General features: G+C 31.8%; 188 protein-coding genes, 3 tRNA genes, 2 other RNA genes, 1 CRISPR repeat array and 1 riboswitch (2 of these 195 only partly in view). Of the genes, 116 read left to right on the plus strand and 77 right to left on the minus strand.

Going from position 1 to position 230,686, the window contains the following annotated elements:
* Both Q0870_RS06485 and Q0870_RS06490 read left to right on the plus strand, forming a co-directional pair.
* Positions 1 to 140, plus strand: the 3' portion of a protein-coding gene (locus Q0870_RS06485; RefSeq protein ID WP_298553520.1) for an LPXTG cell wall anchor domain-containing protein. It extends 52 nt beyond the left edge of the window; 140 of the gene's 192 nt are visible here — the last part of the coding sequence; the start codon falls outside the window, past its left edge; the stop codon is at positions 138 to 140.
* Positions 141 to 142: 2 nt separating this feature from the next.
* A complete protein-coding gene (locus Q0870_RS06490; RefSeq protein WP_298553521.1) occupies positions 143 to 706 on the plus strand; it encodes a DNA mismatch repair protein MutS in 564 nt (187 codons plus the stop codon).
* On the opposite strand, the gene Q0870_RS06495 is transcribed toward Q0870_RS06490, so the two are convergent.
* Positions 703 to 1,629 (minus strand): hypothetical protein, encoded by a 927-nt coding sequence (locus tag Q0870_RS06495; protein ID WP_298553522.1) that lies wholly within the window; start codon positions 1,627 to 1,629, stop codon positions 703 to 705. The two genes, Q0870_RS06490 and Q0870_RS06495, sit on opposite strands and share 4 nt — an antisense overlap.
* Positions 1,630 to 1,764: 135 nt before the next feature.
* Here Q0870_RS06495 and Q0870_RS06500 point away from each other — a divergent pair, with 135 nt between their 5' ends.
* Positions 1,765 to 2,904, plus strand: a complete 1,140-nt coding sequence (locus Q0870_RS06500) for a cysteine desulfurase family protein (protein ID WP_298553523.1) — start codon at positions 1,765 to 1,767, stop codon at positions 2,902 to 2,904.
* On the opposite strand, the gene Q0870_RS06505 is transcribed toward Q0870_RS06500, so the two are convergent.
* Genes Q0870_RS06505 through Q0870_RS06515 form a run of 3 tightly spaced genes read right to left on the minus strand, consistent with a single transcriptional unit; the run spans position 2,901 to position 8,184 of the window.
* Positions 2,901 to 4,013: a hypothetical protein gene (locus Q0870_RS06505; RefSeq protein ID WP_298553524.1), complete on the minus strand. Its 1,113-nt coding sequence runs from the start codon at positions 4,011 to 4,013 to the stop codon at positions 2,901 to 2,903. The two genes, Q0870_RS06500 and Q0870_RS06505, sit on opposite strands and share 4 nt — an antisense overlap.
* A gap of 12 nt (positions 4,014 to 4,025) precedes the next feature.
* Positions 4,026 to 6,545, minus strand: a complete 2,520-nt coding sequence (locus Q0870_RS06510; protein ID WP_298553525.1) for a carboxypeptidase-like regulatory domain-containing protein — start codon at positions 6,543 to 6,545, stop codon at positions 4,026 to 4,028.
* The gene (locus tag Q0870_RS06515; RefSeq protein ID WP_298553526.1) at positions 6,499 to 8,184 is read right to left on the minus strand and encodes a M23 family metallopeptidase; all 1,686 of its coding nucleotides are present in this window, start codon (positions 8,182 to 8,184) and stop codon (positions 6,499 to 6,501) included. Before Q0870_RS06515 ends, Q0870_RS06510 begins: the two co-directional genes overlap by 47 nt.
* A 176-nt stretch (positions 8,185 to 8,360) precedes the next feature.
* On the opposite strand from Q0870_RS06515, the gene Q0870_RS06520 reads away from it, so the two are divergent.
* The 4 genes from Q0870_RS06520 to rny all read left to right on the plus strand — a co-directional run bounded on the left by Q0870_RS06520 (position 8,361) and on the right by rny (position 10,823).
* Positions 8,361 to 8,651, plus strand: a complete 291-nt coding sequence (locus tag Q0870_RS06520; RefSeq protein ID WP_298553527.1) for a hypothetical protein — start codon at positions 8,361 to 8,363, stop codon at positions 8,649 to 8,651.
* 15 nt (positions 8,652 to 8,666) lie between these two features.
* Positions 8,667 to 8,960 carry a cell division protein ZapA gene (locus Q0870_RS06525; protein WP_298553529.1) on the plus strand — a complete coding sequence of 98 codons (294 nt, stop codon included), beginning with the start codon at positions 8,667 to 8,669 and terminating at the stop codon, positions 8,958 to 8,960.
* A 55-nt stretch (positions 8,961 to 9,015) separates the two neighbouring features.
* A non-coding RNA gene (gene ssrS, locus Q0870_RS06530) (6S RNA) lies at positions 9,016 to 9,146 on the plus strand.
* Between the two features lie 102 nt (positions 9,147 to 9,248).
* Positions 9,249 to 10,823, plus strand: coding sequence for a ribonuclease Y (gene rny / locus Q0870_RS06535; protein ID WP_298553530.1), 1,575 nt, complete (start codon positions 9,249 to 9,251; stop codon positions 10,821 to 10,823).
* 438 nt (positions 10,824 to 11,261) lie between these two features.
* On the opposite strand, the gene Q0870_RS06540 is transcribed toward rny, so the two are convergent.
* Positions 11,262 to 12,158, minus strand: a complete 897-nt coding sequence (locus Q0870_RS06540; protein WP_298553973.1) for a site-specific tyrosine recombinase — start codon at positions 12,156 to 12,158, stop codon at positions 11,262 to 11,264.
* Positions 12,159 to 12,379: 221 nt separating this feature from the next.
* On the opposite strand from Q0870_RS06540, the gene Q0870_RS06545 reads away from it, so the two are divergent.
* The 3 genes from Q0870_RS06545 (at position 12,380) to aroQ (ending at position 14,006) form a co-directional block, all read left to right on the plus strand.
* A complete protein-coding gene (locus Q0870_RS06545; RefSeq protein WP_298553531.1) occupies positions 12,380 to 12,871 on the plus strand; it encodes a hypothetical protein in 492 nt (163 codons plus the stop codon).
* An 86-nt stretch (positions 12,872 to 12,957) separates the two neighbouring features.
* Positions 12,958 to 13,518: an outer membrane beta-barrel protein gene (locus Q0870_RS06550; protein ID WP_298553532.1), complete on the plus strand. Its 561-nt coding sequence runs from the start codon at positions 12,958 to 12,960 to the stop codon at positions 13,516 to 13,518.
* Positions 13,519 to 13,592: 74 nt separating this feature from the next.
* Positions 13,593 to 14,006, plus strand: a complete 414-nt coding sequence (gene aroQ, locus Q0870_RS06555) for a type II 3-dehydroquinate dehydratase (RefSeq protein ID WP_298553533.1) — start codon at positions 13,593 to 13,595, stop codon at positions 14,004 to 14,006.
* Between the two features lie 121 nt (positions 14,007 to 14,127).
* Here the strand turns inward: aroQ and lpdA are convergent, their stop codons facing one another.
* On the minus strand, positions 14,128 to 15,504 hold the full coding sequence (gene lpdA, locus Q0870_RS06560) for a dihydrolipoyl dehydrogenase (protein ID WP_298553534.1): 1,377 nt from the start codon (positions 15,502 to 15,504) through the stop codon (positions 14,128 to 14,130).
* 187 nt (positions 15,505 to 15,691) lie between these two features.
* Between lpdA and Q0870_RS06565 the strand changes: the two genes are divergently transcribed.
* A complete protein-coding gene (locus Q0870_RS06565) occupies positions 15,692 to 16,975 on the plus strand; it encodes an NAD(P)/FAD-dependent oxidoreductase (RefSeq protein ID WP_298553535.1) in 1,284 nt (427 codons plus the stop codon).
* A gap of 257 nt (positions 16,976 to 17,232) precedes the next feature.
* On the opposite strand, the gene Q0870_RS06570 is transcribed toward Q0870_RS06565, so the two are convergent.
* Together Q0870_RS06570 and msrB are read right to left on the minus strand one after the other, a co-directional pair.
* Positions 17,233 to 17,784, minus strand: coding sequence for a DUF1572 family protein (locus Q0870_RS06570; RefSeq protein WP_298553536.1), 552 nt, complete (start codon positions 17,782 to 17,784; stop codon positions 17,233 to 17,235).
* A 15-nt stretch (positions 17,785 to 17,799) separates the two neighbouring features.
* Positions 17,800 to 18,282, minus strand: coding sequence for a peptide-methionine (R)-S-oxide reductase MsrB (msrB, locus tag Q0870_RS06575; RefSeq protein ID WP_298553538.1), 483 nt, complete (start codon positions 18,280 to 18,282; stop codon positions 17,800 to 17,802).
* Positions 18,283 to 18,455: 173 nt separating this feature from the next.
* Between msrB and Q0870_RS06580 the strand changes: the two genes are divergently transcribed.
* The 3 genes from Q0870_RS06580 (at position 18,456) to Q0870_RS06590 (ending at position 21,688) form a co-directional block, all read left to right on the plus strand.
* On the plus strand, positions 18,456 to 19,274 hold the full coding sequence (locus tag Q0870_RS06580) for a M48 family metallopeptidase (RefSeq protein ID WP_298553540.1): 819 nt from the start codon (positions 18,456 to 18,458) through the stop codon (positions 19,272 to 19,274).
* A gap of 69 nt (positions 19,275 to 19,343) precedes the next feature.
* Positions 19,344 to 20,732: an MFS transporter gene (locus Q0870_RS06585; protein ID WP_298553541.1), complete on the plus strand. Its 1,389-nt coding sequence runs from the start codon at positions 19,344 to 19,346 to the stop codon at positions 20,730 to 20,732.
* Between the two features lie 122 nt (positions 20,733 to 20,854).
* Entirely contained in the window at positions 20,855 to 21,688 is an 834-nt protein-coding gene (locus tag Q0870_RS06590; RefSeq protein ID WP_298553542.1) for a hypothetical protein, read from the plus strand.
* A gap of 87 nt (positions 21,689 to 21,775) precedes the next feature.
* Here the strand turns inward: Q0870_RS06590 and Q0870_RS06595 are convergent, their stop codons facing one another.
* From Q0870_RS06595 to Q0870_RS06610, 4 genes are all read right to left on the minus strand, one after another.
* Complete coding sequence (locus Q0870_RS06595; RefSeq protein ID WP_298553543.1) at positions 21,776 to 22,501, minus strand: head GIN domain-containing protein; 726 nt, start codon at positions 22,499 to 22,501, stop codon at positions 21,776 to 21,778.
* Positions 22,502 to 22,511: 10 nt separating this feature from the next.
* Positions 22,512 to 23,054 carry a hypothetical protein gene (locus tag Q0870_RS06600; RefSeq protein WP_298553545.1) on the minus strand — a complete coding sequence of 181 codons (543 nt, stop codon included), beginning with the start codon at positions 23,052 to 23,054 and terminating at the stop codon, positions 22,512 to 22,514.
* A gap of 10 nt (positions 23,055 to 23,064) precedes the next feature.
* Entirely contained in the window at positions 23,065 to 23,625 is a 561-nt protein-coding gene (locus Q0870_RS06605) for an RNA polymerase sigma factor (protein WP_298553547.1), read from the minus strand.
* Positions 23,626 to 23,744: 119 nt separating this feature from the next.
* Entirely contained in the window at positions 23,745 to 26,291 is a 2,547-nt protein-coding gene (locus Q0870_RS06610) for an ATP-dependent Clp protease ATP-binding subunit (protein ID WP_298553549.1), read from the minus strand.
* A 261-nt stretch (positions 26,292 to 26,552) separates the two neighbouring features.
* On the opposite strand from Q0870_RS06610, the gene gyrA reads away from it, so the two are divergent.
* Entirely contained in the window at positions 26,553 to 29,126 is a 2,574-nt protein-coding gene (gene gyrA / locus Q0870_RS06615) for a DNA gyrase subunit A (RefSeq protein ID WP_298553552.1), read from the plus strand.
* 17 nt (positions 29,127 to 29,143) lie between these two features.
* The gene (locus Q0870_RS06620) at positions 29,144 to 30,397 is read left to right on the plus strand and encodes a tetratricopeptide repeat protein (protein WP_298553555.1); all 1,254 of its coding nucleotides are present in this window, start codon (positions 29,144 to 29,146) and stop codon (positions 30,395 to 30,397) included.
* A gap of 58 nt (positions 30,398 to 30,455) precedes the next feature.
* On the opposite strand, the gene Q0870_RS06625 is transcribed toward Q0870_RS06620, so the two are convergent.
* Positions 30,456 to 31,205 (minus strand): C40 family peptidase, encoded by a 750-nt coding sequence (locus tag Q0870_RS06625; RefSeq protein WP_298553558.1) that lies wholly within the window; start codon positions 31,203 to 31,205, stop codon positions 30,456 to 30,458.
* Between the two features lie 8 nt (positions 31,206 to 31,213).
* Complete coding sequence (locus Q0870_RS06630; protein ID WP_298553561.1) at positions 31,214 to 32,392, minus strand: acetyl-CoA C-acyltransferase; 1,179 nt, start codon at positions 32,390 to 32,392, stop codon at positions 31,214 to 31,216.
* Between the two features lie 118 nt (positions 32,393 to 32,510).
* Here Q0870_RS06630 and Q0870_RS06635 point away from each other — a divergent pair, with 118 nt between their 5' ends.
* From Q0870_RS06635 to Q0870_RS06680, 10 genes are all read left to right on the plus strand, one after another.
* The gene (locus Q0870_RS06635; protein WP_298553564.1) at positions 32,511 to 34,565 is read left to right on the plus strand and encodes an HDIG domain-containing metalloprotein; all 2,055 of its coding nucleotides are present in this window, start codon (positions 32,511 to 32,513) and stop codon (positions 34,563 to 34,565) included.
* A 100-nt stretch (positions 34,566 to 34,665) separates the two neighbouring features.
* Positions 34,666 to 34,754 (plus strand) — tRNA-Ser (locus Q0870_RS06640).
* Positions 34,755 to 34,776: 22 nt separating this feature from the next.
* A tRNA-Pro gene (locus tag Q0870_RS06645) sits at positions 34,777 to 34,851 on the plus strand.
* Positions 34,852 to 35,314: 463 nt separating this feature from the next.
* Positions 35,315 to 37,288, plus strand: coding sequence for an LTA synthase family protein (locus Q0870_RS06650; protein ID WP_298553568.1), 1,974 nt, complete (start codon positions 35,315 to 35,317; stop codon positions 37,286 to 37,288).
* Complete coding sequence (locus Q0870_RS06655) at positions 37,281 to 38,162, plus strand: diacylglycerol kinase family protein (RefSeq protein ID WP_298553570.1); 882 nt, start codon at positions 37,281 to 37,283, stop codon at positions 38,160 to 38,162. Before Q0870_RS06650 ends, Q0870_RS06655 begins: the two co-directional genes overlap by 8 nt.
* A 135-nt stretch (positions 38,163 to 38,297) precedes the next feature.
* On the plus strand, positions 38,298 to 38,843 hold the full coding sequence (locus Q0870_RS06660; protein ID WP_298553572.1) for a phosphatase PAP2 family protein: 546 nt from the start codon (positions 38,298 to 38,300) through the stop codon (positions 38,841 to 38,843).
* A 165-nt stretch (positions 38,844 to 39,008) separates the two neighbouring features.
* The gene (locus Q0870_RS06665) at positions 39,009 to 39,425 is read left to right on the plus strand and encodes a phosphatase PAP2 family protein (protein WP_298553975.1); all 417 of its coding nucleotides are present in this window, start codon (positions 39,009 to 39,011) and stop codon (positions 39,423 to 39,425) included.
* 125 nt (positions 39,426 to 39,550) lie between these two features.
* Positions 39,551 to 40,549 carry a phosphatase PAP2 family protein gene (locus tag Q0870_RS06670; protein WP_298553574.1) on the plus strand — a complete coding sequence of 333 codons (999 nt, stop codon included), beginning with the start codon at positions 39,551 to 39,553 and terminating at the stop codon, positions 40,547 to 40,549.
* A gap of 473 nt (positions 40,550 to 41,022) precedes the next feature.
* On the plus strand, positions 41,023 to 41,739 hold the full coding sequence (locus Q0870_RS06675; RefSeq protein WP_298553575.1) for a hypothetical protein: 717 nt from the start codon (positions 41,023 to 41,025) through the stop codon (positions 41,737 to 41,739).
* Between the two features lie 464 nt (positions 41,740 to 42,203).
* Positions 42,204 to 42,407 carry a hypothetical protein gene (locus Q0870_RS06680; RefSeq protein WP_298553576.1) on the plus strand — a complete coding sequence of 68 codons (204 nt, stop codon included), beginning with the start codon at positions 42,204 to 42,206 and terminating at the stop codon, positions 42,405 to 42,407.
* A 114-nt stretch (positions 42,408 to 42,521) separates the two neighbouring features.
* Here Q0870_RS06680 and Q0870_RS06685 read toward each other — a convergent pair whose 3' ends face one another.
* The 4 genes from Q0870_RS06685 to Q0870_RS06700 all read right to left on the minus strand — a co-directional run bounded on the left by Q0870_RS06685 (position 42,522) and on the right by Q0870_RS06700 (position 48,036).
* On the minus strand, positions 42,522 to 43,085 hold the full coding sequence (locus tag Q0870_RS06685) for a tyrosine-type recombinase/integrase (protein ID WP_298553578.1): 564 nt from the start codon (positions 43,083 to 43,085) through the stop codon (positions 42,522 to 42,524).
* 194 nt (positions 43,086 to 43,279) lie between these two features.
* A complete protein-coding gene (locus Q0870_RS06690) occupies positions 43,280 to 45,820 on the minus strand; it encodes a DEAD/DEAH box helicase family protein (RefSeq protein ID WP_298553580.1) in 2,541 nt (846 codons plus the stop codon).
* A 2-nt stretch (positions 45,821 to 45,822) separates the two neighbouring features.
* Positions 45,823 to 47,838 carry a site-specific DNA-methyltransferase gene (locus Q0870_RS06695; protein WP_298553582.1) on the minus strand — a complete coding sequence of 672 codons (2,016 nt, stop codon included), beginning with the start codon at positions 47,836 to 47,838 and terminating at the stop codon, positions 45,823 to 45,825.
* Positions 47,839 to 48,036 carry a helix-turn-helix transcriptional regulator gene (locus tag Q0870_RS06700; RefSeq protein ID WP_298553584.1) on the minus strand — a complete coding sequence of 66 codons (198 nt, stop codon included), beginning with the start codon at positions 48,034 to 48,036 and terminating at the stop codon, positions 47,839 to 47,841.
* A 150-nt stretch (positions 48,037 to 48,186) separates the two neighbouring features.
* On the opposite strand from Q0870_RS06700, the gene Q0870_RS06705 reads away from it, so the two are divergent.
* The gene (locus tag Q0870_RS06705) at positions 48,187 to 48,390 is read left to right on the plus strand and encodes a hypothetical protein (protein WP_298553587.1); all 204 of its coding nucleotides are present in this window, start codon (positions 48,187 to 48,189) and stop codon (positions 48,388 to 48,390) included.
* A gap of 196 nt (positions 48,391 to 48,586) precedes the next feature.
* Here the strand turns inward: Q0870_RS06705 and Q0870_RS06710 are convergent, their stop codons facing one another.
* The 5 genes from Q0870_RS06710 to Q0870_RS06730 form a co-directional block, all read right to left on the minus strand.
* Complete coding sequence (locus Q0870_RS06710; protein ID WP_298553589.1) at positions 48,587 to 49,045, minus strand: helix-turn-helix domain-containing protein; 459 nt, start codon at positions 49,043 to 49,045, stop codon at positions 48,587 to 48,589.
* A 191-nt stretch (positions 49,046 to 49,236) separates the two neighbouring features.
* Complete coding sequence (locus tag Q0870_RS06715) at positions 49,237 to 49,533, minus strand: helix-turn-helix domain-containing protein (protein ID WP_298553591.1); 297 nt, start codon at positions 49,531 to 49,533, stop codon at positions 49,237 to 49,239.
* Positions 49,534 to 49,632: 99 nt separating this feature from the next.
* Complete coding sequence (locus tag Q0870_RS06720) at positions 49,633 to 50,805, minus strand: hypothetical protein (protein ID WP_298553593.1); 1,173 nt, start codon at positions 50,803 to 50,805, stop codon at positions 49,633 to 49,635.
* Positions 50,806 to 50,865: 60 nt separating this feature from the next.
* Positions 50,866 to 52,086, minus strand: coding sequence for a site-specific integrase (locus Q0870_RS06725; RefSeq protein WP_298553595.1), 1,221 nt, complete (start codon positions 52,084 to 52,086; stop codon positions 50,866 to 50,868).
* Positions 52,087 to 52,326: 240 nt separating this feature from the next.
* Positions 52,327 to 52,411 (minus strand) — tRNA-Ser (locus tag Q0870_RS06730).
* A 187-nt stretch (positions 52,412 to 52,598) separates the two neighbouring features.
* Between Q0870_RS06730 and Q0870_RS06735 the strand changes: the two genes are divergently transcribed.
* From Q0870_RS06735 to Q0870_RS06765, 7 genes are all read left to right on the plus strand, one after another.
* Positions 52,599 to 53,228, plus strand: coding sequence for an NAD(P)H-dependent oxidoreductase (locus tag Q0870_RS06735; RefSeq protein WP_298553597.1), 630 nt, complete (start codon positions 52,599 to 52,601; stop codon positions 53,226 to 53,228).
* Positions 53,229 to 53,374: 146 nt separating this feature from the next.
* Positions 53,375 to 54,568 (plus strand): DegT/DnrJ/EryC1/StrS family aminotransferase, encoded by a 1,194-nt coding sequence (locus Q0870_RS06740; protein ID WP_298553599.1) that lies wholly within the window; start codon positions 53,375 to 53,377, stop codon positions 54,566 to 54,568.
* Positions 54,569 to 54,781: 213 nt separating this feature from the next.
* Positions 54,782 to 55,261 carry a hypothetical protein gene (locus Q0870_RS06745; protein WP_298553602.1) on the plus strand — a complete coding sequence of 160 codons (480 nt, stop codon included), beginning with the start codon at positions 54,782 to 54,784 and terminating at the stop codon, positions 55,259 to 55,261.
* Between the two features lie 860 nt (positions 55,262 to 56,121).
* Positions 56,122 to 56,604, plus strand: coding sequence for a T9SS type A sorting domain-containing protein (locus tag Q0870_RS06750; protein ID WP_298553604.1), 483 nt, complete (start codon positions 56,122 to 56,124; stop codon positions 56,602 to 56,604).
* 26 nt (positions 56,605 to 56,630) lie between these two features.
* On the plus strand, positions 56,631 to 57,656 hold the full coding sequence (locus tag Q0870_RS06755; RefSeq protein ID WP_298553605.1) for a hypothetical protein: 1,026 nt from the start codon (positions 56,631 to 56,633) through the stop codon (positions 57,654 to 57,656).
* Between the two features lie 78 nt (positions 57,657 to 57,734).
* Positions 57,735 to 58,436, plus strand: a complete 702-nt coding sequence (locus tag Q0870_RS06760; protein ID WP_298553606.1) for a hypothetical protein — start codon at positions 57,735 to 57,737, stop codon at positions 58,434 to 58,436.
* A 58-nt stretch (positions 58,437 to 58,494) separates the two neighbouring features.
* On the plus strand, positions 58,495 to 59,109 hold the full coding sequence (locus tag Q0870_RS06765; RefSeq protein WP_298553607.1) for a hypothetical protein: 615 nt from the start codon (positions 58,495 to 58,497) through the stop codon (positions 59,107 to 59,109).
* Here Q0870_RS06765 and ribB read toward each other — a convergent pair.
* From ribB to tpx, 6 genes are all read right to left on the minus strand, one after another.
* Entirely contained in the window at positions 59,106 to 60,251 is a 1,146-nt protein-coding gene (ribB, locus tag Q0870_RS06770; protein WP_298553608.1) for a 3,4-dihydroxy-2-butanone-4-phosphate synthase, read from the minus strand. The genes Q0870_RS06765 and ribB overlap by 4 nt on opposite strands.
* Before the next feature lie 31 nt (positions 60,252 to 60,282).
* Positions 60,283 to 62,256, minus strand: coding sequence for an LptF/LptG family permease (locus tag Q0870_RS06775; protein WP_298553609.1), 1,974 nt, complete (start codon positions 62,254 to 62,256; stop codon positions 60,283 to 60,285).
* Positions 62,257 to 62,314: 58 nt separating this feature from the next.
* Positions 62,315 to 62,950 (minus strand): outer membrane lipoprotein carrier protein LolA, encoded by a 636-nt coding sequence (locus Q0870_RS06780; protein WP_298553611.1) that lies wholly within the window; start codon positions 62,948 to 62,950, stop codon positions 62,315 to 62,317.
* 45 nt (positions 62,951 to 62,995) lie between these two features.
* Positions 62,996 to 65,368 (minus strand): DNA translocase FtsK, encoded by a 2,373-nt coding sequence (locus Q0870_RS06785; RefSeq protein WP_298553613.1) that lies wholly within the window; start codon positions 65,366 to 65,368, stop codon positions 62,996 to 62,998.
* 109 nt (positions 65,369 to 65,477) lie between these two features.
* A complete protein-coding gene (locus Q0870_RS06790; RefSeq protein ID WP_298553614.1) occupies positions 65,478 to 65,846 on the minus strand; it encodes a diacylglycerol kinase family protein in 369 nt (122 codons plus the stop codon).
* The gene (gene tpx, locus Q0870_RS06795) at positions 65,839 to 66,345 is read right to left on the minus strand and encodes a thiol peroxidase (protein WP_298553616.1); all 507 of its coding nucleotides are present in this window, start codon (positions 66,343 to 66,345) and stop codon (positions 65,839 to 65,841) included. Before tpx ends, Q0870_RS06790 begins: the two co-directional genes overlap by 8 nt.
* A gap of 258 nt (positions 66,346 to 66,603) precedes the next feature.
* On the opposite strand from tpx, the gene katG reads away from it, so the two are divergent.
* Both katG and Q0870_RS06805 read left to right on the plus strand, forming a co-directional pair.
* Positions 66,604 to 68,811, plus strand: coding sequence for a catalase/peroxidase HPI (gene katG, locus Q0870_RS06800; RefSeq protein ID WP_298553618.1), 2,208 nt, complete (start codon positions 66,604 to 66,606; stop codon positions 68,809 to 68,811).
* Between the two features lie 67 nt (positions 68,812 to 68,878).
* Entirely contained in the window at positions 68,879 to 69,349 is a 471-nt protein-coding gene (locus Q0870_RS06805; protein WP_298553620.1) for an ankyrin repeat domain-containing protein, read from the plus strand.
* Between the two features lie 159 nt (positions 69,350 to 69,508).
* Here Q0870_RS06805 and Q0870_RS06810 read toward each other — a convergent pair whose 3' ends face one another.
* The 5 genes from Q0870_RS06810 to nhaC all read right to left on the minus strand — a co-directional run bounded on the left by Q0870_RS06810 (position 69,509) and on the right by nhaC (position 73,212).
* Entirely contained in the window at positions 69,509 to 70,078 is a 570-nt protein-coding gene (locus Q0870_RS06810; RefSeq protein ID WP_298553622.1) for a hypothetical protein, read from the minus strand.
* Positions 70,079 to 70,330: 252 nt separating this feature from the next.
* Positions 70,331 to 70,588, minus strand: coding sequence for a hypothetical protein (locus Q0870_RS06815; protein WP_298553624.1), 258 nt, complete (start codon positions 70,586 to 70,588; stop codon positions 70,331 to 70,333).
* Positions 70,569 to 70,883 carry a thioredoxin family protein gene (locus Q0870_RS06820; RefSeq protein WP_298553626.1) on the minus strand — a complete coding sequence of 105 codons (315 nt, stop codon included), beginning with the start codon at positions 70,881 to 70,883 and terminating at the stop codon, positions 70,569 to 70,571. The genes Q0870_RS06815 and Q0870_RS06820 overlap by 20 nt, the downstream gene beginning before the upstream one ends.
* Positions 70,884 to 70,951: 68 nt before the next feature.
* Positions 70,952 to 71,596: a peroxiredoxin gene (locus Q0870_RS06825; RefSeq protein ID WP_298553628.1), complete on the minus strand. Its 645-nt coding sequence runs from the start codon at positions 71,594 to 71,596 to the stop codon at positions 70,952 to 70,954.
* 140 nt (positions 71,597 to 71,736) lie between these two features.
* Positions 71,737 to 73,212: a Na+/H+ antiporter NhaC gene (nhaC, locus tag Q0870_RS06830; RefSeq protein WP_298553631.1), complete on the minus strand. Its 1,476-nt coding sequence runs from the start codon at positions 73,210 to 73,212 to the stop codon at positions 71,737 to 71,739.
* Between the two features lie 113 nt (positions 73,213 to 73,325).
* Between nhaC and Q0870_RS06835 the strand changes: the two genes are divergently transcribed.
* Together Q0870_RS06835 and Q0870_RS06840 are read left to right on the plus strand one after the other, a co-directional pair.
* Positions 73,326 to 73,529, plus strand: a complete 204-nt coding sequence (locus tag Q0870_RS06835) for a hypothetical protein (RefSeq protein ID WP_298553633.1) — start codon at positions 73,326 to 73,328, stop codon at positions 73,527 to 73,529.
* A 56-nt stretch (positions 73,530 to 73,585) separates the two neighbouring features.
* The gene (locus Q0870_RS06840; protein WP_298553635.1) at positions 73,586 to 74,608 is read left to right on the plus strand and encodes a metal-dependent hydrolase; all 1,023 of its coding nucleotides are present in this window, start codon (positions 73,586 to 73,588) and stop codon (positions 74,606 to 74,608) included.
* 195 nt (positions 74,609 to 74,803) lie between these two features.
* Here the strand turns inward: Q0870_RS06840 and Q0870_RS06845 are convergent, their stop codons facing one another.
* Complete coding sequence (locus Q0870_RS06845) at positions 74,804 to 76,003, minus strand: aminotransferase class I/II-fold pyridoxal phosphate-dependent enzyme (protein WP_298553638.1); 1,200 nt, start codon at positions 76,001 to 76,003, stop codon at positions 74,804 to 74,806.
* 187 nt (positions 76,004 to 76,190) lie between these two features.
* Between Q0870_RS06845 and Q0870_RS06850 the strand changes: the two genes are divergently transcribed.
* The 5 genes from Q0870_RS06850 to Q0870_RS06870 all read left to right on the plus strand — a co-directional run bounded on the left by Q0870_RS06850 (position 76,191) and on the right by Q0870_RS06870 (position 79,369).
* Positions 76,191 to 76,649, plus strand: coding sequence for an Lrp/AsnC family transcriptional regulator (locus Q0870_RS06850; protein WP_298553641.1), 459 nt, complete (start codon positions 76,191 to 76,193; stop codon positions 76,647 to 76,649).
* Between the two features lies 1 nt (position 76,650).
* The gene (locus Q0870_RS06855; RefSeq protein ID WP_298553644.1) at positions 76,651 to 77,277 is read left to right on the plus strand and encodes a CPBP family intramembrane glutamic endopeptidase; all 627 of its coding nucleotides are present in this window, start codon (positions 76,651 to 76,653) and stop codon (positions 77,275 to 77,277) included.
* A gap of 97 nt (positions 77,278 to 77,374) precedes the next feature.
* Positions 77,375 to 77,884 (plus strand): hypothetical protein, encoded by a 510-nt coding sequence (locus Q0870_RS06860; RefSeq protein WP_298553647.1) that lies wholly within the window; start codon positions 77,375 to 77,377, stop codon positions 77,882 to 77,884.
* A gap of 4 nt (positions 77,885 to 77,888) precedes the next feature.
* Positions 77,889 to 78,593: a hypothetical protein gene (locus Q0870_RS06865; RefSeq protein ID WP_298553650.1), complete on the plus strand. Its 705-nt coding sequence runs from the start codon at positions 77,889 to 77,891 to the stop codon at positions 78,591 to 78,593.
* On the plus strand, positions 78,569 to 79,369 hold the full coding sequence (locus Q0870_RS06870; RefSeq protein ID WP_298553652.1) for an ATP-binding protein: 801 nt from the start codon (positions 78,569 to 78,571) through the stop codon (positions 79,367 to 79,369). Before Q0870_RS06865 ends, Q0870_RS06870 begins: the two co-directional genes overlap by 25 nt.
* A gap of 123 nt (positions 79,370 to 79,492) precedes the next feature.
* Here the strand turns inward: Q0870_RS06870 and Q0870_RS06875 are convergent, their stop codons facing one another.
* The 3 genes from Q0870_RS06875 to panB all read right to left on the minus strand — a co-directional run bounded on the left by Q0870_RS06875 (position 79,493) and on the right by panB (position 82,511).
* Positions 79,493 to 80,872 carry an aldehyde dehydrogenase gene (locus tag Q0870_RS06875; protein ID WP_298553654.1) on the minus strand — a complete coding sequence of 460 codons (1,380 nt, stop codon included), beginning with the start codon at positions 80,870 to 80,872 and terminating at the stop codon, positions 79,493 to 79,495.
* A gap of 29 nt (positions 80,873 to 80,901) precedes the next feature.
* Positions 80,902 to 81,603 carry an RluA family pseudouridine synthase gene (locus tag Q0870_RS06880; RefSeq protein ID WP_298553656.1) on the minus strand — a complete coding sequence of 234 codons (702 nt, stop codon included), beginning with the start codon at positions 81,601 to 81,603 and terminating at the stop codon, positions 80,902 to 80,904.
* A gap of 89 nt (positions 81,604 to 81,692) precedes the next feature.
* Positions 81,693 to 82,511, minus strand: coding sequence for a 3-methyl-2-oxobutanoate hydroxymethyltransferase (gene panB, locus Q0870_RS06885; protein WP_298553657.1), 819 nt, complete (start codon positions 82,509 to 82,511; stop codon positions 81,693 to 81,695).
* A 460-nt stretch (positions 82,512 to 82,971) separates the two neighbouring features.
* On the opposite strand from panB, the gene dnaK reads away from it, so the two are divergent.
* From dnaK to Q0870_RS06910, 5 genes are all read left to right on the plus strand, one after another.
* Complete coding sequence (dnaK, locus tag Q0870_RS06890; protein WP_298553659.1) at positions 82,972 to 84,879, plus strand: molecular chaperone DnaK; 1,908 nt, start codon at positions 82,972 to 82,974, stop codon at positions 84,877 to 84,879.
* A 99-nt stretch (positions 84,880 to 84,978) separates the two neighbouring features.
* A complete protein-coding gene (locus Q0870_RS06895; RefSeq protein WP_298553662.1) occupies positions 84,979 to 85,563 on the plus strand; it encodes a hypothetical protein in 585 nt (194 codons plus the stop codon).
* Between the two features lie 246 nt (positions 85,564 to 85,809).
* Complete coding sequence (locus tag Q0870_RS06900; RefSeq protein WP_298553664.1) at positions 85,810 to 87,042, plus strand: T9SS type A sorting domain-containing protein; 1,233 nt, start codon at positions 85,810 to 85,812, stop codon at positions 87,040 to 87,042.
* 230 nt (positions 87,043 to 87,272) lie between these two features.
* Positions 87,273 to 88,445, plus strand: coding sequence for a T9SS type A sorting domain-containing protein (locus Q0870_RS06905; protein ID WP_298553666.1), 1,173 nt, complete (start codon positions 87,273 to 87,275; stop codon positions 88,443 to 88,445).
* A 124-nt stretch (positions 88,446 to 88,569) separates the two neighbouring features.
* Positions 88,570 to 89,799, plus strand: coding sequence for a class I SAM-dependent rRNA methyltransferase (locus Q0870_RS06910; protein ID WP_298553668.1), 1,230 nt, complete (start codon positions 88,570 to 88,572; stop codon positions 89,797 to 89,799).
* Positions 89,800 to 89,821: 22 nt separating this feature from the next.
* Here the strand turns inward: Q0870_RS06910 and Q0870_RS06915 are convergent, their stop codons facing one another.
* Positions 89,822 to 90,322, minus strand: a complete 501-nt coding sequence (locus tag Q0870_RS06915; RefSeq protein WP_298553671.1) for a nicotinate-nucleotide adenylyltransferase — start codon at positions 90,320 to 90,322, stop codon at positions 89,822 to 89,824.
* Positions 90,323 to 90,495: 173 nt separating this feature from the next.
* Between Q0870_RS06915 and Q0870_RS06920 the strand changes: the two genes are divergently transcribed.
* Entirely contained in the window at positions 90,496 to 91,443 is a 948-nt protein-coding gene (locus tag Q0870_RS06920; protein WP_298553675.1) for a nitronate monooxygenase, read from the plus strand.
* On the opposite strand, the gene Q0870_RS06925 is transcribed toward Q0870_RS06920, so the two are convergent.
* A complete protein-coding gene (locus Q0870_RS06925) occupies positions 91,436 to 91,792 on the minus strand; it encodes a hypothetical protein (RefSeq protein ID WP_298553678.1) in 357 nt (118 codons plus the stop codon). The two genes, Q0870_RS06920 and Q0870_RS06925, sit on opposite strands and share 8 nt — an antisense overlap.
* 156 nt (positions 91,793 to 91,948) lie before the next feature.
* Between Q0870_RS06925 and Q0870_RS06930 the strand changes: the two genes are divergently transcribed.
* A complete protein-coding gene (locus Q0870_RS06930) occupies positions 91,949 to 92,554 on the plus strand; it encodes a pyridoxamine 5'-phosphate oxidase family protein (protein ID WP_298553681.1) in 606 nt (201 codons plus the stop codon).
* Between the two features lie 28 nt (positions 92,555 to 92,582).
* Positions 92,583 to 92,712: riboswitch (cobalamin riboswitch) on the plus strand.
* A gap of 104 nt (positions 92,713 to 92,816) precedes the next feature.
* The gene (locus Q0870_RS06935; RefSeq protein WP_298553684.1) at positions 92,817 to 93,305 is read left to right on the plus strand and encodes a PAS domain-containing protein; all 489 of its coding nucleotides are present in this window, start codon (positions 92,817 to 92,819) and stop codon (positions 93,303 to 93,305) included.
* Positions 93,306 to 93,313: 8 nt separating this feature from the next.
* Here Q0870_RS06935 and Q0870_RS06940 read toward each other — a convergent pair whose 3' ends face one another.
* Complete coding sequence (locus Q0870_RS06940; protein WP_298553688.1) at positions 93,314 to 94,174, minus strand: AraC family transcriptional regulator; 861 nt, start codon at positions 94,172 to 94,174, stop codon at positions 93,314 to 93,316.
* Positions 94,175 to 94,330: 156 nt separating this feature from the next.
* Between Q0870_RS06940 and Q0870_RS06945 the strand changes: the two genes are divergently transcribed.
* From Q0870_RS06945 to Q0870_RS06965, 5 genes are all read left to right on the plus strand, one after another.
* Positions 94,331 to 95,662, plus strand: a complete 1,332-nt coding sequence (locus Q0870_RS06945) for a cytochrome ubiquinol oxidase subunit I (RefSeq protein WP_298553690.1) — start codon at positions 94,331 to 94,333, stop codon at positions 95,660 to 95,662.
* A 3-nt stretch (positions 95,663 to 95,665) separates the two neighbouring features.
* The gene (gene cydB, locus Q0870_RS06950) at positions 95,666 to 96,739 is read left to right on the plus strand and encodes a cytochrome d ubiquinol oxidase subunit II (RefSeq protein WP_298553692.1); all 1,074 of its coding nucleotides are present in this window, start codon (positions 95,666 to 95,668) and stop codon (positions 96,737 to 96,739) included.
* A gap of 149 nt (positions 96,740 to 96,888) precedes the next feature.
* Positions 96,889 to 97,185 carry a hypothetical protein gene (locus Q0870_RS06955; RefSeq protein WP_298553694.1) on the plus strand — a complete coding sequence of 99 codons (297 nt, stop codon included), beginning with the start codon at positions 96,889 to 96,891 and terminating at the stop codon, positions 97,183 to 97,185.
* 427 nt (positions 97,186 to 97,612) lie between these two features.
* Positions 97,613 to 98,038, plus strand: a complete 426-nt coding sequence (locus Q0870_RS06960; RefSeq protein ID WP_298553695.1) for a hotdog fold thioesterase — start codon at positions 97,613 to 97,615, stop codon at positions 98,036 to 98,038.
* A complete protein-coding gene (locus Q0870_RS06965; RefSeq protein WP_298553697.1) occupies positions 98,038 to 99,159 on the plus strand; it encodes a chorismate-binding protein in 1,122 nt (373 codons plus the stop codon). Before Q0870_RS06960 ends, Q0870_RS06965 begins: the two co-directional genes overlap by 1 nt.
* A 40-nt stretch (positions 99,160 to 99,199) precedes the next feature.
* On the opposite strand, the gene Q0870_RS06970 is transcribed toward Q0870_RS06965, so the two are convergent.
* Complete coding sequence (locus Q0870_RS06970) at positions 99,200 to 99,799, minus strand: hypothetical protein (RefSeq protein WP_298553699.1); 600 nt, start codon at positions 99,797 to 99,799, stop codon at positions 99,200 to 99,202.
* A 94-nt stretch (positions 99,800 to 99,893) separates the two neighbouring features.
* Between Q0870_RS06970 and Q0870_RS06975 the strand changes: the two genes are divergently transcribed.
* The 3 genes from Q0870_RS06975 (at position 99,894) to Q0870_RS06985 (ending at position 103,196) form a co-directional block, all read left to right on the plus strand.
* On the plus strand, positions 99,894 to 101,654 hold the full coding sequence (locus Q0870_RS06975; RefSeq protein WP_298553702.1) for a thiamine pyrophosphate-binding protein: 1,761 nt from the start codon (positions 99,894 to 99,896) through the stop codon (positions 101,652 to 101,654).
* 97 nt (positions 101,655 to 101,751) lie between these two features.
* Positions 101,752 to 102,090, plus strand: a complete 339-nt coding sequence (locus tag Q0870_RS06980; protein WP_298553705.1) for a DUF2853 family protein — start codon at positions 101,752 to 101,754, stop codon at positions 102,088 to 102,090.
* Between the two features lie 275 nt (positions 102,091 to 102,365).
* Positions 102,366 to 103,196: a S1-like domain-containing RNA-binding protein gene (locus tag Q0870_RS06985; RefSeq protein ID WP_298553708.1), complete on the plus strand. Its 831-nt coding sequence runs from the start codon at positions 102,366 to 102,368 to the stop codon at positions 103,194 to 103,196.
* Here Q0870_RS06985 and Q0870_RS06990 read toward each other — a convergent pair.
* Positions 103,188 to 103,616: a hypothetical protein gene (locus Q0870_RS06990; protein ID WP_298553711.1), complete on the minus strand. Its 429-nt coding sequence runs from the start codon at positions 103,614 to 103,616 to the stop codon at positions 103,188 to 103,190. The two genes, Q0870_RS06985 and Q0870_RS06990, sit on opposite strands and share 9 nt — an antisense overlap.
* Positions 103,617 to 104,048: 432 nt before the next feature.
* Here Q0870_RS06990 and mnmE point away from each other — a divergent pair, with 432 nt between their 5' ends.
* The 7 genes from mnmE (at position 104,049) to Q0870_RS07025 (ending at position 121,480) form a co-directional block, all read left to right on the plus strand.
* A complete protein-coding gene (mnmE, locus tag Q0870_RS06995; RefSeq protein WP_298553713.1) occupies positions 104,049 to 105,440 on the plus strand; it encodes a tRNA uridine-5-carboxymethylaminomethyl(34) synthesis GTPase MnmE in 1,392 nt (463 codons plus the stop codon).
* A gap of 170 nt (positions 105,441 to 105,610) precedes the next feature.
* Entirely contained in the window at positions 105,611 to 106,057 is a 447-nt protein-coding gene (locus Q0870_RS07000; RefSeq protein ID WP_298553715.1) for a hypothetical protein, read from the plus strand.
* Between the two features lie 321 nt (positions 106,058 to 106,378).
* A complete protein-coding gene (locus tag Q0870_RS07005; RefSeq protein WP_298553718.1) occupies positions 106,379 to 107,704 on the plus strand; it encodes a hypothetical protein in 1,326 nt (441 codons plus the stop codon).
* Between the two features lie 138 nt (positions 107,705 to 107,842).
* The gene (locus tag Q0870_RS07010) at positions 107,843 to 109,267 is read left to right on the plus strand and encodes a gliding motility-associated C-terminal domain-containing protein (protein ID WP_298553721.1); all 1,425 of its coding nucleotides are present in this window, start codon (positions 107,843 to 107,845) and stop codon (positions 109,265 to 109,267) included.
* A gap of 1 nt (position 109,268) precedes the next feature.
* Positions 109,269 to 111,881, plus strand: coding sequence for a PorP/SprF family type IX secretion system membrane protein (locus Q0870_RS07015; protein WP_298553724.1), 2,613 nt, complete (start codon positions 109,269 to 109,271; stop codon positions 111,879 to 111,881).
* A 418-nt stretch (positions 111,882 to 112,299) separates the two neighbouring features.
* Entirely contained in the window at positions 112,300 to 120,474 is an 8,175-nt protein-coding gene (locus Q0870_RS07020) for a T9SS type B sorting domain-containing protein (RefSeq protein WP_298553727.1), read from the plus strand.
* A 22-nt stretch (positions 120,475 to 120,496) separates the two neighbouring features.
* Complete coding sequence (locus tag Q0870_RS07025) at positions 120,497 to 121,480, plus strand: type IX secretion system membrane protein PorP/SprF (RefSeq protein ID WP_298553730.1); 984 nt, start codon at positions 120,497 to 120,499, stop codon at positions 121,478 to 121,480.
* A 10-nt stretch (positions 121,481 to 121,490) separates the two neighbouring features.
* Here the strand turns inward: Q0870_RS07025 and Q0870_RS07030 are convergent, their stop codons facing one another.
* From Q0870_RS07030 to Q0870_RS07060, 7 genes are read right to left on the minus strand one after another with little or no spacing between them, the layout of a single operon-like run.
* Positions 121,491 to 122,219 (minus strand): 4'-phosphopantetheinyl transferase superfamily protein, encoded by a 729-nt coding sequence (locus tag Q0870_RS07030; RefSeq protein ID WP_298553733.1) that lies wholly within the window; start codon positions 122,217 to 122,219, stop codon positions 121,491 to 121,493.
* A gap of 3 nt (positions 122,220 to 122,222) precedes the next feature.
* On the minus strand, positions 122,223 to 124,625 hold the full coding sequence (locus Q0870_RS07035; RefSeq protein WP_298553736.1) for a condensation domain-containing protein: 2,403 nt from the start codon (positions 124,623 to 124,625) through the stop codon (positions 122,223 to 122,225).
* Between the two features lie 20 nt (positions 124,626 to 124,645).
* Complete coding sequence (locus Q0870_RS07040) at positions 124,646 to 126,646, minus strand: condensation domain-containing protein (RefSeq protein WP_298553739.1); 2,001 nt, start codon at positions 126,644 to 126,646, stop codon at positions 124,646 to 124,648.
* Positions 126,643 to 127,434, minus strand: coding sequence for a class I SAM-dependent methyltransferase (locus Q0870_RS07045; protein ID WP_298553742.1), 792 nt, complete (start codon positions 127,432 to 127,434; stop codon positions 126,643 to 126,645). The genes Q0870_RS07040 and Q0870_RS07045 overlap by 4 nt, the downstream gene beginning before the upstream one ends.
* Positions 127,435 to 127,437: 3 nt before the next feature.
* Positions 127,438 to 130,380: an amino acid adenylation domain-containing protein gene (locus Q0870_RS07050; protein WP_298553745.1), complete on the minus strand. Its 2,943-nt coding sequence runs from the start codon at positions 130,378 to 130,380 to the stop codon at positions 127,438 to 127,440.
* A 43-nt stretch (positions 130,381 to 130,423) separates the two neighbouring features.
* Positions 130,424 to 131,626, minus strand: a complete 1,203-nt coding sequence (locus Q0870_RS07055) for a HupE/UreJ family protein (RefSeq protein WP_298553747.1) — start codon at positions 131,624 to 131,626, stop codon at positions 130,424 to 130,426.
* 52 nt (positions 131,627 to 131,678) lie between these two features.
* Complete coding sequence (locus tag Q0870_RS07060) at positions 131,679 to 132,467, minus strand: phytanoyl-CoA dioxygenase family protein (RefSeq protein ID WP_298553750.1); 789 nt, start codon at positions 132,465 to 132,467, stop codon at positions 131,679 to 131,681.
* A gap of 271 nt (positions 132,468 to 132,738) precedes the next feature.
* Here Q0870_RS07060 and Q0870_RS07065 point away from each other — a divergent pair, with 271 nt between their 5' ends.
* The 10 genes from Q0870_RS07065 (at position 132,739) to Q0870_RS07110 (ending at position 146,955) form a co-directional block, all read left to right on the plus strand.
* A complete protein-coding gene (locus Q0870_RS07065; protein WP_298553753.1) occupies positions 132,739 to 133,890 on the plus strand; it encodes an acyl-CoA dehydrogenase family protein in 1,152 nt (383 codons plus the stop codon).
* Positions 133,891 to 133,910: 20 nt separating this feature from the next.
* Complete coding sequence (locus Q0870_RS07070; protein WP_298553756.1) at positions 133,911 to 135,473, plus strand: amino acid adenylation domain-containing protein; 1,563 nt, start codon at positions 133,911 to 133,913, stop codon at positions 135,471 to 135,473.
* 1 nt (position 135,474) lies between these two features.
* Positions 135,475 to 135,711, plus strand: a complete 237-nt coding sequence (locus Q0870_RS07075) for an acyl carrier protein (protein WP_298553759.1) — start codon at positions 135,475 to 135,477, stop codon at positions 135,709 to 135,711.
* A 21-nt stretch (positions 135,712 to 135,732) separates the two neighbouring features.
* On the plus strand, positions 135,733 to 138,867 hold the full coding sequence (locus Q0870_RS07080) for an amino acid adenylation domain-containing protein (protein ID WP_298553762.1): 3,135 nt from the start codon (positions 135,733 to 135,735) through the stop codon (positions 138,865 to 138,867).
* 46 nt (positions 138,868 to 138,913) lie between these two features.
* Positions 138,914 to 139,324, plus strand: a complete 411-nt coding sequence (locus Q0870_RS07085; RefSeq protein WP_298553765.1) for a hypothetical protein — start codon at positions 138,914 to 138,916, stop codon at positions 139,322 to 139,324.
* Positions 139,325 to 139,447: 123 nt separating this feature from the next.
* The gene (locus tag Q0870_RS07090) at positions 139,448 to 141,724 is read left to right on the plus strand and encodes a TonB-dependent receptor plug domain-containing protein (RefSeq protein WP_298553768.1); all 2,277 of its coding nucleotides are present in this window, start codon (positions 139,448 to 139,450) and stop codon (positions 141,722 to 141,724) included.
* Between the two features lie 184 nt (positions 141,725 to 141,908).
* Positions 141,909 to 142,355, plus strand: a complete 447-nt coding sequence (locus tag Q0870_RS07095; protein WP_298553771.1) for a protein-disulfide reductase DsbD domain-containing protein — start codon at positions 141,909 to 141,911, stop codon at positions 142,353 to 142,355.
* A gap of 26 nt (positions 142,356 to 142,381) precedes the next feature.
* Positions 142,382 to 144,370: a thioredoxin family protein gene (locus Q0870_RS07100; protein ID WP_298553774.1), complete on the plus strand. Its 1,989-nt coding sequence runs from the start codon at positions 142,382 to 142,384 to the stop codon at positions 144,368 to 144,370.
* Positions 144,371 to 144,378: 8 nt separating this feature from the next.
* The gene (locus Q0870_RS07105) at positions 144,379 to 145,383 is read left to right on the plus strand and encodes a TlpA disulfide reductase family protein (RefSeq protein ID WP_298553777.1); all 1,005 of its coding nucleotides are present in this window, start codon (positions 144,379 to 144,381) and stop codon (positions 145,381 to 145,383) included.
* An 84-nt stretch (positions 145,384 to 145,467) separates the two neighbouring features.
* Positions 145,468 to 146,955, plus strand: a complete 1,488-nt coding sequence (locus tag Q0870_RS07110) for an aminotransferase class V-fold PLP-dependent enzyme (RefSeq protein ID WP_298553780.1) — start codon at positions 145,468 to 145,470, stop codon at positions 146,953 to 146,955.
* 36 nt (positions 146,956 to 146,991) lie between these two features.
* Here the strand turns inward: Q0870_RS07110 and Q0870_RS07115 are convergent, their stop codons facing one another.
* On the minus strand, positions 146,992 to 148,026 hold the full coding sequence (locus Q0870_RS07115; RefSeq protein ID WP_298553783.1) for a glutaminyl-peptide cyclotransferase: 1,035 nt from the start codon (positions 148,024 to 148,026) through the stop codon (positions 146,992 to 146,994).
* A gap of 88 nt (positions 148,027 to 148,114) precedes the next feature.
* On the opposite strand from Q0870_RS07115, the gene ffs reads away from it, so the two are divergent.
* The 3 genes from ffs to Q0870_RS07130 all read left to right on the plus strand — a co-directional run bounded on the left by ffs (position 148,115) and on the right by Q0870_RS07130 (position 149,625).
* Positions 148,115 to 148,213: signal recognition particle sRNA small type (ffs, locus tag Q0870_RS07120), an RNA gene on the plus strand.
* Positions 148,214 to 148,447: 234 nt separating this feature from the next.
* Positions 148,448 to 149,251, plus strand: a complete 804-nt coding sequence (locus tag Q0870_RS07125; RefSeq protein WP_298553786.1) for an SDR family oxidoreductase — start codon at positions 148,448 to 148,450, stop codon at positions 149,249 to 149,251.
* A complete protein-coding gene (locus Q0870_RS07130; RefSeq protein ID WP_298553789.1) occupies positions 149,248 to 149,625 on the plus strand; it encodes a hypothetical protein in 378 nt (125 codons plus the stop codon). Before Q0870_RS07125 ends, Q0870_RS07130 begins: the two co-directional genes overlap by 4 nt.
* Before the next feature lie 13 nt (positions 149,626 to 149,638).
* Here Q0870_RS07130 and Q0870_RS07135 read toward each other — a convergent pair whose 3' ends face one another.
* Positions 149,639 to 151,060, minus strand: coding sequence for a hypothetical protein (locus Q0870_RS07135; RefSeq protein ID WP_298553792.1), 1,422 nt, complete (start codon positions 151,058 to 151,060; stop codon positions 149,639 to 149,641).
* 176 nt (positions 151,061 to 151,236) lie between these two features.
* Here Q0870_RS07135 and Q0870_RS07140 point away from each other — a divergent pair, with 176 nt between their 5' ends.
* Positions 151,237 to 152,862: an ABC-F family ATP-binding cassette domain-containing protein gene (locus tag Q0870_RS07140; protein ID WP_298553795.1), complete on the plus strand. Its 1,626-nt coding sequence runs from the start codon at positions 151,237 to 151,239 to the stop codon at positions 152,860 to 152,862.
* Here Q0870_RS07140 and Q0870_RS07145 read toward each other — a convergent pair.
* Positions 152,859 to 153,092, minus strand: coding sequence for a DUF2007 domain-containing protein (locus Q0870_RS07145; protein WP_298553799.1), 234 nt, complete (start codon positions 153,090 to 153,092; stop codon positions 152,859 to 152,861). The two genes, Q0870_RS07140 and Q0870_RS07145, sit on opposite strands and share 4 nt — an antisense overlap.
* A 105-nt stretch (positions 153,093 to 153,197) precedes the next feature.
* Complete coding sequence (gene pheT, locus Q0870_RS07150; protein ID WP_298553802.1) at positions 153,198 to 155,624, minus strand: phenylalanine--tRNA ligase subunit beta; 2,427 nt, start codon at positions 155,622 to 155,624, stop codon at positions 153,198 to 153,200.
* Between the two features lie 206 nt (positions 155,625 to 155,830).
* Between pheT and Q0870_RS07155 the strand changes: the two genes are divergently transcribed.
* The 3 genes from Q0870_RS07155 (at position 155,831) to Q0870_RS07165 (ending at position 157,651) form a co-directional block, all read left to right on the plus strand.
* Entirely contained in the window at positions 155,831 to 156,520 is a 690-nt protein-coding gene (locus tag Q0870_RS07155; protein WP_298553804.1) for a Crp/Fnr family transcriptional regulator, read from the plus strand.
* 70 nt (positions 156,521 to 156,590) lie between these two features.
* Positions 156,591 to 157,295 carry a Crp/Fnr family transcriptional regulator gene (locus Q0870_RS07160; protein WP_298553807.1) on the plus strand — a complete coding sequence of 235 codons (705 nt, stop codon included), beginning with the start codon at positions 156,591 to 156,593 and terminating at the stop codon, positions 157,293 to 157,295.
* A gap of 89 nt (positions 157,296 to 157,384) precedes the next feature.
* Complete coding sequence (locus tag Q0870_RS07165; RefSeq protein ID WP_298553810.1) at positions 157,385 to 157,651, plus strand: heavy-metal-associated domain-containing protein; 267 nt, start codon at positions 157,385 to 157,387, stop codon at positions 157,649 to 157,651.
* A 10-nt stretch (positions 157,652 to 157,661) separates the two neighbouring features.
* Here the strand turns inward: Q0870_RS07165 and Q0870_RS07170 are convergent, their stop codons facing one another.
* From Q0870_RS07170 to Q0870_RS07205, 8 genes are all read right to left on the minus strand, one after another.
* Complete coding sequence (locus Q0870_RS07170) at positions 157,662 to 158,132, minus strand: hypothetical protein (protein WP_298553813.1); 471 nt, start codon at positions 158,130 to 158,132, stop codon at positions 157,662 to 157,664.
* A gap of 224 nt (positions 158,133 to 158,356) precedes the next feature.
* Positions 158,357 to 160,768 (minus strand): alpha-ketoacid dehydrogenase subunit alpha/beta, encoded by a 2,412-nt coding sequence (locus Q0870_RS07175; RefSeq protein WP_298553977.1) that lies wholly within the window; start codon positions 160,766 to 160,768, stop codon positions 158,357 to 158,359.
* 166 nt (positions 160,769 to 160,934) lie between these two features.
* A complete protein-coding gene (locus Q0870_RS07180; protein ID WP_298553816.1) occupies positions 160,935 to 163,766 on the minus strand; it encodes a metalloprotease in 2,832 nt (943 codons plus the stop codon).
* Between the two features lie 128 nt (positions 163,767 to 163,894).
* A complete protein-coding gene (locus tag Q0870_RS07185) occupies positions 163,895 to 164,584 on the minus strand; it encodes a TIGR00730 family Rossman fold protein (protein ID WP_298553819.1) in 690 nt (229 codons plus the stop codon).
* A gap of 45 nt (positions 164,585 to 164,629) precedes the next feature.
* Complete coding sequence (gene uvrA, locus Q0870_RS07190) at positions 164,630 to 167,467, minus strand: excinuclease ABC subunit UvrA (protein WP_298553822.1); 2,838 nt, start codon at positions 167,465 to 167,467, stop codon at positions 164,630 to 164,632.
* A 186-nt stretch (positions 167,468 to 167,653) separates the two neighbouring features.
* Entirely contained in the window at positions 167,654 to 168,376 is a 723-nt protein-coding gene (locus Q0870_RS07195; RefSeq protein ID WP_298553825.1) for a hypothetical protein, read from the minus strand.
* A 71-nt stretch (positions 168,377 to 168,447) separates the two neighbouring features.
* Positions 168,448 to 170,145: a gamma-glutamyltransferase gene (gene ggt / locus Q0870_RS07200; protein WP_298553828.1), complete on the minus strand. Its 1,698-nt coding sequence runs from the start codon at positions 170,143 to 170,145 to the stop codon at positions 168,448 to 168,450.
* Positions 170,138 to 170,740, minus strand: coding sequence for an acyl carrier protein phosphodiesterase (locus tag Q0870_RS07205; protein WP_298553831.1), 603 nt, complete (start codon positions 170,738 to 170,740; stop codon positions 170,138 to 170,140). The genes ggt and Q0870_RS07205 overlap by 8 nt, the downstream gene beginning before the upstream one ends.
* Before the next feature lie 75 nt (positions 170,741 to 170,815).
* Between Q0870_RS07205 and glmM the strand changes: the two genes are divergently transcribed.
* Together glmM and Q0870_RS07215 are read left to right on the plus strand one after the other, a co-directional pair.
* Entirely contained in the window at positions 170,816 to 172,204 is a 1,389-nt protein-coding gene (gene glmM / locus Q0870_RS07210; protein ID WP_298553833.1) for a phosphoglucosamine mutase, read from the plus strand.
* A 369-nt stretch (positions 172,205 to 172,573) separates the two neighbouring features.
* A complete protein-coding gene (locus Q0870_RS07215; RefSeq protein WP_298553835.1) occupies positions 172,574 to 173,722 on the plus strand; it encodes a tRNA modification GTPase in 1,149 nt (382 codons plus the stop codon).
* 26 nt (positions 173,723 to 173,748) lie between these two features.
* Here the strand turns inward: Q0870_RS07215 and Q0870_RS07220 are convergent, their stop codons facing one another.
* Positions 173,749 to 174,198, minus strand: coding sequence for a transposase (locus Q0870_RS07220; RefSeq protein ID WP_298553836.1), 450 nt, complete (start codon positions 174,196 to 174,198; stop codon positions 173,749 to 173,751).
* A 292-nt stretch (positions 174,199 to 174,490) separates the two neighbouring features.
* Between Q0870_RS07220 and Q0870_RS07225 the strand changes: the two genes are divergently transcribed.
* On the plus strand, positions 174,491 to 174,883 hold the full coding sequence (locus Q0870_RS07225; RefSeq protein WP_298553837.1) for a hypothetical protein: 393 nt from the start codon (positions 174,491 to 174,493) through the stop codon (positions 174,881 to 174,883).
* 143 nt (positions 174,884 to 175,026) lie between these two features.
* On the opposite strand, the gene Q0870_RS07230 is transcribed toward Q0870_RS07225, so the two are convergent.
* Positions 175,027 to 175,650, minus strand: a complete 624-nt coding sequence (locus Q0870_RS07230) for a TetR/AcrR family transcriptional regulator (RefSeq protein ID WP_298553838.1) — start codon at positions 175,648 to 175,650, stop codon at positions 175,027 to 175,029.
* A gap of 80 nt (positions 175,651 to 175,730) precedes the next feature.
* On the opposite strand from Q0870_RS07230, the gene Q0870_RS07235 reads away from it, so the two are divergent.
* The 4 genes from Q0870_RS07235 (at position 175,731) to Q0870_RS07250 (ending at position 180,107) form a co-directional block, all read left to right on the plus strand.
* Positions 175,731 to 176,864 carry an FAD-dependent monooxygenase gene (locus Q0870_RS07235; RefSeq protein WP_298553839.1) on the plus strand — a complete coding sequence of 378 codons (1,134 nt, stop codon included), beginning with the start codon at positions 175,731 to 175,733 and terminating at the stop codon, positions 176,862 to 176,864.
* Positions 176,861 to 177,292, plus strand: coding sequence for a DUF3995 domain-containing protein (locus Q0870_RS07240; protein WP_298553840.1), 432 nt, complete (start codon positions 176,861 to 176,863; stop codon positions 177,290 to 177,292). The genes Q0870_RS07235 and Q0870_RS07240 overlap by 4 nt, the downstream gene beginning before the upstream one ends.
* A 136-nt stretch (positions 177,293 to 177,428) precedes the next feature.
* The gene (locus Q0870_RS07245) at positions 177,429 to 178,754 is read left to right on the plus strand and encodes a dicarboxylate/amino acid:cation symporter (RefSeq protein WP_298553841.1); all 1,326 of its coding nucleotides are present in this window, start codon (positions 177,429 to 177,431) and stop codon (positions 178,752 to 178,754) included.
* Positions 178,755 to 178,949: 195 nt separating this feature from the next.
* Positions 178,950 to 180,107 (plus strand): sulfurtransferase, encoded by a 1,158-nt coding sequence (locus Q0870_RS07250; RefSeq protein ID WP_298553843.1) that lies wholly within the window; start codon positions 178,950 to 178,952, stop codon positions 180,105 to 180,107.
* A gap of 174 nt (positions 180,108 to 180,281) precedes the next feature.
* On the opposite strand, the gene Q0870_RS07255 is transcribed toward Q0870_RS07250, so the two are convergent.
* The 5 genes from Q0870_RS07255 to recG form a co-directional block, all read right to left on the minus strand.
* The gene (locus tag Q0870_RS07255; protein WP_298553845.1) at positions 180,282 to 182,372 is read right to left on the minus strand and encodes a mucoidy inhibitor MuiA family protein; all 2,091 of its coding nucleotides are present in this window, start codon (positions 182,370 to 182,372) and stop codon (positions 180,282 to 180,284) included.
* Positions 182,373 to 182,486: 114 nt separating this feature from the next.
* Entirely contained in the window at positions 182,487 to 182,906 is a 420-nt protein-coding gene (locus Q0870_RS07260) for a DCC1-like thiol-disulfide oxidoreductase family protein (RefSeq protein WP_298553846.1), read from the minus strand.
* Entirely contained in the window at positions 182,903 to 185,068 is a 2,166-nt protein-coding gene (locus Q0870_RS07265) for a DNA mismatch repair protein MutS (RefSeq protein ID WP_298553848.1), read from the minus strand. Before Q0870_RS07265 ends, Q0870_RS07260 begins: the two co-directional genes overlap by 4 nt.
* A 234-nt stretch (positions 185,069 to 185,302) precedes the next feature.
* Positions 185,303 to 185,884 (minus strand): tRNA-(ms[2]io[6]A)-hydroxylase, encoded by a 582-nt coding sequence (locus Q0870_RS07270; RefSeq protein ID WP_298553850.1) that lies wholly within the window; start codon positions 185,882 to 185,884, stop codon positions 185,303 to 185,305.
* Between the two features lie 452 nt (positions 185,885 to 186,336).
* The gene (gene recG / locus Q0870_RS07275; protein ID WP_298553852.1) at positions 186,337 to 188,439 is read right to left on the minus strand and encodes an ATP-dependent DNA helicase RecG; all 2,103 of its coding nucleotides are present in this window, start codon (positions 188,437 to 188,439) and stop codon (positions 186,337 to 186,339) included.
* A 194-nt stretch (positions 188,440 to 188,633) separates the two neighbouring features.
* Between recG and Q0870_RS07280 the strand changes: the two genes are divergently transcribed.
* The 3 genes from Q0870_RS07280 (at position 188,634) to Q0870_RS07290 (ending at position 193,366) form a co-directional block, all read left to right on the plus strand.
* Positions 188,634 to 190,322 (plus strand): histidinol-phosphatase HisJ family protein, encoded by a 1,689-nt coding sequence (locus tag Q0870_RS07280; RefSeq protein ID WP_298553853.1) that lies wholly within the window; start codon positions 188,634 to 188,636, stop codon positions 190,320 to 190,322.
* A gap of 119 nt (positions 190,323 to 190,441) precedes the next feature.
* Entirely contained in the window at positions 190,442 to 192,400 is a 1,959-nt protein-coding gene (locus tag Q0870_RS07285; protein WP_298553854.1) for a M1 family metallopeptidase, read from the plus strand.
* 39 nt (positions 192,401 to 192,439) lie between these two features.
* Positions 192,440 to 193,366 carry a patatin-like phospholipase family protein gene (locus tag Q0870_RS07290; RefSeq protein WP_298553855.1) on the plus strand — a complete coding sequence of 309 codons (927 nt, stop codon included), beginning with the start codon at positions 192,440 to 192,442 and terminating at the stop codon, positions 193,364 to 193,366.
* On the opposite strand, the gene Q0870_RS07295 is transcribed toward Q0870_RS07290, so the two are convergent.
* Both Q0870_RS07295 and Q0870_RS07300 read right to left on the minus strand, forming a co-directional pair.
* Positions 193,352 to 193,873 (minus strand): hypothetical protein, encoded by a 522-nt coding sequence (locus Q0870_RS07295; RefSeq protein WP_298553856.1) that lies wholly within the window; start codon positions 193,871 to 193,873, stop codon positions 193,352 to 193,354. The two genes, Q0870_RS07290 and Q0870_RS07295, sit on opposite strands and share 15 nt — an antisense overlap.
* Before the next feature lie 315 nt (positions 193,874 to 194,188).
* Positions 194,189 to 195,745, minus strand: a complete 1,557-nt coding sequence (locus Q0870_RS07300) for an FMN-binding glutamate synthase family protein (protein ID WP_298553858.1) — start codon at positions 195,743 to 195,745, stop codon at positions 194,189 to 194,191.
* A gap of 138 nt (positions 195,746 to 195,883) precedes the next feature.
* Between Q0870_RS07300 and Q0870_RS07305 the strand changes: the two genes are divergently transcribed.
* The 6 genes from Q0870_RS07305 to cas2 all read left to right on the plus strand — a co-directional run bounded on the left by Q0870_RS07305 (position 195,884) and on the right by cas2 (position 206,475).
* Positions 195,884 to 198,229: a UvrD-helicase domain-containing protein gene (locus tag Q0870_RS07305; RefSeq protein WP_298553860.1), complete on the plus strand. Its 2,346-nt coding sequence runs from the start codon at positions 195,884 to 195,886 to the stop codon at positions 198,227 to 198,229.
* A complete protein-coding gene (locus tag Q0870_RS07310) occupies positions 198,229 to 198,849 on the plus strand; it encodes an L-threonylcarbamoyladenylate synthase (RefSeq protein WP_298553863.1) in 621 nt (206 codons plus the stop codon). Before Q0870_RS07305 ends, Q0870_RS07310 begins: the two co-directional genes overlap by 1 nt.
* 107 nt (positions 198,850 to 198,956) lie before the next feature.
* Entirely contained in the window at positions 198,957 to 200,351 is a 1,395-nt protein-coding gene (locus Q0870_RS07315) for a DUF819 family protein (RefSeq protein ID WP_298553865.1), read from the plus strand.
* 278 nt (positions 200,352 to 200,629) lie between these two features.
* A complete protein-coding gene (gene cas9, locus Q0870_RS07320) occupies positions 200,630 to 205,234 on the plus strand; it encodes a type II CRISPR RNA-guided endonuclease Cas9 (protein ID WP_298553867.1) in 4,605 nt (1,534 codons plus the stop codon).
* Positions 205,235 to 205,236: 2 nt separating this feature from the next.
* Positions 205,237 to 206,127: a type II CRISPR-associated endonuclease Cas1 gene (gene cas1, locus Q0870_RS07325; protein ID WP_298553869.1), complete on the plus strand. Its 891-nt coding sequence runs from the start codon at positions 205,237 to 205,239 to the stop codon at positions 206,125 to 206,127.
* Positions 206,128 to 206,133: 6 nt separating this feature from the next.
* Positions 206,134 to 206,475 carry a CRISPR-associated endonuclease Cas2 gene (cas2, locus tag Q0870_RS07330; RefSeq protein WP_298553872.1) on the plus strand — a complete coding sequence of 114 codons (342 nt, stop codon included), beginning with the start codon at positions 206,134 to 206,136 and terminating at the stop codon, positions 206,473 to 206,475.
* Between the two features lie 117 nt (positions 206,476 to 206,592).
* Positions 206,593 to 207,778: a CRISPR direct-repeat array (repeat unit 46 nt; unit sequence CTTGTGAATCCTCACGTAAAAATACAATTTGAAATCAATTCACAAC).
* A 364-nt stretch (positions 207,779 to 208,142) separates the two neighbouring features.
* On the opposite strand, the gene Q0870_RS07335 is transcribed toward cas2, so the two are convergent.
* The 3 genes from Q0870_RS07335 to Q0870_RS07345 form a co-directional block, all read right to left on the minus strand.
* Entirely contained in the window at positions 208,143 to 209,000 is an 858-nt protein-coding gene (locus Q0870_RS07335) for an OmpA family protein (RefSeq protein ID WP_298553874.1), read from the minus strand.
* A 93-nt stretch (positions 209,001 to 209,093) separates the two neighbouring features.
* Positions 209,094 to 210,083: a glycosyltransferase family 2 protein gene (locus Q0870_RS07340; protein ID WP_298553876.1), complete on the minus strand. Its 990-nt coding sequence runs from the start codon at positions 210,081 to 210,083 to the stop codon at positions 209,094 to 209,096.
* The gene (locus Q0870_RS07345) at positions 210,080 to 210,526 is read right to left on the minus strand and encodes a type I restriction enzyme HsdR N-terminal domain-containing protein (RefSeq protein ID WP_298553878.1); all 447 of its coding nucleotides are present in this window, start codon (positions 210,524 to 210,526) and stop codon (positions 210,080 to 210,082) included. Before Q0870_RS07345 ends, Q0870_RS07340 begins: the two co-directional genes overlap by 4 nt.
* Positions 210,527 to 210,587: 61 nt before the next feature.
* Between Q0870_RS07345 and holA the strand changes: the two genes are divergently transcribed.
* Positions 210,588 to 211,592 (plus strand): DNA polymerase III subunit delta, encoded by a 1,005-nt coding sequence (gene holA, locus Q0870_RS07350; protein ID WP_298553881.1) that lies wholly within the window; start codon positions 210,588 to 210,590, stop codon positions 211,590 to 211,592.
* A gap of 3 nt (positions 211,593 to 211,595) precedes the next feature.
* On the opposite strand, the gene Q0870_RS07355 is transcribed toward holA, so the two are convergent.
* Positions 211,596 to 213,089: a YfcC family protein gene (locus Q0870_RS07355; protein ID WP_298553884.1), complete on the minus strand. Its 1,494-nt coding sequence runs from the start codon at positions 213,087 to 213,089 to the stop codon at positions 211,596 to 211,598.
* Between the two features lie 63 nt (positions 213,090 to 213,152).
* Here Q0870_RS07355 and ung point away from each other — a divergent pair, with 63 nt between their 5' ends.
* The 9 genes from ung to sppA all read left to right on the plus strand — a co-directional run bounded on the left by ung (position 213,153) and on the right by sppA (position 222,570).
* A complete protein-coding gene (gene ung, locus Q0870_RS07360) occupies positions 213,153 to 213,818 on the plus strand; it encodes a uracil-DNA glycosylase (protein WP_298553887.1) in 666 nt (221 codons plus the stop codon).
* Between the two features lie 711 nt (positions 213,819 to 214,529).
* Positions 214,530 to 215,369, plus strand: coding sequence for a 1,4-dihydroxy-2-naphthoyl-CoA synthase (locus Q0870_RS07365; RefSeq protein WP_298553890.1), 840 nt, complete (start codon positions 214,530 to 214,532; stop codon positions 215,367 to 215,369).
* Entirely contained in the window at positions 215,357 to 216,277 is a 921-nt protein-coding gene (menA, locus tag Q0870_RS07370) for a 1,4-dihydroxy-2-naphthoate octaprenyltransferase (protein WP_298553893.1), read from the plus strand. The genes Q0870_RS07365 and menA overlap by 13 nt, the downstream gene beginning before the upstream one ends.
* Before the next feature lie 36 nt (positions 216,278 to 216,313).
* Complete coding sequence (locus Q0870_RS07375; protein ID WP_298553896.1) at positions 216,314 to 216,991, plus strand: metal-dependent hydrolase; 678 nt, start codon at positions 216,314 to 216,316, stop codon at positions 216,989 to 216,991.
* An 18-nt stretch (positions 216,992 to 217,009) separates the two neighbouring features.
* A complete protein-coding gene (locus Q0870_RS07380) occupies positions 217,010 to 217,702 on the plus strand; it encodes a DUF2490 domain-containing protein (RefSeq protein WP_298553898.1) in 693 nt (230 codons plus the stop codon).
* 17 nt (positions 217,703 to 217,719) lie between these two features.
* Positions 217,720 to 218,754, plus strand: a complete 1,035-nt coding sequence (locus Q0870_RS07385) for an o-succinylbenzoate synthase (RefSeq protein WP_298553901.1) — start codon at positions 217,720 to 217,722, stop codon at positions 218,752 to 218,754.
* A 2-nt stretch (positions 218,755 to 218,756) separates the two neighbouring features.
* A complete protein-coding gene (locus tag Q0870_RS07390) occupies positions 218,757 to 219,698 on the plus strand; it encodes a type II CAAX endopeptidase family protein (protein ID WP_298553903.1) in 942 nt (313 codons plus the stop codon).
* A complete protein-coding gene (locus Q0870_RS07395) occupies positions 219,695 to 220,768 on the plus strand; it encodes an AMP-binding protein (protein WP_298553905.1) in 1,074 nt (357 codons plus the stop codon). Before Q0870_RS07390 ends, Q0870_RS07395 begins: the two co-directional genes overlap by 4 nt.
* A 41-nt stretch (positions 220,769 to 220,809) precedes the next feature.
* Positions 220,810 to 222,570 (plus strand): signal peptide peptidase SppA, encoded by a 1,761-nt coding sequence (gene sppA, locus Q0870_RS07400; protein ID WP_298553907.1) that lies wholly within the window; start codon positions 220,810 to 220,812, stop codon positions 222,568 to 222,570.
* 142 nt (positions 222,571 to 222,712) lie between these two features.
* On the opposite strand, the gene Q0870_RS07405 is transcribed toward sppA, so the two are convergent.
* Positions 222,713 to 224,356 (minus strand): carboxyl transferase domain-containing protein, encoded by a 1,644-nt coding sequence (locus Q0870_RS07405; protein ID WP_298553910.1) that lies wholly within the window; start codon positions 224,354 to 224,356, stop codon positions 222,713 to 222,715.
* Between the two features lie 147 nt (positions 224,357 to 224,503).
* On the opposite strand from Q0870_RS07405, the gene Q0870_RS07410 reads away from it, so the two are divergent.
* The 6 genes from Q0870_RS07410 to ettA all read left to right on the plus strand — a co-directional run bounded on the left by Q0870_RS07410 (position 224,504) and on the right by ettA (position 228,954).
* Positions 224,504 to 224,860 carry a DoxX family protein gene (locus Q0870_RS07410; RefSeq protein ID WP_298553913.1) on the plus strand — a complete coding sequence of 119 codons (357 nt, stop codon included), beginning with the start codon at positions 224,504 to 224,506 and terminating at the stop codon, positions 224,858 to 224,860.
* Between the two features lie 46 nt (positions 224,861 to 224,906).
* Positions 224,907 to 225,437: an NAD(P)H-dependent oxidoreductase gene (locus Q0870_RS07415; protein ID WP_298553916.1), complete on the plus strand. Its 531-nt coding sequence runs from the start codon at positions 224,907 to 224,909 to the stop codon at positions 225,435 to 225,437.
* A 14-nt stretch (positions 225,438 to 225,451) separates the two neighbouring features.
* Entirely contained in the window at positions 225,452 to 225,889 is a 438-nt protein-coding gene (locus Q0870_RS07420; protein WP_298553919.1) for a MarR family transcriptional regulator, read from the plus strand.
* Between the two features lie 50 nt (positions 225,890 to 225,939).
* The gene (locus tag Q0870_RS07425) at positions 225,940 to 226,809 is read left to right on the plus strand and encodes a pirin family protein (protein ID WP_298553922.1); all 870 of its coding nucleotides are present in this window, start codon (positions 225,940 to 225,942) and stop codon (positions 226,807 to 226,809) included.
* 233 nt (positions 226,810 to 227,042) lie between these two features.
* The gene (locus tag Q0870_RS07430) at positions 227,043 to 227,225 is read left to right on the plus strand and encodes a CAL67264 family membrane protein (protein WP_298553925.1); all 183 of its coding nucleotides are present in this window, start codon (positions 227,043 to 227,045) and stop codon (positions 227,223 to 227,225) included.
* A 37-nt stretch (positions 227,226 to 227,262) separates the two neighbouring features.
* Positions 227,263 to 228,954, plus strand: a complete 1,692-nt coding sequence (gene ettA, locus Q0870_RS07435; protein ID WP_298553930.1) for an energy-dependent translational throttle protein EttA — start codon at positions 227,263 to 227,265, stop codon at positions 228,952 to 228,954.
* An 82-nt stretch (positions 228,955 to 229,036) separates the two neighbouring features.
* Here the strand turns inward: ettA and Q0870_RS07440 are convergent, their stop codons facing one another.
* On the minus strand, positions 229,037 to 229,282 hold the full coding sequence (locus Q0870_RS07440) for a hypothetical protein (protein ID WP_298553933.1): 246 nt from the start codon (positions 229,280 to 229,282) through the stop codon (positions 229,037 to 229,039).
* A 220-nt stretch (positions 229,283 to 229,502) separates the two neighbouring features.
* On the opposite strand from Q0870_RS07440, the gene Q0870_RS07445 reads away from it, so the two are divergent.
* Positions 229,503 to 230,686, plus strand: the 5' portion of a protein-coding gene (locus Q0870_RS07445; protein WP_298553936.1) for a microtubule-binding protein. It continues 160 nt past the right edge of the window; the window shows 1,184 of its 1,344 coding nt (coding positions 1-1,184); its start codon is at positions 229,503 to 229,505; the stop codon falls past the right edge of the window.

The following is a 230,686-nucleotide window of genomic DNA, read 5'->3' on the forward strand; positions in this document are numbered from 1 at the left end:
ATGCTAAAACTGGAACAGATCAAAATCAATATATTCTTATAGGTGGTATAATTATACTTGTTGTTGGGATTTATAGAATATCTCGAAATATACCAAGCAGACACAACAATGAGGATGATAATAATTCTGAAAATAATTAATTATGGCAATTAATCTAGGAGATTATGTTCTGGTATTAGATGAAGATTTATCTGGAGTTGTTAATAATATAAAAGGCGATACAATTTCTATTGAAACAGAAGATGGTTTTTTATTAGATTTTCGTGCTAATGAATTAGTTGTAAAGGATAAGAAAGAATCTATGGCTACTCAGATTTTCTCAAAATCTAGTATAGACGCTGTTGTTTCTGAAAAAGAAGTCCCAAAAAGAAAAAACCAACCAAAAGTAAAAGCTAAAGATAGATATGAACCTACTATGGAGGTCGATTTGCATATCCATCATTTAGCTAAATCTTATAAGGGTATGTCTAATCATGAGATGCTCACGCTCCAGCTTGATACCGCAGTACATAAGCTTGAATTTGCTATTAATAAGCGCATCCAAAAAATAGTTTTTATACACGGTGTGGGCGAGGGTGTTTTAAAAATGGAGTTAGAGTACTTATTTGGGCGTTACAATAATATAAAATTCTACGATGCCAATTACCAAAAATATGGATTAGGGGCTACAGAGGTTTATATTTATCAAAAGACCTCTAATAATTAAGGAAAATCTGGAGTTTCAGTTCTGGTATCTGTTGTTGTCCCATCTTCTAAAACACCAAAATCAAAACTGTCTTGAGATAATACTACTAAATCAAAATTAGAAAGTGTTAAGGTTACCACGTAACTTTGAGTTATAGTATGCTCTCTGTATGCAGTGGCGTTAACAGTATTAGCAATATCTGGATTTAAATAATCGGCCAATTCACTTACAGTAAAATCGTTTGCTGGATTTTGGTCTTGACTATCATTTTCTTCATCTCTTGTATTAATACCGTCACCATCATCATCATCATCTAAATAGTCTGGGACTCCATCGGCATCTGTATCTTGTGCATCACTTAAATCGCCATCTTCATTTGGATCTGGATCTTCGTTTTTAGTTAAAATATTATCACCATCATCATCAGCATCAATATAATCAGGTAAGCCATCGCCATCTGTATCTTGTGCATCATCAAAATTACCATCTCCATTTGGGTCTTGGTTCTCTAATTCAGCAGGAATGCCATCACCATCATCTTCAATTAATTCTGTTCTTAACAAAGCACTACCACTAGTACTTTCTATGTCTTGAGTTATATTAACTTCAGAGTTTGGTATAGTATTGCAAAACAAGTCACTTGGTAAAGAAGTATCGCTATAAGTACGATAATTAAAAGGGTTTGTTGAGCTTATTGTATACGTTTTTTCAAATACGCCAGTATCATCAACTTCAAAAATATCTTCTAGAGAAACATTATTTAATAATAGTGATAAAGATTCAGAAGGGTCGTCTTTAGTTTTATAAAAAACCAAATCATTTGCACCTTCACAGGCTTCAAAAGTATCATCAAAATCTAATTCAACTGTAATAATATCTCCATCATCACAGGAGTTAAGAAGTACTAAGTTTAAAATTAAAAAAGCAGAAAATAACTTACGCATCGCATTTGGGTTTTAAGCAAAAATAATAGAATTGTTAATTATAACGGTTGTTATTGATAATAATTTTATTTCAAGTATTTTTGGGGATTAAAGCCATTAGTTTATTTAATGGTTTTATTTTAAATATATGGTCTAATGAAGTCAGTTTATTTTGATAATGCAGCAACTACCCCAATACGTAATGAGGTCATTGATGCTATATCTGAAATTATGAAAACTAATTTTGGGAACCCTTCGTCTTCTCATAGTTTTGGAAGAGCTTCAAAGGCTTTAGTTGAAAAATCAAGAAAAGCAATAGCAAGTTGTTTAAATGTTTCTGCTGGCGAAATTATTTTTACGTCTGGTGGTACAGAAGCTGATAATTTAGTTTTGAATAGTGCTGTGAAGGATTTAGGAGTTGAGCACATAATTACATCTAAAATTGAGCATCATGCTGTTTTACACACCGTTGAAAAACTTCAGATTGAAAATAATATTAAGGTAAGTTATGTAAATATTATGCCTTCTGGCGAAATAGATTTAGAGCATTTAGAGCGTTTTTTAGAGTCAGATTTAAAAACATTAGTTACACTTATGCATGTAAATAATGAAATTGGAAACCTTCTAGATCTTAAAAAAGTTACTGATTTATGTAAAGCGAATGAGGCACTTTTCCATACTGATGCAGTACAATCTGTTGGGCATTATAAAATAGATTTACTGGATATTCCAGTGGATTTTTTAGCAGCATCTGCTCATAAATTTCATGGACCTAAAGGTGTTGGATTTGCTTTTATTAGAAAAAACTCAGGATTAAAACCATTAATTGTGGGTGGGGAGCAGGAACGTGGTTTACGTGCTGGAACAGAAAGTATCCATAATATAGTGGGGATGGAAGTTGCTTTAAAAACCTCTTATGATGTTTTAGATGAAGAGACTCATTATGTGAAAACATTAAAGCACTATTTTATTGATGAAATAAAAAAAAGCATACCAAGTGTAAAATTTAATGGACTTTCTGAAAGTTTAGATAAAAGCACATATACACTTGTTAATATATGTTTACCTATTTCTCCTAAAAAGGCTGCTATGTTATTATTTCAATTAGATTTGAAGGGTGTTGCCTGCTCTAAAGGTAGTGCTTGCCAAAGTGGAAGTTCTCAAAAATCTCATGTGTTATCTGAAATTTTGAATGATGACGATTTAGAAAAGCCATCTATTCGGTTTTCATTTAGCATATTTAATACTAAAGAAGAGGTTAATTATGTGATTAATGTTTTAAAGGGATTTATTTAATTATTACAATTACCAGACTGAATGTCCGAAACTGTTGGGTTATAGGCATTATACTGAATCTTTACAATTCCGTAAGAACCAGTAGTAAATAAGTTTTGTAAAGCGCAAAAATCTTTTAACTTGGTATTAGGATAAGAGCTAACTCCCCAATACATTCCTATACTTAAAATGTCAGCAGAGATTAAATTATTTAAACCTTCTAGAGAAGTTAAAGAGTTATTATTTGCAATCATTAAATCATCTATCATTGTTAATGAATTTAAACCATTTAGAGTATTAAGCGATTGATTGCTTAATATTATTAAATTTTCTTTTACATTTTCTAAGTTACTCAGAGCATTAAGATTTTTTAGCGAAATATTATTTTCAATTGTGAAATATCCATGAATATGTTTCAAATTATCTAAGCCTTTTAATGAAGCTAAATTTATATTGTTAATTATTTTAATGCCCAAACCATCGTCACTAATTTGAGTTAAGTTTTCGAGCCCTTCTATCGATGTTAATGACTCATTGTCGTTTATGTCTAAAGAAATTAAGGAAGAAGAAATGTTTTTGAATTTAGGTAAGTTTTTTAAACTGTTACAGTAGGCAATTGAAAAATAAGATTTAATATGCGAGTTTTGAATTCCATTTAAGGATTTTAGTTTCGGATTAAAACTAAAACCAAAGCCTCTAGTTAAACTTAAATTTGATAAACTAGATATGTCTTCTAAATAACTGTTTTTATCTATATGTATCAGTCCTGATGAAGTTAAGTTTTCAAGACCTTCAAGAGACTTTATATCTGTTTTGTGTATAGTTAGACCACCCAAATTATCATTTGCTAACGAGTTAACTATGTGTTTAAGATTCCTCAAGCTTTTCAAACTAGTGATTGGGTCTTTTGAGTTTTCACCGTTTATATACAAGCCTCCATCTATGGAAGTATAACACATGTTTCCAAAATCGTCAACTTCTTTCTGCGTGCTTAATGTAATCCCTACTATAGTTCCTTCTCCTTTGATGGTACCATTATCACAAGAATTGATAGAGGTGTTTTCATCTCCACCAGAAGTACATGAATATATGATAAATATTAAAAAATATAATGTGGATGTATATTTCATATTTTTAATTTATTAAAACTTCATAGTAGTCCTAACATTAAAAACCCGAGGCGTTAAATAATTAGGGATAGCAATTTGTCTTTTATTGCTTACATCTCTTACCCAGGTATTTGTTATAGAATTTTGAATATCAAAAATATTGAATATTTCAAAACCAAAGGAAAGTTCTTTAAGCGGTTTTTTCCAACCGCTATTAAATTGTTTTTTTGCATCTACTAGAACATATTGCAAACCAAAATCAGCACGCTTGTATGATGGTAATCTGTTTTGATATTGATATGGGTCAGCATAACTTGGCGAACCTCCAGGTAAACCAGTGTTGAATACCAAGTTTAAATACATTTTTAAATTTGGCATATTTGGAACATAATCTTGAAAGAGTGCTGCAAACTTTAAGCGCTGGTCTGTTGGTCTAGATATATAACCTCTGTTATTAATATTTTCTTCGGTTTTTAGATACCCAAAACTAAACCAAGATTCTGTTCCTGGAACAAATTCGCCATTTAAGCGCATATCTAGCCCGTAAGCATATGCAACCGCACTATTGTTAGCTCTGTATCTAATACGAACATTTTCAAGTGTGTAAGGGTTAACATCTGTTAAATTCTTATAATAAACTTCTGAGGTGAGCTTAAAAGGTCTGTCCCACATTTTAAAACTATAATCGTTTCCTAATACCAGATGAAATGATTTTTGAGCTTTTACATCTGGTTGAACCACACCATTTCTATCTCTGAGTTCTCTGTAGAAGGGAGGTTGATAATACAAACCACCTGCAACCCTAAAAAGCATGTCTTTCTCCCAATTTGGCTTTATTGCAAATTGAGCACGCGGACTAAAAACAACTTGGTTTGATGTTGAAAAATCATCACCGCTTACAGACCAACTGTGCGCACGAATACCTGCATTATACCAAACATCACTTGTTCCTAAAGTGCTTCGTTTACTCCATTGCGCATAAGCTTGAAATCTGTTTATTTGAGTGTTATTTGTAGCTCTAACATTTTGAAATGGCTCTAAAGGGCCCGTAAAAGGTTCGTAAGGTTGTTCATTAGGAGATGTTCTGGGAGGTCTTATAGAAAATCCTGCCGAGTCGATAACTTCCCACTCAATTAAACGATCCCTAATGTCTTCATTTGTATATTTTAAAGACCATTCAAACCTATTATCATTAACTTTAAAATCGCCTTTATGCTCAATATTGGTAATAAGTGCGTCCAAATCATTTCTTCCGTGGTTCAATTGGCTGCCTATGCCTTGGCTAAATTCAACTTCCCCTAAATTTTCATCGCCTATATTGCCGTTTACTTCTCCTAATCTATATTGTGCTAAAATATCAAAGTATTCTTCTTCAGTAGTATGATATGTTGATGCAATTAAATGTAGCGTTAAATCATCATTTGCAAAATAAGACCCTTTAAAGGCGCCAAAAAGTGTTTGATATCTATCCTTTTCTTGACCATCATAAAATACCAATAATGCCACGGGCTCGCTTAATGTTCCAAAATTAGTTTGTCGGGCTTGTGGTTCAAAATTGTATTTATTAATTGAAGCACTTCCTAAAAAACTTAAATTAAATTTATTGGAAAACTTATAGGTAAAAAAGCCTTGGGCATCTGCAAATGTTGGTCTAAAATTAGTTTCTGTTTCTTTAGCATTTACTAATAAACTATTATCGCGGTAACGAAGCCCAACAATTCCTGTGAATTTGGAATCTTTGCTTATGTTTTCCACAGAAAGACTTCCTCCTAATAAACTTAAATCGGCATTAACTTCAAATTGATAAGGGTTTTTATATGTGATGTCTAAAACAGATGAAAGCTTATCACCATACTTTGCCTGAAAACCACCTGCAGAGAAATCTACATTTTGCACCAAATTTGTGTTTACAAAACTCAAACCTTCTTGTTGACCAGAACGCACTAAAAATGGACGATAAACTTCAATACCATTTACATATACTAAGTTTTCATCATAATTTCCTCCTCGAACGGAATACTGTGTGCTTAACTCATTATTGTTACTAACCCCAGGTAAGGTTAATAACAAATTTTCTACACCAGCATTGGCTCCAGGGATTTTGCGAATAACATCTGGTTTTATCGTAATAACGCCTTCAACCTCTTTTTTTCTATTACTATTAATAATAATAGTGGCTATTTGTTCAATTGAGGCACTCATTACAGGATTAAATTCAAGTTCCTCACCGTTTTTTAAATTGAAAGTACTTGTTACCTTTTTATGTGAAAGATGGGTGAACTCAATAGTTATATTTTTATTAGCTGGAATTGTAATACTGTAAAAACCGTTGGTATTTGTTTCTGTTCCATTATCCTCAGTTTTTATGCTTACTTTTTCTATAGGATTATTTTTTTCATCAAGAATAATTCCTTTAATAGTTGCATTTTGTGCAAAACTTAAGGTTAGGATTGAAAAAAACAGGATGGTAGTTAGTAGTTGTTTTGCCTTCAAAAGTATAAAAAGTTTATTTTCTATAAAATAACGTTTCAAAAGTAGAATTATTTCCAACATTATCGGTAACAATTACTTTTAAATTGTTTTTAGTGCTAGTTATCTTGCTATCATTAAAATCGTAGATAAGGGTGTTTTTTTTGTAATCATATTCCATCAATATCCATTTTCCATTTATAGTAGCGCGATAATTTGATATTCCAGAACCTTCATCATCAATTTTAATTTTTAGATATCTATACTTGCTTAGCCATTGTTTACTCTTAAAGTTAACACTAGAAATTTTTGGTTTTATAGTATCCATAGCAAGAGCGTAAGTGCCTAGTTTTTTTGAACGCCCAATTAATAAGTTGTCTTTTCTTTTGGTATAAGTATATGATGGGGAATTTTTATAGCCAACTAGTCTTGCAATATAAAGTTTGCTTTTATCGGCGTTTGAATATTTACTAACATCATAAGTAATGTTGAAATTCTTTTTAGTAGCTTTTACGTCTTTATGAAGTTTAAGTGTATCGTTTTTTACTTCAAAATCTATATAAAAATCATCATAAAAGGTGTCTTTATAAAAATCTACAACAACATTTTCTGTTTTTAAATTTATGGTTTGGTTTGCTTTAATATAGTAGGGAGTAACTTTTTCTTGAGCAGGTTGGGTTATACTTCTGTTTGTACCTTTTATATGAATGGTTACCCAAGCCTCATTGTTTTTAAAATCAGAAACTTTAATTTTATAAACCGAGTACGTACTGTCTTCAATTTTTATAACTCCATCGTTAAGCACTGAATTAAAAAGACTTAAAGGGTTGTTCTTTTTGAATAATTTTTGAACACGTTGCTTTTTTGTTATAAAATGCTCGTAATCTATAAGCTGATTAATATGCTTAGTTTCATCAAAAGAAAAACGTTTAAAATCTATTTCAAAGTTTCTTTTACCATTAATAAATGTTTGAATATTGTATACGCCATTAGAATTTGCAGCTAAGTCTTGCCTATCAAAAGTACTAATAGCAAAACCTATATTCCCTAATGCTTTAATATTTTCAACATTATAATCACCATTATTTAAAGGTGTTAATCGTAGTTTTTGTTTAGTATTAGAATTATTAATAAATGAATTTCTATCTAAAGGGTATGCATAAATAGATTTGATTATGGGGTTGCTAGTGTCTTTAATATCCATTCCAAATAACATAGGATTCATTGGGCGTTCTTGCTTATCTCTAATCTCGAAATGTAAATGTGGACCGCCAGAACCACCAGAATTTCCACTATATGCAATAAGACCGTCTCTTAAAACGATTAAATCTTCTGCTTTTGGAAACAACTCAATTTCATAAGATTCTTTTTCATATTGCTGTTTTTTTACATAAGCTTCAATATCTGGCGAAAATTTTTGAAGATGCGCATACACCGTAGTATACCCGTTAGGATGTGTTATATATAGTGCTTTGCCATAACCGTAATGCGATACTTTTATTCTACTAACAAAGCCACTGGCAGAAGCCCTAACTTTTAAGCCTGTACGCTGTTGCGTTTTAATATCCATTCCTGAATGAAAATGATTAGAGCGAAGCTCGGCAAATGTGCCAGATAAAATTAACGGGATATCTAAAGGGCTACTAAAATAATCCTGCGGATAATTATTTTGTGCACTTGAGAATAATGAAAAAACTAGAAAGAGGGACAGTATAAATCGCATAGGTATGTATTATGGCTAAAATATTAATTTGATATGAAAGCGCAAAGAATAAAGCAAAAATCAAGCCATGCTGTTTTGTATTGGGCTTAATCTTAGAAAGAAAAATTTTATGATAAAACAATTGTAATATATGGCTAAGAATGTTAACTTTGTAAGGTAAGTATTGAAATTTGTAAATGAGTAATATTGAAGATATTGTAGATTCTTTAGAAAACAAGATTAGTAAAGTATTACACAAACTAGAGCTTTTGAAACTTGCTAATTTGAAATTAAATGAAGAATTAGAGATTTCAAAGCAAGAAAATTTAACCCAAAAAAAGCATATAGCTGATTGGGAAGAAAAATATGAAGCACTTAAAATTGCAAATACAATACTTGGTAGTGACGATAATAAAAGAGAAACTAAGCTTAAAATAAACGCATTAATCAGGGACATTGATCATTGTATTGCTCAACTCGCTGATTAAAGCTAATTAAACTCAATGTCAGAAAAGCTTAAAATAAAGCTATCTATAGCTAATAGAGTATATCCTTTAACAATTGAGCCAAGTCAAGAAGAAGGATTACGTAAAGCGGCTAAAAACATTGAGGCTATGATAAAGCAATTTGAGCAAAGTTATTCTGTTCGAGATAAACAAGATGTTTTGGCAATGTGTGCCTTACAATTTGCATCTCAAGTAGAGCAGAAGTCTATTGATAAAACAAATGTAAATGAGCATGTAGAAGAAAAACTAAATGCTTTAAATGATTTGTTACATGCTCATATAGTTTCTTAACGTTCTTTAAAATAAACTAAAAGTTACTGCCTACATTGGTTATTTTTTTTGATAAACTCAACGTTAATTCTTTAAAAAGGGTGAGTTTAAGTTGTAAAAGCATGCTGCTAGTACTGAATTTATTTTCGGTATCTCGAGCAGACCCTTGATCAGCTTGTTAGCCCTAAACTTGTTTTTAAGGAGTTTATACAAAACTTTATACCGGTGTAGGCTTTTTTATATACCAATTTGAATATGTTAGTTAGTATTTAAACTGGATTTTTACACACAAATCAACTAAAACAAACGATGGACAACTCAATTATATTTGCAGTAGGAGGTGTTGCGCTAGGAGTCATAATTGGCTTTATAATAGCAAAAACACTAGAGAAAAACAACGCTTCAAAACTTGTTAAAGAAGCTAAAAAGGATGCCGCTTTAATATTAAAAGAAGCAAAAAGCGAAGGAGAAACGCTTAAAAAAGATAAAATCCTTCAGGCTAAAGAAAAGTTTATTGAACTAAAGTCGGAGCACGAAAAGGTTATTTTATCTCGTGATAAGAAAATGGCTGAGTCTGAAAAGCGTACGCGTGATAAAGAATCTCAGATCTCAAGTGAATTAGCTAAAGGTAAAAAACTAAATGAAAGTTTAGAAAGTAAATCTAAAAACTACGATCACAGGTTAGATGTTTTAGAAAAGAAGCAAGAAGAGGTTGATAAATTGCATAAAAGACAAGTACAACAACTAGAAGTTATTTCTAGTCTTTCGGCTGAAGAAGCTAAAGAGCAACTAGTGGAGTCTTTAAAAGGAGAAGCAAAGAACGATGCTATGGCATACATTCAGAGTGCTTTAGAAGAGGCTAAATTAACTGCCGAACAAGATGCTAAAAAGATAATAATAAATACCATACAGCGTATTGGAACAGAGGAAGCAGTAGATAATTGTGTGTCTGTATTTAATATAGAGTCTGATGATGTTAAAGGACGTATTATTGGTCGTGAAGGACGAAATATTAGAGCCATTGAAGCTGCAACAGGTGTTGAAATAATTGTTGATGATACACCAGAAGCGATTATATTATCATGTTTTGATTCTGTGCGTAGAGAAGTAGCGCGTTTATCATTACATAAGTTGGTTACAGATGGTAGAATTCACCCTGCTAGAATTGAGGAAATCGTTAAGAAGACTCAGAAACAAATTGAACAAGAAATTATAGAAGTTGGTAAACGTACTGTTATTGATTTAGGAATTCATAATTTAAACCCTGAGTTAATTAAAATGGTAGGTAGAATGAAATACCGTTCTTCTTATGGACAAAACTTATTACAACACTCAAGAGAGGTAGCAAAACTTTGTGGCGTTATGGCAGCAGAGTTAGGTTTAAACCCAAAACTGGCTAAAAGAGCAGGATTATTACATGATATCGGAAAAGTGCCAGATGCTGAAGCAGATATGGAAACACCACACGCCATTTTAGGTATGCAATGGGCAGAGAAGTTTGGTGAAAAGGCAGATGTTTGTAATGCTATTGGAGCGCACCATGATGAAGTAGAAATGAAATCATTATTGGCTCCTATTATTCAAGTATGTGATGCTATTTCTGGAGCAAGACCAGGTGCAAGACGTCAAGTTCTAGACAGTTACATACAACGTTTAAAAGACTTAGAAGATATTGCCTTTGGGTTTAATGGTGTTAAAAAAGCGTATGCTATCCAAGCAGGTAGAGAACTACGTGTTATTGTTGAAAGTGAAAAAGTAAATGATGATGTAGCAGCAGATTTATCATTTAGCATTTCTCAAAAAATACAAACGGATATGACTTATCCTGGGCAAGTTAAAGTAACTGTAATTAGAGAAACTAGAGCGGTTAATATTGCTAAGTAGTTTTTTGGTTGCTAGTTAATAGGCTTTAGTTATTAGAGCGCATTATAATAAAATATTATAATTCTTAAAATCTCAGGTTAAAATTTAATCTGAGATCTTTTTTTTTATTACTAATGTTCATTGGTGTACGATATAAGGACTCAAGACCACTGCACTTAAAGAACAAATAATAAAGACTTGATTGTAACTATTTGCGAATAATTAAACTCTTTTTTTAGCTTTTCATAATAATTAAAAAAAGGATGTATTCTTAAAAGCATAGTCTAAAATCTAACAGAAACGGTGCTACGGTTTATTCTAAGAGGTTTTTCACTGATTACATTATTTTTATCGGACAACATTGATTAATTTTCACTAACAACTAACAACTAACAACTAACAACTAACAACTAACAACTAACAACTAACAACTAACAACTAACAACTAACAACCGATAACTATTTCCTCGGATGATATTGCTCTACAACTTTCGCTAAATGGCTTTTATCAAGATGCACGTAAATTTCAGTAGTGGTAATGCTTTCGTGTCCTAACATAAGCTGTATGGAACGTAAATCGGCATTGTTTTCTAGTAGATGAGTGGCAAACGAATGTCTAAACGTATGCGGAGATATACTCTTTTTTAAATCTATTTTTACTGCAAGTTGTTTTATTATGGTGAAAATCATAGCGCGGGTTAATTGTTTGCCGCGTCTATTTAAAAACAAAGTATCTTCATGTCCAGGCTGGATGTTTAAATGAATACGAATTTCATTTCTGTAAATATTAATATACTTTTGAGTAATATCAATAATAGGAACAAAACGTTGTTTATCACCTTTACCAGTTACTTTTATAAAGCCTTCATCAAAAAATAAGTCTGATATTTTTAGATTAATAAGCTCGCTTACTCGCAATCCGCAACCATATAATGTTTCAAGCATGGCTCTATTACGTTCACCCTCTGGTTTGCTTAAGTCAATGGCTTTAATAATAAGGTCTATTTCTTCTTCGGAAAGCGTGTCTGGAAGCTTTCTTCCTATTTTAGGCGATTCTATAAGTTCTAGTGGGTTGTCTTTTCTATAATCCTCAAATACTAAATAATTAAAAAAACTGCGCAAGCCAGATATTAATCGAGATTGAGACCTTGCATTTACGGTTTTGGCAATTTCATATATAAATTGTTGAATAATCTCTGAGGTTATATGAATAGGAGAACTTTTTATGTCATTAGTTTCAATAAAATCAGCGAGTTTTTTTACATCAAGCGCATAATTATCAATAGAATTTTTTGATAAACCACGTTCTATTTTTAAATATAACTGATAGTCTTTTAAAGCATTTTGCCAATTCATAGTTGTAAAAATAACCAAATAACAAGAATAATTGGTTTTAATTATATACGTATTTATACGTATATTCATTATAAATTGTTAATAAAATTAAAAATAACTAATTGATTATTAGTTGTTTATATAAATATGTTGGTAAAAATGTTAATAACATTGAATTATATGTAGTCTTTTACAAAAAAATATCTTTAATTTGTTCTAATCAAACTAAAAACATTTTAATTATGAAAAAAGTATTATTATTAGCTGCAATTGCAGTATTTGGATTAACAAGTGTAAACGCACAAGACACTCAATTTGGTGTAAAAGCAGGTATAGATATAATGTCACAGACTGTTGCTGGCTTCTCTGTTTCATCTACTAATGTGTATTTTGGAGGTTTTGCTGAAATTGAACTTGATTCATTTACTTTACAGCCAGAAGTTATTTATGTAGCGGCTACTGGGGGAGGTCTTGTTCATGTTCCAGTAATGGCAAAATTTAATCTTTCTGATGAGTTTAATTTATTAGCAGGACCTGCGTTAGGTTTTCTTACAAATTCTGGAGGAGGAAAATCTTTTAATTATGGCATAGAAGCGGGAGTTGCTTATGATATAAGTGAAGCACTTTTTCTTGAAGCTAGATACAGCTTAGGATTAGCTGATTTTGCACCTGATGGAGCTGGTTTTACTTCAAAGCTTAATGGTTTCTTTATTGGAGCTGGATATAGACTATAATTATTTAATAAATAAAAAAAGGGAAGCAGTTGCTTCCCTTTTTTTATGCACAATTTTTATTTTTTTTAAATCAAACTAAATTTATAATGAAAAAAGTTACAGTTTTTATTGCTACTCTATTTTTTGGAATAGTGACTTTAAGCGCTCAATCAACTGAGTTCGGTGCTACAGCAGGTTATAACTCTTTAATTGCTACTGCAACCTTTAATGGTGCTTCTGGTTCGGATAGTGTTTCAGGCTTTTATGTAGGTCTATTTGCAGATTTTGAAACGTCTGATAAGTTTCATGTTCAGCCAGAAATACAATATGTGAACTCTATACAAAATGGCGAGTCTGGGGGTTCACTTGTTATACCAGTTTTAGGGAGGTATTATATATCTGAAGAGGTAAGTTTGAATTTTGGGCCCCAATTGGATTTTATTCTAGAAGAATCGCCAGGTGTTAAAGCTCTTGGACTTGCAATTGCGGTTGGGTTAAGTTATGATATTAATACTAACATTTTTCTTTCTTTTAAGTATGCTTTAGGTTTAACAGATAGGTTAGAAGATGGAGCGGTAATATTTGATGAATTTGGAAATAGTATAAGTTCCGAAGGAATTACGACTAAGTTTAGTTTCCTTCAAATTGGGCTAGGGTTTAAATTTTAAAATTAAAAGATAAATTATCAAACCGAAGTAAAGGCTTCGGTTTTTTTATGCCCAATTTTTAATATATTTACTTTATGAAAAAGCTAATTATAATTAACGGACCTAACTTGAACTTATTAGGGAAAAGAGAACCAAATATATATGGGAGTTTATCCTTTACTGAGTTTTTAGAGGAAGTAAAAGGAAAATACCCAAAAGTTTCAATTGATTATTTTCAATCTAATATAGAAGGGGAGTTGATAGATAAATTACATGAGGTTGGTTTTAGTTATGATGGTGTAATTTTAAACGCAGCGGCTTACACGCATACCTCTGTTGGAATTGGCGATGCTATAAAAGCTATTGAAACTCCAGTTGTAGAGGTTCATATTTCTAATACATTTAATAGGGAAGAGTTTAGACATCAGTCATTTATCTCACCAAATGCAAAAGGTGTTATTCTTGGTTTTGGATTACAGAGTTATGAGCTGGCTATTCAGAGTTTTTGAATTAGATTTTTAGAAAGTTAGATATGTTAGAAATTTGCTTTAGCAAATTTTAGATTATAAAAAAAGTTCCAGTATAACTGGAACTTTTTTTATCTAAGAAATCTAATTATTTAAGAAAGTCTTATAAGTGTATCACCTCATCATAAGCATCAGCTACAGCTTCCATAACCGCTTCACTCATTGTTGGATGGGGGTGTATAGCTTTTAATACTTCATGCCCAGTAGTTTCAAGTTTTCTTCCTAAAACAGCTTCTGCAATCATATCTGTTACACCAGCACCAATCATGTGGCAACCTAACCATTCGCCATATTTGGCATCAAAAATAACTTTTACAAAACCTTCTTTATTACCACCTGCACTAGCTTTACCAGAAGCAGAGAATGGGAATTTTCCAACTTTAATATCTAAGCCTTTATCTTTTGCTTGTTTTTCAGTTAAACCAACCGATGCAATTTCAGGAGAGCAATATGTGCAACCAGGTATGTTTCCATAATCAATAGCTTCAACATGTTGTCCTGCTAACTTCTCAACACATAAAATGCCTTCCGCGGAAGCGACATGAGCTAAAGCCTGGCCAGGAGTAACATCACCAATAGCATAATACCCAGGTAAATTTGTTTGATAAAAATCGTTTACAATAATTTTGTCTCTATCAACCACAATACCAACATCTTCTAACCCAATATTTTCAATATTAGATTTTATACCAACGGCACTTAAAATAATATCAGCTTCAAGAACTTCTTCGCCTTTACTGGTTTTTACTGTGGCTTTAACACCTTTGCCAGAAGTGTCAACAGAGGTTACTTCTGCAGAAGTCATAATATTAATTCCAGACTTCTTAAAAGAACGCTCTAATTGTTTTGAAACATCATCATCTTCAACAGGAACAATTTTTGGTAAATATTCAACAATAGTTACCTCGGTTCCCATAGAGTTGTAGAAATAAGCAAATTCAACTCCAATAGCTCCAGAGCCAACTACAATCATTTTCTTTGGTTGTTTTTTTAAAGTCATGGCTTGTCTATAACCAATAACTTTTTTACCATCTTGTGGCAAACTAGGGAGTTCACGAGAACGAGCTCCTGTAGCAATAATAATATTATCAGCGCTATATTCAGTACCGTCAACCTCAACCTTTTTACCTGGTTTAATTTTCCCGTAACCTTCTATAACGTCAATCTTATTTTTTTTCATTAAAAACTGAACACCTTTGCTCATGCCATCTGCAACACCACGACTACGTTTAACAACAGCATCAAAATCATGATCTGCATCTTTTACTTTTAAACCATAATCTTCGGCATGTTTGAGATACTCAAAAACTTGGGCAGATTTTAATAATGCTTTTGTTGGAATACAACCCCAATTTAAGCATACACCCCCAAGGTTTTCTTTTTCAACAATAGCAGTTTTAAAACCTAATTGTGATGCTCTAATAGCTGTTACATAACCACCAGGACCGCTCCCAAGAACAATAATATCGTATTTACTCATTTGTTAAAAGTTTAGAACGCGAATTTACAAAATCGATTTATAAAAAAGAATTAAGAGCCTTATAAATCGAAAAAAATGTAATGTTCTAAAATATCACTTTTTTTGTTGAATATTTAATTGCTTAGAAGGCGAGTTTTTAATCATATTTAAAATGGTATTGCTACCTTTGCGATGCAAGTTTTTATTTATGAACATACCTAGGACGAGTTTTCCTCGAATTGTAATTATTGGTGGGGGTTTTGCTGGAGTTGCACTAGCAAAAAAATTATCAAAGCAAGAAGTGCAAGTGGTACTTTTAGACAAAAATAATTATCACACCTTTCAGCCTTTATTATATCAAGTTTCTACTGGAGGATTAGAACCCGATTCTATTGCATACCCAATAAGGAAAATTTTAAAAGACTTTCCAAACTTTTATTTTAGATTAGCTAATGTAGAGGAAATAAGTACCAATAAGAATAAAATAAAAACAAATATTGGAAATTTAAAATTTGATTATTTAGTTGTTGCTACAGGCTCTACAACCAATTTTTTCGGAAATACAGAAGTAGAAAAGCATGGTATGGCAATGAAAACCATACCACAGTCTTTAAATTTAAGAAGCTTAATACTTGAAAATTTTGAAGACGCCTTATTAACCTCAGATTTAAATGAGCGCAATGCATTAATGAATTTTGTTATTGTAGGCGGCGGACCAACAGGAGTAGAGCTTGCTGGAGCTTTAGCAGAAATAAAAAAAGGCATCCTCCCAAAAGATTACCCAGATTTAGATACCCGCTTAGCACAAATTCATATCATACAATCTAGCGATTGTATTTTGAAAGGGATGAGTGCTAAAGCTTCTAAAAAAGCAGAGGATTTTTTAGAAAAATTAGGTGTTAATGTTTGGAAAAACGTTCGAGTAACCAATTACGATGGTAAAACAGTTACAACAAATACCGATTTAACTTTTGAAACTGCAACCCTAGTCTGGGCAGCCGGCGTAAAAGGAGCTACTATAAAAGGTTTAGATGCCAATGCATTTATAACACATGGTAATAGAATATTAGTAAACGAGTTTAATCAAGTAAAAGGGTTTAAACATGTATTTGCTATTGGAGATATAGCATGTTTAGTAAACGATGAGTTTCCACAAGGTTTTCCAATGATGGCACAACCAGCCATTCAACAAGGCGACCAATTAGGCGATAATATTTTAAAACTAATTGAAGCAAAACCCATGACACCCTTTAGCTATAAAGATAAAGGCGCTATGGCAACAATTGGCAGAAACAAGGCCGTAGTAGATTTAAAAAACTTTAAGTTTCAAGGCATTTTTGCCTGGTATGTTTGGATGTTTGTACACTTATTTTTCCTAATAGGGTTCAGAAATCGTATGGTAGTGTTTGTAAATTGGGTTTACAATTATGTGCGGTTCGATAGAGAAGCACGTTTAATTATTCGTCCGTTTAAAAAGAAGTTAAAAAAGTAATTTTTTTATTTGGGCGAGTTGCTAAAAAAAGCAAACAGGCTTTCAGCAGTCGCTTTTTTGTGTTGCATAGGTGCAACAACACAAAAAGAGCTTTAACAAATGTCTCAATCCTTCTCGCGGTGCATATTTGCAAATTAATAGTTTTACTTAGCGTCCCTGACTGCTAGTAGGTTAGTAAAATAAAAACCATCAAGAACTTTGTTCTTACACGTAAAGTTTATTATTATAACGAAACATACTGCTAACTGTAACTTATTTCACAGGTCATCAGTAAAATGACGTTTACCTTTCTCTTGGCTAAATTTATCCTTATTAAACTCCGCAGAATTCCCTTTAGGAATAGATAGTGATTCCCAGTCTTTTCCTTTTAAAAGTGTCCCCAAAAATACAATTTGCCCAACATGGTATGAGTAATGTGCTAATTGTCTATTTATAGCCTCGGTAACAGTGTGTCCTCCGTTTCTAATATAAATAGTGCGTTCTAAATCGTCTAATTTTAATGGTCTTATTGCATGGAACAAACAAAACCACCCACTTTCCCAAGCAGCAATTATTTCTTCCTTAGAGTTAAAGTCACTAACAAATTCCTCGTCTCTATTTCGCCATTCTTTTTCGCCATCTTCAGTTAAAAAGTTAGTCCATCTGCTTAGCATATTGCCTACCATATGTTTAACAAGTATGGAAATACTGTTTAAGTCTTCATTGCTCTGCCAGAGTAGCTCATCAAAACTAAGTTGGTTAAAAGTCTTATCGCCTAAGCTTTTATAGTATTCAAATTGTTTGATTGTGCTAGATAAATAACTTTCCATTTAGCAAAACTACTATTATTTATTTGGAATAAATTTTAAAGATACCCCATTTATGCAATGACGTTTTTCAGTGGTTGCTTTTGGACCATCATTAAAAACATGACCTAGATGTCCGCCACAAGTAGCGCAATGTTCTTCAGTTCTAGCATAACCTAAATCATAATCAGTAGAAAAATCAACATTACCCTTTATTTCTCTATCAAAACTTGGCCAACCAGTACCAGAATCAAATTTATGGTCGCTTTTAAATAAAGGCGTATTACAACCACTACAAACATAAATACCATCTTCATGATTTTTATTTAGAGGACTTGTAAACGGACGTTCAGTTCCTGCTTGTCTTAAAACATAAAATGCTTTAGTTGTTAACTGTGCTTTCCATTCAGCTTCAGTTTTTGTTACTTGATACCTTTTAGTCTCCTTTTTGGATTTTTTTTGAGCCGCAGAGTTGCAATTAAAAAATAAAACTAACGTAAAGGCTATTAAAAGTTTGTTCATATCAAAAAATTTATAAGTTTTAAGTCGGTATTTTTACTATAACATTACAAATTAAAAGAGGTGTAATTTGTAACTTGTACAAGATGTGACAAATAAATAATTTAAGTGTCTAATTAGGTATAAAGATGCATTTTTTATGTATTTTTAATACTTATAAATTAAACTATTATACTATGAAAACTAAACATACATTTTATTTAATAGCCATGGCCGCAATTGTTGTTGCATGTGCTACGAATCCTTTTACAGGAAAGAAAACTATGGCATTGGTGCCAAACTCTCAGTTGTTCCCAACTGCGTTTGCTCAATATAGTCAATTTTTAAACGAAAATAAAGTTGTTACGGGTACGAAAGATGCCGAAATGATAACAAGAGTAGGGCAACGCATTGCTGTTGCAGCAGAACGTTGGTTAAATGCAAATGGAAATCATAGCTATTTAAATGATTATAAATGGGAGTATAATTTGGTTGATGATCCAACTGTTAATGCTTGGTGTATGCCTGGAGGTAAAATTGTATTTTATACTGGTATTTTACCAATAGCAAAAAGTGAGGCTGGAGTTGCGGCTATTATGGGGCATGAGGTTGCTCACGCATTAGCAAATCATGGGCAGCAACGTATGAGTGCGGGTATGTTACAACAATTTGGAGCAGTAGCAGGTAATATTGCTATTAAAGATGAGAAATCTAGAAATGCGTTTAATCAATATTATGGTATAGGATCTCAATTGGGTGTAATGTTACCATTTAGCCGAGGACATGAAACAGAGTCCGATCAAATAGGAATTTATTTAATGGCTATTGCTGGTTATAATCCTACTGAAGCGGCAGAGTTATGGAAACGTATGAAAGCAAATAGTGGAGGACAGGCACCGCCTGAGTTTATGAGTACGCATCCATCAAACGACACAAGAATTGCAAACCTTACTAAATGGGCACCTAAGGCCAAAGCTGAAGCTAAAAAGTTTGGTGTTACTACATTTAAGCAATAGTAATTGATACTATAAATAAAAATATTTGTTTACTTTAGAAGCTGTTCATAAAAGGGCAGCTTTTTTATTATGGCGGTATTAGAAAAAGGAAATAAAAAACTTCTTAATGCTTGGGCTTTTTATGATTGGGCAAACTCAGTGTATACACTTACTATAGCGTCATCGATATTTCCCATTTTTTATTCGGCTTTATTTCTTAAAACGACCTCACAAGTTAAAACTGTTTTTGCTTTTGGTATAGAATTTAAAAGTACTGCTTTAATCACTTTTGTTACGGCTTTTACTTTTTTAGTCGTAGCATTTACATCGCCCATACTTTCAGGTATTGCTGATTATGTAGGAAATAAAAAGAATTTTTTAAAATTTTTCTGTTATGTAGGTAGTGCAGGATGTATAGGTTTGTACTGGTTTGATATTACTCCAGATAAAATACATTTAAGTTTACTATTCTATTTTATGGGTTTAATAGGGTATTGGGGAAGTTTAGTGTTTTATAACTCTTATTTACCAGATATTGCTTTTCCTGAACAACAAGATAGTATTAGTGCCAAAGGATTCTCAATGGGTTATTTGGGAAGTGTACTTTTACTTGTTTTAAATTTATTAATGGTTATGTTTCCACACTGGTTTGGGTTTGATATTAGTATATCAAATACCATATTGGAAAGTGGCTCAGAATCTGAAATTAATGAAGCTTTAAAGACGGCAAAAGACAAGGCTTCTTTTGAAGCCATGAAAATAGCGTTTATAACTGTAGGTGTTTGGTGGGCGTTATTTAGTCAATACTCATTTTATTATTTACCCAAAGGCGTATCTTCAGGACATAAAGTAACAAAAGCCGTTATTTTTAATGGATTAAAAGAATTGCAACAAGTATGGAAACAATTAAAACAAAACCTTAGGCTTAAGCGATATTTATATGCGTTTTTTGTGTTTAGTATGGCAGTACAAACGATTATGTTAGTTGCAGTGTATTTTGGTGAAGAAGAGATTTCTTGGGGAGGCGAAAGTGAAAAAACCATGGGACTAATAGTTAGTGTTTTGGTAATTCAATTAGTAGCTATTTTGGGCGCATTTTTAACATCAAAAGCATCTTCAAAGTTTGGAAATATAAAAACCTTAATAGCTGTTAATTTTATCTGGATGGCATTATGCTTCTATGCATATATGATGAAAACTCCCATGCAATTTTATATAGCAGCTGGTTTTGTTGGTATGGTGATGGGAGGGGTGCAGTCTTTAGCGCGTTCTACATACTCAAAATTTTTGCCTGAAACAGAAGATACTACCTCGTACTTTAGCTTTTATGATGTAGCTGAAAAAATAGGTATAGTTATCGGGATGGTTATTTTTGCTTTTATAGATCAAATAACAGGAAGTATGAGAAACGGAATCCTGTTCTTGTTTGTTTTCTTTTTAGCCGGAATTATTTTGTTATTTAGAGTACCTAAGAAATAGAAATAAAGATTGATATCTGCAAACGGTATCATTTTAACGTATATTCCTTTTTTTATATCGATTCTTAGGAATAGTGAAAAAAATAATTATTACGTTTGTTGTCAATTATTTTTTTACTTTTTATGAATTATAATAAATCTGTTGCCAAGGTTTTAAGCATTCTTTTTTTATTTATTGTTTCATCTTGTAATATAGAGCCTTATGAAGGTGATATTCCAGAGGAAACCAATGACACGCTTCCTAGTACTTGTGAAGAAGCCTTGCGAATTACAGCGGAAGCTGGAACAGCATTTCTTTCGGTGTCTGCAACGGATTCAAATTACACGGATTTATGTAGTGCATATAAAAAAGCTTTAGAGGATCAAGTAGCTGTTTGTGGAGATGAAGGTGACGTTTTTCAATTGCTTATAGACGCTTTAGATTGTGGGACGGAGACCAATCCTGGGAACCCTGCTGATGGTCATGCATTTATGACTGCTACTATAATAGGAGAGCAGTTCAATGATTTAAAGCCTAATGGTTATAGTATTTTTAAATCTGCTACAAAGATTGTTACCTTTTTTGGAGATGATACCAACTATATAAAGCTTCAAGGAAATAGTGATTATAATAGTTTTGTTGCATTAGATGATTCAAAAGAAATAAACTTATACATACCAGAAAAATTTTGGGAGGTAGGAACTTACAATTTGAATACTGATAATACAGATACGGATGGTAATCCTACCCCGTTTTTTAATATAATATATGAAACAGGTAGTGAATATCCTCAAGCATATGAAAGAGAAGGAGGAACAATTACCATTACTGAATTTAATATAACAACAAGAGTTATAAAAGGAACTTTTGAATTTCCGTTTGTTAGGGTTAGTACAACTACAAGTGAAGAAATTGGTCCCTTTGAATGTAAAGATGGAACTTTTGATTATTCTTTAGACGACGAGTTTTTTGACTAATTCAGATAAATATCAAAAAAGAAAGAGGCTGCTTTTTAAAGCAGCCTCTTTCTTTTACTGTTGGTTTTTGATTGAATTTTTATAAATCTATCGTTGATTAATAGACCCAGACCCTGCAACTTTAGTATCTTTTTTAGGGTTTCCTTTGTATGTTATATCTCCAGAACCTGCAACTCTAGCTGTTAAAGAATTGTTGCTTACTACTTGAGCATCTCCTGATCCAGCTACGGAAACATCTGTTTTATTTGCTTGCAAACCAAATCCGTGAAAGTCTCCAGAACCCGCAACTTTGACTTCTAATTTATCGGTATAACCATCTAAAGTTAAATCTCCAGAACCTGCTATAGCGCCTTTAATAAAATTGGTTTTTACATCAAGCTTTAAATCTCCAGAACCTGCTAATGAAACACTTAATTTCTCAGTTTCGATAGTGTCTCTACTATATAAATCTCCAGAGCCAGCAAGAGAAACGGTGTTAACACTTTCAAAAGGAATAGTAATTTTAATAGTGTTATTTTTATAACTCATATTTACACCTTTCTGGGTTTTAACTATTAAATGGTCTCCTTTAACTTCAGTAATTATATATTCTAAAAGATTAGAGTCTCCTTCTAAAGTTATATTTCCTTCATCTCCTTTTACAAGAATAAAGTCCATGGAACCCGCGCATTTAATGCCCTTATAATCGCTAGTTGTTCTAGTTTCGGTAACTACGTTTCCGTTGCCTTTAATCTTTTTCTTTCCCCAAGATTGAGCGTAAGTAATGGATGCTAACATTAGCGATAGAACTGTAAGTGTAATTGATTTTTTCATGATTTTAAGTTTAAATGATTGATATTTGATTATTAGTTTTTTTAAGGTTTTTAATCTGATCTTTTGTGTCTTGTAATACATTAATTCTACTTTGGAAATTGAGAATCATAGCATCAAGAATCAATTCATCATTTGGTTGTTCTTTTAGTCCCAGAATTAACTGATTGTAATCTTCTTCTAAAATTTGAAGCTGAAATAAAGCATCTACAATTAGTTCTTGGTACTCTGGCATGTCTTCGCTATTTAGGTTTTCTAACTCTCTAGTTAGTGAAGCCATGAATAGAGTTTCTGTTTTTGCCATTTCTGGAGAGATACTTGCAAGGTCAATGGTATTATCTTTTTTAGATGTGAAAATAAAAAGAGAAACTATTAATACTATTGATGCTGCAATGCCGATAAATGGTTTCCAGAAGCTGTTTTTTCTGTTACTTGAAATTGATTTTTGTATGTTTAATTTTTGTGCAAAACGTTCCTTATGACCTATGTCAGGACGGTCTGTATCAAAATCATTTTCAAGATTTTTAAATAAATCGTCTAGTGTGTTTTTACTCATGATAATTTTATTAAGCTGTGCCTACTTGTAATTTTTGTCTTAAACTTTCTTTAGCTCTAGAAATTGTGGTTCTGCAATTTGCATTAGTGAGATTCATAATCTTACTAATCTCCTCGTAATCATAACCTTCTATAAGGTTTAATGTTAATGCTATTCTATAATTATCTTTTAATGTTTTCATAGAATTTAAAACTTGTTGCGCTTTTATGCTTTTAAACTCGTAATCACTACTAATCCCGTCTGCTTCATTTTCAACTTTGTATAATATGTCATCAATAGGAACTTCATTGTTTTTAATGGTTTTCTTATAATGATAAATACTGTTATTAATAACAATTCGTTTTAACCAAGGCCCGAAAGTAGATGCGTTTTTAAGGCTTTCTAGTTTTGTAAATGCCTTTAAAAAAGAATCTTGCATAATGTCTTCAGCTTCAAAATTGTTTTTTACAATTCTTAATGAAGTATTATACATTACTTTGTAATACCTGTTATAAATCTCCAATTGTGCAGACTGGTTTCCAGTTTTACAAAGCGCAACAAGTTGTTCGGTATTTTGGTTGGTTAGTGTCACAAAAAATGAATTGTTATAGTATAGATACTTAAAGTTTTTGTTTGTTACAGTTTTGCAATAAAAAAATCCTACTTTATTCAATAAAGTAGGATTTTAAATGTATTTATGACGTTTTTAAATTAAGACTCAGTAGGCTTTTCGGCTTTTTCTATGCTAATACTTAATTCATCAGTTTTCTTATCTAAGTCTATTTTGATATTGTCTCCTTCTTGAAGATGTGATGCTACAATCTCTTCGGCTAAAGCGTCTTCAACATATTTCTGAATTGCTCTTTTTAATGGACGAGCGCCATATTGCTTGTCGAAACCTTTTTCGGCAATATAATCTTTAGCGCTATCGGTAAGCGTAAGGTTGTAACCTAAACCTGTAATTCTTGTTAAAAGTTTTTCTAATTCAATATCAATAATTTTGTTGATGTCTTCTTTTTCCAAAGCATTAAAGACAACAACATCATCAATTCTATTTAAAAACTCAGGGGCAAACGATTTTTTTAGTGCATTTTCAATAACGCTTCTAGCATTTGCATCTTCTTGTGCTTTTTGAGAAGAAGTACCAAAACCAATGCCTGTACCAAAATCTTTTAGTTTACGAGCACCAATATTAGAAGTCATGATAATAATTGTATTTCTGAAATCAATCTTTCTGCCTAAGCTATCAGTTAAGTAGCCATCGTCTAAAACTTGTAATAGCATATTAAATACATCAGGATGCGCTTTTTCAATTTCATCTAAAAGAATAACTGCATAAGGTTTACGTCTTACTTTCTCAGTTAATTGTCCGCCTTCTTCGTATCCAACATATCCTGGAGGTGCTCCAATTAATCTCGAAATAGCGAATTTTTCCATGTATTCACTCATGTCAATTCTAACTAAAGAATCTTCACTGTCAAATAACTCTCGAGATAATACTTTGGCTAACTGTGTTTTACCAACACCAGTTTGGCCTAAAAATATAAATGAACCAATGGGTTTGTTTGGGTCTTTAAGTCCAGCTCGGTTACGCTGAATAGCTTTGACCACTTTTGCAACGGCCTCATCTTGACCAATCACTTTTCCTTTTATAAGTTCTGGTAGTTCGGCTAGTTTATTTATTTCGGTCTGAGCAATTCTATTAACAGGAACGCCAGTCATCATTGAAACTACATCGGCTACGTTGTCTTCGGTAACAACTTCGCGATGTTGTTTGGTGTCTTCTTCCCATTTTTCTTGAGCAATTACTAAATCTTTTTCAATACGCTTTTCGTCATCTCTAAGCTTAGCAGCTTCTTCATACTTCTGTTTTCTAACAACGGCATTTTTCAATTCCTTGATATCTTCTAATTGCTTTTCAAGTTCAATAATTTGTTTGGGAACATCAATATTTGTTATGTGAACACGAGAGCCAGCTTCATCTAAAGCATCAATGGCTTTGTCTGGCAAAAAGCGCTCAGTCATGTATCTATTTGTTAATTTTACGCACGCCTCAATAGCACCTTGTGTATAATCAACATTATGGTGTTCTTCGTATTTACCTTTTATGTTATTCAGGATTTCAATAGTCTCTTCAACTGTAGTTGGTTCAACAATAACCTTTTGGAAACGACGCTCTAAAGCGCCATCTTTCTCAATATACTGACGGTATTCATCTAAAGTTGTAGCGCCAATACATTGTATTTCACCTCTTGCTAGGGCTGGCTTAAACATGTTTGAAGCATCTAAACTACCAGTGGCGCCACCAGCACCAACAATGGTGTGTATTTCGTCAATGAATAAAATAACATCATCATTCTTTTCAAGCTCGTTCATTACGGCTTTCATACGTTCTTCAAATTGACCACGGTATTTAGTACCGGCAACTAAACTTGCTAAATCTAAAGTTACCACTCGTTTATTAAATAAAATACGTGACACTTTTCGTTTTACAATTCTAAGAGCTAAACCTTCAGCGATGGCAGATTTACCAACGCCAGGTTCGCCAATTAAAAGCGGATTGTTTTTCTTTCTTCTGCTTAAAACCTGAGAAACGCGCTGAATTTCCTTTTCTCTGCCAACAACAGGGTCAAGTTTACCTTCTTCGGCTTGAGCTGTTAAATCGCGTCCAAAATTATCTAAAACGGGCGTTTTAGATTTTTTATTAGTCTTTCCGGCAGGGTTGTTGAAAATATTGTCCTTGTTAGATTCTTCTTCAGGTATGTTGTCATCATCCTGGAATTCAGACTTTGGTTCTATATAATCGTTATCGTTTGTAATCATAAGTTTAAATTGTTCTTTAACATTGTCATAGTCAACTTTTAGCTTATTTAAAAGCTTAGTAGTGGGGTCGTTTTCATTTCTCAAAATACAAAGCAACAAATGTGCTGTATTAATTGAAGTGCTTTGAAATAACTTTGCTTCTAAGAAAGTTGTTTTTAAAGCACGTTCTGCTTGCCTTGTAAGATGTAAGTTCTTTTTTTGATTTGAAGCTACAGTAATATCTGGGTTAGCAGGGCTTAGTATTTCAACTTTTCTTCTTAGGTGATTTAAGTCTATATCTAAAGCGTTAAGTATATTTATTGCCTTTCCGTTTCCGTCACGCAAAAGACCAAGCATTAAGTGTTCTGTACCTATAAAATCATGACCTAAACGCAATGCTTCTTCTTTGCTGTAAGCAATAACATCTTTTACTCTTGGGGAAAAATTATCATCCATAAATCGTGTCCTTTCTGCATTAAAAATAGTAAAACATTTTAACTAAAGTCAAAAACCATACCTAAAAATGTTAGCATCGTGCTAATTGACGAAAAAATCTTTATAAAATCAAAATATTTGCTTCTATACTTATTAACCAAATAAGTCGTTAAAATTGTTAATAAATAACATTAAAAAGCAAGCCTGATAGTCTTACTGTGATTGTCGGAATTCTTATATTAGCATGTTTGGAAAATTACATAAAACTAAATTAAATTATTTATGGCAGAAGGAGAAAAATTAATCCCTATTAATATTGAAGATGAGATGAAATCGGCTTACATTGATTATTCAATGTCAGTCATTGTGTCACGTGCTTTACCAGATGTAAGAGATGGTTTAAAACCAGTTCATAGACGTGTGCTTTATGGTATGCATGAATTAGGTGTTAGAGCAAGTTCAGCACATAAAAAGTCCGCAAGAATAGTTGGAGAGGTTTTAGGTAAGTATCATCCACATGGTGACACCTCGGTTTATGATGCTATGGTTCGTATGGCTCAAGAATGGAGTTTACGATACATGCTTGTAGATGGGCAAGGTAACTTTGGATCTATTGATGGTGATAGTCCTGCTGCAATGCGTTACACAGAAGCGCGTATGCGTAAGATTTCTGAAGACATGTTGGCAGATATTGATAAGGAAACTGTAGATCATAAATTAAATTTCGATGATACTTTAGAAGAACCAACAGTTTTACCAACGCGTATTCCTGGGCTTTTAGTAAATGGAGCTTCGGGTATTGCAGTAGGTATGGCTACAAATATGCCGCCTCACAATTTAACCGAGGTTGTTAATGGAACAATAGCATATATTGAAAATAATGATATTGAAATTGATGAGCTTATACAGCATGTAAAAGCACCTGATTTTCCAACAGGAGGTACTATTTATGGTTATGATGGTGTAAAAGATGCTTTTCATACAGGTAGAGGGCGCATAGTTATGCGAGCCAAAACCAATATTGAAGAGGTAAACGGGCGCGAATGCATCATCGTAGATGAAATCCCTTACCAAGTGAATAAGGCAGATATGATTAAGAAAACTGCTGACTTGGTTAACGATAAAAAACTAGAGGGTATTTCTCTTATTCGTGATGAATCTGACAGAAACGGAATGCGTATAGTTTACGTATTAAAACGTGATGCAATTCCTAATATCGTATTAAATAAACTATTTAAGTATACTGCGTTACAATCCTCATTTAGTGTGAATAACATCGCATTGGTTAATGGTCGTCCACAGTTATTAAACTTAAAAGAATTAATTCATTATTTCGTAGAGCATAGACATGAGGTTGTTGTAAGACGAACGACTTACGAATTACGGAAAGCGGAAGAAAGAGCACATATATTAGAAGGTCTAATCATTGCTTCTGATAATATTGATGAAGTTATAAAGATTATTAGAGCATCTTCAAACGCAGATGAAGCTAGAAACAACTTAATTGAACGTTTTAAACTCTCTGAAATTCAAGCTAAAGCAATAGTTGAGATGAGACTGCGCCAGCTTACTGGTTTAGAGCAGGATAAGCTAAGGTCAGAGTACGAGGAAATTATGAAAACCATCATCGATTTAAAAGATATCTTAGACAAGAAAGAACGTCGAATGGATATTATAAAAGGTGAGTTAGAAGTTGTTAGAGATAAATATGGAGATGAGCGTCGTTCAGTAATTGAATATGCAGGTGGAGACTTGAGTATAGAAGATATGATTCCTAACGAAAAAGTGGTTATCACAATTTCTCATGCAGGGTATATTAAACGTACATCTTTAACAGAGTACAAAACACAGAATAGAGGAGGTGTTGGCCAAAAAGCATCAACTACTCGTAATGAAGACTTCTTAGAACATTTATTTGTGGGAACAAACCATCAATATATGTTATTCTTTACGCAAAAAGGAAAATGTTTCTGGATGCGTGTTTACGAAATTCCAGAAGGTAGTAAAACATCAAAAGGTAGAGCAATTCAAAATCTTATAAATATTGAGCAAGACGATAAAGTAATGGCTTTCATTTGTACTCAAGATTTAAAAGATGAAGAATATATTAACAATCATTATGTAATCATGGCTACTAAAAAAGGTCAGGTTAAGAAAACATCATTAGAGCAATATTCTCGTCCAAGAACAAATGGTATTAATGCTATAACAATTAAGGATGATGATGTTTTATTAGAAGCTAAACTTACAACTGGCGAAAGTCAAGTCATGTTAGCATTAAAATCTGGTAAAGCTATTCGTTTTGAAGAAGCTAAAACAAGACCAATGGGACGTGGAGCATCAGGAGTAAGAGGTATTCGTCTTCAAGATGAAAAAACGGATGAAGTAATTGGTATGATTGCTGTTGATGATATGGAAAGTAATGTCCTTGTTGTGTCTGAGAACGGTTATGGCAAACGTTCTAGTTTAGAAGACTATCGTATTACCAATCGAGGTGGAAAAGGTGTTAAAACTATTTCTATTACAGAAAAAACGGGGAATTTAGTATCGATAAAGAATGTTACCGATGATGATGATTTAATGATTATCAATAAATCTGGAATAGCGATTAGAATGGCTGTAAAAGATTTAAGAGTTATGGGACGCGCAACTCAAGGGGTTAAATTAATTAACCTTAAAGGGAATGACTCTATAGCGGCCGTTGCAAAAGTAATGCATGATGAAGATGAAGTAGAATTGGATGATGATGGCAATGTAATAGTTTCTGAAGCTGCGGAAGGTATTGATAACACTGATGTTTCAGAAGATGGCACAACTCTTGATAATGATATAAACGATAATAACACTGAATCTTAAACTTAATATTAATTACAATGAAAAAACAATTAATCATAGCTTTAGCTGTTTCAATAAGTGCATTTTCATTTGCACAGAAGAAAGAATTGAAAACTGTCGAGAAAGCTATTAAAAACAACAATTTTGCAGAGGCTAAAGTAGCTATTACTCAAGCAGAAGGATTGCTTTCTGTTATGGATGAAAAATCTAAAGCAAAATTTTATTATTTAAAAGGGCAAGCTTTATACGCTAATGGAAAAGGGTCTATTGCAGATATTGATTTAGCTCTCGAAAGCTTAGGAAATGTAAATGGAGCTTACGAATCTGAAACTGCTATTTTAAAGCAAAACATGGCAAATGGATTGTTAACAAATGGGAACTCTGCTTATGAAAAGAAAGATTATTCAAAAGCTTCGAATTATTTTGAAAAGGCATATAGAGTTTCTCAAAAAGATACTGTTTATCTTTATTATGCTGCTGCTACGGCTATAAACGTAAAAGAATATGATAGAGCTTTGGGTATTTATGAAGAGCTTAAAGAGTTAGGCTATACTGGAATTGTAAAAGAATATTTTGCTACCGATAAAGAGTCTGGTAAAGAAGTGGTTTTGGATAAAGGAACACGTGATATATTCGTTAAAGGGGGAAGTCATATTAATCCCGGAGAGCGTTTTAGTGATTCTAAAAAACCTGAGATTGTTAAAAATGTAGCTCTAATTTATATATCTAATGGAGATAATGAAAAAGCACTTACGGCAATTAAAGATGCTAGAGCTGAAAACCCTGAAAATGTTGATTTAATTGTTAATGAAGCTAATATTTATTTACAATTAAAAGATGAAACCAAGTTCAAAGAGTTAATAGAAGAAGCGCTTGTTAAAGATCCTGAGAATGCAATTTTGCACTATAATGTTGGCGTAGTTAATATGAAAAAAGGAGATGTAGAGTCTGCTAAAAAGTCTTTTGAAAAAGTACTGAGTATTGACCCTGCGTATTCTGATGCAGCATTAAATCTTTCAAATCTTTATATTGAGAAAGGTAATGTAGTTATTGAAGATATGGGTAATTTAGGAATGAGTAAAGCTGATGATGCCAAATATGAAACTTTGAAAGTTGAAAAAAATAATTTATTTCAAAATGGCGCGGATGTTTTAATTGATTTTATGAGTAAAAACCCAGATGCTAATTCTGATATTTTAACGCAATTAAAAAATATTTATCTAGCTCTAGGTGAATCGGGTAAAGCAAAAGATATTGAAGCTAAAATTGACGCTATGGGTGGTGGTCAGTAAGAAACCTTGAACCATTAAATATATAAAAAATGCCGCTAAATTTAATTAGCGGCATTTTTTATACGATTTTTTTAATGACACGTAGTTTGTGTGTATGCATGTTTTTTTCAACATTATAAATTCCAGAATGATCTAAGCGGTCAATTCTTACCTTGCCGTGGGCATGTATTATATAATTGTCTTTCATGATAATACCAACATGAATTATGGTGCCCTCGTTATTATCAAAAAATGCTAAATCTCCAGGTTCACTTTCTTCAATAAAACTTAGTGCTTCACCTTGTGTAGCTTGTTGCGACGCATCGCGTAATAATTTGTAACCATTAAGTTTGTAAACCATTTGAGTAAAGCCAGAACAGTCAATTCCAAAAGGTGTTTTTCCTCCCCATAAATATGGAGTGTTTAGAAAAGTAAATGAGGTTGAAATGATATTCGCTTTTTCTAATTTTTTATTTATAATATTTCCATCATATTTATGATTTAAAATGGAAAGTCCATTTAAACTAGAGCCAATAGTAATTGGGAATAACTGTTTGTTTTTATCTTCAATAAACTCAACTAAATCTGTAGATAATTTTGGTGTTTCTTTATTGAGTAATTTATATTGGTCTTCAGAGATATTTTTATATTGTTTGTTATCCACCCAGCCTTCATATTTATCAAAAGCTAACCTTATTTTACTCCACTGTTTTCGTTGCTCTAAAATTTTAAAAAAGTCACCGTAAATAACTTGTGAAACCAATTCACTAGTGTCTGCTGGTTCATTTCGAAGCGGAACAATGCTTAAATTACAAATACCGTATTGCATTAATACTTTTAGTTTCGTTCAATAATCATTGCCGAAGCACCACCACCTCCATTACAAATTGCAGCGGCACCAATTTTAGCATTATTTTGTTCTAGTACATTTAATAATGTAATTAGAATTCTAACACCAGAACATCCAAGTGGATGCCCTAAAGAAACAGCGCCTCCATTTACGTTTACGTTTTTATCTGTTAGTCCTAAAATTTTCATATTTGCCAAACCAACAACAGCAAAAGCTTCATTAAATTCAAAAAAATCAACATCGTTAATTGTAATTCCAGCTTTATCAAGAGCCTTAGGAAGGGCTTTTGCAGGAGCTGTTGTAAACCATTCTGGTTCATGAGCAGCATCAGCATAACTTTTTATTGTTGCAATCGGTTTTAAACCTAACTCATCTGCTTTCTCTTTACTCATAAGAATCATAGCCCCAGCACCATCATTTATAGTTGATGCATTTGCTGCAGTTACGGTTCCGTCTTTAGAAAATGCAGGACGTAATTGGGGTATTTTATCCATCCTAACATTAGTATATTCTTCATCTTTATTAACAGTTATAGGCTCTCCTCGACGCTGAGGAACTTCAACAGGAATAACTTCATTATTGAATTTTCCAGCTTCCCAGGCAGCAGCAGATCTTTGATAAGACTTTATGGCATAGGCATCTTGATCTTCTCTAGAGAATTCATATTTAGAAGCACAGGCATCTGCGCATACACCCATAGCATTTTCATTGTAAGCATCAACTAAACCGTCTTTTTGCATACCATCAATTAATGTGGCTGGACCAAATTTAGTTGAACTTCTTGCGTGTAGGTAATGAGGAATAAGACTCATGTTTTCCATGCCACCAGCTACAATAACATTAGCGTCACCTAAAGCAATAGATTGTGCTGCTTGCATAACGGTTTTCATTCCAGATGCGCAAACCTTATTTATGGTTGTACAAGGCACGGAATTTGGAATACCAGCGTAAATAGCAGCTTGCCTTGCTGGAGCTTGTCCTGTACCAGCTTGAACCACATTACCCATTAAAACTTCTTCAACTAACGCTGGGCTTAAGTTTATTTTATCTAATGTACCTTTTATAGCAATAGCACCTAACTTAGGGGCAGGAACGCTAGATAAAGCACCCAAAAAACTTCCTATTGGAGTCCGTGCTGCAGAAACAATAACGACTTCTTTATTCATCAATCTAATGTTTTAATTTAGTCTATGCGAAAATAACGATTTTTTAGTAGAAATTTATAAGATTAGATTATTATAAAAAATGGAGAAAGCTTATAAATTTATTACATTTGATTTCTAGATGAAAGACCTTATAAATAAATTATACAGAAACCATTCCTTGATTTATAAAGGGTTATTGTTTATATGTACTACTTTTTTGATTGTATATTTATTTCCTAAAAGTGGAAAGTTTAAATACAATTTTGAAAAAGGCAAGCCTTGGCAATCTGAGAGTTTGCAAGCTCCTTTTGACTTCGCCATTAAAAAGACCGCTAAAGAAATAGATTCTGAAAAAAAAGACATTGTAGATCATGCGGTGTTATATTTTGATTTAGACAATGCTATACAGAAAAAAATCAACGAAGCTTATAAAGAACAGTTTAAGGTTGTTTTTTCAGATACCTTGCCAACACGTATTTCAAATAAATTATTTGATGCAGGTGAAACCATAATCTCAGAGTTATATAGGTATGGTGTTTTAAATGAAAATTATGATTTTGGTGAAGATAGGTCTGTAGTTATTCTTGCGGGAAGAGAAAAAAAGTATGATGGTTTTTATGTAAACTTAATTCAACAAAATGACGTTACAAGTGTTATAGAAGATGTGTTGTCTAAAAATAACCTGTCGAGTTTTAAAACGAATTATGTTTCATTGTTTTTTGATTTAATTGAACCTAATATAACATTCAATAAATCATTTACCGATAAAGCGATTCAAGATGAATTAGGTAGAATTTCTTTTACAAGAGGAAGTGTTGCCAAAGAAACCTTAATTGTATCCAAAGGGGAAGTAGTTGAAGGCGATAAATATCAAAAATTAAAATCTTTACAGTCTGAATATGAGTCTCAGTTTTGGAATGAGGCTAATTATAATTGGGTTCTATTTGCGTACACTTTATTAGTGGCTTTGGCTTTGTTAATGTTGCTTTTGTTTTTAAGAAAGTATAGACTTGAAGTTTTTGAGAATAACACAAAAGTAACCTTTATTTTTTTTAATATATTATTAATGATATTCATTACAACGCTTGTAGTGAATTATGATTCAGCGTATATATATATAGTTCCAATTTGCATATTGCCGTTAGTGTTTAAAGCGTTTTTTGATGCACGATTAGGTTTGTTTGCTCATGTGCTTACTGTACTTTTATTAGGTTTTATAGTCCCTAATAGCTATGAGTATATGTTTTTACAAATTATAGCCGGAATTGTAACCATCTTAACCGTTTCTGAGTTATATAAACGTGCTAATTTGTTTATTTCAGTAGGCCAGATAACACTAATTTATATTATAGCTTATTTTGCTTTTTTTGTAATTCATGAAGGAAGTGTTGAAACACTTAAATGGGAAACATTTATATGGTTTATTTTATGTGGATTGGCAACCTTGTTTGTACAACCTTTAATTTATGCTTATGAAAAGTTATTCGGGTTAGTTTCAGATGTTTCTCTTTTAGAGTTGTCCGACACGAATTCTAAGTTACTTAAAGAGATGTCAAATAAGGCGCCCGGAACTTTTCATCATTCTTTAAATGTAGCAAATTTAGCTGAAGCTTCTGCAAATGAAATTGGTGCAAATGCTATGCTGGTCAGAGTTGGAGCTTTGTATCATGATATAGGAAAAATGAAAAACCCAACGTACTATACCGAAAATCAATCAACTGGTATTAATCCTCATGATGAGTTATCATCTAAAGAAAGTGTAAAAATAATAATAGACCATGTTATCGATGGTATTGAAATAGCTAGGAAAAACAATTTACCAGATAGGGTAATTGATTTTATTAGAACGCATCATGGAACAAGTGTAGTTTATTATTTTTATATGCAAGAGAAAAAGGGGTTTCCAGATGTGAAAGTTGATAAATTAGATTTTAGTTATCCAGGGCCAAAACCATTTAGTAAAGAGACTGCTATTTTAATGATGTGCGATAGTATTGAAGCAGCATCAAAAAGTCTGAAGGAACCTACTTCTACAAAAATTGAAGCATTTGTTGAAAATATAATAAACAAGCAAATAGAAGAGGGGCAGTTTTTAAATGCTAATATCACTTTTAAAGAAATTCAATCCATAAAAAAAGTACTAAAATACAAGCTTGCAAATATTTACCATTTGCGAATTGAATACCCCGAATAAATTCTAGAAAAAAACGAGGAAAATGTTTGTGTTGTTTAAGATGAAAAACTAAATTTGCATCCGCATTTAAATTAAGTGCTTAGTTTATATTGAAATTATTGGAGAGGTGCCTGAGTGGCCGAAAGGAGCGGTTTGCTAAATCGTCGTACCTAGAAATAGGTACCCAGGGTTCGAATCCCTGTCTCTCCGCAAATTATTAAGATAACCATTTCGGGGTGTAGCGTAGCCCGGTTATCGCGCCGCGTTTGGGACGCGGAGGTCGCAGGTTCGAATCCTGCCACCCCGACAAATTAATAATTAATTTAATTCAAGTCCTTGATAACTATATGATTGTCAAGGATTTTTTTTGTGTTATGCTGTTGTTTGGTATTTAATAGATAGTTTTTATTTATAAGTTAACTTTAGCATTTTTAATCAATAATTTTTGTGAATTTATTCAACTTCTAAATAGTATTTATTAGTAAATATTATAGTGGGCACTTCAAATATTAAAATGAAAAACTAATAAAAAAGGAAACCAAAACCTTTAAGTCATTTTTATTTCAATTGATGATTAATCCAACGAAGTTAATTAATCGTTACTTTAACACTTTTATAAATAGTTGATTTAGAAATCTTTCGTTTTTTTTAGTAATAAAATAACCAAAACACATTTAGATTTTGATATAATATTATTATAGCTAAAGACTCTTATGTATCTTTAGAATTTTTAGTATTTTCGAGGTTTCTTAATAATAAGCTATTAATAAATGTTCAAAATATTTCCTACGCGTTTTGCGTTGCTTAAGGCCTTTGTAGGCTTATTTTTATTATTATCCTTTGTTGTAAGAATAAGTTTTTTGTTTTGGAATTTTTCTGAATTTGATAAAGGTTTTTTTACTCTAGGAAACACTTTTATTATTGGTTTTCTTTTTGATTTAGCAACAATTTCATTTTTTACGATTCCTTATCTTATTTATTTATTTCTAATTCCAAAGAAATGGCACGGTTCATTGTTCGATAGATTTGTGACTTATTTTGGGTTTTCTTTAGGGGTACTTATATTGTTTTTTTCGTTTTTTGGAGAATTTACATTTTGGGATGAATTTGAAAGACGCTACAATTTTATAGCAGTTGATTATTTAATTTACACTTATGAAGTTGTTAAAAATATTAATGAGTCTTACCCTTTGCCATTTCTTATAACGGGAATGTTAATATTAGTTTTAACTAGTATTTTTGTTGTGTATCGTTTGGGGTATTTTAAAAAAGTATTTATTAGCGAGACTTGTTTTAAAACTAAAATATATGCAGCTGTTCCTTGGTTTTTAATTGTCGTTATTTCAAGTTTATTTGTTACAAATAAACAAGCAGATTGGACAGAAAACAGATTTAATAACGAACTATCTAAAGCAGGTATTTATTCGTTTTTTGCAGCATTCAGAAATAATGAATTACCGTATAAGGAATTTTATCAAACGATTCCAGAAAAGGAAGCCTACGCCTATGTGAAATCTGTATATGGAGATGGATTGCTAAAAGTTAAAAATAAAAGTGTTTATCGAACAATAACAAATTCAGATAGTATTAATAAACCTATTAAACCAAACGTTATTTTTATTTGTATTGAAAGTTTAAGTGGTAAGTTTTTAGGGTCTTTTGGTGCTAAAAGTAATATAACTCCAACTTTGGATGCATTGGCTAATGAAAGCGTATTTTTTACGAACTTTTACGCTACAGGAACTCGAACAGTTAGGGGCATGGAAGCCATTACGCTTTCAATACCTCCAACACCTGGTAGAAGCATTGTAAAACGCAAGAATAATCAAGGTTTGTTTACTATTGGCGAAGTATTCAGGCAACAAGGTTATACTCGAAATTTTTTCTACGGTGGAGATGGTTACTTTGATAATATGAACACCTATTTTGGAGGTGATAATTTTGATATTGTAGACCGAGGACGAGGTTTTTTACTGGATAAAAAGATATCTGCGAGCAGAAAAAATATAGAAGATGATGAAGTAACTTTTGAAAATGCTTGGGGTGTTTGTGATATGGATATTTATAATAAAGTCTTGAAAGAAGCAGACAAAGCCTACGTGACAAAAAAACCTTTTTTCGATTTTGTCATGACTACCTCAAATCATAAGCCATATACATATCCAGAGAGTAAAATTGATATTCCTTCTGGTACTGGACGGCATGGTGCAGTAAAGTATACAGATTATGCTATTGGAGAATTTTTAAAAAAGGCAAGAAACAAACCTTGGTTTAGTAATACCGTGTTTGTTATTATGAGCGATCATTGTGCTAGTAGTGCTGGGCGTTGGGAGTTAGATGTGCAGAACTATCACATTCCTGCGTTAATTTATAATCTTCCTAGCGTGAAACCTCAAAAAGTAGATAAGCTAGCTTCTCAAATAGATATGTTTCCAACCCTGTTTTCTTTATTAAATTGGGACTATAAATCAAACCTATTTGGAATGGATATTATGAATATGAAACCTGAAGACGAACGCGCTTTTATTGCAAATTATCGAAAACTAGGTTATTTTAAGGATAATCAAGTTATGGTGTTAAATGAACAGGCTAATGCTAATTTTTATGATTGGAATTCATTAGATAACAGTCTTACTAAAAAAACTATTGATAATGCTTTTTTAAAAAAAACAATTTCATTTTATCAGGTAGCAGACGACCTATATAGAAATAGTGGCTTAACAATATTGAAAACGGATGACTAATATTCACTTTATAATAAATCCAATAGCTGGTTCTGCTGAGCATGATTTTTCTGAACATTACTTTCAAGAATTTTTTGAGAAAGAAAAATATAACTTAACAGTTAAATTATCTGAGCATAAAGGGCATGCAATAGATTTAACTAAAGCATCAATTAATCAAGGAGTAAATGTTATTGTTGCTTGTGGGGGAGATGGAACGATTAACGAAGTGGCATCTACTTTAATAGGGGTTAATATTCCTCTGGGAATAATTCCTGTTGGCTCTGGAAACGGATTAGCATCAAATCTTAAAATTTCGCGTAATGTAGAACAGGCTATCCAAATTATAAAAAAAAATGAGCAAACTAGAATTGATGTTGGTTGCATTAATGAGCGTTATTTTTTTAGTAATTCTGGTTTTGGATTTGACGCAAATGTTATTGAAAACTACGAAGCTTCTCAAAAAAGAACACTTTATTGTTATGTAAGAGCTTCTATAAAATCGTTTATGGAGTTTAATAAGAAAAATAAAATGACCATTAATATTAATGGCAATACAATCATTGATAATCCTTTCTTAATCTTCGTTTCAAATTCTAATGAATTAGGCTATAACGTAAGCTTAACACCCAAAGCATCATTACAAGATGGGTTATTAGATATTTTGATTGTTCCTAAAATTAACAAGTTAAAAATGGTTTTGTTTGGTGTTCTGGTATTGCTTAAAAGACCTCATTTACTAAAAGGCGTAAAAAGTTTTCAAACAAAAGCAATGACGCTTTCTCGTAAAACAGGCGAAGCTTTTGAATCGCAAATTGATGGAGAGTTTATAAAAATTAAGGAACAGTCTGTCTCAATTCATTTAAAGGAGAAGTCGCTAGTTGTAATTGTATAAAGGATTTATAAAAAAAATATTATTTTAATATTTTTAAGATTTCATGTGGTACTCTGAATATGAAGGGGGAAGATAAATGTTATAATCAATATATTGATTTTAATTATTTAATTTAAAAAAACTAATTAAGCAAATATGTTTTGTAGAAAACTTTTCTTTGTGTTATTAGCTATTCTATTTCAAAATCTATATTTGGGTTTTGCACAAAAATCTGATATAGAAATGGCGGGTGATATTGGAGTTATAGTTGTACCTATTGCTGGGCTTACCACTACGCTTATAAAAGGTGATAATAAAGGGACATGGCAATTTGCTAAAGGGTTTCTACTAAATCAAGTTGTAACTTTTGGTTTAAAAGCTAGTATTAGTAAAACAAGACCCGATTTTAGTGATAATAATGCGTTTCCATCAGGGCATACTTCTACAGTTTTTCAAGGCGCATCATTTATTCATAGGCGTTACGGATTTAAATATAGTATTCCAGCTTATGCCATTGCTGGATTCACTGCATTTAGTAGACAAGACGCTAAAAAACATGATATGTTTGACATTCTTGTTGGCGCCATAATTGGAATAGGGAGTACGTGTCTTTTTACAACGCCATACCAAGAAGAACATTTAAAACTATCATTTAATAGTTATGATGGAAATTATTTAATGGGCTTCATTTATAAATTTTAAAGAAATAAAAGGTATATGAAAAAAATAGTTTTAATATTAAGCCTTATTATTCCATTAATTTGTATCGCGCAAAATGAAAGCCTTTCAGAATTATGAACAAAGCGACTTGTACAAGACATAGGAGATTATGCTCAACATGCACCAGCAATAACCTCATTAATAGTAATTCTTGCTAAGAAAGACAAAGAAGGTTTTTGGCAGTTTGCTAAATCTTATGGAACAACTCTAGGCTTAACTTATGGACTCAAATATGCGATTAATAAACCTAGGCCAGAAGGCAGAACAGATGGTCTTGCATTTCCATCTGGACATACATCTGTTTCGTTTTCAGGAGCGTCATTTTTGCAAAGACGCTATGGGTGGAAGTATGGTATTCCTGCATATTTAGTTGCAGGATTTGTAGCTTATAGTAGAATTGAAGGAATTCATGATAGGCATGATGGATGGGATGTGCTTGGAGGAATTTTAGTTGGTTTAGGGAGCACATATTTGTTTACAACACCTTATCAAAAAGAACATTTAGAATTAACTTTTAATAGTGGTGGTGGCGATTATTTAATAGGTCTTAATTATAAGTTTTAGATAAAGGTATTTTAGCTTAATTTTTTAAAGAATAATAATTAAGGCTATTCGAATATAATTGTCTTAGGAAAAAGTAAAGTGCATTTGGTATAAGAACCATAATTGAGGAATTTAAAAAAGAAAAAATGAAATTTAGTTATAAAAGTTCATTAATAAAACGTTTATGCATAGGCTTTGTCTGTGTTTTTATTTTTCAAATTACTGGCTTTGCTCAAGTCAATAATAAGGAAACGCAAACTTATGATATGGGTGATGGAATGACTTTTACATATGCCAAGCCAAAGTTTTTTGAGGCATTTAAGCATGTTCCAAATGATATTTATGAATTTGGAAAGTTTACAGTTCAAAAAGAAAACTTATTCTGGACGGGTATGGCAGTTGGAAGTACTCTAGCATTAATTCCATTTGACCAAAAGTTATTAGATAATGCTCAGGAAATAGGAAAACCACTGGGTTTGTATGAAGATGTTAGGTATACAAGGTTTCTAGGGTTAGAGGTGCTGCCAAAAAATATTAACGGAGCTATTTATTATTTGGGTAATGGGTTAACCCCTATTTTATTAAGTGGTGGCTTTTACATTGCAGGAAAAATCAATAACGACTATCGTGCTTTAAATGTTTCAAGTGAATTAATTGAAGTTTTAGTTTCCTCTGGAGTATGTACACAAATAATAAAAAGAATTACTGGAAGGCAAAGTCCAGGCCCAGCAATTGATAGCGGAAACCCAGGAGGACATTGGACACCTTTTCCAAGTTTTAAAGCATACCAAACAAATACACCAAATTATGATGCCATGCCTTCTGGGCACCTAACAACATATATAGCATCTTTAACTGTAATATCAACTAACTACCCGAATACAAAGTGGATAAAGCCCGTGGGTTACACCTTAGCAGGTGTTATGGCTTTTCAAATGATGAGTACTAGAGTGCATTGGGCATCCGATTATCCATTTGCAATTCTTATGGGGTATGTTATTGGTAAAAATGCTGCAAACAGAAGAATAAAAAAGGAGGTTAGGCATGATTTAACAGGCGAAATAATCCACCCAAAATTTAAGACAGATTTTAGCTTTAGTTACAGAGCAGATTATAAGATGGCTGGTGTTACTTTTTCTTTTTAATTTTAAGTAAGTAATAGGGGGGAGTCACTTCTTTTTCTAATAATCAATCCAACTAATTATTATAAATCTTGAAATCTTTAGGCTTATTTACCAACACAATTCCTGAAATAATACAAGAGTTAATTAAATTAAACTTATAGGTAATATTTATTAAACCACCCTTTGTGAGTTATGGTGATTACCAGTATTATAAATTTCTAATAATTATTCGTTAACAATATTACAATATAATATCATTTCACTTTAAGTAATCAATAATAGCAAATTATTAAGTTATTAATCTAATGGTATAGCAGTAGGAATAAGTAATTTTATCCTTAGCTGAATAACTGGTAATCCCAATGATAATAAAGAGTGGTCGCAATTTTAAAAAGAAAATTAATAATTTTTTAATAATAGTATCTATAATTTTTTGATTTACGTGATGACAATTTCAAAACTATACGATGTATTAAAAACTAAAATAATTTTTTATGAAGAATCTAAAGAACACAATTTTTTTACTTATTACTTTATCACTCTTTTTTTTTACAAGTTGTACATCTAGTGATGATGAGTCTAACAATAATGAGCCAACAAGCTTTTCATCGAATACTATAGAAACAAAGACTTATGGTGCTACTATAGAATGGACTGAATCCACAGATTTTGATGGAGATCTTGTAACTTATACCATAGTGTTAGAAGGGAAAGAGGTTGCTTCTGGTGTTAATGCTTTAACACATTCATTTACTGACCTAGAGCCTGAAACAATTTATAATGGTAATATTGAAGCTAAAGACGGTAATGGTGGGGTAACTAAAGCTGATTTTTTCTTTACAACAGAACCAATTCTTTTTATTAAATGGAGAGATTTTATTGAAGGTGACGGTCATAGTTTTGTTGCTTTTTTTGAAGTACCTGAAAAATCTGGTGCATCTAGTTATGCTGTTGAAGTAAAAGAATATTCATTAAACACAAGCCCTGCTACCATAGGTAGAAGCTATTCATGGAAACCAGAAGATGATTTGCCAACTGGTAATAATGTAGGTACAGGCTCTAGCGGTCTTACAGAATTTTCATCAGGAGTTTACCATGCAAATACTCATGTCTCAGGAGCTCATGTAACTAATGCCGCTGCAGTTAGCCAGTTGGTTTTCTACTATGGGGCTATTACAGGTTCTGCTGAGTTAACAATTAGATACAAATAGAGCATTTTTAATAAAAGTATTTTTTTTGATTTTGGTGCCTTTCAGAAATTGAGCTTTGTTTTAAATGTAGAGAGAAGGATTGCATATCCCAATAGGTAATCCAGTACAAGCATAAAAACCTAAACCACGCTTAGGCGTTGTTTAGGTTTTTGTTTATAGTAACTTACAAAAGCACACTTATGACGCTACTAAAAACAAAAAACCTACAACTTCCGTTGTAGGTTTCCTTTTGCGGAGAAAGAGGTTCTTCCTCAATATCTTTAAACTCAATGTTTACAGTACTTCACAAAGGTTCAGTTTTCTAGGGTAACCCATAGGGTAACTTTACCAGTTTTACTAATAATACTCCGCAAGTTACATTTTAAATCCTTAAATCACAAAATTTCAGGGAATGCTAGGGAATCCCTAGCTATACCTTGATGAAACCCTAATATTTGCATCATAATAATTTAAAAAATAATATTATGATTGAAAATTTAGAAGAAATCAACTTGGATTTAACTCCATTAACACGACAATTGTTAATTAATTACATTTCCATTAATTATGAAGAGCATGCGGATTTTAGCGAGGAATCTTTAAGAGCTGAATTATTACTTTTAAAACGTACTAATAACCTAGAGCAACTTTTTCTAGCAGAATCTTTATCAAATTACTATCAGCAGTAATTTAAAGCTGTTGAAATTTTGAGCATGACTAGTTGTAAAATGAAAAACCTAACAGCAATTATATTGATTTATTTTTCTGTTAGGTTCTCATTAATCATTAGATTGATTTTAGACTTATAAACTCATATAAATATCGTCTAATTCCTCTTGTCTAATACCTAAGTATCTTTTTGTAATAGCAGGTGAAGAGTGGTTAAACAAATCTGATAAGTATAATAGTGCTTTTTCAGTTTCGTTATTATTAGAGTACACTTGACGACCAAAAGTTTTACGAAGTGAATGTGTTGAAACTGAAAGTTTTTTAGTTCCAAAAAGTTCTTTGATTTTACGATTTACATATTGTACGCTGTAAACTGTATTTTGGTTTGAAGTAAAAATAAAGCCTTCATGTTCTTCAACTCTAGTTTTTAGTAAAGCAAAAGCATCTTTAATATTATCGTTAATTCTGATAATACGTTTCTTATTGGTCTTTTTCTCTAGAAGTGTAATTGAATCATTTTCTAAATCTGTAAACTTTAATGAAAGTAAATCTGAAATACGTAAACCAGAATTAATACCTAAAACCACTAAAAAACCTAATTTATAGTTTTTATCATTTTTAATTAATTTGATTGCTTTGTTTAACGTAGAATCAAAATTTAAATAATCGCTTGTAGTAACTGAACCTTTAACACTCATATCATTATTATTTATGATACAAATATAATAAAAATAAGTTTCACTTTTATTTGTTTTAAGATAAAAGTGAAACTATATTAGTGTATGTTTTGCTTTGAAACACATAACTTGTTGTTTTACAATGTTTTAACAAAATAAAAAAGGTTCACTTCTAATAATAGTGAAACTTTTATACTCTGCTAACTATTGAAGTGTTATGATTCCACATCCAATGTTTCTTCCAACGTCTTTTTAAATTCGTTTTCACTCTCGTTGTTATAAAATGGTACACCTGTAATTAAGTATTTGTCAGAATTAAGGGTGATGGTGGTTTTACTCTCTCTAATTTCTTGTAAAAAGTCTTCCTTCCATTTGTCGTGAGCTTTAAGATGTTTCCCTTTTGGTTCTATAAAAATCTGATAGGTCAGTTCTTCTCCTGTTTTTTGTTTACAGAACAACACAAAGTCTGGCTCAAACGCTCGCCCTTGTTTATCAATGATTTTAATTTCTCTTTCATTACGTATTAAGTAAATGTCTTTAAACTGTTTTTCCAGATGCTCAAAACGTCTAGCAAACATTTTTACAAATTCTTTCTCCTCACTTGTACCGTAGTTTGCATTATACACATACCAACTTGGCTCACTAACTACATCAAACTGACCATCGGCACGAGGGTTGTCCTTATAGGTTCTGATTTCCTTGTCTTTAAAAACCTTGTGTACGTAATCGTTTATGTATTCTGAACCTTCATAATCCGTTAGATTGGATTTAATCTCAATCTCAATGGTTTGTAGTAATTTCTGGATAGCAGAAAGGTAATCGTCATTTGTTATATACTCTAATCTGTTTTGTGTTCCAGAAAAAGCAATCTCTAAACCTGCTAAATATTCCTTACTTTCTATAAAATTTGTAATGGATTCTATTTTTGGAAAAAATCGTTCTAAACTGTCAAAATAGTAAAAGGGATTCTGTGTTAAGGCATATTTTGTTATATGCTTTGGTATGTCTAAAACTCTTATGTCTTTAGCTATAATTTTATCTTTCTTAGCTTCTTTTTCTTCTTTTGCGAAAGCATCAGTTTTAACACCTATACCAGATGATAAAGTATATTGTATGTTTCGCTTTGAAACTCCTAAATCTGCAAAGGACTTTATATTATCGTAGCTTTTCTCTACTCGCTTGTTGTAGATAACCTTTCCAGTTTTGTAAAACTCCGTTTCTTTAAACTCTGGTTTTAGTGTTAGTCGAAGTTGCACCGAATTTTCATCGTTCTCCATTGCGCCAGATTCCCTCAAAGCCTTCTTTATGTCATAGATGTATTTGCTTTCATCTTTCGTGTGGTAATACAATTCTTCCAAAACTTTGAAATCATTATCGAGTTGGTCGTCAAACTTTCGTTTGTACTTTTCTTGACCCTCTTCAAGCTTGAATGGATAATACCTTGCACCTCTACCTATTAATTGAGCTTCTGATAGTGTAGCTTTTGAAGTTTTTTTGTCAGAACCACCTGCATTTTGACCTTCGTACAACCTTACGATGTCAAACAGGTTTAATACATCCCATCCCTCGTTTAGCTTTTGGACTGCAAAAACTGCACGAATAGGATTGTTTATATCTTCTAATGTGTTTAATCTAATTTGATTCTGTTCTGCTTCTGCATCATTATTAGCACTTAAACAATTTTCTTGTTTGAAATTTGACTTTATACGATTAGCAATTTCTGTATCTGTAAGATTATTTTCAGCAAAAAAGGTAAACGCATTTTGCACTACCTCAACAGTTGAAGTATCCCTTATATTTTCAACCATTTTGGGTGAAAAATTTTCTATCAACTTATGAAACTTCGCTTTGTTTTCTTTTGATTCTGCTATGGTACGTTTTGCCTTAAATAAAATTACAGGCTTTAGGTTTACACCTCTGGACGTAGCAAGCTCCTGTCTGTACAAATTGAGTATTAACGCTTGTATAATACGTTCTTGCTCATCGTACATAGACCTAACAAGGTTAATTTCCTTCGAGTATTTATCTAACCTAAATTGTGCAAGGTCATATTTGTAAATTACTTTGTCTTGATACTTTTCTGCTATGGCTTGACTGTCATAATCTAGTGTAGCGGTAAACTCTAAAAGTATATTCTCGTAGTTTAACTCGTGGGTTTTCTTCACCAAATCACCCCAAACATCAGCGTTATTATGGTGCGCTTCATCACCTAGTAGTACTAATTTACGGTCTTCAAAGTCTTCAAAACTTAAACCATTTTCTCTCACGTTGAGCAATAGTCCAGATGTAAGCATTTGTATGGAAACAAATTTGATGTTGATGTTAACCTCATCTGCTTCATCAAAATTATCTACTTCCTTAACTAGTACCTCTTTACCATCAACCACAATTTTATCCTTGAATAAGTACTTAGATGCAAACGGATTTAAAAAGTTCTCCTTCGTTTTCTGGATAATGTTGTTACTGTTTACAAAAAACAAAAAGTTGCGATACCCTTTTTCATAAAGGAAGAGCATCAAACCTGCCATTACTAGAGTTTTACCGCTTCCAGTAGCCATATTGTACATTAAGTGATATGGTTTATCTGGTTTCTCTTCAAATTCTTCCTTGTCTAAATAGACGTAACGCTTGAAGGCTTCAACTTGGTAAGGTCTAACATCAAATTTTAAATTATCTGAAATAAAACTGGGTAAAGCAACCTGTTCTAATGCTTTGCGTGCAAAAGGGTTATCAAATATTTTATATAAGTACGCCATCCCTAAGCCTTGTTAATTTGGTAAAAATCCTGCGTTACTTTCTTGTCTTCATCTGTACATTTCATTTCTGCATCGTTGAGCGATGATACATTTACAAATAATTGGTTTTTGTCTAATATGCTAACTAGATGTTCTTTCTGTTCTTTCAGGTCTAGCTTCTTAAAATCCTCAATATGTGCATCCTGCTTCTTAATATCTACGTTGTAATTAAGGAAAGATTTTGCTTTCATTTGCTCCCAGATAGTCAATAGCTCTTTGGTGTCATTAGAATCTTTAATTTGGTCAACGAAGATTTGATTATATCTTCTAAGTTCGAGATATTTAAACGAACCTCCACCTTTCCAATTCACATCTTCCTCTTTAGAAATACCTGTGGTGTCGCCATTAATCACATTTTGTAATCTTTCTAATGATAAATCTATTTGACTAGTCATTTGTTCACAACCGATGTATTGAAAACCAAGCTTATGAGCAGTAGCCATTGAGCTACCACTACCAATGTGGAAATCTAACAGAATATCTTCTGGATATATGTTACCTATTTCCATAATCTTTTTTAAAAATAATTCAGGTTTTTTTCCGTTTTTGAAAGTAACACCACCTTCACTGGCTACTAAGTTAAATTCCTTCTCAAAATCGTAGTAATTAGGGTATGGATTTCCTACATCCTCTTTTTGTGAAATTGGTTTGCCTTGATAATAAAACCCGTTACTTCCAGAAGTGTCAAAGGGTTGACGAATGTATCTGTAACCAAGTCCATCACCTCTCGTCCCCATACCTATAACTCTATATAACGCTCCTAAACCATCTTCTTCTTTTCTTTCTCTTAGATTTAATTCGTAATACTCCGATGCTGAACCTTTTTGAGTAATTAGAGACCCACGAATATTATACTCTTTCAAATCACCATTGTCCTCATTAAGCAATTCATACTCATTAACATTATAAATTTCAACGTCATATTTCCCAATTTTTACAATTTTAGGTTTTGCATTTTCATTAATTTTTACAGCAAATCTGTAGTGCCTTTCTGAATTATCTTCTACGAAAATTCTATTTGGTTTATAATTTGGCATACCATACGATAATAACTGCTCAATTACTTTTTGATACCTTATATCTTTTCTTAGAATTCTATTTTCGTGTCGTACTTTAACGTGAAAAATATTTTCAAATCGTTCAATTCCAAATACTTCATCACAAACAGATTTCAAATAAGTATATTCATTATCATCACAACTAATAAAAATCACACCATCTTTTTTCAATAATCGTTTAGCAATTTCGAGCCTATTTTTCATAAACGTTAACCAAGTGGAGTGGTTGAAACTATCGTTATAAGTAAAACTATCATTTTCTGTATTATAAGGTGGGTCGATGTAGATAAGTTTTACTTTACCTGCAAACTCTTTTTTAAGTGAGTGCAACGCTAATAAGTTGTTTCCTTTGATAATCAAGTTATCTGTAATGGTATCTTCTGGTAAACCTCGTTTTTTGTTAATCTCTGCATTTCTGGTAAACCCTGTAAAATTGTGTTCACCATCTTTGTCAAAAGTTTTTGCGTTAGTTAATACTTTTGGCTCTAATAGTTGTGTTATTTCATCCTGTGCTAGTATTTCGTTAAAGAAAATTTCTTCTCGTTTATCTTCCTCACGACTTTGACCACCTTCCAGAACGCAATCTTTAAAGGGCCATACTAGAGAAACCTCATTACGTTGTTTTAAAAATTTACCGTCAATGTTTAAGCCTACTTTATTACGATACTGGGTGTAACTATCGTTGAGGTAATTTTTCTGTTCCAGAAACTGTATAAACTTATTTTGGTTAAAAATAAGTGTATCCTTTACATTTAGAAAAAAGGTTTCTTTAAGCTCTGCATCTTCAAGTAGTAGGGAAATCAACTTTTCATCAAAGTTTTGAGCTTTGTTGATGACTACCCATTTTTTCAGTTCACCTTCATCTGTGATATAATCGTTTTCCTGCTTTAGTTGGTCTTCTAGTTGTTGGTATAGCTTCATCTATAATTTTGTTCTCTCTGTTAGTAGTTCCTGTATTTTTACATCTAAAATATCTGCAATCTTGTATAGGTCTTCTATACTAGGTTGACGTTTGTTACGTGCGTATTCGTTAATGGTGGTGTAGCTTTTATCCATTTGGTTTGCAAGCCATTTTTGACTTATACCTTTCTTTTTCAAATTTTCTTTAATCCTGTTCATTACAGTCTATTTGAATTTGCGACAGCAATGTAATAATGTTCATTGAAAAATAGCGACTTTTTTCGCTGTATTTTTTACTAAAACCTCATCATGGTATTTATTTAGTTGCTTTTTAATGCACCTGTATATTTATTAGTAAACAATTTTTTTATGAGAACATATAAAACATATTATACTAGTGTTGAGGTGATGGAACTTTACCAAATATCAGAACGTACACTACGTTATAGATTAGCTCTACTAAAAAATAAATACAAAGGTCAGCCATCTTTACTATCTAAACAGAACAATGCATGGCGAATCCATAACAGTATTTTAGAACACTTTGCACCGAAACGAAATAAACCAGATTGAAAAAGAACCTCAACACGCATCACCGCTCTTACATTAGCATATTTAAAAAGCCTTATTGCACGCCCTTAGAGTGCTAAAAAATATTTGTATAGATTTTTCCGTACGGTTACAGAAGACCTGCAATTACATTTAAAATAGCCTAAATGATGGTAATATCAGCGTTTTTATAATTGACAGTTAGAGTGGCATTCAAATTTTAAAATAATTTTCCAAAATGTTTTTCTATATACGGTTTGGATTTTACATATTCTACTATTACACCATCAGCCGTAAATGTGAATTTAGCCCACCTTAAAAAATCTTCCAAATCTTTGAAACTCTTTATATCAATATCAATTTCAATAAGTATTTCGATAGGAATATATTGGTGTAGATTGTTTACTAAAAGTAATCTTCGTTTTTTAGGTCTTCCGCCTTCTGGTGAAATTGGATAAAAATATTCCTTGTAAAGAATTGGATTAAGGGCTGTTATAGCAGTTTGAATCCTTTTTTCACTGCATCCAAACTCATAACTTAAACTTTTATTAGTCATATAAAAATAACGTCCTTGCAATTGGTAACTTATTATCTCTGACAAAATGAGCTTTTGAAGTTCGTTGAGGTTTTTATCTGCTTTTACTTTTTTATAAACTTTTGTAAATTGATGTTCTGGCATTGTTTTTATTTATTGTTATGGCTAAAACAGTATGTTTCAAATTTGTTTATTACAAGTTGAAGTATTCTAAAATAGCCCTGTATTATATTATATATTATTAGACTAAACTTATTATTAAACTAAAAAAAGAGTATTAATAGGTTTCCTCTTCGAGGTGTTTCAATTTTAATTTTTAAAAATGCTAATCTCAACTAGAAGGATTGAAGGTTTTTAGATAAAATTTTATCTATTTCCCTAACGGGGTATAAATAAACATCTCCAATTGTAGTAAATGGAATGTCACCATTATTTCTATATTTAATAATAGTATTTTGAGATATACCAAACAGTAACTTCAAATCTTTGTTACGGTAGTACTTTTTAACTTGTTTAGAGCTTGTTTTATCAAGTTTTGTTTCAAGTTGAGCTAACTTGTCATGTAATGGAAGTAAAAGCCTTTTAAGCTCTCCAAATGGAATAATTGAAATCTGTGATTCTTGTTTCATCATAATTATATTTTTTAGAATTATTATGATGCAAATATTCGGGTTTATATCAACAATAGCGAGGGATTCCCTTTGATTCCCTCAAAGATTAACATAATGGATTTACATTGATTCATAGATTTTTTTTCTTCTATCGGAAAATTTTGAAATGATGAGGTCTAATAGTTCAATTTCTTGACGTTCATATTCGCTTTTTTCGTCATTTTTTCTTTTTTTAACTTTTGAAAATTCTTTATTGATTCCTTTAACTTTAACAGATTCCCCTTTTTCGTTTAGGAAGTGGATGTTTGCATTATCTAAATACTTTTTTAGGTTGGTATCTGTATATTTTTGGTTCTTACTATCTACATCAATAAAACCTTCTTCAAATAATGCTTTATAAAAGAATACAACATTTAGTTTGTTCGTTTTAAATTCTAATTTTAGATTTGTTGGGTCTTTGTCAAAGACCTCATCAAAATTAAATTCATCTTCTTTATAGGTCTCTAGTTTTTTAATTAGATTGAGTATATTATCTAGATGTTTGATTATATTTTTTAACACAGTTTTAGTGCTATCTAGGCATATAGAAAGCTGAACATAAGAATGCATTTTTTCTAATTCTTCATTCTTGTTTATTTTATTAACGGGGTAATTATAAGAAAGTTCTTCTTCGATTACATCTTTTTCAATATCACCTTCTTTTTCGAGGAATTTTCTAGTGGCTTCTTTTGCTTCATGCTTCTTTTTTTCATTTTCCTCATTTTCAATCTCAATTCTTTCAAGTATTAATTCTTCTAAATTACCTTTTTCATCATCCAATGTTTCATCTGGGTCGGTCAATGGTAAAAAGTCTTTGCTATAAAATATTCGACCTAACTTATAAATGAAATGTTCATATTCTTCATAAGTAATGAAATAACTGCTATCAAAATCATCTGAAAAGTCTTTGCATTTATTTTTAGGAGATTTGATTGACTCTGGAGTACGGTATATGTTTGAAAAAAGCGATTTAAGGTATTCTAAATTTTCATTGTCAAATTCAATAATGTTATTATACTTCTGTAAAACATCTTGATGGAATACTTTAATAAACTTAACTTTAATTGGGCTGTCTAAATCGGCAATATGATTGATTTTATCTTTAATTCTATTTTCCCAATTATTAAAATACTCATCATCAATCTCAACCACCCATGTTTTAAAAAATGAAAAAGTTTGATAGTCCTCATGAAAGTAAATTTCAGGATTAACTATCTTTTCTATCTCTTTGTTAAGGTCAATAAGGTATTTCATAAAATTTTATATAAAGAAGCTTACAATATTGTAGGCTTCTAAATTAAGAAAAATATAAATTTATACGAATTTTTGTATTAGTTTATCCATATCCTTTTTAACGCTTGAATCCAGAACTTTAGCATAGTGTTGGGTCATGGTTATTCTTGTATGCCCCATCATGCTTGAAACATTTTCAATAGCTATTCCATTAGCAAGCGTTACAGTAGTAGCAAACGTATGTCTAGCAACATAATGCGTGAGTTTTTTGTCTATTTTGCACAAATCAGCAATTTCTTTTAAATATTCGTTTATTTTTTGATTACTAATATTAGGTAGTAATTTATCACCTTCCAAATGTGCGTATTTATCAATTATGCGTTTAACTGGTGGTAATACTGGAACATTACTTTTAATAGTTGTTTTTGCTCGATTAGTTTTAATCCAATAGGTGTTATCATTATCTCTAATTACATTAGCTTTAGTAAGGTTTTCAACGTCAATGGGTGCATAACTTGTATAGCATGAGAAAAGAAAAATATCTTTTACTCTGTTTAGTCTTTCGGTGCTAAATACTTTTTTTTCTATGCGTTGAAGTTCGTCCTGCGTAAGAAAAACAGCTTCTTTAATTATTAGCTTTTCGTCGTAACATAAAAATGGATTTTTAGAAATTATATTTCTTTTAATACCATAGTTACAAACTGTTTTAAAGCATTGAAAGTATTTTACAACAGAATTATGGTTTATACCAACTTTACTTTTAAAAGTAGATTCATACTTTAAAAAAGATTCTAATTCATAGATAAATGTATTGTCAATATCCACTACATTATAAGTTGTTTTCCTGTGTTTTAAGCTAATAAAATTATATAGTAAATCTTTTGCTCGATTATACTTTTGAAGTGAAGCTTTAGAGCGTTCTCCTGCTTCAAATTTTCTTTTAAAATAGTTATTGTGGTTCTCAAATAATTTGATAATATCAATTTCGGTAGATTTTGATTTTTTACCGCTAAGTACATTTTTTATATCACTTAGTTTAACGTTAGAATTGACTTTTACTAATTCCAGATAGATACTTTCAATTTTAGATTCAATAATATTTAAAGTTGTTCTACAATTTTTTTCACTTGTAACACGTAATGTGTTTTTTAGTTTATTTGTGGCATCCCAACGGTCTTTGGTGATAAATTTACCAGTACTTAATGTTGAGGTTTTACCTTGTAATTCAATTTTTGCATAAATAGGGGATTCTCCGTTACTGTTTTGCTTGTCTGTTTTAATGTAGAAATAAGTTTTAATCATTGGTTTACTAATTTAATGTTCAACAAAAATATTAGCAAACTGCAAGTATAGCTAGGGATTCCCTGTGATTCCCTTAAAATTAGTTACCCTATATGTTTTTCATTTTGCAGGGTAACCCATAGGGTAACTGTACTTTGATATATAATGTGTATTTTGAATATATACCAAAAACAAAAAACCCTCTAAACGTAGTGTTTAAAGGGTTTTGACTTTTAAAGTGTCTTTTGACGACTTAATCAGCGGAGAAAGAGGGATTCGAACCCCCGGAGGTGTGACCCTCAACAGTTTTCAAGACTGCCGCATTCGACCACTCTGCCATTTCTCCTTGAGTGCCTCATCAAGCTATTTGCCTGAATGCGGGTGCAAATATAACCTCCTTTTTCATTCTATCAAATAAAAACATAACTTTTTAACAATAAATTTTGCGTATTTTTCAATGCTTATATTTTGTATAACAATATCGCGAAAAGAAAATTTCAAACCTTATTTTTGTAAAAACTTATTATACCATAATGGATACAATTAAACAGCTTAAATGGCGGTATGCAACAAAAAAATTTGATGCAACAAAAAAGTTGTCAAAAGCTAAATTAAATATCGTAACAGAAGCTTTTAACCTAACAGCCACCTCATTTGGGTTACAAACTATTAAGCTAATTGTTATTGAAGATAAGCAAATAAGAAAACCATTAGTAGAAGCATCCTATAACCAAAAACAAGTTCTAAATGCGTCACATCTTCTTGTAATTTGTATCCAAAAAAACATTGCAGATATCGATGTTACAACTTACTACAACAATATAAAACATATCCGCAATACACCAGAAACCATATTAAAACCTTACAGAGAAGATTTAATTAGCATGATGAAAGATATGTCGGTACTAGAGCGCCAGCAATGGTCAACAAATCAAGCATACATCGCACTAGGGAATTTAATGACGGTTTGTGCCATTGAAGGCATAGATTCATGTCCAATGGAAGGATTTTTACCATCAAAATATGACGAAATACTTAAATTAGATAAAAAAAAATTAAAATCAGTTTTACTTTTACCAATAGGTTATCGTGCAGAAGACGATATGTTTTCTGACTTCAAAAAAGTTAGAAAACCAATAGAAGAAGCTGTAATAACAATATAAAATATTTGGGCGTTACCACAAGGGTCGGGCTTTCGGTAGTCGCTTTTTTGTGTTGCATAGGTGCAACAACACAAAAAGAGCTTCAACAAAACCTCAATCCCTAACGCAAAACTAGCGTCCAATTCAACATTAAAGAAAAATAGAATATGCCAGGATTTGAATTATTTGGAGATTTAGAGAGAAAGCAAGTAAATGATGTATTGGACAATGGCGTGCTTATGCGCTATGGATTCGATGGCATGCGAAAAGGCCATTGGAAAGCCAAAGAATTAGAATCCGAACTTCAAAACGCTTTTCAATCCAAACACGTACAATTGGTATCTAGCGGCACCGCAGCAGTATCCGTAGCCTTAGCTGCAGCAGGCGTAGGAGCAGGTGATGAAGTTATCATGCCAACCTTTACCTTCGTGGCTAGTTTCGAAGCCATCATGATGCTCGGTGCTATTCCCGTTTTGGTTGATGTAGATGATACATTATGCCTAAACCCAGAAGCCGTAGAAAAAGCCATCACGCCAAAAACAAAAGGCATTATGGTCGTGCAAATGTGTGGTAGTATGGGCGATATGGATGCCCTAAGAGATGTAGCCAAAAAGCATAATGTATTATTAATTGAAGATGCATGTCAAGCCATTGGAGGAACATACAAAGGAAAACCACTAGGAAGCATTGGCGATTTAGGTTGTTTTTCATTCGATTTTGTAAAAACCATTACCTGTGGCGAAGGAGGAGCAGTAATAACAAACAACAAAGAATATTATACAAACGCCGACCATTATAGCGACCATGGTCACGACCATGTAGGTCACGACAGAGGAGCAGAAACACATCCGTTTTTAGGTTACAACTTCCGTATTTCTGAGTTACATGCTGCAGTAGGTTTAGCACAAGTAAAACGTTTGCCAGAGTTTTTAGCTATTCAAAAGAAAAATTTTAATATTCTAAGAGAAGCTTTAACAGAAATTCCAGAAGTCACCTTTAGAAAAGTACCAGAAGGAGGCCAAGAAAGTTGTGCTTTTTTAAATTTCTTTCTGCCAGACGTAGAAACAGCGCAGAACGTATCTAAAGCATTTAAAGAGAATGGTATTGATGTCTGCTGGAATTACTACAATAATAACTGGCACTATGTTCGTGAATGGCATCATCTAAAAGATGCTAAATCGTTATATCCTTTAACTAAAGAGATAAAAGGAGAATTAGCTAATCTTAAAACTAAAGATTTTTCGCAATCTGATTATTATATATCTAGAAATATTTCGTGTTTAATTAAGATGTCTTGGACTGAAGAGGAGGTTTTAGCGCGCGCGAATAAAATGGTAGAAAGTATAAAAAGTTGTATTTAAATACACAAATCTCTTATAATAATTACATCTATAAAAGAAAATGAGCAAACTTATTTAAGTTTAAAAAGGTATACTTTAAGCTTTGTATTTCCTTGTTATCACTATATTGTTACATTTGTTATAGGTTTTGTTACATTAGTAATACGCGTTCAATAGGCTATCATTTAATTTTGAGTTGAAATTATACATTAATAATAATTAAAACTTAAAATTATGAAAACAACTCGAAGATTTTTAACCTATGCACTTATGGCTTTTGCTTTAATTTTTACAAGTTACTCATGTGAAGGTGAGGATGGTGAAGATGGAATGAATGGAATTGATGGTTTAGAAGGGCCAGCTGGACAAGATGGTAACGCTAATGTGGTTTCTGTATTGTTAGAAAATCAGACAATTAATAATGGCGACAATGTTTTTGATATTTCTCAATTAACACAAGAGATATACGATACAGGTATTGTATATGCTTACGTCACAGTAACAGGAAATGATTATTGGGAGGTACTACCTCTAAGTCTTTCACAACAGATAATATTAGAAATTGATAAAATTGAAGTTGGTAAAATTACTTTAAAAGCTACTTTTTCCCAATCTAATCTTCGACTCAGATTTGTATTGCTTGAAGGTACAAGCGTTAGCGCTGTAGATTTTAATAATTTAGAAGAAGTCGTATCATATTACAATTTAGATTAATAAATCCCAAATAAACCAATTCTATAACTTTACTCTATGTTAAGGCATAGGGTAAAGTTCTTATATTTAAAGCATCAATATTTCTCATAATCATATCTCGGTAGAAATATATATTGTTTAATAAAACCGTCTTGGACAGAACAAGAGGTTAGGGAATGAGCTTCTAAAATGGTTAAGGCTATAAAAGCGTCTGTTTAACAATTATAATTCATGTAACATGCTATCTGTTTCATAGAGTATCATCATATATAGGTGATTTTCTATACAATAATATTCAAAAGAACATTATTGTATTTCTAAGTATAGTGGGGGAATTTATGCAGCTATAACTTTTAGTAGGTCGCTATTGCTTAAATGTTTTCATGATATAAAATTAAGTTTAGAAATATTGTAGTAATTTATTAAATATATTATAGATGTTATGTTGCTTTTAACAATCTCTGTACTTCTTTAAATAAGCTTACTATTATATGTCTACAGAATTACTAATAGCCATAACAAAACATAAATTACTCCATATCTAAATTATTCTCTTTAGAGTATTTGATGTATTTATATGTTTTATTTATACAAAAATCCTCTCGTATTCTATGCTATTACTATCATGTTACATAATTTACAGGTTTTGTTACATGTGTTATATCTATATCTATAATAGTCCTTTAGTTTTGAAAAAATTAATAGCAATGCCTTTACCTAAAAACAAAAGTGATAAAGAAAACTAAAACTTTAAAAGATGAAATTGAAGCTTTCCCTAAGCATAATATAGATCTAAATGTTAATCATTTATAAAATGGGAAGTACACTTAAAAAAGTAAAAGAGAAGCAATATCTAAATAACTATTAATAATAAAATAATTATGAAAAACACTATAGGTTTAATAATATTTTTAAACATCTGTATCGTGGGTGCGCAATCTATTGAAAACGTAACATTATCTAATGGAGGCAATGCTATAAGTAACGGCAGTAATTCAATTAATGCAACAATTGGTGAGCCCATTATAGGAGTTATATCTAACAATGAAACTTTGTTACAAGGGTTTTGGTTTAGTTCAACACTAAATTCAACATTAACAACTACTAATTTCTCATTAGAAGACAATATTTTACTTTATCCAAATCCTGTAATAAATAATCTCACTATTTTATTAAAAGATACTAAGAGCTACAATATGTCTTTGTGGACATTGCAAGGGCAATTAATAATGAAGAAAGATTTTAAAGGAATTCCTAATGGACACAAAATAAATTTTAGTGCTTTATCTAAGGGAGTTTATGTTTTAAAACTTTCAATAGACGACATAAATCAAAATAAAACATTCAGAATCATTAAAAAATAAAAGTATTAACCTTTAAATCATAAATTATGAAAAATATAAATTACTGTATTACTGTATTAGCCTTTTTTTTAATCAGTGTGTCTTTTGCACAATCAGCACAAAAAAACTTTATTAATTACCAAGCTGTAGCTAAAGATAGTGCAGGAGAACTTTTGGTAGATGAATCTGTAAACATACAAATAGCTATTAAATTTGGTGCCCCAGATGTTACTGCAAGTTATGTGGAAAATCATACAGTTACAACAAGTAGCAATGGTGTTTTTAGTCTTTTGATTGGTAATGGGGTTGCAATATCAGGAGATTTTGGTAGTTTGGAATGGGGTTCTATTGCTAGTTATATAACAATATCACTTAATGGGGCCGAAATTGGAACTAATGAGCTTATGGCTGTACCTTATGCTATTTCGTCTGGAGACACAAGGTGGCTTACTAATGGGAATGACATAGAAAATATAAATACTGGTAATGTAGGCATAGACAGAGCGCCTACATCTAAGTTGGATGTAAACGGAGATTTAAGATTAGAAAATGGTACGTCAGTAAACGAGATATCTACTGACGCAACTTTAGGAGGTAATAGTAATAATGCAATCCCTACTGAAAGAGCAGTTAAAACCTATGTTGATAATGCTACTGCGGCTACCACTCCAGTTGTATTTAAAGTTAGAGGAAATGGTTTTGCAGTAAAAGACTTGGATGCCAATACTACTATAGAAACAGATATTTGGGATATTAGAACGTATGATACTAGAAATGCTTTCAATACCACTACTAAAAGATTTGTTGTCCCAGAAAGTGGATATTATTATATACATGCAGTTGTAAGACAATCCAATACTGTAACTACTTCTTTTTTCAGAATTAGTTTTAATGTAGATACAGGTGTTGATTTCACGCAAATTGTTGATGGTGATGACGTAAAAACAGATGTTTGTGGTATTTATTTTCTTAATGTTGGACAACAAGTATTTGTGTCCCTGAGGAACTTTGGTGCTAATGATGTTAGAATAGATGGAACTGGTAGTTGGTTTGAAGGTTATAAAATTAATTAGAGGTAAATTATTGAGTAGTTTAACTAATCATGTAAGTAAAAATAATAAAATCAGCTTAATCTGATAAATAATTTAAAGATGAAAAATAGAATTAAAATTAGTGTAGTACTATTATTGTTTACATCAAGCATAATAGCGCAATGTACAGACATTAATACAAAAGAAATAGCTAAATATTTAAACGAAAAAGTAAAACCACGTCTAGATATTAAGCTAGATAAACACGATGGTTTTTTAGCCATAAATGGCACACGCCAAAATCTAGACCTTAAAGATGTAAAAATTAGTCCTGTAAGTAGAGAGTGGACCTATTTTTTTGAAAACGTAAGGCGTATAGATAGTAATTTCTGGTACGATTCTAAAAAAAACGCTTTCGTTTTAGACGTTAAGTTTGAAAACAACGGTATAGAGTTAAAGGGACGATGTGAAGGTTGTTTAACAAAGCGCATGAAAGACGATCGTGCACCAGATATTAATTGGGCAAATCCCCAAATAATGCGCTTTACATTAAAACCTATAGTTTTTCAACGTTCAGTATCATTTAAAGTAACACAAGTAGAAATGTTAGGTAAATTAGTTGGTAGTGGTTTTGGTAGTGTGTTTTCTAGACTAACTAAAGGTATTGAAGATGTTGTAGGGCAAGAACTAACTAGAGTTTTTACAACCGATGTTACTAAACGCTTATTTAATGATGCCTTACGTCCTTTATTAAAATCGAAAAAAACAGTTTCTGCGAATAGTGTGTCTTTGGCATCGTCTAGTTTGAGAGTTTGTAAATAATTAAATCAAAAACTACATACCTCAAAAAACACAAATCATAATTAATATATTGAAAACCATGAAGTTATATGTATTATTGTTTATCGTTCTTGTTTCCTTTTCCTGTAAGGAAAGTAATAAAATTAATGAGGAGCATACATTAGATATTATAAATAAAAAAAAGGAACCTAAAAAAGAAACAAAAACTAAAGAAACCTATTTATGTACTATAAACGGAAAGCCATGGCATTACACTAAAGCTTCTGGTATTGTAAGCCGACATAAAAAAACCAAAAAACGAGAAGCTATTTTTACTTTTACTAAAAAGCTTGAGAAAGGCAAGGAAATAGTTCAGTTATTTTATGATGGAGACACCAATCAATTAGAGAAAGCTAATATTCACTTAAAAGTACTTAAGAAAGATGGTAAGAGAATGACAGCTATGTATACATATTCTTCCAACACTACTAAATTTCATCCTAATGCTAAAATATCTGGTGCTATAGATTTATCAAATCCAAGTAATGCATCGGGTAATGCAGAAATTTCAAAATTAGATGTACGTTTTGATAAAAATGAAGTAAAAAATGAAGCAGATAAAATTATATCAGCACAAGGAATAAACTTTAAAGGTATTGGTTACTCAGAAGCTGGTAAGCTATTTGGTTCTAAAGGAGGAGCAAGTAATAATTAATATTTAACATAATCCACAATCTCTAAACCATAACCAATCAACCCAACACGCTTTGTTTGTTTGGTATTAGAAATTAAACGCAGTTTGTGAATATTTAAATCGTGAAGTATTTGAGCTCCAATTCCAAAATCTCTATTATCCATGTTTATTTTTGGAGCCCTAGCTATTTTATTAGATTCTTGGTTTTCTTTTAAAAAAGATAAGCGATTAAGGATATTCATAGATTGTGATTCTTGATTAATAAAGATTATTGCACCTTTTCTAGCATCATTTATAACCTTAAACATATCATCCAATTGCTTATCCGCATTATTGGTAAGCGTTCCTAAAATATCATTATTAATTAGGGTTGAATTTATTCTTGTAAGAACCTCTTCACTATCTTTCCATTGTCCTTTAGTTAAGGCTATATGTACTTGATTATTTGTAGTTTGCTTGTATGCTCTTAATCTAAAATTCCCAAAACGTGTTTCTATTTGAAAGTCCTCTTTTTTTTCTATTAAAGAGTCGTGTTGCATTCTGTAAGCCACTAAATCTTCAATAGAAACGATTTTCAAATCTAACTTCTTGGCAACCTCAATTAGCTCAGGTAAACGCGCCATGGTACCATCTTCATTCATTATTTCAACAATCACACCAGCTGGATTTAAACCTGCTAATCTTGCAAAATCAATGGCAGCTTCAGTATGACCAGTTCTTCGTAAAACACCACCTTCTTTAGCAACTAAAGGAAAAATATGACCAGGTCTAGCCAATTCAAATGGTTTTGTATTGTTATTAATTAAAGCTTGTACTGTTTTTGCTCTATCACTAGCTGAAATACCTGTGGTTACACCATTACCTCTTAAATCAACCGATACCGTAAAAGCAGTTTCCATGGGGTCAGTATTATTACGAACCATCATGTTTAACTCTAGCTCCTTACATCTGTTTTCGGTGAGCGGTGCACAAATAAGTCCTCTACCATGAGTAGCCATAAAGTTTATCATTTCTGGAGTTACCTTATCGGCGGCAGCCAAAAAATCACCTTCATTTTCACGATTTTCGTCATCAACAACAATTATAACTTTTCCGTTTCTTATGTCGTCAATAGCTTCGTGTATTGTATTAAGCTTAAACTCTTGTTTTGCTTTTTGTGTCATAGGGTTAACCATCATAGAACAAAGATATGGCTTATTTTAAAGATTCTAAACAATTTGCATTTAAGTCAACTTTCATTTTTACATTCAAAAAGAAGTGGGTAATAAAATAAAGAGGAATTCCAAGTATTAAAAGAAAGATATTGGGTTTGTTCTGTTTTTTATTTATATGATTATAAAATTGAAATAAATTAATAATCGATTTAATAAAGTAAATAATAAATATTGCTAATGAAACCATACTTAGCTGTATTGCAGGTGATGACAATGATGGTAATTTGTTATTTTTAAAAACAAAGAATAAAATTAATAGAACAAAGCCAATAATATATAATACTATAGCAAATTTTGAGTGTTCATTATAATTCTTTTTTATTTCTTCTGAAGTGTCGTAACTTTTATTAATATTTAAACCGTTTGCTCTTAAATCTGTTGTAGATAATCCTCTAGATTTTAAGACTTCCATAGCCTTAAACCCTATAGCTTTATCATGATCTAATGTGTCAAAATTATTGATAGTGTTTATCAGCTTTTCGTTTTCATATTCAGATAAAAACTTGTAATTTATACTGTCTTTCTCTTTAATTTTAAAAATCTTTTTTAATGGTTCTACAGCACTACCGAAATCAAATAAACCTCTGTCTGCTGTAGCTCTTTTGGTTAAGAAAATACCAAGGGGCAGCATGATTAAAGTTGAAAACCAAGGCGCTATAATAGGGTTAAAGTCTCCAGCTTTTGCACTATTTACAGCAAAAATTCCAATGAAATGATAGGTTAAAAACAATAGGATAGCAATTACCATAGGTAAGCCTATACCACCTTTACGAATTAGTGCTCCTAAAGGTGCTCCAACAAAAAATAAAATAACACAAGCAAAGCCTAAAGCAAATTTCTCATGAAGTGAAATAAAATGCTTATTAAGCCATGCTTTAGAGATTTTCATGGTGGCATCTTTCGAAATAATAAGTTGTTTAGAACTAATAATTGATTTTGATGCAACATCAACTAACTCTATTTTTTTTTTAGTGTTAAAAAGTTCTAGAATAGGACCTGTATAACTTACGGAGTCTATAATTCTATTGTTTGCTAGAGGTTTCTTGTTAATACCAGATCTTATATGTAAATTTTGGGAAAAGGATTCATGCTCATTGTTATATTTTACGACCAAAGAATCTATAGTCTTGGTTAATCCACTAACATTTAGCATATTGTATTTGTCGGTTTGTGATTGTTCATCAAAATCGACATTATTAATTTGCGATAAATCAATATTAATAATCTTTGTTTCAAAAGTACTTTTTGCAAATGGTTTCCTGATTAGTGCTTTTCTATCCTTTAGAGTTGTTACATCATTGTAGTAATGGCCATCATTTAAAATTAGTTTTAAAACATTAGAGTCTTTTTCGCTTGCAAGTTCACCAGTTTTAGATTTGATAACCGTAGTATTCTTTCTACCATCATTTCCTTTTACATGAATGGTTACATCTTCTAAGTATTGCCCTCTATCTCCACTCTTCCTACTTACTTTTATATTATAATTTGTTCCTTCTATTGTATTAAATTGCCCTTCTGCTATAGCCATACTGGGTTTTACCTTTGCAATGTTTTTTCTTAAATTATAGAATTTAAGTTCTGACCAAGGAATCACATTATTTGCAAAGAAGAATGTAATAATACCTACTGCAACAATAAAAACACTAAGCCCAGACATAGCGCGCTGTAAGGAAATACCTGTCGATTTCATGGCGGCAAATTCATAATTTTCAGCAAAACTTCCAAACACCATAATAGATGCCAAGAGTATGGTAAGGGGTAAAACTAAAGGAATAAGTTTAGGGGTAACATAAGTCAAAAATTTAAAAACTATAACTATATCTAGCTCCTTTCCAGCTAGTTCTTTTATATATAGCCAAATAGATTGCAATACAAAAATAAGTATGAGTATAACAAATACGCTGAGAAAAGTTTTTAGGTATGTGGTTAGTATGTAGCGGTCTAGAATTTTCACACGTTTAAATTTTTAAAAAGATATTTTTAAAATTTGTAGATAATCGTTTCAAACGTTATTAATCTAGTTTATTAATGTAATAATCTTTGTATTTATTGGTGTCAAAGGTAAATAAGGTTTTTGATAAAGGCTCATTTGTTTTAAAAGAATTAACAGTAAGCGTTGTTTTTGTACCATTTTTACCCACTTGTATTAAATTGTAAATATGCTTTGTTTGCGTATCTATACCTAAAAGAATATTTTTTATTTCAGAATTTGAATCGATAGGGGTAAGTTTTACATATTGAATTTTTCTACCATTTATATTTTGTTCAATATCAATTGTGTAAGTATGCCCCTCTTCATAAAAAGATAGCATTTTACTAGGTGTAATGGCATCGCTTTCTTCATCATTATCTGATGAAATAGTTACTTCTTCATCTTCAGTACTAATACTATACATGGTTTTTCCATCAAATAGTCTAGTCACTCCAAGGATATTTAATCTGTATTTATCACCTTGCATGATAACATCACCTTTGGTTTCTTGTTTTATGTTTTCTGAAATATTTTCAAGAGTATATTTAAAGTCTAGTGAAATATTTTCATAGCTTTTAACTTTTGTTGAAACCTCGTTTAACAACGCTTTGGCATTGTTTTGGGTAAATGCACTAAATGAAAGCGTAATAAGTAATATGGTTAAGAATTTTTTCATTGAAATTTTATTTTTCATTCCTCTTCTCGCGGAACCTAATTTTAATTATAATTCGTCTTCTAAAAGTTTATCTAAGGCTGTCAAATCTGGAACTAAAACCTGTCTTGCTTTGCTGCCTTCAAAATGACCAACTATTCCTGCGGCTTCTAACTGATCAATTAACCTACCAGCTCTATTGTAGCCTAATTTTAATTTTCGCTGTAATAATGAAGCTGAACCTTGTTGAGCGGTTACAATAACAATAGCGGCATCTTTAAATAGTTTATCTCTATCTGATATGTCTATATCAAGACCTGTGCCACTTTCTTCACCAACATATTCAGGAAGTAAATAAGCATCAGGATATGCTTTTTGTGAGCCTATATAATCTGTTATTTTTTCAACTTCAGGAGTGTCAACAAAAGCACATTGTACACGAATTAAATCGTTGCCTTGCGTATAAAGCATATCTCCGCGGCCAATAAGTTGGTCTGCTCCAGAACCATCTAAAATGGTACGTGAATCAATTTTTGAAGTTACTCTAAACGCAATTCTAGCTGGGAAATTGGCTTTAATGATACCTGTAATTACATTAACAGATGGGCGTTGGGTTGCAATAATTAAATGAATTCCAATAGCACGGGCTAATTGTGCTAAACGTGCAATAGGTGTTTCAACCTCTTTACCTGCCGTCATTATTAAATCTGCAAACTCATCAACAACTAAAACAATGTATGGTAAAAATTGATGTCCGTCATTTGGGTTAAGCTTTCTAGCTTTAAATTTTGCATTGTACTCAGCTATATTTCTGCAGAATGCATTTTTAAGTAATTCATAACGGTTATCCATTTCAATACATAGTGAGTTTAATGTATTGATAACTTTTGTATTATCCGTTATTATAGCATCTTCACTATCTGGGAGTTTTGCTAAATAGTGACGTTCTATTTTATTAAAAAGTGTTAACTCTACTTTCTTTGGGTCAACTAAAACGAATTTAACTTCGGCGGGATGTTTTTTGTAAAGTAAGGATGTCAAAACCGCATTTAAACCAACCGATTTACCTTGACCAGTAGCACCAGCCATAAGTAAGTGTGGCATTTTTGCAAGATCAACCACAAAGGTTTCATTGCTAATAGTTTTCCCTAAAGCTATTGGTAGTTGCATTTCAGAACTTTGAAATTTCTTTGATGCAATTACAGAACGCATGGATACAATTGTAGAATTTTTATTTGGTACCTCTATACCAATAGTGCCTTTTCCAGGAATTGGAGCTATAATACGAATGCCTAATGCTGAAAGTGATAATGCAATATCATCCTCTAAATTCTTAATTTTAGAAATACGAATTCCAGCATCTGGAACAATTTCATATAATGTAACTGTTGGTCCTATAGTAGCTTTAATACTGGAAATACCAATTTTATAATTGTTTAAAGTATCAACAATTCTGTTCTTATTTTCTTCTAACTCTTCTTGGTTAATGGTAATCCCTTCAGTATCGTATTTCTTTAATAAATCTAGTGTTGGAAATTGATATTTAGCTAATTCTAGAGTAGGGTCAAACTGTCCAAAATCTTCAACTAGTTTATTCGCTAGGTTATCAGTTTCAGATTTTTCTTCCTTTACGTCTTCAACTTTTATTTCTAATTCAGGTTCTTCAACTTCAGGTTCTGGTATTTTTACTTCTAAGGGAGCTGTTTCAATTTTTGGTTTAGGCTCTGGATTTTTATTTTCTAAAGCTAATTCATGAGCTTTTTTTATAGCTTCAGCTTCATCAGATAAATTGTTATCCAAAGGCACAACTATATCTTCTTTCATATTAGAAAGCTCGTCTTTAAAATCTTTTTTAGCAGATTTAAAAATACGCGTAAAACTTTCAAAAGTCACTTTAAAACGAATCGCTAAATATGTAATTAATCCAAAAATAAGTAAAAGTATAGTGCCAATTTTACCAACGTAATCCTGAAGAAAACTATTAATTTCAAAACCAATTGTACCTCCAAGTATATCATTTTTATTTCCGAAGAATCCTAAAAGTATTGATAGCCAGATAGTAATAAGAATCCCCCAAAACCAATGTTTTCTCAGCTTTGCTTTGTTGATGTTCATTAAAACATAAACACCAGACATAAAGATTAATCCAGAAAAAATAAAAGATGCAATACCAAAACCACGTTGAATAAAAAAGTCGCTTAACCAGGCGCCAGTTTTACTCAACCAATTTTGTGTTTTAACTTCGCGTGACGTGAAGTCTGATAAGGTGCTCTGGTCGGCTTCTCCTGTAAATAGATAAGATACAAACGCAATAAATAGCAAAAGTCCAGTAATTACCAGAAAACTACCCAACACCAATTTTTGTTGGCTAGACAACTTAAAACTTGGTGCTTTTACGGTTTTTCTAGGTGATTTTTTAGCTTTAGTTCTGGTTTTAGCCATTAATTGGTTTGTTTCAAAATTTAATATCTAAAATAAGATTGTTATTGAGTGATTTTAGTAATACAACAAAAATACAAATTACTAACGTTTATCCTAGAGTATTAGTATTTTAAAAAATCTTTGGAAGATATATTATAAAGCCAACAATACTCGCAAATATGCCAGCTATAAATACCGCTCCTGCAGCTATGTCTTTTATTAAACCAATTTTTTCATGACGGTCTGGATGAATAAAATTGGCAATTTCTTCAATGGCTGTATTAATGCCTTCAATACTCATAACTAAACCAATAGCGAGTAGTTGAATAGCCCACTCTGTAGAGGAAATGTTAAAATAAAACCCTGCAGCTGTAACTATTAAAGCTATAAAAAACTGAATTTTTATACTAGCCTCAGATTTTAAAAGTAGGGTTGCACCTTTAAAGGCGTAACCCACACTTTTTAATCGGTTTTTTATAAAAGATTCTTTTTTAGGCATCTTGCAATGCTTCTAAAGCAGCCTTATAGTTTGGTTCGTCAACAATTTCTCCCACTTGTTCAGTATATTTTACGATGCCATTTTTATCTAAAACTACAACACAACGTGAGTGCAAACCTTCTAATGGACCGTCAACAATGTTTAAACCATAAGCTTTCCCGAAACTTCCATCTTTAAAATCAGATAAATTTACCACATCTTTTAATCCTTCAGCACCGCAAAAACGACCTTGAGCAAAAGGTAAATCGCGAGAAATACAAAGTACTTTTGTGTTTTCTAATTCACTTGCTTCCTGATTAAAGGTTCTAACTGATTGTGCGCAAGTCCCAGTATCAATACTTGGGAAAATGTTTAAAACAACTTTACTTCCTCTATAATTTGTTAAGCTATGAACATCTAAATCTGTAGTAGTTAGTAAAAAGTCTGGTGCTTTTGTACCAACTTCTGGTAAGTTACTTGATGTTTTAATTGAATTTCCTTTTAATGTAATTGAAGCCATTTTTTTTTGTATTTTAATTTGAGCATCTAAAATAGCAATATTTAGATGAGTTCAATAGCTTAATCTTACTATTTTTTGATTTTTTTAAGCACATGAGTCATACTTAAAAGCTATTAAAAATAATTATGCGATAAATTTTATCAATTATAATATAATTTTAAAAAATATAGCACATGTTTTTTGAAGCTATTAAATGAGTAATTTTAGTAATTCAATAAACCTTTATTAATAACTGAATAAAACACAAAAATATAAGTAATGGATAACAACGAAAAACACAACATGAATGGAGACCCAAGTCAATGCCCATTTTTAAGCGGAGATCAAAAACAAACTGCAGGTCGTGGGACAAGCAATAGAGATTGGTGGCCAAATGAGCTAAAGCTAAATATTTTGCGTCAAAATGCATCAAAGTCGAATCCAATGGGGGAAGATTTTGATTATGCTAAGGCTTTTAATAGTGTTGATTTTACAGCGTTAAAGCAAGATGTTATCAATTTAATGACAGATTCTCAAGATTGGTGGCCTGCAGATTATGGGCATTATGGCGGGTTCATGATTCGTATGGCGTGGCATAGTGCCGGAACTTATAGAGTAGGAGATGGAAGAGGTGGAGCAGCAACAGGAAATCAGCGTTTTGCACCTTTAAATAGCTGGCCAGATAATGGCAATCTAGATAAAGCGCGCTTATTGTTATGGCCAGTAAAAAAGAAATATGGGAATAAAGTGTCTTGGGCAGATTTAATGATTCTTGCAGGTAACTGTGCTTTAGAATCTATGGGATTCCCAACCTTTGGTTTTGCTGGCGGACGTGAAGATGTTTGGGAGCCAGAGCAAGATATTTATTGGGGAAGCGAAACAGGTTGGTTAGATAATGATGACCGCTACGATACCAGTGATGGCGATTTAGAAGGACATTTAGGAGCGGTGCACATGGGTTTAATTTATGTAAATCCAGAAGGACCTAACGGAAATCCAGACCCTTTAAAATCGGCACATGATATAAGAATTACGTTTGGTCGTATGGCTATGAATGATGAAGAAACTGTAGCTTTAGTTGCGGGTGGGCATACCTTTGGTAAAGCACACGGTGCTGCAGACCCAGATAAATATGTTAGTGCAGAACCACATGGAGCATCTATAGAGGAAATGAGTACAGGTTGGAAAAACACTTATAAATCTGGTGTTTTAGATGACGCGATTACAAGTGGTATAGAAGGTGCATGGACACCAAATCCAACCCAATGGGATGGAGATTATTTTGATGTGCTTTTAAATTATGATTGGGAATTAACCAAAAGTCCAGCTGGTGCACACCAATGGACACCAACAGCGGCATCTAATGCGCGTCAAGCTCCAGCAGCAGGCGGGAACGGAACACAAGCCTTAATGATGACTACCGCAGATATGGCACTTAAAATAGACCCTGGGTTTTTAGAAATTTCAAAACGTTTTCACGAAGATCACAAAGCTTTTGAAGATGCTTTTGCAAGAGCATGGTACAAATTAACACATCGTGATATGGGTCCAATAGACCGTTACTTAGGTCCAGAAGTTCCAAGTGAAGAGTTGCTTTGGCAAGACCCTATTCCAAAAGTAGATTACAAATTAAGTGATGCAGATATATCATCATTAAAAAGCATGATTTTAACTTCTGGTTTATCAATTTCTGAATTAGTAAAAACGGCTTGGGCATCGGCTTCAACGTTTAGAGGTTCAGATATGCGAGGTGGTGCAAATGGAGGGCGTTTACGTTTAGAGCCACAACGCAGTTGGGAAGTAAACAATCCAACCGAATTAAACAAGGTTTTAAATGTTTTAGAAGGTATACAAAACGAATTTAGCGGAACCATTTCTATGGCAGATTTAATTGTTCTAGCAGGTACTGCAGGCGTTGAAGAAGCTGCTAAAAATGCAGGTCATAATGTAAGCGTATCTTTTACACAAGGCAGAGGTGATGCTTCACAAGAACAAACCGACTTAGAATCATTTGGCTATTTGGAGCCAATAGCTGACGGATTTAGAAATTACATGAATCCTAAATTAAAAGTTGCTGCTGAAGATTTATTGGTTGATAGAGCTAATCTGTTAACACTTTCTATTCCAGAAATGACAGTTTTAGTTGGAGGTTTACGTGTGTTAGGAACAAATTATGATGGGTCTGATTATGGCGTGTTTACAGATAATGTGGGAAGTTTAACAAACGATTTCTTTACAAACATTCTTGACTTCACTTATACTTGGAGTGCTACTTCTTCTGATGACACCATTTTTGAAGGTCGCGATCGCAGAACAGGCGCAGTTAAATTTAAAGGAACGCGAGCCGATTTAATTTTTGGTTCTAATACGGAGTTAAGAGCAATTGCGGAAGTTTATGGTGCTAACGACGTACAAGAGAAATTTGTAAACGATTTTGTTGCCGCTTGGACTAAAGTGATGAACTTAGATCGTTTTGATTTAAAATAAATATTGAATTTATAGATTGAAAGGGATGAGTTTTTATGCTCATCCTTTTTATTTTTAAAATATAACTATGAACGAAACAGAATTGTTTTTTAAATCCATTCAACAAGGAAAAGTGGATAATATTGAAGCGCAACTTGGAAGAAACCCAGAATTAGTAAAATCAAAAGATGCTAGAGGTTTTACACCTTTAATTTTTGCTTCTTATTTTGATAAAGAAACTATTGTTAAGGTTTTATTAGAGTATAAAGCTCCAGTTGATGAAGCAGACGCTTCTGGAAATACAGCGTTAATTGGTGTTTCTTTTAAAGGTAATGCGAGTTTAGCAACTTTATTGATAAAACATGGAGCAGATGTTAATGCCAAAAATAAAAATGGTGTTACACCTTTAATTTTTGCTTCTATGTATAATCAATCTAAAATAGTTGAATTGTTATTGAAGTATGGTGCTGATGTTTCTTTGATAGATAAAGATGGAAAAACTGCTATAGATTATGCTGAGGAAAAAGGTTTTAAAGGTATTGTTGAACTTTTGAATTAGTTTGATTTTGGGAGGTTCGTTTAACGGTTACGTATATGAAATGTTGCGTGTTTGTGTGCGAGGATTTTCCGAAGGAAAATCAGAAGCTAGCAAACAAAGCAACTTCCATTGGTTAAGCACAAAGTAGCAATTTTTTATATACAATGTTGGCAGTAGTTTTTAATTTTTTAGTTGTTCAGCCGTTTTTGCTCCAAACCTTGGGGAAGCAAGTATTCTCCTAAGTTTTTTAACGTTTTCTATATCGTATAAATCTTCAACTCTTTCGGTTGAAATTAATTTGTCCAAGTAATCTAAAATAGTTTCATTTTCTCCATTAATTTTTTCAATTGCATTAAAGTCAATTTGGGGTTCTTTAAACCTCATTAGATAACTAAAAAATAATTCTGGATAATATTCAAGATAAATTGCTCGTTTTAAAACATGTTCTGTATTTCTATCTTTCCTTTTTCCTTCATCACATATTAGATATTCAGATTTGGAATTCCAGAAGTTAATTATTTCTTTTTTATTTTTTTTGGATTTATCTAGCCCTAGATAAGAAATGACAATATCATCAATTTTTGAAATTAAGTCTTTCGCTCCATATTTCTTTGCAAGTGTAAATTGAATACACATTCTATTTGCTACATTTTTAAGATTGTCTTTTTCAATGTCGCTTACTTTTTCTTGTTGATGAGAATTGTCAATTCTTTTAATCTCTTTATTTGAAGTAACAGAATCTTTTTGCATTTGTCCAAATGTAGATTTAATACTAAAAACTAGAATTATTAAAAAAAATAGTCTCATAATTGGGTTTTAAAATGGTTTATACACTATGTTGCTTCAAATTACTGCCAATGTTTTTACGGATATGTGTCGTTTTAATGACTTATATCCGACGTTAAACGAAGGTAGTTGAATTTTTTTACAAAGTCAAGTTTCAATAAAAACAAAAAACCACTTCAATTGAAGTGGTTTTTAATACTCATTTTTCTCTTTCAATTAGGTATCAATCGAACCCATAACACGTCCCATAAAACTATTTAAAGCTTCTTTTTTAGGTGTGCCATCTTTAGTCATTTTATTCACTTCAATGGCGCCGTACATGTTAGAAATCAATTCACCTATAACATCTAACTCTTCATCTTTTAATGAAGGCACTTCGGTTAAAGCTTCTAAAGTTTCAATAGTTTCAACAACAAAATCTTCGTCGTTAGCTTCTATGAAATTCGTTAAATGTTTAATTACTGGTAACTTCATTGACTAAATCTTTTAAAACATCAAACTTATTAGTCTGAACTTGATTTATAAATACCCCATTTTTAAAGGTTGCAAAGGTTGGTAAATTATCAACAGTTGCTAACTTTCTACTTTCTGGAAACTTTTCCGCGTCAGCAATAATAAAAGTAACGTCTTCTAATTCTGAAGCTAGTTTCTTCACTTTTGGTTTCATGATACGGCAATTACCACACCAGGTTGCAGAATATTGTACAACAACAGTATCGTTCTCAGATACTAAGCTTTGTAAATTATCTTCGTTTAATTCTGTAATCATAATTTTGAATATTTTTTTGAGACCTGTCAGGTTTTCAAAACCTGACAGGTCTGAGAACTATTTTAGTTTTAGTTAGCATGAGCTGCTAAATACTCAGCAGTAGCTTTTGCATTGGCACTCATAGCATCTTTACCTTCTTCCCAGTTTGCAGGACAAACTTCTCCTTTTTTTTGAACGTGTGTTAAAGCATCAACCAAACGGATGTACTCACCAACGTTTCTACCTAAAGGCATGTTGTTAATGCTTTCGTGTTGCACCACACCATCTTCGTCAATAATGTAAGTGGCTCTATACGTTACGTTATCACCTTCAACTTGAACCGTTCCTGTTTCTTCATCGTAAGTTTCGTTAGTAATATCTAAAATACCTAAAACGCTAGATAGGTTTCTGTTGCTATCCGCTAAAATAGGGTAGGTTACACCTTCAATACCACCATTATCTTTTGCTGTGCTTAACCATGCAAAGTGTACTTCTGGAGTATCACAAGATGCACCAATTACAATGGTGTTTCTTTTTTCAAATTCTCCTATAGCTGCTTGAAAGGCATGTAATTCCGTTGGACATACAAAAGTAAAATCTTTTGGGTACCAAAATAATACTACTTTTTTCTTATTGTTAACTGCTTCTTCAAGAACGTTTACTTTAAAAGTATCGCCCATATCATTCATGGCGTCAACGTTTAAATCTGGAAATTTTTTACCTACTAATGACATTTGTATTTTGTTTTATAATTAATAATTCGCTTTTCTGCGTGCAAAAATAACTTACAAATGAAGAAAATAAAGCGTCATAAAATTTTAAATACTTATTGATTAATAGTATTTATTTATGAGTATTGAAAATGAGAGAGTTACTAGGCGTTTTTTGAAGATTTTAGTTGTTTGATTTTAATTGAGAATGCAGCGAATAATAGCGTAGTAAAAGGACTTAGCCAATTAAAGATGGCATAAAAGAAATATTCGGCAACACCAACGCCTAAAACACCAGATTGATAGGCACCGCAGGTATTCCAGGGTATTAAAACGGAAGTTACTGTACCCGAATCCTCTAAAGTTCTACTTAAATTTTCGGGTGCCAAACCCTTATCTTCAAATGCTTTTTTAAACATTTTTCCTGGGATAACAATGGCTAAGTATTGGTCGGATGCAATTGTGTTTAATCCTAAGCAACTAACAACTGTACTTGCGAATAATCCAAAAACAGAAGTGGCAACAGACAGTAAAGCACTTGTAATTCTAGAAAGCGCACCAATACCATCCATAATACCGCCAAATACCATAGCGCAAATAATGAGATAAATAGTCCAAAGCATACCTTTCATGCCACCAGCAGAAAAGAGGTCGTTTAATTTTTCGTTTTCAGTTGTAATTTGTGTGTCTGTAAAAACAGACGTTATTACTGAAGATAATTTTGACTCTCCTAGGCTATTTAGGACATCTGGTTGGAAAATAAAAGCAAAAATTGCTGCCAATAAAACACCTGTAGTTAAGGCTGTAAGAGGTTTTGTTTTTAGTAAAATGAGACCAATAACAGCTAAAGGAACTAAAAATAGCCAAGGCGTAATATTAAAAGTGAAATCTATAGTGTTTAATAAGTTGCTCACATCAGCACTACCAGAGGTTGTAATAGTAAAACTTAAAACCCCAAAAACAATAAGCGTAACAATAATGGTTGGTACCGTTGTTAAACTCATATACTTAATATGCGTAAATAAATCTGTTCCAGCCATTGCAGGTGCAAGGTTAGTGGTATCACTTAATGGTGACATTTTATCTCCAAAATACGCTCCAGAAATTACTGCTCCAGCAATCATGCCTGGGTTTATTCCTAAAGCAGTTCCAATACCAACAAGAGCAATGCCAACGGTAGCGGAAGTGGTCCAAGAACTTCCGGTAGCAATTGATATCACTGCAGCAATGATTACAGAAGCTGGTAGGAATATTTCGGGACTTAATACTTGTAAACCATAATAAACCATTGCAGGTATTACGCCACTAATTAGCCAAGTGCCAGCTAAGGCGCCAACTAAAAATAAAATCATAATCGGGATGAATACACTCTTTAAATTTTCCCAAATTTCGGTTGCCATTCGGTTTATAGAAACCTTATTAAAAAAGCCTACAATAGCCGCTATAACACCACCAATTAATAAAATAATTTGATTAGAATATTCTCCTAAAAGCTCGCCATCTGCAAAAATAATATTATAAAAAAGTAATGCCATTAGTAGTATAACAGGAATAAGAGCTTCTAAAAAATTAAGTTCTTTGTTCTCAATTATGGTTTGATCGTTGGCTTTAAACTCAGAAATATTCTTTTCGTCTTGCATAAGGAGTATTTTAGTCTCGTAATGTTACGATTTTCTAGTTCATTTTCAAAATAATGTGACTTAGTATGAAAATCAGTGTATTATAACCTCAATAACTATTAATAATTTATATTATGTTTTTTGCTTTGTCCCTGTTATTGGTGTTTTTTATTTTAGGATTGCTTGTTTATAAAGGAGAACTTTTTAATGCATCTAATCATGATGACTATAGTTCTAAAGATGATTTAAATATTAATGAATACCAGACTGAAAAATCTTTTTTTCTTTCTGAAGAACTTAAAAAAAGTTCAAACCAATATTTACTTAAAAAAAACTAAATACTAAAGTTCTAAATTTTAAAAAATTTGTTAGTTAAGTTTGTATTCTAAGAAATATGGATTCACTAACTCAAATTGTATTAGGTGCCGCTTGCGGAGAAGCGGTACTAGGAAAAAAAATAGGAAATAAAGCTTTATTATTCGGTGCTATTGGTGGCACAATTCCAGATTTAGATGTATTTATAGGTAACTGGCTACATGGTAATGAAATTGATGCTATGCTTTTTCATAGAGGGTATATGCACTCCATTTTGTTTTCAGTAATTGCCGCTTTTTTATTGGGGTGGTTAATATATAAACTCTATAACTCAGGTAAGCGATTAGACACCACAACCCAAAAAGATTGGATTAGTTTGTTCTTCTGGTCCTTATTCACACATCCTATTTTAGATTGTTTTACTCCGTATGGTACGCAATTATTTGCGCCTTTTAGCAATTATAGAGTAGCATTAAATAATATAGCGGTGGTCGACCCAGTTTATACCATACCGTTTTTAATATGTATTATTGTTTTAATGTTTTTTAAAAGAACATCAAAAAATAGACGCTTATGGTTAAAATTAGGCATCGGAATTAGTTCAGCTTACATGCTATTTACATTTGGTAATAAACTGTACATGGATTCCGTTTTCAAAAAATCGTTAATCGCAAAAGGTTTAAATGTTAATAGGTATTTTACTCAACCAACCATTTTCAATAACATATTGTGGTATGGTATGGGAGAATCAGACTCCTCGTATTATGTGGCTTATTACTCGTTGTTAGATAAGAAAAGTCAATTTATAGATTTTAAAGCACTACCTAAAGAAAGGGCTTTAACAGAAGAAAAATTTAGCAGAATCAAAGATTTAGCATGGTTCAGTAACCATTATTATAGTATTTATAAAATTGGCGATAATGAATATCAATATAACGATTTGCGTTACCCTTTAACAAGTAAAGAAAACTCTAACTCCTCGGTTTTTAAGTTTGTACTATATAAAGAAAACAATCAAATTAATATGAAACCTTTTCAGCGAAATGAAGATAATATATCAGATGCTTTAAATGCGCTTTGGGAACGTTTAAAAGGAATTTAATTTCATTTTTACAAATTTGGGCGCAACCCAAAGGGTCGGGCTATTCGTTACAAGTCCTCGCACCTCCTGCGTCGGGCTGTGGGCTATCCACTTCTATCCCTTGCGCACTTATCCGCTACTTCAGTAATTAGTTCGTGCATTATTACTATCCGAAACACTTTGTGACTTAGCGCCTTTGCGAGAAATAAATAAAACCTATAGAATACTCAATTCCACCATACACTCACGCATCACTTTATAAGTACGTTCAATATCGGCATCTAAACCAATAGAAAAACGAATCAAACCATCACTCAAACCCATTTTTTTTTGTTCATCTTCAGGAATCTCAGAAGATGTTGAACTCCCAGGAGCACTAAATAATGTTTTGTAAAACCCAAGACTTACCGCTAAATAGCCTAAGTTTTTGTTTTGCATGAGTTCCATGAGTTCGTTAGCTTTTTCTAATGTGCCCACGTCTATGGTAAGCATCCCGCCAAAACCATATGCTTCATTCATCATACTCTTAAACAATTCATGACAAGGGTGAGATTTCAAACCAGGATAAACAGTTTTTAAACCATCGGCTTCAAACTTTCTGGCTAGATACAAGGCATTTTTGCTATGCTGTTGCATTCTAATATGTAGTGTTCTTAAGTTTTTTAAAACCGAAGCAGCTCTCAAGCTATCCATTGTCGAACCAAATAACATCGAAGCACCATCGTTTACGTTTCGCAATTCATCTATAAAATCTTGGGTGCCACAAACCACACCACCAACAGTGTCGCTAGAGCCATTAATAAACTTGGTTAAACTATGAATCACAATATCTGCACCTAGAGTAGCTGGCGAAATTGATAAAGGTGAAAACGTATTATCAACAACCAATTTTAAGTTGTGTCTTTTAGCAATTTTAGCTAAACCTTTAATGTCAGCAACTTCTAAAAGCGGATTACTCACAGATTCGCAGTAAATAATTTTTGTATTTTCGGTTATTGAAGCTTCAACAATATCAAGTTTTGTAATATCAACAAAGGACGTTTCAATATTAAACTTAGGGGCGAAATTTTTCAGAAAAGCATACGTGCCACCATAAATAGTTCGACTAGAAATAATATGGTCTCCAGCTCCACAAAGTTGTAAAACAACGGGTGTTATAGCGCCCATTCCTGATGCTGATACGTTGGCTGTTTCTGTACCTTCCATAGCAGCTAATGCTTCGCCCAAATATAAATTTGAAGGTGTGGAATGACGCGAATATAAGTAGCAACCATCAGCATTGCCTTCAAAGGTGTCGAACATAGTTTTTGCAGACAGAAAGGTGTAAGTTGAGGAGTCTGAAATAGAAGGGTTTACGCCTCCAAATTCTCCAAAATATTGTAAATCTTGTATGCTGTTTGCGGGTTTAAATGCCATAGGGGTTTATTTTGTGAGGTTGAGCGTAGTCGAAACCTATATTATTTGAATCAAAAGTCATTAATTTTAGACTAAAAAACAATCATTTGTTTATATTTTAGAAAATAAAACTATTATTTATTATATTTATAGATTATAATAATTATTTCGCTCATGCGTTTAACATTTTACAGATATATTTTCGATTATGATATTTGATACTACTGATAAAAAATTACTAGAATACTTGCAAAAGGACAGTAAACAAACCAATAAGGAACTTTCCAATAAATTGGGCTTATCAGTTACCGCAGTTTACGAACGTATTAAAAAGCTTGAAAAAGAGGGTTATATTGATAGTTACATCGCTGTTGTTAATAAAGAAAAGGTAAATAAGAATTTTGTGGTGTTTTGTCATATTAAACTCATTCAACATAGTCAAGAGTTTGTTACAAGTTTTGAAAGGGAGGTTAAACGCTTAGATGAGGTATTAGAGTGTTATCATTTAAGTGGTGATTACGACTACCTTCTAAAAGTAATAGTAAAGGATATGGCTGCTTTTAGAGAGTTTATGGTTAAAAAGTTAACAGGTATAAATCATATAGGAAGCACACATAGTATGTTTGTAATTAATGAAGTTAAACATAGTACCACTTTAAATCTTTAAAATGAATTCCATTAAATATAAAAGTTTAGAACTTTTTATCATTTTTATATTGGTGCCAATAAGTTATGCCATTAGCTATTCGCCTTGGGTAAAATTAAGTGTTGGTTTAGTTGGATTTCTTTATGTCATTTATATTTTATTAAAAGTAGAAAACCTGAAATTTAAAGTTTCTAAACACTTGGGTTGGAAGGCATTTTGGAAGGCAACAATTATAAAGCTTATTTTTATCGCAATTATAACTACGTTGTTTGTTTGGATAACTGATAGCGAATCACTTTTTAGTGTTTTGCTTAATGAGCCCATAAAATGGTTTATATTATTATTTATTTATAGTTTCTTTTCTGTGTATCCTCAAGAATTGATTTATAGAACTTTTTTCTTTAAAAGATATCATAGCTTATTTAAAAATGAAGTATTATTTATTTTTGTTAATGCAATTCTATTTTCTCTTGCGCATCTTTTTTTTGGAAGCGTTTTGGTAATCGTTTTAACCTTTTTAGGTGGCTTATTATTTGCTTATACTTTCAAAAAAACACAATCTACACTTCTGGTGTCCATTGAGCATGGCATTTATGGGTGCTGGTTATTAACAGTTGGGATGGGCAGTATGTTAGGATTTCCTGTATAGATTTATCGATGAATTTTATTTTGAGAAATATAATCTTACGATAATTTTTTTTTCACTATTTTTAAGGAGCTATTATTAACCAAAAAACAATTTAAATATGAAAAAATTAGGACCAATTATTTTCGGAATTATTATTGGAGCAGTATTAACGTATTATTTTTGCCCTCGTCAATGTGCTGATATGCCAACTATAGGTGAAGAAGTGGTAATACCAAAAGGTGTTATTTCTGTTGCAGAAGCTACAGTATTAAATGATAATTGGACTAAATACAGAAAACCTGAGATAGACTCCATTACTCAACGACAAGTCGGAAAAAATGATAACCGATGGGCTGGTTGGTCTTTAGAGGATATAGAAAACTATATAGATTTTGCAAAAAGAGAAGCAAAAAAACAGCAACAAGAAATAGCCGGATTTCGCATCTATTTTGGAGTTTATGGCGAAAAAGCACCTAACGATAAGGGGTATTTAAGTACTTTGTTTTGGGCGCCGCAGTTAAAAGCGGGCACATCAAAAGCAAGTTTTTCAAACTTTTCTTCTTCAGCGGTTTTGGAAATCCCACCTTTGAATGCAGGTACTGGAGGGCAAGGTGGGTATCCACAATAGTTTAATGAATGATTTTTTATTAGAATATTATAATAATATCACGTATAGCGTGGAAATTTTAGCAGCTGTAACTGGTTTAGTACTTTATAAAAAGTATAAACTAACAGCTGCTAAATATTTTATATGGTTTTTGGTTTATCTATCTGTTTGTGATTTTTTAAATTCTTACGTTCACTATATTTACAATGATGGTTTTTTAAGTTTTCTAAAGGATACTGTATTTATATGGAATTATTGGTGGACAACACTCTATTGGAATATTTTGGCCATTATTTTTTTTGCATTTTATTATTACAAAATTCTAAGTAAAAAGACTTTTAAAACTATAGTGAAATTTAGTGGATACGGTTTTTTATTATTTTCTATTGTTTACGTAATTATTAATTGGGACGCTTATTTTGTTAGCTTTTTTCCAATAATTAGTATTTTCGGAGCTTTAATAATATTTCTTTGCACCGTTTTTTATTTTATTGAAATATTGGAAAGCGATATGATACTAACCTTTTACAAATCCATTAATTTTTATATTAGCGCTGCTATTTTTATATGGTGGCTTATTATCACACCATTAGTATTTTATGATGTTTATAATTCAAATAAAGACTGGAATTTTATATTCCTAAAATGGCAAATTTATTTATTAGCTAATATAGTTATGTATTCAACTTTTACCTTTGCTTTAATATGGTGCAGACCACAGAAAGATTAACAAGTACAGCTTCAGAGCGTTATTTATTGGTGTATATGATATTAGTTTTAATTATCATTACATCACTAGTTATTGTGTTTTTTGTTGTATTTCAAAAACGAAAAAACAAATTACTTCAAGATAGGATAAAACAGCAACAGGCTTTTGAAGCGGAAATTATTCAAGCACAAACCGAAGCTCAAGAACAAACTTTAAAGAATATTGGCTGGGAATTGCATGATAATGTTGGGCAGTTATTGTCCTTTGCCAGTATGCAATTAAGTATTTTAAAAATGCAAGTAACGGATGATGTAAAAGACAAATTTAAAGATACAACTGAAGCTCTCAGCAATGGTTTAAAGGAAGTCCGAGCGCTTTCAAAAACACTTAATAACGACGTTATTTTGAATATAGGTTTTGAAAAATCTATTACCAATGAGCTAGATAGAATGAAAAAGATGAAGTTCACATCAGCTGAACTTAAAATTATTGGTGATAAAGTTGATTTTAAGGACAGAAAACATGAAATTATTATTTTTAGAATACTTCAAGAATTTTTATCAAATTCGGTAAAATATTCTGAAGCAAAAAATATTGGTATTACTCTAGATTATAAACCTGAAAAATTAACTATAACAGCTACCGATGATGGTAAAGGATTTGATATTAATGAAATTGAACAAGGTTCTGGTTTAATAAATATGAAGAGTAGAGCTGCATTAATTAATTCGAGTTTGGAGTTGAATTCTAAACCTAATAAAGGTGTTCAGCTAGTATTAAATTATCCTTTAAATTAGCTTAAAGAGTAGACTTGCCATTTCGACATTAAATAGAAACTGCATAATCATAAAAGTGAAGTAAATTTTACTATGTGATGTCTCAATCGTGTCTCATTTCGATATGACAAAAAACGAAGGTGATTATCCAAAATACTTAAATACGGTTTTCAAAAAGCTCATTTTACCCTTGTAAGGTGGATACCTAAACGAAGGGTCAAACCAATTACTTCTTTTTATAATAGGCTTTGTATTGGAAAACGTATCAAATCCATGTTTTCCATGGTATTGGCCTATACCACTTGCGCCAACACCTCCAAGGGGTAATCTGTGGTTTCCAAAATGAATTAATAAATCGTTAATTACCCCACCTCCAAAACTGTATTTTTTTATGGTTTCATCAACAAAATATTTATCATTTGAAAACACATATAGCGATAGAGGTTTGTCTAAACCCCATATTGTGTTTTCAATATCATCTTCGGTTTCAAAGGTTAAAATTGGTAGAACAGGACCAAATATTTCTTCTTGCATTATTTTGCTTTCCAAACTTGGTTCATCAATTATGGTAGGAGAGATGTAGCAATTCTCTGTACTTATTTCTCCTCCAAATACAATATTTTCAGTATTTATTAAAGCTTCAATACGTTTGGTGTTGGCTTCATTTATAATTCTTGGAAAATCTGGTGATGTTTTTGGGTTTTCCCTATATCGTCGAATTATTTCTGACTTTAAAGCTTCAATGAGTTCTTTTTTTATGTTGCTTTTTGCTATAACATAATCAGGAGCAATACAAGTTTGGCCTCCATTTAATAATTTACCCCAAACCAGCCTTCTAGCTACAAGTTTTAAATTAACAGAATCATCAATAATACAAGGTGATTTCCCTCCTAGTTCTAAAGTAACAGGTGTTAAATGTTTAGCTGCAGCTTTGGCAACAATTTTGCCAACTTTAGTGCTACCCGTAAAGAATATATAATCCCATTTTTGGGCTAATAATTTAGTTGAGGTTTCCACGCCGCCTTCAATAGAAACAGCTGTAGTTTCAGGGAATACATTGCGAATAATTTTTGTTATTATTTGTGATGTATTTTGGGTGAGCTCACTTGGTTTTAAAACAATCGTATTTCCCGCTGCTATAGCCATTATTAACGGTTCCATAGCCAAGAGGAAAGGATAATTCCAAGGGGCAATAACTAGCACAGTTCCGTAAGGTTCTTTGTATACGTAATCTCTAGAAGGAAAGGTTAATAATGATGCTTTAATTCGTTTTGGTTTCGACCAACGTTTAAGGTTTTTTATGGCTAAATTTAATTCAGAAATAACCAGTCCAAATTCACTTAAATAGGCTTCAAATTCTGATTTTTTAAAATCTTTGTAAAGCGCATCTAAAATATCATTTTCATGAGCTAAAATTTTAGATTTTAATGCTTTTAAAAGTGAAAGTCTATAATCAACATCTTTAGTTTTTTGGGATTTAAAAAACTGCTGTTGTTTATTAAGTATGTTTGAGATGTTATTCAATGTAAAGTGTTTTTTTAAAGATATTCAAATTATACTAAACAAGCATTCCAAATAGCATCATTGGGTAAAGGCGCATCAATTGAAACGGGTTCTTTTTTTACAGGATGAATAAATTCAATATGTCTGGCGTGTAAACTGATGCTTGCATCTTTGTTACTCCTATCAAAACCATATTTTAAATCGCCTTTAATTGGACAACCAATAGTTGATAGTTGTACTCGAATTTGATGATGTCTACCGGTTTCTAAATTAACTTCTAGTAAAAAATAATTATCTAATTTTTTTATGATTTTATAATGAAGAATGGCTTTTTTACTTTCTGGAATTTCTTTTGAATGTGCTCTTGATTTATTGTTTTTTGGATTCTTTTTTAACCAATGAATAAGCGTGTCTTCCTGTTTTTGTGGCTCGTTTTTTACAATAGCCCAATAGGTTTTTTTAATGTCTTTAGAAAGAAATAATTTATTTAATCTAGGAAGCGCTTTACTCGTTTTTGCAAAAATAACAAGACCTGTTGTTGGTCTGTCTAAACGGTGTACAGTGCCTAAATAAACGTTTCCTGGTTTGTTGTATTTGTCCTTTATATATTCTTTTACAACATCACTTAGGGGTTTATCTCCAGTTTTATCGCCTTGTACAATATCGCCTGCGCGTTTATTTACGATGATGATATGATTGTCTTCAAATAAAATTTGAAGGTTGTTTTTATTGGAAATAATTTTTTGTGCCACGATTTGTGATTTTTATCGCGCAAAGGCGTTAAGACGCAAAGTTTTTGAGGTGTTGAGTTGGACTACCTGCTGAGACTACGACTGAGAATTTAATACTGTTCACTTTCATTAGGGAAATCTTGCGATTTTACATCATCAACATAATTAGAAATAGCTTTCGTCATTTCATCATACATGTGAAGGTATCTTCGTAAAAATCTAGGATTAAATTCGTGAGTCATTCCAAGCATATCATGTAAAACTAAAACTTGACCGTCTACGTGCGGGCCAGCTCCAATACCAATAATAGGAATACTTACACTTTCTGCAACTTGTTTAGCTAAATCGGCTGGAATTTTTTCTAAAACTATAGCAAAACAACCTATACGCTCTAACATTTTGGCGTCTTCGAGTAATTGTTCTGCTTCTTGTTCTTCTTTAGCACGAACAGTATACGTTCCAAATTTATAAATAGATTGCGGTGTTAAACCTAAATGCCCCATTACAGGAATTCCTGCATTTAAAATACGTTTTATAGATTCTTTTACTTCTTTACCACCTTCAAGTTTTACAGAGTGTCCACCACTTTCTTTCATAATTCTAATAGCAGAACGTAAAGCTTCTTTAGGGTCACTTTGGTAGCTTCCAAAAGGTAAATCTACAACTACTAAGCTACGATGTGCTGCACGAATTACTGAAGATGCATGATAAATCATTTGGTCTAGGGTAATAGGCAACGTCGTTTCATGTCCTGCCATAACATTACTTGCAGAATCTCCAACAAGAATAACGTCTATTCCCGCGCCATCAACAATTTTTGCCATGGTATAGTCGTAGGCCGTAAGCATAGATATTTTTTCGCCATTGGCTTTCATATCTACTAATGTTTTTACGGTAATGCGTTTGTATTCTTTTTTGGCTACAGACATGTATGTTTTATTTAGTTTGCTTGTAAAAATACTAAATTAAGAAGATACTTTTGGAGTTTTCTTTGATGTGGGGTTTTTTATCGCGCAAAGGTGCTAAGACGCAAAGTTGAATACGTTTGATGAAATCTGAAAATTGTAACTGGAACTGATTTTTTTTATTGTTTTATAAAGAAATTTTACGGATTTGTAATAGCTACTTATTTGTGTGTTATTGCTTTTAGGTATGCCCGCGCAAGGGATTGAACGGCATGTTTGAAATCCCCGACGTAGGAGGGATTGAGTAGTGAAAGCCCGACCCTTGTGGTTGCGCCCAAAAAAATGACACGATAATACTTTGAAAACTCCTGCTGTGACTGATAAATGATAAGAATCTGCCACTGTGTCATATATTTTGAGTTGGCATAATGATTGACTTATACAACTTGAAATTAAAAATGAACATTCAAAATTAAAATATATTATGAGTAAAATTATTGGAATCGATTTAGGAACAACAAACTCTTGCGTTTCTGTGATGGAAGGTAACGAGCCTGTTGTTATCCCAAACGCGGAAGGTAAACGTACTACACCATCGGTAATCGCTTTTGTAGAAGGCGGCGAAATTAAAGTTGGTGATCCAGCAAAAAGACAAGCGGTAACAAACCCAACAAAAACGGTGTATTCTATTAAACGTTTTATGGGGAATAAATATTCTGAGTCTAAAAAAGAGGCAGAACGTGTACCTTATAAAGTTGTAAAAGGTGATAACGATACACCTAGAGTTGATATTGATGGCCGTTTATACACGCCACAAGAATTAAGTGCTATGATTCTTCAAAAAATGAAGAAAACGGCTGAGGATTATTTAGGAACTGATGTTTCTAGAGCGGTTATTACGGTGCCTGCTTATTTTAATGATTCACAACGTCAAGCGACTAAAGAAGCTGGTGAAATTGCTGGTTTAAAAGTAGAGCGTATTATTAATGAGCCTACTGCTGCTGCTTTAGCATACGGTATGGACAAAAAAGGTACGGACCAGAAAATAGTGGTTTTTGACTTTGGTGGAGGAACACATGACGTATCTATCCTTGAATTAGGTGATGGTGTATTTGAAGTTTTGTCTACAGATGGAGACACACACTTAGGTGGTGATGATGTTGATGAAAAAATCATCAACTGGTTAGCTGACGAGTTTAATGCTGAAGAGAATATGGATTTACGTAAAGACCCAATGTCTTTACAACGTTTAAAAGAAGCTGCTGAAAAAGCAAAGATTGAATTATCTTCTTCTGCTCAAACAGAAATTAACTTACCTTATATTACGGCTACTGCTAGTGGACCTAAGCACTTGGTACGCACGCTAACACGTTCTGCTTTCGAAAAATTAATTGACGATTTAGTAAAACGTACAATCGAGCCTTGTCAAACAGCATTAAAAGCAGCTGGTTTATCAATTAATGATATTGATGAAGTGATTTTAGTAGGTGGTTCTACACGTATTCCTGCTGTACAAGCGGCAGTTGAGAAATTCTTTGGAAAAGCACCAAGTAAAGGTGTTAATCCTGATGAAGTTGTATCGCTAGGTGCTGGTATCCAAGGTGGTGTATTAACTGGAGATGTTAAAGATGTATTACTTTTAGATGTAACACCTTTATCTCTTGGTATCGAAACTATGGGTAATGTATTTACGAAGTTGATTGAAGCAAATACTACGATTCCTACTAAGAAATCTCAAGTATTCTCGACAGCGGCAGATAATCAGCCTTCTGTTGAAATTCACGTATTACAAGGTGAACGTGCTATGGCGGCAGATAATAAAACTATTGGACGTTTTCATTTAAGTGATATTCCACCAGCAAGACGTGGAACGCCACAAATTGAAGTAACGTTTGATATTGATGCCAATGGTATCATTAAAGTATCGGCTGAAGATAAAGCAACTGGAAAGAAACAAGATATTCGTATTGAAGCCTCTTCTGGATTAAGTGAAGAAGAAATTGAGAAAATGAAAGCGGATGCTGAAGCAAATGCTGAAGCGGATAAAGCAGCAAAGGAAACTGCTGATAAATTAAATGAAGCTGACGGCATGATTTTCCAAACGGAAAAACAATTAGAAGAGTTTGGTGATAAATTATCAGAAGATAAAAAGCAACCAATCGTTGATGCTTTAGCAGAATTAAAAACGGCTTATGAGTCTAAAGATTTAGAAGTAATTACACCTGCTTTAGATAAAATTAACGAAGCTTGGAAAGTTGCTTCTGAAGAGATGTATAAAGCACAAGCCGAAGCTCAAGGTGGCGCACAACCAGGACCAGATGCTGGTGCGGGAGAGCAAGCTCAAGCTGAAGGTAATGATGTTGAGGATGTAGACTTCGAAGAAGTGAAGTAAAAATATTTAGATTGAATATAAAAGCGTTTACATTTTAATGTTAACGCTTTTTTCATATAAAATTTCTACTATTTATGAACCATAAACAAACCTCATATCATGAAAAAAATTAATTTATTATTTATTGCATTAGTATTAGTATTAACCTCGTGTTCTAGTGATGATTCAAAATCAGAAGTAATCCTTCAAAACAAGTTAGTATTAAATGGCGAAGAATACGAGATAAGTAAAGTTATATCTTATTTTGAAACAAATGGCGAACCTGCTGATTTCTATTATTTTGATTTAGCTTTTTTAAGTAAAGGGATGGATTTTAGTTTTAGTTCAGGTGAAACTTATGTAGATGGAACAGGCTCTATTTTGGCTTTTTCTCTAATAAGTGAAACAGCTCCAATAGAAAATGGAGATTACTTACATACTAAAAATTCTATTGAATTTGCGCCTTTTTATGTACATGAGCCTTATGCTTTGATTAATCAAACTTTTAATAATCAAGATTGGTACGATGATTTTGATAATTCGGTTGAATATACATATGAAGATACTTTCAGTAATGCTACAATTAATGTTGTGAAAAATGGTGATGAATACACAATATCGGGCTCTGGAACATTTAACAGCGTATCATTTTCTTTAGAGTATAAAGGAGAAATAGCTTTTGACCCAGAATCGGATGATATATAATTAGCAATTAAAATTAAATTCTAAAACGCAATCAGAAATGGTTGCTTTTTTTATGGAGTTACCCCAATGGAAAACATTTTATTTATGGTTTTCTATTTTAAAGTTATTGAATTATTCACGATATTTTTTTATTTGTGTTTGATTATTAGATGATTATAAAAAACATAAATTTTTATAGCAAACAAGGTAGGATTTTTTGCATCGAAGTTGTTATATAATAAATACCAAATCGAAAATTATTACACAATGAAAAACCTACTACAATTAACCTTAGTATTATTATGCCTTGTTGTTACTAATAAAACTATAGCCCAACAGGACAAAACCATGTATATTTTTGGGCATAGTTTAATTGTTCATGATCCTCCAACAATTCCAACACCATCCGATGAAACTAGCGTACCGCATTGGCTACATTTTTTAGCAGAAAATGCGGGGAGTTCAATAGGAGTTAGTGGACAATACGGGTTTTTACCAAATCATGAAGATCGAACGGCAAACGAAACTGTTAGAGCCCAATGGAATTTTGACCATGTTGCTCAAGCATGGAATTCTGATAATGAGGATTTTTCTGAAGTCGATTTTGATGTTATTCTTATTACAGCAGCAAATTTTATACAATATAAACCATCAAATCAGAATTATGATGGTCCAAATAGTCATACAAGCCCATTAGCTTCTATTCTAAACATATTAGATTGGGCAAAGGCGGAAGAGCCAAACGCGGTTCAATATATATATGAAAACTGGCCAAATATGAATGGCTTAGTATTAACAGAGGATGGCGAGTTTCCGCCTAGTGAAGCAGAATTTGAAAACTATCATGAAATAGCTTTAGGGAGTTTTCATGATTGGTGGATAGATTATCATGACTTTATACAATCGGCAAGGCCTAACGATAATATAAAAATGATACCTGTTGGGCCAATTATTAGTAAACTATTAACCGAAACGCCATTAAATGCTATTACCGCTGAAACTTTATATGAAGATGATTCTCCTCATGGTAGGCCTACCATATATTTTTTAGCGGCTTTAATAACTTATATGGCTATATACGAGGAAAAGTTGCCTGCAACTTATATAATACCTACTAGTGATACCGTTAATCCTGTTAGCCCTGTGGTTCAAGCAAATTATCAAGGCACTATTGATTTTATATGGAACGAACTACTTGCCTTTAATTATAGTAATGGGCAAAGTCGTGTTTTTGCTAATAATCCACTTAATGTAGACTATAGTAATGAAAATGTTTTAGTAGATATTTTTCCAAACCCAAGTGAAGGTGTTGTAAATTTTTCTGTATTGACAAGTTTAATTAATATAGAAGTTTATAATACTAATGGTGAAAAAGTGATAAAAAAGAATAAGTTTAGTAATTCTAGTTTAGATATTTCTGAATTGTCTAACGGACTTTATTTTATTAAATTAGAAGATGAGAATTATAACACCACTATAAAGAAATTAATAAAAAAATAAATTAGTATTAAGTAAAAGCAATCTTGAATGGTTGCTTTTTTTTATGTTGTTACTCATGAAAGAGCTTTTTATTCATGGTTTTATATTTTAAATTTATTGAACTACTTACGATGTATGTGTTTAATTATTAATTAGTTATAAAAAAGTGTAATTTTTTAGCACAAACAGGGTAGGATTTTTTACTATTTAATTGTTTTATAATAAATACCAAATCATAAAATTATTACACAATGAAAAACCTACTACAATTTACCTTAGTATTATTATGTCTTGTTGTTTCTAGTAAAACAATAGCTCAACAGGATAAAACTATGTATATTTTTGGACATAGTCTTATTGTTCATGCTACAGATTCTGATGAAACCACAGTGCCTCATTGGTTACACTTATTATCTCAAGAAGCAGGACATAGTGTTTCAGTTTCAGGACAATATGGATTCTTACCACAACACGCAAATCTACCACCTACAGCTCAATGGGGGTTTAGTGAAGTGGCTTCAGCCTGGGAATCTGACACTGAGGATTTTACTGATGCAAATTTTAATACCATTCTATTAACAGCTGCAAATTTTGCACAAGATCAACCATCAAATGTTAACTATCATGGAAATCCAACTACATCTCCTTTATCTGCTACTTTAGAAATTGTAGATTGGATTGATAGTCAAGAAGAAGAAGCAATAACTTATATTTATGAGAATTGGCCTGATATGGCTGGTTTTATTGCTGGGGAAAGTTTTCCACCATCAGAACCTGAATTCGAAAACTATAATAATTATACTTTAGGAGGTTTTCACGATTGGTGGATTGATTATCAAGACTTTGTTCAAGCAGCACGTCCAAACGAAAATGTTAGGATGATACCTGTTGGGCCTATATTGAGTAAATTGTTAATGGATACACCCCTAAATCAAATCCCAATTTTAGAATTATATGAAGATAATGCACCACACGGAGAGCCAACACTTTATTTCCTAGCTAGTCTCATAACTTATATGGCAATTTATGAAGAAAAAGCGCCATCAACCTACACCATTCCAAACACTGTAAACGGATTGGTACAAGCTAATTTTCAAAGTACAATAGATTTTATTTGGGATGAATTACTAGCATTTAACTACGGCAATGGAAGTAGTAGGGTTTTTGCAAACAGTGTATTGCATATTGACTCTAAAAGTTATAATAAAATATCTGTATTTCCTAACCCAACAAAAGATATCATTAATATAGCGAATCATAATTCTCCTTATACGTTCGAGTTATTTGACACAAAGGGATTAAGGATAAACCAATTAGAGGTTGTTAATCATGGTGTCGACATTTCAAATTTAACAGACGGTTTATACCTTTTGAAAATATATACGGAAGGAAATCAAGTTATAAAGAAAATTGTAAAACACTAGAAACTTTTGTTTATTTCTTATTGATGCACCTTGTTTTAAAAAATATAAGGTGCATTTTAATAAGATAGCGTTGATAATTTTTTAATCTCTACAAAACCAATACTTTTGATGCATACAATAAAGTATGTCATTATCATCACAAATAATATCAAGTTATAATCCTAAACGTTTAGCCGTAAAACTAAACTCAAAAGGAGAACAGTTTGTTTTACAAGGGCATCCATGGGTGTTTTCAAATAACATTACCAAAATAAGTAAGGATGCGAAATCAGGCGATTTAGCCATTATTTTTAGTAAAAATAAAAACCGAGTTATCGGCTTGGGCTTGTATGATGCTAATTCTCCAATTCGGATTAAAATGCTTCATAGTAGTCATGAAAAAGCTGAGATTAATGACACATTTTTCCATAATAAAATCAGCAATGCTTATCATAAAAGGCAACCTTTACTAAAAACAAATACCAATAGCTATAGATTATTATTTGGTGAAAATGATGGTTTTCCAGGTTTAATCGCCGATGTTTATGCATCTGTTCTAGTTGTAAAGATTTATTCTGAAACCTGGTTACCATATTTAGAGTCTATAATTCTAAGTTTGCAACAAATTTCAAAAGCTAAAACCGTAGTAATTAGGTTAAGCAGAAGTTTAGAGAAATCAAAATTGCATCAGCTTAAAAATGGAGAAGTCGTTTATGGTACACTAAAAAACGAAGTTGTGGAATTTGTAGAACATGGTGTTAACTTTTCAGCTAATGTCATTAAAGGCCATAAAACAGGTTATTTTTTAGATCATCGAGCCAATAGAAAACAAGTAGGAGAGTGGAGTAAGGGCCAAACTGTATTAGATGTGTTCTCTTATGCTGGTGGTTTTTCTGTGCATGCATTAGCAAACGGTGCAAAAGAAGTAACAAGTTTGGATATTAGTAAACAAGCTTTAGAAATAGCCATTGAAAATGGCAAACTAAATAAATATTCTGGAACGCACAAAACCATTGCAGGAGATGCTTTTCAAGAACTTAAAAAACTCATTAAAAATAAAATCACTTTTGATGTTGTTGTTATTGATCCTCCAAGCTTTGCAAAACAAGCTTCAGAAATTGAATTGGCTAAAAAGAAATATGCACAATTAGCAGAGTTAGGCGAAAAGTTAACCGCTAAAAATGGATTGCTAGTTTTAGCATCTTGTTCTTCACGAGTTTTAGCCCAAGCATTTTTTGATATTAATAGCCAAATATTAGCATCAAAAAAGAGACAATTTAAAGTAATATTAAAAACCCAACATGATATAGATCATCCTATTGGGTTTTTAGAAGGTGTATACTTAAAATGTGGGTATTATAGATTTGTAAATTAGTGTTCTATTTTTTTCTAAGTTTTTAAATGAATTCCCCTTTTTCATTGGTTCTAACAGTAAGAATTTCATCTTCATTTTTAATTTTAATTTTGTATTCCTGTTTTAAGGAATCTTTTTCAATGTGGTAATTAATATAGTAAACATCTTCAATGATTCCCCAATTAGGAAAACGTTTTGAAACGGATTGCATGACTATTAAAGGTAGTCTTACATTTTTGTACTTTTCAATGGTTCTTAATATTTTTCCATTGGTATCATACGCGGCTATTATTTTTCCTTCTGGAACATAAAAGGATACGCTATAAGTATCGTGTACATCATCGTAAAGTTTGGATTGTTCTATATTATTATAATTAAGAACTTCTTTTTCCAATTTTTTAACGCGTTCAGGAACATCATCTAAATCTGTAGCATCTAAATATTTGTAATTTACTGATATTAAAGTTTCTGGTAATTCGACTGTTTGCGCGCTGACTTGGATGGTTAATCCAAATACTAATAAACCTAGGACTATTTTTTTCATGATAAATTATTAATGATTTCAAAGTTCAAAAATAATTATGCATGCATAATAAATAAATGATAATTGTCATAAAACCAGATATTTAACAGTAATATTACTTCCTAAAAGTGTAACTATTTGAATCTCAGTTACTATGCGTGCATAATATTTTACTATATTTGAAAAAAATAATTATGGCAACTAAACTTACAGCACTTCTAAATATAAAATACCCCATTATTCAAGCGCCAATGTTTTTGGTTTCTAATGTGGCCATGGTTAAGGAGGCTATGAACGGTGGCATTGCAGGTTGTATTCCTGCCTTAAATTACAGAACACTTGATGAATTGCGTATAGCCTTAAGGGAACTAAAAGCCGCTAAACCTAAAGGTGGTTCTTTTGGGTTTAATTTAATTGTCAATAAATCAAACGTTAAGTATAAAGGACAATTGGCTGTAATTTGTGAAGAAGGTTGCGATTTTATAATTACCTCTTTAGGAAGTCCTGAAGAAACTATAAACCAAGCTCATAAAGCAGGTATTAAAGTGTTTTGTGATGTCACCGATTTAAAATTTGCCAAAAAAGTAGAGGGTCTAGGAGGCGATGCTATTATTGCGGTTAACAACCAGGCTGGAGGCCACCGAGGAAACTTATCACCTGAGGCTTTAATTAAGGAATTGAGTACAAATTGTAACATTCCAGTTATTTCTGCTGGTGGCGTGGGGTGTAAAGCCGATATAGATGAGATGTTAAGCTATGGAGCAGAAGGTGTTTCTGTAGGAAGCCCTTTTATAGCTTCAGAAGAAGCAAATGTAACACACGATTATAAACAAGCCTGTGTGGATTATGGAGCAGATGATATTGTAATGACAGAGCGTATTTCAGGCACACCATGTACCGTAATCAACACACCTTATGTGCAAAAAATTGGGACTAAACAAACCTGGTTAGAATCTGTTTTAAATAAGAACAAAAAACTCAAAAAATGGGTAAAAATGATTCGATTTTCAATAGGTATGAATGCGACTAAAAATGCCGCTACAAAAGCCACTTATAAAACGGTTTGGGTTGCAGGGCCAAGCATTGAACACACCAATAAAATACTACCTACTAAGGATATTGTAAAAAAACTAGTTAATTAACTAAAGCTATATTTTCTAGCTTTTGGTTATTTTTTTTACCAACAAATAAATGAAGAGTCGTACTTGCTGTTAAACCTCCAAGTGAGGTTGCTATCATTTCTCCTGTGTCAAATCGTCCATCTATAATAAACCCATCGTAAATTTCTTTAGATAATCCAGCTAAAGTGGACATTCCTAAACTATACCAAAAGGCTTTTTTCTTATTTTTTGTTTTGGAATAAACTAATGAATATGTTGTGCTAGAAATTACAGCACCCACTCCAAAATGTAAAGCGTCATCTTCAGATATAAATTGCGCACTACAAAAACTTGTAAATGATAAAGCTAATAATACGATAAGCATTTTCATATATAAACATTTATGCAAAACGTAATTTTAGATAATATTTATCAGTTGTTTTATAAATACTGGTTGAATACCCAATTTAATTGGTTCAAAGTGTTTTAATGCCTATTTACACATTAAAATTATTAAATTTGATTTGCACTTCAAGACTTTTAAATTATGAAAATCGAAAATGAATCACAGCTTCGCGAATTATATGGCTACCCTAAAGGGAGGGCTAAAGATAAAGTGCTGAACCATTTAGAAAAGCATGCTATTAATTTTATAAAGACTTCACCTTTTTTAGTGATGTCGACGTCAAGTGCAAAAGGAAAACAAGATGCGTCACCAAGGGGTGGAGCCTCGGGGTTTGTAAAAGTAATTGATGCAAATACATTGATTATTCCGGACTCTAAAGGCAATAATAGGGTAGATAGTATTAGTAATATTGTAGTGACTTCAAATATCGGATTATTGTTTTTAATTCCAGGGATAAATGAAACACTTCGCATTAATGGAAGTGCCTATCTTTCCACTGATAAAAATTATTTAGATTTATTTGCTTCTGAAAATAACTCACCAAAAGCATGTATTGTAGTTTCAGTTGAAGAATCCTTTTTGCATTGCGCTAAAGCCTTTATGCGTTCAAAGCTATGGGATGCATCTGCGCAAATTGAAAGAGATTCATTTCCAACAATAGGGCAAATGCTAAAAGATCAATTAGGTTCTACTGAGGCACCAGAAACTCGTGAAGCTATGGAGAAGCGTTATGAAAACGATTTATAAATCTTGCTCATTAATTCATAAAATAATATCTTTGAATTTATTATAAAGGTTTAGCTTTTGCTAGCTAAAAAGGAATTGTGTTAAAATCACAAGCTGTCGCGCAACTGTAAGTAATGTAAATTACAAGCCAGATACTTCCTTTATATACAGACAAATAGTGCTTTCGCGATTTAGAGCCAAGTTAAGATACATTTAAACGATTATCATTTTTCTTGATGGTTGGTTCTTGCTTCTTTATATCACTGCACAAAATAAAGAAGCTATGAGCAAATCAAAACCATTACGAGGGCCATTATTATGCTGGGATATTTATGCTATGCATTTAGCAGAACAAGCTATTAATTTTAATAAACAAATCGAAGTTGAGTTTTTAAAAGGTTTTAAAGAAAAATTTGGTTGGACATTGGATATTGAAAAACTATTAGCTGAAAATGATTATGAAGCATTAGTTCTTACTAATTTCAATCAAGAGATTAAATGGGTAAACAAAGGGTTTACTAAAATGACAGGATATCCTGCCAATTCTACAAAAGGAAAAAAGCCTAATTTTTTGCAAGGAAAAGATTCCTCCGAAAACACTAAAAAAGCCATTAGAACACATTTAAAATCTGGTAAACACTTTAAAGTACAAATTATTAATTACAAGAAAAATGGCACTCCATATAATTGCGAAATAAAAATCTATCAGCTAAAAGATGAAAGAAATAAAACAACCCATCTTTTAGCTTTAGAAAATCAGATAACTATGTAGCTTAAATGTTACTTCACAGGAATATAAAACTCTGTTTTAAGTTTTTCCTCAACAACTCTATCAGGATGACTAATATAACGCTCTCTTACAGGAGCGTCGCGTAGCTCATAATTATTATTTAATAACCAATCGTTAAAAATATAGTCGTAAACTTCGGCGATGTATTTATAAGAACCTTGGTATAAAAACACAGCAAATTGACCACCTTTTATCGTTTTTATACCAATATCTCCCGTAGGTTTGGCATCCTTATGAATAATTAAACAAGCGTCATACCTAATTTTATTGTCATCTGTAACTTTTGGGTCATCGTGTGGCAAGCCAATCATTTGAATCCCTTTTGTAAATAGTTTTTGTGCTTTTACTTGCCCCCATAATTTTTCCCATGCACTGGCATAATCAAGAGTTTGATATGCACCTTGCATACGGTAATACAGGCATTGTTTATCATCTATATCCTCAATTTTTGGTTTCTTAATATTTAATGTTGTTTTCATAATATTCGTTTTTTTGAATGTGAATAATTTGTTTTTTCGATACTCAGTTGGTGACACCCCAAAATAATTTTTAAAAGCTTTTGATAAAGATGAAGGCGTTTCAAAACCTACACGATAAGCTATCGATTCAATATCCTCTGATGAATATCGAATTATTTTCGCCGCTGTTTCTAGTCGCGTTCTAGAAATGTAAGCGCCAATAGGTTCTCCCAAAAGAGCTCTAGTAATACGATGAAAATGAAACGGTGAAAAATGTGACATCTCAGCAAGCGTTTTTACGTCAATTTTACTATCCAAATTATTGTTTATAAATTCAATAATTACATTTAGTTTTTGTTCGTAAAAGGCTTTATTGGATTGTTTCCGTTTCATTTTTTTGTATTAATACCACAAATATATTCAGAAACTAAAATAGAAACTTTTCCAATCTTGCTAACTTTGATTTCTTGTTTGTAAGTGATGAAAAAATACGTTAAATCAATAAGCTCTTTAGTCAAAATTCATTAAATCTTTTCATAAATTTGAACTATGGAAGACATGCTATTTTATGATAGACTGCAGTTTGCATTTACTATCACGTTCCACTACATTTTCCCTCAGTTAACTATGGGGTTATCCTTGATTATAGTTTTTTATAAAGGCTTGTATTTAAGAAAGAAATTAGAGAAGTATAATGATGCAGCAAAGTTTTTTATGAAAATTTTTGCGGTTAATTTTACTATGGGTGTTATAACAGGAATTCCCATGGAATTTCAATTTGGTACTAATTGGGCAAAATTCTCAGAACTTACAGGTGGTATAATTGGACAAACCTTGGCTATGGAAGGCATGTTTTCATTCTTTTTAGAATCCTCTTTTTTGGCACTCTTTATTTTTGGTGAAAAGTTAATGGGGCAAAAATTACATTTTCTTACTGGATTTTTAGTCTTTTTAGGGTCTTGGGCTAGTGGTTATTTTATATTGGCTACAAACGCTTGGATGCAACACCCCGTAGGTTATGAAATTCTGGATAATGGTAAATTTGTTTTGGAAAATTTTTCAGCATTATTTACTAACCCTTGGTTGCTACCTGCTTTTTTGCATAATCAAATGGCATCCGTGGTTACATCATCTTTTGTTGTGGCGAGTATTGGAGCTTTTTACATTTTAAGAAATAAAAATATAGAACATGGAAAACTGTTTTTAAAAACGGGAGTCATTTTTGGATTAGTTTCAAGTTTGCTTGTCGCTTTTCCAACAGGCGATTGGAACGCTAAAAATGTAGCAAAATACCAACCAGCATCTTTTGCTGCAATGGAAGGTATTTTTGAAACCGAAGAAGCAGGTGCCGAAATAGTCTTAGTTGGCCAACCTAATATGGTTGAGAAAAAGTTGGACAATAAATTAGCAGTTCCTAATATTCTTAGCTTTTTAACCTATCAAGATTGGGATAAGCAAATTGTTGGTATGGACCATTTTGAGGCAGAAGAGTTGCCCGATAATATTCCAGCACTGTATTATTCATATCACATAATGGTTGGTTTAGGTACTATTTTTATTGGATTGATGAGTCTTTCTGCATTCTTCTTGTGGCGAAAAAAAATATATACTATCAAGCCATTACTTTGGGCTATTATGTTTTTAGTACCATTTCCATACATTGCAAATATTACGGGTTGGTATGTTGCAGAATTAGGGCGTCAACCTTTTTTGGTTTATGGTTTATTGCGAACTGCAGATGGCGTTTCGCCTACCGTATCATCAGGAAATACGTTATTTACTTTATTAGGTTTTGTAGCCTTATATATGCTTCTAGGACTATTATTTTTAATACTGGTTGGAAAAACTATTCATCAAGGTCCAAAACATCAAACACATTAACTTATGGAAATATTTTGGTTTTTAATTATAGCAGTTGTTTTGGCTATGTTTTTTGTGTTAGACGGTTATGATTTTGGTGCTGGAATCATTCATTTGTTTTATGCAAAGTCAGAAAAAGATAAAGAGGTTGTTGCAAAATCTGCTGGTTTGTTCTGGGACTCAAACGAAGTTTGGCTAGTCGCCGCTGGTGGTATGTTATTTATGGCATTTCCAACTTTTTATGCATCGGTATTTAGTGGGTTTTATTTGCCATTAATTTTGGTGCTATGGCTTATTATTTTTAGGGCAATTGGCTTAGAATTTAGAAGTCAATTTAATTATCAAATGTGGAAAGATATTTGGGATAAATCCTTTGGTGTATCAAGCCTGTTACTAGCTTTGTTTTTTGGTATTGCCTTGGGTAATATTGTAAGAGGTGTAAATTTAGGAGTGGTTGAGCAAGGCGTTTCAACACACGAAGCACATTTCTTTTTCTTACCGTTGTGGAATTCAAGTTTTAGTCCTTTAACTGAAAACCCTGGAGTTATTGATTGGTTTACACTAATTATTGGTTTTATAAGTGTTGTTACGCTCACCATTCATGGAGCCAATTGGATTATTATTAAAACCAATGCAAGTATAAACTCTAAACTAAAAAATGTCATTTTTAAATTAAACGTTACTTTATTGGTATTGACGATAGTATCTTTAGTGTGTTGGCAAATAGTAAACCCAAAAGCATTAAGTAATTTTACTGAAAAGCCATATTTATTAATATTTCCAATGCTATATCTAACAGGTTTAATTGGCCTATTTTTTATTAAAAAATTCAAGAAAGATAACTATGGTTTTATATGTTCAACCTTATTGATAATTGGCGGTATTTCATCATCATTAGCCTCATTATTTCCGGTATTGTTGCCATCTATAAATGATGTAAATGAATCACTATCCATTTATAACACAGCAGCTTCAGAGTATGGATTATCTGTAGCCATAGGTTGGGGAATTATTGGCATTATTCTAATTTTTGTATATATGATTGTGCAAAAAAGATTAATGGGCGGCAAGATTGACCATATGGATTATGGTCATTAAAGTTTTGAACTTGATTTTGATTTATAAATTAGTTTTAGTTGTCACCTTGAGCGCAGTCGAAAGGTCTTAAAGTTATAAAAATTAAAAGGTTTCGACTGCGTTCAACCAGACATTCTAATGAATGTATTATCAAATATAGTTTTAAGTTTATGACAGATACTTTAATTTCTTTAATAAGTATTTTTATTGGGATTATAGGTGGGAATAGTTTTGGCTTTCTTTTTAAAAAGTATTCATTAGGTTTTATTGGTAATACGATTGCTGGTGTTTTTGGCGGCATTCTTTTTATTAAAGTTTTTGGGCGCTTAGGTTTTAACCCACAAGTAATTATGGCATCTGGAAGTGTTGATGTGTTCTTATTTGTTATAAACACGTTAATGTCTTTTCTAGGAGGCGCCAATGCGGTATTTTTAAGTCATAAATTAATAACTAGATTTTTTAAATAACCTTCATCATATTTATAAACTGTTTTGTTATTTGATATAGAAAATTCGAATGAGATTTGAATATAAGCACCTTCCAAGATTTTGGAAGGAGTTTTTTTGTTTACAACTGCTTATAACTTCACTTTTAGTTAAGTAAGAAAAGTTCTAACTTTGTTTTTCGCCTGAGTTGAGTTATTAAAACGACGTATATCTTATCATTGACCACAAGCTGAAAAATTGACAATAGAATAAGGAATAAAAGAAAAACTTGTTAGTAATTATGTAAACATAATAGGTGTGATGTCCGTCAATAAATTCAATCATAAATTTTCAAAATATGTTATGCGATTCCTCCTTCGTCGGAATGACAAATTGAAATTAAAATTTAGTCCCGATTATTCAAGCATTTTGTACTTTTACAAGCACGATTTAAAAATACAGTATTTCTATGCAATTATCTAAAAAAACTCTCATAGGACGCTTTCAATCTATGACTAAAAATACTCTGATAGAGACTTTAGAGATTGAAATGATTGACTTTGGTGATGATTTTTTAACATTAAAAATGCCAGTAACATCAAAAGTACATCAACCAGATGGCGTACTTCATGGTGGAGCAACAGTGGCATTAGCCGAAACTACAGGAAGTTTTGCAGCCGAAATGTTTTTAGATACCAAAGAGTTTTTTGTACGTGGTATAGAAATTTCTGCCAATCATTTAAAGAGTGTACGTACTGGTAATGTGTATGCTAAAGCGGTATTTATCCATAAAGGACGCACCACACAATTATTTGAAATTCGTGTAACGGATGATAATGATAACTTAATATCATTATGTAAGTTAACCACCATTTCGTTACCTAAAAAGAAATAATGACTTCAAACGATTTTTTTGAGCGTATTGAAGCGCATTTCATTAATCAATTACCATTTGTAGCGTATAGAAAACCTAACAGGGAAGTGGTTACGGCAATGCTTCAGCGCCATAATGATTTAATTTTTACTAAAAATTTTACCGAAAAAGGATTTGTGTTTTCTCCGTTTGATGCTATTGAAAAAACGGTTTTGCTTCCTGATAATACTTCAGAAATTATTAGTTGTTCTCAGTTTTCTGTCATTCCCGCGCAGGCAGGAACCCACTTAGAAAACGACTCAGCTTTAACTGCATCTAAAGATTTTCATATCAACCTTGTAAAACAAGGTGTTGAAGCCATTAATACCTCAGACTTAAAGAAAGTAGTGTTGTCTAGACAGGAAACCATAAGTCTTTCTGAGGAAAACCCAATTGAAATTTTTAAAGGCCTTTTAGCAGCGTATAAATCGGCATTTGTATATTGCTGGTATCATCCAAAAGTAGGACTGTGGTTAGGTGCTACACCAGAAACCTTAATAAAAATTGAAGGTAATCGATTTTCAATTATGGCATTGGCGGGCACACAAGATTACAAAGGTAACTTAGATGTGGTTTGGCAAAATAAAGAACAACAAGAACAGCAATTTGTAACCGATTTTATAGTTGATAATTTAAAACCCTCGGTGGAGAGTTTTAAAGTTTCGGATGTTGAAACCGTAAAAGCGGGTAATTTGGTACATTTAAAAACCATGATTTCTGCACAGCTAAAAAAAGAAACGCCTTTAAAAAATATTATAGAAGCTTTACACCCAACACCTGCTGTTTGCGGATTACCAAAGCAGTTAGCTAAACAATTTATTTTAAAACATGAAAATTATAATCGCGAATTCTACACAGGTTTTTTAGGCGAATTAAATGGCGAAACAACTATTGCACCACGTTCTAGTAAACGTAATATTGAAAATAGGGCATATTCTGTAAAACGAAATAGCACTCAGCTTTATGTGAATTTGCGTTGTATGCAACTAAAAAATAAGCAAGCACTTATTTATGTTGGTGGTGGTATTACCGAAAGCTCTGATGCTGAAAAGGAATGGGAGGAAACGGTAAGTAAAACAAAAATTATAAAAAAAGTGTTGTAAAAAATATTTACAACACTTTAATCTATATTTATTATTAGATTTAATTAGTAGAATACTCTGCCAACTCTAAACTAAAGAAACCAGCGTCTTCTTTAATTTGTCCTATTTCATCATTCCAAAAAACAAACGATTCGTTAATAATATCTGTTGCCGTATATTTATATACTACACAAGAAAATGTACCTGCCGGAACTGTAACTAAAGAATCGATACTAATAACTTCATGAGTAGCAACACCTCCGTCTGCTTGTGTATGCATCCATACATCTCCTAATTGGGAGTTCTTTTTGTATATTTTTGCATCAACATTTATTCCAGCGTCGGCTAAAATAAATTCATCAGTCTCTGTCCATAAATCTGTTCCAGTTAGTACTTCACTAAAGGTTGAGTTTTTTGCTTCTTTATCTATAGAAAAGCCTTCTCCATTACAACCTTTTATGGTTAGAGAGACTTCCCCATTATCTGTACCCAAAGTTTCAATGTTATAAGTCCAAGAGTTACCTTTTTTTAAAAAGGAAATCTCAGATTCATCACAACTTGAAGAGTTGTTTTCATTATCATCGTCTTTAGAGCAATTAAAAAACACTAATACGCATACAAAAAAAGCGGCATGTTTAATTTGAGTAGGTTTTAAGTTCATTGAAAATTATTTAGTTAATATTTTGAAAATATAGTTTTTTAAGAATACTAAGTTATTTGCTATTCCGTATTTTTGTAGCTACACAGAAAATTACATGATAAATCCTAAAATTCCGCTTGCACAAACTGTAATTGAACTTTGTAAAGCCAAAGGGGTTAAGCACATTGTAATTTCCCCTGGTAGTAGAAATGCACCTTTAACAATTGGTTTTACGCACGATTCATTTTTTAAATGTTACAGCATTGTTGATGAGCGTTGTGCTGCTTTTTTTGCTTTAGGGATTGCGCAACAAATTCAAGAGTCAACAGCAGTAGTTTGTACTTCTGGAAGTGCTTTGTTGAATTATTATCCTGCTGTAGCTGAAGCTTTTTATAGTGATATTCCTTTAATAGTTTTATCGGCAGATAGACCAAAACATTTAGTTGGCATAAGGGACGGGCAAACCATAAATCAGAAAAATGTTTTTGAAAACCATATTTTATATTCGGCTAATTTGAAGTTGGATTTAAAAGAAGAAAAACAAGTATCTGAAAACGAAGAACTTCCAATTTTTAAAAATTTAGAAGACAAATTTGAACGTTTATTGGGTTTACAAAAAGATATACAAACGTATAATGAAGAGGAAATAAATACTGCTATAAATTTAACACGTATTAAAAAAGGACCTGTGCATATTAATGTGCCTTTTGATGAACCGCTTTATGAAATGGTAGATGCATTAAGTGTTTCTCCTAAGGTAGTTGATGTTAAGGTAAAGCCTGAAGAAATTGAAGACTATGTTTTAAAATCTTGTATAGAAGGTTGGAATGTGGCTTCAAAAAAAATGATTTTGGTTGGTGTGAATACGCCTAACGCTATTAAACAGAAATGGTTAAATGAATTTGCAGAAGATGAAAGCGTTATAGTACTTACTGAAACAACATCTAATTTACATCATCCCGATTTTTTTCCAAGTATTGATAAGTTGATTGCACCACTTACCGAAGATGAAAAGCAACAATTGCAACCTGATATTTTAATGACGTTTGGTGGCTTAATTGTTTCTAAAAAGATCAAACAATTTTTGCGTAAATACCAACCTAAACACCATTGGCATATTGATAGTAAAATGGCAAACGATACGTTTTTCTGTTTAGATAATCATATAAAAAATACACCTAGTGAATTTTTTGAGGCGTTTTTACCAAGAGTTACGCATTACGTAAAAAGTACTTATAAACAAACTTGGACAGCTGTTAAGCAACACAGAACAAAAAGACACAAGGCTTATATGGAAACTATCCCGTTTTCAGACTTTAAAGTGTTTAATACCGTTTTAAAATCGATTCCTGAGACCTATATTTTGCAATCTGGTAACAGTTCAACCATTCGGTATATGCAGTTATTTAAAATAAATAAAACCATAGACGTGTTTTGTAACAGAGGTACTAGTGGTATTGATGGAAGTACATCTACAGCCATTGGTTGTGCTGTGGTAAATGATAAGCCTACGGTTCTTATAACTGGCGATTTAAGCTTTTTTTACGATAGTAACGCACTTTGGAATAATTACATTCCTAAAAACTTCAGAATTATTATTGTAAACAACAAAGGTGGCGGTATTTTTAGAATATTGCCAGGGCATAAAAATACTGATAATTTTGATGCTTATTTTGAAACAAATCATGATTTAACTGCTGAGCATTTATGTAAAATGTATGGCTTTAAGTATGAATTGGCTAAAGATGAAAAGACTTTGAAGTTGGCTTTAAAATCGTTTTATTCTGAAGATAATCAACCAAAATTATTAGAAATTTTTACACCTAAACGGATTAATGACGAGGTGCTTTTAAATTACTTTGACTTTGTAAAGTAATATTGTGACTTGAAGGTAATTATTGTGTCTAAAAAATAGTTATCTTTAGAACGGTTATCAATTTAAATTATTTTCTAACACATTAAAAGAAATCATTATGAGTAAAAGAGATGAGCTTATTGTAAAATATGCTGCAGATTTAAAAGACAAATGCGGAGTTAACGCAGACATGGATTTATTAACAAAAGTTACTATTGGTTGTGGACCATCAATTTACAATGCTGATGCTTCAACGGTTTCAGGTTCGGATGAGTCAGAGCTTGCTACAGTAAAAAACAATTTCTTAATTAAAAAATTAGGATTGAGTGACGGCCCTAAATTGGATGCAGGTATTGCATCTGTAATGGAAACTTATGGTAAATCTAACCGTAATAAGTATAGAGCTGTAGTTTACTATATGCTAACTAAGCATTTTGGTAAAGAGTCTGTTTACTAGAAATCTGTTTATATATAATATTTAAGCGCTGCATAATTGTAGCGCTTTTTTTTTGTTTAAAATGTTGAGATTATTTAAAGTGTTGACTCTTTTACTAATGTTGTAATTAAGCGCGCAAGGGATTGAACGGTATGTTTGAGCTCGCCGACGCAGGAGGAAGCGAGTAGTAAAAGCCCGACCTTAAAGGGTTGCGCCCAAATAAATATATAGAAAAACAGTGTAAGTTGAGTGGTTATAAACTTAGCTTAAGATTGAAAAATTGTTACCTTTGCGGCATGATAAAATTAGGGGAAATAAATACGTTAGAAATACTTCGCGAAACCGAACACGGTGCTTATTTGATTGATGATGAGGATAACCAGGTGTTATTGCCAAATCGCTACGTGCCAGAAGCATTTAAAATTTGGGAAAAGCTTGATGTTTTTGTGTATTTAGATAATGAACAACGCCCCGTTGCTACCACAGATATGCCTTATGTTAAGCGTGGCGAATTTGCATTATTGCGTTGTAACCAAGTGACTGATTATGGTGCTTTTTTAGATTGGGGTTTGGTAAAGGAATTGTTTTGCCCTTTTAGTGAGCAAGCTTTTAAAATGAAGCAAGGTGGTTGGTATTTGGTACATTGTTACTTGGATGAGAAGACGGATAGGTTAGTGGCATCGAGTAAAACAAACCGTTTTTTAGATAATAGTGAGTTAACGGTTAGTGAATTTGATGAAGTAGATTTGATAGTGTCGCATCCATCTGATATTGGCATGAATGTTATTGTGAATAAAATCCATATGGGTTTGATTTACAAAGACAGTATTTTTAAAGATTTAAGTATTGGTGATAAACTTAAAGGGATAGTTAAAAAAGTAAGGCTTGGTAATAAGCTTGATATTGCTTTAGGTCAAGTAGGTTATAGAAATATAGAACCTAATGCAGACCTTATAATGAAAGAACTACAAGATAATAGTGGCTACTTAAATTTAACTGATAAATCTAGCCCAGAAGCTATAAAAGACCTTTTACAGATGAGTAAAAAGAACTTTAAAAAGGCCGTGGGGACTTTGTATAAAAAGCGTTTAATTGAAATTAAACCAGATGGTATTTATCTAGTTTAAAGAAAATAAACTACTACTTTTTATTTTGTTGTAAACGTTATTTATAGCTTCGTAAATATTGTCGTAATCTACTTTTTCTGAAACGCAAAAGTCATTTTCTATTTCGGCATTCATTTTTCCTGCTAAATCGTGTCCAACAACACCATAGGCATATAAATTTTTTGCTTTTTCTTTATATTGAGGCGTATCTATAAGATTTACTGAATATGAATTAACACGATTAGCAATAACGCCGTAAGGTTGCGAGTTTCCGAAATAAGAGTTTAATTCATCAATTATTATTGAAGCATTATTCATATCAAAATGAACTCCTTCATTAAGCTCAACAACCGCTACATGGTTGAAAAAAAAGATGTTCCCTAATTGACTCTCTACGAATTTAATAATTTGATTTGAAAAATCAGATTCTATTATTTTCATTTTGTTGCAAATCTATTCCTCGTTGCTCTAGGTGAGTTAAAATTTAAATGGCAAATTTGAGTTACCTAAATTATGACACAAAAAATAATAATAAGTCACAGAAATTTCAAAAAAAATGATGTTTTGAAATAGCGCTTGCAAATATGTAATGCCTGTATAGCATAATAGGTTAAATGTTTGATAGTTAAATTATTATGTAATATTCTTTTTGATTGATAAAAAAAATCAAAAAAAATTGGGGTTTTAGTGTGTTTAATTAATGAATTGTTAGGTTTTAAATCTATTCATTGCTTAATGTTTATCAGGTAACAGTGTTTTAACTTTAACATTTACTAATTTCGTAATTTAAAGAAGTCTTTTTAAGAAATTAATTTAATGGTTTTGTGTTTGAAGTTTTAGTGAATAGCATTCCAAATTTAGTATTTTTGCCACATGATAAATCAAGACACTATTGTAGCTTTAGCAACACCCTCTGGTGCAGGTGCTATTGCTGTGGTTAGACTCTCTGGGACGGATGCTATAACGATAGTAGATTCGTGTTTTCAATCTATAAAAAGCCAAAAGACGCTTAGCGTTCAAAAAACACATACCATTCATTTGGGTCATATTATCGACGAAGGTAGAACTATTGATGAAGTTTTGGTTTCCGTTTTTAAAAATCCTAATTCTTATACAGGAGAGGATGTTGTAGAGGTGTCTTGTCATGGTTCAAATTATATCCAACAGGAAATAATACAATTATTTGTCAGGAAGGGGGGCAGAATGGCAACTGCGGGTGAATTTACGCTTCGTGCTTTTTTAAACGCTAAATTAGATTTATCGCAAGCTGAAGCTGTTGCCGATTTAATTTCTAGTGATAATGAAGCGTCTCATCAAATTGCTATGCAACAAATGCGTGGTGGTTTTTCATCAGAAATTGCTAAACTGCGCGAAGAACTTTTAAATTTTGCATCTTTAATTGAATTAGAACTCGATTTTGCTGAAGAGGATGTTGAATTTGCAGATAGAACTCAGTTTAAAGATTTAATAGAGCGCATTCGGTTTGTATTGAAACGTTTAATAGATAGTTTTGCTGTTGGTAATGTGATTAAAAACGGAATTCCAGTGGCCATTGTTGGAGAGCCTAATGTTGGAAAATCTACACTTTTAAATGCGTTATTGAACGAGGAACGTGCCATAGTTTCTGATATTGCAGGTACGACTAGAGATACTATTGAAGATGAAATTTCAATAGGAGGGATTGGTTTCCGGTTTATTGATACTGCAGGTATAAGAGAAACCAAAGATGTTGTAGAAAGTATTGGTATTAAGAAAACCTTTGAGAAAATAGACCAAGCCCAAGTAGTTATTTATTTGTTTGATGCTTCGGATTTTAAAACGACAAGTACAACCTTTAAAGTTGAAATTGAGAAAATAAAAAATAAATATCCGCAAAAGCCACTTGTTATAATTGCTAATAAAGTTGATAAGGTTTCTGAGGAGGAAAAAACTGCGCTTAAGTCTGATATACTAAATCTTACTTTGTTGTCTGCAAAAAGTGGGAGCGGAGTTTACGGGCTTAAAAACCTGTTACTCAGTTTTGTAAATACTGGTGCGCTAAGAAATAATGATACTATAGTTACAAATTCTCGACATTATGACTCTTTATTGAAAGCTTTTGAAGAGATTGATAAAGTCCAACAGGGTTTAGATTCTGGATTATCAGGCGACTTATTAGCTATTGATATTCGCCAGGCTTTGTATCACTTTGGTGAAATTACTGGTGAAATTACTAATGATGATTTGTTGGGTAATATCTTTGCTAATTTCTGTATTGGGAAGTAGATATATTAATACTTCTACCTCTTTTTTGCTTAAATATTTAACAACATTATTTTTATTTTAAGTAAGTAAAAGCTTATAATTATTTGATTGTATTAAAAATAAATCGATAAAAAGATTGTTTTTAACGATAAATTACATAAATTCGCACTTTAAACCCTTAAATCTACGACATGAAAGTGAAGATTATTTTATTTAGTTTAGGCCTTTTCCTGTTTACAAGCATTGGTTTTGCTCAAAAAAAGAAAGGACCAAAAAGTTTTATTAGTGAAAAAGTAACAATTAGCAAGTATCATAATAAAGGTGAATTGGAACGTTTACAAAAAGGACAATTAATTGCTTTATATTCTGAAAGGATACAAGTACTTGTAAGAACTTTGCCTTATGTTGCTTTTGCAACAAAACCTGGAATAACTATGGCCTCTTTAGGGATTCAAAATAGTAACGATAATAAAAAAGCTTTAGATAGTCAGTTTGAGGCTACCGATAACTATATTGAGGAATCTAAAGAGTTTCATTTAGAATATTTACCATATTCTGATACAGGTAATTTAATTGCAGGAATATTATTTTATGAAGAGATAATGAAATCACTTCATCAATATAATGATTTTCGCTAAGTACAGATAAATTTTATAAATGACTTTGCTCTTTTCTTGAGCATGTATTTTTATGATGTTTAGTTTTTAAATATGTTCTGTTTAAAATGGAAGATATTTAAAAACTAAACATTTTTTTTTAGACAGTCTCTGCAATTTGAAAGATTAAGATAAAATTTTTGCTTTTTTTTGACTCTTGTTGCATTTCATCGATTATTAATCTTTCATAAAAGGTACATTTAGTGTATTTCAACGAAATAATTGGTATTTCATAGATATTTTTGTATTTTTGAGGACTAGATTTTAAGAAATACTTTTAGTTTTTATCTAAAATAATTGACTATGAAAAACTTTACCCAAATCATTTTCATACTTCTTTTTTTATCGGCAAATAGTTATGCCCAACAAGAAAAAGGGATAGTAGGTGAAAGCAACTGGCTTAATAATTGGACAGAATTTAAGCCTAACCAAGAGGAATATGGAGAGCCTACAAAAATATTAACAGGTAAGATTACTGAAAATACAACACTTTATAAAAGAGAAGTGTACCTTTTACTAGGAAGTGTTTTTGTAACTAATGATGCAACATTAACAATAGAGCCTGGTACAGTAATTATTGGCGACTATAAATCAAAAGGGTCTCTTACTATTTCAAAGAATTCAACTATAATTGCTGATGGATTAAAAACCGATCCAATAGTTTTTACATCAAACAGAAGTGTTAAAAGAGCTGGAGATTGGGGAGGAATTACTATTCTTGGTGATGCACCCTCTAATAAATTTGGTAATGGTTCTGTGGCATCTTTTCATAATCAGTTTAATGAAATAGCTAGCGGAATAGCAAATTATGGAGGCGAAAATGTTGATGATAATTCTGGAATTTTAAGATATGTTAGAATTGAGTTTGCAGGTAAACGTGTTGATAATGGAAGTTATTTTAATGGTTTATTGTTAGCTGGTGTTGGTAATACTACAGTTATAGAAAATATTATGATAAGCTATTCTGCTGGAAATGCTTTTGAAGTGTTAGGAGGAACAGTTAGGATGAATAACATGATTTCCTATAGAACTAATAGAAATGACTATAAATTTAATTATGGTGCTCAATGTAGTTTATTTAACTCTTTAGCAGTAAGGTCTCCATACGTTTCAAGTAGTGATGGTTCAAGAAGTTTGCAAATTTTATCATATAATAAAAAAGAAGAGGTTGATTTTACTAAAAAAGGAACTTCTTTAGTAGCTGAAAATTTAACTTTTTTAAATGATAGTAAAGATTTAGAAACAGATATTAAAATGAACTTGGTTCAAGAAGCTGTTTATATTGGAGAAAATGCTACTCTAACAATGAGTAAAAGTGTTATTTCTGGGTTTAATCCAGCAGTGATTTTGTACGAGAATATAATTGTAAATCAAGAAAGCTTAGAGAAGATTAACTTTAATGCTATGTTGTTTAATAATTGTAACGGCAATATTTTTGTAGATGGCAATTATAATAATGAAGACTTAGAAAACTGGTATGGTAACAGCGCTTTTTTTAATGTTTACTCTAAAGGCGATAATTTTGAAACTTTTATAGATACTAGAAGTCTTAAAAAACCAGATTACAGATTACGAATTAATAAAATTATTGCATCAAACGAAGTAGATTCAGACTTAAAAACGGATTAAAATTTAAAAGATAAGACGCTAGACTTTTGTACTTTCCTATTTACCCTCTATTATATCTTGGAAATTATTTAATAATTCTAACCAAAGACGTTAGAAGGTTTTAGTTTCTAGACGTTTTATTTAAGTAAATAAAATTGTATGAGAAACTTTACGAGATTTTATGTTATTGTTTTTTTTATTTTCTTTTTAAATGAAACTACCAATGCTCAATTTATTGGTAAACCTAGTTTTGTTTTTACGCAGGCATGCGCAAGCCCTTCATTTAATACATATAATATAACTTTTACTTTTTCACCAGAATCGGCGTTTGAATCAACTAATCAATTTATAGCAGAACTATCAGATGGTACAGGAAGTTTTTCTAGTCCTACAGTAATTTATACTTCTGGTACAGCAATGGCATCACCAGTTAATTTTAGTTTTTCATTACCAGAAACAACAGCAGGTGAAGCTTTCAGAATAAGAATAAAAAGTACTGCTCCTTCTATAATTAGTTCCAGCTCAAAGTCTTTTCCAGCGTATTATAAAGCCCATGATATAGATTTTTCAATCAATAATTTAATAGAAACAGCAGTGTATTGTTCAGGAGGTAGTTATTTATTAACTATTGACGACATTAATAAATTCCCAGGCGATTCTCCATTAAAACATCCTTTTTTAACTTATAAATGGTATAAGGGAGAAAACCCGCCATCAGGTGATTTTGTATCAGACGGACAAACATTATCTGTAAACGAACCAGGGACTTATTTTGTAAGAACAAATTATGGTTCATGTACTACCCAATCAATTTCAAATGGAGTTACAATAAGCGAAGTTTCATCAAGTACAACTAGTAATATAAATTCTAGTTTGGGTAATCCGTATTGTATAACAGATGGTCCAACTACTTTAAGTGCTATAAATGCTAATGGATATCAATGGTTTAAGGATGGTAAAGCAATTTCAGGAGCAACAAATCAAATGTATGAAACTAACGAGCCTGGAGAATACTCGGTTAGCATCGATTTGGGTAATTGTATGACTAGTGCTCTCATAGATCTTGACAATACAGGATTTTCAAGTAGTATTGACGTTGATGATGTTAATGATATCGATGAAGATGGAGGAGAAACGTTACTCGCTACTGTTACTACTACGGCAAATAACCCAGAATTTAAATGGTATTTAAATGACTCGATAATTAATGGAGTAACTGCCAATAGCTATGACGTTACTCAATCGGGTTCGTATAAAGTGGTAATTACACAAAATACAGGATGTAATGCTTCAACTGAATTTTTATTTATAGTAAGATCTGCATTTCCAAATGTTGAAAAAATACCAAATATTATTACACCTATAAATAATAAGTGGGTCATTCCTAAAAAATATGTTAACGGTACAAATACTCAGGTACTTATAATAAGCTCTCAAGGCAAAACAGTATTTCGAACAAATAATTATCAAAACAATTGGCCAGAAAATCAATTAGATTTTAAAGATATAAACCCTTTGTATTATTACATTATAACTACATCGGACGGTAAAACAAAAAAAGGCTCAATTATGATCATCAAATAAAGTGAAAAACTATCTATTACATATAGTTATATTTTTTTGCATTGCGCAAAATTTCCATTCTCAAGAGGGTGGAGCTGTTGCACTTAATATACCAGCTAGAAATTCTTTAAAATTTAATAGACAGTTTATCAATCCAACTTTTAGTTTTGTTAGGGAGTCAAATAAATATATAAGTTTTAATAATAAACGAGAATGGGTGCAATTTGATAATGCGCCGCAAACTTATTTATTTGGATATTCTGGCAGATTTCGAGAAAACATAGGTGCTGGTGTTACCTTATTTCAACAAGATTATGGTGTGCTAACAACTTTTGGAGGGGTGGTAAATTTCGCTTATAATGCGGTTTTGAATAGAGATAATAATCTAACTTTTGGTATTAACCTTGGGTTTTATAACAGTGGACTAAATGATGGTAATGTAGTTACCAATTTTCCAGATTCAACACTTGACAACTTCCCATCAAATTCAATAATTTCAATAAACCCAGGAATAAATTACGGTACTGATTTTTTTGATTTTGGTATTTCTGTAAAAAACCTAGTATCCTATAATTTCACTAATTCTAAAATGATAGAGGATAACCCTGAACAAGGTATACAAGGACACATAATGTACACAGGTTATATAAATAGCCGTGGCTTTTTTGACGAAAGTAAATTTTCAGGTTTAATAAGTTCTGAGTTTAAAAAAGATCAAACCATAATCTCGGGGATGATAATGTTAATGGTGCCAAAAGGTATTTGGATGCAAGCAGGATACAATAGTTTGTACGCCGCTTCTGCTGGTATTGGTTTAAACATTTCATCAAATATTGCTATTGAATACAATTTTGAAAAAGGAGTTGGTGGATTTTCAACTTTTGGAAATTCTCATGATATTACCTTAGCCTATAAATTTATAAATAATAACAGATATAATTATAGTGGTGATGATGAGGAGGAAGCATTGCTAATAGCTTCAAAGAAGAAAAATAAAAGGATTGCTAAACGCAGAAATTCATCAAAACCTGTAATACGTAAGGAAGTAAAACCTGTAGTTGCAGATACTAAGTCTGTTAATTCTGATGAAGTAAATACAAATAAAACAGAAGCTGCAAGAATTAAAGCAGAAGAAGCTACAAAAGCAAAAGCGATAGAAGTAGCACGTGTTCAAGCCGAACAGGAAGCGCAAGCTAAAATAGCAGAAGCTGCAAGAATTAAAGCAGAAGAAGCTACAAAAGCAAAAGCTATAGAAGCAGCACGTGTTCAAGCTGAACAAGAAGCACAAGCTAAAATAGTGGAAGCTGCAAGAATTAAAGCAGAAGAAGCTACAAAAGCAAAAGCTATAGAAGCAGCACGTGTTCAAGCCGAACAGGAAGCACAAGCTAAAATAGCAGAAGCTGCAAGAATTAAAGCAGAAAAAGCTACAAAAGCAAAAGCGATAGAAGTAGCACGTGTTCAAGCCGAACAGGAAGTACAAGCTAAAATAGTGGAAGCGGCAAGAATTAAAGCAGAAGAAGCTACAAAAGCAAAAGCTATAGAAGTAGCACGTGTTCAAGCTGAACAAGAAGCACAAGCTAAAATAGTGGAAGCTGCAAGAATTAAAGCAGAAGAAGCTACAAAAGCAAAAGTGATAGAAGTAGCACGTGTTCAAGCCGAACAGGAAGCACAAGCTAAAATAGCAGAAGCTGCAAGAATAAAAGCTGAAGCTAAATTGGTTGAAGAAGAAAGAACTAAGGCAACGAAGGAAACCCAAATTGAAGAGATTGCTCTTGATGAAGTTTTGATTGAATTTAAAAAATCTGCTGAAGCGTCTAATAACGCTCAACAAGAGTTACTGAGTCAATTGAACGAAAAAGTGGCAATTAAACAACAAGATTTAGATGATTTAAAAGAGGAGAATGACTTGAGTGAACAAGGTATTGTCAGTGCTCCAAAGGCTTTTAAAAGTGTTTCAGCAGAAAATGCCGAAATAGAAAGCTTGAAACTTAAAATTGATAATGCTTTTGTAACAGGAAATGCAAAAATTACCGAAATAGAGACACTCTACAAAAAAAGACTTAAGAAGGTAAAAGATAAAAATGACGCTGTAAATATTGCATATGCTAATACTATTGCTGAATTAAAATCTGAACAATTAAAAATTCAAAATAGAAGACAAAAATTAATCTTATCATTAAGTGATATAAAAGTGGCTACGGATTTTGAAAGAAGAAGAAGAATTAAGCGTGCGGAATATGATAATGAAGATGATAGGTATATTAAAGATAGAGCAGCTTTAGAACGTATTAAGAAGTTTACTAAGTCAGCTACAACTCCATTAACCAAAGATGATTTTGATTATGGAGAAGAACTTAGCAATATTCAAATTGTAAAAGGTGTAAATAATGTTGATGATGGGTATTATTTAGTAGTTGCAGTTCATAACGATGTAAGTAAGAGGGATGAGTTTTTAGAGAAAGCTGTTGCTGCTGGAGAAAAAGACATCAATTTCTTCTTTGACTTAAATACTAGTAAATACTACATCTATTATGAGAGGTTTAATAATATAGGTCAAGCTAAAAACTCTTTAGATGCTAATAAAGGCAATAAGGCATACAACAGTAAAATGTCTCTGGTTAAAATTGAAAACTAGAATTTACATTAATTTCTTCTTTAAGGTTTATTTATAAGTAGTACATGTATGTTGGCATAAAAATCTATTTTCAGTCTTATATTTTTGTTATTTATTTCAGATAAGCTATTCCTGTTTAAATGTGTTACTCTAAATTATTGAAGTAATTTTATCATATAAATCTTTAAAAGTAATCCAAACACTACATTTTTTTGGTTATTCATCGATAAAAGTTGTTATATTTCGATAAAGTGTGCAAAAATATTCACACTCCTTATTATTAATACAAATTTATTCACGATATTTATGCGGTTTAATAACGTTAAATATAGACTAACGGTAATTATTGTAAGAATAGTCTGTTTTTATATATTGGATAATGATTGATACTTCATGTTAGTGCCCCCTAAGTAATATGAAGTAATAAATGTAATCGACCATGACTAAAACTACTTATGTAAGCAAAGGACTTGTTTTGTTACTCCTTTTATTGAGTTTGCCATTATTTGCACAAAATTATGTTCCTTTTACGCCTAGATTTAATCAAGATTTAAAAGGAGATATTCAATTAATAGGAAATAATATATTAGGTCCTGATAACAATGCATTTAATGATGGTACGGTGTACAATCATAATGTGGAAATGGTATATATTGATATTGATGGTGATGCTACTACATTTAATTCTTCAAGTGCAGATTTAACAATTCCAAATCCAGGATGTTATAGAATAATACATGCGGGATTATATTGGGGAGCGGTAACAGAAGGAGCAGAACCTTTTACTAATGTTAAATTTAGAGGTCCTACGGGTGGATATAATGATATTGTGGGAACCGTTATTTTTGACGCTGCAGGAACATCGGTTGATGGTGGCGATAGTTTTCCTTATGCCTGTTATGCAGATGTAACTTCAATTGTTACAAGCTTAGCTTCAGATTTAGGAACGTATACTGTAGCAAATGTTTCGTCTTTACAAGGGGAAACAGCTAATTTTACACCTTATAATGGTACTGGTAATTCTGCAGGTTGGTCACTTTATATTGTATATGAAGACCCTACATTACCCGGTAAATCAATAACTAGTTTTGATGGTTTTAGTGCCATTAGTGTTCCAGGAGGAAACACGGCCTTAGATATCCCTGTTTCAGGATTTAGAACCATTCCTGCTCCTGCACCTGTAAGAGCAAATTTTGCATTTGCTACTTTAGAAGGTGATAGTCCAATTCTAGGTGATCAATTATTGCTTAATGGTTTAAATTTATCAACTGCAGATAGACCAGCAACTAACTTTTTTAATAGTTCGGTAACACAATTGAGCGCTTTACCTGTAACTAATAGAAACCCAAATAGTACTAATACTTTAGGTTTTGATACTGGAGTGATTGTCGTGCCAAATCCAGCAAATTCTGTTATAGCAAATGATGCGACTTCAGCTACTGTTCGTTTAGAAACAAGTGGAGATACTTATTTTCCATATTTTTTCTCTTTAGCTGTAGATATTATTGAGCCTAATATTGTATTAACTAAAATTGTAGAGGATGCTGCTGGAAATGATATTGGAGGTATGCTTGTAAACCTTGGAGACGAACTAAATTATGTATTAGGGTTTCAAAATACAGGAAATGATGATGCAACAAATCTTATAATTAGGGATATTCTTCCAACTAATATTGTATTTAATTACCCAGCGGATGTTGGATTGTTACCAGCAGGAGTAACAGTACAAAGCTACAATCCAACAACAAGAGAACTTGTTTTTAGTGTTGATAATTCTGTGGTTGAAGAAAATGACCCTGTTCAAGAAATTCGTTTTAAGGTTACCGTAGTTTCAACATGTAGTTTGTTGACTGATGCTTGTTCTAATATAATCAGTAATCAGGCATTTTCAACATATAACGGGACATTGAATCCTACATTTACAATTTCAGATGACCCAAGTTTTAATACTAATACAGGTTGTTTATTAACTCCTGGAGCGACTAATTTTTTAGCGGATATAGACTGTGTTTTTGAAGAAGAAGTTATTCTTTGTGGAGCAAGTACGGTGTTGACATCAGGCAGTGGATATGACTCTTATTCATGGTCTACAAGCCCTACAGGAACACCAGTAATAGGAACAACGCAATCAATAACAGTTACGTCAACAGGGACATATTATGTGGAAAATACGGCCATTGCACCTTGTCAATCAACAAGTCAAGTTTTTGAAGTAATTACTTTTGGAGCAGGTGTAACTAATCCAGTAATTCCGTTTGCCGATCAGGTTGTTATTTGCCCTAATGATGGTAAAGAACTACCAAATATATTTTTATGTGGAGGTAATGGTCCAAGACTTATTGAAACTAATATTACGGATACGACATCTATTATTTGGGAACAGTTAGATGAAACGAGTTGTACAGCTGTTACTAACTTAGACTGTGCAAATGAAGATGCTGCTTGTACTTGGAATGAAGTAACAACAGGTCCTAATTTTATGGCAGATACTGCTGGGCAATTCAGACTAACTTTAAACTACGATGGAGGATGTTTCAACCAGTTTTATTTTAATGTTTATACAAACTTATTAGTACCTACAGTAACATCAAGAGATATTTATTGTACCACGCCAGGTGAAATTGTTATTGGCAGTGTTCCTAGTGGATACGAGTTTAGTATTGATGGTGTAAACTATCAAAACAGCAATGTGTTTTCGGTAAATACAGCTGGTATTTATTCTGTATATATTAAACAAATAGGAGTAGACCCTAATCCATGTATATTCACAGTACCAGATGTACAAATACGACAAACAGATTTTACAGTTTCAACTATAGTTACTCAACCACTTTGTTATGGAGATTTAGGAAGTGTTTCGATAGCTGCTAATGATGTACGTCCACAATATTACTTTTCAATCTCACAAGGAGGAACTTTAGTAAATAATGTAGGGCCAATAAATCCAAATAGTTATACATTCTCAAACTTAAATCCTGGAACATATACCATTGATGTTTCTACCGAAGATGGTTGTGTACACTCTGAAGATATTGATATTGTAGAACCTGATTTATTAGAAGCAACTTCAGCATTAACAACACCATTAACATGTACTGATGGTGAAATTACTATTTATCCAACAGGAGGAACACCTCCATATTTTTATTTTGTAAACGGTGCAACAGCTTTTCAAACCATACCAACTATACCAGTTTCAAGCCCAGGTATATTTAATATTGTAGTTGTTGATTCCAATAATTGTTCTGCGGAAACATCTATTACTGTTGATGCTATTCCTGCTCCAGAATTCACTGTTAATGCAACTGATATTGCATGTTCTGATACTGGAGATGTAGGTGTTATAACTTTTAATGTTACAAACCCAAATGGAAATACTTTAGAATACAGTATTGATAACGGTTCTACATTCTCAAATTCAAATGTTTTTACTGGTTTAGCAAATGGGACTTATGATGTTGTGGTTCAGTATAGTTCTGGGCCAAGTGTGTGTATCACAGCCCCACAATCCGTTAGTATAATAACTTTAGCAAGCGTTACGGGTACAGCTACATTAACAACACCGTATAGTTGTATTTCGGATGGGATTATTACAGTTTCAGGAGTTACAGGAGGAACAGCTCCTTATACATATAGTCTTGATGGTGTAAATTTCCAATCTGGAACAACATTTACAGGATTGACAGAAGGAGCGTATACCGTAACTATAAGAGATTCTAGTGGATGTGCATTTATAGCAGCTCCAATTATAATAGATGCGCTTAATCCACCAACAGATATGGATTTTAGCAGTACAACATTAAGTTGTCCTGCAATTACTTCAGATGTTACTATTACTGGAACAACTGGAGGAGCTGCACCTTTAGAATATCAAATTATAGCACCAAGCGGGGCAGCAACAGTATATCAAGCATCAAATATTTTTATTGGATTAAGTCCAGACACTTATACATTCCAAGTTAGAGATGCTAATGGTTGTGTTTATAGTGAAACATATACAATTGCACCATTACCTCCAATAACTGTAAATACAGTAATTACGAAAGATTTAGATTGTACAGCATCATCAGATGGTATTATAACTGGAACAATTTTAGGAGGAATAGCACCATTTACATATGCTGTTTCATTTAATGGAAGCGCCTATAGTGGTTCTAATGCTGTTGCAGGAACATCATTTACACATACCGCAACTACAGATGGAACTTATCAATTTCAAATAACTGATGCTAATGGTTGTATTGCAGAATCTGCATTACAAACTATTAATGCTCCAGTTTTAGTAACGGCTTCCGAAGTATTAACTAATCCTACTTGTAATGGTTATAGCGATGGTTCTATTACATTAACAGCCTTAACAGGTCAAGCACCATTTACTTATAGTCTTGATGGAGGAACAACTTTTGTATCGTCAAATGTATTTGGTGGTTTAATTGCTGGAAATTACAACTATGTTATAAGAGATAGCAGAAGTTGTGAGGTAGCAGGAACAGTTAGTTTAGCTAATCCTTTACCAATAGATGTTACAATTAATAGAAACCCTGTACAATGTATTGCAAATGCCAACGCACCAGGAAGCTTAGATATAACTGTTGATTCTGGCGGTGTTGCTCCTTTTGTTTATTCTTTATATGATAATACATATACCCAAGTAGGAGCAAGTGTTACAACAGTATCAACAACGCATACTTTTTCAGGTTTATCTTTTGGCGATTATTATGTTACCATTGTTGATTCTAATGGATGTGAATATAGAAGTGATGCACAAAGAATAGAGACTCCACCAAGTATTAGCCTAGTTAGTAACGTAACTACGGGCTCATGTGCCACAGGTGCTACAGTAGATATTTCAGTTGTTTCTGGTGCAGGGCCATTTACATATTCTATATTTGGACAACCAGCAACAATTTTTGGACCTACAGTATCAACAACTCACACCTTTACTGGATTAAACCATGGTGTTACATATCAATTTCAAGTTATCGATTCTGGAGGTTGTTTTTCAATTATAGAAGTTACTACACCTATTTTATCTGCAATAGATATTGATGCCGTTACAACAACAGATGTTAGTTGCAATGGTGATAATGATGGCACGGTTAACTTTACCGTATTAAATTATGATGCTTCGGTAACTTCAATATATTATGAAGTTCAAGATGAATTAACAAACACACCTATTATTCCGGCGCAAAATGGCACATTTACTGGGTTAACTGGAGCTTCTGTTAGTGGAAGTATTTCAGGATTACCAGCAGGTAATTATACACTATTTGTTAGAGAAGCAGACGGTACGTTGTGTACAACATCAGAATTATTTGAAATTATTCAACCTATTCAACCGCTTGTATCAGCCGTTACTTCAGAAATTAATGCAAATTGTAACGTCGGAGCACAGGTAACTATAACCGCAACAGGAGGTACAGGACCTTATCAATATGCATCAGGTGCACCTGGTTTTGTTCCAGTATTAGCAGATTTTGGAACTAATAATGTTCTAAATTTAGATTATGCTATAAGAATGAATTGGGATATTGTTGTAAGAGATGTTAATGGTTGTGAAATTAGAATTAATGAAACTATTGACTTAGACCCAGAACCTATAATTGATGCATTATTAAATAATCAATGTACAATTGCAGAAGGTGATTTTGAAATAGATGTTACATTAACAACTGCTGGTATAGCACCATATACTTACAGTATTGATGGTGGCGCTTTTCAAACTAGAACAGCACCTTTTACGGTTTCAAATTTATCATCAGGAACCCACACCATTGAGGTACAAGATGCTAATGGTTGTGGCAACTTAGTTTCGGTAGATATTGAAGCTCCATTAGAAATTGTACCAACACTAACAGCGTTATCAACTTGTAATAATGACGATGGAGAAATAACTATTACTGGTTCAGGAGGTACAGGTACATACGCCTATACTATAACTCCAAATCCAGCATCAATTTCTTTAACAGGAAATGTATTTTCTGGAGTGCCACCTGGAACTTACAGTGTTACAATAACAGATACTGTAACAACTTGTTTTGAAAATGTTACTGTTGTAATTCCAGAAGCAGTTCCGCCAACATTTACTACAACACCAACGGCTGTAACATGTTTTGGAGACAATAATGGTAGTTTTGAACTTAATGTAAATGACTATTCAGGAGCTTATACTTATGAAGTTTTTGATAGTTTATCAGTTTCAGTATTTGGAGTAGTAAATGCAAATACGTCTACAAATCCAGAATTAGTTACAGGGCTTTTAGCAGGAACGTATTCAGTAGTCATTACAGAAATAGCTAGTCCGTTTTGTTCATCAACATCTAGTGTAATTATTCCATCACCATCCGAAGCTCTTGATTTGACTGCTTTAGAAACATCTAACGTAACGTGTGATGATGATAAAGGAACAATAACAGCTACAGCAACAGGAGGTTGGGGAACTTATGAATATGAACTAACTGGAACAGCTACGGTAACTTATTCTTCAAACGGAACATTTACTAATTTATCAGCTGGTACATATACTGTTAATGTTAGAGATGCTGGTGGCTGTATAGATTCAGAAACCATAACTCTTAATTTACCAACACCTATAGATGCCTCAATTTCGGCCATTCCTACTTTGCTATCATGCTTTGGAGATACCAATGCAAGTATTACAGTAAGTGCAGTAACTGGCGGTGAAGGCACTAATTATAGTTACACGCTTAATATGCTTACTCCAACTGTGAGTGCTTCTGGTCCGCAAACATCTCCAACTTTTGATGATTTAGGAGCAGGAACCTATAATGTAGTTGTATCTGATGGATATAATTGTGAATTCACTACTGCTAATGTTGTTATTAATCAACCTACAGAAGTTGAAGCAAGTTTAGTAAAAGCAACATCTCAAACGTGTACAACGCAAACTACATTAACATTAAGTGCAACTGGAGGAACAGGAGCTTACGAATATAGTGATACAGCTTCTTTTACAACTATATTAGGAACGTTTGCTACATCAGCAACTTTTTCAGTAACTATTGGAAATTATGCATATTATGTTAGAGATGCTAATGGTTGTTCTTCAATAGTTTCAAACGAAATTACTAACGCCCCATTACCTACATTAACCGTTAGTTTAGATACTACTAATGCAGTAATAAATTGTGCTGGAGATGACAATGGTGTTATTATCGCTTCCGCGGAAGGGGGGCTTGGTAGTTATGTGTATACTTTACAGGATACATCAGGAAATCCTATAACACCAGTAACTCAAGACAGTCCTGGAGTATTTACAAATCTTCCAGTAGGAAATTATCAAGTACAAGTAGATAGTGGAGATTGCTTAGAAGTTTCTGCTGTTGCACCAATTATAAATGCCGCTTCTCCTTTAGATGTATCGTTCAATCCTATTGATGTAACCTGTAATGGAGAAAATGATGGGATGTTAGAAATTACCACCTCTGGAGGTTCTGGAACTATAAAATATGCGATTTCTCCACAATTAGATCAATTTTTTGATGTAGAAACTGTTGAAAATCTAGCACCTGGAATTTATGATATTGTAGTTCAAGATGAATTAGGTTGTTATGTAACGTATAATTTCGAAATAGAACAACCAGACCCATTAGGCTTTACTTATACTGTTATTAGTGAAGCACCTTGTGATGGTGATTCAATAGGAGAGTTTACTATAGAAATATTTGGAGGAGAGGCTCCATATAGTGTGAGTTTAGATGATGTAACATATACACCGCTTCCACTTGGTACAACAATCTATACATTTTCTGGATTAGAAGGTGGCGAAAAAATGGTTTACGTTCTAGATAGTGGTAACTGTGGAGGTGATAGTCCGTTTTCTGTTCCATTACAAGACCCAGTAATTCTTGAGCCATTAGCTAATGTTGATTATGAGTGTATTAATGATTTAACAAATAATACAAATACAGTTACTAATAGAGTTACAGTAACTATTGATTCAAGTATAGTAGATACATCCGTTTTAGAATACTCACTTGACGGAGGCACTTTTGCAACTGGCACTGGCATATATGAAAATTTAACACCAGGACCGCATAGTATTGCAGTACGTCATCCAAATGGTTGTGTTCAAATTACGGATAATGGGATTCCTTTCGAAATAGATACATTTCAAATTTTAGCTTTAGCAATCGATGATGGCGGGTTAAACGAAATTGTTGCTGTTGCAACTGGTGGAGCGGAACCATACGAATTTAGATTAAATGGACAGTCTTATGGTGATGAAAATACCTTCTTGATTTTTGAATCAGGAGATTATACAGTTACAGTTATTGATGCTAATGGTTGCGAAGTTTCTGCAACACGATTTTTTGAATATGTAGATGTTTGTATACCAAACTATTTCACACCTAATGGTGATGGTAATTTGGATGGGTGGGGCCCAGGTTGTGCCAATCAATATAAAAACTTAACCTTCGATATTTTTGATAGATATGGACGAAAAATAGCAACCTTAAGAATAGGGGATAAATGGGATGGAAAGTATAAAGGTATAGAATTGCCTTCTGGAGATTATTGGTATGTTGTAAAATTGAATGAATCGCGAGACGATCGCGAATTTGTAGGACACTTTACATTATATAGGTAGTTAGCCCCAAAACTAAAAAATTATGCAATTAAAAAAATTATATATTGGTTTACTTCTCATGGTTATCTCAAATGGTTATAGCCAAGAGTTGAATTTGCCAGTATTTACACAATATTTAGCAGATAACGATTTTGTTGTTTCTCCTACTTACGCAGGTATTGGTGATAATTTAAAAATTAGAGCAAACGGATTAACACAATGGGTTGGTATAAAAAATGCGCCAGATAACGTATCTATATATGGTGATGTTAGAATTGCAGACCGCTCTGGAGTTGGTTTGTCTTTTTATAAAGATAAAAATGGAAATACATTACAATCGGGTGGTAAAGTATCTTTTGCACACCACCTTGTTTTAGATTATTATTCAAAATTGTATTTGTCTTTTGGCGTTTCTTTTAATTGGAATAATTTCAGAATTGATATAGAGAATTTTAATACCACTCAAGAAAATCCAATTATAGACCCCTTTGTTACTGACGACAGAAGTACTACTAATTATAATTTTGATGTTGGTGCTTTGTTGAGGTATAAAGGTGCTTTTTTTAGTTTTAATGTAAACAATATTTTAGATAAAAAGCTGGATGAAACCATACGTGTATCAGAGCCTAATTTGCTTTTAAACTATCAAATTTATGCTGGTTATACTTTTAAAGGGCCTAAAAAGAGTGGCTTGGAGTTTGAGCCTTCTATATATTATCAAATGTTTACCAGTGACAAACGCTCTAGTACCGATATTAATTTTAAGTTTAGAAAATACAATAGAGATTACGACTATTTTTGGGCAGGTATTTCATACCGATTCTTAAATGATCAGTTACTCAAACCTTTAAATGTAGGGCCAATGGTAGGATTCCAAAAGTCTATATTTTACTTTGGTTATGCCTACCAAATAACAACTAATGAGTTATCTGCATTTAATTCTGGTACTCATGTAATTACTATTGGATTAAACTTTTTACAAGGGATTAGCAATTGTCCTTGTACCCAAAGTGCGGTTCGTAAATAGTTGAGGTAATTTATAGCTTGTTAAAGTTAAAATACTTTATAGATTGGATATTACCCTTAATGGAAACAGCTCCTACATAATTTTCTATTTGGGAAAAGGAAAATAACTTCCAAAGGTCTTTTTCATTATCATCCCATTTTGTTTCTAATAATTCTGCCTTGTCATCTGATTCTATACTTACTGAAAATGAATCTAATGGAAATGAAAGACCTTTCGCTTTAGCTTTAATAAACGATTCTTTTCGGGTCCAACATCTATAAAAACCTTTTGCGTGTAAATTTTTAGGTAGTTTTTTTAAGGCTTTAATTTCTATATTTGAAAAGTAGTTTTTAGCAATATCTAAAATTTCAAAATTGGTTTTTATATCTTCTATATCGACGCCAATGTCGTTATTTAATACAAACCCTATCACTGCCTTATTACCCGAATGAGAAACATTAAATTTTAGATTAGTTTTCATCCTGTAATCTGGCTTTCCAAATTGTCCATATTTAAATATGATGTCTTTGGGATTTGTTTTTAGATATTTACCTGATAACAGGCGCAATGCTCCTCTAGTAATTATAGAACAGTTTTTGTCTTTTTCAAATCTAAATTTTGAAGCTTTAATAATTTCATCATCAGTTAAGAAACTCTTTAAGTAATTAATCTCATTTTCAGAAATATCAAAACTAATACACCAAACATGAACTTGATTTACGGCTAATAAGAAATTGTTGTTTTTTGAAAAGTGCGGCACTTTCTATGTGTTATATATGTTTTTTTCAACATGTTTAGCTATATTTTCTATATAAGGAGAATCAAAAAGTTCATGGTGTTTTCCAGTGGTATAAATTACTTTAACATCACCATTTGTTATACTTTTCCAAGATTTAATATATATGGGATTTAATTTCTTGTCGGCTTTTTCGGTTAAAATTAATAACACATCATCTGTATGCTTTTTATTCCAGCTATATTTTATATAAATTTTAATTAAGTTTTGCTTAATTTTATCAAGGTTCTTTTTACCTTCATTTGCAAATAATTTAATTACCGTAGGTTCAATATAGCGCTCGTAATTATTTGAAACCATTAATTTAACAGCATTTATAGGGTTTTTTATAAAACGATTCAAAAAGCCACTTAGTCTCATTTTTATTCTATCAGGACTTGTGAAATCTTCTTGTTTTATAATGCTATCAATTACAATCAAATTTGTTTCTTCTCCTTCGGCTTTAAAAATGTTTGCTATTTCAATTCCCACGGCAGGACTAAAACAGTAGGTTAATAAATTATATGGCCCTTCTGGCTGTACGGCTTTTATTTCACTTGCATAATCTATTGCCATATTTTCAATACTAGAATGCATTTTTTCTTTACTATTCAAACCAGCAGGTTGTAATGCATAAACAGGAATGTTCTTGTTTAATGTATTTACTAATGGATTGAAAAATAGAACATAACCACCACCGCCATGTATGCAAAACAAAGGCGTACTACTACCTGTTGATTTAATGGGGACTATATATTTCCATGTTTTTGTGCCATCATCAGCTAATAAATAATTTGAAAGTTTGGCAATAGTTGGATATTCTAAAAGAATGGTAGCAGGTAACTTAGTTTTAAATTTACTGTTAATTATAGAAAACATTTTTATTGCTAAAAGTGATTTACCACCAATTTCAAAAAAATTATCATTAACGCCTATTTGGGAAATGTCTAGTATACTTTCCCAAATTTGTGTTATAGCAAGTTCCGTTTTGTTTTTTGGAGCTTTATAAGTTGTTACATCAATTGTATTTGCATCATTAATATTATTACTAGTCTGCGCTTTGGGTGGTAATATTTTTTTATTTAACTCAGAGTAATTTATAACCTGATCTGTTGTAATTAATTTAATGATGGATTTTAAAGTTTCAATAATCCAATTTACCGATTTTTGATTAATATGTTTACTTAGAGTAGAGAGTATGAATTTAGTTTCACTACTAGGAAGAATAGCTAGAGTAATAGGGTATGTCGAGGTTAAACCGCTTTTAACGTTTGATACTTGTAGTACAGATTCTTCAGTGTTTGGGGTTGGATAATTTTCAAAAACCAATAAACTATCAAAAAGTATAGAATTATCTGACCAGTTTATATATGAATAGAGTTTGTCTAAACTTAAATACTCATATTTCCTAGCTTCAAAATGAAATTTTTGCATGGTTTGGAACCAATCCGAAAAGTTTAAATCTTCATCAATTTCTCCCCGAATAGGTTGTACATTCATAAACATACCTGTTAACAAATCTATATTTGGAAAATCTCCAGATCTTCCTGAAACTGTAGTTCCATGTATAACATCATTTGTATTAAAATATTTTGCAATAACTAGTGACCAAATACTTTGTATTAATGTGTTAAAAGTAATTTTGTTTTTTTTGCAATATGATTTTATTCGAATTGTTGCGTCCTCATTTAAAGTAAACGAATTCACAAGAGTAACGTCTTCTTGGAGATTGACTTTTTTTTGATTACTAAAAAGTGTTGCGTTCTTATAATTTTTTAGATAACTATTCCAAAAAATTTTTGCATTTTCTTGCGGTAGGTTGTTCTTCCAATTTAAATACGCTTTGTAATTAGGTAACGTTTCAAGTTGAGGAGGTTCATTATGGTATATGGCACTATAGGTTTTAAATAAGTCTTTTAATATAATACCTCCAGACCATCCATCAAGTAAAATATGATGCATAGGCCATAAAAGTTTATGTTGATTATCTGAAAATTTAATAACTATAATTCTTAATAAAGCTCCATGTTCTAGTTTGGCACCAATTTTTAAAGTTGATTGTTTTAAACCTTCCCAATCTGAGTTTTTTTTAGTTTCAGATAACTTTGACCAATCTAAATATTCTACTTCTATGTGTTTAGTTTTATGAATTACATGAAGTGATTTTTCTAAGTTTTTCCAGTGTACAGTAGAGCGTATAACACTATGCCGTTTTATAATATAAGCACAAGCTTCCTTAAATGTTGCCAATCTAAAGTCACCTTTTAAATTACATTCTGTGTTTAAAAAACCTTGGTCAAGTTTACTTGAAAGATGATGAAGTAGTAACCCTTGTTGCATATAACTTAAAGGGTATATAGCTTCAACTGTCGATTTTGATTTATTTTCCATAGATTGTTAAAACGGCAAAATTAAAATTGACCCAAAAGGTTATCTAAATCGTCTTGATTAAGATTGGCTTCAGGAAAATCTGATGGCGTATATGAAACGTCATTTTGAGTTATACAATAATCAATAGTAGCTTTTAAATTTTGAATAAATTTGTCTGCTACTATTTTCGCTGTTTCTTCCTTGTAAAGGTCTTTGGTAAAACTCCAATTCACCAATAAATTATCATTTATAATTTGAGCGTTAATTTCTATAGCATAATTACGTTCGCTAAGAGGAGCTCTTGTTGGCGATTCTAAAAAATTAAAACTAAATGCTTTATTTTTACTTTCAGTATTTGATTTACCAAGATAGTTAAATACCACTTTGGGTTGCAATTGATTAAGTATTGAAGTATTTTCATCTGAAAGATACTTTAAAATTCCAAATCCTAATCCGTTATTAGGTATTGCTCTGAGTTTTTCTTTAATAAACTTAATATGATTCCCAATATCTGTAGAATTATTATATCCAAGTAAAATAGGAAAAAAGGATGTAAACCAACCTACAGTACTTGAAACATCTAAACTTAGATTGTCAACATTTCTACCCTGCCTTTCCAAGCCCAGCAATACCTTTTCTAAACTACCCCATTCGCACAATGTTGAAATTATTGTAGCAATTAATAAGTCTTCAACTTTTGTGTTATATGGCTCGTTAGCTTTAAATACTAGGTTATTGGTATACTCACTATCTAACTTTGAAGTGTGCGAAATAATTGAGTTTTCATAGAATGTTTTTGCATTTGAAACCAAATCTGTTGGAAATTCTATATTATCACTAATTTGAGATGTCCAATAGTTGAGTTCATCTGATATAAGATTCTTATCAATACGTTTTTCTAAATAATCGGACCAATCTTTTATCGTTCCTGTTTTGTTATTTCCTGTATCTATAATGAAATTCTCAGATTTGTTTTTAATAATCTGTGCAATTTCGTTTGTTATAATATTCCAAGAAACTAAATCAACAATTAAGTGGTGCCCAATTAATATTATTTTGTTTGATTGTATATGATTACAATCAAAAAATATCATTTTAAATAAATTACCTTCTGATAGTTTTGCCCTTTCCTGTAGTTTTAATAAAATATCCTTTATTTTTTTGTCTTGTGCATCAATTGTATCCACATTATCTAAATTATAATGATAGAAGCTTTCAATGGCGTCTGAAGATTTAATTAATGCTTGCCAATTATTATTTTCTTGCTTAAAACTAAGTCTTAATGCTTCATGATTAGTAATTATTTGTTTTGAGATTGTTTCAAATGTTTTACTATCAACATCACTTATGTTTTGCAATTCAACAACTTGATTCCAAAAATGAGGTGCATTTTTATGAGTTTCAAAGAACCAATGTTGAACGGGTGTTAAAGGTGTTTCTCCTTCAAGTACTTTATTGTTAGTATTATTTAAATTTGCATCAGCCAAAGTGCTTGCAAACAAAGCAAGTTCTCCAATGGTTTGATTTTCGAATAGCTGATTTGCTTTTAAATGAACACCTTCTTTTCTTGCTTTTGCAACAATTTGAATACTTAAAATGGAGTCTCCTCCAATTTCGAAAAAATTATCATTTGTACTAATTGGAGAGAAGCCTAAAACCTCTTCCCAAATTTGAACTAGTTTAGTTTCTATATCGTTTTTAGGATTAACAATACCATTTTTGTTTGCTTCAGAAAAAGACGCTTGGTCTTTAGTTTTTAGCAATCCTTTTTTATCAACCTTTCCATTAGGCAACAATGGTATGTCTTTCAAAACATTTATAGTTGAAGGAATCATATAATCTGGAAGTTTAGCCCTTAAATAGGTTTTTAAATCGTCCTTATCTAAATAAGAATCTCCCTTAACATAAGCTACAATCTTTTTTTGCGTAGTAGAGTTAGATATTTGAATATTAGTATGCAACTCTTTAACCTTAATAGCTAGTAGTTGCCTTTCATTATCAGAAAGTTGCTCAAGTTTATGTCTTAAATTGTCTTTTGTCATTTTATTGCTTTAATTACAACAATAGAGTTTGCCCACCAAGTATCTAAAACGTCCTCAGGCATTTCTAGGTCAATTACTTTTATACTAAACGATGAGAAGTGTTTTAAAATTAAATGCTGGTGTTCTCTACTTAAAGAGTCAATTTCATTTGAAAAATAAGTAAATGATCCTCCTGGTTTTAAATGTTTTGATGCGTGTTCAAAAAAGTGTTCAGCAAACGTAATACTGCCGTTAACATATTGCATATACTCATCATCGTTTAATGGGTAAGTATGAAATAATATACCATCAAATAAATCAACAGATTCAATTGTGTTTTGCCATAAGCCATGAACCAGTTTTAAGTTTTTGTCTGAGTGCTTATTCTTAAAATCTTCGTAATATGTTTTTATAACGTCATCATTACATTCAATTGCAGTATAAGATGCTATTGGGTATTGCATTATCATTTCAGCAGAAATACCGCGTCCAAAACCTATTTCTAAAATATCACCTCCATCTTCAGCAATAGTTTTTGCCATTTCTTTCATTAATGGAATTTGCCAATCTTCCATAATTTCTTGGTCGCCCATTACTTTTTGCTCTCTATCTACTTTTGATGCATGAACAGTAGCGCCAGGCACAAATTCTTTTGCTTGTTTATTTAAAATATTTAAATCACCAGCAAATTCTTTGAGTGCACGGTTTACAATGGCATTTCTCTGAGCATCTTTTGGTGGATTTATAAAATTTTCGTCATTTATTGTCACAACTACTTCAAATGCACTGGATCGTTTTATTTTCCTCATGGTTTATGCTTCTAGTTGGTTAAGAAGGTATTTCTTTTGATTGTTGTTTAACGTTTGAATAGAAGAGATAATAGAATCTACGTCTTGCCCTTCCATTTTTCCTAAAATTTCTATTAAAGTTTCTAAATTATATATTTCCTTATCTGTATAAGAAATAAAGTTAGATGTATCAGTTTCAACAAGAACATAAGCATCAAGGATCTTTTCATTATAATTTTTAATAACTTTTTCTATTTCATTTAATTCTACTCTGTAACCTCTAATTTTTATTTGTTGATCCGCTCTTCCTAAAAATTCAATAGTGTTATCGTGTCTTAGTTTTCCTAAATCACCAGTTTTATATATTTTTTTTGAGTTATTGAAAGGGTTGTTTATAAATGCATTTTTATTTAAGTCTGGCCTATTAATATACCCTTTGGTAAGCCCAACGCCACCTATGTAAATTTCTCCTACACTTCCAATAGGTACTAAGTTAAGTTTTTCATCTAATAAATAAATTTCTGCATTTGCAACAGGTTTACCTATAGGAACGTTAATGTTGTTACTATTTTCTTTAACAATTTTGTGTGCAATACACCATACACTTGCTTCCGTAGGACCGTATTCATTATATAAACTTGCATTTGGTAGTTTTTCAAAATGATTTTCACAAAGTGAATTGTTACATGCTTCACCAGCTACGATTACCGTTTTTAAACTATTCAGTTTTTTACAATCAATATATTGAAGCATTAACTTGTATAATGAAGGTAGCATTAGTGTATGACTAATAGACTGCTTTTTTACGAGATTGCCTATTTTTTCAATATCTTGTTCAATGCGTTTCTCTGCAATTACTAGATTTCCGCCAGTACAAAGTGTCCAGAAAATTCCAGCTTTCGAACTGTCAAATGAAATAGAAGACATTAACAGAAAGGCTGTTGGTTTTTCATTATAGAAATCTAACCGCCCTCCAGTAGAGTTTATGATGTTTTTATGAGTAATTGGGACTCCTTTTGGTTGCCCTGTACTTCCAGAAGTGTAAATAATATAAGCTAGATTTGAGGGTTTTGATACTGAAACATTTGTAATATTAGAACCTGGTGTATAATCTAAACTATCAATCTGTATTTGATTTAGAGCATTATCTAAAAATAAACTAGCCACATTTTGTTTGTTAACAATGGTTTTAACCTGTGCATCTTTAAGCATAAAATCAATGCGCTCTTTAGGATAATCAGGGTCTATTGGTAAATAGGCACAACCCGTTTTTAAAATGGCTAACATGCCAATAATCATATCAACAGATCTATCAATACACAAGCCAATAACTTCGTTGTCACTTTTAATATATTCTGCTAAATTATGTGCTACTACATTTGCTTTTTTATTTAGCTGTTTGTACGTTATTGTAGTATCCTTATATGTTACAGCTATAGTTTCAGGATTAGATTTAGAAATATTTTCAATTATTTCATGTATGCCAGAGTATTCAGAAAAATGATTTTTAGTCTTTTCTTTTTGTCCTAATAGAAATTTTTTCTCATGGGAAGGAAGCATGGGTAACTCAACAATATTTTCGTTTGGATTAGCAACTATACCTTCTAAAAGTGTTTTGAAATAGCCTTGAAAACGTTCAACTGTAGATTCATGAAATAAATCGCTGGCATACTCAAATGTTGATGAAAGTATTCCATTTTCTTCAGCTACATAAATCGTTAAATCAAATTTTGAGACTTTTAAATCAAACCATGTATGTGATAAATTTAGGTTTTCCCCAAAAGAGGGGTTTTCTGGAACTGAATGGTATAAGAACATCACTTGAAAAAATGGGTTTATCGCTAAAGAACGATCTACCTTTAATTCTCGAACCAAATAATCAAAATGAATATCTTTATTTTTAAAAGCTTCTAAGTGGTTTTTCTTAACATGATTTAGTAACTCTGTAAAAGACATATCATCATTGAGGACAGTTCTTAAAACCATAGTGTCATTAAAAAAGCCAATTAGCTTTTCAAGTTCTTTTGAGTCTCTATTGGTTACTGGTGTACCTATTAAAATATCCTTCTGTCCACTATATCTGTACAAGAAAATGTAATATACAGAAAGCATTAAGTTGAAGGGCGTAGTTTCTAATTGTGTTGCTAAATCTAAAATTTTAGTTGAAAATTCTTTACCAAAATTTTGTGTGCTAGATGCAGCGCCTTTAAAAGATGGTTGTAAGGGCTTTGTATAATCTGTTGGTAAATTTAAGTTTGGTATTTCTCCTGATAATTTTTGTTTCCAATAATCAAAATGTTCAGAGTTAATGGCTTTTTTATTTAACCAATATGCATAATCTGCATACTGCATTTTAGCTTTATTATCGGATAACTCAGATATCACTGCGTTTGATTGATAATAATTTGATAATTGTTCTCTAAAAACGCGCATAGACCACTTATCTGTAACAATATGGTGTAATGTTATTTGAAGAATGTGTTTTACAGGGTTTATCTTTATCAAAGAAGCTCTAACTAATGGACTCCTCTCTAAATTAAAATATTTAAAGGCATCTGCTTCCATGACCTTTAAAGATTTTTTTTCAGAATCCATTTTATTTAAAGAACTTAAATCATGTACAGCAATGTCCATTTTGGCATTGGCATCAACTTTTTGATAAATTTCACCATCTTCAATATGAAAGGTTGTTCTTAAAATATCATGGTCGTTATAAACACTTTGTAAAGATTCTATTAGAAGGGTTTCTTTTAATTCGCCATCAAATGTATACGTTTCAGAGTAGTTATAAAACGGATTACTGGGATACATTTGTTGTAAAAACCAAAGTCGCTTTTGCCCATACGAAAGCGGTATTTTTATACCAGTTGCTACTTTGGTAATTATATTTGTAGAGGCACCTTCTTCTTTTTTTCGGTTTTTCCACCTATTAAGTAGTGATGTTTTATTTGTGTCTTTTTCCTCCATAATTTTTAATACAATACTTAATTATAATTTTTTGAATTATATGTTATTTTAAACCTAGCCATTTTGCTATTTCGTAAGCAGATGTATATAAGTAGTCATCTATGTATAAATTGGTATCAAGGACACGTTCAATAAACCAATAGAGCGATATTATTATTAATAATATGGATGCGTAAACTAAGAGTTTAGGATAAAACGCATATTTCCTTATTAGGTATAATATTGGAAATATACCAGCTATAATTGCTAATTGTCCAATTTCGACTCCAATATTAAACCCTAGTAGTGATAAGGTTAAAAACTCTCCAGTTAAACCTAAATCACTTAAAACGCTAGCAAAACCAAATCCATGAAACAAACCAAAAACAAATGCTATAACCCAATCTTTCATATTGAAAATGGGTTTTATATTATGAAATGCTGCTAAACCAATTGAAAATGCAATAATTGATTCTACAAGTTGAGAGGGTAGGTTTATTATCTCTAACGAAGCTAGTGTCAGGGTTATGGTATGCGCTATAGTAAAAAAGGTAACCACTTTAATAATGTAAAAAAATGCAGATTTAAAAGTCATTACAGGTTCCCAGCCAAAAACGGTTTTATTTTTTCTTCTTACAACTGATGGTAAAATAAGTGCTAATAAAAATAAGATATGATCTAAACCAATCCAGATATGCCAAACACCTTGTTTTATCATAGCAATAAAACCAGTAAAAATAGAAGTTTCGCTAAGATTTAAAGTGTCATTTGGGTCAGATGGCGAAAAATCTAAAGCAATTATAGATTCATTGTTAATCAAACCTGCTTTCCAGTTATATTCAACGGTTAAAAATCCTTTGTGTGTTTTGTCTTCTTTAAAACCAACGTTGTAATAAACATCTAAGTTTTCTGGTAAAACTTCGATACCCTCTAAATGAAAATTAAATTGCATAAAATTGCCATAACTTAATCTTAAGACCCCTAAGTCTTCAAAAATAATTTCATATTCACCTAATTCAGATTTAAAATTTGCATTGTCAAGTATATATTTTTGAATTACATTTTTATAAGGCTTAATATCGTCAACAGAGGCATCTTTTGGTAAATTAAAATTGAAAATTTTGTTTAATTCGTTAGCATTGATTTCAAAACGACCTTCTATTCCATCTTTTTCATAAATTTTTAAAAAGATAAAACTTTGATTTGGCTCGTGCGAATACGAAAATATTGAAGAGAGTAAAAATAAGACTAGTAATAGTTTTTTCATGTTAGTGTTAGTTAGGTGATGGTTTTTTAAGTTTTAAATAACGTATTGTATTTTAGATGGTTGCTTGTAATGGATTTGAATCCCTGTAACAAATATAATCTGGTCTCGATGATTTTTTTTCAGGAACATTGTTAATACTGTTATAAGTTAATATTGCTGTACTTCTAGTAAATGGTGATACATTTGTGTTAGAAGCGTGAAAAATATTTGGATGAAAAAATACAACTGTACCTCGTTTACCTTCTAATGAAACAATACTACTTAAAAGAGCAGATTCTTTTACTAATTTATTGCTAATAGTATATTTTAAATCAGAATTTAAGGAGTTTAATAAATTATCTTTTTTATTTTCTAAATGGGCTTTATGTTGAAAATCTACAATACCTGCTTTGTGAGATTTTGGTATAACTAATAGCGGTCCTTGGTATGATTTTACATCATCTAAAAGCACCATTACAGAAATCATATCTGGAGATTTAACACCATCTCCATAATGCCAATATGGATAATCCTGATGCCATTCCCAGAATTTACCGGCAAAAGCTTCTTTTAAATTAAGTTTATATTGATATAAATAGAGACTATTATTCAGAAGTTCTTCACTTGCAGTTAAAACTCTTTTATCTCTTATTAAGTTTCCAAAAAGGGGTTCCTGAGTCTCAGGAGCAAAAATAGACCGAATATCTCCATTGTCTTCGCAAATAACATTTGGTTGCAAGGTATGGTTTTTGAAGTTTTTCAGTTTGGAATTTAATTCTATTATTTCTTCTTCAGAAAAAATAGTTTCCAAAACTAAATAACCATTTGAATGGTAAAATTCAATTTGTTTCTTTTTAAGCATAGCAGTTTTTTTTATTCATAAAACCTTACGCAATTTTTAATGCTATGGTTTTAAGAATACCAATTTTTATTTTAAAAGTATTGAGAATATTGAGAATAATTTAAATAAAATAACTCATTTGTATGATTTTGTCGTTAAAGTGCATGAAAACATGAAAACAACTTATTTTTTTGCATAAAATATTTAAAATAAAAGTTTAATCGTAATTAAAAGTTCCATGTCGATAGTTTTTGCTTAATAATAATTATTCGAGTTTATTGTTTAAAAAAAATTGAATTTTTCATTAACAAAAGAGCAACTACAGCTAAAGCAGAGTTTTAGTGAATTTGCAAAGAAAGAGTTGAACTCGTCTATTTTTAAAAGAGATAAGACTTTATTATTCTCTAGAGAAGATTGGCAAAAATGTGCAGATTTTGGAGTATTAAGTATTGCTGTTTCTGCTGAATATGGTGGTCGCAAAAATAAGTTGGATTTGCTAGATGCCACTATTGCTATGGAAGGCTTAGGTTATAGTTGCAGAGACAATGGTTTGCCTTTTGCAATGAGTGCCCAAATGTGGACGGTTCAATTACCTATAAATCAATTTGGAACTGACGAGCAGAAAAAAAAGTATTTACCAGATTTAGTTTCAGGAAAAAAAATCGCATGTCATGCTTTAACAGAACCAAATGCGGGTTCCGATGTTTTTAGCATGCAAACTACTGCAACTAAAGTTGAAGGGGGGTATATTTTAAATGGAGAAAAGTGTCTAATAACTTTAGCTCCAGTAGCAGATTTAGCTTTAATTTTTGCTATAACTAACTCAAAATTAGGTAAGTGGGGTATTTCTGCATTCATTGTTGAAACCAGTGCACTAGGTTTTTCCGTAAGTACCAACAAAGAGAAAATGGGATTACGAACTGTACCAATAGGAAGCTTATATTTTAAAGACTGTTTTGTGCCTGAAGAAAATAGATTAGGAAAAGAAGGGGCAGGATGGAGTATTACAAACCATTCTTTGGAACATGATCGTTGTAGTATTTTGGCGAGCCAATTAGGAGCCATGGAATATCAATTAGAACAGTCCATAGCTTTTGTAAAAAAAAGAAAGCAATTTGGTAAATCGGTAGGAGAGTTTCAATCGGTTTCAAATAGAATTGCAGATATGAAATTACGACTAGAAACTTCAAGATTACTGCTTTATAATGTAGCATGGATTAAAGATCAAGGAAAAGTAGCTATGTTAGAATCTGCGCTTCTAAAATTGCAGTTAAGTGAAAGTTATGTGGCATCTAGTTTAGATACTATAAGAAATCATGGCGGATATGGTTACTTATCAGAGAATGAAGTAGAGCGAGATTTAAGAGATGCAGTTGGAGGTGTAATATATGCTGGAACCTCAGATATACAAAGAAATATTATTGCTAAACTTTTGGGTCTTTAAGATTCAATAAAAAAGAAAAATTGATATATAACTTAGTACAGATTATAGAGAATTCTGCTAGGGATTTCCCTGATAAAGAGTCGTTTAGATTTTTGAATGAAGCTATTACATTCAAAGGTTTAGATGTGAAATCTTCTCAACTTGCATCGCGTTTAATTAAATTGGGTGTAAAAAAGGGTGATAGGGTTGGTATATTAATGCCACGCTGTTTGGAAACTGCTATTGCAGTTTATGGCATTTTAAAATCTGGGGCAGCTTATGTACCTATTGATCCATTTGTGCCAATTGAACGCGCTAATTTTTTAATTGAAAATTGTGGAATAAAATATTTAATAACGATTCCGAAACAATTTAAAAAAATAAAAAAACTTCTTTCAGAAAAAAATAATTTAGAATCTATTATTGGTGTTTCAGAGATTGATACTATAAAATCTTTTTCATGGGAAGCTATTTTTAATAGTTCACTGGAAAATTATAAGCCAGTTAATATTTTAGGAGAAGACTTATCATATATTTTATATACATCGGGTAGTACAGGTACCCCAAAGGGTATTATGCATACACATAATAGCGCACTTGCATTTACTGAGTTAGTGGTTAACTTATATGGTTTTAATTCAGCAGATAAAGTGGCAAATGTTGCGCCATTACATTTTGATCCATCTATTTTAGGATATTTTTCGGCACCATTAGCAGGAGCAACAACCATAATTATTTCTGATGCGCATCTTAAATTTCCGGTGAGCCTTGCGGAACTTATGGAAAAAGAACAGTTAACCATTTGGTTTTCTGTTCCGCTAATTTTAGTTCAACTCCTGTTAAATGGCGGTATTGATAGAAAAGATTTTTCAAGCTTAAGGTGGGTGTTGTTCTCTGGGGAAGTATTTGCAACTAAACAATTGAGAGCTTTAATGCAATTATGGCCTCATCCAGAATATAGTAATATTTACGGGCCAACAGAATTAAACCAATGCACTAATTACAATTTATCAGTACCTCCTGAAGGTGGTGATACAATTCCTATTGGAAAGCCTTGGGGGAATACTGAATATAAGATTTTAGATGTTAATGATAATGAGGTAAATGAAGGTGAAGAAGGTTTGCTGGTAGTAAGATCAGCCACCATGATGAAAGGGTATTGGAATAATAAACCTTTAACAGAAAAATCATTATATATAGATGAAATTGCTCCTGGTTTTGATTCTGTTTATTACAGAACTGGCGATTTGGTAAGACTTAATGATAAAAAGGAGTTATTGTTTTTAGGGAGAAAAGATAGACAAATAAAATTTAGAGGTTTCCGAATAGAAATTGATGAAATTGAAAATACGCTACTTAAACATGAAGTAGTTATTGAAGCGGCTGTGTTTTTAAGTAATATAGATGATGATCAACAATTGTTTGCTACGGTATTATTAAGTGAAAATTCAGAAATACCTACAATGAATTTAAAAGCGCATTGTAAACAATATTTACCGCCTTATGCAGTCCCAGAAAGAATTGAAATATTAGAGTATTTTCCTAGAACCAGTTCTGGAAAAGTGAATAGAAAAGATATAGAAAAGATAATAAGATTATTATAGAATGGAACAAACCATTATAAAATATATAGAAACTGAATTAGCTAGTGATGATATTGAAGATGGCTTAGAAGCATCAGACGATCTTTTAGGTAGCGGTATTTTAGATTCATTGGGGATGGTAAAACTAATTTCTTTTGTTGAAGAAGCGTTTGAAATTATTGTACCACCAGAAGATATGGTTATTGAAAATTTTATGACTGTAGAAAATATTTGTGAATACGTTAATACCAAATTGTAAATTTAAGTGAGCGTTTTGTGTATGGAAAACAATTATACATTATTAACTCAAAGTCAAAAACTACTATGGATAGGGCAGGAATTAAATCCTAATTCTCCTATGTATAATATGGTGATGACTTATGAAATTAAAGATGCTATTTCCGTACCTCATTTTAAAAAGGCGTTTGAAAAGTTAGTAGAAAAAAGTGGTGTATTACGTTCAGTTTTTGAATTAGAGAATGATGAACCTGTACAAAAATTTCTTTCTAAAATAGATTATGATATTGATTTTATTGATTTTTCAAATGAAACTAACCCACAAAATTTATATTCTGAATGGGAGAAAGAAAGGGTACAAATACAATTTGATTTAGAAAAGTGTCTTTTTGATTGTGTACTTATTAAAATTTCGAAGAATAATTTTATTTGGTTTATAAATCAACATCATTTAATAACAGATGGTTGGAGTAATACCATTATGTTTTCCAAGATGTCTCAGTTTTATACTAAAGCATCGCAAAATGAATTAGATGATATTATAACACTTCCTCATTACAAAGATTTTGTTACTTATTGTGAGAATATTAAAGAGGATGGTAAGATAGAGGTTGCATCAAAACATTGGGAAGAAAAGTTTAAACAATTTCCTTCAATTCCTTCATTATACAACAAGAAAGAGGTGTTGCTAGATACAGCATCAAAGCGTTTACATATTAAACTAGGTAAAGAGCGTACTGAAAAACTTAACCTATTAGCCAATATAAAAGGCATTAGAGGGTGGAGCTTAGACTTAACACTCCATAATATATTTTTAACATCACTCTTTGCATATATGTACAGAGTTAGTGGTCAAGAAAAATTGGTAATCGGTTCGCCAACTCACAACAGAACAACAAAAAGTCATAAAAACACGATTGGCTATTTTGTTGAAACCTTTCCGTTAATTACCGAAATTGAAGATAAAGAAACATTTTTGTCACTTTTGCAAAAGGTTCAGTTGGAAAGTAATAGCTTTCTTAAGCATGCACAAGTAGGAGCTTCAACAGCAGAATTGAATAGAAGTTTTAATGTGTTTTTTAATTATATAAACACGTCAAATTCAGATTTTGCTGGTGCTTCGGTTAAAACATCATGGGTGCATCCCGGACACACAGACCCAAGACATCATATACGTTTGCACGTTCATGATTTTGATAATTCTGGTGAAATTCAGTTTTATTTTGATTTAAACACCCAAGTTTTTAATGCTGAAAAGCAACAAGAAGTTCCACAGCATTTTTTAAAACTAATTGATGCTTTTATTGAAAACCATGAACAGAAAATTAGTACAGTAAATTTAATTACTGAAACTGAAATTTCAAGAATAAAAATTTGGAATAACACAGCGTTTGATTATCCTAAGGATGAAACATTGCTTTCTAAATTTGAAGCACAAGTTTTAAAAACACCAAATGAGGTGGCAATTCTATTTGAAAATGAATCTCTTACTTATAATGAGCTTCATGAAAAATCCAATCAAATGGCTCATTTTTTAATTAAAAAAGATATAAAAAAAGGGGATATAATTGGAGTAAGCCTTGAAAGATCATTAGAAATGATGATTTATATCTATGGCATTATAAAAGCTGGAATTGCCTATTTACCTATAGATACATCCATTCCTTCAGAGCGATTAGCCTTCATTTTGAAAGATGCAAAGTCTAAAATTCTGTTGTACAATCATAATAAGATTGATGAAGAAATTTTAAATACAGTTGATAGTTTCCATGTCAAAACCATTCAGCCAGAGTTGGCTTTATTTGATGTAAAATCTAACCATATTGAAGTTTTACCCAACGATTTGGCTTATATTATATATACATCTGGAAGTACGGGAGAACCAAAGGGTGTAAAATGCCATCATCAAGGTATTTGTAATCGACTCAATTGGATGAACAAGGATTATCCAATAACGCCGAATGATACCTTTCTTCAAAAAACACCAATTACTTTTGATGTGTCACTTTGGGAATTATTTTGGCCACTTCAAGAGGGCGCAAGATTGATTATTGAAACGCATGAAGGGCATAAAAATCCTGATAAATTAATAGAAACCATTAAAAAACATAAAGTCACTAATATTCATTTTGTGCCTTCCATGCTAAATGTGTTTTCTCAAACCAATGGTGTAGAAAATTGTAAAAGCCTAAAAAGAATATTTTGCAGTGGTGAAGCTTTGTCTGTTCCTATTGTTGAAGATACTTATGATAAATTAGATGTTGAAATATATAATTTGTATGGGCCTACAGAAGCCACAGTCGATGTTACGAGTTGGCATTGCAAAAAAGAAGATTTAGCTAACGGGATTCCAATCGGTAAACCTGTTGCAAATACGCAACTTTATATTTTAGACGAAAAACTAAACCAGTTACCAATAGGTCTAAAAGGCGAATTATACATAGCTGGAAAACAAGTTTCCAAAGGCTATTTAAATAGAGAAGAACTTTCGAAAGAACGGTTTGTAAAAGATATATTTTCTGATAATTCAAACGCCAAAATGTATAAAACGGGTGATTTGGCGCGCTATCGAGAAGATGGTGTAATTGAATATCATGGAAGAATTGATAATCAAATAAAATTGCGAGGCTTAAGAATTGAACTTGGTGAAATTGAAAAAAATATTGAAAAACATGCTTCCATTACTCAAGCTATTGTTTCGGTTGATGAAAAAGATAGTCTAATAGCATATTATACTGGAGATAAAGTTGAAGATTTTGAGTTGGTTAGTTTGTTAGAATTACGACTTCCGGAGTATATGATTCCACAATGTTATATCCATTTAGGAGGTTTTGAATTGCTGTCAAACGGGAAAGTAAATAGAAAAAAACTCCCAAAAAGAAATGATTTGACAAAAAATGAAACCGCTGTTGTAAAAACTTCGTACATATCTCCAAGAAACGAAATAGAAGAAATTGTTCATGACGTTTGGGTAGAAGTTTTAAATATAGAACAAATAGGCGTTAATGTGAATTTTTTAAGAATAGGAGGTAACTCGTTAAGCGCAATTTCTATTACTTCTAGGTTAAAAGCTATTTTAGAATTGGATGTGTCTATTACTGACGTTTTTAATTATCCAACTATCGAAGCTTATTCCAATAATATTGAAAAAGTGATAACTGAATTATTAGATGAATAATAATATTCAAAAAGGCTTGAAGCCGTTTGTTATTAAGATTGTTGCTATGGCATTGAGTATTTGTTATGCCTTTGGGCCATCTCATAATGAAATTAATAAATTATTACATATACTTACGCATCAGTTAGAAATGCCTGATACTGTTTTAGTTCATTCAAACTTAAATGATTTAGAACATGATGACGTCCATTTTTTTAAAAACGAACAAAAGGGTCTTCATAATCATAAGGTTTTAGAAATATTAGATAATATATTAGAAGCTTCAAATAGTGAAAGTGATTCTGAAAATTCAGAGCTAGTAAATCAAAAAATAGATAAACATATAAGAGTTAAAAAGAGACTTAAGAAACAAGTCTTGTTTCTATCTTTACAAATAGAACAAACCTTCCTATTCAATCCTCGAAAAATTCAAGAAGGATTTATTAAAAAAACTATTGAACCTCCACAGATGGTTTAAAATTATGTTTTGTTGCTTTAAATTTTAAAACAGCAACCGTCTAGAATTAACTAATTCACACAAATTTTATTTATAAAACTCTCGTAGAGGTGTTAACTTCTTAACGAGTAAAATACAATAGCTATGTTAAAAAATACAATAACATTATTTATTTTTCTATTTGGTATTGGGATAATTAATGCCCACGAACTAAGCGGAACAGTAATTTCAGAAGAGAATGGTAAACCCTTGCAAGGTGTTGGGGTTTACAATAAAAACACTGGGGCATATACCTATACAAATGTTTCAGGCTACTTTGAACTGGATGATATTTCGGTTGGAGATGTCGTTTATTTCTATCAATTAGGTTATAAAAATGAAGAGCTTGTTATTAATGAATCTCATTTAGATAGCACGGTCGATATTTATTTAGTAATATCATCAGCTTCATTAGATCAAGTTCTAATCGTTTCAAAAGTGAATACATTAAGTACTATTTTAAATTTAGATTTAAAAACGAGCCCAGTAAAATCTTCACAAGAAGTATTAAGAAAAATACCTGGTTTAATAATTGGTCAACATGCCGGTGGAGGTAAGGCAGAACAAATTTTCTTACGAGGTTTCGATATTGATCACGGAACAGATATTGCTATAGATGTTGATGGTATGCCTGTAAATATGGTGTCTCATGCGCATGGTCAAGGCTATGCCGATATGCACTTTATAATTCCTGAAACTATTGATAATATCGATTTTGGTAAAGGATCATATTACGCAGATAAAGGGAACTTTAATACAGCAGGTTATGTAGATATCCAAACTAAAAAAACCATAGATAAGAATTTAATTTCTGTTGAAGCAGGACAGTTTAATACGGTTCGAGCTATAAGTATGCTAAAAATTTGGGATGGAGAGAACAGTAATGCTTACGTAGCTAGTGAGATGAATTTAACAGATGGTGTATTTGATTCTCCCCAAAACTTCAACCGTTTAAATATAATGGGGCGTTATAATTATAACAATTATAAAGACCAAGAGTTCAATTTATCGCTTTCGCATTTCCAGAGCAAGTGGGATGCATCAGGGCAAATTCCTGTACGTGCTGTTGAAAGCGGACAAATAGGGCGTTTTGGAGCTATTGATGATACTGAAGGCGGTAATACAAGTAGAACTAATATTTGGATGAATCATATTCAACATTTTGATGAACATACCAGTTTAAAATCATCAGCCTATGTTACTCAATATGATTTTGAGCTATTTTCAAACTTTACTTTCTTTTTAGATGACCCTGTAAATGCAGATCAAATTCGTCAATATGAAGATAGAACAATTATTGGGGCTAAGAGTGTTTACGAAAAGTCTTTTCATTTAGATGATCATGATAAGCAACTAAAATTCAGAGCAGGAGTAGGTTTTAGGTATGATGACGTTAATGAAAATCAACTGTCTCGTACTAAAAATAGACAAGAGTTGTTAGAACGATTGGCTTATGGAAATGTAGATGAACTCAATGCTTTTTCCTTTTCAGACCTAACATATAAGGTAAATAAATGGACATTTAATCCTGGATTACGTTTAGACTATTTTACGTTTGATTATGAAAACTTGTTAACTGAAACTTATGACAGCAGAAGTGAGAATCAGGTGTTGTTAAGTCCAAAAATGAATTTTATTTATGCTGCTTCACCCAAAACTCAATTATTCTTAAAAACGGGTTTAGGTTATCATTCCAATGATACACGTTTTGTAGTAGCTACACGAGAAGAGATTCAAGCTCAAAATCCAGATATTACAATAAGGGATATTGAAAGATTACCTACAGCTTTAAGTATGGATTTAGGTACAATATGGAAGCCAACATCGAAACTTGTAATTAATGCTGCTTTATGGGCCTTATTTTTAGAGCAAGAATTTGTATATGTTGGTGATGCAGCAGTTGTTGAACCAAGTGGAAAAACTAGACGTTTAGGTGTAGATTTTGGGTTACGTTATGAGATTGCAGATTGGTTATATTTCAATACAGATATAAATTATACTGTTGCAAGAAGTACAGAAGAATCTGACGGACAAGATTATATTCCGTTAGCGCCAGATTTAACATCGGCTGGAGGCTTAAACTTTAAAGATTTAAATAATTTTTCTGGAGGTCTTAGCTATAGGTATATTAAGGACAGACCTGCAAATGAGGATAACTCAATAGTTGCAGAAGGCTATTTCGTTACAGATTTAAATTTGAACTATACCCATAAAAACTGGACCTTTGGGTTAATAGTTGAAAATTTACTAGATACAGAATGGAACGAAACACAGTTCGCAACAGAGAGTAGATTAATTGATGAACCAGAGTCTGCCGAAGAAATACATTTCACACCAGGTACACCTTTCTTTTTAAGAGGTAAAGTGTCTGTTAGGTTTTAAAATTAATTCGTTTTTATATTGAAGCGCACTTTTATGGTGCGCTTTTTGTTTGTATTTTTTAACTTTAACATATTATTAGTATGGATTATAAGGTTTTATCGACTGTTTATGTAACAGGAGAAAATCTTTCTTGCTATTTTTGTTTTAATAATTTCAAGACTCAATCTACTAAGTAAAAACATTTATGAAAAACATATTCTTAAGTATATTCATATTCATTTCTGCGCATGCGTTTTCTCAAATTCTAGAACCGGTTAAATGGTCTACTGATGTGAAAAAAATATCTAGCACAGAATACGAACTTATCGCCATAGCAACAATTGATGAAAAATGGCATTTATATTCACAAAATGTACCAGAAGGTGGCCCTATACCAACAGTATTTACTTTTGTTGGAAATCCCAATTATTTAAAAAAAGGAAACACAAAGGAAGAAATAGGGATAACAGTAGATGATCTTACATTTAATATGCGTGTTACATATTTTGAGAATAAAACAACTTTTAAGCAACGTATTAAGGTGAAAAAGAAACCGCCGTTCAGCATAGCTTCAGAAGTTCAATATATGGTCTGCGATGATGCCAAATGTATAATGCCTGAACCAGAAAACCTTACTTTTAATATCCAATAGTGTTTTAGTTTACAATTATTTTCAGAATGAAAAGATTTCTTTTTTTATTAGCATTAGTAACGATTACTTCAGGTCATACACAGATTTTAGAGCCAGTAAAATGGAAAACATCTGTTGAGAAAATTTCTGATACAGAGTATAATCTTGTTAGTACCGCATCAATTGAATCTGGGTGGCATTTGTACTCTCAAGATGTTCCGGAAGATGGACCAATACCAACAACATTTTCTTTTGATGATGCAGATGGGTCTTTCAAGTTTATTGGTAATACAAGTGAAGAAGAAGGGCACATAATAGACGACCCTGTTTTTCAAATGAAAATAAAATTCTTTGAGAAATCTACTGAGTTTAAGCAAAAGGTAGAATTAATTGGAAACAAGTCAACAATTAAAGGAATTGTTGAATTTATGGTTTGTGATGATACGCGTTGTTTGCCTCCAACTGAAGTAGATTTGGTGTTCAATATTGATGGGATTAGTAATACGGATAGTTTGAGTGCTGTAGGAGAGGAGTTAATAGATAATGAATCAGTGAATAATATGCTTTATGGCATGAATCCTAGTGATGTAACATTACGTTCTGGTAAAATAGAAGTAAAAAAATCACTTTGGACTATTTTTGGGTTAGGATTCTTGGGTGGTTTATTAGCGCTTTTAACGCCTTGTGTGTTTCCAATGATTCCATTAACAGTTAGTTTTTTTACAAAAAAAGGGAGTCAAAGTAAAGGTTCAGGTGTTGGAAAAGCATTGCTATATGGCTTCTTTATATTGTTAGTATATTTAATATTAAGTATTCCTTTTCATCTTTTAGATTCCGTTAATCCTGATATTTTAAATGAAATATCCACAAATGTTTGGCTAAATGTAATCTTCTTTTTAGTGTTTCTGTTTTTTGCATTTTCATTCTTTGGCTATTATGAATTAACATTGCCGGCAAGTTGGACAAATAAAACTACTAAAGGCGAAAATGCTGGAGGTATAATAGGTGTGTTCTTTATGGCTCTAACCTTAGCTATTGTTTCCTTTTCATGTACAGGACCTATTTTAGGGTCGTTGTTAGCAGGTTCTCTTACAGCTGATGGTGGTGCTTGGCAGCTAACCGCAGGTATGGCTGGTTTTGGGGTTTCTCTCGGACTTCCATTTGCCTTATTCGCTATGTTTCCTAATATGATGAATGCCTTACCAAAATCTGGTGGTTGGTTAAACACAACAAAAGTCATTTTAGGGTTTTTAGAATTAGCCTTAGCCTTCAAATTTTTATCGAATGCCGATTTAGTAAAACATTGGGGGGTATTAAAAATTGAACCCTTTTTAATACTTTGGATTATCATTTTTGCTGCTTTAGCACTTTATTTATTTGGAAAAATTAAATTCCCACATGATTCACCCATAAAAAAATTATCCTTTGCAAGGATTTCTGGAGGAATTTTAGTGGCAGCATTTGCTATTTATTTAGCGTCAGGATTTAGAGTAAATAAAGAAACAAATACATTTACACCTTTAACGTTATTGAGTGGATTAGCGCCTCCTGTTGGTTATTCTTGGTTTTATCCAAGTACTTCAACAAACAATTTAAATACCTTTAAAGATTTAAAGGCAGGAATCAATTATGCTAAACAAGTGAATAAACCTATTATGATTGATTTTACAGGTTACGCGTGTGTAAACTGTAGAAAAATGGAAGAACATATATGGCCACTAGAAAAAATAGATAATTACTTGCGAAATGAGTATGTTTTAATTTCACTTTATGTTGATGATAAGGAGGATTTACCGTCCTATGAAAAAGTTGAGGTGAATAGGGTTAATGGCGGGAAGCGATTACTGAAAAACTACGGACATAAATGGGCTAATTTCCAGACACAATTTTTTAAATCGAATTCGCAGCCATACTATGTATTATTAAATTCTGATGGGACTCAAGTTTTAAATGAACCTGTTGGTTATACACCAGACGAAGCTGAGTATGTTAAGTTTTTAGAGCAAGGTTTAAAAGCATTTCAAAATATTAAATAATAAAAATTATGAAAAGACTAATTTGCATATTAACACTTGCAATAGTTTTTGTGTCTTGTAAAAAAGATGAAGCTAAAGATTATGTGACGCTTTCTGGTAAAATTGAAAACCCGAGTTCAGAGGCTTTAGTTATTTCGCAGAATAATATCATTAAAGAGATGAAAGTAAATACTGACGGTACGTTTTCTGACACCTTAAAAGTAACACCCGGAAAATATATTTTATTTGATGGAACAGAACAGGCTTATCTATATTTAAAAAATGGATTTGACTTAAAAATTACTTTAGATACAAAAGCGTTTGATGAATCTATTAGTTATTCAGGAATAGGGGAAGACGCTAATAATTACTTAGCAGAAAAAGTGTTATTGAGAGAATTACTTTTGGATAATCATGAATTAATGGATGCTAATAAAGTTGATTTTGATAAAAAAGTAAGTTCGAGCATAAAAGAATTACAGGATTTATTAAATAATGTACCTAATCTTGATGCTACATTTATAGCTAATGAAGAAAAGAGCTTTAAAGCAATGGCGGAACGGTTGGCCGTAGCCTTTAATAAAAAAAATAAAGCGGCTGGTATCTTTAAAGGCAAAGCATCCCCTAAGTTTAATAATTACGAAAATTATGCTGGAGGAAGTACGTCATTAGACGATTTAAAAGGTAAGTATGTTTATATAGATTTATGGGCTACATGGTGTGGCCCCTGTAAAGCAGAAATCCCATCTTTAAAAAGAATAGAAAAGGCATATCATGATAAAAACATTGTGTTTGTTAGTATATCTTTAGATAGAGCAAATGCATACCAAACTTGGCGAGATATGGTTGATGATAAAAAAATGTCAGGTATACAATTATACGCTAAAGGCGATGAAAAATTTGCTAGAGATTATAATGTTTCTGCTATTCCAAGGTTTATTTTAATTGATCCAAAAGGAAATGTTGTTGATGAGAATGCTCCAAGGCCTTCAAATAAAAAGCTAATTGAACTATTTGAAGAATTAAATATATAATCTTATATAAGTAATAGTTTTTGAGTAAGAGCATGGTCTTCAATTATTATCTTTGATTAGATAATTCAATAATAATCTAACAGTATGAGTTCTAAAATGGAGTCTTCAAAACTTGGACAATATTTTGAGCAGTTTCGGAATAACATTATTGGTGTTGATAAATATTTTGATTCTCCATACGGAAGGAAAAAAATTATTTATGCCGATTGGACAGCTAGTGGAAGATTGTATAGGCCAATTGAAGAAAAACTATTAAATGAAATAGGACCTTATGTGGCTAACACACATACCGAAACATCTATAACAGGGTCTACTATGACTTTGGCTTATCATGAAGCCAGAAACATTATTAAAAGACATGTAAATGCTTCAAAAGATGATGTCCTGATAACAGTTGGAACGGGTATGACAGGTGCCATAAATAAATTTCAACGTATACTAGGGCTTAAACTTTGCGAAAACTTAAAAGAGAATACTGAAGTTCCAGAGGAAAAGCGACCAATTATTTTTGTGTCGCATATGGAACATCATTCTAACCAAACCTCTTGGTTAGAAACTATTGCTAGGGTAGAAGTAATTCCTTCTAATAAAGGTGGCTTGCCATGTGCAATAAAATTAAAATCACTTATTGAAAAACACAAAGAGTGTCCAATAAAAATAGCAGCAATCACAGGGTGTTCTAACGTTACAGGGATTAGAACAAATTACCATGAAGTTGCAAAAATAATGCATCAAAACAATGGATTATGCTTTGTGGATTTTGCTTGTTCTGCACCTTACGTAAATATTAATATGCATCCAAAAGATGAAGATGAATATCTGGATGCTATTACCTTTTCTCCTCACAAATTTTTAGGAGGTCCAGGAGCATCAGGAGTATTGATTTTCAATAAAAAATTATATAAAAATTTAGTACCAGATAATCCAGGTGGCGGAACAGTAAGTTATACCAACCCTTGGGGGAATCATGATTATATAGATGATATTGAAACCAGAGAAGATGGTGGAACTCCGGGTTTCTTACAAGCTATTCGGGTTGCATTATCTATTCAATTGAAAGAAGAAATGGGTGTTAAAAACATCTTAGACCGAGAACATGAATTGAATGTTATTGTTTTTGATAAACTTTCTAAAATTGAAAACCTTAAAATTTTAGCATCTGAACATAAAGATAGGTTAGGTGTGTTTTCTTTTTTTATTGAAAATGTTCATTATAATTTAATTGTAAAACTCTTAAATGATAAATTTGGAGTACAAACACGCGGTGGATGTTCTTGCGCTGGAACTTATGGACATTATTTACTGCATGTGGATCAATTAACTTCTAAAGCTATTGAGGAAAAAATACTTGAAGGTTGTTTAATGGAACGCCCAGGTTGGATTCGTATGTCTATTCATCCTACAATGAGTAATAATGAAATAGAATTCATTTGTGAAGCTATTGCAGAAGTTTCAGAGCATTATCAAGTATGGGGTAAAGATTATGAATATAATGCCTTAAAAAATGAGTATGTACATATGGGAAACCATAATATAGAAAAGATTATAACTAAAAACTGGTTTAAACTTTAAAGTTTAAACCAGTTTAAATATATCTTTTTAAAGCTTTTATTTCTCTACAATCTCGACCTCAAATAGCTTATCCCAACGCTTACCAGTAACAAAAATAGTTTTCGTTTTTGGGTTGTATGCAATACCATTTAGAACATCTAATCCCTTATGTTGTGTAACAAGTTTCTTTAGTGGTTTGAAGTCTACAACTCCAATTACAGCTCCATTTTCAGGGTTAATTATGGCAACGCCATCTTTTTGATAACGATTGGCATATATTTTTCCGTCTATCCATTCCATTTCATTAATACCTATAATTTTGCCTTTATTGGTATACACTTGAATGTATTCTTGCTCAGCTAAAGTTTCGGAATTTAATAACCATATTTTTTCAGTGCCATCACTTTTATAAATAGTGTTGTTATAATTACATAAACCCCAACCTTCTTTACTGTTTCCATACCTAAAGCTACTTAGTTTTTCAAACGTATTAACGTCGTATACAAAACCAGTTCCATTCTGCCATGTAAGTTGATAAACTTTATTGTTTAAAATGGTTAATCCTTCACCAAAATACTCATCGGCTAAATCAATGTTTTTAAGAATAGTACCTGTTTTGTAATCTAACTTTCTAAGTTTTGATTCTTTAAGTTGCCCTGTACTTTCATAAAGGGTATCATTATGAAACTCTAAACCTTGTGTATAAGAAGTTATATCGTGCGGGTATTCATTTATAATTTTATAAGTATATACTTTTGGTAATTCACTATTTAAAATGGTTACTGTTGATGTTGTTGTTTGTTTCTCACCATCAAAATATACGGTGGCTTCAATAGTATGCTTTCCTAGCTTAAAATCATTCAATGCAGAATCATTAGTGATTTTTTCTCCATTTAAGCGGTATGAAACAGAATCTATAGTATGATTTTTTTTGTTTTCTATAGACAGTTTTAAAGTTTCACTATTAACAATATTACCTTTTATAGCATTCGTTTTAATTGTAAAATCACTTTTTTTTTGACCAGAATTAGAGCCACAAGAAATAAGTATTCCACCTAAAAATATGATTGTGAGATATTTGAATGTATTCATTTTGAATTTATAATTTATAGCAAGATATTTATTTAAAATCGGTTTAAAAAATCATTGTGAAAATTTTAAAAGGTTGTATCTTTGTAGCTGGCAAGTCCTACACAACCAGCTCCTGTTGAATCCTCCAGGTCGGGAACGAAGCAAAGGTAAATGGTCGTAGCGGTGTGATGTAGGTAGCTTGCCTTTTTTTGTACAATAAACTTAAATCTTGAAAGCTTTGGCGAATCAAGATTTTTTAGTTTATTTTAGATAGATTGTCTACAAAAGTATATTTCTAACTTTTTGTCACATTGAGCGCAGTCGAAATGCATTGATATTAAGTCTTTATAAGTTTTTCGACTGCGCTCAAAATGACATTATTTTTTTTAGACATTTTCATCTCATTAATATTATCGTATTTTTAAAGAATTAAATAAATAGCATGTCTAAAGTTGTTTTAATAACTGGTGGTTCATCAGGAATTGGTAAATCTATTGGTGAGTTTTTAATTGATAAGGGCTATATAGTTTATGGTACAAGTAGAAGTCCTGAAAAGTATAAAGCAAGTAAGTTTCCAATTTTACTTTTAGATGTAAAGGATGAAGCTACTATTTTAATAACTGTTAATACTATTATTGAAAATGAAGGCAAGTTAGATGTGGTTATTAATAATGCAGGTGCAGGAATAACTGGTCCAATTGAGGAAACTCCTAATGAAGAAATAAAAAATAATTTTGAAACTAATTTTTTTGGACCAATACATGTTATTAAAGCGGTATTGCCTCAAATGCGTAAGCAACATTCTGGGTTAATTATTAATGTAACCTCAATTGCTGGTTATATGGGATTGCCTTATCGTGGTATTTACAGTGCTAGTAAAGGTGCTTTAGAACTTCTAACTGAAGCATTTAGAATGGAGATAAAAGACTTTAATATAAAAATGACAAATGTTGCCCCAGGAGATTTTGCAACTAATATAGCAGCTGGTAGGTATCATGTACCATTACTAGATAAATCGCCATATAAAAACCCTTATGGAGATACTTTAGAGTTGATGAATGAGCATGTAGATAATGGAAGTGACCCTGATATGATGGCTAAAGCAGTCTACAAAATTATAAACACGAAAAACCCGAAAGTACACTATAAGGTTGGTGAGTTTATGCAGAAATTTTCTATCGTTTTAAAACGAATTTTACCAGATAAGGTTTATGAAAAAATGTTGATGAAGCATTATAAGTTATGAAGTATTTATCCGTTTGCTCGTTATTTCTTTTTACTTCATGTTTTTTGATGCCACTTGGTGCACCTCATAAACATTGCTATCAATCAGATACCAATAGTGAGTTTAAGTATATTAATGTGTTTTGCACACCGCATAGCAAAAGGTATATTTATTCTGACGAAAAAGATTTGGATATAAAAGTTTACTCAAAAAATGTTTTCGAATCTGAAGATGTTTCAATGGTATATGGTAATCACTTTAATCAAGAATTCTACATAAAAGATGTTAGAATAAATGATAGAAAGTTTCATAGGTTATTTAAACAAGATACGCTTGTATTGACAATTAAATCCACTAAAGAAAAGTTATTGTTTTTTTCTCAGGAAAGAGAATAATGAAAAAATCAAGTTATCTATTTATCAATCCAAGTAGTTGTTCTTCAAAATTAATTGAGAAAATATTGGTGTTACTATTAACAATGTTTTTGTTTTTATCTACAAGAAAGGTTTTTGTCATAGGATAAATAGCTAATTGTTCAGATGATTCTTTAGGATTTTTAAATATGAATTCATTATTGTTATTAAACCCATGACCTTCTAAAAGTCTTTTTGATTTCTCAAAGTTATCCATATCCATGTTTATTGAAATGAATTTAACTTCAGGATATTTCAACTTTAATTCTTTAAGTTTATAATGACTCTCCTTAAAATGATCATAATATTTGTTAGACCAGAAGCTTAAAACAGTAGGAGAATCTATTTGAGTACTAATTTCTGAAATCTTTTTGTTATAGTTTATAACTATAAGGTTCGGTAATTTATCGCCTTCTTTAAGCTTGTTAACAGAGCTTGTATAACGCAATATCATGTTTTTACCTTTTTCACTTTTACTTTTATTTAAAAAAGATTTTAAAAGTGTATTGTTGTTCTTTTTATTTTTACTTTTAGAAAGATAACCCATAGTGAAATGATATAATAAATTATCTTTTATGCTTGGGTTTAATATTAAGCTATCAATAAGTGCTAATCTATCTAAATTGTAGCACAAAGATTTTCTGTCAAAACACGCATTATTTTCATGTATATCATGTGTTTTTAGAGTTAAATTACTTAAATTATATCTTAAGAACTTATTGTAAATATGATGATGGCTTAAAAACTCATCATTGTAATTAATTTCTTTTCTGTAATCATAAAAGTCATTAGGCAATGATTTTAAAATAGCTGCTTTATTCTTACCGTAATGCACAAAAGGGTAAACCTCTTTGCTTGAATAATAAGAATAATCAATATTTGCATTTGCTATTTTTATAAAGAGGGGAGATAAATTATATTTTTCAGATATATGGTTTAGAGTTTTTACTTTTGTAGCTTTTAAAGAGTCTACTCGTTTCTGGAAAGTAGCACCATTAAGTTGGCAAAGCCCAATAATGTATTTTTCTTCTTTTTCGTTTTCTATAAACTCATTAATAAAATAGTTGTTCTTTTTATCTCCTTTACCACTAAATACAAGAGATTCATCAAAATCTAATGTATTTAGTCTAAACAATAAACTGTCTTCTGGTTCTAAAAGAATTAATTGGTACTCACCACCATGCCTAAAGGTGTATAAACCTTCTGTTAAATCATCAATTTTATATAAAAACCTGTTTTTACCATCCAGATTAACCGTATCAATAATAGCTTCATTTTTAGACAAAACAATAAAGTCGGTATTCGGATTAATTATTTCACCTCCTAGGTAAGCATAATCCAAAGCAGACTCTTTGTTATCTTTTTTGCAACCTAGTACTGTTAAAACAATAAATACAATAGTAAAGCTAAACTTCATAAATCCCTTCTGAGTAGTTGTAACAACAAAAATATAGCTTGTTCCTATAAAGTCCTGTTAATGCGTTGTTAAATGTTTACTAAACAAAATCGCTTATAAATACTTAAAATTAGGGAAACTAAGTTTCGTCTAACCAATGTAATTTTCTACTTTTGCAAAAAATTAAATAGTCCTTTATGTTATCAGTATCAAATCTTTCTGTTCAATTCGGTAAACGTGTTCTTTTTGATGAAGTTAATACGACTTTTAATAATGGTAATTGCTATGGTATTATTGGAGCCAATGGGTCTGGGAAATCAACTTTTTTAAAGATTATTTCTGGCAAACAAGAACCTACTTCTGGTCATGTGTCTTTAGAGTCAGGTAAACGTATGTCTGTTTTAGAGCAAAATCATAATTTATATGATGAACACACTGTTTTAGAAACAATTTTGATGGGAAATAAGCCACTATTTAAAATTAAAACTGAAATTGATGCACTTTATGCTGATTATTCAGATGAAAATGCTGAAAAAATAGGAGAGCTTCAAGTAAAATTTGAAGAAATGGATGGCTGGAATGCAGATAGTAATGCAGCCTCTATGTTATCTAATTTAGGTATAAAAGAAGAGTTTCATTATACTTTAATGGCCGATTTAGATGGTAAACAAAAAGTACGTGTTTTACTAGCTCAAGCATTATTTGGAAATCCTGATGTGTTGATTATGGATGAGCCAACCAATGATTTGGATTACGAAACCATTTCTTGGTTAGAAAACTTCTTAGCAAATTACGATAACTGCGTAATCGTTGTATCTCATGATAGACACTTTCTAGATGCCGTTTGTACACATATTTCTGATATTGATTTTGGTAAAATAAATCATTATTCAGGAAACTATACATTTTGGTATGAGTCTTCTCAATTAGCAGCAAGACAACATGCACAACAGAATAAAAAAGCTGAAGAGAAAAAGAAAGAGTTAGAAGAATTTATTCGTCGCTTTTCAGCCAACGTTGCAAAAAGTAAGCAAGCAACAAGTAGAAAGAAAATGATTGAAAAGCTTAATATCGCAGATATTAGAAGAACCAGTCGTCGTTATCCAGCTATTATTTTTGAACGCGAAAGAGAAGCGGGAGATCAAATATTAAATATTGATGGTTTAACAGCTTCACTAGAAGGTGAAACCTTGTTTAAAAATATAGATTTAAATCTTGCAAAAGGCGATAAAGTAGTTGTGTTTTCTAGAGATTCTAGAGCAACAACAGCGTTTTATCAAATATTGAATAATAAAGAAAAGGCAGATTCAGGAAAGTTTATGTGGGGCGTTACCACAACACAATCTTATTTACCATTAGATAATAGCGAGTTTTTTAATAACGAATTAACCTTAATAGATTGGTTGCGCCAATGGGCAACAACTGAGGAAGAACGCGAAGAAGTTAATATTCGTGGTTTTCTAGGAAAAATGATTTTTAGTGGCGAAGAAGCTTTTAAAAAATCATCGGTACTATCTGGAGGTGAAAAAGTAAGATGTATGCTATCTAGAATGATGATGATGAGAGCAAACGTTTTGCAATTAGATGAACCAACAAACCATCTAGATTTAGAGAGTATCACGGCATTTAACAACTCTCTGAAAAACTTCAAAGGCACCATTTTATTCACAACGCACGATCATGAGTTTGCTCAAACTGTTGCAAACAGAGTAGTAGAATTAACCCCAAATGGCGTTATTGACCGTTACACAACTTTTGATGAATATATGCAAGACAAAAAAATTAAGGAGTTACGAGATAAAATGTATGCGGTAACGGCTTAGTCTAACTCCAATTCAGAAGTTAAACTTTTAATAATTGGAGTCACTTTTTCAAGTTCTTCTTTATGAACATGAATTTCTTGTAACCCCTGAATAGATGCACCAAAACCTGCTAATCTTCCAGATTCAGATTCGTCTTTAATAATTGCACAAATATTTAAATTTTGAAGCTCAGTAAATATGCGTTGAACTTCAATAAAATTTCCTGAAAACACTTTAATGTAATTAGACATAGTTTATAAAGTTTAAAAGTTGTTTTCTAAATATACGAAATTTTCAAATGCGCCCAACAAAAAAGCCAGCTATAAGCTGGCTTTAAGTTGTTAAAGTTTTTATAATTATCTTAACTCTGCTCCAAGTTGTTTTTCAAAACTAGTTTGTAGTTTACTCATAATCTTATCAATTTGTTTATCAGTAAGCGTTTTGTTTTCATCTTGAAGTGTAAAACTAACCGCATAACTCTTTTTACCTTTTGGTAAGTTTTTACCTTGATATACATCAAATAGATTTACATCTCTAAGTAATTGTTTTTCACTTTGCTTGGCTATTTTATAAATAGATTCAAAAGTAACGTTGTCATCCAAAAGTAAGGCGAAATCTCGCCGTACTTCAGGGTATTTAGGGATAGCCTTAAACTTAATTTTATTATGCCTAACCAAATCTAAAATAGTATCCCATTTAAAATCTGCATAAATCACATCTTGAGCAATATCAAAATGTTTTAAAATAGACTTTTTTACCAAACCAAATTCTACCAATTTGTTTTTACCTAACCCTAAACTAATGCCTTCAGCAAATAAATCGTTTTTAATTGGCGACTCCTGGAACTTAGAAATGCCTAAACGCTCAAGAATTGAAGTAATTAAGCCTTTCATTAAAAAGAAATCACTTTTTTTACTTTTACTAATCCAATTTTCAGAGGATTGATTGCCAGTTATGATAAGAGATAAATGCTTAAATTCTTCACGTTTATCATCATAACCATGATAGGTTTTTCCAAATTCAAACAACTTTAAATCTGATCGCTTTCTGTTTATATTAAATGAAACGGCTTCTAAACCTGAAAATAATAAAGACTGCCTTAAAACTGATAAATCATTACTTAAAGGGTTTAACATAGTAATGTTATGTTCATCCTTTAATTGTTCACTTAAAGCTACATAATTTGGAGTTGTAAGCGAATTTGAAAGAATTTCATAATAACCTTGTGAAGCCAATTGATTCCCAACAATGTTTTGAATTTTATAATCTTCAAAACGTGTTGTTGTGGATATGGATGCGTTAAGTTTTTCGGTAGTTTTAATATTATTATACCCGTAAACTCTTAGTATTTCTTCTATAACATCTGCTTCTCTCTCAACATCGTTTCTAAAAGCAGGAACAGTTAAACCTAAACCAGTTTCGGTTACATTGTTTACTTTTATATCTAAAGAGGTTAAAATACTTTTAATAGTTTCTCTAGGAATTTCTTCTCCTATTAATTTCTTAGCTTTTTCAAAACTTAAACGGACTTCAAAATCTTTAATTTTATTTGGATAAATATCAATAATGTCACTCGTTATTTCACCGCCTGCTAGTTCCTGAATTAGTAATGCAGCGCGTTTTAAAGCATATTCACAAATATTTGGGTCTATACCGCGCTCAAACCTAAATGAAGCATCAGTATTTAAAGCATGACGTTTAGCCGATTTTCTAATACTCACAGGGTTAAAATATGCACTCTCTAAGAAAATACTAGTTGTATTCTCGGTAACTCCAGAATCAATGCCTCCAAAAACTCCAGCAATGCACATTGGTTTTTCGCCATCACAAATCATTAAATCATCTTCATGTAATTCGCGTTCAACACCATCTAAAGTGATAAATTTGGTTCCCGCTTTCAATGTTTTAACTTCAATTTTGTTTCCAGAAATTTTTACAGCGTCAAAAGCATGTAGTGGTTGCCCTAAATCATGTAAAACATAATTAGTTGCATCTACAATATTATTTATTGGACTCAAGCCAATAGCTTTTAATCGGTGTTGTAGCCAAGCAGGAGATTCAGCAACTTTTAAACCAGAAATTGTAACACCACAATATCGAGGTGCTAAGTCTTTATTAATAACATCTACATCTATTTTTAAAGTTCTATTTTCAACATTAAAAGCACTTACAGAAGGTGTTATTAATTCTAAATTAATATCTTTTTGAACCAATCCAGCTTTTAAATCACGAGCAGTTCCTAAATGACTCATTGCATCAGCACGGTTTGGAGTTAAGCCAATTTCAAAAACTTGGTCGTTTTCAATGTTAAAAACATCTGTGGCTAGTGTTCCTACTTTAATTTTATCATCTAAAACTAGGATGCCATCATGAGATTTACCAAGACCTAATTCATCCTCAGCGCAAATCATACCAAAGCTTTCTTCGCCTCTAATCTTACCTTTTTTTATAGTCCAAGATTCACCTTCATCAGTATATAAAGTAGTGCCTATAGTAGCAACAGGTACTTTCTGCCCGGCAGCTACATTAGGTGCTCCACATACAATTTGCAATGGTGCTTCACCACCAACGTTAACTGTTGTTACTTTTAGTTTGTCTGCGTTTGGGTGTTTTACACACGTTAAAACTTCGCCAACAACAACACCTTCTAATCCGCCTTTAACAGATTGGTAGGTTTCTAAACCCTCAACTTCAAGTCCTAAATCGGTAAGTAATTCACTGGTTTGCTCTGGTGCCCAATCTGTTTTTAAAAACTGTTTTAACCAGTTATATGAAATCTTCATAAATCATTATGCTATTAAAGGTAGCAAAGATAAAATATTGCAGCAAGCATTCAAACAAAGCATTATGTTTTGTTTAGTAAATCGTTCTATATTTTTTTAATTTAAAAGAAATTTAATCTTTTAAAACCTTTAAATATAAGCTGATTTTTGTCATTTTTTAAGCACCCATTCAAGCGTACTTTTGCTTAAATTAAAGGTATGAGATTATGTCTAATTATAATGTTTACGTTGGAAAGCAGTTCAACTTTTTTAAAAGCTTATCAAGCAATGAGCTTGCGCTTATAGAGAAAACAACTTCGTTTCTTAAAATAGTTAAAGGCGATATTGTGTTTCTTGAAAATGAACTTTTGCAGAAATTATATTGTATTAAAGAAGGTGCTTGTAAATTTTCTTTAATAGATGATAGCGGAAAAGAGCATATTACCAAATTACTTGGTAAAGGAGACCTTATGGGAAGACGCTCTATTATTACTAATAAAGGAGCTTTAGTTACCGCTACAGCTATAAAAGATACTACGCTTTGTTTACTAGATAAAACGCCAATAATAAAAAGCCTTAGAGAAAATAATGCCTTTTGTCAAGATATCTTAAAAGGGTTTATTGGAGATATGGAAGATGAAACTGAGAAAATTGCATATTTTCAAAATCATGCTACGGTTAAAGTAAGGCTTGCTGGTTTACTAATGTATTTGAATGATAAATTTGGTACTGAAAAGGAAGGTTGGATTAATGTGTCTTTAAAACGCCGTGACATAGCTGGTATTTTAGGAACTACTAGTGAATATATTATTTCTTTATTAGCTTCTTTTAAAGGAAAAAACCTTTTGAGTTTAAAACGTGATAAAATTAAAATCATTTCAGAAAAAGAACTCAGAAAATTTATAAAAACGTGTTGAACCTATAATTTTATAGGTTTCAATTTTTTTTCATCATGTATCTTTATTGCTTCTAAAGACTAACACTTTAATGGAGCAAGATAAAAATGCAAACCGTTGTGAAAACTGTATAGTTAGACAGTTTAATGATTTACATGCATTGAATAGAGATGAACTTAGTGAAGTCTCTAAAGCAAAAGTTTCTAAAATTATAAAAAAGGGAGATATACTTTTTGAAGAAGGCGAGAAATTAAATGGTGTTTTTTGTATTCGTGATGGTGTTTCTAAACTTTCTAAATTAAGCTCTAATGGTAAAGACCAAATAGTTAAATTGGCTACAAAAGGAGAGGTTATTGGTCAAAGTTCTGTAATAGCCGACGAGAAAGTGAATTTGAGTGCTACAGCTTTGAATGATATGCAGGTATGTTTTATTCCTAAAGAAAAAATTGTAAACCCTTTAAAAGCAAATCCTAAATTTACTTTGGAAGTTTTAAAAACGGTTGTTAGTGATTTAAAAGATTCTAATGACACTATTATTAATCTTTCTCAAAAAAATGTTAAACAAAGAATAGCTCAAACACTTATTTATCTTAAAAATAATTATGGAGAAGATAATGAAGGTTATCTAAGCATGAGCTTGTCTAGAGAAGATTTAAGTAGTGTTGTAGGTACAGCAACTGAATCTTGTATAAGAAGTGTTTCTGCTATGAAGAAAGAGGGTTATATTCTAATATCTAACAAGAAAACTAAGATTTTAGATGTTAAAAAACTTGAGCGGCTTATATACGATTTGTAGTATTATATTTCGCTTTTTTTTAAAACCTAACAAATATCACATTTTATAACATTTTTACTTTATAAGTTTACAACTTTAAGATGTAAACGATGTATGCCACTGTAAACATAGATGCAATAGGATGTAGTAATTGTAGGGATTTTGTTTTATCAAAATTACTTATAGTTGCTGGTATATCGAATATAGAAATTGATGTAGAAACAAAGATTTTAAGTTTTAGTTATAAAAGCCATAATGCTATGGAAGGTTTGAGGTTGTATCTTCAAGAAATTGGTTACCCGATTACTAAGGATTCAAGCTTAATTATTAATAAAGATGTTGTTATTAATGATTATTATGAAGATGAATTGGTCTAATAATAGCTTTTTAAAGGTCTTCTAACATCAAATTATAATCATATTGTAAATCTTCGTGAAGTTTATCAATTGTTTTTTTTGCTAAAGCAATTTGCCTATTATACATATTGAGAAGTTGTGTGCTTCGTTTTATGCTTGGTTTAAAGTCTTTTAGTTTTTCACAGAAATAGATTAATAGTTCTACTTCGGTTTCTTTTTTTTGGGAGTATCGGATGAATTTTTTTACGTTTCGGAGAATTTTACGAACGCTTTTTCTGATGTAAAAGTAACTGTCTTTATTAATGAGTTTAAACTCGTCGTCCATATATGTTTTTACGGTTTCTATATATCCACTTTCGTTATGTGATTCGAATAATAGATAGGTGAGGAGTTCTTTGTTCTCTTTTTTGAAACGCGCTAAACGCAAGCAAAGTACTTCAATTTCTTGACTTGAAAGTGTTTTCAATTCTTTCTTAATTTCTGGTAATGGCACAGCTTTCATCTAAAAAAATGATTTGTTGTTAAATATAAAAAATCCATTATAAGTGAGCTGGTTTATTGGTGTTAAAAAATAAGTGTATGTTGTAAGTTGACACCTATAATGGCGGACCTACCAGGTTAGGGATTGTAGTGGATAGCCCACAGCCCAATCCCGATAGCTATCGGGAGAGGTACGAGGACTTAGAACGGAAATTTCGACCCTTGTGGTAATGCCCAAACATGACTTTATCTTAACTTTGGAAAGTTTTTAGGGTTTACCTCGTGCATAACACCATAAACACTTTCAAAAATATCTTCGGCAGAAGGTTTTGAGAAATAATCGCCATCATTACCGTAAGCTGGTCGGTGAGATTTAGCCGTTAATGTTTTTGGATTGCTATCTAAATATTGAAAAGCGTTTTGTTCGTTTAATATTTTATTAAGCATATATGCTGAAGCACCACCAGGTACATCCTCATCAATAATAACGACTCTATTTGTTTTGGCTATGCTTTTTACGATGTCATGATTTAAATCAAAAGGCATTAATGATTGAACATCAATAACTTCAGCATCAATCCCGACCGCCAATAAATCTTTAGCCGTTTGAGCAACAATGCGTAAGGTAGAACCATAAGAAATTAGGGTAATATCGGAACCTTCTTTTATAGTTTCAACAACGCCTATAGGTGTTTTAAGAGTGCCTAAGTTGTTAGGCATTTTTTCTTTAAGCCTATATCCATTTAAACATTCTACAACTATAGCTGGGTCATCTCCATATAAAAGGGTGTTATAAAATCCGGCTGCTTTTGTCATGTTTCTTGGTACTAATAAATTAACGCCTTTAACTAAGTTTAGAATACCTCCCATTTGAGAACCAGAATGCCATATTCCTTCTAATCTGTGCCCGCGCGTTCTAATAATTAATGGAGCTTTTTGTTTTCCTTTGGTTCTATAATGTAAGGTTGCTAAGTCATCACTAATTATTTGTAGGGCATATAGAATGTAATCTAAATATTGAATTTCTGCAATTGGTCTTAAACCGCGTAAAGCCATACCAATACCTTGGCCTATAATTGTAGCTTCTCTTATACCTACATCTGCAACCCGTAATTCTCCATATTTTTCTTGTAAACCTTCTAAACCTTGATTAACATCTCCTATATTACCTGTGTCTTCACCAAATACTAAAGCTTCTGGGTATTGGTTAAAAATAGTATCAAAGTTATCACGAAGTATTATTCTGCCATCTACCTGCGTTGCATCATCGTTATAAGTTGGTTTTATTTCATTAATTTTTATGTTAGAACGCTGTGTTTCACTATATAAATGCGAACTAAACATAGGTTGAGCATGTTCAAAAATAGAATTTATCCATTTGCTTAATATTTTTTTCTCTGGAATAGATTCTCCAACAATAAACCTAAGGGCTTTTCTTGCATGCGATAGAATGTCTTTTCTTGTTGGTTCTGTAATATTTGCTATACTATCTTTTAATTTTGAAATAAAAGTGCCATTAACGCTTGCAGATTCTACTTGTTTTAAAATTGAAATTAATTCTTGTTGTTCCTTTTTTATTGGCCTCAAAAAGGTATTCCAAGCATTCTTTTTTGCCTCTCTTACATTTTTTTTTGCATTTCTTTCAATTTCAACTAGGGCTTCATTTGTAGCTATACCGCTTTCAATAATCCATTCACGTAATTTAGTGTTACAATCATACTTAGCCTCCCATTCAAGTCTTTCGGCTGTTTTATAACGCTCATGCGAACCAGATGTTGAGTGGCCTTGCGGTTGCGTAAGTTCTTTTACATGTATCAAAACAGGTACATGTTCTTCTCTAGCAATAGTTGCAGCTTCTTGATAGGTTTCTATTAAATTAGCATAGTCCCAGCCTTTAACAAGCAAAATTTCGTAGCCATTATTATCTTTGTCTCTTTGGAATCCTTTTAAGATTTCTGAGATATTTTCTTTTGTAGTTTGATGTTTGGCATGAACAGAAATACCATATTCATCATCCCAAACACTAATCACCATTGGTACTTGTAAAACTCCAGCGGCATTTATGGTTTCAAAAAATAAGCCTTCGCTAGTACTGGCGTTACCAATAGTTCCCCATGCGACTTCATTTCCTTTTATTGAAAAATTGGTTGTGTTTATACCATCAACCTCTCTGAAAATTTTTGATGCTTGAGCCAAACCAAGTAAGCGTGGCATTTGACCAGCAGTTGGTGAGATATCTGCACTAGAATTATATTGTTTAGTAAGGTCTTTCCAGCTGCCATTATCATTTAGACTATGTGTTACAAAATGCCCTCCCATTTGGCGACCAGCCGACATAGGTTCTTCCTTAATATCTGTATTAGCATATAAACCAGCAAAAAATTGATTGGGTGTCAGTTCGCCAATAGCCATCATGAATGTTTGGTCTCTGTAGTAACCAGACCTCCAATCACCTTTCATAAAAGCTTTTGCCATTGCTAATTGAGGTACCTCTTTACCATCACCAAAAATTCCAAACTTTGCCTTCCCTGTTAAAACCTCTCTGCGACCCAGTAAACTACACTCACGACTTACCATAGCAGTTCGGTAGTCATTTATTACTTCAGCTTTAAAATCTTCGAATGACAAATTGTTTTTCAAGTCAGTTATGGGTTGCATAGATTCATGCTTTTGGAATGCAAAAGTAGTCATTATGCGCCTTTTTTGCAATTAATTTGAGTGATAAAAATTATCAAATTCTTAAAATTTGTAGATTTTTATCAGGTATTTTGTGAAATACTTAAGACTTGATAGTTTTTAATGATTATTATATAATCAAAAAAAATTAGTACCAGCGTCTTCTAAATAACCCTAACAAAGATTTAGGATCTGCAGTAAATTTAAAACGTATTTTTTGGTCGTAATTAGGTTGACCAATTTCCCAGCCTAAATTAGAATATATTGGAAAATAAACCTCAAAGTAATCGGTCACTAAATTGATACGAATTCCTGAGTCATAAACAAAATTGGGTGAAGTAAATTTGTTTTTTACTAAACCAATATCGCCATAAGCGAGTATGTATTTCCAAAGTGTTGTACTTACATTTAATGTAGTTATCCATTGATTAGCAAATGGGGTATCTAATTTTGATTTAAAACCACCCTCAGCCTCAATATACTGTTGGCTAAATATCCCTGTTTTTTCAGAGCGCCCTAAATAATTGTAATCAAATAAATAATCTGTCGGTCTATCTAAAGCAAAACTAAAAAAATCAGAATCTAAATCTGTTTTATTACTAAGAAACGCTCCTGCAAATGCTCGAATGTTTATTTGCCTATTACTTTCAAATAACTTTCTAAACTCATAATTTAAGGATATTTTACTAAAATCTGCACCGATTTGAAAATCTGTATACCACTTATTGAAATTGATTAAATTATCATTAGAATTGATATATCTAATATTAAAAACGCTATAGTTTGGTTCATTTGAAGTTAAAATTCCACTTACGTCTTTGTCTCTGTTGATATTTACATGCCTAATGCTTAGCCATTGTCTTTTATTGGATCTAAGATCTTTATTCTCTCTAAAAAGGAACTGGACTGATGGCGTTATCCTTTTGACAAATAAACCATCAGCAAATGAACTATAACTTCCTGAAACACCGTAATGAATGGTATACAAATTTTTATTTTTTATATAATGACTTTGAAATATTGATGCGGCCCCAGTTAAAGATTTTGATTTAAAAGAGTATCGTGGCGTGATTTTGTAATTAAATAGTTTTCTTAAAACCGTTTTATTGTATATTTTGGCACCTAGTGTAAAGCCATCATATATATTGTTAAACTCAGCAATAGGCATAAAAAAGACTTGATTGTAATTCGGGTCTTCAAAATCTTGAAACAGTCTAAATTGCAGTGGTTTATTATTAAAAAAGAATCCTTTTAATGATTTCCAGTTATCTCTTAAATTAAACTCTGGAATGGTGTTGCCATAGTTAAGAACCAGTTTGTTTGCGTCTAATCTAGGTATTGTAATAGTTTTGCTATCATTTATATTTTCTACCCATGTTTTTGATATGACACTATCATTTTTAAGCGCATATAAAGAAATAGGCATTTTATTTATGTTCTTATTCTTTATAGTTAGCGTAATAGAGTCTTTGGTTTTTCTTACCTTTCTTATTTTAAAATCTATTTTTTTTCTAGTTTTTACATACTCGTTAAAAAACCAGTCTATGTTTTTATCTGTTTTACTTTTTATGAAACTTTCAAAGTCTTTAACCGAAGTTTGTTTAAGCTTATTATCTTTAATAAATGATTCAATACTATTCTCGACCACATCTTTATTTACGAAATCATCTAGATACCTAAGCCCAACGCCAGCTTTATATTTATTGGATATACGATTATTAAACTTCAGTAAAGAATCTTTGGCCATAGCTAATGGTTGATCTCTGTTTGTTCTTGCCATTAACATTGTAGCCAATACATATCTATCATTATATTTCAGATCTGCAGCATGAAATGATCTTACACCCCAGAAATCAGCAATAGTTCCAAAGAATTTCATGTCTGGATAATGCACATCTACATAATTCATTAAATAATAAATTTGAATGCCATCTATTAGCCATTGTTCTTTTCTAGGGTTCAATAAGAGTGTGTTTTCTATATAATTGCGCAAAGCAATCTTTAAAAATTTCAACTCGTATTGAAACGTTTTAGGATATGGTTTTATAAAACTAGGTAGAAAATTTAAGCCATATATTGGGTCTTTATCATAATCAATTTGAGTAAGAAGCAATTTTTTATGAGGGTATTTTCCAAAATTTTCAAAAATATAATCAGTGATTTTTTCGTTAATTAATACTTTATCAATAACATCTATGCCTTCATCACCAATGTTTGAAATGATTGAAAAATCACCATCCTGTAAAGTTTTAAAGTTTGATGCTTTACTTAAAAATAACTTATTGTTAACTCTATCAAGTCCTTTAAGTTTAACTACTTGTTTTTCAGCAATTTGCTCTGTGCTACTTATGTCTAATTCTGAAGTTAAAGCATAGTCATTAGAATGCTCAATTTCTAAAGTAATATCAGATTTAGGAATAAATAAATCGTCTAAATTTTTGTTGCTATAATATTGCCATTCACCATTATATATTGCAGGTGTAATGTACCAGTATCTTAAGTTGATATCTCCATTTTCAGTAATTCCGTAATCTGTAAATTTTGAATTTGGAATTTTTACTAAATATTCTAGTTCTATGGTATACGAGCCTTTTGGTTTTAAGGGGTTTTTTAATGTTACTTTTAAAACGTCTATTTGATTTTTTAATTGAACGTAATCAAGGTTTTTACCATTTTGTTTTATTGAGGTAATTACAGAATAGCCTCGTTCTTCATTTTTAGCAAGATGAAAATTGTTATTATATTCATCAGCAATACGAATGGCTAATGGTGTTTTTTTAGTTGCGTAACTATTATTCCAATCGTTAAGATAAATAGACTGCAATTCATCATCTGTAGAGTTTTGATATTGAATAGATTGTGATATTTTTATTTGTTTATTTTCAATATCAAAAATTGCCTTAACATCAATTTTGTTTTGACCAAAACTTGTAAGGCTAACAAATAATAAAACAATACAACTAAAAAAGTGAATTTTCAATTTCAATAGCATTAAAGGTTAATAGATTCATGCAAGGCGTCACAATATAATAAAATACAATGGTTTATAGCTTACATATAGTTATTATGCGTATATATATGTTTAACTGAGGTTTATAGTTTATTAAATTAAAAGTTTGGACTTAAACCAGATTTCTTGTAGAAATCATCAAGAATAGTAATAACTTCATCTTCGTTGTCTACTAAATGTATAAGGTCTAAATCTTTAGCACTAATATTTCCAAAGCTGTCTAAAAGTGTCTTTTTTATCCAATCCATAAGGCCTTCCCAGAAATCTCTTCCAACAAGAATAATAGGGAATTCACCAATTTTATGAGTTTGAATAAGTGTTATGGCTTCAAAAAGTTCGTCTAAAGTACCAAAACCACCAGGCATAACCACAAACCCTTGAGAGTATTTAACAAACATAACTTTTCTAACAAAAAAGTAATCAAAATCTAAACTTTTATCTTGATCTATATAAGGATTGTCGTGTTGTTCAAAAGGTAAGTCGATATTAAGACCAACAGAAGTTCCTCCAGCTAAATGGGCACCTTTATTTCCTGCCTCCATTATACCTGGCCCACCACCTGTAATAACACCATAACCAGCTTCAACAATTTTTTTTGCTACATTTTCAGCAAGTTTATAATATTTGTGATCTGGTTTTGTTCTAGCTGAACCAAAAATAGATACGCAAGGTCCTATTTTACTTAACTTTTCATAGCCATTTACAAATTCGCCCATGATTTTAAAAATAGCCCAAGAATCGTTTGTTTTTATTTCGTTCCAGCCTTTGTGGTGTTTTTCCTTTCTCATATATAAAAGTTTATGCGTTTATATGTTGAATTTTTCAATATCCAATTATTTCAAATTTAGTTCTTTTTTAAGAAACTTAGCGGTGTAACTTTTCTTGTGTTTAACGACTTTTTCGGGCGAACCTTCAACAATTATTTGTCCGCCACCTTTTCCGCCTTCGTAGCCAATATCAATAATGTAATCTACAGTTTTAATAACATCAAGGTTGTGTTCAATAATAAGTACCGTGTTCCCTTTGTCGGCCAATTTATTAAGTACTATCATTAGAACACGAATATCTTCAAAATGAAGACCAGTTGTTGGCTCATCAAGAATATAAAACGTATTTCCTGTATCTCTTTTGGAAAGCTCTGTGGCCAGTTTAATACGTTGTGCTTCACCACCAGAAAGCGTTGTGCTTTGTTGGCCTAAAGTAATATAACCCAAACCAACATCTTTTATTGTTTTTAGCTTTTTATGTATTTTAGGAATATGCTCGAAGAACTCTACAGCTTCATTCATAGTCATATTCAAAACATCACTAATATTTTTACCTTTATAGCGAATCTCTAAAGTTTCGCGGTTAAAACGTTTACCTTGACAAGTTTCGCATTCCACATAAACATCTGGAAGGAAGTTCATTTCGATAACACGTAAACCACCACCTTGACATGTTTCACAACGTCCACCTTTAACATTAAAACTAAAACGCCCAGCTTTGTAACCACGAATCATGGCTTCTGGTATTTTTGCAAATAAAGCTCTTACTTCACTAAATGTTCCTGTGTAAGTTGCAGGGTTACTTCTTGGTGTTCTTCCTATTGGGGATTGGTTAATGTCAATCACTTTATCAATATGCTCTAAACCTTTAATACTTTTATAAGGCATTGGCTTTTTAACACCATTAAAATAATGCGCGTTTAAAATCGGGTAAAGTGTCTCGTTAATTAATGTTGACTTTCCGCTTCCTGAAACACCAGTAACACCAATCATTTTTCCTAGAGGAAATTTTACGGAAACATTTTTTAAATTGTTACCTGTACAGCCTTTAAGTTCTAGAAATTTGCCATTTCCTTTTCTTCGTTTTTTAGGAACTTTAATTTCTTTAGTGCCATTTAAATAATCTGCGGTAAGCGTATTGTGTGTTTTGAGTTCATCTGGATTACCTATGCTAATTATATCGCCACCATATTTACCTGCTTTTGGACCAATATCAATCACGTAATCAGCACGTTCAATCATGTCTTTGTCATGTTCAACAACAATTACGGAGTTACCAATATCTCGAAGTGATACTAAGGAATTGATAAGTTTTTCGTTATCGCGCTGATGCAAGCCTATACTTGGTTCGTCTAAAATATAAAGTACACCAACTAACTGCGAGCCAATTTGTGTTGCTAACCGAATACGTTGTGCTTCGCCACCAGATAACGATTTTGAACTTCTATTTAAGGATAAATAATCTAGACCAACATCTAATAAAAACTGGATTCTGGATTTTATTTCCTTTACAACTTCTTCCCCTATTTTTAATTGTTTTTCAGATAGATAATTATTTAAAGCGTTAAACCAATCGGCTAGCTCAACAATATCGGTATTAGCCAGTTCTGCTATGTTTTTACCGTTTACTTTAAAGTAAAGGGATTCTTTTTTTAAACGTGAACCTTCACAAACAGGACATTGTACTTTGTCCATATAATCTTTAGCCCAACGTTTTAAAGACCTAGATTCTGCAGTTTTGTATTGATTTTCAATAAAATTAGCAACGCCTTCAAAGTCTATATTATAATCTCTAGTAACTCCTAATGTTTTACTTTCAACTGAAAATTTATCATTTCCGCCATAAAGAATAATTTGTTTGGCTTCTTCAGGAATGTCTTTATATGCATCAGTTAATTTAAAATTGAAGCGCTGTGCTATGGTTTCAAATTGCTTAAAAATCCAGCTATTTTTTTGTGGCCCATGTGGTGCTAGTGCTCCAGCTTTTATTGAAAGAGAATCATCAGGTATAATTTTATCTTTATTTATTTGATAAAGTGTGCCAATACCGTTGCAATTTGAACAGGCTCCTTTTGGTGAATTGAACGAAAAATTATTTGGTTCTGGATTTGGGTAAGAGATTCCAGAACTTGGGCACATTAAACTTCTGCTAAAATAGCGCGCTGTATTGGTGTCTTGGTCAATAACCAATAGTACGTCGTCACCATGATACATGGCCGTGTTGATGGTTTCTGTAAGACGCTTATCATTGTCAGCGGTGTCATTAATAACCAATCTATCGATAACAATTTCGATATCATGATTTTTATAACGGTCTAATTTCATCCCTTTTACAATGTCACGAATTTCACCATCGGTTCTTACTTTTACAAAACCTTGTTTAGCTATTTGCTCAAATAACTCGCGGTAATGCCCTTTTCTTGAACGTACAACAGGAGATAAAACGTTTATGCGTTTTCCGTTGAAATCTTTAATAATGAGTGCTTTAATTTGCTCGTCACTATAACTAACCATTTTATCGCCTGTGTTGTAACTATACGCATCACTAGCACGTGCAAAAAGCAAACGCATAAAATCGTAAATCTCTGTAATAGTACCAACTGTGGAACGTGGAGATTTGCTGGTTGTTTTTTGTTCAATTGCAATTACAGGAGAAAGGCCATCAATTTTATCAACATCTGGTCGTTCTAAACCTCCAAGAAATTGTCTGGCATAAGCAGAAAATGTTTCAATGTATCGACGTTGTCCTTCAGCATAAATAGTATCGAAAGCTAATGAGGATTTTCCGCTGCCTGATAAACCTGTAATAACAACAAGTTTTTCACGAGGAATGGACACATCTATATTTTTTAGATTGTGTACTCTGGCTCCTTTTACTTCAATAAAATCTGTGAATTGGCTCATAAATTGGCAAAGTTGCGAAGTTACGTTTTTTGGGCTTACAAATGAAATGGGTTTGTCTTGTTGTTTTGTTAAAATCTTATGAAGTTTTAATTCGTTTAAAGACTGTATGATGTGAAGTTAAAAGCGGATAAACTAATAGCCCGACCCGATAGGGTTGCTCCATAAAAAACTTAAAAAACCAGATGTTTACTTTGTTACTTTAACATCATCAATCTCTAAACCTATAAATAAAAGCTTATGAAATGTTGGTAATTGTGCACCACTTTCGGTAGTTGTCCAATCGTTCCATGATGCTTCTAAACCATTTATTGGTAGAATAGAAGTCCACATTTTAAAGGCTTTTGGTTTGTTTGAGTCATTAAGTAGCCACAAATAGGAGTCGCCAGGGGTTGATCCACCAGAGGTGTAAGTTACCAATAGTGCGTTTTTATTATCATCAGTTTTTACAAGTCTGCGTTCCACGCCTTCATCGAATACTTTATAGGGAGCAACTAACCAAAAAGAATCGTTGTTAAAATAAGAAATAGCTTTTTCGATAAGCTCTTTGGCCATGTCGCTTTCATTTTTAAAACTATGAATGTAAACCTTGCTTTTTGATGTGTCGTTTAAATCAAGAACTACTTTATTTTGTTTCCAATAGACATTGCAAGTGTTGTTAGCCTTATTCCATTCGTAATGGTGTCTTTTTTTGAATGTCCATTCTATATAATTTGTGGATTTGTAGGCTTCGTAATCTAAAGCATTAAGTATTTTGTGAGCTAAAGCATCTGCTTGCTCTCCTTGAACTCCTGTTGGTAATGCTTCGTTGTATTTAAAGTATAAGAAGCCAAAAAATAAGAGGCTTGGAAGTGTCAAAAAAATGACAATTCCTGCTATTATTTTTAATATTTTTTTAGGTTTGCCCGGCATAAAATGGAGTTTGGTAAAGTTTTATTAACGGCTAAATTATTAAACAAGAATGGTTTATAAAAAGGAAACCCTTAAAAACCGATAGCCGTATCATCTCCTCGATAATCTGCACCACCCTCATACGAGTTATCTTCTAAAACAAGTATTCCATCGACTTTGCCAAGTATGGGAGAATCTTTTTCGTTAATTGAATAGCCTAAAGTTTTTAGTTTTTTTATTAAATTTTTGTTGAATGCGTTGGGCTCTATTCTAATTTCGTCTGGTAACCATTGATGATGAAAACGAGGCGCGTTTACAGCTTCTTGCATGCCCATGTTAAACTCATGCACATTTAATATAGTTTGTAATACTGATGTAATGATGGTTGAACCTCCGGGAGTGCCAAGTGTCATGTATAGTTTGTTGTTTTTTTCAACTATGGTAGGTGTCATAGAACTTAACATACGCTTTTCTGGGGTAATACTATTAGCCTCGGCACCAATAAGACCAAACATATTTGGCTCGCCAGGTTTACTACTAAAATCGTCCATTTCATTATTAAGAAAAAAGCCAAGTTCTGAACAATATAACTTTGAGCCATAAGCACCATTTAACGTTGTAGTAACTGCAATTGCATTTCCGAAAGGGTCTATAATAGAGTAGTGGGTAGTTTCATTACTTTCTATAATTTGAATGTTACCATGAGATACTGAGCTGGATGGAGTTGCTTGGTCAAATGAAAAACCAGCCATGCGCCCGCTTAAATAATTTTCTTTTATTAAGGTTTCAACAGGGATTTTTATAAAATCGGAATCCCCTAAATAAAAGCTTCTGTCTGCATAAGAGCGCCTTTCTGCTTCTGTAATGGCTTGAATGGATTTTAGTGTGTTGTGTCCAAATTCGTCCAAAGGAAAAGGTTCAAGCATTTTCATAATTTGTGCTAAACATATACCGCCACTAGACGGAGGCGCCATGGAAATTATTTTCAAATCATCATAAGTAAATGTTATAGGTGTTCGCCATATAGCCTCGTATTTTGCTAAATCTTCTTCGGTAACTATGCCACCATTTTCTTGAATAAACTTAGCAAGTATTTTGGCAGTTTCTCCTTTGTAAAATTCATGCTTACCAAATTTTAAAATACGTTCTAAAGTTTTGGCTAATGCAGGGTATTTAATAGTGTCGTTTTCCTTCCAGCGTTTATCAAAAATAATGGGGTATTTATTTACTTTAGGAAAAAGAGGCTGATATTCTCTAATTGCTCTAGCTTGCTTTTTAGTAACAATAACGCCTTTGTTGGCTAAATCTATTACAGGTTGTATAATGTCTTCTATTGGCATGGATCCGAGCTTTTCATGTATATCAAAAATTCCTGCAATAGAACCAGGAACGCCAACAGCCATTGCGCCTAAAGTGCTTTTTTCTGGAATAACTTCTCCATTTTCGTCTAGATACATATCTTTTGTTGCTGCCAAAGGTGCTTTTTCTCTAAAATCTATAGAACCAATTTCTCCATTTGCTTTTCTGTAAACCATAAATCCGCCACCACCAATGTTTCCTGCAAAAGGGTATGCAACTGCTAAGGCTAATTGTGTAGCGCACATAGCATCAAAAACGTTTCCACCTTTTTTAAGAATGTTACTTCCAATTTTAGAAGCTTCAGCACGTGCAGAAACTACCATAGCATTTTTTGTAATAAGACCTTTTATTGGTGAAGAATCTTTAATGGTTTTTTCACATGAAACAAAAAGACATAACAATGCAATAACTGATAAAAAATGTTTAATCATGAAATTCTTGTTTTAAAGCGTCTAATTTTTGCTTAGAAGAGGTTATAAGTTCATCAAAAAATTCTGAAAACTCATTTTCAAATTCTGTATAAAAGGCTTCAAGTTCAACAATGGCTTCATTCATACTTGAGCGGTTTTTAGTGCGCCTGTTCATGCCATCTAAGACTCTAGAAATACCTTCAATTGAAGCATAATTTAATAGCCAATTATCTGCTAGCATATAAGGCATCATTTTTTGAATTCGTATAGGTAGTATATTATAATTAGCCTCAAGAGAGTCATAAAAACTTTCAACGTATTCATCTAAAGGAATATCGCAATATTTGCTCCAGTTTTTGGCTAAAAAATGATCATAAAGAATATCTACTATAATACCAGAATAATGACTATACTTTTCATGAAGTCTCTTTGTGCTTAGCCTAACAGTTTTGTGTGCATCGGTATAAGTATCAATATGGCGATGTAGCAATATGCCTATTTGTATGTTTTTTGAGTATTTTTTATACTGTTTTCCCTTAATACCATCTGCAATAAAATTTCCAATAGTAACTAAATCGTTTTCACCCGATAGGTAAATATGTGCTAAGTAGTTCATTTGTGAAATTTACGAATTCTGATTTAAGAAATCCGATTTTGAAATACTATATTTGCCTTTCAATAAAAAGAAAATATGACACTTATAAAATCAATTTCAGGAATAAGAGGAACCATTGGCGGACAAGTAGGCGAGAATTTAACACCAATAGATGCAGTAAAATTTGCATCAGCTTACGGAGTTTGGTTAAAGCAACAACGTAATAAAGAAAACTACAAAGTTGTAGTAGGTAGAGATGCTCGTATTTCTGGAAAAATGATTCAAAATCTAGTTATGAATACCTTAATTGGGTTAGGTATTGATGTTGTTGATGTTGGTTTATCAACAACACCAACTGTTGAAGTTGCTGTACCTCTGGAGCATGCAGATGGCGGAATAATTCTAACTGCTAGTCATAATCCAAAACAATGGAATGCTTTAAAGTTACTTAACGAAAAAGGAGAGTTTTTAGATGCCGTTGAAGGTGCAAAAATATTAGACATTGCAGAAAGTGATAATATGAATTTTGCAGATGTTGATAGTCTAGGTAAAATCACAAAAAATAAGGCCTATATAGATTTACATATTATTGAAGTTTTAGATTTAGATCTTGTAACTGTAAAACCAATAGAAGAAGCTCGATTTAGAGTGGTTGTAGATGGTGTGAATTCTACAGGAGGCATTGCTATTCCATTACTTTTAGAGCGATTAGGTGTAGATGTAATAAAAATTCACTGTGAACCTAACGGGCAATTTCCGCATAATCCAGAACCTTTAAAAGAGCATTTAACAGATTTGTCTGAAGCCGTTAAAAAGCATAAAGCAGATTTTGGTATAGTTGTAGATCCAGATGTAGATCGTTTAGCCTTTATGGATGAAAACGGCGAGATGTTTGGAGAAGAGTACACGCTTGTAGCCTGTGCAGACTATGTATTAAGCAGAACACCTGGAAATACGGTAAGTAACATGAGTTCTACCAGAGCGCTGCGCGACGTAACCGAAAAACATGGCGGTATGTATGAAGCAAGTGCCGTAGGTGAGGTAAATGTTGTTAAACTCATGAAAAAAAATAAAGTAGTTATAGGGGGCGAAGGCAATGGCGGTATTATTTACCCTGATGCTCACTATGGGCGTGATGCGCTAGTTGGTGTAGCCTTGTTTTTAAGCTTACTTGCCAATAAAAACATGAGTGTAAGTGCACTTCGTAAAACCTACCCAAGTTATTTTATGAGTAAAAAGAAAATACAATTAACACCTGGTCTAGATGTTGATGGTATTTTAAAAGCAATGGAAAACCGTTACCAAAACGAGCAACTAACTACTATTGATGGTGTTAAAATTGATTTCTCCGAAAGTTGGGTACACCTACGTAAAAGTAATACAGAACCCATTATTAGAATTTATACCGAAGCAAAATCGCAAGAAGAAGCCGATGCTTTAGGCGATAAATTTATTGCCGAAATTGGCGAAATTGCTGGAATCTAATATTTTTATTAGTAGCTATTTCTATTTGGAGTTTATCCTTAAAAGGGTTATAGCTTTCTTGTGCTAAACTTATTGCTATATCTCATTATGTTTAGTGCTTAAACCTGACTTTAAATTTGGTTTAAGCACAAAAAAGGATACCACTCAATTGAGAGGTAAATTACCTTAAAATGTCTGTGATTTTAGCAATTTATTTTTGCTTGGTCGTATGATATTTATTTCAAAATGGTTTTATATTTACAGAATAATAGCAATATAGAAGTTACTTTAAACTGTTTTATTTGCAGGATATGAGTCATAAAAGTTATTATATAACTATTTGTGTATTAATAAAACTCAACAATTTTAATATTATAAATTAAAATAATTATGAAAATAAAACTAATATTTCTTTTAACCACGATTTTAAGTTTTAATTGTTACTCTCAAATTTCTTTTGAAAATGGATATTACATTGATAATAATAATCAAAAAATTAATTGTTTAATTAAAAATATTGATTGGCAAAATAATCCAACTGAATTCAAATATAAACTAACAGAAAATAGCGAATTAAATAATAAAACAATAAAATCAGTTAAAGAATTTGGGATTCATAACGCTTTAAAATATGTGAGAAGTTCTGTGAAAATTGATAGATCTAGTAACAAATCTGATGAATTAGATAATGAAAGAAAAGCTAAATTTCAAGAAGAAGAACTCTTTTTAAAAGTATTAGTAGAAGGAAAATCTACTTTGTATAGTTACGTTGACGGTAGTTTAACAAGATATTTTTATAGCATCGAAAAATCTAATATTGAGCAATTAGTATTTAAAAGTTATATAACTCCTGAATATAAAATTATCGTAAATAATAAATTTAGAAATCAGCTATGGGATGATTTGAAATGCGCTGACATTAAAAAGAACAGAGTAGAAAAATTAAATTACAAAAAATCAGATTTGGTCATTTTTTTTGTAGCATATAACAGCTGTAATAATCAAGAATATATCAACTTTGAAGAAAAGCAAAAAAAAGATTTATTTAATTTGACTATCAGGCCTCGATTAAATAGCTCTTCATTAGTATCTAATTATAGAAATATTAATATTAAAAACGAACTAGGTTTTGGTTTTGGGATAGAAGCAGAATTTATTCTTCCTTTTAATAAAAATAAATGGTCACTTATAATTGAGCCTACTTATCAAAGTTTTATAGAAGAATCAACTAGAAATGTAATTATTAATTATAGTTCAATTGAACTCCATACTGGTGTAAGACACTACTTCTTTTTAAATGATAATTCTAAAATTTTTATAAATGCTTCTGTAATTTATGATTTTGGTTTAAATGATCCACAAATTGATTTATTAGAAATTGAAACACCATTTAATATGGCTTTTGGTTTAGGTTATAAGCATAATGATAAATTCAGTATAGAGTTAAGGTATCAAACACCAAGACAATTATTATCTAATTTTAATTTTTTTGCAGAATATAAAACATTATCAATAATATTTGGATATTCTCTATTCTAAAATAACAACACATAACATTGGGGTGCCTAAAACAGATTCGCCATGTATCTTATTTTTAACATAGTACTCTGTTTTGTATATATAGAAAGGAGTCTGGTCATTTGAAGACATTCCGTTCGGTGTTTAGAGTTGCCTTTCCATAGACGCAAATCAACCTGCATAGCATACTCGCAAATTAGTTTTGAATCACTCTTGTCTGTCTTTAATTTAGAGAGCTTCATCTGAATAAAACGTTTTACAGATAATGGATTCTCTACTGATACTTTTATACCAGACTCTAATAAATAATAAGCCAACTGATAATGATAATAGCCTGTAGCTTCCATAACACAATGACTCGTTAAATCTAAAAGCTTTGTAAACTTTTTAAAGCCTGATAAATTGTTTTTAAACTGATAATAATTACCAGCAGAATCTGTAACATCAAACACTAAATGACTAATGTCGATTCCAAAATATTTAATATCTTTATTCATAAGAAAATGAGTTTTGAAAGAACAATCTACGCGAGTTTCAACGACTTAAAACCGAGGTCCTAAAGTCCTCATAGAACTGTACGAAATCTGTGTAGAAAAGAGAGGGAGGTTTTCAATGCTAAAGAAGTCTTTGCTTCTGCGTGTATAATTAATTGCTTTGGTGGTTGTTTATTTGGGAAATTACTTCGGAATTTTCTTGCATTCGTTTTTATTTACTAAATTAGTTGTTCAAACACGCAACTAACCATACACAAAAATGTTGCAACTATGTCCTGAACGAAGCTTAAAACTAATGAAAAATATAATACTTCTTATTTTATTATTGACTTTTACATCACAACTGAAAGCTCAAAATTATGATTTACCACCAAATTCGAAAGCTGGAAAATGTTACGAAAGGTGTTTTGATTATGAAAAGAGATTTGAATGGAAAGAAGTTGATTGCGCAAAATTCAAAGCTGAAAAAAATAGAGAAAAAACTCAAGAGCAACTGATAAAGTTTAAGCAACAGAAAATAAGAATGGTGAAATATCAGGAAAAGTTAAAAACTCTTGGATATGAAATTGATATAACTGGAATTGCTGACAACAAAACAATTATTGCTCATCATAAATATTTAAAAAAAAAGAAAAAAGAAGAAAAACGAAAACGAAGAGCTGAAAAGCGAAAAGCAAAATCGGAATAAAATACAGTTACCAACACCGTACTAAATTAGTTGCTAGGTTCTAGCCTACTTACGAAAGTCTTCGCAGACTTTCTATCTGTGATTTATTGTAAAATTAGTTACTTAAACAGGCAACTAACCATATACAAAAACTTTACTACCAATTAAACCAACTTAGGCGATAAAAAATTAGCATACTGATTTTTTGCCTTATCAGTTAAGTATGGATAAATACTTTGATTTATTAGCAATGTGTATTCTTGAATAGAATCTTTGGATAAATGATTGGCTTGAATAAATACAGATGAAAACCAAAAATTACTGATAATCTCAATCCTCTTAAATAAATTTTGATATTCGTTTTTGAGTAATTCTTCTCTAAATAGATTGTTGTCAATTAAAATAACTACCATTTTTAAGGCCTCAATCTCTCTTCGCTTGGAAAGTTCTGAATAATGATTTTTTATCTTCTGATTTTTTCTTGTAATTGCTACAAAGTCCAATAGAAAGAAATTATACTCATAAAGTGTTGTAATAATTTCTTTAGAAATATTTAAGAATGATTTTAATAAATCATCACTGGGTACAAAAAAAATAGCATCCATTTTTTCAACTAACTGAAAATAGAGTGCTTCAATTATATCTTCTCTTTTTTTAAAATGATATTGTAGGTTCCCCACACTAATCTCAGCTTCGTCCGCTATAGTTCTTAAAGAAATTTTTGAAATCCCATTACTATTAAAAAGTGCTAAAGATTTTATTAAAATTTTTTGTTTTGTAGCATTCATAAGTACAAAAATACAATGTATAGTACGATTGTACTAATTATATTTATTTTTAGTACATTTGTACTAAACTAATATTGATTATGAACATAGATATTATTGGAGCAGGAATAGGAGGATTAACTACTGCAATAGCACTTGAAAAAAAAGGAATTAAAACAAGAGTTTTTGAACAAGCAGAACAAATAAAACCAGTGGGAGCGGGAATAATTCTAGCCAATAATGCAATGCAAGTTTATGAAAAGTTAGGTTTACGAAAAATAATTGAGGAAAATGGAAATCCAATTTCTTCAATGAATATTACCAAATCTAATCTAAAACCACTTTCTAGAATTGACTTGTCCTATTTTGAGCGAAGACATAATATTAAGAACATTGCAATTCATAGAGGTAAATTGCAACAAATTTTAATTAACAGGTTAAAACCTACTAAAATTGAACTAAACCATAAACTTACTTCAATAGAGAAAAACACGAATGATTATTCTTTGAAATTTGAAAATGGAAATCAAATCCAATCCTCAATCATTTTGGGAGCTGATGGACTAAACTCTATTGTTAGACAAAATATATTACCAAATAATAGCATACGCAATGCAAACCAAATATGTTGGAGAGGAGTTACAGAGTGCGAATTACCCATAAAGTTTAGAAACGAATTGAACGAAGCTTGGGGGAAATCTGAACGTTTTGGTTTTGTTCAAATTGCAGAAAACAAAGTGTATTGGTATGCTTTAAAGTCATTCAAAAAAAATAAGAATGAATTCTCCCTCAACAATTTAGAGCAATATTTTGCGGATTATAATTCAGTAATAAAAGACATTATAAAATCAACCAAAAAAGAACAAATAAATACTGCCGAAATCTCAGATTTAAAACCAACAAGCATTTGGTACAAAGAGAATGTAGGTTTAATAGGAGATTCTGCACACGCAACAACCCCAAATATGGGACAAGGTGCATGTCAAGCTATTGAAGATGCTTTTGTGCTCTCAGAATGTTTAAACAAATATGAGATTACAAAAGCATTTTCGGAATATCAAAAGTTAAGATTACCTAAAGCTCATCAAGTAGTTAAAGCAAGTTGGCTTGTTGGGAAAATGGCACATTTTAAAAATCCACTGTTAATTGGTTTTCGCAATCAAATGTTAAGATTAGTGCCTTCCTCAGTTAATAGAAAACAGAATGAACAAATTTTTCAATTGGCAGAAATATGACAACAACAATATTATCAATAATTTTATTAATCATTTTTACTTCATTAGGTTTTATACATTTTTATTGGCTCTTTGGTGGTAAATGGGGGTTGGAAAAAGTAATTCCAACAAAAGACAATCAAACAAGTTCACTTTCAATTCCTAAATTTGCAACTTTAATAGTAGCTCTTATTTTGGTTTTATTTGGACTAATTTATCTTGTGAAATCTGGACTTACAAATATTGAAGTTCCAAATTGGATAAAAACTTATGGATACTGGATAATTCCCTCAATTTTTATTTTAAGAGCAATTGGTGATTTTAAATATGTTGGTTTTTTCAAAAAAATTAAGAATACTAAATTTGCGATAGCAGATTCAAAAATGTTTGCCCCTTTGTGCTTAGCAGTTGGAATAATAGGAATTTTGATACAATTTGTGAATAAATAACTGTAATATTAATGACGCTCTGCGTATACAGGAACTTTTATCAAAGGTGTTTTTAACCCGCAAAAAAACACCTATATTGTTATCAAATTTAAGAACTAATTAATTCTCTCTTATGGAGAGGTAAGCAGATCCTTTTATGAAAAAACTAGCATTACATTGGAAGATTATTATAGGAATGATTCTCGGAATCATTTTTGGTTTTATTATGAATGGTGTAGATGGCGGTAAAAACTTTGTTACCGATTGGATTGCACCGTTTGGAACCATATTTATAAATCTTTTAAAATTAATAGCTGTACCCTTAATTTTAGCATCACTTATTAAAGGAATTTCAGACTTAAAGGATATTTCTAAAATTAAATCTATGGGCTTACGTACCATAGGAATTTATATAGCTACCACTTTAGTAGCTATAATTATTGGTTTAACAATAGTAAATGTGGTGAAGCCAGGAAACGGGATGCCTCAAGAAACCATAGAAAAAATAAAGCTTAAATATGAAAATGATGCAGGTGTAACGGATAAGTTGATGAAAGCATCAGCTCAAAAAGAAGCAGGACCATTACAATCTTTGGTAGATATTTTTCCGAGTAATATTTTTCAATCCTTTGCTGAAGCGTCTATGCTTCAAGTGATATTCTTTGCCATATTTGTTGGTATTTGTTTACTGTTAATTGGTGATAAGAAAGCAAAACCTTTAGTGAATTTCTTTGATTCGCTAAACGAAGTGGTGATGAAAATGGTAGATTTAATTATGCTATTTGCACCTTATGCAGTGTTTGCACTTTTAGCAAATGTGATTATTGCTTTTGATGATATTGAAATACTAATTAAATTATTATACTACGCCTTTTGTGTTGTAGGCGGACTGATTTTAATGATTGGTTTCTACTTATTACTAGTTAGCGTGTACACTAAAAAATCGCCAATGTGGTTTTTAAAACAAATAAGTCCTGCACAATTGTTAGCATTTTCTACCAGTAGTAGTGCAGCTACACTTCCTGTAACTATGGAACGTGTTGAGGAACATTTAGGTGTAGATAAAGAGGTTTCTGGTTTTGTACTCCCTGTTGGGGCTACGGTAAATATGGATGGTACAAGTTTGTATCAAGGTATTGCTGCGGTATTTATTATGCAGGTTATTTGGCCAGAAGGTTTAACCTTTACAAATCAATTAGTTATTGTGTTAACGGCACTTTTAGCATCTATTGGTAGTGCTGCTGTACCAAGTGCGGGTATGGTAATGCTGGTTATTGTTTTAGAATCTATTGGGTTTCCTGCGGAATTACTACCTATTGGTTTGGCACTTATTTTTGCTGTAGATAGGCCTTTAGATATGTGTAGAACGGTTGTTAATGTAACTGGTGATGCTACCGTTTCTATGATTGTGGCTAAATCTTTAGATAAACTTCATGACCCAAAACCTAAAGAATGGGATGATAATTATGATGCTGTGAAGTAGCGCTTACTTTGGCGAATTTGCCCGCGTTAGGGATTGTAGTGGATAGCCCACAGCTTTTGCGCCTTAGCGCAGAAGCGAGGACTTGTAACGGAAAGCCCGACCCTTTTGGGTAACGCCCAAATAATTTTTGTTAGATTTTTTTGTGGTACTAAAAAGTTTTACATTTATAATAATCTTCAATATTTAAAATAAAAAATGAGTTTTAATATAAATTTAAATTCATCAATTGTTTCAGTAGAATGGCTTCATGAAAATAGGAACGCCGATAATCTTATTGTATTAGATGGAACTATAAATAAGGTTTTTGATATTACTTTGGAGCAAATTCCAAATGCTAGACTTTTTGATATTAAAAAGAAGTTTAGTGATGTGTCTAATCCGTTTCCTAGTGCATTTCCTTCTGCTGAACAGTTTCAGAGAGAAGCTAGAAATTTAGGTATAAACCAAGATAGTATACTTGTGGTTTATGATGATAAAGGAATTTATTCTAGTGCTCGTGTTTGGTGGTTGTTTAAAGCTTTTGGTTTTGATAATGTTGCGGTTTTAAATGGCGGATTTCCTGCTTGGAAAAAGGTTGGTTTTGACACTGAACTTATGCAAAATTATGATGGCGAAAAAGGTGATTTTGTGGCGAATTTACAATCTGGTTACATGCAGTTTTTTCAGGATACACACTATGCATCACAACATAAAACGCACAAAATAATTGATGCCCGTTCTACTGGTAGGTTTAATTGTGAAGTGCCAGAACCTAGAGCAGGTTTGCGTATGGGGACGATTCCTAATTCGGTTAACTTACCGTTTACAGATTTATTGGATGATGGTGTTTTGAAATCTAAAAAAGACCTAGCTAAAGCCTTTTATATGGTTGCTGAGCAGGATGAACCTATTATTTTTTCTTGTGGATCTGGACTTACAGCTTGTGTATTGGCTCTAGGTGCTGAAATTTCTGGATATAAAAACATTTCAGTTTATGATGGTTCTTGGACTGAGTATGGTGCTTTAACAACTGGTGATATGGAAAACCCAAAAACATGGACCAAAGATGAATTGTTAGCGTACATTTTATTATATGTTTCAAATTCTGATTTATATGAATCTAGAAGAGAACAAAAGTATATTTTGAGTAGAGTTGATAAGCATGTTTACAAGCGTGTAAGTGGGCAATTTGAAATAGATAATGACTATCAAGCGCTGCACAATATTATTGAGGGTGTAAAAGCACATGATTATTTCCGTAATGATTTAGTAGATTTATTTGCTGATATTAAATTGATGGCTTTTGCTGATGGTGAGTATAATTCTATGGAGCAAATGATATATACGCACTTAAAAAAAATTCTTAAGGACTGATATGTTTAATGCTTTTGGAGGTAGTTTGTGGAAAAAAATTAGCTGCATCTTCTAAACATAATTTTTATGCTTAAAATAAGAATACGAATAAGAATGTGTATTTTATTTTGAGGAGTTTGACGTAAAATATCAGGGATTAAATTTGAAATTAACCCCTGACAAAATAAGTTGTTTTTACAAATTAACTTTTCTATACCTTGGATATTTAAGAGTATAAGAAAACTGATATTTATTAGATTGATTAGGTGAAATAGAAGTTTTCCATGTCATAATACCTTTTTTAGAATCGTAATCTGAAGTTCCAGTTTCAATATCATCCACTTTTATATCTCTATTTTGACTTACAGGAATTCTGTCAACAATAACTATATCTATGGCTGTAGGCTTATTGTTTTTTAATTCTATTTCGTAAGCTTTCTCTAAAACTCTATTATTTCCAATAAATGTGTTTTTCTTAAAACTGTTTATCGGGTTTCTTTTAATAGCAACATTTGGGTCTACACCTAATGAAACTGTTAAGCTATCCGTTGTAGCGTATGGGTTTATATTAGTGATTCCAGAATAACTGTCTTCAAAATACACATTAACTTCTCCTGGTAATAAATTGTACTGTTGCCAATCTCCAATTTTTGCAGTTAAAAACACGTTTTCATTAATAACAGGTGCTGAAAAATATGAGAATTTTGCAGGAACGGAATATTTGTCAATTTCAATAACGGTAATGTTTCCATCAGATGCTACGGTAGATAGTTTTTGAATTTCAAAATTAGTATTTGTGATGCCTTCAGTAATTATATCTCCTGAAGATGTGTAATTTCCTTTTTTGGTTGTTATTACTATAACTCCGTTTGATGCTCTACTTCCATAGATATTTCTTGCAGAAGCGCCTTTTAATATATCTGCACTAGCTATCATATCTGGGTTAATTCTTTTAAAATCATTAGCGTTACTTGTCACTCCATCTATAACGTATAAAGGAGTTCCTTTCGTTTTAAATGAGCCGATTCCTCTTATTTTTATGTTTGATGTACTAGAAACACCTGAAACGCTTGCAACGCTCCCTGAAAGTACTGAATTAGAGTTAGTTCCATATCCAACCACTACAACTTCATCTAAAGCACTAACATCTTCTTGTAAACTCAAATTAATTACACTAGAATGAATCGGAATAACTTCACTATTAAACCCCACATAAGATACTTCAAGCTCTTTGCCACCATCAGCTTTTAAACTAAAGTTGCCATCAAAATCAGTAGTAGTTCCATTAGTTGTTCCTTTTACTAAAACTGTGGCTCCAGGTAATGGTGTTCCAGAAGCATCTGTAACAATACCACTAATCTGTTTTATAAAAGGGTTGAACTTAAGATTGTAGTTTTTAGTGGCGTTTTCACTTTTATAATTGCTATATCTGCTTATAAAATTCAAATATTTTGGGCTTACATCGGGTTTAATATTGTTTATGTTTGGGTCGTTTGTAGATAGCGTTAATTTTACATCATTCCAGCTAATTCCTGTGTTTTGATAAACATGCGCTTTGTAATGTAAATCCAGAGGTTTGCTAATATCTTTCGCTTTTAAATCGTAAATAGGGAACCAACCTGCGTTTTTAACGTTATATTTTAAAATAAGCTTGAGTTGTTTGCTAGAAGCGGTGTTAAGCTTTACTTTTATTTCACCTGTTTGAATTTTATCATCTACATTTAATTCGGTAAGTTGCTTTTTAATATCATCAATTTGTTCGTTGTAGGCTCGTTTCTTTTTTAATGATGTATGAATCAGTTTATTTACTTCTGTTATACGTATTCTGTAATACTCAGCAAATTGTTTTAATTTTTCAAGACTTACAACTTGATTTTCATTTCCTAGTTTTCTATTTTCTTTTATAATATTCAGTTCTTCCTCATAACCAGACATTACATCTTCTTCTAATCTAATAGCGTCATTTAGTTTTTCAATATCATTTTGAAGTTTTTCAATAGTTTCTGATTTATCCAATTTTGACAAATGATTTATAGCATAATTAATTGATAGAATTGAAGCATCATCCAACCCAGAAATTTGAATACTATTTTCCTGAATATGTGGCGATAATTTAATAAACGAAAACTCCGTTGTTCCAACAGGTAAATTAATTGTGGCTAAGCGTGTTACTTGCGCACCATCTACAAAAACGGTTACTGCTTTTACCGATGATGTTGTTGGATTAGTATTATTAGCAAATAAAATTGAAGTACATAATAGAAATAAGATGCAAAGCTGTTTCATGATTAGTTATTTTAAGTTTCCAATAAAACTATAACCAAAGCATGCACAAAAAAATAAGGAATGAGTAATTGGTAACTATAAATGAGTTAACAGGTGATTTGAGTGAGTTTGAAATTATCCCAAAAACTTACTCTGTAGTTCTGGTGTAGGAATCATACAAGTCTCTTTTTTACCATACCATTTGTATCTGTTTTTGGCAATAAAATCGTAAACCCAATTGCTTATAAAACTAGGTATAATAAGAAAAATAGATAACAAATTAGTAGGAACTCTCAATTGTGACGCTACTTTTAAAGCGGCTCTACTTTTGTAGTTAATTTTATCTTCCTCTGGATTGTAAAGAATAATAGAGTCTACCGTATTGGTGTTTATATTAAATTTCTCAATAATGTGTTTACCAGCTTCACTTTGTAAGGGCGCAAACATAAACTGGTTTTTTTGGTCTCGCTTTATAACATACAAAACAGAGCTGTTGCAAAGGTTGCAAACACCATCAAAGAGGATTAATTTTTTATGTTTTGGGATATTTATCATTTTTTTGCTTCCACTAATTCCAATTGATCTAAACTCACATTGGTTGTAAAAACACCATAATTTACAACAGCTTTGTTTTTTTCAATTTTATCAATAGTCCCAATTGCCCGTCCATCTTCCATTCTTACGCGATCTCCAATTCGTATTATTGCTTTTGGTTTAGGCGATTCAATAGCTTTTTGTTTTGCTATTTTTTTCTTTTTTCGGATTACGTTTACTTTCTTTTCGGCCTCTTGTTTTACTTGGTTTTCTTTATGTTTTATTGCTTTCTTTTGCTTAGCCGTTACCTTTTTACGTTTAGAGTTTTCAATCTGAACCACTTTAAACAATTCCGCCATCAATTCGCGTTTCTGCTTATTTTCAAAGTATTTTTCGGCTATGTCATTTACTTTTTGTCCTAAGTAAATTAAACGCTGGTTACTATCGTATAATTCTTGATAGCTTTCTAACTTCTTTTGAATTTTAGCATTAATTTCTTCAAGCTTATCTGCTTCTTCTAGTTTTTTCTTTTCGTTTTGTTTTAAAGACTGTCCTGTTTTTTCTAACCGAGAACGTTCTTTTTGTAGCTTAGCTATCGTGGCATCAAAACGTACTTTGCTACGCTCAATCTTCTTTTTTGCACGATTTATCAAACTGTATGGAATACCATTCTTTTGAGCAACCTCAAACGTGAAACTACTTCCGGCTTGACCGATAACGAGTTTGAATAAGGGTTCTAAGCTACGTTCGTCAAACAACATGTTAGCATTTAGCATAAAAGGCAACTCGTTGGCTAGTATTTTTAAGTTTGAATAATGGGTTGTAATTATGCCATAAGCTTCTCTGTGATAAAATTCTTCAAGAAAAGTTTCAGCCAAAGCACCACCAAGTTCGGGGTCGCTTCCAGTACCAAATTCATCAATTAAAAAAAGTGTGTTTTTGTTACACTTCTTCAAAAAATAATTCATCTGTTTTAAACGATAGCTATACGTGCTTAAATGATTTTCAATGGATTGATTGTCGCCAATATCACTTAACACACGATCAAATAAACAAACTTTACTACGTTCGTGTACCGGAATTAGCATGCCGCTTTGAAGCATAACTTGTAATAGCCCCACGGTTTTTAATGTGATACTTTTTCCTCCTGCATTAGGCCCAGAAATAACAATAATCCTACTGTCTTTTTTTAATTCTATAGTCTGCGGGAATGTTTTTTCTTTTTTCTCTAAATTATTTAAATAGAGTAGTGGGTGGTAAGCGTCGCGTAAATACATACTCTTGTCTTCCGAAAATTTTGGAAGAATGCCATTCATAGATTTTGCATATTTCGCTTTCGCGGAAATAACATCAATATCAATTAAGAAGTTTTGATAATCTTTTAATAATGGTAAAAATGGGCGTAAAAAATTAGTAAGTTCTTTTAAAATCCGAATCACTTCTTCCTGTTCTTCGTATTCTAAATTATTAAGTTCTCTACTATATTGTAAAGTAGTTTCGGGTTCAATATAAACAATACTTCCAGTTTTACTACCGCCCATGATAGACCCTTTAACTTTACGCCTGTACATGGCTTTTACAGCTAATACGCGTTTGTTGTCTACTACAGATTCTCGAATATCATCTAAATATTCAAGATTGTGATAGGTGTTTAAGGCAGAACTAAAACTCGAATTTATTTTTCCTCTTATCTTGTTTATAGATTGGCGTAAATCAAATAATAAATTTGAAGCATTATCTTTTATGTCTCCAAATCTATCAACAATACCATCCACTTTTTCAATAATAATTTTAGTGACTTCAATATGCGATGCAAAATGGCTCAAATTAGGGTAATACTCCTCAAATTTATTTAAAAAAGTTACAATAGCATTTACAGCTATAGATATGGCTACTATTTTCTTTAAGCCATGCACTTCTAAATATGTATTTTCAATATTGAGCAGCTTTATTTCTTTAGTAATCGTATCGAAACCATGATTTGGTATACGGTTATCATTATAAAATGACGATACATACTCATTTGTTAAGTTAAGTGCAATTTGTAATTCTTCGTGAGTTTTATACGGTGCAATTAGTAATGCTTTTTCATGACCAAGAGGCGTCACACAGAGTTCACTAATGTGTTGCAAAACCGTTTGAAACTCTAAATCTTGTAATGTTTTTTCGTGAATATGAATCATGCTTAAGTACGTACGCTATAAATAAAACGAAGTACAAAGTTAAACAATCTAACGATGTTTTTTGATAAAGAAGTTGTAAGTGTTAAAATGTTAATTAACAGTATTTTACTAGTATTTAACAAAAAACTAACATATGTGAATGTGTTTTCTTTCTAACTTGAAAAACAAATCGACAAACATCAATCAAACTCAATCAGTAATTAAAGCTTAACTATATTTTAGTTAAGCTTTTTTTTAACCATGAATGGTTTCAGACTTTCCGTAATTCTGAATGACTTCTGCTTCAAAGACAATAAGTTCTTGCCAGCGTTTGTCTACATCTATACCTTTCCCGTATTGGCGGGCAAACCCAATAAATGTGGTATAATGTCCAGCTTCACTAATCATTAACTCGTGGTAAAATTTTGAAAGTTCTGGGTCTTTTATTTTTTTTGATAATAATTTAAAACGTTCGCAACTTCTAGCTTCAATCATAGCTGAAAACAACAACCTATCTACCATGCTTTGTTGTCTGCTACCGCCTTTATTCATAAACTTATAAAGCTCGTTTACGTAGCTATCTTTGCGTTCTCTACCTAGTTTGTAACCACGTTCTTTAATGATATTGTGTACCATTTGGAAGTGTTCTAATTCTTCTTTGGCTAATTCTAGTAAATCTGTAACTAGTTCTTCATGCTCAGAATTATGCGTAATTATAGTAATGGCATTGGTGGCTGCTTTTTGCTCACACCATGCGTGGTCTGTTAATATTTCTTCAATATTTGACTCTACAATATTTACCCAACGTGGGTCTGTTGCTAATTTTAAACCAAGCATATTTTTTTGTTTTTTGTAAAAATAAGTATAAACATTAAAATATGGGATTAAATTATTTGGGCATTACCACAAGGGGCGGGCTTTCGGTAGTCGCTTTTTTGTGTTGCATAGGTGCAACAACACAAAAAGAGCTTCAACAATACCTCAATCCCTAATGCGGGTAACGTGTATCAATAAAATTTCTAAATTCAAAAGGTGTTTTTTGATTTCAATAATAAAAAACCCACCCCTTAATCCCCTCCCAAGAGGGAGACTGAGTGAATTATTTTATAAAGAAATTTATAATGATGAAAAATACGAAAGACTAAAAAAGGTAGATTTAATTCTCGTAATACTTATTCTAATAAACGATAAACATAAAAACACCTAAAAACCTTCCCCTCTTGGGAGGTGGGTTTTATAACGTAAATATTTAATTTAGAGTAATTTTTATTTAAGCAAGAATAAAAAAATCAAGAAATATAGTTCCAAATATTTTTATACTTACCGAGTTGTTTGTATGTATTTAAAAAGATTTGATTTTCAGGAAGTGCAAGTGAAGGGTCAATTTTTAAAACAGATTTTGCATGATACCTGGCCAGTTGTAAAATATCGTTATCCTTAATAATATCTGCAATTTTTAGGTTTAAAACACCGCTTTGTTGGGTGCCCATAATATCTCCTGGACCTCGTAAACGGAGGTCTACTTCTGCAATTTCGAAACCATCATTAGTTCTAACCATGGTTTCTAAGCGGGTTTTACTGTTTGTGCTGAGTTTATGACTTGTCATTAAAATACAATAACTCTGTTCGGCGCCACGACCTACACGCCCGCGTAATTGGTGCAATTGTGATAACCCAAACCGTTCTGCACTTTCAACAATCATAACAGAGGCATTAGGAACGTTAACTCCAACCTCGATAACGGTGGTGGCTACCATAATTTGAGTTTCGCCTTTAATGAAACGTTGCATTTCGTAATCTTTATCGGCAGGTTTCATTTTACCATGCACTATTGATGTTTGGTATTTAGGCATGGGGAAATCTCTAGAAATACTTTCGTAACCATCCATCAAATCTTTATAATCCATTTTTTCGTTTTCTTGAATTAATGGGTAGACAATATAGATTTGCCTTCCTTTTTCAATTTCATCACGAATAAATTTGAAAACATTTAAACGATTTTTATCATAACGATGAACCGTTTTTATAGACTTTCTCCCCGGTGGTAATTCGTCAATTATTGAGGCATCCAAATCGCCGTAAACAGACATGGCTAAAGTTCTTGGAATTGGTGTTGCCGTCATTACTAAAACATGAGGGGGAAGCGAATTTTTCGTCCACAATTTACTTCTCTGTTTAACCCCAAATCGATGTTGCTCATCAATAATTGCGAGGCCTAAATTCTTAAATTTCACCTTGTCTTCAAGTAGGGCATGAGTGCCAATTAGGACTTGTAACTCGCCATTTTTCAAAGATTCATGAATAATTCTTCGTTCTAAAGTTTTAGTTGAACCTGTTAGTAATTTTACCCTGATATTCAATTTGTTAGACCATTCAAGTAATCCGTTATAGTGTTGTACTGACAAAATTTCAGTTGGTGCCATTAAACACGCTTGAAAGCCATTGTCAATCGCCATGAGCATTGACATAAACGCTACAATGGTCTTCCCAGAGCCCACATCACCTTGTAAAAGCCGATTCATTTGTGCATTGCTTCCTAAATCTGCTCGAATTTCTTTTAAAACACGTTTTTGTGCGTTGGTTAATTCGAAGGGTAAATGGTTTTTGAAAAATGAATTAAAATGTGTTCCAACTTGATTAAATGGAAAGCCTTTTATTTTTGATTTATGAATTAAATTCTTGATGATTAATTGCAATTGAATATAAAATAATTCTTCAAATTTTAACCGAAATTGTGCTCTGGAAAGTAGCTCTTGAGTCTTCGGAAAATGCACATTAAAAAGTGCCGATTGTTTGTTGATTAATTTTAATTCTGAGCGTAAATTATTAGATAGTGTTTCGTTAAATTTCCCGTTGGTTTCAATAAAAAGTTGTTGCATGATTTTGTTAATCACACGATTTGTTATGCCTTTATTGTTTAATTTTTCGGTTGAAGGGTAAACAGGTTGCATCGCAGAACGTAAATTTTTATCATGTTCTTCTTGAAGCTCTAACTCTGGATGTGCCATATTAAACTTGCCACTAAACCAATTGGTCTTTCCAAACGCTACATAGGTTTTATTCAGCTTTAAGCTTTCTCTTATCCATTTTTGCCCACGAAACCATACCAGCTCCATAGTTCCGGTCTCATCTTGAAATGTACCAACTAGACGTTTCCCGCGTTTTTGAGCTACTTCCTTAAATCCTGTTATTTTTCCAATAATTTGAACATCTGCATTGTTGCGCTGTAATTGATTGATTTTATAATACTGTGTTCTGTCAATGTATCTATTTGGGAATAAGTTAATTAAATCTTGATAAGTATGAATACCTAATTCCTTGCGTAGCAAATCAGCACGATTTGGACCAACGCCTTTTAAATAATCTATAGGAGTTTGCAGGTTTACAGACATAGAAGCGAATTTAAGCAAATCAATTAAAAAATATGGCTTATTAAATTCTTAAAAATTAGTTCTATTTGAGATATTTTTATTTGTATAACTGTTTTCTTTCTGAAATATGTTTAAAAAATTAAATAATATAACATAATTGTATTTCAATGGTTAAATTTGGTATTCTTAAAAGATAATTTAACGCATATTGATTGATGAGAAAACTCAACGAATTTATTTGGGAAACGCACGGTATTCATGCAGGAACAGAGCAAGATCATGTTAAGCATGGTATTGATAAATTAGAAGATATAGTGGATAAAGCTATTGAGGCTGGTAACCCAAGTATAACGTTTATAATTCACTCACCCCGATTAACTAACTTTCGTTATACTGCTGAAAGAGATACTAATGTGAAGTTTATTCGTGGTAATAAATCGTATTTAAACTATCCAAAACGCATTGCTGATCTTCGTGAAAAATATGACGAACGTATAAATATTAAGTATGGCGTTGAGTTAGAGTGGATGGGGCCAGATGTTGGCTTGCAATGGAGTCGGTCTAAAATATTTCAGGCTGAAGATGCTGATTATGTTATTGGTTCTGTGCATTTTGCACCTGAAGGCTTACCTTATGATGGGTCAAAAGAAGAGGCTCAAGAATTATTAAAAATGCGCGGTAGTCTTGAAGCGTATTGGGGTGGCTATTTTGATGAAATGACCCAAATGATTGAGAGTTTTGGAGATATGATTCAAATTATTGGGCATATTGATTTACCAAAATTGAATGTTGAGATGCCGGAGTCGTTAGTAAATTTTGAATCAAGTGCACATCCATTAGCTAATAAATTCAGAACACTTTTAGAGCTTATAGCTGATAGAAACTTGTCTTTAGATGTGAATATGGCTGGTAAGTTTAAAGGTGTTGGTGTGTATCCTATTCAGAGTATATTAAGGCGTGCAAACGAGCTTCAAATACCAGTATGTGTGGGTACAGATACACATCATGTAAGATACTATGGCTTAAACTATAAAGAAAGCTTAGAATATATTCATGAAGCGGGTTATGAGAGCTATGTGAGTTACTCAAAGTTAATTCCTGAGAAACGTACCGTTTATGATGATCATGGTTTAAAAGTAAAATATACGGTTTTAAATAAGGGAATTGAGCTGTTAAATCAAAGACTAGACGATAATCAAAGACGTATTATTCCTGATTTTTCTTTTGGTGGTTCGTTTTCTGAGTTTGTAGATTTATACAGAAGTGCCACGGGTATGGGAGATTATAATGCTATTAGAATTCGTAAGTGGGGCAAGTCAATTACCGTAACAAACGAAATTCCTAAGGATACTCAAACTATTGTTAATGGTTTGTTTTCTGAGCATTTGGATGCGCCAGGGGTTATTTCATCATTATTTAATACGCTGGCTTCAGAAGGTATTAATGTTGAAACTGCTCGCTTAAAATCTAATAATGATGGTACTGCAGTTGCATTTTTATCTATTGATAATAAAAATGGTAAAGTTCAAAATGCTATTGATTTTGCAATGGGTACCGATACGGAACTTTTTAAAGATTTAACCTATCAAGAAAATGCAGCTATGCCAAATTATTATAATGAAGGTGTGTATCTGCTTGAGTTAGATGGTGTAAAATTAAATTTGGCTTTAAGTGATAAGGTTATTATAACAAAGCATCATAATGCTCCAGGGGTATTGCTTATATTGTTGTCTGCATTGGCTTCAAATCAGATAAACATTAAAGATTTGCGTTTAGGAAAGTTGAATGATGTAGGATATTCTGCCTTGGCTATTGATGGTGATAGTTATTTGGTAAAAAATTTATTATCAAAATTAGGTGCCCAATATTATGAAGCTAATTTGATTGAGTTTCATAGTTTTTAAGATTTATATCCCGTTTTTGGATTAATCTTTGATATACCAATTTAGATACTACATTATATGTTTAATTTGGTATTAAATTTAAAAACATGAATCGAATCTTTTTAATTTTATGTTTTTGCGTGAATCTTCTAATAGCGCAGCAAACCAAATTTGTTGATTTTAAAAAAATTGAAACAGTATTGGCTTTCAATCAAATGAAAGTAGATAGTACGGTTTTTAATTCTTATGAAATAAAGTTTGATATTTTAAAGCAGACAGATTCTATTTACTTGGATGCGATAGGTATGAAGTTCTTAAATGTGGCTTTAAACGAGGTATCTGTTAAATATAAGAATGATGGCAAAAAGCTTGTCATATATAACGATTTTAAAGCTTCTGCATCGCATACCTTAAACTTTCTGTTTTTTGCTTCACCTAAAAAAGCGATGTATTTTATAGGTTGGGATAATGATTCTAGAAATCAAATTTGGACTCAAGGTCAAGGAAAAAATACAAGTCATTGGTTACCATCTATTGATGATATGAATGATAAAATAGAGTTTGATATAAGTTGTGTAGCTCCAAAAGGTTATCAGGTAATTTCTAACGGAAAGATGGTTTCTAAAAGAGAAACATCGATACATAATTTATGGGAATTTGATATGGAAAACCCCATGTCAAGCTATTTAGTAGCATTGGTTGTAGGTAACTATGATAAAAAAGTAACCTTTTCAAAAAGGGGAATTCCTTTAGAAATGTATTATTATCCTGAAGATTCGTTGAAATTTGAACCAACTTATCGCTACTCTAAACGCATGTTCGATTTTCTTGAAGAAGAAATAGGTGTTCCTTATCCTTGGCAAAACTATAAGCAAGTTCCTGTAAAAGATTTTTTGTATGCTGGTATGGAAAACACAAGCACAACTATTTTTGCAGATAGTTTTGTAACCGATTCTATTGCGTTTGTAGATAAAAACTATGTAAATGTTAACGCTCATGAATTAGCACACCAATGGTTTGGTGATTTGGTTACAGAAACTTCAGGAACACACCATTGGCTTCAAGAAGGTTTTGCAACGTATTATGCTTTGTTAGCAGAACGCGATATTTTTGGAGATGACTATTACTATTGGCGATTATATGAATACGCTCAAGAATTGTTAGAACAGGATAAAGCAGGAGGAAGCACCTCGTTATTAAACCCAAAATCGAGTAGCACGACTTTTTATAAAAAAGGAACTTGGGTGTTGCATATATTGCGAGAAAAAGTAGGGGATGGGGCTTTTAAAAAGGGTGTTAAGAATTATTTATTGAAACATCAATTTAAAAATGTTGAGACTGAAAACTTTATAATAGAAGTTGAAAAGGCTAGTGGTGTGGATTTAAGTGAGTTTGTAAAAACTTGGCTAGAGGATGAAAAATATCTTTACGAAGATTGTATCAGTTCATTAAAGCAGAATTCAAAAGAAATTTCAAGAATGTTTGCCTTAGATCAAGAATTAATGTTTTCGTCTCATTCATTAGAATATAGTGTGGACAGATACTGGGGTAAAGCTATTGGCTCTAAAGTAAAGGCACATTTGTTTTCGAGAGATGAAATCAATATTGTACATGATAGTATTATTAGAAAAGGACTAAATTCAAATGATTTAAAAGTCCGTCAAGCGATTGCTCAAAACCTGACTAAAATACCCTCAGAATTAAAATCAGAATACGAGTCTCTTTTAAATGATAAATCATACATAACTATTGAAGCTGCCTTATTTAATTTATGGAAAAACTTCCCGCAAGACCGACAAAAATATTTAGATAAAACCAAAAATATTCAAGGGTTTAGCGATAAAAATGTTAGAACTTTATGGTTGGCATTAAACTTGGTTTCACCTGATTTTGAGGATAAAAACATACGAAACATTTACAAGGAACTAACAGATTATACAAGTCCAAAATATGGTTTTGAAATACGCCAAAATGCATTTCAATATTTAAATCAAATACAGGCTTGTAATGATGGTTGTAAAGAAAACTTAAAACAAGCTACTAAGCATCATAACTGGCGATTTTCAAAGTTTGCAAAAGAACTCATAAAAGCCAATTAGTTAAATGTTAAGTTTTTATATTTACATACAATTTTAATTATGAAAGCATTAGTAATATCAGGAGGAGGAAGTAAAGGTGCCTATGCAGGAGGTGTAGCAGAGTATTTGATTACAGAAGAAGGTAGAAACTATGATATGTTTTTTGGAACATCCACAGGGAGTTTGTTAATTCCTCACTTAGCTGCTGGTAAGATTGAAAAAATCCATAAAGTATTTACTAATGTAAATCAAGGTAATATATTTAGTGTTAATCCTTTTGTTGTGCGTAAAAAAGGAAATAGAGAGTTTGTGTCTATTGATTTTTTAAACTCTTTATGGCAGTTTATTAAAATGAAACGAACCTTTGGAGAGAGTAAAGCTTTACGTCGTTATCTGAAAAAGAATTTCACTTACGAAGAGTTTATGGCTATAAAAGAAACTAAAGATGATGTTGTTGTAACGGTTTCTAATTTGTCTAAAAATATTGTAGAGTATAAGTCTATAAAAGATTTTAGTTATGACGAATTTTGTGATTGGATTTGGATATCTTGTAACTATATACCTTTTATGTCTTTGGTTAAAAAGAATGGCTTTGAATATGCAGATGGAGCCTTTGGTTGTGTGGTTCCTATTCGAGAAGCTATTTTGCGAGGCGCCACAGAAATTGATGCGATTATACTAGAGTCTGAAAGTATGGCTTATAATAAAGTGCTTGGTAAAAACCCGTTTTCTTTAATGCTAAATTTGTTTGGGCATTTACTGGATCAAGTTGAACGAAGTGATATTTTGATTGGTAAATTAGCGGCGAAAAATAAAGATGTAAAGCTTAACTTGTATTATACGCCTGCAAAACTAACAGAGAACTCTTTAGTGTTTAATAAAAAATTAATGACATCTTGGTGGCAGCAGGGGTATTATTATGCAAAAAAGAAGTGTGAACAAGCACGTTCTAATGAGTTGCGTGAAACTGATTTACCACAAGTCTGAAACTTCTTCTTTTATAAATGATAAGGCTGCGTCACTTGGTGAAAGGCGGTCCATCATCTCGGTTAAAACAACTTCTCTTAGTTTGTTTGCTGTATCTGTTTTTTCCAGCATACTGGCTTTTCTAATGAGTTGAATTGTGGCATTTTTTGCTGTAGTAACAATGCTCCAGCATTTGTCGCTAATGTATATTTGTTGTGATAAATTATGTTCAAATTCTTGTTCTATACTTTGTATAAGTAAAGATTCATAATCTTCTTTAATTGAGGATGTTGGAGTAATTCTAATAAGTAATTTTGAAGGCGATATACGTTCTAGAAAAAGCGCCATGCGCTCATAGGCTTGGAGGCGTAATGGCATCGCATTTACTTGCATGTCTTTCTTTAATAAAAAGCGTCTTCGACCATCTTCATTTTTGGTGTGTTCTTTAAAAAAGTGATAAGCTATAATCCCCACAATTAACGAAGGTATTGCAAATAAAAACAGGTCTATAATTCGGCTAATTTCCATAAAAAAAATATTTAATTACAAACATAAGCGGTTTGTTCTTATTGTACAAAAATTATTTATTGAGTAAATTTGATATATTGTTGTAAACATAATTATTTATGAACTGAGGTTGCAATGAATTGCGTAAGGGATAGAAGCGGCATCCTTTTTAAAACTTTGGAAGTAATAAATTAAGTATAGAGATAGGCTTTTACAGATTGACACATCGCTCACTAATCGCAATGACGTTTTAAAAAGATATAGCGAATAGCCCGACCCGTTGGGTTACGCCCAAAAAAAATGATTTGAGTAAGTCTGTAAGTTGAGGCTGAAAACTTATTCTGCCCCGCCTAAATGCATACACTCTTTTAAATGCTGCATGCTCTTAAAAGGCACTGGTGTTTTTTCGTACATGTATGTTCTGTTTAGCTCTTTAGAAAGGTTGTGGTCATCAACATTTATTTCAATATCACTCATTTTGAATTCGCACGGATGCTCATAACCAGCTGCATGTGTAATTTCAATAAATTCTTTTCTAAAGGTTTTAAAATATTGCGCTAAACGCTCAGATTTTAAAGTAGGGTCTATGCCATTTTGTAGCCATTTACTCTGTGTGGCAATACCTGTAGGGCACTTGTTGTTATGGCATACTTGTGCTTGAATGCAACCGATACTCATCATGGCTTCTCTGGCTACATTAACACAATCTGCGCCCATAGCAAAGGCCATAGCTGCTTTTGCAGGGAAACCCAATTTTCCACTTGCTACAAATACAATACGTTCTGATAACCCTTTGTTTTTAAATAGTTTATATAAATCGCTAAAACCATAAACCCAAGGTAAGGAGACATGGTCTGCGAAACTAGGAGGTGCAGCACCTGTACCGCCTTCGCCACCATCAACGGTTATGAAATCTGGACCTTTTCCTGTTTTTTTCATAATGTCTGCTAATTCTTCCCATTGTTCTAGCTTGCCAATTGCGGCTTTTATACCAACAGGTAAACCTGTGGCTTCGGCAATTTTTTCAATAAAATCGAGCATTTCTGGCACATTGGAAAATGCCTTGTGCGTAGGAGGTGATAATACATCTTTACCAATTTCAACACCTCTAATACCTGCTATTTCTTTGGTGATTTTGGCTCCTGGCAAAACACCGCCTTTGCCTGGTTTTGCACCTTGTGATAATTTTACTTCTATAGCACGAATAAATGGATTTTTATTTACTAGCTCTACCATTTTTTCCATGGAGAATCCGCCATCCTCAGCACGAACGCCAAAATATCCCGTTCCGAAATGAAATACTACATCGCCACCATAGCTATGGTAGGGAGATAAACCGCCTTCGCCAGTATTATGATATGCACCAGCAATTTTTACACCTTTGTTTAATGATTCTATTGCTTTGGCTGAAAGTGAGCCAAAACTCATTGCAGATACATTTATTACTGAAGCTGGTCGAAAAGGTCTTTTACGTTTATTGAATTCACCCATTACTTTGGCACACGGTAAAAATGTTTTATCTATTTTATTAGGATGACTTTCGGGTAGTTTATAAGGCATCATTGCATTGTTTATAAAAATATGCTGATGGGCATGAATATCTCTATCGGTCCCGAAACCTTCGTAATTGTTTTGTTTTTTTGCAGAGGCGTAAATCCAACCTCGTTCAATACGGTTAAAAGGTAATTCTTCTCTATTGTTAGCTACAAAATATTGACGCATTTCTGGACCAATGCTTTCTAGCCAATAACGCAAATGACCAACAATGGGGAAGTTGTGGCTAATAGTGTGTGCTTTTTGAAAGAAGATATCGCGTATAGCAATTATTGCTAATACAATTAAAATCCAGCCCCACCACGCTATGTTTGAAAAAAAGTCTAATATTATATCCATCTTAAATTTTTATAAAGTTTAAATATATTCAAAATTCATGAATACAGTTATATCTTTTAATTGTTTATAATTATTAATAATTCAGAGGCAGAAAAAGCATAACATTGGTTATTTTCACGTAATAAAATTGATGATGATTTGGAAAAGTATTTAAGCCAGTTAAACGAAGCGCAATTAGAGCCTACAATTCAAGTTGATGGCCCTATGATTGTTATTGCTGGTGCAGGTTCTGGTAAAACACGTGTGCTTACATTTCGTATAGCTTACATGATGAGTAAAGGTATTGACCCTTTTAATATCTTATCGCTTACGTTTACAAATAAAGCAGCTCGTGAAATGAAAGAGCGTATTGCTAGTATTGTTGGCGCTAGTGAAGCTAAGAATTTATGGATGGGAACATTCCACTCTGTATTTGCTAAAATATTGAGAATTGAAGCCGATAGATTAGGGTACCCAAGTAATTTTACCATTTATGACACTCAGGATTCAGACAGATTGATTGCTTCAATCATTAAAGAAATGAATCTTGATAAGGATATTTATAAGTACAAGCAAGTGCGTTCAAGAATATCATCTTACAAGAATAGCTTGATAACGGTGCGTGCATATTTTCAAAACCCAGAACTTAAGGAAGCTGATGCTATGGCACGACGCCCTAGAATGGGAGAGATTTATAAGGAATATGTTGAGCGTTGTTTTAAAGCAGGCGCTATGGATTTTGATGATTTGTTATTGAAAACCAATGAGTTACTGACGCGTTTCCCTGAGGTTTTGGCTAAATACCAAAATCGTTTTAAATATATTTTGGTTGATGAGTATCAGGATACAAATCACTCACAATATTTAATTGTTAGAGCTTTGTCTGATAAGTTTCAGAATATATGTGTTGTTGGAGATGATGCGCAAAGTATCTATGCATTCCGTGGCGCAAATATTAATAATATTTTGAATTTTCAGAAAGATTATGATGATGTAAAAGTATTTCGATTGGAGCAAAATTATCGTTCCACAAAAAACATTGTAAATGCTGCAAATTCAATTATTGATAAGAACCAGACGAAGCTTGATAAAATAGTTTGGACTGCTAATGATGAAGGCGGAAAAATAATAGTAAATAGGTCGTTAACAGATGGTGATGAAGGGCGTTATGTAGCTAGTACCATTTGGGAAAACAAAATGAACGACCAGCTAATGAATAGTGATTTTGCTATTCTGTACAGAACCAATGCACAATCGCGTTCTATTGAAGATGCTTTGCGAAAGCGTGATATTCCATATAGAATTTATGGTGGTTTGTCGTTTTATCAACGTAAGGAAATTAAAGATGTCTTGTCGTATTTACGTTTGATTATAAATCCTGCTGATGAGGAAGCTTTAAAGCGTATCATTAATTTTCCACCACGAGGTATTGGGCAAACTACAGTTGATAAATTGATAGTGTCTGCAAATGGTTATGGACGTACCATTTTTGAGGTTATGAAAAACATTGATAAAACTGATGTTAAGATTAACTCTGGAACTAGAACGAAACTTCAAAATTTTGTAACGCTGGTTGAAAGTTTTCAAGTATTAAATCAAACAGCCGATGTTTTTGAATTAGCAGAACACGTTACCAGAACTACAGGTTTGATAAAAGAATTCAATAAAGATGGCACGCCAGAGGGAGTTGCTAAAATGGAAAATATTGAAGAGCTTTTAAATGGTATGAAAGACTTTGTTGAAGGTCAAAAAGAAATAGCTGATACTACTGGTAATTTGGCTGAATTTTTAGAAGATGTGGCTTTGTCAACCGATTTGGATGCAGATAAAGGTGATGCAGACCACGTTGCGCTAATGACTATACATTTAGCTAAAGGCCTTGAGTTTCCTACTGTGTTTGTAGTTGGGCTTGAAGAGGATTTATTTCCAAGTGCCATGAGTATGAATACGCGTAGTGAGCTAGAGGAGGAGCGACGCTTATTTTATGTTGCCTTAACACGTGCCGAGAAACAAGCTTATTTAACGTATGCATTATCGCGTTACCGCTGGGGGAAATTAGTAGATTCTGAACCTAGTCGTTTTATTGAAGAAATAGACGAACAGTATTTAGATATAGTAACACCAATTGAAGAACGCCGTTTTAACCCTATGCTTGATGCCAATATTTTTGGTGATGTTGAGCCTAATAAAATAAGATATAAACCAGCTAAAAAACCTGTATTTAAAAAAGGCAAAACTGCAAGTAAAGAATCAGAAAAATTTCAAGTTACTACACCTAAAAACTTAAAACCTGTTGCTAATACCAATGGAAGTACTAATGGTAATACCAATTTATTCGATAGTAAATTGGCTGTTGGTAATATTGTGAAACACATTCGTTTTGGAACTGGAGAAGTTAAGAAAATTGAGGGAACTGGAGCAGACACCAAGGCTGAAATCAATTTTCAACATGGTGGTGTGAAAAAATTATTGCTACGTTTTGCAAAATTAGAAGTTATAGGATAATGGCCGAATTTATTAAAATATATGAAGAAAACCCTAACCCCAGAGAAATCAACAAAGTTGTTGATGTGTTAAAGCGAGGGGGTTTAATTATTTACCCGACTGATACGGTTTATGGGTTGGGCTGTGATATTACTAACTTAAAAGCTTTAGAAAAAGTAGCTAGAATTAAAGAGGTTAAACTAGAGAAAGCTAATTTTTCTTTTATCTGTCATGATTTAAGTAATTTAAGTGATTACGTAAAACAAATAGATACTTCGGTTTTTAAAATATTAAAGCGTGCGCTTCCTGGGCCTTATACTTTTATTCTTCCTGGTTCAAAATCGTTGCCAAATCCTTTTAAAAAAAGAAAAACCGTTGGTATTCGTGTGCCTAATAATAGCATTGCTTTGGAGGTTGTAAAAGCTCTTGGGAATCCTATTATATCTACATCCATTCATGACGAAGATGAGGTTTTAGAGTACACTACAGACCCAGAATTAATTCTTGAAAAATGGGATAATTTGGTTGATTTGGTAATTGACGGTGGTTATGGCGATAACGAACCTTCTACAGTAATTGATTTATCTGATGGTGAACCTATAGTTGTTAGAGAAGGGAAAGGCAGTTTGGAGATATTTTAATCGAATAGAATTCCTTGAGACTCTGTCTTGGTGTTTCTATCGAAATTGTTATTCCCGTGAAAACGGGAATCTAAAATTAGAAATTAGATTTTGAAACAGTATAGTGTATGAACATATCTGAAATTAACAGTGATATTCCTTTATTTGCTAATGACACTATAATTTTCGGTGTATTATGCATCACGTTAGCACTCATATTTTACACATCCAGTTTACCTCGATTTTCAAAATTTTATAGAATTATTCCAGCGCTTTTATTATGCTATTTCATCCCATCGGTATTGAGTTCTGTGGGTTTAATTGCAGATAAATGGGTGGATATTTCTGCAACTATAAAACATTTGCAATCCGTTTATGGGAATTTAGATGGTGTAACAAACCTAAATACGTTAAAGGACTATGTTGCTGTAAATAACATAGACGCATCAGCATATTCACAGTTTATAGGCGGTAGTAAATTATACTATGTGTCTTCTCGGTTTTTATTGCCGGCCTCATTGGTGCTTTTAACCATGAGCATCGATTTAAAAGGCGTTTTTAAATTAGGTTCAAAAGCCCTAATCATGTTTTTAACGGCTACCGTTGGTGTTATGATTGGAGGGCCTTTGGCTATTGTGTTTTTTAATTACGTAGCACCAGAAATATTAATTGAGGTGGAAGGCACCGAGTTATGGAAAGGTTTGTCAACCGTTGCAGGAAGTTGGATAGGAGGTGGCGCAAATCAATTAGCCATGAAAGAGCAATGGGAAGTTAGCGATAGCTTGTTTAGTATTATGGCCGTTGTAGATGTTTTGGTTGCCGAAGTTTGGATGGCTTTTTTATTACTGGGCGTTGCTAAATCAGATAAAATAGATAAATATTTTAAAGCAGATAACTCATCCATTACCAAGTTAAAAAATAAGATGGAGCAATTTAGTTTAGAAACCGCAAGAGTACCATCCTTTAACGATTTAATAATCCTTTTAGGTATTGGTTTCGGTGTTACATCTATTGGGCATTTAGTAGGAGACAACTTAAGCGTTTGGATAAAAGAAAATGCCCCTTTACTGGTTGATTTCGGACTAGGAAGCTCCTTTTTCTGGTTAATCATTACCGCTACAACAGTTGGTATTATCCTGTCGTTTACCAAAATAAAGAGTTACGAAGGGGCAGGAGCAAGTAAAATTGGTACTGTTTTTATTTACATTTTAGTAGCTTCCATAGGTATGAAAATGAATTTAAATGCTATTGTAGATAATATAAGTTTGTTTGCCATTGGCTTTGTTTGGATGATTATTCATGTAGGCCTATTGTTTATAGTCGCTAAAATTATTAAAGCACCATATTTCTTTTTGGCAGTAGGCTCTAAAGCTAATATTGGCGGTGCTGCTTCTGCGCCTGTGGTTGCTGGTGCTTTTCATCCGTCGTTGGCGCCTGTTGGTGTGTTGCTAGCCGTTTTAGGCTATGCTTTAGGCACGTATGCGGCATTTGCATGTGCTTTAATGATGAAGTGGGTGAGTTGATTAATAAAGATTTTTCTTCGTAAATACAAGAAATAACTTATATTTTAATATATTTAAAATTCTCTTTCAAGAATTTTTAGCAAATAATTTATTGTAAAAAAAAGCGATTCGTAAGAACCGCTTTGAATGTTTTCACAACGGAATAATCCTTATTGTGAATTGATTTCAAATTGTACTGCAATATAACAAACTATTTTTAATTGAAATAACGGGTTTCAGTAAAAGGAATATTTAAGAAAGTAGCAATTTTAGAGAATTGAATAAAAATTAAATTTTATATGAAGAAAATATTAGGACTGGATTTAGGAACAAATTCAATTGGTTGGGCTTTAATATCTCAAGATTTTAAAAACAAAAAAGGAGAAATAAATGGATTAGGGAGCAGAATAATCCCTATGTCTCAAGAAATATTAGGGAAATTTGATTCTGGTCAATCTCATTCACAAACGGCTGAAAGAACTGGCTATAGAGGTGTTAGAAGATTAATTCAAAGAAATTTACTGCGGCGAGAGCGATTACATCGTGTTTTAAATATTTTGGGCTTTTTACCAGAACATTATGGTAATGCTATAGATTTTGATAAACATTTTGGTCAATTTAAAAATGACAAAGAAGTAAAATTAAATTACAGAAAAAATAGTTCCAGAAAACACGAGTTCATTTTCATGGATTCATTTCAAGAAATGGTAAATGAGTTTAAAAAAAATGAACAAGACACTAAAATACCGTTGGATTGGACTCTGTATTATTTACGTAAAAAGGCACTTGCCAAAAAAATTAGTAAGCAAGAATTGGCTTGGGTACTTTTAAATTTCAATCAAAAGAGAGGTTATTATCAATTAAGAGGTATGGAAGATACTGATAGTGATAAAGAAAAAAATAAAACTTTCGAAACTCTATTTGTATCTGAAATAAAAAATTCTGGCGAGATAATCAAAAAAACGGGGGATGTATTGTATGATGTTTATTTTGATAATGGTTGGAAATATGAAAAGCAAATTACAAAACCTGAAAATTGGCTTCATAAAACAAAAGAGTTTATAGTTACCACTTCTTTACTTAAAAATGGAGACATAAAAAGAAGTTATAAAATTGTTGATTCTGAAAAAGATTGGATTGCGATAAAAAAGAAAACAGAACAAGATATAAAGGAGAGTTCTAAAACAGTAGGAGAATATATTTATGAAACATTGTTGTCTAACCCAAATCAAAAAATACGTGGTAAGCTTGTTAAAACTATTGAAAGGCAATTTTATAAAGACGAGTTGCAGAAAATTTTAAAGACTCAAATAACGTTTCATCCAGAGCTAGAAGACAGAAAACTATATCAAGCCTGTGTAAATGAATTATACCCTAGAAATGAAGCGCATCAAAATAACATAAAAGATAAAAATTTTGAATACTTGTTTTTAGACGATATTATTTTTTATCAACGCCCTTTAAAAAGTAAAAAGTCAACTATTGCAAATTGCACTTATGAATCAAGAGTTTTTTTTAAAGACGGTATAAAACAACCCCCACAACCTATAAAATGTATTTCTAAATCACATCCTTTATTTCAAGAGTTTAGATTGTGGCAATTTTTAAGAAATTTAAAAATTTATCAAAAAGAAAATAACGAAAGTGGAAAACTGGATGAAGATGTTACTACTACTTTTTTTGAAGATGAAATAGATTGGGTAAATCTATTTGAGTTTTTAAATACAAAAAAAGAAGTAGAGCAGAATCATATTATTGAATATTTGGTAGGTCTAAAAAAGATTAATAAAAAAGACAAGATAAATTACAGATGGAATTATGTTGAAGATAAAAAATATCCTGCTAACGAAACCAAAGCATCATTTTTATCACGATTAAAAAAAGTAAAAAACCTTGATGTTAATGAATTCTTAACTAAAGAAGTAGAGTTTTCTTTATGGCAAATTATTTATTCTGTGAAGGACAAAGAACAATATAAAACAGCTTTAAAAACATTTGCTGTAAAAAATAATCTTGATGAAACTTCACTTGTTGAAAACTTTATAAAATACCCGCCTTTTAAAAATGAATATGGAGCTTATTCAGAAAAAGCAATTAAAAAAATATTGACTTTAATGCGAATGGGTAAGTATTGGCAAGAAAGTGAAATTTCTCTGAATGTTAGAAATAGAATTAGAAAAATACAAGACCGACTAGAAAGTATAAATTATGATAAAGAAGTTTTTGAAAAAGATAAAAAAGACAGGTTAAAAACTATTGTTGATGATGAAATCCCGAAACAATTTATAAAAAGTTTTCTTTCGTTTAAAGATAAAAATCCATTAAAGGGTTTAAATACATATCAAGCTTGTTATGCTGTTTACGAAAGACATTCTGAAGTTGGAATTGTTAAAAATTGGAACTATCCAAGTGATATAAGCACTTATTTAAATGAGTTTAAACAACATAGTTTACGAAATCCAATAGTTGAGCAGGTAGTAACTGAAACTTTGCGTGTTGTTAGAGATATTTGGCAACAGTATGGTAATGGAGAAAAAGATTTTTTTAATGAAATACATGTAGAACTTGGTAGAGAAATGAAAAATTCTAATGACAAGCGTAAAAAAATGTCAGCAAGAAATACAGAAAATGAAAATACTAATACTAGAATAAAATCACTTTTAGAAGAACTGAAATCAGAATCTAATGATGACATAAGGCCATATTCTCCAAGTCATCAAGAAATTTTAAAAATTTATGAAGAAGGTGTTTCTCAAAATCCAGAAGTTAGCTATCAAAAGTTAGCGGAAGATGATATTATTAAAATCAGAAAAAATAGTTCACCATCAAAATCCGAAATTATTAAGTATAAATTATGGTTAGAGCAAGGTTACATTTCTCCCTACACAAAAGAAATTATTCCATTGAGTAAATTGTTTTCAATAGATTATCAAATTGAACATATTATTCCGCAATCGCGATACTTTGATAATTCTTTATCAAATAAAATAATTTGTGAAAGTGAAGTAAACCAACTTAAAGATAATCGTACCGCTTATGAATTTTTAAAAGACGAAAAAGGAAGAATAGTTACTTTGAGTAATGGTAATTCTGTAAAACTATTGAGTATTGAACATTATGAAGACCATTGTACCCAATACTTTAAAAAGAATAGAACTAAACTTAAAAATCTATTATCAGAAGATATACCTGAAGGCTTTATCAACCGTCAACTAAACGATAGCAGATATATTAGTAAACTTATAAAAAGTTTGTTGAGTAATATTGTTCGTAATGACGGTGAGAAAGAAGCAACAACAAAACGATTAATTCCTGTTACAGGTTCAATTACCTCAAAATTAAAACACGATTGGGGTTTAAATGATAAATGGAATGAATTAGTTGCACCAAGATTTAAACGACTTAATGAATTAACCAATACCCAAGACTTTGGGTATTGGGATGAGAAAATAAATGCATTTAGAACACAGGTTCCTGATGCAATTTCCAGAGGATTTAATAAAAAAAGAATTGACCATCGACATCATGCCTTAGATGCATTAGTTGTTGCTTGTTGTACCCAAAAACACACACAATATTTAAATGCATTACATGCTGAAAAAGAAAATTTTGGGCTTCGTGATAGTTTGTTAGTTAAAAATGGACAAGGACATTACACAAAACATTTTCAAATACCTTGGTCCAATTTCACTAAAGAAGCTAAAGAACATTTAGAAAGGACGATTATAAGTTTTAAGCAGAATTTAAGAGTTATTAATAAAACTAATAATAAAACTTGGCAATGGATACCTCAAGAAAACGGCACTTTTAAAAAGGAATTGGTTAAACAAATAAAAGGCAATAATTGGGCTATTAGAAAACCAATGCACAAAGAAACCGTATCAGGTTCCGTTAAAATTAAAAAGAAAAAGAAAGGAGAAAGTAATCTTTTAAGCTATTTAGATAAGCCAGAACTCATAGTAGATAAAGGTATTAGAGGAAAAGTAAAAAGTTTATCTATTGTTTTTGATGGGGATTTAAAACGTATTAAAAAACACTTGAAAGAAACTCCATTATTAGTTGACGAAGAAGAAGTAACTAAGGTTAAGGTTTTTGAATGGACAACAAGTGCAACAGCAACTAGGGTAGCATTATCAGAAAAATTCACTAGAAAACAATTGGAATCTATAACAGATAGCGGTATAAAGTTTATTCTGGAAAATCATTTAAAGAATTACATAGATGATAAGAATGTAGAAAGATTTGATTTAGCATTTAATACTGATGGAATAGAAGCATTGAATAAAAATATCCAAATATTGAATAATGGTAAAAATCACAATCCTATTTATAAAGTACGTTTGTATGAAGAAGGAAGTAAATTTAGTATAGGGCAAACAGGAGTTAAAAGCAAAAAGTTTGTTGAAGCGGCAAAAGGTACAAATTTATTTTTTGCAATTTATTATGATGAAAGTAAACAAAAAAGAGTTTTTGAAACTGTACCTTTAAATGAAGTTATAGAGCATCAAAAACAAACAGCGAAATTCCCTAAAGATGAACGCTTGCCAATTCAACCTAATCATACAAAAGGAAACTTTTTATTTTCACTTTCTCCTAATGATTTAGTTTATGTGCCAACCGATGAAGAGTTAAAAAACACTGCTTCGATAGATTTTAATAATTTGTCTAAGCAACAAATAGCAAGGATATATAAAATGGTAAGTTCAACTGGCGGTGAATGTCATTTTATTAATAATCACATTGCTAAACTTATCAAGACTTATGATTCTAAAAGTAAAATAGGAGAGTTTGGTAGTTTAAATAAATCTGAATTATCAATTGATGGGTTAAGAATAAAAGAAATATGTTTAAAGCTGAAATCGGATAGATTAGGAAATATAAAAAGTGAGAATAATTTTATATAAAGATGATTAAAAAAACCATTTATATCGGTAATGCATCCTATTTAAAATTAAAGCAAAACCAAATGCTAGTTGAAGATGCTGAAACTAAAACACTAAAGGGGAGTGTGCCAATTGAAGATGTGGCGTTATTGGTTTTAGATCATTTTCAAATAACCATTAGCAATCAATTATTAATTCGTTTACAAGGAAATAATGTAGCCGTTGTTAATTGTGACACGCACCATTTGCCATTAGGATTAATGTTGCCATTATATGGGCATACGGAATATTCTGAAAGAATTAAATACCAATTACAAGCTTCAGAACCTTTAAAAAAGCAATTATGGAAGCAAACCGTTGAACAAAAAATAAAGAATCAACAATTACTTTTAGAATTGAATAATAAAGCAAGTGAGCCTATGATGGCTTATGGTTTAGAAGTTAAAAGTGGTGATACTACAAATCGAGAAGGGATGGCTGCTCAATTTTACTGGAAACATTTGTTTGACGATTTTTCGAGAGCTCGATTTGGAGAAGAACCTAATAATCTATTGAATTTTGGATATGCCATTTTAAGAAGTATAGTTGCAAGAGCATTGGTTAGTAGTGGTTTGTTACCTGTTTTAGGAATTTATCATCGAAACAAATACAATCCCTATTGTTTAGCAGATGATATTATGGAGCCATACAGACCTTTTATTGATAAGTTAGTTTTTAATTATGTTTCTATGCATGGTGTTCAAGAGGAATTAACAAAAGAGGTAAAGGCACATATATTGACTATAGCAACTCAGGATGTAAAAATAGACGGTGCTGTTAGACCATTATTAATAGCGGTTACAACCACTACTTCAAGTCTTTATAAATGTTACACAGGAGAACTAAGACAAATAAAATATCCTGTATTAGATTGATTAATTATGTTAACCGAAACGCGTTATAATGCTTATAGAATTATGTGGGTACTTGTGTTTTTTGATTTACCAACGGAAACTAAAAGAGAGCGAAGTATAGCTAATAAATTCCGAAAAAAATTAATCGATGACGGGTTTACGATGTTTCAGTTTTCAATCTATTTACGACATTGTCCAAGTAGAGAAAATGCAAAAGTTCATACCAAACGTGTTAAACGAAGTCTCCCTAAATATGGTAAAATTTGTATATTAGAAATAACCGATAAACAGTTTGGAAACATGGAATTATTTCATGGTATTAAAGAAGTAGATATGCCACAGCCAACACAGCAATTACAATTGTTTTAAGTTTATTAGAAATAGAAAATCAACTAATTCTGTTATTCTAAATTGAATTTGGTAATATTTTTTTATTTTAAAAAGGAATCCCGATGTATTGATTTTACTCAACAAATCGGGATTGACCTTGTGAATCCTCACGTAAAAATACAATTTGAAATCAATTCACAACATGAGTTAGAGCATTATGGTAATACCAACGCTTGTGAATCCTCACGTAAAAATACAATTTGAAATCAATTCACAACCGGCTAACCTACGAGCAACAGTAATTCCTGCTTGTGAATCCTCACGTAAAAATACAATTTGAAATCAATTCACAACAGGACTTCTTCTACCTGTTTATGTAAAGGTCTTGTGAATCCTCACGTAAAAATACAATTTGAAATCAATTCACAACTAAAATTATTAATATAAATTTTACAAGCATCTTGTGAATCCTCACGTAAAAATACAATTTGAAATCAATTCACAACACGGCAGCGTTTTGTTTGAAAACATTGAAGCTTGTGAATCCTCACGTAAAAATACAATTTGAAATCAATTCACAACGTTGCTTAGAATTTATATCCCAAACAATATCTTGTGAATCCTCACGTAAAAATACAATTTGAAATCAATTCACAACGGGTTGAGCGTGATAATTGGGTTATAGTTACTTGTGAATCCTCACGTAAAAATACAATTTGAAATCAATTCACAACGTAGATGGAGTTAGTGCGCCTTATGTAGTTCTTGTGAATCCTCACGTAAAAATACAATTTGAAATCAATTCACAACCATAAGCGGCGATAATTCTGCTGGCGGCGGCTTGTGAATCCTCACGTAAAAATACAATTTGAAATCAATTCACAACGAATTTTATTTATGGAAAAATGGGAACTATCTTGTGAATCCTCACGTAAAAATACAATTTGAAATCAATTCACAACATGACTCTAGCGGATGTGGTTGTGAAAAAGCTTGTGAATCCTCACGTAAAAATACAATTTGAAATCAATTCACAACCCAAAAACGCACTTAATATCAAATGGCATACTTGTGAATCCTCACGTAAAAATACAATTTGAAATCAATTCACAACAGGTTTCGTTATGGGCTAAAAGTTGTGCTTCTTGTGAATCCTCACGTAAAAATACAATTTGAAATCAATTCACAATGGCTTTTAACCTTATTACCCTCACATGAAGCTTGTGAATCCTCACGTAAAAATACAATTTGAAATCAATTCACAACAAAACCTTCAAATAATATCGAATCATTCTTCTTGTGAATCCTCACGTAAAAATACAATTTGAAATCAATTCAGAACTGGCAGTTAAGCTTAATTTTATTATTTAGCTTGTGAATCCTAATGTTTTATATCTGCCGTTAAATAAATTTAGCCAATTTTTATGATAAATTTAAATAATACACTAAAATGATATAACAAATTTGTAAAGAAGTTGCTAAGCCCGCGTTAAGGATTGCAGAGGAAATCCTTTTTAAAATTACCAGAACTGAATTAGCTTTTAAACAAATGATGAACAGATTACCACGTCGCTCACTCCTCGCAATGATGTTTTAAAAAGATTGTAACGGAAAGCCTGACCCTTTTTCAGGGTAACGCCCAAAGTATTAAAAACAAAAAAGCCCAACTTAAAAGTTGAGCTTTTTAAATATGTATTGAAGTGGTATTAGTTACCGGCTTCTAGATTTTTCATTTCTTTTTCAATCATGTCGTAAAACTGATCGATTTTTGGTAAGATAACAACACGCGTACGTCTGTTTTTTGCTCTGTTTGCAGCGGTATCATTATCTGCTAAAGGCACATAAGAACTACGTCCTGCGGCAATTAATTGTCCTGGATTAACATCGAGAGTTTGAAGCACTCTAATAATAGATGTTGAACGTTTTACACTTAAATCCCAGTTATCAATTAGCACACCTTTGCTGTATGATTGACTGTCTGTATGACCTTCTATCATAGCTTCGAAATCTGGTTTGCTATTTATTACTTTAGCTACTTTTGCTAATACATCTTTAGCTTTTGATGTTACGTTGTAACTACCACTTTGAAATAATAATTTATCAGCAATAGATATAAATACCACACCTTTTTCAACATTTACTTCAATATCAGGGTCATTTATGCCAACCTCACGCTTTAAGCTTGTTACTAATGCTAAAGTAACGCTGTCTTTTCTAGTGATTGCATCTTGTAAACGTGTTATTTTTAAATCTCTTTCTTTTAGAGTTTCTAAAGATTTTTCAAGATTAGTTGCACCTTTTGTTGTTAATTCTGTTAAATCCTGAGAACTTTTAATAAGGGCATTGTTGTTCTTTTTTAAATCTTCTAACTGATCTTTCATAGCCTCAACACGTGCTGTTGCAGAAGCTCTGTCTTCTAAACACGCGTTTAACTTTACAGTTGCAGAATTAAGTAAGTCTTGAGTTTCTTTTTGTTTTGCTTCAAGATCTGTGAACAATTTTTTTGATACACATGAACTTAGTAAAAGCATTGCAGATACACTAAGTAATAAAATTTTTTTCATGATTATTATTAAGGATTAATATTCTAAATATTGACACAAAAATATGCAAAAATCAGTCTGTTTTAACATTTTAACAAAACTTTTACTAACGAGTTATAAACTTTTGTAGTCGGTTTTTTTATTTACGAAATAATCGAACACTATGGATGTTCTGGAGTAGTATTTTGTTTTGGTTTTTATTGATTTTCTTTGAGTTAAGATATGATTTAGATGGTAGTAATAACTAAAATGTGCTTTAAGGATTGCATAAGTGTGTTTGGGTTTTAATTCAATTAAGAATTTTATTCCAGCAATACCATCTAAGATGAGGCGCATAAATATTTTTCCAAGAATAGAACCGTTAGCGTTTTTAGTTAATGTTATAAGACTATTTCTAAAATTTAAGAAGGTTTTTTTTGGGTTGGTATTTTTAAGTGTAGCTCCGCCGACATGATAAACCTCTGCTTCACCAACATATTTTATTAAATAGCCTAAGTTTTTTGCACGCCAACATAGATCTATTTCTTCCATGTGTGCAAAAAAGTGCTCATCAAAACCTTTTAATTTTTTAAACACATTACTTTTGATAAATAGACATGCTCCTGACGCCCAAAATATTTCGGTTGTATCATTATATTGTCCTTGGTCTTTTTCAAGAGTATCAAAAATTCTTCCTCTGCAATATGGGTACCCATATTTATCTATAAACCCACCGCCAGCTCCTGCATATTCAAAATAGTCTTTTTTGTTGTAATCTAATATTTTTGGTTGAATAATGGCTGTGTTTTCTTCCTTTGAGAATGTGTTAATAATTGGGGTTAGCCAGTTTGAAGTAACTTCAATATCACTATTTAATAAGCAGAAAACATCAGCTTCTACCATTTTTAAAGCATCGTTATAACCTTTGGCATAGCCTTCATTTCCTTTGTTTTGAATAATTTTGATAGCAGGGTACGTAGTTTTTATAAATGAAATAGAATCATCTGTTGAGGCATTGTCTGCAACATAAATATCTGCACCTTTTGAATATTTAATTACTGATGGTAAAAATTGCTCTAAAAGCTTTTTTCCGTTCCAGTTTAATATGACAACTGCTAATCTCATTTTTTATATTCTGGGATTTCTTTTAAAAATTGATAGCACTCATTTTCAAAATCCATTTGACAATAATAATGATTTAATCCATTGGTTACCATTAAGAAAGTGGCATTTAACTCTAAATTATATCGTGCTATCTGATCGAAGGTCTTTTGATTAACATTTATTTTTGGTGCTTTGCATTCTACTATAAGGTGAATGCTGCCATCTGGATTATATACTACAATGTCATAGCGCTTTTTTAATGTGTTTATAATTATTTCTTTCTCAACATTAATTAAAGATTTAGGATACCCTTTTTCTTGTATTAAAAACTGAATACAATGCTGACGTACCCATTCTTCAGGTTGTAAAATGATAAATTTTTTGCGTACTGGATCAAAAATAGAAACTTTATTTTCGCTATTTTTGAATCTGAATTTATATGTGTGGAAATTTAAATTTTGCACCTCACAAATTTATCATTATAATGTCACTTCAAGTGATTTTCATAGAAATTTTTATTACGATTTGGACGAAGTCAAACAATTAGTTACTGACATAAAAAACAAAAAACTAAAACCTATTTATTTTTTAATGGGTGAGGAGGCTTATTATATTGATAAAATCTCAGACTATATTGAAGCTACAGTTTTAGCTGAAGAAGAGCGTGGTTTTAACCAAATGGTATTGTATGGTAGAGATGTAACAGTTGATGATATTGTAGGGAATGCAAAGCGTTACCCAATGATGGCAGAATATCAAGTGGTTATTGTAAAAGAAGCTCAAGACTTATCGCGCTCTATTGAAAAACTAGCTAAATATGCTGAAAACCCACAACCTACAACGGTTCTTGTGGTTAATTATAAATACAAAAAGATTGATAAGCGTAAGGCTTTATATAAAACACTCAAGAAAACAGGTGTGGTTTATGAAAGTAAAAAGCTTTATGAAAATCAAGTTGCCGATTGGATACGTCGTGTGTTATCTCCCAAAAAATATACTATTTCGCCTAAGGCGGCTCAAATGCTTGTTGAGTTTTTAGGAACAGATTTGAGTAAAATCAATAATGAGTTAGAAAAGCTTCAAATTATTTTACCAGAAGGCACTCAAATTTCTCCAGATCATATTGAAGAAAATATAGGAATAAGTAAGGATTATAATAATTTTGAATTGCGTAAGGCTATTGGAGAACGAAATACACTCAAAGCATATAAAATAGTTAATTATTTTGCTGATAACCCTAAAGATAACCCCATGGTGGTTACGGTATCATTGCTATTTGGTTTTTTCTCTCAACTACTTCATTTTCATGGATTAAAAGATAAGTCACCAAGAAGTGTAGCGTCTGCATTACGGGTGAATCCTTATTTTGTTAACGATTATATTACAGCAGCTAAAAACTTCCCCATGCGAAAAGTGAGTGCTGTTGTTTCAACCTTAAGAGAGTTTGATGTAAAAAGTAAGGGCGTTGGTTCTAACGCTGTGCCTCAAGGGGATTTGCTTAGAGAATTAATGGTTAAAATATTGTCTTAATTTTTATATATAAACCGAGATAGTTAATACTAGCATTGTAAATAATAATAGGATAATAACAAGTGGCATCACAAATTTCAACCATTTATTGAATCCAACTTTTACTATAGCTAGAGTGGCTAAAATTAATCCTGTAGGGTTTATAAATGCAAATAAGCCCATCCCGTATTGATAAGCGTTTACAATCATTTCTCGCCCTATACCAACACCATCAGCTAAGGGAGACATTATTGGCATGGTTAATACCGCCATACCAGAAGATGAAGGTATAAAGAAGGATAACCCACCATAAATGTATAACATAGTATTTATAAATATGCCTTTATTCATACCATTAGTTGTATTGCTTGCATAATATAAAAGGGTATCGCTAATTTGTCCATCATTCATTAAAATAGTTACGCCTCTAGCTATTCCTATAATTATGGCAACGCCTAATAAATCTCCAGCACCTTTTACAAAAACATCTACAAAAGCGTGTTCTTTTATTTTACCTATAATGCCTATGGCTATGGCACCAATTAGAAACACAACAGTCATTTCTATAAGCCACCATTCTAATTGAGAAACGCCATAAATCATAATTATAAAGCACAAAATAAATACAATAAGTATAAGGCGTAAACGGAAAGTTAGTTTTAATGTAGAATTTGTAGTGCTACCAAAATGTTTTTCTATAGCTTCTTTTTGATCATATATAATAGATTTTGTAGGGTCTTTTTTTACACGTTGAGCATACCTAATAATATATAAGATGCAAATTAGAGTTCCTAAACCTAGCATAATAAATCTTCCTATAATTCCAGTTGTCCAATTTATTCCAGCTGCGTCAGATGCTATAATGGAGCTAAAAGGGTTTGTTGTTGAACACATTGTGCCTATCGACGAGCCTATATAAATACATGCTAATGGTGCCATGGCATCGTATTTCGCTGCTAAAAATATGGGTATAAGAATAGGATAGAAAGCTATGGTTTCTTCAGCTAAGCCAAATGTTGTACCTCCAATTGCAATTAAAGTAGTAACTAATATAATGAGTATGTACTCATATCCTTTTAATGTTTTGGCTAGCCATGAAATACCTGCATCAAAAGCATTTGTATAATTAATAATACCAATTAAACCTCCTATAATTAAAACAAGAAAAATAATATCTGCGCCTTCTATTATGCCCTTAATGGGAGATTTTATAAAAGCAATAACACCTTGTGGTTTTGCTTCAACTTTCTTATAAGTATTAGGTATGCTAATGGGCTTCCAAATATCTCCATTAGTAAATTTATCTATAGGGATTTTAATTTCAAGAAGATTTAAAGTTTCTTGTGATGCAGTAAGTATAGTGGTTTTGTTTAAGCTTGTTTTCGTAAAAGTGTTTTCAGCTTTGTTATAAGCTAAAGAATCGTATTTTCCTGAAGGAACAAACCAAGTTAAAATGGCTACTAATCCAGCAATTAGTATTAAAATGGTTTGGGCGGTTGGAAATTTTAATGTTTTCAATGCGGTAAATTTTTATTTAGACGAAAGATAATGTTATTTTAGTTTTAATAAATTTAGTTAAAAATGAACATTGATATTCATCAAAGTTGGAAACCTTATTTGGAAGAAGAATTTAAGAAGCTATACTTTTTAGATCTTTTGTGTTTTATTAAGTCTGAATATAGAAATAAGACTTGTTTTCCTCCCGAAAATCAAATTTTTAATGCGTTTAACTATTGTCCTTTTGAAGATTTAAAAGTGGTTATAATTGGTCAAGATCCTTACCACGGATCTGGTCAAGCTAATGGTTTATGTTTTTCTGTTAATGATGGCTTGAGTTATCCACCTTCACTTAAAAATATTTTTAAAGAAATTGAGTCCGATATAGGGGTGTCCTATCCAGAAAGTGGAAACTTAATACGATGGGCTAAACAAGGTGTTTTATTGTTGAATGCAACTTTAACTGTAAGAGCGCATGAGGCTGGCAGTCACCAAAAAAAGGGATGGGAGGTTTTTACAGATTCAATAATTAAAATGATTAGTAATGAAAAAGAGAATATTGTGTTTTTGCTTTGGGGAGGGTATGCAAAGAAGAAGATAAAATTAATTGACGGTAGCAAACATAAAATATTAACGGCTGGTCACCCATCTCCACTAAGTGCTAATAGAGGCTATTGGTTTGGGAATAATAATTTTTTAGATGCAAATAAATACTTAAAAGATAAAGAGTTAGGTATAATAGAGTGGTAGAATAATTCTATTAACTATTTTTATTTCTTACATAAACATGTAAAAGTAAAAAAAGTCCCAAAAAAATGGAAGCAAATAGAAAAACAGAGTATATTATAGGTAACATGGTTTAGCGTCTTTAAATTGTAATTTTTAGACACTAAAAAATATATTTAGTCACAATTTTAATAAGGATAAATAAGTTTAACTTCCAGTAGGAGCAAGTATTTGCTGAGAAGTTGGTATAGATATACGTGTATTTAAAATAACTGGTTTTCTATCAACTTTCTTTGGTTTAATTGTTTTGTTACAACTAAACTTGAGTAATAATAAATTTAAAGCTACTAGTCCGGAAATAATTAGAGTAATTGTTAATAACATAGGCGTTTTGGGTTAAATACTCGGCAAAATACTTTTTTTTTCGATTAAATGCAATTTTTTATCAATAAAATGTTAATATATGAAGTATTATAAGTCAAAATTAACAAATAAATAGCTACAAACAATACGTACTTATGCTTATTTTTACGGTTTTGTTATTTGCTTAATTTAATATGTAAATATTTGTTGTCTTATTAATTATTAATATGTTCTTTTAAGTAAAATGTAATTTTATATAAAAGGCATTGATAAATTATAATTTGCATTATTTCAATGATGTAAAAAAGTTTTTTTAAATGAAATCGCTCATTTAATGAAATAAATTTATTTTTGGATAAAATAAAAATAAACATGAATAAACCGGATTGGGTAGTTGTCAAAAAGTATCAAGATATCACTTATAAAAAGTGTAATGGCGTTGCTAGAATAGCATTTAATAGACCGGATGTACGAAATGCTTTTAGGCCAAAAACAACAAGTGAATTATATGATGCTTTCTATGATGCAAATGAAGATGTAAATATAGGAGTAGTATTGTTATCTGCTGAAGGCCCATCTACAAAAGATGGTGTTTATTCGTTTTGTAGTGGTGGTGATCAAAAAGCAAGAGGGAAACAAGGTTATGTAGGTGAAGATGGTTACCATCGTTTAAATATATTGGAGGTACAACGTTTAATTCGTTTTATGCCAAAAGCTGTGATAGCTGTAGTTCCTGGCTGGGCTGTTGGTGGCGGACATAGTTTGCATGTGGTTTGCGATTTAACCCTTGCTAGTAAAGAGCATGCTATTTTTAAACAAACAGACGCCGATGTTACAAGTTTTGACGGTGGCTATGGTTCAGCTTATTTAGCAAAAATGGTAGGTCAAAAGAAAGCAAGAGAGATATTCTTTTTAGGAAGAAATTATTCTGCACAAGAAGCCTATGATATGGGAATGGTTAATGCAGTAATTCCTCATAATGATTTAGAAGGTACGGCTTATAGTTGGGCTCAAGAAATATTAGCAAAATCTCCAACATCTATTAAAATGCTTAAATTTGCTATGAATTTAACTGATGATGGTATGGTAGGGCAACAAGTTTTTGCAGGAGAAGCAACACGTTTAGCATATATGACTGATGAAGCAAAAGAAGGCAGAAATGCTTTTTTAGAGAAGCGTAAGCCTAATTTTGATAAAAAATGGATTCCATAATGCAGAATATTTCCACTTGGGTTTCCGCCATGCGTTTAAGAACACTACCCTTATCAATTGCAGGTATTATTATAGCTGGATGTTTAGCACATTATAATGGCGTATTTAGATGGGATATTTTTATTCTTGCGATACTTACAACCCTTAGTTTTCAAATTCTTTCAAATCTTGCAAATGATTATGGAGATGGTGTTAAGGGAACAGATAATGAAGAGCGTATTGGACCAGTAAGAGCCATACAATCTGGCGAGATTTCTCCAGAAGAACTAATAAATGCTATTAAGTTAAATATAATTATTTCAATAGTTTTTGCTTTTGCTCTTATATTTTGTGCCTTTGGTGTAAAACATTTTTTTCTTACTCTTTTCTTCTTTTTGCTAGCAATTGGTTCTATAGTTGCAGCAATTCGTTACACTATGGGTTATAATGCTTATGGGTATAAAGGTTTAGGAGATATTTTTGTATTTACTTTTTTTGGTTTAGCAAGCGTTATTGGCTGTTATGTTTTATTTGCAAAACAGATAGATCATGTTACTTTTTTACCTGCCTTTACCATTGGATTATTAAGTACAGCAGTATTAAATCTTAATAATATGCGTGATAGATTGACCGACGAAAAATCAAATAAAATCACTTTAGCAGTTAAATTAGGAGAAAATAAAGTTAAGTTATATCATAATTTTCTGATTTTTGGAGCAATTATACTTTCCGGATTATTTGGGATACTATATTATACTTCACCTTATAATTTAATTTTTATGATTGCGTATGTTCCTTTATTACTACATTTAAAAAGAATAAATAACAACCAAGACCCTAAGTTACTTGATTCAGAACTTAAAAAATTAGCATTAACAACTGTGCTGTTAGCTGTATTAATGGGAATAGGTCATTTACTGCCATTTTAGTATATTTAATACAACAAAAATTTAAATTTATTTAAAATGAAAATCACATTTTACGGTCATGCCTGTTTAGGAATTCAAATTGAAGACACATATATTTTAGTAGATCCTTTTATTACAGGTAACCCTAAGGTTTCAAATATTGATATTAGTACTCTAAAGGCAGATTATATTTTAGTTACACATGCTCATCAAGACCATATTCTAGATGTAGAAGCTATTGCAAAGCGAACCGATGCAGTAATAATTTCTAATTATGAAATTGTAACACACTATGGAAAATTAGGTTTAGAGGGGCACCCAATGAATCATGGTGGAACTTGGGATTTTGAGTTTGGTACCGTTAAATATGTAAATGCCATTCATAGCTCTTCATTTCCTGATGGAAGTTATGGCGGACAACCAGGAGGTTTTGTGATTGAAGGCGAGCATAAAAATATTTACATTGCTGGTGATACGGCTTTAACATATGACATGAAGTTAATTCCACTTCAAACAAAATTAGATTTAGCCATTTTACCTATTGGCGATAATTTTACAATGGGTATTGATGATGCAATTTTAGCAAGTGATTTAGTTGAATGTGATAAAGTACTTGGTTGTCATTTTGATACATTCGGTTATATCGAAATAGATCATGAAGTCGCAAAGCGAAAATTCTTCGAAAAAGATAAAGATTTGATGCTACTGAGAATTGGTGATTTCATAGAATTGTAAATTAAAACACTTATTTTTATGAGAAAACTTTTTTTTGTTCTAATTGTATTTTTGATTTCTAATACTACACATGCTCAACAGGTAGAGCAATCCAAAACAGGTGCGTGGTACATGTATTTTTTTAAACATCAATTTAAAAATAGTCAATTTGGTATTCAAGGAGATATACAATATAGAAACTGGAACCTTGGTGGTGATTTAGAGCAGCTTTTACTTCGTTCTGGTATAACCTATAAGCCTAAAAATACTAATGTATTATTAACATTAGGTTACGGAAATATAACTACAGGAAAGTTTGGAAATAGTAATGATACTAGTCTTGAAAGTAGAATTTATCAAGAAGCACTTATTCCTCAAAAGCTAGCAAAAAGACTGTATTTAACGCATAGGTTTAGGTATGAACAACGTTTTGTAGAGAATCAAGATTTTAGAACCAGATACCGTTATAATCTTTTCCTTAATATACCTTTAAATAGTACTGAGCTAATTAAAAACTCTTATTATTTGGCTTTTTATAATGAGCTTTTTATTAATGGTCAGACTGATATTGGAGACAATAGAATGGTTGAGTTATTTGATAGAAATAGAACTTACCTAGGTTTAGGCTATGTTTTAAAGCCTACAATGAAATTTCAATTAGGTTGGATGAATCAAAAAACTGTAAGTTGGGGAAAGGGGCAAATACAATTAAGCTTTCATCACAGTTTTTAAGCCTTTAAACAAATTCAATGAAAGCTACTTATCACAAGCATATATTAAACTTCAAACAAGCTAGTGGAACTTCTCGTGGTATTTTAAAAACCAAAGAAACTTGGTTCATTATAATAGAATCTGATAATAAACGAGGTATTGGTGAATGTGGACTATTTAGAGGTTTGTCTATAGATGACAGACCTGATTACGAGGATCAGTTAAAATGGGTTTGTAGCAATATTGATTTAGGCTTAGACGTTTTACTGCAAGAATTAATCGAATTTCCAAGTATTCAATTTGGAATAGAAACCGCTTTTAAATCCTTAGAAAATAATAATTTATTTGAATTGTTTCCTTCCAAATTTACTCAGAGACAAGATTCAATAGCTATAAATGGCTTGATTTGGATGGGAAGTGAAGCTTTTATGAAGCAACAAATTACTGATAAAATAGAAGCTGGCTTCAGTTGTATTAAAATGAAAATTGGGGCTATTGATTTTAAGACGGAAATCAATCTCATAAAAACTATTAGAAATCAATTTTCTTCAAAAGATATTGAGTTACGTGTTGATGCTAACGGTGCATTTATAGTATCAAATGCATTAGAGAAATTAAAAATACTATCAGATTTAGATTTACATTCTATAGAACAACCCATTAAGCAAGGACAAATAGAAGATATGGCTTCGCTTTGTGAAAAAACCCCATTACCAATTGCTTTGGATGAGGAATTAATAGGTGTTTTTTCTGTAACAAAGAAGCAGGAATTGCTACAAATGATAAATCCGCAGTACATCATTTTAAAGCCAAGTTTAGTTGGTGGGTTTACAGGAAGTAACGACTGGATTAGATTAGCTGAAAAACAAAATATAGGCTGGTGGGTAACAAGTGCTTTAGAGAGTAATATTGGTTTAAATGCCATAGCTCAATACACCTATATAAAGCATAGTGTATTACCTCAAGGTTTAGGAACAGGCAGTTTGTTTACTAATAATTTTGAAAGCCCATTACAAGTAAAAAAAGGTACATTGCAATACAATAATTTAGTAAAATGGAAATTTAATTTATAATTATGAATTTTATACAACAAGCTTATAAAGGGGATTATCAATTTTGGAAGTATCTTTTAATTCCTCTTGGGTTTTTAGGTTTAATGGTATTAAATTTTGTGGCAATAAAAGCCTTTAATCTTGATGTAGATAAGATTATTCAAAGTGAAATAGATTCAAAAGGGGAGAATAGGTTTTTAGTAGAAATGCTTTTACCATTTGCTGTGGGTTTAGCCCTCCTTTTTTTATGGGTTAAGTTTATTCATAAACAATCTTTACTTTCGCTAACTACTGCCCGAAAAAAAGTAGATTGGAAGCGTTTTTGGTTTATTTTCTTTTTATGGGGAATAGTCTCTAGTAGTTTTGTATTACTTGATTATTATATGAGTCCAGAAGAGTATCAATTCAATTTCAATTTGCAACCTTTTTTAATATTAGTAATAATAGCGATACTTTTAATACCGTTGCAAACAAGTTTTGAGGAGTATTTGTTTAGAGGTTATTTAATGCAGGGAATTGGTGTTATTGCTAAAAACAAATGGGTTCCTCTATTAATCACATCTTTAATTTTTGGTTTGATGCATATTGCAAATCCAGAAGTAGGTAAATTAGGGCCAGTTATTATGGTGTATTATATAGGAACTGGATTGTTTTTAGGAATTATAACATTAATGGATGACGGTTTAGAATTGGCTCTGGGCTTTCATGCAGCCAATAATTTATTTACAGCTCTATTAGTTACAGCAGACTGGACAGCATTTCAAACTCATTCTGTCTTAAAAGATTTATCAGACCCTTCTGAAATGGCTTTAGCAGAAATATTTGTTCCTGTATTTGTAGTTTTTCCAATATTACTTTTTATACTTGCTAAAAAATATAATTGGTCTAATTGGAAAGATAAACTCTTAGGCGCAGTTATTGAACCACCAAAAGAAGACTATAAAATTTTAGATAAAATATTATGACACCAAATTATAAAAACGTACACTTAAAATTTAGATTAGATAATTTAAATTACAAGTATGGTGACCTTATGGAAGTAGCTTACAGCTATGTTAAGGAGGGGTTACCTTTTCAACAAGAACTGGGTAATTTCTTGTTAGACTGGTTAGATGCAAAAGATTATGTAACTGTAAAGACATCGGGTTCTACAGGAAAACCAAAAAAGATAAAGATAAAAAAACAAGCAATGGTTGAATCAGCTATTGTAACAGGAGATTTCTTTAATCTCAAACCAGGAGATAAAGTTTTACATTGTTTGCCATCTAATTTTATAGCAGGTAAAATGATGATTGTGCGTGCTATTGTTTTGGGATTGGAATTGGATATGGTTGAGCCTGCTGCTATCCCGCTTATTGATTATGAGAAGGATTATAGCTTTTCTGCATTTACGCCCATGCAACTTAAATATTTTGCCAAATATTTAAAAAGTATTAAAACTGTTATTGTTGGTGGAGGTCGAGTTGCTAATTCTATAATAGAGTCTATTAAAGATAAAAAACCAGTTGTTTATGAAACCTATGGAATGACAGAAACATTATCTCATATTGCTGTAAAAAAATTAAATAATTTTGTTGATTCTGAATTTGAACCTTATTTTAATACATTAACAGGCATTTCCGTATCTACTGATTCTAGAGGCTGTTTAGTAGTAGATGCACCAAGACTTTCAAGTGATAAAATTGTAACGAACGATATTGTTAAAGTATATTCTAATACATGTTTTGAGTGGCTTGGGCGTTATGATAATGTAATAAACTCTGGAGGAATTAAATTATATCCAGAACAAATTGAAAGTAAGCTTCAGGAGAAAATTGCTGGAGAGTTTTTTGTAGCTTCAAGACTTGATGATGTTTTAGGAGATAAACTTATTCTTATTGTTCAAGGTAAAGAAAAAGACTTTGATAATTCGATTCTTGAAGGTTTAGATAAATATGAGGTGCCAAAAGAAATTCACTTCTTAGAAAAATTTAAGCTAACAGCTTCAGGTAAAATACATAGAAACAAAACTTTAGAATATTTAAACATTAAATAGCTTTAGCGTTTGAATTTTAAAATTAATACAAAAATAAAATCATGAGTTTTATTAAACGTGTATTATCAACAGTAACTGGCATTTTTGTATTTCTAGTTATATGTTTTTTTGGGTTAATTCTTTTAGGAGTTTTATTTGGTTCTGGAGATGATGATGTGGTTAAAGTGAAAACAAATTCGGTTTTAGAATTAACTTTAGACTTTCCAATTAAAGACTATGCAGGTAAAACAGAGTTTGCAGAATACCCTTTTCTAAATGAAGATGAAAAAAATGGTCTTTTTAATATCATCGATGCTATTAATTATGCGGCGGTAGATAACAAAATAAAAGGAATATCACTGGATAACAACTTTATAAACGCCGGAATTTCTCAAACTAAAGCGTTAAGAGAGGCGTTATTGAAATTTAAAAAATCAGGAAAATTCGTTGTTTCGTATGGGGATATTTATACTCAAAAAGATTATTATTTAAGTTCGGTAGCAGACACGGTATATATAAATCCTGTGGGAATTATGGAATTTAAAGGTTTGTCATCAGAGCGATTGTACTTCAAAGATTTTCAAGAAAAGTCTGGTTTTAAAATGGAAGTAGTAAGGCTAGGAAAATATAAAAGTGCTGTAGAACCTTTTCTAGAAAGCGAAATGAGTGATAATAACAGAGAGCAAATTTCGACGTATTTAAATTCACTTTGGAATGAAATGAAACAAGATATTTCTAAAAGTAGAAATATTCCTGTTGAAAGATTGAATATAATAGCTGATAGTTTATTAGCTAGAAATCCAAATCTTGCTGTAATTTCTAATTTAATTGATAAAGTTGTTTATCATGATGAATATGTTAATGGAATCAAGTATGCTGTAGGTATTGATATGAAAAATGATTTGAATACAATTTCAATTTTGGATTATGCTCAATATGCTGCAAAAAAAATAAACAATTATAGAAAAGATAGAATTGCAGTTATTTATGCAGAAGGAGATATTATTTATGGTGAAGGCGATGAAGATAATGTAGGGCAAGGTATCATGAGTAAATCGTTGGAGAAAGCTAGAAAAGATGATAAGATTAAGGCCATAGTGTTGCGTATTAATTCACCTGGCGGAAGTGCCTTAGCAAGTGAGTTGATTTGGCGTGAAATTGGATTGACTAAAAAAGTAAAACCTGTTATTGTGTCTATGGGAGATTTAGCTGCTTCAGGTGGTTATTATATAGCTTGTAATGCTGATAAGATTATTGCTGAACCTACAACAATTACGGGTAGTATAGGTGTATTTGGAATGTTGCCAAATGGAAAAGAGTTAGCAGATAAAATGGGTATTAATGCTGAGCAAGTAGTAACAAATCAAAATGCAATTACTTATAGTTTTTTTGAGCCTTTAAATGATACTCAGCGTGGCTTTATAAAAGAAGGTATTTTAGATGTTTATGAATTGTTTACAAGTCGAGTAGCTCAAGGCAGAAATTTAACTCGAGAACAAGTAGAAGCTATTGCTCAGGGCCGTGTATGGACAGGTGTTGATGCGTTAAATAATGGTTTAGTTGATGAGTTAGGAGGTTTAGACTTAGCTTTACAATATGCAGCCGAAGCAGCAGAAATTGAAGATTATTCTCTGCGAGAATTTCCTGTTTTTGAAAAAGACCTTGATAAAATGCTTCAAGATTTTGGTTTAATTAAAGCCAAAGAAACTATATTGAAAGAGGAGCTGGGTGAAGAAAATTACAAGATTTTAAAAGAGATAAAATCTATGTCTGAGAAAAAAGGTGTGCAGTTGTTGTTTCCTTTTAGTACTCAGATTAAATAAGAATTTTATATAAAAAAATTAAAGCGAACTAAGGTTCGCTTTAATTTGTCTTTACTTATTGTAAGAGTGGTTGATTCATTTTTGGTTTAACTTTGTAGTTTCACCCTAATGATTAAAGCACTAAATACTTTTCAAAGTATAATTAAACTTGTAAAACACCTAAATTAAAAGGTTTTTCTATGGGCGCATGATTAGCAGCTTCAATACCCATACTAATCCAGGTTCTAGTGTCTAACGGGTTTATAATAGCATCCGTCCATATTCTAGCAGCGGCATAATACGGAGATGCTTGGTTGTCGTACCTGTCTTTAATTTTTTTATAAAGTTCGTTTTCTTTTTCTTTTGTAAATGTTTCACCTTGTTTTTCAAGAGAAGCCTTTTCAATTTGAAGTAAAACTTTAGCTGCAGAGTTACCGCTCATTACAGCCAATTCTGCACTTGGCCATGCAAAAATCAATCGTGGGTCGTAAGCTTTACCACACATGGCATAATTACCAGCACCGTAACTATTCCCGATAATAACAGTGAATTTTGGTACTACCGAATTACTAACAGCATTTACCATTTTAGCACCATCTTTTATAATACCAGAATGTTCACTTTTACTACCCACCATAAACCCTGTAACATCTTGTAAAAAAACTAAAGGGATTTTCTTTTGGTTACAATTGGCAATAAAACGAGTAGCTTTATCAGCAGAATCATTATAAATCACACCACCAAACTGCATTTCAGTAGGTTTGGTTTTAGAACCTGTAGTTTTTACCAATTTACGTTGGTTGGCAATTATACCAACTGCCCAGCCATCAATACGGGCATAGCAAGTAATTATAGTTTGACCATAACCCGCTTTATATTCTTCATATTCAGAGTTATCAACTAAGCGTTTAATAATCTCATACATATCGTATTGGTCTGCACGACTTTTTGGTAAAATGCCAAAAACATCCTCTGGGTTATTAGTAGGTTTTTTAGCGTCAATTCTATTAAAACCAGCTTTGTCGTAATCTCCAATTTTATCAACAATAGTTTTAATTTTATCTAGCGCATCCTTGTCGTCTTTCGCTTTATAGTCCGTAACACCAGAAATCTCACAGTGTGTTGTTGCACCACCTAAAGTTTCATTATCAATACTTTCTCCAATGGCAGCTTTTACCAAATAACTTCCTGCTAGAAAGATACTTCCTGTTTTATCAACTATTAAAGCCTCATCACTCATAATAGGGAGGTAGGCGCCACCAGCAACACAACTTCCCATAACTGCTGCAATTTGGGTAATCCCCATACTGCTCATAATGGCATTGTTTCTAAAAATACGTCCAAAATGTTCTTTGTCTGGAAAAATTTCATCTTGCATTGGTAAATACACACCCGCAGAATCCACTAAATATATAATAGGTAACTTGTTTTCTATAGCTATTTCTTGTGCGCGAAGGTTTTTTTTCCCTGTTATAGGAAACCATGCACCCGCTTTAACGGTAGCATCATTAGCCACAACAATACATTGCTTGCCTTTTACATAACCAATTTTTATAACTACGCCACCAGAAGGGCATCCACCATGTTCTTTGTACATGTCTTCTCCAGCAAAAGCACCAATTTCAATAGATTTAGCGTTATTATCCAATAAATAATCAATTCGCTCTCTAGCAGTCATTTTACCTTTGCTTTTGTGCTTTTCAATACGAGATTTACCACCACCTAGGCATACTTTGGCAAGGCGTTTTTGTAATTCAGATACTAAGAGTTTATTGTGATCTTCGTTTTTATTGAAGTTGATATCCATACATTGATTATTTGTCACGAATTTACAAAACCAATTCCTGTATAAAAAGTGAATATTTTGTTAAATAATATTACATGGAATTATATTCCTTGGAATATAAATTTATTTTGCATAGTTTTGTCATCTAATTAAAAATAATAATCAAAAATGAAAACAAATAAAATAATCTATTATGTAGCAACAGTAGTATTAACAGCTGTAATGCTATTTTCGGTAAATATGTACTTTTTTCAGCACGAAATGATTAAAGGTGCATTTGAGAGTTTTGGATATCCAACATATATAATATATCCATATGCTATAATAAAACTATTAGGTTTAGTAGCTTTGTGGTTACCTGGGTATAAAATATTAAAAGAATGGGCGTATGCAGGTTTCTTTTATGCTTTTGTGTTAGCATTTTTTGCACATTATATGATTGGAGATGGGCAGCAAGGAACAGCAGTTTTAGCTTTAATAGCTTTAGCAGTATCTTATGTATTTTATAAAAAAATAAATAAATAACATTATTAGATTTTCTCTTTTAAGGAAATGATTAAAAAATAATTCAATGAAAAATATAATAGCATTTTCAGGTAGTAATAGTAAAACCTCAATAAATAAAGAATTAGCAATTTATGCATCTAGCTTAGTAGAAGATGTAGCGGTAAACATATTAGATTTAAACGATTTTGAATTGCCTATTTACGGTATCGATTTAGAAAACGAAAAAGGTATTCCAGATAATGCCAAAACGTTTTTAGCGCACATTAAATCGTCTGATGGTATTATACTATCGCTTGCAGAGCATAATGGCGCTTATGCCACAGTATTTAAAAATATTTTTGATTGGATGTCTAGAATAGATGGCAAACTTTGGAGCGAAAAACCAATGCTTTTAATGGCAACCTCATCAGGAGCTAGAGGAGGAGCCACAGTTTTAGACATAGCAAAAGGACGTTTTCCTTTTATGGGTGGAAATATAGTTGCAGAGTTTAGTTTTCCATCATTTTTTGATAATTTTTCAGAAGAAAAAATAACTAATGAGGATTTGAATACTGATTTAAAAAGTAAAGTAAAAACCTTTACAGAAGCACTATAATTCTAGAACAAGTTATGGGGGATATTTCAAAAGATATAAAATCGAAGTTTGTAAATAACAAAGTAAAAGCAATGTTAAACATTATTTACACCGCTAATTGGATAAATAGTGTTCATAACGAATTTTTTAAACCTTTTGGTGTGTCTCCGCAACAGTTTAATATTTTAAGAATTCTTCGTGGTGCTGGAGTACCGCTTAAGGTTCAAGAAATTAAAGCACGTATGCTAGAACGAGCACCTAATGCCACAAGGCTTATGGATAAACTTTGTGATAAACATTTAATACAACGCTTGCCATGTCCTGGAGACAGACGCGTTGTGCATATTGAAATTACAGAAATTGGATTAGCTTTATTAAAAGAAATAGAGGCAGATTTAAAAGATGATTTATTAGATAATTTATCAGAAGAAGAAGCTGCTACTTTAAGTAACTTATTAGATAAGATTAGATAAAAAAATTTAAATTAATATATTCCATGGAACATATTAAAAACGTAAATATTATGAAACTAAATACAATAAAAAGAGTAGGACGAAGTGATTTTGTAAATATGGGTCCAATTCAACTAAGGCAACCCATACCCACACGAACTATTGATAATATCGATCCATTTATACTATTGCATCATTATGGGCCTTATGAGATTTCAGAACAAAATAATCCGTTTGATTTAGGGCCACATCCGCATCGCGGGTTCGAACCAATTACCTTTTTAATTCAAGGCGAACAATTGCATAGAGACTCGCTAGGGAACGAAAGTGTAGTGAAAGCTGGTGATGTACAATGGACAACAGCGGGTAGAGGCATTATTCATGCTGAAGCCCCAACTAAAAGCTTTGTGCAAAAAGGCGGGACTTTGGAAGGGATTCAATTATGGTTGAATTTACCAGCGGAAAAGAAAATGATGGAAGCGAATTATCAGCATATTGCTAACGATGATTTTAATGTTGTTTCATCAGAAGATGACAAAGTTAAAATTCAAATTATTGCAGGAGAATTGGATAGTATTAATGGGAGAATTCAAACCCAGACCGCTGTAAATGCTTTTATGATTGACATAACAAAGGAATCAAAATATGATATTAAAGTTCCTAGTTTGCACCAATCTACTATTTATTTATTGAAAGGTGATGTTTTAATAAATGATTCAGAATCTTTGAAAATAAATGAGAATCAATTAATTGAATTTAATCAAGATGGTGATGGGTTTTCTATTATAGGAAATGAGGACAGTAAGTTGTTGTTTCTTTCAGGAGAACCTATTAACGAACCTGTTACTACTTATGGGCCTTATGTGATGAATACGCAAACGGAAATAATGGAAGCAATGCGAGATTATCAAATGGGTAAAATGGGTTTTTTACCCGTTTAGTAAACCATAGGAGTAAATACATAACAGTGGAGCGTTAGGGATTGCAGTGGAAAGCCCACAACGAGGTACGATTGAGGACTTGGAGCGTAAAGCTCTCCCGATAGCTATCGGGATTGTGGTAACGCCCAAATAGTTTTAAGTTAATTAACAGTAAAAAGCACCCGAAAATGGGTGCTTTTTTGTTTAAAACTACGATATTTGCTTTTCAACTAACCAAAATAAAAGAAAAGATTATGGCAATGAATAAAAATACAGTATTAGCGTGGGCTACATGGATTATGATTTTTGTGGGGCTAGGACTAATAGCTCTTGGTGCTTTTAGATATGATGATGTTGCTGGCTGGGGTTTTGCAGCTGTAGGTATTGGATTTTTTGCTATTGCATGGGTTTTCAATGCTTTAAAAGGCAGAGTTTAATTAAGTTGATAACTTAACGAATTACAACTAACAACAAATGAGCGACGATAAAAAGGTAATATTTTCAATGTCTGGGTTAACCAAGACATTTCAAGGAGCTAATACACCAGTTTTAAAAAACATATATTTAAGTTTCTTTTATGGTGCTAAAATTGGAATTTTAGGTCTTAATGGTTCTGGTAAATCTACTTTACTTAAAATTATTGCTGGTGTAGATAAGAATTTTCAAGGCGATGTAACGTTTTTACAAGATTATTCGGTTGGATATTTAGAGCAAGAACCACAGCTTGATGATAATAAAACGGTTATGGAGGTTGTTCGAGAAGGAGCTGCCGAAACTGTAGCTATTCTTGATGAGTACAACAAAATTAATGACCAATTTGGTTTGGAAGAAGTGTATTCTGATGCTGATAAGATGGAGAAGCTTATGGCTAGACAAGCTGAATTGCAAGATCAGATTGATGCTGCAAATGCTTGGGAGCTTGATACCAAATTAGAAATTGCTATGGATGCGTTACGTACTCCAGATGGCGATAAGAAAATAGGTGTGCTTTCTGGTGGTGAAAAACGTCGTGTAGCTTTGTGTCGTTTGCTTTTAAAAGAGCCAGATGTTTTATTATTGGATGAGCCAACCAACCATTTAGATGCAGAATCGGTACATTGGTTAGAGCACCATTTAGCGCAATATAAAGGAACTGTAATAGCTGTAACGCACGATAGATACTTTTTAGATAACGTAGCGGGTTGGATTTTAGAGTTGGATAGAGGAGAAGGTATTCCATGGAAAGGAAACTACTCGTCTTGGTTAGACCAAAAATCAAAACGAATGGCACAAGAAGGTAAGGCAGCTTCTAAACGTCAGAAAACATTAGAACGTGAGTTAGAGTGGGTGCGTCAAGGAGCTAAAGGACGACAAACTAAGCAAAAGGCACGTTTAAAGAATTATGATAAGTTAATGAGTCAAGACCAAAAACAGCTTGATGAAAAACTTGAAATATACATTCCTAACGGACCGCGTTTAGGAACTAATGTGATAGAGGCTAAAGGAGTTGCTAAAGGATATGATGATAAATTATTATATGATGATTTAAACTTTAACCTGCCACAAGCGGGTATTGTTGGTATTATTGGCCCAAATGGTGCTGGTAAAACTACTATTTTTAGAATGATAATGGGAGAAGAAACTCCAGACAAAGGCGAGTTTGTTGTTGGTGACACTGCAAAATTAGCTTATGTAGATCAAAAACATTCTAATATAGACCCAGAGAAAACCATTTGGCAAAACTTTAGTGATGAGCAAGAATTGGTCATGATGGGTGGAAAAGAAGTAAATTCTAGAGCATATTTAAGTCGATTTAATTTTTCAGGAGGAGAACAAAATAAAAAGGTGAAACTACTTTCTGGTGGTGAGCGTAACCGTTTGCATTTAGCCATGACCCTTAAAGAAGAAGGTAATGTATTGCTTTTAGATGAGCCTACTAACGATCTTGATGTTAATACATTACGAGCATTAGAAGAAGGTTTGGAAAACTTTGCAGGATGTGCGGTGGTAATTAGTCACGATCGTTGGTTTTTAGATAGAATTTGTACACATATTTTAGCTTTTGAAGGCGACTCGCAAGTGTATTTCTTTGAAGGAAGTTTTTCTGATTATGAAGAAAATAAGAAGAAACGTTTAGGTGGCGATTTGATGCCTAAACGAATTAAGTATAAAAAATTAGTAAGATAATTTTTCTAAGACGCTCACTGAAAAGTGGGCGTTTTTTAATTATAAATAAGTTGTACTGTTTGCACTAAATTATACTAAGTAATTAATTTCCTCCATACATATGCCCATCGGTAAAATCTTTATAAGGCTTATCTTCATCATCTTCAGCAATCTTTTTATTCATGGCTTCTATGCGTTCATTTTCTTTTTTAAGCTTATAAGATTTTCTAATTCCTAGTAATAGTAAAAAACCAAAAAATATGGTAACAATAATAAGTATCGTTACTATATCTGATTGATTTATTAAAACAATGGTGTTAAAATTAGAAAGAGAGTAATTTAATAGCATGTTTGAGGTTTGGTATTAAACAAATATAATGTATTCTTTCAAAACGTCTGAATTTTTTTATTAACTGTAACAATTCTTTAATTTCAGATACATATAATTTGAGGATTAAGCAATAGAAATTAAATTTTGAAAGTAAATACTCATTTACGTTTTAAAATTGAGATTTTTTAACGAAATTGCTTATCCATAAAATTGTTCAACTTTAAAACACAAAATATACATGTCTGATGATTTTGATTTATTAGAAACTAATTCCAATGAAAAAACAGAGAAAGTAGATGTTAATTGGGGTAAAGCCATTGACACTATGAAATCTAAATTATCTCAAGAGGATGATCCAGAATCGCGTCAAAAAATATTGAATGCCACTTTGGATGATGTGGTACACATGGCTGAGAAAGATAGAACAACCCTTTTAGACGCTATTAAAGATTTAACCGATTATCAAGATGAGGTTGGTATCATGTTCGAAAAATTTTCGGCATTAAATCCTACCGAGCAAAAGGTAATAGACGATGCACAAAAAGCATTAGAGCGTGCAAAAATTGAATTAGAAGATGCACAGGCTAAACCAGATACTTGGTGGAATAACCTTTGGGGACGTAAAAGTAAAATTAAAAAAGCTGAAGATGCTTTAAAAACAGCTGAAAAAGTTAGAACAGGAGCCGATAACAAGGCGAAAGCCATGTTTCAAGAGCGTATAGAAAGTGCCGATGTACAAACACTTTTAAGCGAATTATCATATAAATCTCAAGCAGCGGTTACCCGTTTAAAAAACCGTGAGGTTGAGATTAAAGAAGTAGAAGAAAAGCTAAAAGATGCTATTGTAGAAGCTTCAAAAAATCACACCAAAGCATTAGCAAAAAAGAAAGAAGTTGAGGCTAAACTTGAAGAAAACTATGCGTTATTAAAACAAGCGCGTCAAGCATTAGAAGATATTGCCGATAAACAATCTACAGAATATTCTGAAGCTATTGGTAAAATGACGGCTTTAGAGCAAAAAGTAGAAGAGCTTGAAGGCCTTAAAAACGCATACACGACATTGGCGGCAAGTAAAGATAGCTTCGTGCACAAGCACAATTTAACTATTAAAGTATTAACGTCTTTACGTAGCAATCTTCAAACACACCGTGCTAAGTTAAAGTCTGATACAGAAGAGCGTCTTAAATATTATGATGGTTATGTAGTAGCATTAAAAGCCAGAACAGACCAAGAATTCGCTGCTATTTTAGAGCACTTAGGCGTAAAAACCGATGAGCATATAGGCGAAACATTAGCTTCCATGCATACCGCAAGTGCTAAAGCGCGTCAAGATATGATGGATAATATTCCAGTACACGAGAAAGTAATGCAAGGCGTTTATAGTAGTTATGCTGAGGCTTTACAAGAAATTCGTGCTAAGGA

The organism is uncultured Algibacter sp. (assembly GCF_947487575.1).
Taxonomy (GTDB): Bacteria; Bacteroidota; Bacteroidia; order Flavobacteriales; family Flavobacteriaceae; genus Algibacter_B.

Excerpts from the sequence above, each read along its gene's own strand:
- Q0870_RS06490 (WP_298553521.1), top strand. The coding sequence starts at position 143 with ATGGCAATTAATCTAGGAGATTATGTTCTGGTATTAGATGAAGATTTA.
- Q0870_RS06495 (WP_298553522.1), bottom strand. The coding sequence starts at position 1,629 with ATGCGTAAGTTATTTTCTGCTTTTTTAATTTTAAACTTAGTACTTCTT.
- Q0870_RS06500 (WP_298553523.1), top strand. The coding sequence starts at position 1,765 with ATGAAGTCAGTTTATTTTGATAATGCAGCAACTACCCCAATACGTAAT.
- Q0870_RS06505 (WP_298553524.1), bottom strand. The coding sequence starts at position 4,013 with ATGAAATATACATCCACATTATATTTTTTAATATTTATCATATATTCA.
- Q0870_RS06510 (WP_298553525.1), bottom strand. The coding sequence starts at position 6,545 with ATGTTGGAAATAATTCTACTTTTGAAACGTTATTTTATAGAAAATAAA.
- Q0870_RS06515 (WP_298553526.1), bottom strand. The coding sequence starts at position 8,184 with ATGCGATTTATACTGTCCCTCTTTCTAGTTTTTTCATTATTCTCAAGT.
- Q0870_RS06520 (WP_298553527.1), top strand. The coding sequence starts at position 8,361 with ATGAGTAATATTGAAGATATTGTAGATTCTTTAGAAAACAAGATTAGT.
- Q0870_RS06525 (WP_298553529.1), top strand. The coding sequence starts at position 8,667 with ATGTCAGAAAAGCTTAAAATAAAGCTATCTATAGCTAATAGAGTATAT.
- rny (WP_298553530.1), top strand. The coding sequence starts at position 9,249 with ATGGACAACTCAATTATATTTGCAGTAGGAGGTGTTGCGCTAGGAGTC.
- Q0870_RS06540 (WP_298553973.1), bottom strand. The coding sequence starts at position 12,158 with ATGAATTGGCAAAATGCTTTAAAAGACTATCAGTTATATTTAAAAATA.
- Q0870_RS06545 (WP_298553531.1), top strand. The coding sequence starts at position 12,380 with ATGAAAAAAGTATTATTATTAGCTGCAATTGCAGTATTTGGATTAACA.
- Q0870_RS06550 (WP_298553532.1), top strand. The coding sequence starts at position 12,958 with ATGAAAAAAGTTACAGTTTTTATTGCTACTCTATTTTTTGGAATAGTG.
- aroQ (WP_298553533.1), top strand. The coding sequence starts at position 13,593 with ATGAAAAAGCTAATTATAATTAACGGACCTAACTTGAACTTATTAGGG.
- lpdA (WP_298553534.1), bottom strand. The coding sequence starts at position 15,504 with ATGAGTAAATACGATATTATTGTTCTTGGGAGCGGTCCTGGTGGTTAT.
- Q0870_RS06565 (WP_298553535.1), top strand. The coding sequence starts at position 15,692 with ATGAACATACCTAGGACGAGTTTTCCTCGAATTGTAATTATTGGTGGG.
- Q0870_RS06570 (WP_298553536.1), bottom strand. The coding sequence starts at position 17,784 with ATGGAAAGTTATTTATCTAGCACAATCAAACAATTTGAATACTATAAA.
- msrB (WP_298553538.1), bottom strand. The coding sequence starts at position 18,282 with ATGAACAAACTTTTAATAGCCTTTACGTTAGTTTTATTTTTTAATTGC.
- Q0870_RS06580 (WP_298553540.1), top strand. The coding sequence starts at position 18,456 with ATGAAAACTAAACATACATTTTATTTAATAGCCATGGCCGCAATTGTT.
- Q0870_RS06585 (WP_298553541.1), top strand. The coding sequence starts at position 19,344 with ATGGCGGTATTAGAAAAAGGAAATAAAAAACTTCTTAATGCTTGGGCT.
- Q0870_RS06590 (WP_298553542.1), top strand. The coding sequence starts at position 20,855 with ATGAATTATAATAAATCTGTTGCCAAGGTTTTAAGCATTCTTTTTTTA.
- Q0870_RS06595 (WP_298553543.1), bottom strand. The coding sequence starts at position 22,501 with ATGAAAAAATCAATTACACTTACAGTTCTATCGCTAATGTTAGCATCC.
- Q0870_RS06600 (WP_298553545.1), bottom strand. The coding sequence starts at position 23,054 with ATGAGTAAAAACACACTAGACGATTTATTTAAAAATCTTGAAAATGAT.
- Q0870_RS06610 (WP_298553549.1), bottom strand. The coding sequence starts at position 26,291 with ATGGATGATAATTTTTCCCCAAGAGTAAAAGATGTTATTGCTTACAGC.
- gyrA (WP_298553552.1), top strand. The coding sequence starts at position 26,553 with ATGGCAGAAGGAGAAAAATTAATCCCTATTAATATTGAAGATGAGATG.
- Q0870_RS06620 (WP_298553555.1), top strand. The coding sequence starts at position 29,144 with ATGAAAAAACAATTAATCATAGCTTTAGCTGTTTCAATAAGTGCATTT.
- Q0870_RS06625 (WP_298553558.1), bottom strand. The coding sequence starts at position 31,205 with ATGCAATACGGTATTTGTAATTTAAGCATTGTTCCGCTTCGAAATGAA.
- Q0870_RS06630 (WP_298553561.1), bottom strand. The coding sequence starts at position 32,392 with ATGAATAAAGAAGTCGTTATTGTTTCTGCAGCACGGACTCCAATAGGA.
- Q0870_RS06635 (WP_298553564.1), top strand. The coding sequence starts at position 32,511 with ATGAAAGACCTTATAAATAAATTATACAGAAACCATTCCTTGATTTAT.
- Q0870_RS06650 (WP_298553568.1), top strand. The coding sequence starts at position 35,315 with ATGTTCAAAATATTTCCTACGCGTTTTGCGTTGCTTAAGGCCTTTGTA.
- Q0870_RS06655 (WP_298553570.1), top strand. The coding sequence starts at position 37,281 with ATGACTAATATTCACTTTATAATAAATCCAATAGCTGGTTCTGCTGAG.
- Q0870_RS06660 (WP_298553572.1), top strand. The coding sequence starts at position 38,298 with ATGTTTTGTAGAAAACTTTTCTTTGTGTTATTAGCTATTCTATTTCAA.
- Q0870_RS06670 (WP_298553574.1), top strand. The coding sequence starts at position 39,551 with ATGAAATTTAGTTATAAAAGTTCATTAATAAAACGTTTATGCATAGGC.
- Q0870_RS06675 (WP_298553575.1), top strand. The coding sequence starts at position 41,023 with ATGAAGAATCTAAAGAACACAATTTTTTTACTTATTACTTTATCACTC.
- Q0870_RS06680 (WP_298553576.1), top strand. The coding sequence starts at position 42,204 with ATGATTGAAAATTTAGAAGAAATCAACTTGGATTTAACTCCATTAACA.
- Q0870_RS06685 (WP_298553578.1), bottom strand. The coding sequence starts at position 43,085 with ATGAGTGTTAAAGGTTCAGTTACTACAAGCGATTATTTAAATTTTGAT.
- Q0870_RS06690 (WP_298553580.1), bottom strand. The coding sequence starts at position 45,820 with ATGGCGTACTTATATAAAATATTTGATAACCCTTTTGCACGCAAAGCA.
- Q0870_RS06695 (WP_298553582.1), bottom strand. The coding sequence starts at position 47,838 with ATGAAGCTATACCAACAACTAGAAGACCAACTAAAGCAGGAAAACGAT.
- Q0870_RS06700 (WP_298553584.1), bottom strand. The coding sequence starts at position 48,036 with ATGAACAGGATTAAAGAAAATTTGAAAAAGAAAGGTATAAGTCAAAAA.
- Q0870_RS06705 (WP_298553587.1), top strand. The coding sequence starts at position 48,187 with ATGAGAACATATAAAACATATTATACTAGTGTTGAGGTGATGGAACTT.
- Q0870_RS06710 (WP_298553589.1), bottom strand. The coding sequence starts at position 49,045 with ATGCCAGAACATCAATTTACAAAAGTTTATAAAAAAGTAAAAGCAGAT.
- Q0870_RS06715 (WP_298553591.1), bottom strand. The coding sequence starts at position 49,533 with ATGATGAAACAAGAATCACAGATTTCAATTATTCCATTTGGAGAGCTT.
- Q0870_RS06720 (WP_298553593.1), bottom strand. The coding sequence starts at position 50,805 with ATGAAATACCTTATTGACCTTAACAAAGAGATAGAAAAGATAGTTAAT.
- Q0870_RS06725 (WP_298553595.1), bottom strand. The coding sequence starts at position 52,086 with ATGATTAAAACTTATTTCTACATTAAAACAGACAAGCAAAACAGTAAC.
- Q0870_RS06735 (WP_298553597.1), top strand. The coding sequence starts at position 52,599 with ATGGATACAATTAAACAGCTTAAATGGCGGTATGCAACAAAAAAATTT.
- Q0870_RS06740 (WP_298553599.1), top strand. The coding sequence starts at position 53,375 with ATGCCAGGATTTGAATTATTTGGAGATTTAGAGAGAAAGCAAGTAAAT.
- Q0870_RS06745 (WP_298553602.1), top strand. The coding sequence starts at position 54,782 with ATGAAAACAACTCGAAGATTTTTAACCTATGCACTTATGGCTTTTGCT.
- Q0870_RS06750 (WP_298553604.1), top strand. The coding sequence starts at position 56,122 with ATGAAAAACACTATAGGTTTAATAATATTTTTAAACATCTGTATCGTG.
- Q0870_RS06755 (WP_298553605.1), top strand. The coding sequence starts at position 56,631 with ATGAAAAATATAAATTACTGTATTACTGTATTAGCCTTTTTTTTAATC.
- Q0870_RS06760 (WP_298553606.1), top strand. The coding sequence starts at position 57,735 with ATGAAAAATAGAATTAAAATTAGTGTAGTACTATTATTGTTTACATCA.
- Q0870_RS06765 (WP_298553607.1), top strand. The coding sequence starts at position 58,495 with ATGAAGTTATATGTATTATTGTTTATCGTTCTTGTTTCCTTTTCCTGT.
- ribB (WP_298553608.1), bottom strand. The coding sequence starts at position 60,251 with ATGACACAAAAAGCAAAACAAGAGTTTAAGCTTAATACAATACACGAA.
- Q0870_RS06780 (WP_298553611.1), bottom strand. The coding sequence starts at position 62,950 with ATGAAAAAATTCTTAACCATATTACTTATTACGCTTTCATTTAGTGCA.
- Q0870_RS06785 (WP_298553613.1), bottom strand. The coding sequence starts at position 65,368 with ATGGCTAAAACCAGAACTAAAGCTAAAAAATCACCTAGAAAAACCGTA.
- Q0870_RS06790 (WP_298553614.1), bottom strand. The coding sequence starts at position 65,846 with ATGCCTAAAAAAGAATCTTTTATAAAAAACCGATTAAAAAGTGTGGGT.
- tpx (WP_298553616.1), bottom strand. The coding sequence starts at position 66,345 with ATGGCTTCAATTACATTAAAAGGAAATTCAATTAAAACATCAAGTAAC.
- katG (WP_298553618.1), top strand. The coding sequence starts at position 66,604 with ATGGATAACAACGAAAAACACAACATGAATGGAGACCCAAGTCAATGC.
- Q0870_RS06805 (WP_298553620.1), top strand. The coding sequence starts at position 68,879 with ATGAACGAAACAGAATTGTTTTTTAAATCCATTCAACAAGGAAAAGTG.
- Q0870_RS06810 (WP_298553622.1), bottom strand. The coding sequence starts at position 70,078 with ATGCAAAAAGATTCTGTTACTTCAAATAAAGAGATTAAAAGAATTGAC.
- Q0870_RS06815 (WP_298553624.1), bottom strand. The coding sequence starts at position 70,588 with ATGAAGTTACCAGTAATTAAACATTTAACGAATTTCATAGAAGCTAAC.
- Q0870_RS06820 (WP_298553626.1), bottom strand. The coding sequence starts at position 70,883 with ATGATTACAGAATTAAACGAAGATAATTTACAAAGCTTAGTATCTGAG.
- Q0870_RS06825 (WP_298553628.1), bottom strand. The coding sequence starts at position 71,596 with ATGTCATTAGTAGGTAAAAAATTTCCAGATTTAAACGTTGACGCCATG.
- nhaC (WP_298553631.1), bottom strand. The coding sequence starts at position 73,212 with ATGCAAGACGAAAAGAATATTTCTGAGTTTAAAGCCAACGATCAAACC.
- Q0870_RS06835 (WP_298553633.1), top strand. The coding sequence starts at position 73,326 with ATGTTTTTTGCTTTGTCCCTGTTATTGGTGTTTTTTATTTTAGGATTG.
- Q0870_RS06840 (WP_298553635.1), top strand. The coding sequence starts at position 73,586 with ATGGATTCACTAACTCAAATTGTATTAGGTGCCGCTTGCGGAGAAGCG.
- Q0870_RS06845 (WP_298553638.1), bottom strand. The coding sequence starts at position 76,003 with ATGGCATTTAAACCCGCAAACAGCATACAAGATTTACAATATTTTGGA.
- Q0870_RS06850 (WP_298553641.1), top strand. The coding sequence starts at position 76,191 with ATGATATTTGATACTACTGATAAAAAATTACTAGAATACTTGCAAAAG.
- Q0870_RS06855 (WP_298553644.1), top strand. The coding sequence starts at position 76,651 with ATGAATTCCATTAAATATAAAAGTTTAGAACTTTTTATCATTTTTATA.
- Q0870_RS06860 (WP_298553647.1), top strand. The coding sequence starts at position 77,375 with ATGAAAAAATTAGGACCAATTATTTTCGGAATTATTATTGGAGCAGTA.
- Q0870_RS06865 (WP_298553650.1), top strand. The coding sequence starts at position 77,889 with ATGAATGATTTTTTATTAGAATATTATAATAATATCACGTATAGCGTG.
- Q0870_RS06870 (WP_298553652.1), top strand. The coding sequence starts at position 78,569 with ATGGTGCAGACCACAGAAAGATTAACAAGTACAGCTTCAGAGCGTTAT.
- panB (WP_298553657.1), bottom strand. The coding sequence starts at position 82,511 with ATGTCTGTAGCCAAAAAAGAATACAAACGCATTACCGTAAAAACATTA.
- dnaK (WP_298553659.1), top strand. The coding sequence starts at position 82,972 with ATGAGTAAAATTATTGGAATCGATTTAGGAACAACAAACTCTTGCGTT.
- Q0870_RS06895 (WP_298553662.1), top strand. The coding sequence starts at position 84,979 with ATGAAAAAAATTAATTTATTATTTATTGCATTAGTATTAGTATTAACC.
- Q0870_RS06900 (WP_298553664.1), top strand. The coding sequence starts at position 85,810 with ATGAAAAACCTACTACAATTAACCTTAGTATTATTATGCCTTGTTGTT.
- Q0870_RS06905 (WP_298553666.1), top strand. The coding sequence starts at position 87,273 with ATGAAAAACCTACTACAATTTACCTTAGTATTATTATGTCTTGTTGTT.
- Q0870_RS06910 (WP_298553668.1), top strand. The coding sequence starts at position 88,570 with ATGTCATTATCATCACAAATAATATCAAGTTATAATCCTAAACGTTTA.
- Q0870_RS06915 (WP_298553671.1), bottom strand. The coding sequence starts at position 90,322 with ATGAAAAAAATAGTCCTAGGTTTATTAGTATTTGGATTAACCATCCAA.
- Q0870_RS06920 (WP_298553675.1), top strand. The coding sequence starts at position 90,496 with ATGGCAACTAAACTTACAGCACTTCTAAATATAAAATACCCCATTATT.
- Q0870_RS06925 (WP_298553678.1), bottom strand. The coding sequence starts at position 91,792 with ATGAAAATGCTTATCGTATTATTAGCTTTATCATTTACAAGTTTTTGT.
- Q0870_RS06930 (WP_298553681.1), top strand. The coding sequence starts at position 91,949 with ATGAAAATCGAAAATGAATCACAGCTTCGCGAATTATATGGCTACCCT.
- Q0870_RS06935 (WP_298553684.1), top strand. The coding sequence starts at position 92,817 with ATGAGCAAATCAAAACCATTACGAGGGCCATTATTATGCTGGGATATT.
- Q0870_RS06940 (WP_298553688.1), bottom strand. The coding sequence starts at position 94,174 with ATGAAACGGAAACAATCCAATAAAGCCTTTTACGAACAAAAACTAAAT.
- Q0870_RS06945 (WP_298553690.1), top strand. The coding sequence starts at position 94,331 with ATGGAAGACATGCTATTTTATGATAGACTGCAGTTTGCATTTACTATC.
- cydB (WP_298553692.1), top strand. The coding sequence starts at position 95,666 with ATGGAAATATTTTGGTTTTTAATTATAGCAGTTGTTTTGGCTATGTTT.
- Q0870_RS06955 (WP_298553694.1), top strand. The coding sequence starts at position 96,889 with ATGACAGATACTTTAATTTCTTTAATAAGTATTTTTATTGGGATTATA.
- Q0870_RS06960 (WP_298553695.1), top strand. The coding sequence starts at position 97,613 with ATGCAATTATCTAAAAAAACTCTCATAGGACGCTTTCAATCTATGACT.
- Q0870_RS06965 (WP_298553697.1), top strand. The coding sequence starts at position 98,038 with ATGACTTCAAACGATTTTTTTGAGCGTATTGAAGCGCATTTCATTAAT.
- Q0870_RS06970 (WP_298553699.1), bottom strand. The coding sequence starts at position 99,799 with ATGAACTTAAAACCTACTCAAATTAAACATGCCGCTTTTTTTGTATGC.
- Q0870_RS06975 (WP_298553702.1), top strand. The coding sequence starts at position 99,894 with ATGATAAATCCTAAAATTCCGCTTGCACAAACTGTAATTGAACTTTGT.
- Q0870_RS06980 (WP_298553705.1), top strand. The coding sequence starts at position 101,752 with ATGAGTAAAAGAGATGAGCTTATTGTAAAATATGCTGCAGATTTAAAA.
- Q0870_RS06985 (WP_298553708.1), top strand. The coding sequence starts at position 102,366 with ATGATAAAATTAGGGGAAATAAATACGTTAGAAATACTTCGCGAAACC.
- Q0870_RS06990 (WP_298553711.1), bottom strand. The coding sequence starts at position 103,616 with ATGAAAATAATAGAATCTGATTTTTCAAATCAAATTATTAAATTCGTA.
- mnmE (WP_298553713.1), top strand. The coding sequence starts at position 104,049 with ATGATAAATCAAGACACTATTGTAGCTTTAGCAACACCCTCTGGTGCA.
- Q0870_RS07000 (WP_298553715.1), top strand. The coding sequence starts at position 105,611 with ATGAAAGTGAAGATTATTTTATTTAGTTTAGGCCTTTTCCTGTTTACA.
- Q0870_RS07005 (WP_298553718.1), top strand. The coding sequence starts at position 106,379 with ATGAAAAACTTTACCCAAATCATTTTCATACTTCTTTTTTTATCGGCA.
- Q0870_RS07010 (WP_298553721.1), top strand. The coding sequence starts at position 107,843 with ATGAGAAACTTTACGAGATTTTATGTTATTGTTTTTTTTATTTTCTTT.
- Q0870_RS07020 (WP_298553727.1), top strand. The coding sequence starts at position 112,300 with ATGACTAAAACTACTTATGTAAGCAAAGGACTTGTTTTGTTACTCCTT.
- Q0870_RS07025 (WP_298553730.1), top strand. The coding sequence starts at position 120,497 with ATGCAATTAAAAAAATTATATATTGGTTTACTTCTCATGGTTATCTCA.
- Q0870_RS07035 (WP_298553736.1), bottom strand. The coding sequence starts at position 124,625 with ATGGAAAATAAATCAAAATCGACAGTTGAAGCTATATACCCTTTAAGT.
- Q0870_RS07040 (WP_298553739.1), bottom strand. The coding sequence starts at position 126,646 with ATGACAAAAGACAATTTAAGACATAAACTTGAGCAACTTTCTGATAAT.
- Q0870_RS07045 (WP_298553742.1), bottom strand. The coding sequence starts at position 127,434 with ATGAGGAAAATAAAACGATCCAGTGCATTTGAAGTAGTTGTGACAATA.
- Q0870_RS07050 (WP_298553745.1), bottom strand. The coding sequence starts at position 130,380 with ATGGAGGAAAAAGACACAAATAAAACATCACTACTTAATAGGTGGAAA.
- Q0870_RS07055 (WP_298553747.1), bottom strand. The coding sequence starts at position 131,626 with ATGAAAAAACTATTACTAGTCTTATTTTTACTCTCTTCAATATTTTCG.
- Q0870_RS07060 (WP_298553750.1), bottom strand. The coding sequence starts at position 132,467 with ATGCTTAAAAAGAAACAAATTGAATTTTACCATTCAAATGGTTATTTA.
- Q0870_RS07075 (WP_298553759.1), top strand. The coding sequence starts at position 135,475 with ATGGAACAAACCATTATAAAATATATAGAAACTGAATTAGCTAGTGAT.
- Q0870_RS07080 (WP_298553762.1), top strand. The coding sequence starts at position 135,733 with ATGGAAAACAATTATACATTATTAACTCAAAGTCAAAAACTACTATGG.
- Q0870_RS07085 (WP_298553765.1), top strand. The coding sequence starts at position 138,914 with ATGGCATTGAGTATTTGTTATGCCTTTGGGCCATCTCATAATGAAATT.
- Q0870_RS07090 (WP_298553768.1), top strand. The coding sequence starts at position 139,448 with ATGTTAAAAAATACAATAACATTATTTATTTTTCTATTTGGTATTGGG.
- Q0870_RS07095 (WP_298553771.1), top strand. The coding sequence starts at position 141,909 with ATGAAAAACATATTCTTAAGTATATTCATATTCATTTCTGCGCATGCG.
- Q0870_RS07100 (WP_298553774.1), top strand. The coding sequence starts at position 142,382 with ATGAAAAGATTTCTTTTTTTATTAGCATTAGTAACGATTACTTCAGGT.
- Q0870_RS07105 (WP_298553777.1), top strand. The coding sequence starts at position 144,379 with ATGAAAAGACTAATTTGCATATTAACACTTGCAATAGTTTTTGTGTCT.
- Q0870_RS07110 (WP_298553780.1), top strand. The coding sequence starts at position 145,468 with ATGAGTTCTAAAATGGAGTCTTCAAAACTTGGACAATATTTTGAGCAG.
- Q0870_RS07115 (WP_298553783.1), bottom strand. The coding sequence starts at position 148,026 with ATGAATACATTCAAATATCTCACAATCATATTTTTAGGTGGAATACTT.
- Q0870_RS07125 (WP_298553786.1), top strand. The coding sequence starts at position 148,448 with ATGTCTAAAGTTGTTTTAATAACTGGTGGTTCATCAGGAATTGGTAAA.
- Q0870_RS07130 (WP_298553789.1), top strand. The coding sequence starts at position 149,248 with ATGAAGTATTTATCCGTTTGCTCGTTATTTCTTTTTACTTCATGTTTT.
- Q0870_RS07135 (WP_298553792.1), bottom strand. The coding sequence starts at position 151,060 with ATGAAGTTTAGCTTTACTATTGTATTTATTGTTTTAACAGTACTAGGT.
- Q0870_RS07140 (WP_298553795.1), top strand. The coding sequence starts at position 151,237 with ATGTTATCAGTATCAAATCTTTCTGTTCAATTCGGTAAACGTGTTCTT.
- Q0870_RS07145 (WP_298553799.1), bottom strand. The coding sequence starts at position 153,092 with ATGTCTAATTACATTAAAGTGTTTTCAGGAAATTTTATTGAAGTTCAA.
- pheT (WP_298553802.1), bottom strand. The coding sequence starts at position 155,624 with ATGAAGATTTCATATAACTGGTTAAAACAGTTTTTAAAAACAGATTGG.
- Q0870_RS07155 (WP_298553804.1), top strand. The coding sequence starts at position 155,831 with ATGTCTAATTATAATGTTTACGTTGGAAAGCAGTTCAACTTTTTTAAA.
- Q0870_RS07160 (WP_298553807.1), top strand. The coding sequence starts at position 156,591 with ATGGAGCAAGATAAAAATGCAAACCGTTGTGAAAACTGTATAGTTAGA.
- Q0870_RS07165 (WP_298553810.1), top strand. The coding sequence starts at position 157,385 with ATGTATGCCACTGTAAACATAGATGCAATAGGATGTAGTAATTGTAGG.
- Q0870_RS07170 (WP_298553813.1), bottom strand. The coding sequence starts at position 158,132 with ATGAAAGCTGTGCCATTACCAGAAATTAAGAAAGAATTGAAAACACTT.
- Q0870_RS07175 (WP_298553977.1), bottom strand. The coding sequence starts at position 160,768 with ATGCAACCCATAACTGACTTGAAAAACAATTTGTCATTCGAAGATTTT.
- Q0870_RS07185 (WP_298553819.1), bottom strand. The coding sequence starts at position 164,584 with ATGAGAAAGGAAAAACACCACAAAGGCTGGAACGAAATAAAAACAAAC.
- uvrA (WP_298553822.1), bottom strand. The coding sequence starts at position 167,467 with ATGAGCCAATTCACAGATTTTATTGAAGTAAAAGGAGCCAGAGTACAC.
- Q0870_RS07195 (WP_298553825.1), bottom strand. The coding sequence starts at position 168,376 with ATGCCGGGCAAACCTAAAAAAATATTAAAAATAATAGCAGGAATTGTC.
- ggt (WP_298553828.1), bottom strand. The coding sequence starts at position 170,145 with ATGATTAAACATTTTTTATCAGTTATTGCATTGTTATGTCTTTTTGTT.
- Q0870_RS07205 (WP_298553831.1), bottom strand. The coding sequence starts at position 170,740 with ATGAACTACTTAGCACATATTTACCTATCGGGTGAAAACGATTTAGTT.
- glmM (WP_298553833.1), top strand. The coding sequence starts at position 170,816 with ATGACACTTATAAAATCAATTTCAGGAATAAGAGGAACCATTGGCGGA.
- Q0870_RS07215 (WP_298553835.1), top strand. The coding sequence starts at position 172,574 with ATGAAAATAAAACTAATATTTCTTTTAACCACGATTTTAAGTTTTAAT.
- Q0870_RS07220 (WP_298553836.1), bottom strand. The coding sequence starts at position 174,198 with ATGAATAAAGATATTAAATATTTTGGAATCGACATTAGTCATTTAGTG.
- Q0870_RS07225 (WP_298553837.1), top strand. The coding sequence starts at position 174,491 with ATGAAAAATATAATACTTCTTATTTTATTATTGACTTTTACATCACAA.
- Q0870_RS07230 (WP_298553838.1), bottom strand. The coding sequence starts at position 175,650 with ATGAATGCTACAAAACAAAAAATTTTAATAAAATCTTTAGCACTTTTT.
- Q0870_RS07235 (WP_298553839.1), top strand. The coding sequence starts at position 175,731 with ATGAACATAGATATTATTGGAGCAGGAATAGGAGGATTAACTACTGCA.
- Q0870_RS07240 (WP_298553840.1), top strand. The coding sequence starts at position 176,861 with ATGACAACAACAATATTATCAATAATTTTATTAATCATTTTTACTTCA.
- Q0870_RS07245 (WP_298553841.1), top strand. The coding sequence starts at position 177,429 with ATGAAAAAACTAGCATTACATTGGAAGATTATTATAGGAATGATTCTC.
- Q0870_RS07250 (WP_298553843.1), top strand. The coding sequence starts at position 178,950 with ATGAGTTTTAATATAAATTTAAATTCATCAATTGTTTCAGTAGAATGG.
- Q0870_RS07255 (WP_298553845.1), bottom strand. The coding sequence starts at position 182,372 with ATGAAACAGCTTTGCATCTTATTTCTATTATGTACTTCAATTTTATTT.
- Q0870_RS07260 (WP_298553846.1), bottom strand. The coding sequence starts at position 182,906 with ATGATAAATATCCCAAAACATAAAAAATTAATCCTCTTTGATGGTGTT.
- Q0870_RS07265 (WP_298553848.1), bottom strand. The coding sequence starts at position 185,068 with ATGATTCATATTCACGAAAAAACATTACAAGATTTAGAGTTTCAAACG.
- Q0870_RS07270 (WP_298553850.1), bottom strand. The coding sequence starts at position 185,884 with ATGCTTGGTTTAAAATTAGCAACAGACCCACGTTGGGTAAATATTGTA.
- recG (WP_298553852.1), bottom strand. The coding sequence starts at position 188,439 with ATGTCTGTAAACCTGCAAACTCCTATAGATTATTTAAAAGGCGTTGGT.
- Q0870_RS07280 (WP_298553853.1), top strand. The coding sequence starts at position 188,634 with ATGAGAAAACTCAACGAATTTATTTGGGAAACGCACGGTATTCATGCA.
- Q0870_RS07290 (WP_298553855.1), top strand. The coding sequence starts at position 192,440 with ATGAAAGCATTAGTAATATCAGGAGGAGGAAGTAAAGGTGCCTATGCA.
- Q0870_RS07295 (WP_298553856.1), bottom strand. The coding sequence starts at position 193,873 with ATGGAAATTAGCCGAATTATAGACCTGTTTTTATTTGCAATACCTTCG.
- Q0870_RS07300 (WP_298553858.1), bottom strand. The coding sequence starts at position 195,745 with ATGGATATAATATTAGACTTTTTTTCAAACATAGCGTGGTGGGGCTGG.
- Q0870_RS07310 (WP_298553863.1), top strand. The coding sequence starts at position 198,229 with ATGGCCGAATTTATTAAAATATATGAAGAAAACCCTAACCCCAGAGAA.
- Q0870_RS07315 (WP_298553865.1), top strand. The coding sequence starts at position 198,957 with ATGAACATATCTGAAATTAACAGTGATATTCCTTTATTTGCTAATGAC.
- cas9 (WP_298553867.1), top strand. The coding sequence starts at position 200,630 with ATGAAGAAAATATTAGGACTGGATTTAGGAACAAATTCAATTGGTTGG.
- cas1 (WP_298553869.1), top strand. The coding sequence starts at position 205,237 with ATGATTAAAAAAACCATTTATATCGGTAATGCATCCTATTTAAAATTA.
- cas2 (WP_298553872.1), top strand. The coding sequence starts at position 206,134 with ATGTTAACCGAAACGCGTTATAATGCTTATAGAATTATGTGGGTACTT.
- Q0870_RS07335 (WP_298553874.1), bottom strand. The coding sequence starts at position 209,000 with ATGAAAAAAATTTTATTACTTAGTGTATCTGCAATGCTTTTACTAAGT.
- Q0870_RS07340 (WP_298553876.1), bottom strand. The coding sequence starts at position 210,083 with ATGAGATTAGCAGTTGTCATATTAAACTGGAACGGAAAAAAGCTTTTA.
- ung (WP_298553887.1), top strand. The coding sequence starts at position 213,153 with ATGAACATTGATATTCATCAAAGTTGGAAACCTTATTTGGAAGAAGAA.
- Q0870_RS07365 (WP_298553890.1), top strand. The coding sequence starts at position 214,530 with ATGAATAAACCGGATTGGGTAGTTGTCAAAAAGTATCAAGATATCACT.
- menA (WP_298553893.1), top strand. The coding sequence starts at position 215,357 with ATGGATTCCATAATGCAGAATATTTCCACTTGGGTTTCCGCCATGCGT.
- Q0870_RS07375 (WP_298553896.1), top strand. The coding sequence starts at position 216,314 with ATGAAAATCACATTTTACGGTCATGCCTGTTTAGGAATTCAAATTGAA.
- Q0870_RS07380 (WP_298553898.1), top strand. The coding sequence starts at position 217,010 with ATGAGAAAACTTTTTTTTGTTCTAATTGTATTTTTGATTTCTAATACT.
- Q0870_RS07385 (WP_298553901.1), top strand. The coding sequence starts at position 217,720 with ATGAAAGCTACTTATCACAAGCATATATTAAACTTCAAACAAGCTAGT.
- Q0870_RS07390 (WP_298553903.1), top strand. The coding sequence starts at position 218,757 with ATGAATTTTATACAACAAGCTTATAAAGGGGATTATCAATTTTGGAAG.
- Q0870_RS07395 (WP_298553905.1), top strand. The coding sequence starts at position 219,695 with ATGACACCAAATTATAAAAACGTACACTTAAAATTTAGATTAGATAAT.
- sppA (WP_298553907.1), top strand. The coding sequence starts at position 220,810 with ATGAGTTTTATTAAACGTGTATTATCAACAGTAACTGGCATTTTTGTA.
- Q0870_RS07405 (WP_298553910.1), bottom strand. The coding sequence starts at position 224,356 with ATGGATATCAACTTCAATAAAAACGAAGATCACAATAAACTCTTAGTA.
- Q0870_RS07410 (WP_298553913.1), top strand. The coding sequence starts at position 224,504 with ATGAAAACAAATAAAATAATCTATTATGTAGCAACAGTAGTATTAACA.
- Q0870_RS07415 (WP_298553916.1), top strand. The coding sequence starts at position 224,907 with ATGAAAAATATAATAGCATTTTCAGGTAGTAATAGTAAAACCTCAATA.
- Q0870_RS07420 (WP_298553919.1), top strand. The coding sequence starts at position 225,452 with ATGGGGGATATTTCAAAAGATATAAAATCGAAGTTTGTAAATAACAAA.
- Q0870_RS07425 (WP_298553922.1), top strand. The coding sequence starts at position 225,940 with ATGAAACTAAATACAATAAAAAGAGTAGGACGAAGTGATTTTGTAAAT.
- Q0870_RS07430 (WP_298553925.1), top strand. The coding sequence starts at position 227,043 with ATGGCAATGAATAAAAATACAGTATTAGCGTGGGCTACATGGATTATG.
- ettA (WP_298553930.1), top strand. The coding sequence starts at position 227,263 with ATGAGCGACGATAAAAAGGTAATATTTTCAATGTCTGGGTTAACCAAG.
- Q0870_RS07440 (WP_298553933.1), bottom strand. The coding sequence starts at position 229,282 with ATGCTATTAAATTACTCTCTTTCTAATTTTAACACCATTGTTTTAATA.